A 228,706-nucleotide genomic window follows, 5' to 3' on the forward strand; every position below is an offset into this window, starting at 1 on the left:
GCGGCCGAATCCATCTCGTGGAAGGTGCCCGCAAAGTCCGCCTGGGCGGAATCGGCGGGCACCGGGTCGATCAGAAGGGTGAATGGCAGCGTCATGCCCCGAGCCTAGTTGCGGATCAGGAACTCTGGATGGCCACGATCGGCGTCGTGGTGGGTTGCTTCGAGCCGCCCTTGGGTTCCACGGTCATGCCGATCGTGTCGCCTGAGGTGAGGCTGCCGTCGAGGACCCGCCAGGCGGTTCCGCCGCTCGCGCTGACGCTCGTGTCGAGGAGACCGGCCGAGACCGCTCCCCCGGCTCCGATGTACCAGAGCTGGTAGTCCTTGTCGCCGGAAAGCGCAGGCAGGCCGTCGACGACGAGCGCCGAAAGGCTGCTTGTATCGGACCAGACCAGGGTGGCCTGGTGGCCGTCCGCGGTCGTCGCCGAGGCGCGCTGCACGTCGGGTGCCGCGTTGAGCTGGGCGAGGGATGCCGCCTGCTGGGCCGCGAAGGAATCGGACGTGCCCGAGGTGCCGGCCAGTCCCAGGCCGACGAAGGTACCGCCGATGAACAGGGCGACCGCAGCGGCCGCAGCGGCCAGCAGGCTCGCGGGGCGCTGGAACCAGCGCTTTCTGGCCCGCTCTGCTGCGCTCGCGCCGGAACCCGAGCGGCTGCCCACGCCGGCTGCGGACGGGGGAACGGGTGGGACGGCGGCGAGGCCGGGAGCCGCGGGGGCGGCATCCGCTGCCGGCGCTGTCGTCCGGGTGCTCGCCGGCCCGGCGAGGGGGGCGAATTGCGGGGTCGAGGAGAGTTTCGCCATCAGCGAGGCCTTGAGGGCGGCTGAGGGCTGCACGGGGGCGGTCGCGAGGCCCAGGGCCACCGCCGTGTCGCTCAGTTCGGCGGACTCGATTCGGGCCTCTTCGGAGGACTCCAGGTGCGCCTCGAAGGCGGCGCGCTCCCTGGCTTCGAGGGCGTTGAGCGCGTAGGCGCCGGACAGCTCGCCGGGGTTGCGCTCCGGGGTGCCGGTGTTCTCGGTGCCGGTCATGATGCCACGCCCAGTTCGTCGCGAAGGCGGATGAGCCCGTCCCTGAGCCTCGTCTTCACGGTCCCGAGCGGGATATGCAGTTGGGCGGCGACTTCGCTCTGGCTGAAGCCCCCGTAGTAGGCAAGACTGATCGCCTGGCGTTGCAGTTCGGTCAGTCTGGACATCGCCTTCTCCACCCTTTCATGCTCGATTCGTGTTTCTACGGTCTCGGACACGTCGTCGTAGGCAACCGCGAGGTCTCTGATGCCGATCTTCGTGTCCCGGTCGCGGCCGGCCTGCGACGACCTGATCCGGTCGACCGCACGACGGTGCGCCATGGTCATGATCCAGGTGGAAGCCCCGCCACGCGCCGGCTCGTACCGCGTCGCCGATTGCCAGATCTCCAGGAAGATCTCCTGGGTCACTTCTTCCGACTGGGCGTGGTCGATGAGCAGGCGCTTGACCAGACCGAGCACCCGAGGGGCCATCTGGTCGTACAGTTCCCCGAAGGCCGCCTGGTCGCCAGTGGCGACCCGGGTAAGCAGCTCCTCTTTTGAGGGAGGCGCTGTCGACTCGGTGTCAGCGGCGAAGTCAGCAGTCATGAGAACCAGCATGTCAGGTCTTATCCCGTTCCATGACTAGTGTTCGGCGCCGAACACGAAATGGATTGGTCAGAAAAGGCTGAAGGCCGGGCCGCAGAACGCCTCTCGGCGCGAGGCCGCTCAGAGCGGCGAATATTGGAGCCCGGGGTTACTGCGGCCCGACCAGCATCCAGTGTAAACGACGAGGACGGATGTTTATTCCTAGTCGAGCGAATCGCTTCGCCACAACCGGGCGCACGATCCGAACTCCTGTGCCGTCGTCGAGAACCGCAGGGCGCGAGTGGTCAGCTCCGAGGCGCGGGACACCCCCGATGCGGCGAGTTCCGTCGCGTCAAGGTCGTCGGCGACACTCGCGCATCCGCTTGCGATGACCCGGCAGAACGCTGCGGCACGGTCGAGCGCGACGGCGAAGTCGCCCGTGAAGATGCCGCGGAGGATCTGGTCGGCGAGGGCGATGATCTCAGCGGGTCCGGTCGGCGCGGCGGCTCCGGCGATGACGGGGTCGATCGCCACGGTGACCTCGGTGCCGCGCTGGTAGAGGAACGACGTGCCTTCAGGATCCTGGCGGATGAGCAGGCGGACGAGGTAGATCCGCCAGAGCGCGCCGGGCAGGCTGCGCGGCGTTGCGCGCGACCACAGCTCTGCGACCGCGTCGATACCGTGTTCGTCGGTGTACGCGACGAGGCGCTCGACGACCTCGGGATCGGGGTCGTTCCGCACCCGGGCGAGCAGCGCATGAGCGGTCTCATGCGCGACGCGGCTGATTGCCGCCGGATCCTGGCCACCCTCGAAGGATTCGAACTTGCTGCCCGAGAACTGGGTGGGCTTGTGGAAGTCCTCTGCCAATCGAATCCTCCGTGTCTCGTGCGTGGCTCGTGCGTGTTGGGTGCGTGTCTGGTGGGGCCTCGCGGGGCGAATCCGTCCGTGAGGGGACCCTCCCCACGGTACCCAGAAAAACCTTGCCCGAATCCACGGTAGATTATTTACCGCGGGCCTCTAGCTCAGTTGGTAGAGCAAAGGACTTTTAATCCTTGGGTCGTCGGTTCGAGCCCGACGGGGCCCACTCTTGTGTTAGCAGCAGAATGTGCTGTTAGCAGCAGTATGTGCGCAGCGGTTGCGGTGATAACACTCTCGTGTTAGCGTCAGTCACATGAGCACACGATCAGTGATAATCGACGCGACGGCCGAGTTGCTGGCGCAGTCCCCTGGCGGGGACATCTCGACGCGCGCCGTGTGCGAAGCGGCGGGAGTGCAGCAACCGGTCATCTACCGGCTGTTCGGCGACAAGGAGGGCCTGCTCGCGGCCACGGTCGATCAGGTCTGGGACCAGTACCTGGGCATGAAGCGCGCAGCCGAGGAATCCGCCGATCCGTTGAGCGACCTGCGGGCCGGCTGGGACAGCCACAATGCGTTCGCCCTCGCCCAGCCGAACGCCTACCGGCTCCTGTTCGGGTCAGGATCCGTCGCCAAGGCGGAATCAGCGAACGAAGCCATGCGACTCCTCCAGAGCGTGCTCGAACGCCTGGCCGCGCAGGGACGGCTGCGCGTTGCTCCTGAGATCGCGGCACGGGTGGTGATGGCGGCGAATACCGGAGTCGCTCTCGCCCTGATCCTCCGCCCTGCGCTCTATCCCGACCCGGCCATTTCGTCGATAATGCGTGACATCGTCCTCGGCGGGCTGGTATCCGACACCGCGCCCGCTCCGGACGCCGGCGAATCCGCCCGCATTGCGGCGATCACCCTCCGCACGAGCCGTCCCACCCTGCCCCCTGCTCTCTTCACGGGCCGCGAGGCCGGGCTGCTCGACGAATGGCTGGAGCGCATCCAGTCCTCGTCGCCCTCCGACTGACAGCCAGCCCCACCGCAGGTCTTCAGGCGTCCCGCCGGGGCGTCATCCGTCGCGCCCGAAACAGGGCGCGCACCACCGCAGTGCACCAGAAAGCGAATCCCCCATGAGTACCATCGGCACCAATCCCACCATCCAGGGCTCCCGGGTCGCCCTCGTCACCGGCGGGTCAGGCGGCATCGGACGCGCCGTCGTCGAGCGACTTGCAGACGACGGCTTCGCCCTCGGCGTGCACTACGCCGGCAACCAGGCGAAAGCCGATGAGACCATCGCCGCGGTCAAGGCCGCGGGCGGCCGCGCCATCGCGATCGGCGGCGACGTCGCCGACGAGGGAGCCATGTCGGCCGCGTTCGACGCGGTGGAGGCGGAGTTCGGCGGGATCGACGTCGTCGTGAACACGGCAGGCATCATGCTCCTCTCGCCGATCGCGACCCTCGACCTCGCCGACCTCGACCGGATCTACCGCACCAACATCCGTGGCACCGTCGTGATCTCCCAGCAGGCGGCCCGCCGGGTCCGCCCGGGCGGAGCGATCGTCAACTTCTCCACCTCCGTCACCCGCACCCAGTTCCCCGGCTACGGCGCCTACGTGGCGAGCAAGGCCGCGGTCGAGAGCATCACGCTCATCCTCGCCCGTGAACTGCGCGGCAAGGACGTGACCGTCAACGCGGTCGCCCCCGGCCCGACCGCGACCGCCCTGTTCCTGAACGGCAAGGACGAGGCCACGATCACGAACCTCGCCGCGGCCGTCCCCCTGGAAAGGCTCGGCCAGCCCACCGACATCGCCGAGACCGTCGCGTTCCTCGCCGGCCCCGCCCGCTGGGTCAACGGCCAGGTCATCTTCACCAACGGCGGGCTCGCCTAGCCCCCGCTGACTCCCATGCGGCCGCTCCGTTTGCGCCGCTTCTCGGCATAGAGCTCCTGGTCCGCGCGCTCGCGGATGCTGTGGGCGTCATCTCCGGGGCGGGCTTCTGCCAGTCCCGACGACCAGTCCAGACCGCCCGGTGCGGAGATCCGCGCGAGCATCTCCCTGGCCTGCTCCACCGTCGTGGACGTCATCAGCAGCAGGAACTCATCACCGCCCAGGCGCACGACCGAGTCATAGGGTCGCGTGTTGCGTCTCAGGCAGCCCGCGAAGGCCACCAGCACGCGATCCCCTTCCGCATGCCCGTGCTCGTCGTTGAGGCGTTTGAAGTCATCGAGATCGAGAATCGCGACGGTCATCGGTTGCCCGGTACGCGTTCCCCTGGCGAGCTCGAGGTCGAGACGGGCATCCAGCCCCGACCGGTTCAGGACGCCGGTGAGCGGGTCGGTGGTGATCTCCCGGTCGAGCTTGGCCCGCAGATACCCAGCGGCCTCCCGGCAGAAGAGCGACGCGAGAGCCAGGTTGACCCAGGTGATCTGGACGGCGTCGAAGGGATTCACGGCGAGCGCGATGCCGGAGGCCCCGAACGCGAATCCGACCGCCAGTCGCGACACGAACGGACGGTAGAACCAGCCGAGATAACAGGCGAACATCGGGTAGAGCACCAGGTTGTTCACCGACAGGATCGGGGCAGTCGAGACCGCCATCTGCAGCGCGGTCACCGCGAAGAACACGAGGGTTCCCGCGAGCCCGACCCAGCGCGGGAACCGGGCTCCGAACGCGACGGGCAGCGCGGAGACCACGGCGGCCACGAGGGTCCAGAGCCAGGTCCACAGCGAGCCGAGCCCGCCCCCTGCCGAGGTCGCAGCATCCACCAGGCCGCTGATGACGATGACGAAGCCGGCGGCCGACGTGACGTAGGCGAACGGCGGGATCAGCGAGGCCGCCGCTGGACCGCTCTCTCGCCGCACGTGTCTTCTCCCGATCCTCAGGCCATCGGCCCGAGCCGCTCGAATGGGCACACCCATTCGTACTACGCTCAGGCTATCGCCCCACCAACGGATGCCCGGCACGAGGAGTCGCAATGCCCAGGAAGGTCAAGTGGCTCGAGGAGCCCATCCCGGAGAACTACCCGAAGGCGGCCGACTACCTGCGGTTGCTCGTGAACGAGCACGCGGTCGAGGCGACCTCGCTCGCCCTCGAGGCAGCGCCCATCACCTTCCACAAGGCCAAGGACATCCTGCGCGCAGCCGGTCTCCCCCTGCTCACGCCGGAGAACCCGCACGTCGCCAATTACCTCAGGCTGATCCGCGAGGGCCGCCGGCTGGGCCCGATCCTGCTCGTGCGCGGCAATCTGCCTGCCGCGGTTCCGCTGCACATCGCGGATGGATACCACCGCGTCTGCGCGACCTACCTCACGAACGAGAACACCGACATCCCGGTTCAGCTGGCGGACCTGACGCTCTAACCGCGCCATGGCGCACTGCCGGTTGCCTGTCCGGACACCCCGATGACGTTCCAGACCCTTGCGATCATCTCCCTGGTCGGCCTGCTCGGCCCGCTGCTGGCGACCCCGCAGCGCTGGCGGGTTCCGGTCATGCTCGGCGAGCTCCTCGCTGGAATCCTCGTCGGCCGCACCGGGCTGGGCCTCGTCGACTCGAGCGATCCGACCCTGACCCTGCTTGCTGACGTCGGGTTCGCACTGATCATGTTCGTGGCAGGCACCCACGTCCCGGTGCGTGATGCCGGTATCCGTTCGGCGCTCGGCAAGGGCACGGCCAGGGCCGGTCTGGCCGCCGTCATCGCGATCGTGCTCGGCGTGGCGACGGCGGTGCTCTTCGGTACCGGGCATGCGCCGCTGTACGCGGTGCTGCTCGCGTCGTCGTCTGCGGCGCTCGTGCTGCCGGTGATCGACTCGCTGAAACTGACCGGCCCGTCGGTGCTGCAGGTGACCGCGCAGGTCGCGATCGCCGACGTCGCTGCGATCGTCGCCCTGCCGATCGTGATCGACCCGGCCAATGCAGGCTCGGCCGCGCTCGGCGCCACAGCGGTCGCGGCATCCGCGGCGCTGCTGTATCTCGTGCTGTCACGACTCGAGAAGAATGGTGCCCGGCTCCGGCTGCACCGGGTGTCCGAGGACCGCAAGTTCGCCCTCGAACTACGGGTGCAGCTGACGATCCTGTTCGCGTTCGCCGCCCTCGCGGTGGTGAGCCACGTCTCGATCATGCTCGCCGGGTTCTCCTTCGGGCTGGCCGTCGCGATGGTCGGAGAGCCGAGGCGCCTTGCCCGGCAACTGTTCGCGATCGCCGACGGCTTCCTCGGGCCGCTCTTCTACGTGTGGCTCGGCGCCTCGCTCAACGTGCTCGACCTCCTGGCCCGGCCCGGAATGGTCCTGCTCGGTCTCGTCCTCGGTTTCGGCGCCGTCGTCGCGCATGCCTCGGCCCGGCTGCTCGGCCTGCCACTGCCGTACGGTCTGCTTGCGGCCGCCCAGCTCGGCGTGCCGGTTGCGGCGGCGACGATCGGGACCCAGCTGAAGCTGCTTGCGCCTGGCGAGGCGGCCGCTCTGATCCTCGGCGCCCTGATCACGATCGGTGTCGCGACCGTGGCTGCGGGCGTCGCCTCCAGGCGGCAGGCAGGGCGACCGCCCGGGGAATTCTCGGGGAGCACACAGCGTTGACACGGTCAGCACTCGGGCTCAGCCGCCAGACTTGTTGCTCCGCAGTCGCGCCACGCGCGCTGCGGGCACACAGCGGAGCGGGAGCTGCGGGGTGACGCGACAATTCAAGGAGGTCGCACGTGGAAAGAATTAACGAAGAAGTCGAGACCGAAACCGGCACCATCGAAAAGTACCGCCGGCACGCGAACGGACGCGGACTGGTCTCCGGCGGGGCGCGGGTCGACCCGTCCGCCTTCATCTCCGGAACGGCATACGTCGAGAGCGGAGCCAAGGTGGGTGCGGAGGCCTGGATCGGACCGGGCAGCTGGATCGACCACAACGCCCTTGTCGGAGCGCGGGCCTTCATCGGCCAGAACGTGCACGTCGGCGTCGACGCCGTGATCGGCGCGGCCGCCCGTCTCGGAAGCCACTCCCGGATCGGAGACGGCGCCCGGGTACAGAGCGGAGCCGTCGTCGACCGTGACATCCGGATCCCGCAGGGCGGCATCGTGACCGCCGCGGCACGCGCGCAGGCACGACCGACCGGGACGCGGCATCCGCTCGATACGGAAGCGCCGACCCGCTTGCGCCGCGCCGCCTGAGCAGCCACCGTGACCGGGCGAGGCCCCGACCGGGTGATACCGGTCGGGGCCTCGCCGCGTCGGGCCGCGGAGGCTCCGCTCTGCTCTGGTGTACTTTGCCTAGACGCCCGGCTTAGAGGAGGGTGACGGCGGCCTGGGCGACGGCGAAGATCGCGAGCCCCGCAAGAGAGCCGACGACGGTGCCGTTGATCCGGATGTACTGGAGGTCGCGTCCGACCTGCAGCTCGATCTTCTCGCTCGTCTCCGCGGCATCCCAGCGTTCGACCGTCTCGGTGATGACACCGGCGATCTCGTCCCGGTACGTCCGCACGAGGTACGTGACCGAGTCGGCGATCCAGCGATCGATGCGCCCTCCGAGCGCGCCGTCGCCGGCGAGCCGCTCGCCCACCTCGATCACGGTCGCACGGATGCCGTCCCTCAGGTCGCTCGACGGGTCGCCGAGCGACGCCACGAGGGACACCTTCACGGCCTCCCAGGTCTCGCTCGCGAACTCGCGCAGGCGGGCGCTGTCCAGGAGCTCGAGCTTCAGGGTCTCGACCCGGTTGATCATCGCCGGGTCGTGCTCGAGGTCGTCGGCCAGCTCGACAAGGTAACGGTCGATGGCCTCGCGAAGCGGATGCGCGGCATCCGCCCGCACGGCGGCGACGAACCCGAGTACCTCGCGGTGCGCCCTGTCGTCGACGAGGCGGTCGACGAAGCCGGGGAGCCAGCCGGGCAGCCGAGCGGACACGGCCTTTCCGAAGGCCTCCGGGTGGGCTTCGAGCCAGGCCTCCGCGCGATCCAGGAGCAGGTCGACGACCGCGTGCTGCTGCCCGGAGGCGAGCAGGCGCGCGCCGACCCTGCCGATCGGCGGCGCCCACTCCGGACGCACGAGGTGCTCGCGCGCCACGGTCTCGATGAGGTCCTTGATCGCGTCGTCGCTCAGGAGAGTGAGCAGCCCGGTGCCGGCGACGGAGATCTCCTCGGTGAGCCTGCTGGCGTTGTCTGGCAGCTTCAACCAGGTGCCGAGTCTCCTGGACACCCCGATCGAGTCGAGCTTGCCGCGGACGACCTGCTCGGAGAGGAAGTTGGTACCCACGAATTCGCCGAGGCTCGCGCCGATCTCGTCTTTACGGCTCGCGATGATGTTGGTGTGCGGGATGCGCAGGCCGAGCGGATACCGGAACAGCGCGGTCACGGCGAACCAGTCGGCGAGGGCGCCCACCATGCCGCCCTCGGCGGCGGCCCTGACGTAGTGCAGTGCGGGAATACGATCCTGCAGCGCAAACGAGACCGCGAAGACGAGCGCCATCAGGAGGAGCAGCGCGAGGGCGAGCCGCTTCATCCTGACCAGGGCCACCAGCCGGGCCGCGTCTGCGGGGCTGAGCACAGCGGTACGGCGCCGCCTGGTGCCGCGGGGCTTCGGCCGACCGGGTGTCGACCGGCCCGGCGTCGGTTCGCGCGTCAGCGCCATGGATGCGACCCTAGGCCTGGAATCCGGTCGGGCGGATGGCCCAGCGCACGGTCCAGGACTCGTCCGGCGCGAGCCAGCGGAGGCCGGCCCCCGAGTTGAATGCGTCGGCGGGCGCGGTCATCGGCTCGATCGCGACGGCGCGGCCGGGCATGGGGCTCGCGCCATCGCTCGCCGTGACGGGAAACTCGGTCGGGGTGAAGACCTGCACGTACCGCATGTTCTCGTCGCCCCAGACGGTGACCCTGCGGCCGTCCGGAGCGGTGAGCGAGTGCTCGCGTCCGGCGCCGCCGAAGGCGTCGTCGAGCGCGAGATCGGCGACGCGCACACCGGCACGGAGGTCGTAGCCGGTGCCGCCGACCGGGGTGTCGACACCGGTCGGGTTGAGCCGGGCATCCACTTCGAGGTGCGTGTCCGCGTCGACGCGCAACACGAGGTCCTCTGTGGGGACGTCGCCGATCTTGAGGTACGGGTGCACGCCGATGGCCACGGGGGCGTTCTCTGTGCCGACGTTGTGGACGGTGTGGGTGACCTCGAGGCCCGTGTCGGTGAGGGCATAGGTCACGCTCGTGTCGAGCTGGAACGGGAAGCCGGACTGGGGGAACACGGTCGCGGCGAGGGTCACGGCCGCAGCGTCCCGCTCGACGAGGCGATACGGGGTGAAGCGGAGGAGTCCGTGAATGGCGTTGTTCAGGAGGGGCTCGGTGATGCTGAGCTGCTGCCTGTCCTCGCCGTGCCGCCAGATCCCGTCGCGGATGCGGTTGGGCCACGGCACGAGCACGATGCCCGCAGACATCGGCGGCTCGACCGCCGCAGCGAAGGTCTCCACGAGGTCCATGCCGTTCAGGGCATAGGCCCGGATCCCGGCGGCGACCTCGGTGATCGTCGCCGTGGCCCGCCCGTCCGGGGTCTCGTGTGTCAGTTCGTACTGGGTTCCGGTGGCTGCGCGCATGGGACCAGCCTATTCGCCCTGGAGCACGGTGAGTCCGGCCTCGCGGAGCCGGGCCAGCGCATCGGGGTGCGCTGCGGCATCCGTCAGCAGGGAATCGAAGGCATCGAGGGGGCCGACCCTGCCGAGGTGCACCCGGCCGAGCTTGGAGCCGTCCGCGACCACGATCGCCCGGGTCGCCGCCTGGAGCATGAGGGTCTTGACGCCGGCTTCCGGCAGGTTGATGTTCGTGACCCCGCCTCCCGCGTCGACGCCGTTGCAGCCGATGAAGGCGAGGTCGGCGTGGACCTGGCTGAGCACGGTCGCGGCGAGCGGCTCCACGAGGGAGTGCTGCAACGGCCGGAGCGAACCGCCCGTGACGATCACGGTGAAGCGCGGGATGGCGGGCTCGAGCTCGAGGGCGATACTGAGCCCGTTGGTGATCACGACGACGTCGCTCAGCTCCGTACGGGCGAGCAGGGCACGGGCGATGGCGAGGTTGGTCGTGCCGACGTCGAGGATCACGCTCTGCCCGCTCACGACGAGGGATGCGGCGAGCGCCCCGATCTGCTGCTTCGGTATCACGGATGCCCCGAGCGACTCTTCGAAAGAGGGCTCGGTGTCCGCGGCGAGCGTCGACCCCTGGGCCAGCGCGGGCACCGCTCCCCCGTGCACCCGATGCACGAGCCCCTCCGTCTCGAGTGCGTCGAGGTCGGCGCGCGCGGTGACCCCGGACACACCGAAGGCCTCGCGCAGCTCACTCACCCGCACGAAGCCGCGCTCGTCGACGAGCCGGCGGATCTGCTCCCTGCGCTGGTGCTGCGGGAGCAGCTCGCGGTCTGCCGGCGTCTCGAATGTCATAACCCCATCTTCGCTTACTTTCTTTTAGTTATCAATTAGAAACCGCTGGTTTCGGTTGCGCAGATCCGCTAACGTGGTGAGGGTTATGGACACCGTCATGGATAGCGCAGGCTTCGTCGCCGCACCCGGAATCACCCGTCACCACCACACCCTGGCCGACGGCCGGGACCTCATCTACTTCGACGACCCGGACACGCGGCTCTCGCCCGAACGCGCCGCCGATACCCGCCAGCTCGACCCGCGCCCGCCGACGGCGAGCATGCGCCAGGACCCGCTCAGCGGCGAATGGGTCTCGATCGCGTCCGCACGCCAGAACCGGGTGTTCCTGCCGCCGGCGAACCTCGACCCGCTCGCGCCGTCGACGCCGGAGAACCCGAGCGAGGTGCCGAGCAACTACGACGTTGCCGTGTTCGAGAACAAGTCGCCGTCCTTCGGGCCATTGCTCACCGACGCGAACGCGCCGGCAGGGCTCGCCGAGCTCTCCGAGATCGGCCTCGGGCGCACCCGCACCTCAGTCGGGCGCTGCGAGGTCGTCTGCTTCAGCCCCGAGAACGAGGGCTCCTTCGCGAGCCTCTCCGTCACCAGGGCCCGCACCGTGATCGAGGCATGGGCCGAGCGCACCCACGTGCTCTCGCAGCTCCCGGGCATCCAGCAGGTGTTCCCCTTCGAGAACCGCGGCGAGGCGATCGGCGTGACGCTGCGGCATCCGCACGGCCAGATCTACTCGTACCCGTACGTCACCCCGCGCACCCAGCGCGTGATCGCGTCGCTCGAAACCTACGGTCCCACTCTCTTCGCCGACGTGCTCGCAAGCGAACAGGCCGCCGACCGGGTCATCATCCGCGGCGAGCACTGGACCGCGTTCGTGCCCTTCGCGGCCCGCTGGCCCATCGAGGTGCACATGCTGCCGCACCGCCAGATCCCCGACTTCGCGGCGACGAGCCTCGCCGAACGCGACGAACTCGCGGTGCTCTACCGGCGGCTCCTGCGCGGCATCGACGCGATCTATTCGACGCCGACACCGTACATCGCGGCGTGGCACCAGGCCCCCGTACACACTCACCGGGACGACATCCGCCTGATGCTGCAGGTCACGAGTCCGCGCCGGGCAGAGGACAAGCTGAAGTATCTCGCCGGATCGGAGGCTGCGATGGGTGCGTGGATCGGCGACGTCACTCCCGAGCAGGCGGCTGCGGGCATCCGTGCCGCCGTCGAACGGTCGATGGCTGCGGATGCCGCAAGCGAGGCCCGCGCATGAGCGCCCTCGATTCCGCAGCGACCGCAGGTTTCGCCAATCGCTTCGCCGGCGAGCCGGACGGCCTCTGGTCGGCGCCCGGACGGGTGAACCTGATCGGGGAGCACACCGACTACAACGACGGCTTCGTACTGCCGTTCGCGATCGACCGGCGCACCGTGATTGCGCTGGCCGCACGCAGCGACCGGCTGATGCGAGTGGCGAGCTCGTTCTCCGACGAGATCGTCGAGGTCTCCCTCGACGGGCTGACCCCCGACATCCTCGCGGGCTGGTCGGCGTACCCGCTCGGAGTCGCCTGGGCGCTCGGCGAATTCGGGGCGCCGCTGTCGACGGCGGCCGGTTTCGACGTGTACATCGTCTCGGACGTGCCGATCGGGGCCGGCCTGTCGTCGTCGGCTGCGATCGAGAGCGCGATCGCGGTCGCCCTCAACGACGTCTGGGGGCTCGGCTTCGACCGGCGCACCCTCGCCCGGGTCGGCCAGCTCGCCGAGAACCGCGCCGTCGGGGCGCCGACGGGCATCATGGACCAGTCCGCCTCCCTGCTCGGAGAGAAGGACTCCGCGGTCTTCCTCGACTGCCGCACGCTCGAGTCAGAGGTCGTTCCGCTCGGCTTCGACGCGGCGGGACTCGAGCTGCTGATCATCGACACGAAGGTGAGCCACGAGCACTCGACGGGCGGGTACGCCTCGCGCCGGGCATCCTGCGAACTCGGCGCCCGGCTGCTCGGGGTCGACTCGCTCCGCGACCTCGGGGTCGTCGACCTCGCGCGGGCCGCTGAGCTGCTCGACGACGAGACGTTCCGCCGGGTGCGGCACGTGATCACCGAGAACCAGCGGGTGCTCGACACCGTGCGCACGCTGCGCGAGTCCGGCCCGGCGGCGATCGGCGCGCTTCTCGACGCCTCGCACACCTCGATGCGCGACGACTTCGAGATCTCGGTTCCCGAACTCGACCTCGCGGTCGTCGCGGCGCGCGGCGCGGGTGCCCTCGGCGCGCGGATGACGGGAGGCGGCTTCGGCGGTGCCGCGATCGCGCTCACGCCGCACGAGCTGATCCCGGCGGTCACCGCTGCGGTCCGGTCCGCGTTCGCGGATGCCGGGTTCGGCGCCCCGGACACCTTCGTGGTGCGCGCGGCCGACGGCGCCGGCCGGGAGGGCTGACCCCTCCCCGGCTTCCCCGTCCTGCACATCGGTCCGGCCGCTGCGGCGCTGCCAGTAGAACACTGGGCGGCACGGCAGACGGCCGGGAACCTGCAGGAGTTATGCCGATTCGGGCGGGGTGACGGGCGCGGCCGTTCCTGCAGTGATGCGGAGCAGTTCGGCAAAGCTGGTCGGGAAGACGGTGTGGGCGTGGCCGGCCGCCGCCCACACTTCGGGATACCCATCCAGGTCGACGTCGACGAGGGTGCGGAGCGGACTCGGATGCCCGACCGGCGCAACGCCGCCGATGACCTGCCCGGTCGCGCTCTTGACGAGTTCCTTCGACGCCCGGCCGATCGTGCCGCCGAGCCTCTCGCCAAGCCACTGCGTGTCGACGCGGTGAGCTCCAGAGGTCAGCACGAGCAACGGCTCGCCGTCGAGGGTGAAGACGAGGGAGTTGGCGATCGCGCCCGGCTCGATGCCGAGGGCGTCGGCCGCCTGCTGCGCGGTCGTCGCCGCCTCATCGAGCCAGCGGATGTCCGGCGCGAGCCCGAAGGCGGCGAGCGCCTCCCGCACGCGGTCGACGGCGGGGTGTGCGGTGTTCACCATCGCGCCAGCCTATCCCGTCCCGAATTCAGGAGTTGCGGCCCGTTTCGGGTCGCACAAGCGCTTTCCCGGGGCCAGGACTGCTCAACTCCTGAATTCGGCGCAGGCCACTTCTGGAGTTGAGACAGGGGAAGGGCGCGGGACGGATGCCGCACTAGGCTGGCGCGTATGACTGCAGACAGCGCCGCCCGCATCATCACTCTTCCCGACCGGCCGGGGCCGAGCATCGCGGACTCCGCGTTCGTCGCCCCTGGTGCGGTGCTCGTGGGGCATGTGATCCTCGCCGAACACGCAAGCGTCTGGTACAACTCGGTGCTGCGCGCGGAGGCGGAACCGATCCGGATCGGGGCAGGCTCGAACCTGCAGGACAACGTCTCCTGCCACGTCGACCACGGTTTCCCGCTCATCGTGGGCCGGGACGTGTCCGTCGGGCACGGCGCGGTGCTGCACGGCTGCGTCGTCGAGGACGGCGCCCTGATCGGCATGAAGGCGACCGTGCTCAACGGCGCCGTGATCGGTACGGGTTCCCTCGTCGCGGCCGGGGCCGTCGTGCTCGAAGGCACGATCGTGCCGCCGTATTCGCTCGTCGCCGGGGTCCCGGCCAAGGTACGCCGACCCCTGACGGATGCCGAGGTCGCGGGCATCCGCCAGAATGCCGCGAACTACCTCGACCACGCCGCCCTGCACACCGCCGCCCTCGCCTGACCCGCCCGGGACGGCCGGGCCGGTTCCGTGAGGTGTCGCATATCGACGCGAAGGTCGATATGCGACACCTCAGCGATCACGCGAGCGTTTCCCGGGGGCGACGCGGCGGGTGCTGGGAAGCGCGGGGCTGGGCTAGAGCAGGGCGCGCTCGGCGGCCTTGACCACGTTGCCGAGCAGCATGGCGCGGGTCATCGGTCCGACGCCGCGGGGGTTCGGGGAGAGGTAGCCTGCGACCTCTGCGACGTCGGGGTGCACGTCGCCGGTGAGGACGCCCTTGCCGGTGACGGGGTCGACCAGGCGGGTGATGCCGACGTCGAGAACTGCGGCGCCCGGCTTGATCCAGTCAGCCTGGACCAGGTGCGGCACACCGACCGCGGCCACGACGATGTCCGCGCGGCGGACCTCCTCCGGCAGGTCGACCGTGCGCGAGTGGGTGAGGGTGACGGTCGCGTCGAGGCCCTTGCGGGTGAAGAGCAGGCCGAGCGGCCTCCCGACGGTGAGCCCGCGGCCGATCACGACGACCTTGCGGCCGACGATCGGCACATCGTAGCGGCGTAGCAGCTCGACGATCCCGGCCGGCGTGCACGGCAGCGGCGAGCTGAGCTTGCCTTCGATGCCGAGGACGAGCCTGCCGAGGTTGGTCGGGTGCAGGCCGTCCGCGTCCTTGGCCGGGTCGATCAGTTCGAGCATGGCGTTCTCGTTGTGGCCGACGGGAAGCGGCAACTGGATGATGTAGCCGGTGACCTCGCGGCTGGAGTTCAGGTCCTTGATCGCGGCGCGGACATCCGCGGTCGTCGCCGATGCGGGCAGGTCGATGCGGATCGACTCGATGCCGACTTCGGCGCAGTCGCGGTGCTTGCCCGCGACGTACGAACGTGAACCCGGGTCATCGCCCACGAGCAGGGTGCCGAGCCCGGGAACGATCCCGTGCGCACGCAGCTCGGTGACACGGGCGATGAGTTCGGTCTTCACGGCGGACGCGGTCGCGACTCCGTCGAGGGTGATTGCCGTCATGCGTGATCCAATCGTTTGGTGCTTTCGAGCGCGGTTGACCCCCGCGTTCGCCGAACCAATTCGACGGAGTTTCTGGTCGAAAACCCCGAAAACGGGCTTCCCACGTGCGTGTTTCCCAAAAACTCCGTCGAATTCGTCAGGGGGTGGTGGTGCAGGATGCGGCGTGCGCTACTGGTGCAGGCCGGGGTACAGCGGGAAGGCCTCGGTGAGCGTCTTGACCCGGGCGCGGAGCGCCTGCACGTCGGCGCCGGGCTTGAGGGCCTCAGCGATGACGTCGGACACGACGGTGAACTCGGCGTCGCCGAAGCCGCGGGTCGCGAGGGCGGGCGTGCCGATCCGCAGGCCGCTCGTGACCATCGGCGGGCGCGGGTCGAACGGCACCGAGTTGCGGTTGACCGTGATGCCGACCTCGTGGAGGGCGTCCTCGGCCTGCTGTCCGTTGATCTCGGAGTGGCGCAGGTCGGCGAGCACGAGATGCACGTCGGTGCCGCCGGTGAGCACGTCGACGCCGGCGGCGCGCGAGTCGTCTGCCGTCAGGCGGGCGGCGAGGATGCTGGCCCCGCGCAGGGTGCGCTCCTGGCGTTCCTTGAATTCCGGCTCGGCCGCGAGCTTGAACGCGGTCGCCTTGGCGGCGATGACGTGCATGAGCGGACCGCCCTGCTGCCCGGGGAACACGTTCGAGTTGAGCTTCTTCGCGAGCGCGGTGTCCCGGGACAGGATGAAGCCGGACCGGGGGCCGGCGAGGGTCTTGTGCACGGTCGAGGACACGACGTCGGCGTGCGGCACCGGTGACGGGTGCAGGCCGGCGGCGACGAGCCCGGCGAAGTGCGCCATGTCGACCCAGAGCAGGGCGCCGACCTCGTCCGCGATCGCGCGGAACGCGGCGAAGTCGAGGTGGCGCGGGTATGCCGACCAGCCGGCGATGATGACCTTCGGCTTGTGCTCGAGGGCCTTGTCGCGGACGACGTCCATGTCGACGAGGAAGGTGTCCGGGTCGACGCCGTACGCGACCGGGTTGTAGAGCTTGCCGGAGAAGTTGAGCTTCATGCCGTGGGTGAGGTGGCCGCCGTGGGCGAGCTCGAGACCGAGGATGGTGTCGCCGGGCGTTGCGATCGCGGAGAGCACAGCGGCGTTCGCGGTGGCACCGGAGTGCGGCTGCACGTTCGCGTACGCTGCGCCGAAGAGGGACTTGGCCCGCGCGATCGCGAGCTCCTCTGCGACGTCGACGAACTCGCATCCGCCGTAGTAGCGACGCCCCGGGTAGCCCTCGGCGTACTTGTTGGTGAGCACGGAGCCCTGCGACTGCAGGATGGCGCGCGGCACGAAGTTCTCGCTCGCGATCATCTCGAGGTAGTCGCGCTGGCGACCCAGTTCGAGTTCGAGGACGGCGGCGATCTCGGGGTCGACGACCTCAAGCGGCTCGTTGAAGGTGGAATGCAGCGTGGTACCAGGCACAGATTCGGACACGGGTCTCCTCAGACTTGAATTAATCGTCGTGGCCCAGGCGTGCGGCCACTAACCGTGTCAGTCGCTCCCCGATGGTGACCCATCTTTCGTGCTACGCCAGTTGCGACACGCAAATCCTATCAGGCGCCGCGGTCTCCGCGCCGGTTCGCGCGTCCGAGCTCGTCGACGACGAGCAGTTCCGGCCGGAACCGGTCGGTGTCGTGCGCGACCCTGGCGATGAGGTGCGCGGCCATCGGGGCGGTGAGCGCCTGGAAGGCCACGATCGCGACCGAGAGCGTGACGGTGCCGAGGGTGAAGTTGTTGACCGCGACATCCACCGTCACGGCGATGAGGCCGAAGATCTGCGGCTTGGTCGCCGCGTGCAGCCTGCTGAGCACATCCCGGAAGCGCAGCAGGCCGACGCCGGCCGCGAGGCACATCAGGGCGGCGGAGAGCACGAGCACCGCCGTGACCACATCGCCGATCACCGCGGTCACGAGTGCTCCTTCCCGCCGAGGAAGCGGCCGACGGCGAGCGAGCCGAGCACCGCGAACAGGGCGAGCACGAGCAGCACCGGCAGGGTGTCGACGTGCCGGTTGATCGCCATCTCCGCGCCGAGCGCGCAGATCACGGTCGCGACGAGCACATCGGAGGCGATCACGCGGTCGAGGACAGACGGGCCGCGAATGATGCGGTACACCGCGCACAGTCCCCCGGCGCCGAACAGCACGGCGGCTACGATCACGACGACTCCCATCAGGTTTCCTTTCCCGTGTCGTCCAGGTTCCGGCGGTCCCTGTCGTCGTCATTCCGAGCGGATGCCGCGCGCGCGTCCCCGGCCACGGCGCCCGTTGCCGCCGCAACGGCGGCCACAGCATCGCCGAGGGCGAGTCGTTCGAGGTCTTCGCGCGAGCCGAACGCGCGCACGATGCGCCGCTCGGTCGCGAGCACGCTCACCCGGAACCGGTCGATCTGGGCGTGCGTGCGCACGTTCAGCACGTGCAGGTGGAGCGTGGAGCTCACCCGGTCGGTGTCGATGACGATCGATCCGGGCACGATCGAGGTCGCAACGGCCGTCCAGGTCAGGATGAGGTCGCTCCGGGTGCGGAGCGGCACCGCGATGATCGCGCTGTCCGGACCGGCGGGCCTCCTGAGGGGCCTGAGGGCCAGCCAGGCGACCTGCACGGACGCGCGCACGATGTCGCCGAACAGCCGCAGCAGGAACGCGAGGGCGCCTGCCGGGCTGATCCGGCCGCTCAGCTGCACGGCGGGCAGGTAGAAAACGACGGAGACGAGCGCGGCGAGCAGGGCTCCGGTCACGAGGTTGAGCCAGGAGAAGCTGCCCCAGAGCAGCATCCAGAGCAGTACGAGCCCGAGCCAGAGCGGGAGCTGGTTCAGGAGGGCGGCGCGGCGCTCCGCGCGGGTCGTCACGGTGTGCCGCCAGGGAAGACCGCGTCGACATAGTCGCTCGGGGCCTCGATATCGGCGGCGGCCCGCGCCGCGAAGTCGAAGACGGGACCCGCGAAGACCGTCAGCCCGATGGTCAGCACGAGCAGCCCGGCGGTCGCGCCGACCATGAGCCGGGAGACGGTCTTGGTCACGACCGTTCCGTCGTCGTGCGGGTCGTCGGTGAGGCGGTCGAGCATGGCCGAGTCGTAGTTCTCGACCTCGCGGCGCGGGCGCCAGAAGGCCATGTTCCACGCGCGGGCGAGGGCGTAGAGGGTCAGGAGCGAGGTGGCCGCTCCCGCCCCGATCACCGCCCACGCGAGCGGGGTGCCGAGCTGGGCCCCGGCCTGGAACAGGGCGAACTTGCCGAGGAAGCCGGAGAACGGCGGGATGCCGCCGAGGTTCATCGCGCCGATGAAGAACAGCACTGCGACGACGGGAGCGGCCTTGAGCATGCCGCCCAGCCGGGCGAGGGAAGTCGTGCCGCCGACGCGCTCGATGAGCCCGGCCGAAAGGAACAGGGTGGTCTGGACGCTGATGTGGTGCACGACGTAGAAGATCGTCGCGGCGAGGGCGAGCGGGGTGCCGATCGCGATGCCGAAGATCAGGTAGCCGATGTGGCTGACCAGGGTGAAGGACAGCAGCCTCTTGATGTCGGCCTGGGCGAGTGCGCCGAGAATGCCGATCAGCATCGTGAGCGCGGCGACGATGAGGAGCGGCACCTGGAACGGGTTGCTCGGGAAGAGCAGGGTCTGGGTGCGCAGGATCGCGTAGACGCCGACCTTGGTGAGCAGGCCCGCGAAGACCGCCGTGACCGGGGCGGGTGCGGTCGGGTAGGAATCCGGGAGCCAGAACGACAGCGGGAACACGGCGGCCTTCACCGAGAAGGCGAGGAGGAGCATCAGCCCGAGGATGCCCTGCACGTCTCCGGGCAGGGCGGGGATGCGTTCGGCGAGGAGGGCGAGGGTCACGGTCCCCGTCGCGCCGTAGATCAGGGCGATCGAGCTGAGGAAGAGGATCGACGAGACCAGGCTCACGACGATGTAGGTGACGCCGGCACGGATGCGCGCACCGGTACCACCGAGGGTGAGCAGCACATAGCTGGCCGAGAGCAGCATCTCGAAGCCGACGTAGAGGTTGAACAGGTCACCGGCGATGAAGGCGTTGAACAGCCCGGCGGCGAGCACGAGGTAGGTCGGGTGGAAGATCGAGACGGGGGTTTCCCTGTCGCCGTCGATGATGCCCTGGCCGACGGCGAAGAGCAGCACGCCGAGGAGCATCACGGCCGAGACGAGCAGCATGAGAGCCGAGAGTCGGTCCACGACGAGCACGATCCCCCACGGCGCCTGCCAGCCGCCGACGTGCACGACGGCGGGTCCCTGCTGGTCGACGAGCACGAGGAGCGTGGCGCTGATCAGGGCGACCGTGGCCAGCGAGGCGACGCCGACAGCGATCTGGGTCACGGTGCGCCGGCCGAGGGCGAGCGTGATCGCGCTGCCGAGCAGCGGGACGGCGACGACGAGGGGGACGAGGATGGTCGCAAGGTTCATCGGGCGGCATCCGTGTTCCCGGGGCGGGCGGGCGCTCCGTCGTCGTGATCGTAGTCGTCCGGGTCGTCGTGATCGTCGGGGTCGTCGTGATCGCTCGCGTCGTCGTGATCGCTCGCGTCGAGGGAGGCGCGCACGGCCGCGTCATCGTCCGCGGAGGACCGGAAGTCCTGCTCCGCGGAGGACGCGGTCTCCGCAGCGTGCTCGTCGGTGAGGGTGTCGCCCTCGTCGCCGAGCTGGGCAAGCCACCAGGCGCGATAGACCAGGGCGAGGATGAGGGCGGTCACGCCGAAATTGATCACTATCGCGGTCAGCATCAGGATCTGCGGCACGGGATCGACCATGTCGGCATCGCTCGCGGTTCCGGTGATGATCGGCGAGCTGCCCGGCCGGCCGCTCATGATGAAGATCAGCAGGTTGGTCGCGTTCCCGACGAGCACGAACCCGATCAGCACCCGGGTCAGGCTGCGCTCGAGCATGATGTAGACGCCGGCCGCGTAGAGCACGGCCATGACGACGACGAGGGTCAGGGAGGCGCTCACGGGACCACCTCCGGCACCGGCTCCGCGCCCGGTTCTGACACCGGGGCACCCGCGGCATCGGAGCCGGAACCGGTCGCGGAGGCGTCGGACCCGGCGGGCGGAGCCTCACCGGCCTCGCTCTGCCGGTCGATCTCGCTGCCGAGGCTGCGGAGGATGTCGAGTGCCAGGCCGATCACGACGAGGTAGACGCCGATGTCGAAAACAGTGGAGGTGCCGAAGGAGAGGTGCCCGAGCACGGGAACGTCGACGCTCGCGTACGCCGACTGCAGGGGGATCCCGGTGACGAACAGTGAGGCGACCGCGGTGCCGACGGCGAGGATCACTCCGAGGCCGAGGATCTTGCCCGGGTCGATCGGGGCGGCTTCGCCGAGTTCGTAGCGTCCTCCGGCGAGGTAGCGGGCGACGAGGGCGAGCCCGGCGAGGAGCCCGCCGGCGAATCCGCCCCCTGGCGCGTTGTGCCCGGCGAAGAGCAGGAACACCGACACGACGATCGCGGGGTGGAAGAGAAGCCGCACGATGACCTCGATCAGGATCGACCGGTCCTCCGGCTTGATCGTGCGCCCGGCGAGCAGCCAGGACTGCCGGGTGACGGCGTGGCCGGCCGAGGAGGCCTGCGGGTCGGCTACGACGCGGCGACGGTTGCGCGGTGACCGCTGGGTGCGGGAGCCCTTCAGACGCGGCAGGGTCTCGGTGCGCCCGGACACGAAGAGCAGGCTCGCGACGCCGGTCGCGACGACGATGAGCACGGACACCTCCCCCATCGTGTCCCAGGCCCGGATGTCGACGAGTGCGACGTTGACGATGTTGGTGCCGTGCGCCTCGAGCGTCAGGCGCGGCAGCTCGAGCGCGATGCTCGGCGCCTGCCTGGCGCCGAGGGCGATCATGGCGATGGTGCCCATCGTCGCCCCGACCAGCACCCCGATCAGGGCGCGGCGCCTGCGATGCAACGGCGCGTTCGGGCGGGTGACCCTCGCCGGCAGCCGGCGCAGCACGAGCACGAAGACCACGAGGGTCATCGTCTCCACGAGAGCCTGGGTCAGGGCGAGGTCGGGTGCGCCGTGGAAGGCGAACAGGGCCACGAGGCCATAGCCGGTGACTCCCGCGAGCAGCACCGACGTCATCCGCTGCCCTGAGCGGGACGCCGCGATCGCCGCAACGCCCATGATCACGGCGATGATGACCTGGCCCGGGTAGTCCCAGAGCACGACCGAGTCCGGCCAGGTGCGGTTGACCAGGGAGGCGAAGCCGAGCGCGAGCACGAAGACCACGAGGATCGTGCCGAGGTACTGCGGCAGGCCGCCGCGCTGCGCGAAGTGGGTGAGCCTCGCCGCGGTGCGATCGACGCTGCGCACCAGCAGCCCATAGCCCCGACCGGCGTCGACGGACCCCGGCACCCGCTCCTGCAGCACCGCGACCCCGCGACGCTTCCAGAACATCACGGCGCCGAGCGTGAGCACGACAGCGGTGATGCCCAGGGCGGGTTCGAATCCGTGCCAGAGGGCGAGGTGCGCGTGCCCTCCGCCGGGGACGGTGTCCGCGTACGGCGCGAGCAGCGGGTCGAGCCGGCCGGCCAGCGGGCCGAGCGCGATCGTCGCGACGGCGAGTAGTCCCGGGGCGATCAGGATGTCCCAGCGGCTCGGGTGCAGGGCCGTCTGCACCAGCGCCCCCCTCGTTCCGAACGCGCCGTGGAAAAAGCGGATGCTGTACGCCACGGTCAGCAGGGAGCCCACCGCCGTGCCGGCGAGCGCCACCCAGCCCCAGCCGTCGCCGTGCAGTGCCGCCTCGAGGAACGCCGTGAAGACGGCCTCCTTGGCGACGAATCCGAGCAGGGGTGGAAGTCCGGCCATCGACGCCACGGCGACGAGCGCGATCACGGCGAGCGCCGGGTCGCTGCGGCCGATTCCGGAGAGCTTCCGGAGGTCGCGGGTGCCCGCGCGGTGGTCGATGATCCCCACGACGAGGAAGAGCGCCGCCTTGTAGAGCGCGTGGGCGAGGAGGAGCGCGGCCCCGGCGAGCGCCGCGTCGCGGGTGCCGAATCCGACGACGACCATGATGAAGCCGAGCTGGCTCACGGTTCCGTAGGCGAGCACGAGCTTGAGGTCGTGCTGCCGCAGGGAACGCCAGGCGCCCACGAGCATGGTCCAGACGCCGATCGTCATGAGCACCGGCATCCACCCCTCGGTGTCTGCATACCCGGGGGCGAGCCGGGCGACGAGGTAGATGCCGGCCTTGACCATGGCGGCGGCGTGCAGGTAGGCGCTGACCGGGGTGGGGGCGGCCATCGCGGCGGGGAGCCAGAAGTGGAAGGGGACGAGAGCCGACTTGGACAGGGCCCCGACGAGGATGAGCAGGATGGCCCAGGTCGCGACCGGGCCGGTGACGGGTTGGGCGACGAGCAGGGCGAGCGAGGTCGTCCCTGCCTCGACGCTGAGCATCACGACGCCGACGAGCATGACGAGTCCGCCGAAGGTCGTCACGATCAGGGCCTGGAGCGCGGCGCCCCTGCTCTCCCTGCGGAAGGTGTAATGGCCGATCAACAGGTAGGAGAGCACGCTCGTGATCTCCCAGAACATGAACATCACGACCACGTCGTCCGCGGTCACGAGCCCGTACATGGTGCCTGCGAAGGCGAGGAGGCAGGCTGCGAAGCGGCCGAGCGCCGGTTCGTCAGCGTCGAAGTAGCGGGCGCAGTACACGAGCACGAGGGCGCCGACGCCGGTCACGACGAGGGCGAGCAGCCAGGCGAGGGTGTCGACGCGGAAGGACAGCGCGACGCCGAGCTGCGGGATCCACGGGATGCTCGAGGTTTCGGAACCTCCGCGCGTGACGGTCGCGGTCTGCGTGAGCGTGAAGACGAACGCCGCCGCAGGCAGAAGCGCGATCAGGTAGAACACCTTGGTGGACAGCACGCGGGTGAGCGCCGGCGTCAGGACGGACAGCGCCAGGAAGGCGAGGAGGATCGTCGTCATGCGGCCTCCGGCTCTGTTTCTCGGGTCAGGGGTACGGAAAACCAGTCTACCGAGTGCCCGGTGGACGGACCCTGTTAGGGGGCGCCGGCGCCCCACGGGTAGGGTGGGCGAAAAGCAACTGGATCGGAAGTGCCCCCATGACGAGTGCCATCCGGGGGCCGCAACGCCCCGATCCGACCGGGTCAGGGGCTGAGGCAGAGCCAGCGCAGCCTCACGAGCACGGGCACCACGGCCTGCCCGTCGAGACGCCGCTCGAGCACATCCACGATGCGACGAGCGTGCACGAGGATGCGGGCCTGCACAAGGGGCTCAAGGGCCGGCAGGTGCAGATGATCGCGATCGGCGGCGCGATCGGCACCGGGCTCTTCCTCGGCGCCGGCGGCCGGCTCGCCTCAGCGGGTCCTTCCCTCGTCTTCGTCTACGCGATCTGCGGGTTCTTCGCGTTCCTGATCCTGCGCGCACTCGGCGAGCTCGTCCTGCACCGCCCGTCGTCCGGCTCCTTCGTCTCGTATGCGCGCGAATTCTTCGGCGAGAAGGCCGCGTTCGTCACCGGCTGGCTGTACTGGATCAACTGGGTGATGACGGCGATCGTCGATGTCACCGCCGTCGCGCTGTACATGAACTTCTTCGCCAAGTACTGGGCGCCGTTCGGGAGCGTGCCGCAGTGGCTCTACGCGCTGACGGCCCTCGCGGTCGTGCTGTGCCTCAACCTGCTGTCGGTGAGCGTCTTCGGCGAGCTCGAGTTCTGGTTCGCGCTGATCAAGGTCGTTGCGATCGTGTCCTTCCTGCTCGTCGGCACCTGGATGGTGATCTTCGGCACCCCGATCCCGGGCCAGGAGGCCGGCTTCAGCCTGATCGCGGACAACGGCGGCTGGTTCCCCAACGGGGTGCTCGCCTCGATCGTCGTCGTGCAGGGCGTCGTCTTCGCCTACGCCTCGATCGAACTCGTCGGCACGACCGCCGGAGAGACCGCCCATCCGGAGACGGTGATGCCCAAGGCGATCAACACCGTGATCGTGCGCATCGCGGTCTTCTACGTCGGCTCGATCCTGCTGCTCTCGCTGCTGCTGCCGTACACCGCGTACCAGGCAGGCGTCAGCCCCTTCGTGACGTTCTTCGGCAGCATCGGCGTCGGCGGGGTCGACGTGATCATGAACCTCGTCGTGCTGACCGCGGCGCTGTCGTCGCTCAATGCCGGCCTCTACTCGACGGGACGGATCCTCCGGTCGATGTCGCTCGCGGGATCGGCGCCGCGCTTCGCCGGAAAGGTGAGCCGGACCGGGGTGCCGTTCGGCGGCATCCTCTTGACGGGCTTCGTCACCCTGCTCGGTGTCGGCCTCAATGCGATCGTGCCGGATGAGGCGTTCGAGATCGTGCTCAACATGGCGGCGATCGGGATCATCAGCGCGTGGGGGATGATCGTGCTCTGCCAGCTGCGCCTGCAGGCCTGGGCGAAGCGCGGGATCCTGAAACGGCCGGCGTTCCGCCTGTTCGGGGCTCCATACACCGGTTATGCGAGCCTCGGGTTCCTGGCGACGGTTCTCGTGCTGATGGCCTTCGACTGGCCGGTCGGCACGCTCACGATCAGTTCCCTGATCGTGATCATCCCGGCGCTCGTGGTCGGCTGGTATGCGTGCCGCGGCCGGATCCTGCAGATCGCGCTCGCCCGCGACGGCAAGACCGGGGCCTTCCCGATCAAGGCGAACCGGCCGCTCGCCGACGAGAACGGGACCGGGCGGCCTCCCCGCTAAACCGCACCACGCCGCACCGCACCGCACCCGCCGGGACACTGCGGTACCACGCGATATTGTGCACAATCTTCCGCACGGCCCGATACGATCTGATGCATGGGGGCACAACAACTGGGCCGGGCGGTGGGCCTCGTCATCGCGGGACTCGCCACGGGCGCGGCGGCCGTGCTCTGGTTCCTGGTCGCCTCCGGCGAGCACGCCCCCGGTGCGGCCCCCTCCCGGATCGTGCTCTTCGGCGTGCTCCCGGTGTCGTACGACCCGAGCGCGCCGGGCCCCCGGGCGATCCTCGGCGCCATCGCCCTCTCCGTGCTCTTCGCCGCAGGCATCGCCCTGCTCGAACGCCGCGCGACGAACCGGTCCCGACGGTCCTCCAACGCGCACCTGACCCCGCTCGCACCGAAGATCGTGATGGTCCCGCCGGCAGGAGTCTTCGCCGGGCCCGTGACGGTGACCGTGCTGATCCCGGCTCACAACGAGGCCCTGTCGCTCCCTGTGACCCTGGCCTCCCTTCTCACCCAGTCGCATCCGCCGGAGCGCGTCATCGTCGTCGCGGACAACTGCACCGACGACACCGTCACCATCGCCCGTGCACACGGCGTCGAGGTCGTCGAATCCGTGGGCAACACCCAGAAGAAGGCGGGTGCCCTGAACCAGGCCCTCAAACGGGTCCTGCCCGGACAGCTCGACAACGACGTCGTCATGATCATGGACGCGGACACCGCGCTCGATGACGGCTTCCTCGCCGAGGCGGTCACCCGGTTCACGAGCGATCGCGCCCTGATGGCGATCGGGGGCCTCTTCTACGGGGAGCCGGGGTTCGGCCTGCTCGGACTGCTGCAGCGCAACGAATACGTGCGCTACTCGCGGGAACTCGCCAGGCGGCGCGGCCGCGTCTTCGTCCTGACCGGGACGGCGTCGTTGTTCCGGCCCCTCGCGCTGCGGTCCGTGGCCGAGAACCGCGGTGTCACCATTCCCGGGGTGCCCGGCGACGTCTACGACACGTACGCGCTCACCGAGGACAACGAGCTGACCCTCGCGTTGAAGTCCCTCGGCGGACTGATCACCTCCCCCACCCAGTGCACCGTGGTGACGGAGCTGATGCCGACGCTCCCCGCGCTCTGGCAGCAGCGCCTGCGCTGGCAACGCGGCGCCCTCGAGAATATCGGCACCTACGGCCTGACCCCGGCGACCCTCCGCTACTGGGCGCAGCAACTCGGCATCGGGTACAGCGTCATCGCCCTGACCTCGTTCCTGTCGCTGATGGTGCTGACCCTGCTCGCGGTCAGCACCTGGATCTGGTTCCCGTTCTGGCTCTGCCTGGGCCTCGTCTTCGTCACCGAACGCGTGGTCACCGTGTGGAAGGGCGGCTGGCGGGCCCGCCTGCTCGCGGTCACCGTGCTCCCCGAACTCTGCTTCGACATGTTCCTGAACGTGGTCTACGTCAAGGGCATCGTCGACATCACCCTCGGCAGGCAGGCGGACTGGGAACACGCGAGCAGGCAGGTCGGAACCGGGAGCGCCGCCTGATGCCGGTCCACGTCCTCAGCCAGGTGCCCGCAGGCATCCTGCTGCCCGACACGATCCTCGCCTCAGAGTTCTTCGCCGTCTTCTCGGCCTTCGTCGGGATCAATACCGTCATCTACGTGGTCCTGGCCGTCGCCAAGATCCTGCCGAAGATCTACTTCACCGACTGGGTCAGGGGCAGCAACCGGCGGGCCGCCGCCCGCAGCATCTACGCGGTGGCGGAAATACCGGTGCGGCCGCCGCCTCCCGCCACCACGGTCGCCGTGACGGCCCTCGAGGCATCCGTGCGCCGGGTGCGCGAGTCGGCGCATCCGCTCGCAGGAGTGCATGCGGGAGCGCACAGCGGTGCGCTCGCGTCGACGCACGGCGGGACGCACGCGGAGGCACACGGCGGGACGCACGCGGCTACGCACATGGCTAGGCACGCGGCACCGCATGCCGCGCTACGCGGCCGAGCGGCGGCGGATCACCAGCTGGCTCACCAGCACGAGCACGAGCGCGGCGACGAGGATCCCGACGTAGACGAACGGCACTGACGTGATGCCCGAGCGTTCGAGGAGGATCCCTCCGAGGAGGGCGCCGCCGCCGATCCCGGTGTTGAACGCGGTCGTGTAGAAAGCGCTCGCGGTGTCGCGGATGCGACGGGAGGCGGTGTGCATCAGCCGGGTCTGCAGGAGGGCGGGGAGCGCTCCGAACGCGATGCCCCAAAGCAGGAACGCGACGATGGCGACCGGGAGCATGCCGCTCCAGATGCTCAGCGCCGAGACGCTGACCGCACTCACGACGAGGCCGAGCACGATGCCGAGCTGGGGCCGGGCGGCGAACACCGTGCCGCTGAGGAGCAGTCCGACGGCACCGGCGATCCCGTAGGCGAAGAGGAACGGAGCGATCGCGGACGGATCGACCCCGAGGCCGTCGATCAGGAACGGCGCGATGTACGTGTAGAAGGAGTAGTGACCGATCATGATCAGGGCTGCGATGACGCAGATCAGGGCGACGGGAGCGATCGTGGGGTCCCGGCGCGCGGGCGCCTGGGGGCGCGGGGCTGCTGTCGGGGCCGGGTCGGTCACGGCTGCCTGGTCGGTCACGGCTGCTGACGTGGTCTCGAGCGGCGCAGCGCTCGCGTCCGGGGCATCGGGGGCGGATGCCGCGGCATCCGCTGCCTGCGCCGGTACGCCCCGGTCGCCGCGCGGCGGGGAGACGTAGTGCTCGACCTTCGGCAGGAACCGCCAGACGAGGGCCGCGCCGATGAGCATGAGCACGGCGAGCAGCACGAAGGACAGCCGCCAGCCGAGCGCATGCCCGGCCGCCGTCCCGAGCGGCACGCCGAAGACGAAGGCGAGGGTGCCGCCGGAGATCGTGATCGAGATCGCCCGACCGATCTGTTCCTTGGGCACGAGGTGGGCGGAGTACGCCCCGACGACGCCCCAGAACAGGCCGTGGGCGAGGCCGCCGAGCACCCGGGTGGCGACGACGAGTTCGTAGCTCGGGGCGAGCGCGGTGAGCACGTTGCTGAGCGCGAAAACGAGGAGCACGAACACGATGAGTCCGTGCCGGGGCAGCCGTTTCGTGAGCAGGGCCAGCGGCGTGCTCGTGAGCACGACGGTGAACGCGAACCAGCTCACAAGCAGGCCCGTCTGCGACTGCGGCACTCCGAGCGATCCGCTCATCTCCGGGAGCAGGCCGGTCGGCAGCATCTCGCTGGTGACGGAGAGGAACACGGCACCGGAGAGGGCGAGCAGCCCGATCCACGGTCGAGGCGACCGAGCCGGTGCGGGGGCGGTCGGAGTGCGCGGTGGCGGAGTTGGCGGGATCGAAGCGGGGCAGCTCGATCGGCGAAGTCAGGGACATGGGTGTGCTCACAGAGGGCTGGGCCTGCAGCCCGCGCGGGGCCGGGCCGGCGCCAGCCGGATCGTGTGCGCGCAGCGTGCGCGCCCGGGGCCTGTCGCTTGTGCCGGCCGCATCCAGCCTAACCGACAGCCTGACAGCAGCCGATAGCCTAGACGGATGACTAGTTCCACTCCGCTGCCCGCACACCACCACTGGGTCATCGCCCTCGTCTGCGTCGACCAGCCGGGCATCGTCCACGCCGTGAGCGGCGCCATCGTGCAGGCTCACGGCAACATCACCGAGAGCCAGCAGTTCACGAGCGCCGACACCGGCCGGTTCTTCATGCGACTCCAGATCGAGACTCCCGCCTCACGCGAGGCGCTCACGGCGGCGCTCGCACCCGTCGCCGAGCGCTACGCGATGACGTCGGTGATCGACGTCGTCGGCCGCCCGCTCCGCACCCTCGTGCTCGCCTCGACGGCGGGCAACTGCGTGAACGACCTGCTCTTCCGACACCGGGGCGGCCAGGTGCCGATCGAGATCCCGCTGGTGCTGAGCAACCACGGCACCCTGCGCGACCTCGTCGGCTTCTACGGGGTGCCGTTCGAATCGCTCCCCATCACGGATGCCGCGAGCAAGGCCGCCTTCGAAGCCCGGGTGATCGAGGCTATCGAGGACAACGACATCGAGCTCGTCGTGCTCGCGCGGTACATGCAGATCCTGTCCCCTGAACTGTGCGCGGTCCTCGAGGGCCGGGCCATCAACATCCACCACTCGTTCCTGCCGGGGTTCAAGGGTGCGAACCCGTACAAGCAGGCCCACGCGCGCGGGGTCAAGCTGATCGGGGCGACGGCTCACTTCGTGACGAGCGACCTCGACGAGGGACCGATCATCGAGCAGAACGTGGTCCGGGTGGACCACTCCCGCACGCCGGCCGAGCTCGTCGCGATCGGCCAGGACGAGGAGAGCCGCACCCTCACGCAGGCGGTGACCTGGTTCGCCGAGCACCGGGTGCTGCTCGACGGGGCCCGGACGATCATCTTCAAGTAGCCGCCGGCATCCGCCAGGCCCCAGACCCCGCCGGGGTGTTCCGAATTCAGGAGTTGGCCCCGAATCCGGGCAGAATCCGGCCTAATCCGGCCCGATTGGGGCTCAACTCCTGAATTCGGCACCAGGCCACCCGTGGCCCTGCCGCCGGATGCCGCGGCGCGCGATCGATAAGATGGGCGGGTGACTGACTCCCGTGCCCTGCCGAAGATCGGGTTCAACGACGTTCTGCGGTTCCTGCTCGAACTGTTCGCGTTCGTCACCCTCGCGGTCTGGGGCTTCACGACCTGGCCGTTCCCGTGGCCCGCGCTGCTCGTCGGCATCGTCGCCCCCGCGTTCGCGATCGTCCTCTGGGCCTTGTTCCGGTCGCCGAAGGCCGTCTTCCGGCTTGACCCGTTCGGCAAGGCGATCATCGAGATCGCGGTGTTCGGCGCCGCCGCGATCGCGTGGTGGGACATGGGCCTGCCGATCATCGGCGGCGTCTTCGCGGTCGTCGCGACGGTCAGCGGCGTCCTCTCCGGTCGCGCCGAGCTGCGCTAGCTCGCTCGCGTCCGGGCGGTCAGGCGGGACGGACCGCCCGAGTCTCGCGCGGCATCCGCAGGGCGAGGGCGCTCGTCGCGAGGAAGAACAGCGCACCGACACCGAACGCGACCGGGTACGAGACGGAATCGGCGAGCAGGCCCGCCGCGAGCGGGCCGATGATCGCGCCGAAGTCGGAGAACATCGAGAAGACCGCGACCGGGCGTCCGCCACCTGCCCCCGCTGCGTCGCCGACCGCGGCGGCGGGAGCCGTACCGAGGAACGCCGACGCGACGCCGTAGACGCAGAGCAGCACCGTGAGGACCACAATGTTCGGCGCGAACGGCACCGCGAAGATGGTCACGGCGGCGAGCAGACAGGCTCCGATGATCGCCGGGCGGCGTCCGACGGTGTCGACGAAGCGGGCCGCGGGCGCGAGTGCGAGGGTCTGGGCGACCGCCGCGACAGCGAAGGCCACACCGGTCCAGGAGCTGGGGCCGCGCAGCACCTCGACGACGAGCACAGGGATCAGCGCGTTGCGCACACCGAACGAGGTCCAGCCCTGCGCGAAGTTGGCCAGGCACGCGGCCCGGAACCGGGGGTCGGCGAGCACAGCGCGGAACGGGACCCTGGGCGCCGACGCGCCGGACGCATCCGCCGTCGCGTTGCGATAACCGGGGCTCAGCAGTAGCAGCCCGAGCACACCGGCGATCGCGAGCGTGCCGGCGTAGAAGAAGAAGGGCGCCGTGAGCGAGATCGTCGCGAGCAGGCCGCCGAGGGCGGGGCCGGCCATGCCGCCGAGCAGGAACCCGCCCTGATAGAAGCCGATGGCGCGGCCGCGGATGCCCGGAGCAGTCGAGCCGAGCAGGAGCGTCATCGCCGAGACGGTGAACATCGCCGAGCCGATGCCTCCTGCCCCGCGCAACAGGAGCAGTTGCGGGTAGTTCTGGGCGATGCCCGCGAGCCCGCTCGAGAGTGCGACGATGCCGATGCCCGCCGCGAGGATGGTCCGCTCCCCCGCCCAGTCGATCAGGCGCCCGCAGAACGGGCTCGCGACGAACCGCATCAGCGCGAACGCGGAGACGACCGCGCCGATCTCGAGGTTGCCGACGCCGAAGCTGCGCACGTAGACCGGGAGCACCGGGACGACGACGCCGAAACCGACCATGACGAAGAAGGCGATCACGCCGAGGACGAGCACGTCCCGGGAGAGTCGCGGCTGCCCATCCGCCCCTGTGGGCGGCGTGCGGGGGCGGAAGAGGCGCATCTACTCAGGCTAGGCCGTCGCGGCGGTGTCGCCGCGCGGGCGGATGCCGCGGCTCAGCGCGCGAGCGCCGTCGCTGATTCGCGGTGCACCGGTACGCTCCCGGCAGCGAGCGCGGCATCCCGCCGCCCGCCGATCGCACGGAGCGCGTTGAGGATCGTCGCGAGGTCGACGAGCTCCTGCAGGAGCGCCCCGATCGTCGCCGGGATCAGCCCGAACGCGGCGAAGACCATCAGGACCAGGCTCAGCGCGATACCGATCCAGATGCTCTGCAACGCGATCCGGATCGTGTCCTGCCCGATCGCGACCGCCCTGGCCGTGCGCGAGAGGTCGTCGATCAGGATGACGACGTCTGCTGACTCGCTCGCCGCGGTCGCGCCGCGCGCGCCCATCGCGATGCCGACATCCGCCACCGCGAGCACGGGAGCGTCATTGACACCGTCGCCGACCATGATCACCGGACGCTCCGTGATCGCCCGCACGCCCTCGACCTTGTCGACAGGCAGGCAGTCGGCCTGGACGTTCGTGATTCCCACGAGCGCGGCGATGTGCTCGGCCGTCGGCCGGGCGTCCCCGGTGAGCATGACCGTGTTGCGGATTCCGAGCTCCCCGAGGGCGTCGATCGTCTGGCGGGCATTGCCGCGCAGCTGGTCGCTCGCGACGATGCTGCCGGCGAAGCTCCCGTCCACGGCGACGTAGATGGCGAGTTCCCCGCCGTCGAGCGGGGCGGCGACGGCCGCCGGCGCGGTCTCCGCCACGAAGGAGAGCTTGCCCACGGTCACCTCGCGGCCGTCGAGCCTGGCGACGACGCCGTGTGCAGGCACCTCGCTCGCCGTCGCGGTCGCGAGGAGCTCGAGGCCGCGGCTGCGAGCCTCCGCGATCACGGATGCCGCGAGCACGTGTGACGAGTACTGTTCGGCGGACGCGGCGAGCGCCAGCACCTCGTCGGCGTCGAAGCCGGCGGCGGGCAGCACCCTGGCGATGGCGGGGGTGCCGTGGGTCAGGGTTCCGGTCTTGTCGAAGACGATGGTCCTGGCGCGGGACAGCGCTTCGAGCACCCCGCCGCCCTTGACGATGATTCCGTTGCGCGCCGCGCGGCTCATGCCTCCCATGAACGCGATCGGAGCAGAGATCAGCAGCGGGCACGGGGTGGCGACGACGAGCACCTCGGCGAAGCGGACCGGCTCACCGGTCAGGATCCAGGCGAGGGCAGCCAGGGACAGGGCGACCGCGGTGAACGGCACCGCGTACCGGTCGGCGAGCCGGACGACGGGTGCCTTGCTCGCGGAGGCCTCCTCGACGAGGGCCACGATCTGCTGGTACTGGCTGTTCGCCGCGGTCGCGGTTGCGCGGATGGTGGCGGCGGCCTGGCCGTTGATCGACCCCGAGAGGATGCCCTCGCCCTTGTTGCGTTCAACGGGGAGGCTCTCCCCGGTCAGCGAGGACTCGTCGAAGGCCGCGCTGGCGGACTCGAGCACACCGTCGACGGGAACGATCTCGGCCGGGCGCACGAGCAGGAGGTCACCCGGCTGCACAGCCGTGGCTGGCAGGTCCTCGACGTCGGCCAGGTCATCTGCGGATCTCAGGCGGTGCGCGATCTGCGGTGCCCGGTTGAGCAGGGCGTTGAGTTCGCGCTTGGCACGGTTCACGGCGAAGTCTTCGAGGGCGGCGCCCCCGGTGAGCATCAGCACGATCAGGATGGTCGCGACGTACTCGCCGACGAGCACCGTTGCGACGATGGCGGTGATCGCGAGCAGGTCGACGCCGAAACTGCCGTGGCGCAGCTGCTTGACCATGCCCACGGCCGAGATCGCGGCGACGAACAGGCCGAAACCGCCGAACAGCCAGGCCAGGCTGTCGGCGAAGCCGGCGAGGGCGAGCCCGATTCCGACCACCCCGAGCACGATGGTCGCGGCGACGAGCGGATACCGCCGTACGGCGGCGAACAGACGGGACATGCTTCAAGTCTTGTCCCGTCCCCCGTTCACCGCCAGCAAGGTGAGGCTCGCCTGTCCGGGGCGGATGCCCGGCCGGCGACGAGCGCCGGGCATCCGTCTCGAGGGCGGGCGTCTCAGAGCACGAGCGCGGTCAGGAAGGCCGCGTTGATGGCCTCGCCGACCTTGGCCGGGTGCACGCAGTCGCCGAGCGGATGCACGTTGGCTCGCCCTTCGAGCGCGAGCGTGAGCGCCGTGTTCGGACGCACCCCGAAGGCCGCGATCACCGTGGACGCGGTGACGTGCACGGCGCCGTCCGGGCCGGTCGCGGTGAGGCCGTCGGCGTCGACGGAGGTGACGGTGTGCCCGGTGAGGATCCGGACGCCCTTCTCACTGAGTTCGCGCAGCAGGGTGATCCGGTTGATCACGATCATGTCTCGGGCGAGCTCGTCGGCGAGTTCGACGATCGTGACGTTGCAGCCCTGTCCGGCGAGTTCGAGGGCGGCGTCGCAGCCCGAGAGGCCGCCACCCGCGATGACGACACTATGGCCGACGGGGACGCCACGGTGGAAGTCGAGCACGTCGATCACGTTCGCACCGTCGAGGCCGGGGATGGGCGGCAGGAGCGGAAGAGAACCGGTCGCGACGATGATCTCGTCGGCCTCGAACGTCGCGAGGGAGTCCGCGTCGATGGTCGTGTCGAGGTGCACGGTCACGGGGAGGTGGGTGAACTGGCGTTCCCACCAGCCGATCATCGCACGCAGTTCCTTCTTGAACTCCGGGGTCGCCGCGGGCAGCAGCACGCCGCCGAGCTGGGGCCCTGCCTCGTAGAGGTCGACGGAGTGGCCGCGGAGCGCGGCGACCCGTGCGGATTCGAGTCCGCCGGGGCCGCCGCCGATCACGACGACGTGTTTGAGGACATCCGCCTTCTCGACGCGGCGTTCGCGTTCGAAGCCGACCTGGGGGTTCACGGCGCAGCCGAGCGGCAGGGCGAAGAAGGCGTTGCCGACGCACATCGAGTTGCAGCGGATGCACGGGCGGATGTCCGCGCGATCGCCCGCGGTGAGCTTGCCCGCCCACTCCGGATCCGCGATCAGTCCGCGCCCGATGCCGGCGAAGTCGGCGTCGCCCGCGGCGAGGGCGGCCTCCGCGTTCTCCGGGGTGAGGTTGCCGACGGCCATCACCGGGATGGAGACGACGTCCTTGAGTGCGCGGGCCGCCGGGACCATGCACGCGTCGCCGAGGTAGTACGGCGGGAAGACGTAGTCCATGGCTTCGTATGACCCGTCGTCGGCGATGATGAGGTCGAGCCCAGCCGCGGCGAGCACGACGGCGATGGCCTGGCCCTCCGCCGTCGTGCGGCCCCCGGCGAAACGGTGGTTGACAGAGAGGCGGAAGCTGACGGGCAGGCCGGGCGCGTTGGCCTTGACGGCGGCGATGATCTCGGTCGCGAACCGGCAGCGGTTCTCGACACTGCCGCCGTAGACATCCGTGCGGCGGTTCCAGCAGGCGCTCATGAACTGGTCGATCAGGTAGCCCGTGTGGCCATGGATGTCGATCGCATCCATCCCCGCGGCGGCGGCGCGGGCAGCGGCTTCGCCGAAGCGGCGGACGAGCAGGTGGATCTCGTCGATCTCGAGCGGCCGGCAGAGCACGCTCGGGTCTGCATAGTGCGGGTTGTCGGAGGCGGATATCGGCAGCCGGTCCGGGTCGATCACGTTGATGTTGCGCCCGAGGCCCGCGGTGAGCTGCAGGGAGACCAGCCCGCCGACGGCGTGGATCGAGTCGGCGAGGGCGGTGAGGCCCGGAAGCGCGGCATCGGTGTGCACGCAGCAGAGTCCGGCGTTGAGCGTCTCGTAGTCCTCGGAGACGGCGCTGATGCCGGTCCTCACGAGGCCAGTGCCCCCGCGGGCGCGTTCGGTGTAATACGCGATTTCTTGAGCGGTGAAGAGCCCCTCCGGGGTGCCCATCTCGGTGCCCATCGGCGCCATGATCACCCGGTTCGGGAGTTCGAGGGTACCGATGCGACCCGGTTTGAGGACGTGTGCGAAGCCTGTCATGGTGTTCTTTCCCGTGCGATGACCGATGGTCGTCGTCGACCTGGGGCGCATCCCGGGCGGGAAATCGGGCGGGAAAAATGGAGCAAGAGCAACGACCTGAATTGTTTCAATCCTAGGTGAGCCGCCAGAGTGAAAACCGAAGAATCGCTATGGATTCGTTCCGGATGTCCGGTCCCGAAGCATCGCGAAGTCGATCGCGAGCAGGTATTTGATCCGCTCCTCACGCATCCGCGCGTAGCCAGGGGCGTGGCCGTCGATCGTCTGGCGGATCAGGCGTGCGGCGAGGGCCTTCCGGATCTCATAACTCGCGTCGTGTTGCGCGTCCTCGACGATCGCGGCCAGTTTCTTGTCGTCGTCCGCGACCGCGTGCAGGATGAGCGCGAGACCCTTGTGGGCGCGACGACGGCGGCCGAGCCTGCCGATGTCGAGCCGCTCATCCTCGGTGAAGCCCTGCGACCAGCGCCGGGACGCGAGTTCCCGTCTTTCCTGCGCGACGCGGGCGGCATCCTCTTCGTTCTGCGCCGCAAGAAGGAGCAGTTCATCGCGCGCGACCGTCCGGTAGGACGATTCGTCGAAGTTGTCGTGCTCGCGGAGAGCCCCGACGATGATGTGGTTCTTCACGGCCATCCGCACCGCGGAGAGGGCGATGAGGAGGCCCTCGTCGATGATCCGTTCCATGGCGTTCACCCGCGGCGCCGCATCCGACGCGAGGGTCGCGTGCGGGACACCGAATGCCATTCAGGTGCCATGCCGCGCCGCTTTCTCGTCCAGGTGAGAAACTATGTCTCCTGCACTGATTTTATGGGCATTCGACTCCCGTGCGCATGCCGCGCGCAATACCCGAAAGGTTCCGATGTCCCCTGTCGATCCCGCCGCGGCCTTCCCCGGCGTCGTCGAACGCCTCCGCGCGGCGGGATGCGTCTTCGCCGAGGAGGAAGCGGAGCTCCTCGTTGGCGAGGCCCGGTCGGCGGACGAGCTCGAGGACCTGCTCGAGCGCAGGGTGGGCGGGGAGCCGCTCGAGTACGTCCTCGGCTGGGCGCTGTTCTGCGGGCTGCGGGTGCACGTCGAACCCGGGGTCTTCGTGCCGCGGCGACGCACAGAGGCGCTCGTACGCGAGGCCGCCGGGCTCGCCGGTCCCGGTGCGATCGTCGTCGACCTCTGCTGCGGCACGGGAGCGGTCGGTGCCGCCCTGCTCTCGACCCTGCCGGGGCTGGGGCTCGACCTCCTGGCGGCGGACCTCGACCCGGTCGCAGTCCGCTGCGCCCGCGTCAACCTCCCTGGCCGAACCGTGGTCGAGGGCGATCTTTTCGCCCCCCTGCCCCTGGCCCTGCGCGGTCGGATCGCGCTCCTGCTCGTCAACGCGCCCTACGTGCCGACCGGCTCCATCGAGCGGATGCCGCCGGAGGCCCGGGTGCACGAGCACCGGCTGGCGCTCGACGGCGGTTCTGACGGGCTCGACGTGCAGCGAAGGGTCGCGGCGGCGGCGGCAGGCTGGCTCGCCCCCGGCGGCCATCTCCTGATCGAGACGAGTGCGCGCCAGGCGCCGGTGACGAGCGCGTTGTTCGCCAGGAACGGCCTGCTCCCCCGTACCGCGCACCACGACGACGTCGACGGAACCGTTGTGATCGGCACACGGGTGAGGCCCCCGACCCCAGGGGTCGAGGGCCTCTCCCGGACGAGCGGGGCCGGTTAGGCCAGGCGCGTCTGCAGGTTCGTCCCGATGGCGGCGAGGAATTCCTCGGTCGTCTGGTAGCCCTGCTCCGGGCCGACCAGCAATGCGAGGTCCTTGGTCATCTGGCCGCTTTCGACGGTCTTGATGACGACGTCCTCGAGGGTCTCGGCGAACTCGGCGAGCGCCGGGTTGCCGTCGAGCTTGGCCCGGTGCGAGAGGCCGCGGGTCCAGGCATAGATCGAGGCGATCGGGTTCGTCGAGGTGGGCTTGCCCTGCTGGTGCTGGCGGTAGTGGCGGGTCACGGTGCCGTGCGCTGCCTCTGCCTCAACGACCTTGCCATCGGGAGTGGAGAGCACGCTCGTCATCAGGCCGAGCGAGCCGAAGCCCTGCGCGACGGTGTCCGACTGCACGTCGCCGTCGTAGTTCTTGCAGGCCCAGACGTAGCCGCCTTCCCACTTCATGGCGGATGCGACCATGTCGTCGATCAGGCGGTGCTCGTAGGTGAGGCCGGCAGCCTCATAGCGGGCCTTGAACTCGGTGTCGAAGATCTCCTGGAAGATGTCCTTGAACCGGCCGTCGTATGCCTTGAGGATGGTGTTCTTGGTCGACAGGTAGACCGGGTAGTTCCGCACGAGGCCGTAGTTGAGCGAGGCACGGGCGAAGTCACGGATCGAGCTGTCGAGGTTGTACATGCCCATCGCGACACCGCTGCCCGGGGACTGGAAGACCTCGAAGGTCTGCGCCTCCGAGCCGTCCTTCGGTGTGAAGGTCATGCTGAGCGTGCCCTCACCCTCGAAGCGGAAGTTCGTGGCGCGGTACTGGTCGCCGAAGGCGTGGCGTCCGATGATGATCGGCTTGTTCCAGCCGGGAACCAGGCGCGGGATGTTGGAAATGATGATCGGCTCACGAAAAATCGTTCCGCCGAGGATGTTGCGGATCGTGCCGTTGGGAGACGCCCACATCTTCTTGAGGCCGAATTCCTCGACCCTGGCCTCGTCCGGGGTGATGGTCGCGCACTTCACGCCGACGCCGTGCTTCTGGATGGCGTGGGCAGCGTCGATCGTGATCTGGTCGTCGGTCTCATCGCGTTTCTGGATCGACAGGTCGTAGTACTCGAGGTCGATGTCGAGGTACGGGTGGATGAGCGTGTCCTTGATGGCCTGCCAGATGATGCGCGTCATCTCGTCCCCGTCGAGCTCGACGACGGTGCCTTCAACCTTGATCTTCGCCAATGAATTCTCCTCAGAATGGTACCGGCCACGTGGCCGAGCCAATTCTACAAGGCCCCCGCAACTGTCTCGACATCGAGACAGTTTCCAGTCCGGTCCTGCCCGGCGCACAAAACCCGACTACCACGCCGGTCGGCCGCAGGTTAGCCTGTTGCCATGGGTGAACTACGTCTGGAAGAACTGTCCGCACGCAACATTGTTGCGGCCAATAGCCTCAGTCTCAAACCGGGCCAGGAGCTGTACATCGCTCCCGTCTCCTATGCGGTGGCGGCTTCCGTGATCAATCCCGCGACCGCGTGGCAGCGCGTCGTGTTGCTCGACGGCGAGGTGGCCGGGTTCATCCACGGCAACTTCGACCCCGATTCGGAGCACGAGGAATTCCGGGCCTGCATCTGGAGGATCAACGTAGACGCGAGCGCCCAGGGCAAGGGCGTCGGCAAATTCGCAGCAGAGTCACTCGCCCAGGAGGCCAGGAAGCGGGGCTTCGACCACATCACCGTGATCTGGGAACCCGGCGAAGAAGGCCCGGAGTCGTTCTTCCACCGGATCGGCTTCGTCGACATCGGCGAGACGGCATACGGCGAGATGATCGGTTCGCTCAAGCTGTAGCGACCAGACGGTCCCGCCGGCCATGCGCCTCGCCCCCGACAGCGACTTCGTCACGCATGTCCTCGGCATCGTCGACTCGATTCCCGCCGGGCGGGTGATGACCTACGGCGACGTCGCGGCGGTGCTCGGCTCTCGCGGCGCCCGTGTCGTCGGCCAGATCATGGCGCATTATGGGGCGGATGTCCCCTGGTGGCGGGTGATCCGGGCCGGCGGCCACCCGCCGGTCGCACACGAGGCCAGGGCGCTGCCGCACTACCGCGAAGAAGGCACCCCGCTCGTCCTCCTGGGCACCGCGGAGTCCGGCTACCGGGTCGATTACCGGGCTGCGCGCTGGTCACCGACCTGACCTGCCCCTCGCGGGCACCGCCGGCACCGGGTACGGTGCCGGCATGGACAGTGAAGAAGGCTTTCAGGACCCCGTCGTCACCAATCCCGGCCTCTACCGGGTGATCCTCGAGAATGAGCGGGTACGCGTCCTCGAATACCGGGACACGCCCGGTGCCGCGACCGCGCCGCACCGGCATCCGGACAGCGTCATGGTCACCCTGAGCGAATTCAGCCGGCGGATCTCGTCGGACGGCCGCGCCGTCGACGTCGAGCTTCCCGCCGGGGTCGCGCGATGGCTTCCCGCCCAGGAACACACCGGTGCGAACACCGGCCATACCGACACGCACTCGATCTTCATCGAACTCAAGGAGCCGGCGCGGCATCCCCGAGGGCGCACGGACGAGCCGCCGCTCGGGCCGCAGTCCGCCGCCCCGTCTGCGCCGGACACCGACGATGAGGCGAACGTCTGGGGCTTCTCCTAGCGAGTCGCAGGCAAACGGTGTTAGCGTGCGGCATGTCCAGTGAACAGAACGCCACACAGTCCCTCGATCCGCTCGTGACGGATCCCGGCGTCTACCGGGTATTGCTCGAAAACGACCGCGTTCGCGTGCTCGAATTCCTCGATGCCCCCGGCGACACCACCAACCCGCACGAGCACCCAGACAGCGTGATGATCACGCTGAGCGCATACTCCCGGAGGCTCTCCTTCGAAGGCAGGGAGGTCGACGTCGAACTCCCGGCCGGCGAGACCGCCTGGCTCCCCGCCCAGGAACACGCCGGCGTGAACATCGGCACCACGCCGACCCACGCGATCTTCGTCGAGCTCAAGGAACAGGCCGTGCGCGCCCCCGATCCCAGCCTGCACCCGCTCGGGCCGGCGCCGCGCCCGCTGATCGGCATCCCGTTGTCGGACGCCTCGAGCGACGAAGAGAAGGCCTGGGGCTTCGCCTAGGCCGGTCTCCCCTGCCGGCTCAGGCCGGCAGGCACCAGTCGCCTGACCGCATGGTCGCGGTGACGTAGAGCCCGGCATCGAGGACGATCAGGTCGGCCGGCTGCCCCGCGGCGAGGCGGCCGCAGTCGGTGAGGCCGATCATGTCGGCCGGGTTCTGCGTGGCCGCTCGCACCGCGGTGGCGAGGTCGACCCCTGCCGCGTGCACGGCGAACCGGACGGCCTCGCTCAAGGTGAGGACACTGCCGGCGATCGTCCCGTCCGCGAGGCGCGCTTCACCGTCCAGCACGCTAACGGGGAGGCCGCCGAGGGTGTACTCGCCCTCGTCCGCCCCGGCCGCGGCCATCGCGTCGGTCACGAACACCGGTCGCGACGGGCTCTGCGTGATGAAGCGGACGACCGCGGGATGCAGGTGCACCCCGTCTGCGATCAGTTCGGCGAACACGGCGGGGTTCTCGAGCAGAGCGAGGGACGGCCCGGGTTCCCGATGGTGCAGGGGACGCATCGCGTTGAAGAGATGCGTGCCCGCCGTGGCCCCCGCCTGGATCGCCTGCCTGGTCATGGCGTCATTGGCGTCGGTGTGGCCGATCGCGGCGACCGCGCCGTATCCGACGATCCGCCGGACGGCGTCGAGCCCGCCAGGGAGCTCAGGGGCGATCGTGACCATGCGCACCGTGCCGCGGCCGGCGCGCATGAGGCGGTCGATGCTGCCCCTGTCGGGCACCCGGAGCAGTTCCGCCGTGTGGGCGCCCCGATGGATCGGGCTCAGCCAGGGTCCTTCGAGGTGGATGCCTGCGAGCAGGCCGGAATCGACGAGGTCGGCGAGGCCGGCCACCAGGCGTTCCATCTCATCGAGCGGTGCCGTGACGAGGCTCGCCATCAGCGTGGTCGTGCCGTGTTCCCGGTGGGTCGCCGCGATCCCGGCCGCCGCGATCTCCGTGTCGGCATCGTTGAAGCTGAATCCGCCACCGCCGTGATTGTGCACGTCGACGAAGCCGGGGGCGAGGATCCCGTCCGGGTAGTGGGCATCGGCGACGCGCGGCGGGAGGCCGGCGCCGACGGCGATGATCCGTCCGGCCCTGACCTCGACCCAGCCCGGGGTGTGCACGGCGTCCGCGGCGACGACCGTGCCGGCGCTGAGCAGAATCGAGTCGGCCACGGGGTTAGATTCCCTGCCAGGCGTACTTGTGGGCGTATGCGTATGCGTAGTAGTCCCGGTTGGCGAGGCGGGATGCCGCGGCCTCGTCGACGAGGACGGTCACGTGCGGGTGAAGCTGGATGACCGAACCGGGCTTGCTCGATGAGACCGGTCCCTCGACGGCGGACGCGATCGCATCCGCTTTCTCTTCGCCGAACGCGAGCAGGATGAGGTGCCTGGCGCGGCGAATCGTGCCGAGGCCCTGGGTCATGCAGTGGATCGGCACGTCATCGGGAGAGGCGAAGAAGCGCGCGTTGTCGATCCGGGTCTTCTCGGTCAGGGTCTTGATCCGGGTGACGGACGCGAAGGAGGAGCCGGGCTCGTTGAAGCCGACGTGACCGGTCTGCCCGATACCGAGGATCTGCACGTCGACGCCGCCGGCCGCGACGATGGCGGCCTCGTAGTCGAGTCCCGCGGTCTCGAGGGTGGCCACGTCGCCGTTCGGGGTGCGGATGTTCGCGGGGTCGAGACCGAGGGGCACGACGACGTCGCGGGTGATGACGGCGCGGTAGCTCTCCGGGTGCCCTGCGGGCAGCCCGACGTATTCGTCGAGGGCGAAGCCGCGCACGCGGGACATGTCGAGGGGTTCCTCCGCGAGGGAGGCTGCGAGCGCCGCGTACACGGAGAGCGGCGTGGACCCGGTGGCCAGGCCGAGGACGGCATCCGGCTTGCGCATGATCAGGGCACGGATGGATGCCGCAGCAAGCGTTCCCGCTGCGGTCTCGGTGTCGAGGACGATTACTTCAGCCAATGTTCTGCTCCAGTTTCACAATGATGGTGCGTGGTGGTGCTGCCGGGGTCACGGGCTCGCCCGCGACCCCGGCGTTGGTGGGATTAGACCGTCGTGGACGACGCGGAGTCGGGCACTGTCGCGTCGGGAACCTCGTCCTCGCCGCGACCGGGGGTCTTCAGGTTCCACTTGCGGATCACGAAGCGGAACAGGAAGTAGTAGATACCGGCGTACGCGAGCCCGATCGGGATGAGCAGCAGCGGCTTCTCGGCCAGGCCGAAGTTGAGCACGTAGTCGAACGTGCCCGCGCTGAAGGTGAACCCGTCCCTGATCCCGAGGGCGTTCACGAGGGCGAGCGAGGAACCGGTCAGCACCGCGTGGATGAGGTAGAGCGGGAACGCGACGAACATGAAGGAGAACTCGAGGGGCTCCGTGACGCCGGTGAGCATGGCGGTCAGCGCACCGGAGAGCATGATGCCGCCGACGATCTTCTTCTGGGACGGCTTGGCTTCCTGCCAGATGGCGAGGGCGCCGGCCGGCAGCGCGAACATCATGATCGGGAAGAACCCGGTCATGAAGGAGCCGGCGGTGGGGTCGCCGGCGAAGAACCGGGCGATGTCACCGTGGGCGCCGTTGAAGTCGCCGATCACGAACCACATCACCGAGTTGAGGATGTGGTGCAGCCCGACCGGGATCAGCAGCCGGTTGGTCGTGCCGTAGAGGAAACCGCCCCAGATGTTGTTCGAGGAGACGAACTCGCCGAAGCCGGAGAGACCGGTCGCGAAGGCCGGGTAGACGAAGGCCAGCAGGACTCCCAGTACCAGCGCCGTGCCTGCGGTGATGATCGGGACGAACCGGCGGCCGCCGAAGAAGGCCAGGTAGCTCGGCAAAGAAATCCGATGGAACCGCTGCCAGAGCAGGGCCGACGTGATGCCGATCAGGATGCCACCGAGGACACTGTAATTGACCAGCACCTGCTTCCCGCCCTCTGCGGGCAGTCCGAGAACCAGGGGCGACATTGCCTCTCCGACCTTGGAGAAGACGAGGTAGCCGACGACGGCGGCCAGGGCTGTCGAACCGTCGGATTTCTTTGCGAAGCCGATAGCGACGCCGACCGCGAAGAGGAGCGGCAGGGCGTCGAAGAGCGCACCGCCGGCCGAGGCGATGACGGCGGCACCGGTTTCGAAGCCCGGGATGCGCCCGAGCAGGTCGGGCTGGCCGAGGCGCAGCAGGAGTCCTGCCGCGGGGAGTGCTGCGATCGGCAGCATGAGGCTGCGACCGACTCGTTGAAGTTGCGCGAGGCCGGGGAACGGCCTTTTCGTCCCGGCGTCGGCGGTGATGCTGGACATTGATTTCCTCCTGGTGGTGCGTTGTCGGTATGGATGTTGCGTGGATGGTCTGTGGGTCAGGGTTGGTGCTGCAGGTTGAGGGTCATGTGAATCTGGTAGCGGTCGCCGCGGTACCACGAGGTGACGTGTTCGAGGAAGGCGGACCCGGCGGACGACGTCCGACGGAAGACCATCACGGGGGCATTGGCGGCGATGCCGAGGGTAGCCGCGAGCAGGGCGTCGGCGCCCTCCGCCCAAACGGCCTGTTCCGCGTTGTCGATACGCAGGCCATACTCGGTCGCGAACGTCGCGTACAGGGACCGGGTCAGGTCTTTGGCGCCGAGCTCGGGGAGCAGCTCTGCCGGGTAGTAGCCGCGTTCGAGTGCCATCGGCACCCCGTCGGCGAGCCGGAGTCTTTCGATCTCCAGCACCTGGGCGCCCGCGCCGAGTCCGAGGGCGGCCCGTACCGCGAGGGGCGCTTCGATCAACCGGGACGAACGCACGATCGTCGCGGGGACGAGGCCGCGCCGGCGCATGTCCTCCGTGAAGGACGCGAGGTGCAGGTCGCTCTGCACGCGTTCGCCGGCCACGAAGGTGCCCTTGCCCTGCACCCGGTAGAGCACGCCCTCCTCGACGAGCTGGCGGATCGCTTCGCGCACGGTCGAGCGACTGACTCCGTACCGCGTCATGAGCTTCCGCTCCGGCGGGATCGCGGCGTGGGGAGCGAGGCTGGTCTCGACCAGCTCCTCCAGGATCGAGCGCAGCTGGGCGTGCTTGGAGACCGGTCCTGATTCCAGAACCGGGGCCTCATCGATGTCGGTCATCTCGCTGCGTCCTCCGAAAGGTTGGGGTGTGTAGATACCAGCATAGGACCACTTTCACTTTGTGGTCCGTACTGGTACGATCCAATAGTTCGATGATGAAGCCGCGGCACCCTGCTTGTCAAGACCCCCAGCCGCTCGGGTTCTCCGAGAACACCCGAAACCGAATCAGACAGGGCGCAGACTTGGCTCACGGCCGGAACGCTTCGCGCGTATCCAAGCCGCTGCAGCCGGTTCCCGGCCCACCATCACTGGAGGAAACACCATGAGCACCAAAGCGGAGCAAATCCTCGCCGGCCTCGGCGGATCAGGCAACCTCGTCGAGATCGAGGCGTGCATCACCCGACTGCGCACCGAGGTGAAGGACCCCGCCCTCGTGAACGAGCCTGCGCTCAAGGCGGCCGGCGCCCACGGCGTCTTCCGGTCCGGCACCATCGTCCAGGTCGTCGTCGGACCAGAGGCCGACAACCTCGCCGAAGACATCGAAGACCTCCTGTGAGCCGTGGGGCTCCCGTCGTCCTCGTGACGCCCGTCGTCGTCCTCGCGCCCGTGCCCGGTCGCGCCGTCGGCCTCGCCGAGGTCCCCGATCCCACGTTCGCCCAGGCGATCGTGGGTCCCGGCGCCGCGATCGACCCGCCGCGGGGCATGGTCGACGCGATTGCGCCGATCAGCGGCAGGCTGCTCAAGGTCTTCCCGCACGCCTTTGTGATCCTCTCCCCCGACGGGATCGGCGTCCTCGTCCACCTCGGCATCGACACGGTCGAGCTCCGCGGCGAGGGATTCACCCTGCGGGCGAAGCAGGGCGATCAGGTTGCAGCCGGCGACGTGATCGTGACCTGGGACTCCGCGGCCGTCGAGGCGGGCGGCCGCAATCCCATCGTGCCGGTCATCATCCTAGAGCGCACGCACGAGAACATCGACCTCGCCGATGCCGTCACGGACGGCGCCGACCTTGCCGCCGGCGACCTCTTCCTCACCGTCACCTCCTGACGGGCTGTTCCGCGAGAGCGGAGAAATGGCCCCTTCGCGCGCAGCGAAGGGGCCATTTTCGTACTCTCGCGGACCGGCATCCGCTGTGAACGCGTGCGGATGCCGCTACACGAGTGATTCCCGCCAGGCCGCGTGCAGCTGGGCGAACCGTCCGGTGCCGTCGATCAGGTCGTCGGGCGCGCCGTCCTCGACGATGATCCCGCGCTCCATCACGAGCACCCGGTCTGCGATCGCGACCGTGGACAGCCGGTGCGCGATGATGACGGCCGTGCGGTCGGCGAGGAGGGTCTGCAGCGCCTGCTGCACGAGCCGCTCGCTCGGGATGTCGAGCGAGGACGTCGCCTCGTCGAGGATCAGCACCGCCGGGTCGGCGAGGAAGGCCCTCGCGAACGAGATCAGCTGGCGCTGCCCGGCGGACACCCGGCCACCGCGTTTGTTCACGTCGGTGTCGTATCCGCCGGGAAGGTTCTCGATGAACTCGTGCGCGCCGACGGCACGCGCCGCCGCCACGATTTCGGCGGGAGAGGCGTCCGGTTTGCCGATCGCGATGTTGTCGGCGACCGAACCGCTGAACAGGTACGCCTCCTGGGTGACCATCACGATGGCGCGACGGAGGTCCTTGGGGTGCAGCCGGCGCAGGTCCACCCCGTCGAGCAGCACCTGGCCGTCGGTGGGGTCGTAGAACCGCGCCATCAGCTTCGCGAGCGTCGACTTGCCTGCCCCGGTCGAGCCGACGAGGGCGATCGTCTGCCCTGCGGGAATCGCAAGGTCGAAGGTCGGCAGAACCACCCGGTCGGACTGGTACTCGAAGCGCACCCCGGTGAAGGTGACGGCGCCGCGCGCCTCCCACAGGTCGACGGGGGCAACCGGGTCCGGCACGCCGGGGAGTTCCTCGAGCACGCCGGAGATCTTCTCGAGCGCCGCCGCGGCGGACTGGTACGAGTTGTAGAACATCGCCATCTCCTCCATCGGATCGAAGAACCGCCGGGTGTAGAGCAGCGCCGCGAGGAGCGCACCGATCGCGAGCTGCCCGTCGACGACGCGGAATCCGCCGAGCAGGAGCACGACGGCGACCGCGACGTTGCCGATCAGGATGAGGCCGGGGTCGAAGATGCCGAACAGCTGGATCACCCGGCCGTTCACCTTTCGGTAGTCCTCGACGAGCTCGCCGAAGACCTCCTCGTTGCGTCTCTCCGCCCGGAACGCCTTGACGGCGCGGATGCCCGTCATCGTCTCGACGAACTTCACGATCAGGCTCGCCGATGCGGTCCTCGACCGCCGGAACAACGTCTGCGACCGCACCTGGAACCAGCGGGTGAGCGCGAACAGCGGCACCAGGGACCCGAGCAGCACCAGCCCGCTGACGCCGTCGAGGCTCACGAGCGCGATCGCCGTGAAGGCCATGTACAACACGCCCTGCACGAGCTGGTTGATACCCGAGTCGAGCAGTTCCCGGATCGCGTCGAGGTCGCTGGTCTGCCGGGAGATGATCCGCCCGGAGGTGTACGACTCGTGGAACTCGAGGCTGAGCCGCTGGGTCTGCAGGAACACCCGCTTGCGGAGGTCGATCAGCACTGCCTGGCTGATCCTGGCCGACATCATCGTGTACCAGGCGATCAGGATCGCCCCGATCACGCCGGTGAGGAGGTAGACCCCGCCGGTCGCCGCGAGCGGGAGCCAGTCCTGGGCGAGGAGGGCAGGCAGTCCCTTGTCGATCCCGAACGCGATGAGGGCGGGACCGGCGACCTGGGCCGCGGTCGAGAGCACCACGACGAGCATCGCCGCGGTGACCCGCCAGCGCACCGGGCGGAGCAGGGAACCGAGCAGGCGCAGCGAGCGCGCCCGGATCTGCTTGCTTTCGGACGCGGTGAAATTGTTGCGTTCTTCGCCTTCGACTCCGGTGACGCTCATCGTGCGGCCTCCTCTCGCTCGGTCTGTTCTGTCCGTGCGGCCGATTCGTCCCTGGCGACCTGCCTGGTGGCGTCGCGCCGTTCTTCGTCTTCGAGGCTCGAGATGACGAACCGGTAGTGCTCGTTGGTGCGCAGGAGCTCGGAGTGCCGGCCGACCGCGGTGATCCGGCCGTCCTCGAGCAGGGCGACCCGGTCGGCGAGGGTGACCGTCGACGGCCGGTGCGCGACGATGAGCGCCGTCGTCGAGGCGAGCACCTCGCGGAGGGCGGCCTCGACGAGGGACTCGGTGTCGACGTCGAGCGCGGAAAGCGGGTCGTCGAGCACGAGCACCGCCGGCTTCGCCGCGACCGCGCGGGCGAGCGCGATCCGTTGGCGCTGGCCGCCGGAGAGGCTCATGCCCTCCTCGCCGACGAGGGTGTCGACGCCGTCGGGCAGGTCACGCACGAAGCCGGCCTGCGCGACCTGCAGGGCCTCCTCGAGCGCGGCATCCGCTGCCGCCGACCGCTCGGCGAACTCCGGCCTGCCGAGCAGCACGTTGTCGCGCACGGATGCCGAGAACAGCGTCGCGTCCTCGAACGCCATCGCGAGGTGGCCGCGCAGGTCTTCGCGGCCGAGCGAGCGCACGTCGACACCGTCGAGCGTGACCGCGCCCTGGGTGACGTCGTAGAGGCGGGTGGTGAGTGCGGTGAGGGTGGACTTGCCCGAGCCGGTCAGCCCGACGAGGGCCATGGTCTCCCCCGGCTGCAGCACGAGGTTGACGCCGTCGAGCAGGTCGGGGAAGCGCGCCGGCGAGTCGGGGTAGCGGAAGTGCACGTCCTCGAAGGCGAGTCGGCCGCGCGGCTCGGCGAGCGTGACGGGCCTGTCGGGGTCCGTGATGCTGTTTGGGGCGTCGAGCACGTCGAAGTACCGGTCGGTCGCCGTGCGGGCGTCGAACGTCATCGACAGCAGGAACCCGATCGATTCGACCGGCCAGCGCAGCACGGTCGCCGTCGCGAAGAATGCGACGAGGCCACCGACGCTGAGGTCACCCTGGGCGGCGAGCCAGACTCCGACCACGAGGCAGAGCGCGAACGCGACATCGGGCACCATCAGGAGCCAGAGCCAGATGCCGGCGATCGCGCGCGCCTTCTCGATCTCGGTGCCACGAAGGTCTTCCGCCTGCTGCGAGAAGTTCTTGAGCGCGAAACCGCCGCGCCCGAACGCCTTGAGCACGCGGATGCCGTGCACGGACTCCTCGACGGCCGTCGCGAGGTCGCCGGCCTGGTCCTGGCTGCGCCGGGCCACGACGGAGTACTTCTCCTCGAACAGGTACCCGACGATCCAGAGCGGAATCGAGCAGGCGATGAAAACGACGCCGAGGATCCAGTTCATCGAGACCAGCACGGCGGCGCCGATCACGATCGTGACGATATTGACGACCAGGAGGACCAGGCCGAAGGAGATCCAGCGCCGGATCAGGTTCAGGTCGCTCACCGCGCGGGACAGGAGCTGTCCGCTCGGCCAGCGATCGTGGAAGGAAACCGGCAGGTCCTGCAGGCGCGCGTAGAGCGCGTTCCGCATGCTCGCCTCCACGTGGGTGCCCGGGACCAGCACGAACCAGCGGCGGAGGGCGATCAGGATGGCCTCGAGCACGCCGAGGCCGAGGACGACCAGCACGGCGGGCCAGATTCCGGCGGGGTCCTGCCGGGACAGGGCGCCGTCGACGAGGCCCTGCAGCACTTGCGGGATCGCGAGGGCGACGACCGCGGCCAGGAGCGCGGCGATCATGCCCAGCACGAGCCGGGGCAACGCGGGTCGCACGTAGGGGAAGAGGCGCAGCAGGGTGCGCAGCGTGCTCGCGCGCTTCCCGGGCTGCTCAGGGGCCGCTGCCGGTGTGGCAGCAGGTGTGCTGGGTGGCGTCGAGGCGGTCGGTGGGTTCGGAGTCGTGTCCATGGGAGTGGGTGGTGTGGTTTCGATGGGAGTGGTTGGTGTGATCTGGGTCACGAGTGGAGCCTGTTCGGATACATGGTGCCGATGGACGCCAGCGGGGTGCGCTGGGCGTCGAGGAGTCGAAGAAGTCGCGTCGGAGTCGCGTTCGACGGCGGGCGGGAAGCTGGGCGCTTCCATACGGTCGCGACGACGGGACGCCGGTCGCGGGCTGCGGGTTACGGGCGGGGTGCTGGAGGAGGGAGCCGACGCGCGATGCGGATGGAGTGGCTAGGCCGCGTTGTCGTGGACGCCCACGGCAGAGCCAGCGCCGGTGATCGCATTCCCAGCGAGCTGTGGCTGTGCTGTCTGTGTCATGTCGGCCTCCTGAGCGCGTCGAATCCTCGTTGTGCTCCCCGTGTCAGGCAGCCTTCCAGACTACGACCCCACCGTGCGTCGGCGCAAGCACCTCTTTGAGAGTCGGGTCCGCGGACTCCCGGTCAGCGGATGCGTACGCTCAGGCAGGTGACGCAGCCCTCGAGCTTCTCGAATTCGGAGATGTCGACGGTGACGACGCGGTAACCGCGGGCGGCGAACAGGGCGGCCGAGCGCGGGGCCGCGCTCGACATCAGCACCGCGTCCGGGGCCAGCACAACGACAGCGGTGCCGCACTCCTCCGGGACGGGCAGGAAGGGTTCGAACACCGTCGAGTCGTCGACGAGGGGCGGATAGCCGATCACGGTCGCGTCGGGCAGGGCGGTGACGGCGGACTTGAGATGCAGCACCTTGCTGATCGGGACCGCGACGACGGTGTAACCGCGCGGGACCAGGATGTCGCGGAGCTGGTCGATGCCGGCGTCGTTCGTGCGCAGGCTGCGGCCGACGTACACGGTCCGGCCGATCTTGAGTACGTCGCCGCCGTCGAGGGTGCCGGGCAGCGCGAGGCGGTGCACCGGGATGCCGAGGCCGCGGACGGCGGCCTCCGCCCCCGCGGTCTCGTCCCGGCGGCTCGGGGCCCCCGGGCTGGTCAGCACGGCGATGTCGCCGAAGGAGATGACGGCATCCTCGATGAAGACCGAGTCAGGGAGCAGCGGGGCCGGTTCGACCTCGATCACGTCCCAGCCCTCCGCGGCGAGCGCTGCGACGTAGCCGGCCCACTGGGTGCGGGCGAGCCCGAGGTCGACGGGGACGCGCTCGATGTGCGTGAGCTGGCCCTCGGCGAGGTTGTCGGCGGGGCGACGGACCAGGGCGATCCGGCGAGCGGCGGGTTCGAATGCGGGGATGTCCATCCCGACAGTGTATGGGCTCGCCGGGTGCGGCTTCGCCGGCCGCGCGCAGGTGCCCCGCCGGTCAGAGCTTCTTGTCGCTGATCTCCTGGATCGGCATCGAGCGGGTGAATTCCTCGCCGCGGTGCACGGCTTCGGAGTCTCCGGAGAACAGGCCGGGTGCCTCGGTGACGGGGCGTTGTTCCCTCGGGGCGCTCGTGGCCGACGTCGTGGGGCGGCGGGCCGGCTGCCGAACCTCGACGCGGCCGAGCGGGAGTGCGTCCGGGTTCTCGGCGACGAGCCACCCGACGAGGTTCTCTCGCACGATGCAGCGCAGGTCCCAGAGCATCGCGGCGTCCCCGGCCGAGACCAGAACACGGATGCGGACGAAGCCGCCGACGGCATCCGTCACCTGCAGCACGGCAACGCGCCGGTCCCAGAGCTCCGTCTGGACGACGATCCGGTTCAGCTCCTCGCGCATGGCCCCGGTGCTGACCCTCCAGTCGACGTCGAACTCGACGGAGCCGAGCAGTTCGCTCGTGCGGCGCGTCCAGTTCTGGAACGGCGTCGTCGTGAAATAGGTCGAGGGCAGCACCATCCTGCGGTCGTCCCAGATGTGCACGACGATGTAGGTGAGGGTGATCTCCTCGATCCGGCCCCACTCGTTCTCGACGATGACGACGTCGTCGACGCGCAGGGCGTTGCTGAAGGAGAGCTGCATGCCGGCGAAGACGTTGGCGAGGCTCGACTGGGCGGCGAGGCCGGCGACGACGCTCAGGAGACCCGCCGAGGCGAAGAGGCTCGCCCCGACCGCAGCGGCCCCTGGGATGCTGAGCAGCACCGTGCCGATCGCGCAGACGATGACCACGACGACGCTGATCCGGCGGAGCATCCGCAGCTGGGTGCGGACCCGCCTGGCCACCCGGTTGTCCCGCACGTCGATGCGGTACCGCGCGGCGATGACTTCCTCGAAGAAGTACATCAGCGCCGCGACGAGCCAGGTCGCCGCCGCGATGAACAGGGCGCGCATGATGAAGTCGACCGCGAGGGTCAGGTCCGGCGTCGTCGTCAGGTACACGGACGTCACGATCCAGAGGGCGCCGATCAGGATCACAATCCGGAAGGGACGCCGGCACAGGCGGATGAACGCGCGCGCCCAGGCCCGCTTGCGCGCGGCCATCCGGAAGACGAGCGCGGCGACCGCGGTGATCACAAAGGCGCTGATCACCGCGACGACGAACGCGATCAGAAAGGTGGGTTCGATGAAACCGTCGAGCAGCGGCACGGGTGTCCCTTCGACCGGACCGCCGACTAGCGAACCGGACCCTTCCATCGTGCCAGACCCCGCTGGCAGGAGCCTCCGCGGATCAGTGGAAGAAGTGGCGCTCTCCGGTGAAGTACATCGCGACGCCGGCCTCTACGGCAGCGGCGATGACCTCGGGGTCGCGCACCGAACCTCCTGGCTGTACGACCGCGGTGACCCCGGCCTCGAGGAGGACCTGCAGTCCGTCGGCGAACGGGAAGAACGCATCGGAGGCCGCGACGGAGCCGGCGGCCCTGTCCCCGGCGCGCAGCACGGCGAGGTGGCACGAGTCGACCCGGTTGACCTGGCCCATGCCCACGCCGACGGATGCCCCGGAGCGGGCGAGCAGGATCGCGTTCGACTTCACGGACCGGCACGCCTTCCACGCGAACTCGAGGTCGGCGCGGGTGGCCGCGTCGACCTCCTCGCCGGCGGCAAGGGTCCAGGTCGAGGAGTCGAAGTCTTCGAACGAGTCGGTCTCCTGCACGAGCAACCCGCCGGAGATCTGGCGAAGCTCGAGCGAGGAACGGTGGTAGTTCTCCGGAAGCTCGAGCAGGCGGATGTTCTTCTTCTGGCTGAGCAGTTCGAACGCGGCCGGTTCGAAGCCGGGTGCGACGAGCACCTCGGTGAAGATCTGGCTGACGGTCTCGGCCATGCCGAGGGTCACGATTCGGTTGGCCGCGATGACCCCGCCGAATGCGGAGACCGGGTCGCAGTCGTGAGCCCGCTTGTGGGCCGAGGCGATCGCATCCGGCGCCTTGGTGTTGGCCACGGCGATGCCGCACGGGTTGGCGTGCTTGATGATGGCGACGGCCGGTTCGGCGAAGTCGAAGGCCGCGCGCACGGCGGCATCGGCGTCGACGTAGTTGTTGTAGGACATCTCCTTGCCGTGGCGCTGCACCGCCTGGGCGATGCCCTCTCCGCCTTCGCCGAGGTAGAGCGCGGCGGCCTGGTGCGAGTTCTCGCCGTAGCGCAGCACGCTGCCGCGGGTGGCCTCGATCGCGAGGGTGCCGGGGAAGGGGCCCTCGTCGTCGAAGGCGGTGCCGATCACGGCGTCGAACTCGTCGAGGATGGCCTCATCGAGGGCCTCGGTGTCGTCCTGCCACTGGTCGTAGACGTTCTCGGTGAACCATGCGGAGACGCTCAGGTCGTAGCCGGCCGTGTGCTCGAAGGCGAGCGAGGCGAGCTTGCGGCGCAGCTCGAGCGTCGTTCCCCCTGCGGAGACGGCGGTGACGATCTCGCCGTAGTTCTCCGGGTCGACCACGATCGCGACGTTCGGGTGGTTCTTCGCCGCGGCGCGCACGAGTGCGGGGCCGCCGATGTCGATCTGCTCGATGACCTCGGCAGCGGGTGCGCCGGAGTTCACGGTCTCGACGAAGGGGTAGAGGTTCACCACGACGAGTTCGAAGGGCGCGATGCCGAGCTCGGTGAGCTGGGCCTCGTGGGCGGCGAGCCGCAGGTCGGCGAGGATGCCGGCGTGCACTCCGGGGTGCAGGGTCTTGACCCGCCCGTCGAGGGACTCCGGGAAGCCCGTGACGGCGGCGACATCGGTCACGGCGAAGCCCGCGGCACGGATGCTCGCCGCGGTCGACCCCGTCGACACGATTTCGACGCCGGTCGCCACGAGGGCCGCAGCAAGCTCGACCAGGCCGGTCTTGTCGCTCACCGAGATGAGCGCCCGCCGCACCGGGACGACATCGCGTTCGCGGTAAAGGCTCTGGTCGTTGCTGTGCCCGCTCATATCTGGGAGTGCTCCTTGAGGTTCGTGTTTCCGTTGGCGATGTCGAGAACGGCCTGCACGAGCAGGCGCCGTTCGACGATCTTGATCCTGGCGTGCAGGGAGTCCTCGGTGTCGTCCTGAAGCACCGGCACCCGCTCCTGCGCGACGATGGGCCCGTCGTCGACACCGGTGTCGACGACGATGAGGCTGGCTCCGGTCTCGGGGACGCCGGCGGCGAGCGCGTCGCGCACCCCGTGGGCTCCTGGAAATTCGGGCAGGTAGGCCGGATGCGTGTTGAGGAGGTTCGGGGTCAGTGCGGCGACGACCCTGGCGGGCAGGAGACGCATGAAGCCGCTGAGCACGACGAGATCCGGCGTCCATTGCCGGATCACGGCGAGCAGTTCGTCGCCCCACTCCTCGCGGGAGGCGAACGAGCTGTACGGAACCGTGAAGGTGGACACGCCGAACTCTTCACCGAGGTCGAGGCCGTCCGCGTCCCTGTCTGCCCCGATCGCGACGACCCGCGCCGGGTACTCGGCGTCCTGGCACGCTTCCAGGAGGGAACGGAGGTTGGATCCCCCGCCGGAAATCAATACGACCAATGACAGCACTGGACGAGCCTATCGTTTGCCGGTCCTCGCCGGTGGGGCCGCGGCGGGGGCCGTGGCGCCGGAGGTGGCCCCGCGCCGCCGGATCGGGGGCGTCAGCATTCCGAGAACAGCGGCGACGCCGACCTCGAGCGCGGCGAAAGCGCCGACCAGCAAGGGGTTCGGCCCGACGTCCACGAGCCGGCCTGGACCGAGGGCCCCTCCGGACCACCAGGCCAGCAATCCGAGGACAATGCCGGCGACGACACCGGCCAGTGCTCCGGTGAGAGCCAGCCGGCCGCGATCGGCGCCGGGCTCGCCCGCACGGTGCTGGCGCTGCCGGGTTGCGAAAGCCGTGAGATAGCCGATCAGAACGGGCACGAGCAGCCCGAGGAACCCGAAGGCGAGGCTGCCGTGCGGGAGCACGCCGAGCAGCGGCAGTCCGGGTACCGGGCCGAGGACGGTGCCGACCGGGGACACGCTCGACCCGATGCCGACGGCGATGCCGGGCCCGACGAACCAGGCTGCCGCCCAGATCACGAGGTTGGGGATGAGCGCGAGCTGGGCGATCGTCAGGGTGATGCCGCCCATCACCCCGGCCTGCACGGTCTCGTAGAGGCCGATGATCGTCGCGAAGTTGCCGAGGATCAGCACGAAGACGGCGAGGGCCGCGACGCCGACCGTTCCGGTCGCGGCGCCGAAGCCGGCACGGAGGGCTCCGGCCAGAACCGAGCGCCATTCGGCGGGCACCTCGGGCAGCCGGGGCGACCGCGGAAGGGCCGGGAGCGCGGGAAGGGCGCGCAGCCAGGCCGGACGGCCGGTTGCCGGGCGACCAGGAGCCGGGTGAGCGGAAGCCGGGTGAGCGGAGGCTCCCTGCAGGTGAGGCGCCTGACCGGCAACCGGATGCTCTGGCGACTCGGTCCGGTGGCGGGCGCCGATGAACACCCCGGCGGCGAACACGGCCGTGGGCAGGAGCACGCCCTGCGGGATCGACGGCTGCAGGGCATCCGTGCCGACGGTGAGGGTGAGCAGGGTCGCGAGCAGCCCGTAGACGGGGATCGCGGTCAGGACGCCGGTCCAGCGGTGCGGCGAGTCCGCCGCGCGGCGGCCGGTGTGCCTGCCGAGGAACAGGGCGAGCACGGCGAAGCCGAGGAGCGCGATCGTGAGCGAGAACGGGGCCTCCGCGCCGGGCAGGCCGAGCGCGGCGACGACGGTGGGGTCGAGCTGGACGGCGAGGTCGACGCCGTTGCCGAGCAGCCAGACCGTGACCGAAGCGCGCCAGAAGACGAGCCAGTCGACCGCGAGGCCGTACTGGGTGGCCCACAGGATGGTCAGGGGCACCAGGGAGACGCCCACTCCGATGGCTACGACAATGAGCGCCTCGAGTGCGGCGAGCAGGGCTGTCGTTAAGCGGTTCATCCGGTGGGAGCCTACCTCGCCCGCCTGACCGGCCCGCGCGCCCCCGCCGTGACGCGCGAAAAAAAGGGGGCCCGCCGTGATGGCGGGCCCCCTCTTCTGGCTCTGCGAGCGGATGCCGGTCTACAGTGCGGCGAGAACCTCGCGCAGCAGGGTCGCGGTCTCGCTCGGCGTCTTGCCGACCTTGACCCCTGCGGCCTCGAGGGCCTCTTTCTTGCCCTGGGCGGTGCCTGCGCCGTCGGAGACGATCGCCCCGGCGTGGCCCATGGTCTTGCCCTCCGGCGCCGTGAAGCCCGCGACGTAGCCGACGACGGGCTTGGTGACGTGCGCCCGGATGTAGTCCGCCGCCTTCTCCTCCGCGTCGCCGCCGATCTCGCCGATCATCACGATCGCGAGGGTCTCCGGGTCGTTCTCGAAGGCCTCGAGGGCGTCGATGTGCGTGGTGCCGATGATCGGGTCGCCGCCGATGCCGATCGCGGTCGAGAAGCCGAGGTCGCGCAGTTCGTACATCATCTGGTAGGTCAGGGTGCCAGACTTGGAGACGAGGCCGACCGGGCCCTTGCCGGTGATGTTCGCCGGCGTGATGCCGACGAGCGCTTCGCCCGGCGTGATGATGCCGGGGCAGTTCGGCCCGATGATGCGGGTCTTGTTGCCCTTGGCCTTGGCGTATGCCCAGAACTCGGCGGAGTCCTGCACCGGGACGCCCTCTGTGATGATGACGAGCAGCGGGATCTCGGCGTCGATGGCTTCGATGACGGCGTCCTTGGTGAAGGCCGGTGGGACGAAGGCGATCGAGACATCCGCCCCGGTCTTCTCGATCGCCTCGGCGACCGAGCCGAAGACGGGCAGTTCGACGTCGCCGTGCACGACGGTGGTGCCGGCCTTGCGGGCGTTGACGCCGCCGACGACCTGGGTGCCTGCCTTGAGCATGAGGGCGGTGTGCTTGGTGCCCTCACCGCCGGTGATGCCCTGGACGATGACCTTGGAGTCCTTGTTGAGGAAGATAGACATGTTCGAAAATCCCTTACTTCGCGGCGTAGGCGAGCTCGGCGGCCTTGGCGGCGCCCTCGTCCATGGTGGCGGCCAAGGTGACCAGCGGGTGGTTGGCCTCGGTGAGGATGCGGCGGCCTTCCTCGACGTTGTTGCCGTCGAGGCGCACGACGAGGGGCTTGTTCGCGGCGCTGCCGAGCTCGGCGAGCGCGCCGACGATGCCGCGGGCGACCGCGTCGCAGGCGGTGATGCCGCCGAAGACGTTGACGAAGACGCTCTTGACCTGCGGGTCGCCGAGGATGACGTCGAGTCCGGCCGCCATGACCTCAGCGGATGCTCCGCCGCCGATGTCGAGGAAGTTGGCCGGCTTGACGCCGCCGAAGTTCTCGCCCGCGTACGCGACCACGTCGAGCGTGGACATCACGAGACCGGCGCCGTTGCCGATCACGCCGACGACACCGTCGAGCTTGACGTAGTTGAGGTCGTTGAGCTTGGCCTTGGCCTCGAGCGGGTCGGCGGCTGCCGCGTCCTCGAGCAGGGCGTGCTTCGGGTGGCGGAAGCCGGCGTTCTCATCGAGGGTGACCTTGCCGTCGAGGGCGATGATGTCGCCTTCTTCGGTCAGGACAAGCGGGTTGACCTCGACGAGAGTCGCGTCCTCGCCCTTGAAAACGTTGTAGAGCTGCACGAAGACCGGGGCGACCTTCTCGACGAGCTCGGCGGGGAACTTCGCCTCGACCGCGATGCGCCGGGCCGTTTCGAGGTCGATCCCGAGGTTCGGGTCGATCGCGACATAGGCGAGCGCCTCGGGCTTCTCGACGGCGAGAACCTCGATTTCGACGCCGCCCTCGTAGCTCGCGAGCGAGAGGTACGAGCGGTTGGACCGGTCGAGCAGCACCGAGAAGTAGAACTCCTGCTTGATGCGCGCGCCGCCGGCGACCATGACCCGGTTGACGGTGTGGCCCTTGATGTCGAGTCCGAGGATCGCCTGGCCGGCCGCGAAGGCGTCGTCGGGGGTCTTGGCGACCTTGACGCCACCCGCCTTGCCGCGACCGCCGACCTTCACCTGGGCCTTGACGACGACGACACCGCCGAGCTTCTCCGCTGCGGCGCGCACCTCCTCGGGTGTGTCCGCGATGATGCCCGGCAGAACCGGGACTCCATACTGCTCAAACAGGTCTCTTGCCTGATATTCGTAAAGGTCCACGCTGCTTTGTCCAATCCGCGTCTTAGCGTTCCTGCTGGGTACGAGGGGTGTGCCGGCACAGCGTCCGCCATCGAATGTAGCTCGACGTCGAGACAATCTGACCAGTTCAAACTCTAGCGTCCCACATGCCCCTGCCTCGCCAAACCTTCCGGACGGCAGTACCATGCCAGCCACACCCCCCGCCGCCCGGAAGGACCGCGCATGGCCGGACCGTTCAGGACATCCGCTCCCCCGCACGTTCTCGAACTGCGGGTGCACGGCATCAACAACACCTCGCCGTTCGCCCTGCTCGACCTGCCGCCGGATGAGGTCGAGCTCGCCGCCGGCGATGTGCTCGGCAGCTTCTGGACGCCGACTCCAGATTCCCTCCGGCGTCATCGCCGGGCAGCCGATGCCGCGGAGCAGCGCGGCTACGTCCCTCGCCGGATCCGCCGCGAGGCATACTCCTGGGGCGGACTGGTGCGCAGCACCCCCGGTGGGGCCGGGCCGGTCTGGGCGGTCATCGCCGCACTCGCCCGGATCGGCTGGGCCCTGCTGCTCCCGTTCTCGATCGCCAACGCTGCCGCCTGGTGCTGGAGGCTCCCGACCCAGGCGGTGCCGCGCGGCCTCAGCGTCCGGGCCGGGGTCATCCGCCTGTTCGGCGTGCTGCTGACGCTCCTGCTCGTCGCGACGGTCGCGAACCTCGGCATCGACCTGCTCGCCCGGCAGTGCTACGTCGACGGGGCGCTGGTCTGCTCCGGGCTGCCCGGCGCGCTCGGCGGCCTCGCCGCGTGGACGACCGGGCAGCGGATGGCCGTCTTCTCGCTCGCGCCGATCGCGATGATCCTCGGGATCTGGCAGCTCTCGAACGGCGCGCGGCTGCGGTATGACGTCGCCGACCGCTATCTCGCCGCCCGGCCGCCAACGGCGGCACGACCGGGCGCCCGCCCGGCGGACGGGCGACCCGGCACGCCGGCCGAAACGCCCCGGCCGCTGCTGGAGTCCCCGCACCTCTGGAATCGGCGCGGTGAAACGCACCGGCTCTCGCTCGCCCACCTCGCGGCCGGGCTGAGCCTCACCTCGCTGCTCTCCTGCGCCGCCCTGGCCGGCGGGGGCGACGGGGTGCGCGCGGGCGCGTCCGGAACGGCGGCGGGCGTCGTCTTCCTGGTCGCGGGGACCCTGCTCCTGGCCGCCCTCGTGACCGCGGTCTGCACGCGCACCCTTCCCGTCGAGCCCATCGCGCGCACTCCAGGCGCCCGGTGGCACACCGCGCTCGTGCTGCTCGGCATCGTGACACACCTCGCGGCGCTCCTCGTCCTCGGGCTCGCCCCGCCCGCCCCTGGGGACAACGGGGCGGCGACCCCCGGATCGGCCCAGGGCACGGCAGCCGCGGTTGCTTCCGTCTCCCCGGTCTCCTCGATCACGCTGCTCGCACTCCTCGGCGGCATGCTCGCCTGCGTCGTGGCGAGCGCCGTGTTCCGCTACCCCGCCCCGCGCGGCCGGCTCCGGTTCGAAGCGTGGCACGGCCTCGCGCCCGCCGTGTTCCTGACCCTCGCGCTCGCCATCGGGCTCATCCTGTCGAGCCTCCTCACCGTCGGGGTCGGCACCTGGCTGAACGGCGGGGCCGGTGCGAGCGCCCTCCTCGGTGCGCCGACGAATGCCGCAGGGTCGCCGGCGACGCCCCTCCTGACCGTGCCGGGCGTGTACCCGTGGTTCGGCGGGCTCGCGTTCGCGCTCCTCGCCGTCGCGGCGCTCTCCGTTGCCTGCGCCCTGATCCGGCCGCGCCGGGTCGGCCCCCGCGTCGCGGAGTGGAGCCCGGACGACCTCTCGCCCGGGTCCGGCGACGGTACGGGAACGGACGCCGCGGGAGCGGCCGGCGGCCACGCGGGAGACCCCGGCTTCGGTGGACCCGACGGCCCGGGCGTCCCCGGTGGCGAGACCCCGATGCCGGCGGGATCCGAGGCCGAACTCGTGACGCTGCTCCGCCCCGTGCGCGACCGCAAGCGCGCGCTCGCGGCTCGCCTGCACCTCGTCGAACCGGTCACCGGGATCGTCGCCTCGGCCGGCTTCCTCGCCCTCTTCGCGACCGAGGTTCTCACCGCCGTCGTGCCCCGACTGCTGCCGGCGGATGCCGCGGCAACGGCACCGGGGTCCGTCCCGACCGGCGGCATCACCGCACCGCCCGGGCTGCTCGCGTGGCTCGACGTGTCGATGGCCGGATGGGCGGGCGTCGCCGTGCTCGTCCTCGCCGGGCTCATCATCCCCCCGGCTCCCGGGCGGGCGACGAGGCCGCTCGCGATCGTCTGGGACCTCGCCTGTTTCCTGCCGCGCGCCGGGCATCCGCTCGGGGCTCCCTGCTACACCGAACGGGCCGTACCCGAAGTCTGCCGCCGGGTGCTCTGGTGGCTGGACGGCAGGGAGGAAGGGACACCACCGCGCCAGCGGGAGGTCGTGCTCGCAGCACACAGCATGGGCGCGGTCGTCGCGGTCGCCGCCCTCTTCTCCCTCGCCGCGCACCCGGACTGGTCGGCGCGGCGGGACCGGGTCACGCTGTTGAGCTTCGGCGTGCAGGTGCGGCCGTACTTCGGGCGGTTCTTTCCCGAGATCCTCGGGCCGGACGTGCTCGGCACCCTGCCCTGCCTGCGCCCCCGGCTGTGGAGCACGGACCCGTGGCTGGCCGACGCGCTGGCGACGCCGCCCGTGCCGGAAGCGGCCTCGCCCGCTGCCGCGTTGCCGGTGCGGCGCTGGATCAGCCTGTGGCGGGCGACCGATCCGCTCGGTTTCCCGGCCTGGTCGAACCGGGCGCCGGGCAACCCGATCGACCGGTTCGCCGATGAGATCGATACGAGCGGGTACACGGGCGCGGTCGGCACCCACGGAGAGTACTACCGCACCCGGCAGTACCACGACGCCCTCGCCGACCTCGCCGGCACCGCCCCTCCCGGCTAGCCTGTGCCGCGCATCCGCCCGCGCGGCCTTCCGCCTCGTGCGCGCCCGTTGCGCCGGTGCCCGCCAGGCATGCCTGGCGCGAAGCGGCGCAACTGGCGCGTTCGGCCGGAGCCGTCGTCGGCCCGGCGGGCGGATGCGGGGATCAGCCGAGCGCGAAGAGGGCGGAGGAGGCGAGGGCGGTGCCGACGCCGATGGACTGCGGCAGCGTGAGGCGTTCCCCGAGGACCGCGATCGACAACAGGATCGTCGCAACCGGATACAGGGCGACCAGCACGCCGACCACGGCGAGGTTGCCGGAGTACAGGGCGATGAGCAGGAGGGCGTCCCCGATGCCGAGCAACACGCCGGCGACCATGCTCCCGGCGATCCAGCGCGGCCCGGCCGACCGAAGCGGACCCAGCGAGAACGGGCGCCGGCCGGCGGACCTGCGGCGCCACATCCCGAGCACCAGGAGGAGCAGGAGACCGAGTGCGATCTCCACGAACGCCGGGACAAGACCGGCGGATCCGGGGGCGAAGGAGAGCGCGACGACGGACAGGCCGAACGCGATCCCGGAACCGATACCGACGATCCAGGCCTGCCGGGACACCCGCACGCTCCCGTCGCGGCGCGAGGTCGACACCAGCACCGCGCTCGCGAGGGCGAGACCGACGGCGATCCAGGCCGCACCAGAGAGCCGCGTGCCGCCCACGGTCGCGACGCCGACCGGCACACCGGCGACCAGGAGGCCGATCACCGGGGAGAGCACGCTCACGGGACCCACGGTGAGCGCCTGGTAGAACAGCACGAAGCCGACAACAGCCGCCACCCCCGAGACCGCACCCCAGAACACGGCGCCCTCCGACCAGGTCCCGCCCACGACCAACAGGCCCGCGACGAGCGCGACCGTCGCCCACAGGTAGGTCAGGGTTGTCGCGGGCATCACTCCGAACCGCCGTGCGCCGAGGGTTCCGAAGAAGTCCGAAACGCCATAGGACAGCGCGGACGCGAGAGTGAGCACGACCACGAGGATCACGAGGATCACGAGTCCATCCTCCAGCACGACGGCCCGGCGCGGCAATGCGACGTACGGGATCGACGCACCACGAACGGTCGGGGCGGGGACGATCGGGACGGCGGACAGGGGGACGACAGGATCAGGGCGGTCCCGCGCCTCCGCGAGTAGCGCGAAAGCCCGGGGGCTGCTTGACTTCCGGCATGACTGAACTCGACCACGGCATCGAACCGCACGCCCCCGGCCACGCCGAACGGCTCAACTGGCTGCGCGCCGGTGTGCTCGGCGCGAATGACGGCATCGTCTCCGTCGCCGCACTCGTCGTCGGCGTCGCCGCGGCCACGCCGGCTTCCGCGGCGATCCTGATCGCCGGAGTCGCGAGCCTCCTCGCCGGGGCGATCTCGATGGCCCTCGGCGAATACGTCTCGGTGAGCAGCCAACGCGACACCGAGCGCACCCTGATCGCCAAGGAACGCTGGGAGCTCGCCAACCTGCCGGAGCAGGAACTCGCCGAGCTCGCCGAGATGTACCGGGCCAAGGGGCTCAGCGTGGAGACGGCCCGACGCGTCGCCGACGAGCTCACCGCGCACGACGCCCTCGCCGCGCATCTCGAGGTGGAACTGCACATCGGCACCGAGGAACTCTCGAACCCGTGGCACGCGGCGTTCGCATCCGCGCTCGCGTTCACCGTCGGTGCGATCCTGCCGCTTCTCGCTGTGCTGCTGCCACCGCCGGCGTGGCGGCTGCCTGCCACGTTCCTGGCCGTAGCGGTCGCCCTCGTGGTCACCGGCTGGCTGAGCGCCTACCTCGGCGGCAGCCCCCGCGGCCGCGCGATCTCGCGTGTCCTCGTCGGAGGCCTGCTCGCCCTCGGCGTGACCTGGGCGATCGGCGGCCTGATCGGCACCTCGGTCTGACCGTAGGCTGGTGCCATGTCCTCACCACGCACGCTCCCAGCATCCGCTCTGCTCGCGGCGGGCATCGACGCCGCCCTTGTGCTCGTCTTCGCGGCGATCGGCCGCGCGAGCCACGGCGAGGACCTGCTCGGCGTGCTGGCGACCTGGTGGCCGTTCCTCGGCGGCCTCACGATCGGCTGGCTGATCATGCGCGCCTGGCACGCCCCGCAGCGGATCGTCTACACCGGGCTCGGTGTCTGGCTCTGGACGGTCGCGGGCGGTTTGCTGCTCCGGGTCGTGAGCGGCCAGGGCGTTCAGCCGAGCTTCATCGTCGTGACGGCGATCGTGCTCGGTCTGTTCCTGGTCGGCTGGCGCGGCATCGCGGTGCTTGTGCGCCGGATCCAGGCACGTCGTCGGGCCTCGACGCAGGTCCAGTAGCCTCAGCCGGCCGCGATCGCGTCGTAGCCGAGGAAGGCCGCGAACAGCGCGGCCGCGACGAGCGCCGCGGCGCCGAGCGCGCGCATCCGTTCCGGCAGTGTCACGCCCCAGGCGACGGCGAACCCGGCTCCGGCAAGGGCCTCGCACCACCACTGCGGGCCGCCGATGAGCACGATGCCGTACAGGCCCTCGCCGAGGACGAGCCCTCCGATGATCGCCGCGGCAACGATCCGCTGCCCCGCGAGGGGGCTGCTGGCCAGCGCGCCGGCCCATCCGCACAACGCCCCTGCGGCGACGCCGACGGCGCCCCACAGCAGCAGGATGCGCGGCGGAGCCGGCTGCGGCGCCAGGAGCACCCACACGGAGACCATCGTCAGCAGGCCGACCGCCCCGACTCCGGCCGCGGCCCTGCCGTGCACCCGGAACCCGGCGGTGACGAGGAACGGCACGAGGCCCCAGAGCGCGCTCGTGTTCGCGAGGGTGTCCCAGGGCGCGGGAAGCACCGCGAACAGCAGCCGGGCGAGCGCCCCGGCGGTGACTCCCGCGGCGGCAGCCACGAGATACCAGACAGCCCGGCGCCTCGGCAACGGGTCTCGGGAGGTCACGGGCCCAGCCTAGGTCCCCGACCCGCCAAGAGACGCCACAGCCAGCGCTCCGCGGATGCGGGCGCTGGCTGTGGCGGGGATCAATCGGTTAGACGAGCACCTTGAGCGAGGTGTTCCAGTTGAAGTCCTCGAAGGCCGGGTTGGCCTGCAGGGTCATCACGAGGAACTGGAAGCCCTCGAGCTCGCGGGCACGACGCAGCGGGCCGACGACGATCGGACGCTGGCCGGCGGCGGTGACGAAGGCGGAGACGGTCGCGTTCGCCTCGTCGGAGTCGGAGGCGATGAACACGTCGAGCGGGAGGCCCGCGGCGGTGCCCGCGACGAGGGCACCGGCGAAGGTCGTGTTGAATGCCTTGACGATGGTCACTCCGGGCGCGGCGAGCGCTGCGAGTTCTTCGGCGGCGGAGGTGCCGGGGGCGACGACGAGGGAGTCGAAGGTGCTGAAGTCGACGGGGTTGGTGATGTCGATCACGGTCTTGCCGGACAGGGCGGCACCGAGGGTGGTGACGATTTCCTTGGCTGCGTCGAACGGGAGCGCGAGCACCACGATGTCACCGGTGAGCGGGCTGGTGAGAGTGCCCGAAGTGACCTGGGCGCCGAGCTCGGCGGCGAGGGACGCAGCCTTGGCCGGGTCGCGATCAAGGATCTGGAGGCCGCTTCCGGCGACGACGGCACGGGTGCCGATGCCGCGAGCCATGTTGCCGCTGCCGATGATCGTGATGTTCGTCATAGTTGTTTTTCCTCCGGAAGAGTGTCAGATGGATGCTGCCTCCGGCGGGATTCCCGTCACAATTACTTGAAGCAACAACTAAAGACTACGACTCTTTAGTTGAACCGTCAAGTTAACCGGTAGAATTCTCGGCATGACCGAACCGCGCTGGCTGACAGATGACGAACGCGAGGCCTGGCTGCGCCTGATGGCCGTGACCATGCTCCTGCCGGGGCGACTCGAGACGCAGCTGAAACGGGATGCCGGGCTGAGCCACTTCGAGTACTACGTGCTCGCGATGATCTCGGAGAGCTTTGAGCGCTCCCTCGCCCTGAGCGAGCTCGCCGCACGCACGAACTCGTCGCTGTCCCGCCTGTCGCACGTGATCGCCCGGCTCGAAGTCCAGGGCCTGCTCACCCGGTGCGCCTCGCCGAGCGACGGCCGCACCTCGATCGCCCAGCTGACCGAGGCCGGCTGGGCCAAGGTCGTCGCGAGCGCGCCCGGCCACGTCGAGGAGGTGCGCTCGGTCGTCTTCGATTCCCTGACGCCCGGTCAGGTCAGCCAACTCTCCGAGATCTGCGGCAGCCTGCTCGGCACCCTCGACCCGGACCACCGCCTGCTCCGCCCGAGCTGAGCCGGCACGCGCCGAGCCCGCCGCCGTCCAGCCATGCCCGAGCCGGGCACGGCCTGGACGGCGGGTTCAGGCTCTGCGGTCCCCGGTGCGTCCCGGTCTACCGTTCGTAGTCGTCGACGTCGTCGAACTCCTCGGCATCATCGATGTCGATGATGCTGTGCTCGTCGACACCGCGGTCGTCCTCGTCCTCGTCGTCCTGGTCGACGACGCGGTCGTCAGCGTCGATCGACCAGTCGAGATCATCGTCCGGGTCGTCTTCCGGGACCAGGTCCTCCTCGAGGGTGAGCTCGACGTCGTCGATGTCGCGGTCTTCGTCGAGACCGTCGCTGCCGGAGTCCGTTCGCCGTGGCCAGAGCCCGTCCGGGTCAATTCTCATTGTGGCTGCCTCCTCGTCGGAAGAGGGACGTCCCCCGCTGGGTGCCCCCGCGCGAGCAACGGTACGCTCCCGCCCCGCCACCGACAAGGGCCGGGTCGTCCCTGTGCACAACCGGTGGAAATCGGTGCGGAACCGTCCGGAACCCTCGGGAACCCTCCTGCGGCTCAGCTCTGGCCGGAGCGAAGCCCGGCTGTGGCGACGAGCGAACCGTCCCGCAGGACCGCGAGGACCTCGATCGGGAAGGTCTCGATGCTGCGGCCCAGTGCCGCCTCGCCGCCCGCGATGATCGTGGTGGCGAGCACGTCGACGGTCACGATGTCGAGACCGATCACGCTGACTTGCCGGTACGGCGAGGGTCCGCCGCCCGCGCTGGTCCAGATGTGCTCGCCGCGCTCGGCACTTCCCGAGGTCGCGACGGCCCGCACCGGGGCGACGAGCGGCACGGAGGCCAGGAGTTCATGCCGGCTTGCCGGGTCGACGATTCCGGCGACCCAGTCCTGGCCCGGTGACTGGTCGCCGCTCACGAGCAGGTCGCCGCCCGCATTGACCGACCACTCCGAGAGTCCGAGACCCCGCAGGGCCTCCCCCGCCTCCGCGATCGCGAGGCTCTTCACGACCCCGGAAAGGTCGAGCACGCCGTCGGCGCGGTGCGGCGTGAATACGCCGTCCGTGCGGTCGCGCCAGTCGAGCGCGATCGCGTAGCAGTCCCGTAGCTCGGCGCTCGCCTGGGTGAGACGAATGTCCCCCCGCGCGATCCTGCTGATCTCCGAGTCGGGCCGGTACAGGCTGAAACGCTCGTCCCAGCGGGTGAAGACCGTGCGGACGGCGGCGAGGGCCGCGTCCGGGGCGGCGGCCTCGGTGACGGCGCGGGTCCCGCCGTCACCGAGGCCGCCGTCACGCATGGCGCCGCCGCGTGCCGTGCTGCCGATGCGGAGGCTCACGACGGTGCCCATGGTCTCGAAGGTCTGCGCGTCCATGACGCCAACGCTAGCGGCGCCCCCTGCCGGGTGCACGATCTAGAACCCGGCCGTGTCGAGCGCAGCCTGCAGCGAGGTGAGGTAGCCCCTCGTCGTGTACGTGGCTCCGCTGACGTTGCTGACCTTCGCGGACTGGGCGGAGAGCACCTCGGAGCGGAGGATCGGGGCGGCCTGCGCGCTGATCGCGACGGAGCGGCCGCCGTCGTTGGTCAGCTGCAGGGCTGTGACCTCGGTGATCGTGCCGTTGGCGATCGTGACGGAGACCTGGACGGGGCCGAACCGGGTCTGCACGGACGATCCCGTGAAGGTCCCCGTCGGTCGGGCCGCCGGGGCAGGCGCCGCAGGGGCAGGCGCGGCCGGAGCGGGCGCCGCCGCTGTCGGCACCGTGGTCGTTGAACCGGCAGACGTCGTCGCCGGACCGGACACTGCCGGTGCTGAGGCGGCCGGCGTCGGCGTTGCCGGGCCGGCGCTCGGAGCCGGGATCGTCGCGGGCGCGGCCTGCGGCGCCGAGAGCGCCTGCATCGAGGCGTTCGCCTGGGCGCCGACCTGCCACCCGACTGCGAGCACGGACAGGGACGCCAGGGTGGCCAGGCTGACTGCGCGGGCCCTCACCAGTCGAACCTTTCGAAGTGGATCTGCCGGGTCGGCAAGCCTGCCGACCGGGCGTCCCGCACGACCTCGTCCGTCCACTTGCGTGGCCCGCAGATGTAGACATCGGCCTCGCGGAGCTTGGGCACGAGGGTTGCGAGGGTGATCCGGGCCTGGACCGCGTCGCCGGGGAGCCAGCTGCTGGTTCCCGGGGCGCGCTTGCCGGCGATGATGCGCAGTTCGGCGCCACGGGCGCGGCAGAGGGCGGCGAGTTCATCGACGAGGTAGGTGTCGTCGACGGTGCTCGACCGGAGGAGCACGGTCGCCTGCCCGGGTGCGAACGTGGCGGTCTCGAGAAGCGAGCGGATCGGGGCGACTCCGATGCCCGCGGCGATCAGGACGATCCGCGGCGAGGTGCGGGCGAAGTCGGTGAAGAGCCCGTACGGGCCTTCGAAGCTCACCCGGGTGCCGACGGGCACGCGCGGGAGCGTGGAAGACGCGTCGCCGAGCCCGCGGACGGTGATGCGGAGGGACGAGCCGGTGGGCGCGGCAGAGAGCGAGAACGGGTGCGCCTGCCACCACAACCCGGGGGTCCAGAACCGCCAGATGAAGAACTGGCCGGACTTCGCCCTGAGGCTGCGCAGCTGCCGGCCGGACAGGCGGATCGAGACGACCCCACGGGCCTCCTGGTCGACTCCGACCACGGTGAGGCGGGCCCTCAGCGATCGCACGATCGGCACGATGAAGCGGAAGAGGATGATGGACCCGGCAACGCCCGCATACAGGGCGAGCCAGTAGTAGCGCTGCAGCGATCCCTCGCGGAACAGGGTGCCGACGCTGAGCTGGTGCGGAATCGCGACGAGCACGGCGACGTAGGACAGCAGGTGCACGAGGTGCCACACCTCGTAGCGGAACTTGTGCCGCACGATGACGAGCGAGGTGACCACGACGGCGATGAGCAGGCCCAGCCCGAGGAAGGCCAGCGGCATGTCCGGGAGCGACGAGAACATGATCCAGACCTCGTCGAAGAACCCGGCGGGCTGCACGAGCGCATACCCGATGGTGAGCAGCACGGCGTGGGCGAGGATCAGGTAGAGCGCCGGCTTGCCGAGCGACTGGTGCAGCGCCATCGCGCTGTCGTGGCCGAACGCCCTGTCAATCGCGGGCAGCCGCGCGGCGAGCAGCATCATCACGAGGAGGAGGTCGGTGCCGACCAGCCCGGTGACGATTCCGAGTGCCGTGATGGCGTCGGCGGGTGTGCTGATCCTGGCCGCTCCCCCGTCGGCGAGGAAGACCGCGACGACGAGCGCCACCGAGACCACCGCGAGGATTTGCAGGCTGTCGGCCAGTCGCATCCGCCGCGGGTAATTCGGGTGGATGCGCGGCCTGGCTTGGTGCGGGCGTGCGCGCGTGTCGAGGCTCATAAGGTGAGCATCCCCGGCGAATCCAATGAATCTCTATCGAGGACCTGAGAGGAACCTGTGCGTCGCCAATGTGCGCTGCACGAGTTCACAGGTTCCCCTCTGCCCGGCGAAACGGATGCCCTCGGCTAGAACCCGGCAGCGTCGAGCGCCGCCTGCAACGAGGTGAGGTACCCCTGGGTCGTGTAGGTCGCGCCGCTCACATTCGCCACCGCGGCGGACTGTGCCTTCAACACTTCGGCCTTGAGCACGGGGGCGGCCCGGTTGCTGATCTGGACCGACTTGGAATCCTTGTCGGTCAGCTGGAGCGCAGTGACGTCGGTGATCGTGCCGGCCGCGATCGTGGCGGAGACCTGCATGTTCCCGAACCGAGTGGCGACGACGGAACCGGTGAAGGTTCCGGTGACGCCGGCCGCCGGGGCGGCCGCGGCCGGGGTAGCCGTCGCGGTCGCGGTCGGAGTCGCGGTGGCGACCGCCGGCGCCGTGGCCGTGGCTGTGGGGGTCGAAACGGCCGGGGCGGATGCGGCGGCAGACACCGTCGCATCCGTCGCGGATCCGCCCAGGGTGTTCTGCAGGGAGGCGACGGCCGGTGTTCCGACCAGCCACCCGATTGCCAGTACGGACAGGGACGCTGTTGCGGCCGCAGCCGCTGCTCGTTTTCTCACCAGTCAAACCTTTCGAAGTGGATCTGTTGCGTGGGTAGACCGGCCGAGCGGGCATCCCGCACGACCTCGTCGGTCCACCGCCGTGGACCGCAAATGTAGACGTCCGATTCGCTGAGATTCGGGACGAGGGTTCTGAGGGAGATCCGCGCGTTGACGGCGTCACCGGGCAGCCAGCTGTGGGCTCCGGGCGCACGCTTGCCCGCGATGATCCGGAACTCGGCTCCCCGCACGCGGCAGAGCTCGGCGATCTCGTCGACGAGGTAGCTGTCCGCGACGGAGTGCGAGCGCAACAGCACGGTCGCCTGGCCCGGCGCGAATGTCGCCGTTTCCAGGAGCGCCCGGATCGGGGCGACGCCGATGCCTGCGGCGACGAGCACGATCCGCGGGCTCGTCCTGGCCCGGTCGGTGAACAACCCGTACGGGCCTTCGAAGCTCACCCGGGTCCCGACCGGCACCGAGGCGAGGTCGGTCGAACCGTCGCCGAGGGCGCGCACCGTGACCCGGAGGGAGTTGTGGGCCGGCGCGGCGGAGAGCGAGAACGGGTGCACCTGCCACCACTGCCCGGGCGTCCAGAACCGCCAGATGAAGAACTGGCCTGCGGTCGCCTGCAGGTGGTGAAGCCGGCGGCCGGTGAGGCGGATCGACACGACACCGGGCGCCTCACGATCAATGCCGGCCACGACGAGCCGGGAGCGCAGCGACCGCACGATCGGGAGCACCACCCGGTAGACCACGATAGATCCGGCCACGGCGACGTAGAGGGCGAGCCAGTAGTACCACTGCGGCGAGCCGGCGACGAGGACCGTACCGGCGGTCAGCATGTGCGGCAGTGCGGCGAGCACGGCGACGTACGAGAGCAGGTGCACGATGTGCCAGACCTCGTATGGCAGCTTGTGGCGCACGATGACGAGCGACGTGACGACCACGAACACGAGCAGCCCGAGCGCGATGAAGGCCAGGAGCATGTCCGGCATCTGGGTGAGCATGTTCCACGTTTCGGCGAACACGTTGACCTCGCTGGAGAGGGCGTACCCGATGATGAGGAAGACCGCGTGGGCGAGGATCAGGTAGAGGGCCGGCTTGCCGAGGGACTGGTGCAGCGCCATGGCGCTGTCGTGGCCGAAGGCGCGGTCGATCGCGGGCAGCCGGGCGGCGAGCAGTGTCATCACGAGCAGCAGGTCGGTGCCGACGAGGCCGGTGACGATGCCGATCGAGGTGAGGGCGTCCGCGGGGGTGCCGAAGCGGGCGGCCCCACCGGAGCCGAGGAAGAGGGCGACGGCGAGCGCGACCGAGACGATGCAGAGCACCTGCAGGGTGTCGGCGAGGCGCATCCGTCTCGGGTAGTTCGGGTTGACGCGTGGGGCGGGCTGACGGCGGGTGTGCGTCGTCTCGGGGAGACGCTGCTGGAGGCGCAGGGGTCTGGTGTCGAGGCTCATGTTCCGAGCATCGGGCCGCTTCCGATGGGGAGCCTTTCGGAAGCCTATGTGCCGGCTATGAAATCCGCCTCACCTGCCGCCTATGCTGCTGCGCCGGTCCGCTTTCCGGAGCCGAACCGGAAGAGCAGCACGAGCAGGATCGCGACCGCCGCCCCGAGTGCGGTCTCGACGATGCGGTCGACGAGCAGGGCGGGCACCGGAACGGGACTACTGAGGTGCACGACGGAGAGGGCGAGCGGGGTGATGAAGAGCAGCGCGGCGCCGTAGTGCTTGCCGACCAGGATCTCGGCGCCGAACTGGCTGACCGCGATCACGACCACGAGCCACGCGACGGATGGCCCAGGCAACAGCACGAGGCCAGTCACGACCACGCCCAGTGCGGTCCCGACCACGCGGTGCACGGCCCGGGAGATCGAGTGGGCCGCCCGGGGCGGCGGCAGCACGGCGACGACGGCGACAACGGCCCAGTAGGGGTGCCCGATTCCGGCGGCGATCGCCAGACCGCCGGCGATGAGCACGCCCACGACGTTCTGCAGGATCGCCAGCCAGACCTGCGGATCGGTGACGGCCCGCGGCCAGAGGCGCGGCCGCCGCGGCAGACCTTTGAACAGCACGGCAGACCGGTCCCCCGAGAGCCGCCGGAGCGTCCAGCCGGACATCGTCAGCAACCAGGCGAAGACCGCACCGCACACCGCCACGAGCAGCCGCGGTCCGAATTCCGCCGCGGGCGTCGGCACCTGGGCGCAGACCGCGAACGCGAACACGAAGAACAGCGGGGTGCCGGGCACGAGCCCGGCGGTCGCGGCGATCAGGATGCCGGCGGCCACGACGAACAGCAGGCCGGCGGTCAGGAGGGGAAGGCTCGCACCGGCGATGGCCACGATGAGCGCGAGGGTGATGCTCACGAGCAGGAATCCCCCGCCGATGCTGATGGTGCGGGCACGGAGCCGGTAGGGGTCGTTGCGGCCGTAGAGCGCCGTCATCGCACCGAAGGACGCGTAGGCGGTCCAGTCGAGGCGCCCCCAGACCACGAGGAGCACCAGTGGAAGTGCCATCGCGAGGCTCGCTCGCACGGCCACTTCGATGTCGAGCGCGCGCAGCGAACGCACCCGTTCGAGGAGTCCCTCCGACACTAGATCTTCTCGATCGGCGCGATCTTGATCAGGAGCTTCTTTGCGCCCGCCGTATCGAACTGGACGTGTGCGACCCGCTTGGTGCCCTCGCCGGCGACCTGGTTGACGCGCCCGTCGCCGAAGCTCGAGTGCCGGATCCGGTCGCCGGCCGCGAGCTCGAGGTCGCCGTTGTCGCGGACCTGGGTGACGGCGTTCGCCCACTCGGTCTTCGGTTTCGGGGCGGGCGGCAGCTCGCTGAAACCGCTGCGGGTGGAGTTGAAGCCGCCGCCGAAGCCGTCCCTGCGATTGAGCGCACGCGACTGGGTGCCGTTCCGGGAGTTGGCCATGCCGGGCGACTGCTTCCAGTCGATCAGCGCGGCCGGGATCTCCTGGAGGTAACGGCTCGGCATGGCCACGTTGATCTCGCCGAACTGGGCGCGGGTCATCGCGAGCGAGAGGTAGAGGCGCTGCCGGGCCCGGGTGATGCCCACGTAGAACAGGCGGCGTTCCTCGGCGGGGCCGCCCGGCTCGTTCGCCGACATCTGGTGGGGCAGCAGCCCCTCCTCGACCCCGGTCAGGAACACGGCTTCGTACTCGAGGCCCTTCGCGGTGTGCAGTGTCATCAGGGAGACGGTGCCCGAGGCGTCGTCGAGGTCGTCCGCTGCCGCGACGAGCGAGACCTGGGTGAGGAAGTCGACGAGGCCGGCGTCGGGGTTCTCCCGGTTGAAGTCCTTCGTCTGGGCGACGAGTTCCTCGATGTTCTCCGCCCGCGCTTCGTCCTGGGGGTCGCGGCTGTTGCGCAGCACCGTGAGCAGCCCGCTGCCCTCGAGCACGAAGGTCAGCAGCTCGGAGACGTTCACCGGCCCGCCGGGATACGCCGGGTCGATCTTGAGGGCGGCCTCGTCGAGCACGCCGGCCAGCTGCAGGATCGCGCCGGTGACCTTCTGGCCGAGTCCGAGGGACGCGGAATCGCGCATCGCCTCGCGGAAGCTGATCTGGTTGGCCTCGGCGAAGCTGCCGAGCCCGGTCTCCGTTGCGGGGCCGATGCCGCGCTTGGGGGTGTTCAGGATGCGCCGCAGGGCGAGCTCGTCGTCGGGGTTGGCGACCGCGATCAGGTAGGCGAGCGCGTCCTTGATCTCGGCACGCTCGTAGAATTTGGTGCCGCCGACGACCCGGTACGGCACGGCGGCGCGGACGAAGATCTCCTCGAGCGCCCTGGTCTGGGCGTTGGTGCGGTAGAACACGGCCATGTCCCGGTACGCCATGCCGGCCCCGTGCAGCGTCTCGATCTCGTCCGCGACGAACTGGGCCTCGTCGTGACCGTTGTACGCGGTGTAGCCGACGATCTTCTCGCCGTCGCCGCCCGCGCTCCACAGCTTCTTGTCTTTGCGGTCGAAGTTGTGGCCGATCACGGCGTTCGCCGCCGAGAGGATGTTCTGGGTCGAGCGGTAGTTCTGCTCGAGCAGGATGACCTTCGTGCCGGGGAAGTCCCGTTCGAATTCGCTGATGTTGCGGGTGTCGGCGCCGCGGAAGGCGTAGATGGACTGGTCGGAGTCGCCGACGACGGTGAGGGAGGCACCGGGGATGCCGCCAGTCGGCTCGCGCAGGTTGCGCACGTGCACGCCGGTCGCCTCGAGTTCGTCGGCGAGCTCTGCGGTGACGGGTAGCGTGAGTTCGCGTACGAGCGAGTACTGGGCGTGGTTGGTGTCCTGGTATTCGTCGACGAGGATATGCCGGAAGCGCCGCCGGTAGGTTGCGGCGACGCGGGGGAAGGCGCGGAACAGGTAGACCGTCTCGCCGATCAGGTCGTCGAAGTCGAGGGCGTTCGCCGCACGCAGGCGCTGCGTGTACTGGCGGAAGATCTCGATGAACATGACCTCCTGCGGGTCACTGAGGTTGGCGTTGCGGGCGTAGGAATCGACGTCGGCGAGCTCGTTCTTGAGCTTGGAGATCTTCGCGGCGGCGTTGCCGGGCGTGAATCCGTACGTGTCGGCGTCGAGCGACTTGATGATGCGCTTGAGGGTGACCTTGGTGTCCGCGGAGTCGTAGATGCTGAAGCTCGAGGAGAGGCCGGCGCTCTCTGCCTCGCGACGCAGGATGCGGACGCAGGAGGAATGGAAGGTCGAGATCCACATGCCCTCTGAACCCTCGCCGAGGAGGACCTTGACCCGCTCGCGCATCTCGGCGGCGGCCTTGTTCGTGAAGGTGATCGCGAGGATCTGGCTCGGGTAGGCCTCCCGGGTCTCGAGCAGGCTCGCGATGCGGCGGGTCAGCACGCTCGTCTTGCCACTGCCCGCACCCGCGATGATGAGGAGGGACGGCCCGCGGTACTCGACGGCTTCGAGCTGCTGCGGGTTGAGCCCGTCGAGCAGGGGACTCTGCCGCTGGCCGGGCTCGCCATCGGGGCGGCCGGGGCCGTAGCCGTCGCCATAGCCGTCCAGGATTATCGGCGTTGCCGAAGAAGTGCGTGCGGGGGTGTTGTCCGGGTCGAAGGGCGTCATCATCTCGCCTCCAAGTCTAAGCGGTGCCCCTGACACCGGCAGGGGCACCCGGCCGCATGCCGGCGTTGCCGGCAGCACGTCGACCGGAGGCACGTCGACCGGCGGCCGCCCGGGTCAGCGGTCTTCGCGGGCCTCTGCGGCGAGTTCGTCACGGACCGCCACGGCGAGGTCGGGGTGGTCGGCGAAGACCCCGTCGATCCCGGTGCCCATGATGGTGCGGAACTCGGTCTGCCAGTCGCCGAAGTCGGCGCGGAACCGCCCGCGCTGGAAGGTCTTCGCAAGGAACACGTTCTCCGGGCGCAGCGTCCAGCAGTAGATCTCGAGGTTGGCGGCGTGGGCGGCGTCGACGAGATCGGAAGCTCCCGTGACGTGTCCGTCCGCCCCGATCTCGAGGACGAGCGACTTCGGCACGCTGACGCCGTCGACGAGACCGCTCAGCCCGTAGAGGCCCTGGTCGGTCAGGTAGTCCGCGTAGTCGGGGGCCGAGCGGCCGAGCAGGCGCACCTGGTCGGCCGGTTTCCCCGTCGCCTCGAGCAGGAAGATCCGCTTCCCATAGATGCCGCGTGCGTAGACCTGGTCGAGCAGGGTGCGTTCGAAACTCTCGATCGTGAGCCGCCCGTCGCCGGCGTTCCAGCCGGCGGTGTTCACCTCGGCGGCGAAGAGTTCGTCGACAGGGAGGCCGATCGACTCGAAATAGCTCGCGTGCTTGATCTCGGCGACGACGCCGACCGGGCGCCTCGCCCGGCTGGACACCCGGTCCATGAGCTTGAACACGTCGCGCAACCGCAGCAGCGGGAATCGGCCGTCGAAGGACGCACTGGCCTTGCGGAGTGCCGGCAGCCGTTCGCGAGCTCGCAGGGTGCGCAGCTCGGCCCAGGTGAAGTCCTCGGTGAACCAGCCCGTCATGCGGATGCCGTCAATGACCTTCCGGGTGCGGCGAGCGGCGAATTCGGGATGGGCCGCAACATCCGTCGTCGCGGAGATCTCGTTCTCGTGACGCACGATGAGCACGCCGTCGCGGGTGACGACGACGTCGGGTTCGACCGCGTCCGCACCGAGGGCAACCGCGAGCTCATAGGCGCCGCGGGTGTGCTCCGGCCGGTAACCGCTCGCCCCGCGGTGACCGATCACGATCGGTTGCATTCCCTGACCATACGCGCTGCTGGCAGACTCGAAGCCATGACACTCTGGAGGGAACCCGACACCCGGCGCCACTCGCCGGCGGTGTATCGCGCCCGCCTCACGCTCGGAGTCTCTGCCATCGCCCTCGGCGTTGCCGCGACGAACCTCACGAGCACCTACAGTCTCTTCTTCCTCGCCATCGGGCCCGCCGTGCAGCTGCTCGGCTGGCTCGCGCTGCCCGGGGCCCTCTGGCGGCGACTGCTGGTGATCCTCCCCGCGGAAATCGCCGCGCTCACGCTCCTGGCCGGCCCCGATTTCACCGGCGCGTTCGCCGTACTCCTCGCGTGCTGGCTGTTCGTGCGGCACCGGCCGGGGATCAGCTACCTCGTGCTGCTCGCCCCCGTCGTCGTGAGCTTCGCCCTCAAGCTGTCGCTGCACAACTCGTCGCAGAACTGGGTCGGAGACGTGGCCGGTTCGGTGACCGTGATCGCCGCGGCGTGGGTCGCCCGCGCTCTCGCACGGCGACGCTGGGCGCGGCTCAATCCGCCGCCGGCCGGCGAAACGGCCGGAACAGGCGACACCGGGGACAACCCCTCAGGATCTACAAGGCAGACGCCCAGCAGGGCTGAATAGACTCTCAGAAACGCCCACCGGCGTAGTGCCGGATCCCCGGCGTTGACAATACCCGAGCTGATTGAGATCTTAGGAACATGGCATCCTCAAACCCCGCATTCTCGCGCAATCCCGCCTTTGCCGCACAAGGATCCGCGGCAGCGAACGGCCTGACCGAAGCTGACCTGCAGCGCATCTACGAAGCGCCGTCCGCAGGCTCGCAGGACACCGGCCGGATGACCTACGAAGACACCATCGTGAAGACCACGCTGAGCTTCGCCCTTCTGCTCGTCGCAGCAGCGGCCAGCTGGCTGCTCACTCCCACGATGCCGTTCCTGCCGTTCCTCGGCATGATCGCCGGCCTCGTGCTCGGCCTGGTCAACGCCTTCAAGAAGGAGCCGTCACCGGGCCTGATCCTCGCGTACGCCGCAGCGGAAGGCCTCTTCGTCGGCGGTATCTCGTACATCTTCGAGGCCATCTACCCTGGCGTCGTCGTCCAGGCCGTGCTCGCGACCCTCGTGGTCGTCGGTGTGACCCTCGCCTTGTTCGCAAGCGGCAAGATCCGCGCCTCGAAGCGCGCGACCAAGGTCTTCCTGATCGCGATGGTCGGCTACTTCGTGTTCTCGATGCTCAACTTCGGCCTCGTCGCCTTCGGCGCCGTCGACAGCCCGTTCGGCCTCAGCAGCAACGTGAAGATCTTCGGCATCCCGCTCGGCGTCGCGATCGGAATCCTCGCGGTGCTCATGGCCGCGTACTCCCTCGTGCTCGACTTCGACTTCATCCAGCGTGGCGTCAACAACCGGGTCGCCCGCAAGTACGGCTGGTCCGGCGCGTTCGGCATCATGGTGACTGTCGTCTGGCTCTACGTCGAGCTGCTCCGCCTCTTCGCGATCTCGCGAAACTAGCTCGCTCGCACCCTGGCGAGAGCAGGACATCGCCGCACACACTGTGAAGTCGGAGATTTTCGTCAGGAAGATCTCCGACTTCACGTCGTTAAGGCAGGGGTCGCAGAGCCGGAGGCCGGCTCAGATCCAGCCCTTGTCTGTCGCAATGCGGATCGCCTCTGACCGGTTGCTCGCCCCGAGCTTGGCGGATGCCGCCGAGAGGTAGTTCCGGACGGCCCCAGGGCTCAGGTGCAGGGCGCGTGCGACCTCTGGGGCACTCCGTCCCCCCGCCGCGAGGAAAAGGACCTCGGTCTCCCGCGCGGTGAGCGGTGATTCTCCGTGCATCATCGCGTTGATCGCGAGCTGCGGGTCGACCACGCGTTCGCCGGCCCGGATCTTCCGGATGACCGCGATCAGGCGCTCTGAGGCGAGGTCCGTGTGCTGGAAGCCGTCCACGCCGCCCTGGATGGCGCGGCGGACGTCACCGGGGCGCGGATGGCTCGCGAGCAGCAGCACCTTCACCCGCGGGTCGGCGGCCTGGATCAGCGGCAACAGCCCCAGGCCGTCGATCGTCGGCAGGTGGATGTCGAGGACGATGACATCGGGAGCGGTCCGGCGCACCGTCGAGAGGACCTCGGCGCCGTCGCCGATCGCGGCAACGACCTCGATGTCGGCTTCGAGCGAGAAGACGGCCTGGAGCGCCGTGCGCAGGAGGACGTGATCCTCGACGAGCAACACCCGGATCTGCGAGCCCTGCCCCTTCACCGGTGCGGGAAGTGCGGGCTGGGTGGTGTCGAAGCTCATCCCTGCCCCCTCCCGACGTCGGACGACTGCCCGCGATCACGGCAGTTGTGAAGTGGAAGGTCGCGTATGGACTCTAGCAAACACCGACAGCGAAAAACCCCCCGAACGGGGTGGAGATCTGCCCAGAAGTCCCGACCAACGCCCGGGCGGTCAGTGCGGGGAGGACGAAGCCTCGACGCGCCACTGCCCGTCCGGCCCGCCGGGCCGCGCGGTCGCCCGGCTCATCGAGAAGGTGCGGGTGCGGAACCGCCAGGCCAACCGGACCATCGCGACGCCCGCCTGCCGGTAGTGATCCGCGAGCGCACGGGTGAACACGGCGCGTCCCGGCACGTCGACCCAGCCGTCCGCGCCGGTGTACACGGCTTCGACGCGCGGCCGGGCCGCGGCGTTCCGGAACAGGACGATGGCCTCCGCGGCGATCTCATCGCCGTCGGAGTGGATGCGGTGCCGCGGTGCGGATTCCTCGGCAGGGACGCTCCGGGGCGCAGCGCCCGGCGAGCGCGGCTCATCATCGAACCCGCGTGTTTCCGGAACCGTGGAATCCATGGGCGTCACCTTCGTCCGGGGACGACGCCCCGACCGGAATGCCCGGCCGGCTGCCGCCGCGAGGAGGCCTCCGCGGGAGACGACGGAGAGCCGAAACGGCTCCCGTCGACGCTTCCCACTCATCCTCACGCGGATGCCACGACGCCGGAAGTCCCTCCTGTCACCGCTGCCCCATGACAGCTGTCACGTTCCGGTGATCGCCACCCGGAGCGCACCGGAAACGCACCGCCTTCGCCCGGTTACGAAAGAAGCACCCTCGTCTCGACGACGAGGGTGCTTCTTTCGTGCTGCAGCGGGAGTCGCTCAGCGGGGAGCGCTCACTCCCACTCGATGGTTCCCGGCGGCTTCGACGTGACGTCGAGAACGACGCGGTTGACGCCATCCACTTCGTTCGTGATGCGGTTGGAGATGCGGGCGAGCAGGTCGTACGGCAGGCGGGTCCAGTCGGCCGTCATCGCGTCCTCAGAGGAGACCGGGCGCAGCACGATCGGGTGACCGTACGTACGGCCGTCGCCCTGGACGCCGACGGAACGGACATCCGCGAGCAGCACGACCGGGCACTGCCAGATGACCCCGTCGAGGCCGGCGGCGGTCAGCTCGGCGCGCACGATCGCATCCGCGTGCCGCAGCAGTTCGAGCCGTTCGAAAGTGATCGAACCGACGATGCGGATGCCCAGGCCTGGACCGGGGAACGGCTGGCGCTGCACGATCTCGGGCGGCAGACCCAGTTCGGCGCCGATCGCACGCACCTCGTCCTTGAACAGGGTGCGGAGCGGTTCGACGAGCTCGAACTTCAGGTCTTCCGGCAGGCCGCCGACGTTGTGGTGGCTCTTGATGTTCGCGGTGCCGCTGCCGCCGCCGGACTCGACGACGTCTGGGTACAGGGTGCCCTGGACGAGGAAGCGGATCGGGTCGCCGTCCTTCTCCGCGGCCTCCCTGATGAGTTCGGCCTGGGCCTGCTCGAAGGTGCGGATGAATTCGCGGCCGATGATCTTGCGCTTGGTCTCCGGGTCGCTGACACCCTCGAGCGCGGCGAGGAACTGCTCGCGTACGTCCACGGTGACGAGGCGCACGCCGGTGGCCTTGACGTAGTCTTCCTCGACCTGGCGGCGTTCGTCCTGGCGGAGCAGGCCGTGGTCGACGAAGACGCAGACGAGCTGGTCGCCGATGGCCTTGTGCACGAGCGCCGCGGCCACGGCGGAGTCGACGCCGCCGGAGAGCCCGCAGATGACCTTGCCGGTGCCGACCTGGGCGCGGATCTTCGCGACCTGTTCGGCGATGACGTTGCCGCTGTTCCAGTCGGCGGGAATCCCGGCGGCGCGGTGCAGGAAGTTCTCGAGCACGTCCTGGCCGAATTCGGTGTGCTTGACCTCGGGGTGCCACTGCACGCCGTAGAGGCGGCGCTCGTCGTTCGCGAACGCGGCGACCGGGGTCGAGCCGGTCGAGGCGAGCACCGCGAAGCCGGCAGGGGCGCGGGAGACGGAGTCACCGTGGCTCATCCACACGGTCTGCTCGTTCGGCTGCCCGGCGAGGAGGACGTTGTCGCCGCTCGCGACCGTCACGGGGGTCGACCCGTATTCGCTGAGCCCGGTGTGGGCGACCTCGCCGCCGAGGGCGGTCGCCATCACCTGGAAGCCGTAGCAGATGCCGAGCACGGGAATACCGAGGTCGAAGATCGCGGGGTCGAAGGTCGGGGCGCCCTCGGCGTAGACACTCGAGGGTCCTCCGCTCAGCACGATCCCGACCGGGTTCTTCGCGGCGACCTCCGCAGCGGTGATCGAGTGTGCGACGATCTCCGAGTAGACGGATGCCTCGCGCACGCGGCGCGCGATCAGCTGGGCGTACTGGGCGCCGAAGTCCACCACGAGCACGGGTCGGTCGATGCCGGACGCCTCCGTCGGAGTCACGACCACGGTCGGGTCGGCAACTGCAGTCATGAACGGGCCTCCGCACCCTCGGCGTCGGAAAGTGCCCTGGCGGAAAGCCAGGCGCGGACCTCGCGGGCGACGCGGCCCTCGAGGAAGAAGGACAGGGTGGGGATCACGCCGCCGAGGGCGATCAGCAGGAACCGGCTGAACGGCCAGCGCATCAGGCTCCAGAGCCGGAAGTCCGCGAACAGGTACAACACGTAGAACCAGCCGTGCATGATCAGGATCGCGGTGCTCAGATTGAACGCGGTGACGGTGTCGCGCGGGACGAGCAGCCCGTACGGGCCGCCGAGCTCGAGCTCGTACTGGAAGCCGAACTTGAGGATGACCTCGGCGCAGAGCAGCAGCAGGAAGACGCCGGTGATGATCGAGGACGTCTGGTAGAGCTTCAACGCCCCCGGGATGCTGGGGATATCAGCGCGTTTGGGTTCGAGTGGCATGCGCCAATTCTAACCGGCGGATATCGCCGCTTCCTCGCGGAGCTCCTCCTCGCGCTCCCAGGCGTCCCGGACGAGGCGGTACCAGAGGAACACGGCGAAGCCGGCGAAGACGACCCACTCGATGGCGTAGAAGATGTTCAGCCAGTTGAGGGAGGCATCCGTGAGCGGTGCCGGCGAATCGATTCCCGTGAGACCGGATGCCGCGGTCCCGTCGACGATGTAGCCCGGGTAGACCGCTGTGCCGTCGAAGCCGGCCCAGAGGTTGATCAGGGCCGCGGTGGACACGGTCGTCATGCCGTGCGGGTCACGGCCGTCTGCGGGAACGACGGGGGCTTCGGTCGGGAGGAACCGGCCGGCCAGGGTGACGACCTGGTTGGCCGGGGCCGACGCGAGGCCTTCCATCGTCGACCGGGCTGTCGCCTCGTCCGGAGCCCAGCCGCGGGCGACCGCGATGCTCGCGCCCGCGCTGCTTCCGCTGCCGGCCGCACCGACGATGAAGTGGCTCACGACCCAGTAGCCGGAGGCGCCGTCGTTGGACCGGTCGCTGATCAGCTGCTCGTCGCCGGGTACGTAACTGCCGTCGACGGTGACGAGCTGGCCGGTCGCCGCGTCACGCGGGGCGCCTCCGGGAGTCACGACGTCGGCGAGGGGTTTCACGGTCTCGGTGGTCTTCTCGACGACCACACCGGATGCGACGGCGCGTTCGAGCTGCCAGCGCCCGAGCGCCGCGAAGCCGGCCGCGACGGCGAGGGCGAGCAGGAGCGCGAGAATCCAGCGGGGGCGGAGCATCATGCGGATCATTGGTAGTCACCTGTCCCGGCGTCGGGTGCCGGCTTGTCCCTCTGGGCGCGAGTGCGCGAAAGTCGTTTGGCGTAGTCGGCCATCGGGTCGGCGTCTGCGTCGGCCTCTGCGGCCTGACCGGAATCGACGCCGGAATCCCGGTCCGATTCCGGGGCGGCGGCGGGGTGCGAGTCGGCAGGAACATGCACGTCGGCAGGTGCGTGCGCCTGCGTCTCGTCATCGGCATCTGGGTCTGGGTCTGGGTTCACGCGTGCGCTCGGGCGCGGGGCCGTGTTCGGTCGGACTGAGGCCGGCAGCGGTGTCGGCCCGTCGAGTTCGTCGATGCCGTCATCCACCACGTGCTTGACGTATTCGCCGCGTTCGGCCTGTTCCGCCCGTTCGTCGTGGTCGGCGCGGCGGTCGTGGTCCGTGCGCTTCCGCGGCTCCGGCCGTGATGAAGGCAGCGGCTGGTCGCCGAGGTGGGCGGCGGCGCGCTGCGCGTCCTGGTCGCTCAGCGCGCCCGCTGTCGCCGCGTCGACGAGCCGGAACTCCTCGGCGTGCATCGGGTCGCGGTCGGGCCGGACGCCCGCGCGCTTCCGGCGGCGTCCGGGCAGCAGGGCGCCGAGCCTCTCGGAATTAGCGGCGAAGAGCGGACCGAGGATGGCCATGGTGAGCACGTAGAGTCCCGCGAACGGCTGGAGTAGCCCGTTCAGGCCCGCTCCGACAGAGAGGGTCGCGAGGATGAGCGTGAACTCTCCGCGGTTCACCAGGATCGCGGCGGCGTTGAGCCCCTCGGAGATTCCCATCGAGTGCAACCGGGCCAGCAGCATCCCCGAGATCAGGTTGAGCACGAAGGTCATCACAACCGCCGCGAGCACCACGAGGATGACGGAACCGAACTCATTGATGTGCAGCGCGAGGCCGAAGTTGAGGAAGAAGAAGGCGGCGAAGATGTCCCGCAACGGGACGGCGACACGTTCGAGCCGGGTGCGGTATGTGCTCGCGCCGAGGACGACACCGATCAGGAACGCGCCGATCGCATCCGTCACCCCGATGATCTCGCCGATGCCGGCGAAGAGCACGGCAAGCCCGAAGAACAGGATCGTGAAGAGTTCGTCGTCCTTGGTGCGGACCAGGCGGGACACGACCCGTCCGCCCCACCGGGCGAGCGAGAACATCACGACGAGGAAGAGGAACGCGATGCTCAGTTGCAGCACGATCGGCCAGATCTCGGTCTTGCCGCTCAGCACGACCGAGACGATCGACAGGTACACCGCGATGAAGATGTCGCCGACCACGGTCACGCCGAGGATCATCGGCGTCTCCTTGTTGGCGAGCCGGCGCAGCTCGATCAGGAGTTTGGTGATGATCGCGCTCGAGGACGTGCCGGTCATGCCGGCGATGACGAGGGCCTCGCGGGTGCCCCAGCCGACCATCATGCCGAAGGCGAACCCGATGCCCATGTTGATCACGACGTATGAGCCGCCGGAGAGCAGCAGTTTCCCGGCGTCGTTGAAGAACTCCTCCTGGTCGAACTCGAGGCCGAGGCTGAACAGGAGCAGGATGAGCCCGAAGACGGCGATGAGCTCGATGTCTGCGGAGTGGAAGTCGAGCGGGAACCAGTGGGTGTACGGGCTCGCGAGCAGGCCGACGATCATGTAGATCGGGATGGACGGCAGGCCGATCAGTTTTGCGGCGCGCCCGAGCACATAAGCCACGACCAGCAGGATGCCGAGTGTGATCAGGTCCGTGCCAAGGTTCATTGGTTAGCCCCCGGGGGGCGCGTCGACGGTCTTGGCCTTGAGTTCACCGGTGCGGAAGAACGTGAAGGCCTTGGCGACCTTCTCCGGGGATCCTGCGACGACGAGGGTGTCGCCGGGGAAGACCCGGAAGTCCTGGGCCGGTGCCGGGTTGGCGGACTCGCCGCGCACGACGGCGACGACCGTGAGGCCGGCGATGCCGCGGTCGGCGGGGTTGCCGAGGGTCTGGCCGGCGATGTGATCCTCGTAGTCGACCGTGAACCAGTCGATGCTGAGACCGGGGATCTGGTCGAGCGCGGTGAGCGACTCGGTGATCTGGGTGCCGCCGAGGAGTTCGGCGAGGGTGTGCGCCTCGTCTTCGTTGAGGCGGAGGGAGACCTTGCTCGCGTCTGGACCGCCCTCGTCGTCCGCGAAGGTGATGAGGTCGCTGTGCCCGGAGCGGTGGGCGATGACGCCGACCTTGCCGCCGTCATCGGTGATGAAGGTGTGCAGCACACCCACTCCGGGAAGCTTGACCCGCCGAACGTCAACCATGGTTACGACTCCTGAAGATTATGGGCAAGTGGGCCCTAGTCTATCGAAGCCGCCCGTCACCCGGCCGGGCACAGTCGGATGCCGGGCGCACGACGTGCGCCCGGCATCCGCCCGGTGGTGGTATCGCCTGTGTCAGTGCGTGACGGAGTCGCCCATCGCCGAGCGCTCGGTCAGGACGATATCGGGAGCCTCGAGGCGCACCCGGTCGGCGGACTCGTCGTCGGGTTCGAGCTGGGAGGCGCGTTCCGCGGCGACGCGCTTGAGGTAGACCGCGACCTCGCGTTCCTCGCGTTCGGCGTCCCAGCCGAGCACGCCGGCCATCAGCTTGGCCGCGACCGGCGCCGCGGAGACCCCGCGATCCCAGGCCTCGATCGAGATGCGGGTGCGCCGGGCCAGGACGTCCTCGAGGTGGAGGGCGCCCAGGTGGCCGGCCGCGTACACGACCTCGGCCTGGATGTAGTCGTCGGCTCCCGGGAGCGGCTCGATCAGCTCAGGGCTCTCCCGGATGAGGTCGAGCAGCTCGTCGGTGAGGGTACCGTACCGGTTGAGCAGGTGCTCGACCCGCACGGTGTGCAGCGCGAATGCCGTCGCGATGCGGGTGCGCTTGTTCCACGCGGCCTTGTACCCCTCCGCACCGAGCAGCGGGATCTCGTGCGTCGTTGACGGGGCGATCTTCCCGTCGAGGGCGTCAACGGCCGCGTCGATGGCGTCCTTCGCCATGATCCGGTATGTGGTCCACTTGCCGCCGGCGATCACGACGAGACCGGGAACGGAGTGCCCGACCAGGTGTTCGCGGGACAGTTTCGAGGTCTGCTCCGACTCCCCGGCGAGCAGCGGCCGGAGACCTGCGTAGACGCCCTCGACGTCCTCGCGGGTCAGCGGCACCCGCAGCACCGAATTGACGTGCTCGAGCAGGTAGTCGATGTCGGCGGCCGTCGCCGCGGGGTGCGCCTTGTCGAGGTGCCAGTCGGTGTCGGTGGTGCCGATGAGCCAGTGCCTGCCCCACGGGATCACGAAGAGCACGCTCTTCTCCGTGCGCAGCAGCAGCCCCATCGCCGACTGGAACCGGTCACGCGGCACGACGAGGTGGATGCCCTTGCTCGCGCGCACCTTGAAGGTGCCGCGTTCGCCGACCATCCGCTGGGTGTCGTCGGTCCAGACGCCTGTCGCGTTGACGACCTGCTTCGCGCGCACCTCGAAGCGTTCGCCGGTCTCGAGGTCGTGCGCGCGCACGCCCACGACCCGCTCGCCGACCTTGATGAAGCCCTCGACCCGCACCCGGCTCGCCGCGTGGGCGCCGTAGAACGAGGCGGTGCGCACGAGCGACGCCGTGTACAGGGCGTCATCGACCTGCGCGTCGTAGTAGGTGATACCGCCGACCGTCGCGTCGGCGTCGAGGCTCGGGATCATGCCCATCACCTGGCGCTTGGACAGGTGCCGGTGGTGAGGGACGCCGGGCGGCCGGCCACCGGTGTACGAGAAGATGTCGTAGAGCAGCATGCCCGCACCCACATAGAAGCGCTCGGTGACCCGCTTCTTCAACGGGTACAGGAAGCGCACGGGCTTGACCAGGTGCGGGGCGATCCGCTGCAGGAGCAGTCCGCGCTCCGTGAGCGCTTCCCGAACGAGGCGGAAATCGAGCTGCTCGAGATAGCGGATGCCGCCGTGCACGAGCTTGGACGACCGGCTCGACGTTCCGCTGGCCCAGTCTCGCGCCTCGAGAATGCCGACGCTCAGTCCGCGGGTGACGGCGTCGAGGGCGCTGCCCGCGCCGACGATCCCGCCGCCGACGACGAGGATGTCGACCTCCTTGGATTTCAGCCTCTCAATGGCCGCGGCGCGTTCCGCCGGTCCCAGCTTGTTCGACCGCGTGACCGAATTCCCTGTTGCCATGTGCGTACTCCCATCGAGGTGGTGGTGCGTACCTCGACGCTAGTTCGTTCGGTACGGCGCGACAACCACCTCGACGCGCTGGAATTCCTTGAGGGTCGAATAACCGGTGGTCGCCATCGACCGGCGCAGGGCGCCGACGAGGTTGGCGGTGCCGTCGGCGATCGGCGTCGGGCCGTACAGGATGGTCTCGAGCGGGGCGACGGTGCCGACCTCGACCCGCTTGCCGCGGGGCAGCTGCGGGTGGTGCACCTCGGCGCCCCAGTGGAATCCGCCGCCGGGGGCATCCGTCGCCCTGGCCAGGGTGGTGCCGAGCATGACGGCGTCCGCGCCGCAGGCGAGCGCCTTGACGATGTCACCGGAGGTGCTCAGGCCGCCGTCGGCGATGACGTGCACGTAGCGTCCGCCGGATTCGTCGAGGTAGTCGCGGCGAGCGCCGGCGACGTCGGCGACGGCCGTGGCCATCGGGGCGTGGATGCCGAGCGAGGCCCGGGTGGTCGACGCCGCGCCGCCGCCGAAGCCGACGAGCACGCCGGCAGCGCCGGTGCGCATCAGGTGCAGGGCCGCCGTGTATGTGGCCGCACCGCCGACGATGACGGGTACGTCGAGCTCGTAGATGAACTTCTTGAGGTTGAGCGGCTCCTGGTTGAGCGAGACGTGCTCGGCGGACACCGTGGTGCCGCGGATGACGAAGAGGTCGACGCCTGCGGCGACGACGGTTTCGTAGAGTTCCTGGGTGCGCTGCGGGGAGAGCGCTCCGGCGACGGTGACCCCGGCGGCGCGGATCTGGGCGAGCCGCTCGGTGACGAGGGCCGGCTTGATCGGTTCGGAGTACATCTCCTGCATGCGTGCGGTCGCCCGGTCGGCCGGAAGTTCGCGGATCTCGGCGAGGAGCGGTTCCGGGTCGTCGTAGCGGGTCCAGAGGCCCTCGAGGTCGAGCACGCCGATGCCGCCGAGCTGGCCCATCATGATCGCCGTCGTCGGGGAGACTACGGAGTCCATCGGGGCTGCGAGGAACGGGATCGCGAATTCATACGCGTCGATCGCCCAGCTGACATTCACGTCTTCGGGATCGCGGGTGCGCCGACTGGGCACAACCGCGATGTCGTCAAAGGCGTACGCGCGGCGAGCGCGCTTGGAGCGGCCGATCTCGATTTCCATACCCCCAGCTTAGGCGCAGCCCGTAACCGGAGGGTATGAACCGCTAGGCTGGCGCAAATCCCGCAGGTGAGGCCCGCAAACCTGCCCGATGCACCAGGAGCACCCGATGTCGTCCGAAAAGCCCACCGAGTCCGCGAAGCCTCGCCTCAACCTGATGTTCAGCAACCTGGAGCTCGTGATCGCGGTCCTCCTCGGCCTCGTCTCCATCGCAACGGCCTATGCCTCCTTCCAGGCGGCGCTCTACGACAGCCAGATGGCCGGGGCGTACACCAAGGGTTCGACGCAGTCCACCGAGGCGGAGTCGCTCTATCTCGAGGCCAACCAGCAATTCCTCGAGGACACCCAGGTCTGGAACCGCCTCGCCGAGCTCGACATCGAGAAGGACAGCACGGATGCGGCGATCGCCGCCGACGCGACGGGCAAGTACGACACCCTGACCTTCCAGGCGGTCTCGACGGACTTCGCCGCGGCCATCGCCCGGGCCGACGCCGAGAACACCGCCGACGCCACGGTGTACCACAGCCCGCTCGACGACGAGGAATACCAGAGCACCCTCTTCGGCGGCTACTCCGAGACGCAGGCGAAGTCGGTCGCGACGATCAGCCAGGGCGACGAGTACAACAGCCTCAGTGACCGGCTCACCCTCAACACCGTGCTGATGTCCATCTCGCTGTTCCTGCTCGGCATCGCCGCCCTCGTGCGCCAGTTCAAGGTGCAGCTCGTGCTGATGTCGACCGGCGTGGTGATCTTCCTCGCCGCTGCCGCGCTGACCGCGATGATCCCCTACGTCGGCCTGTAGCGGGGCAAGCTGTGCGAACGGCACAATCTGCAGGAGTGACACGCAGGACCGTCGCGGCGCTGGCCGCACTGGCCCTGGTCGTCGGCCTGGCCGCGTGCACGACCGACAGCCCGGTCGAGCCGAACAGCGGCGCCGGCCCGGCCGCCGGCAGCTGGACCGTGCTCACATACTCGATCGCCGACACCGACCTCGAGCCGTTCATGATGGCCGACCTCGGCGAGATGGGCGAGGTCGGCTCGCACGACGGACTCAATCTCGTCGCCCTCGTCGACCGTTCGGCGGACTACAGCGCAGAACCCGTGCTCGGCCAGCCCGACTGGACCGGCGGGAAGCTCCTGCACGTCCTGCCCGGCGGCGCAGAGGTGATGGACGACCTCGGCCCCGTGGACACCGGCGACCCCGCCGTGCTCTCCGACTTCATCACCCGCGGCATCAGCGCATACCCCGCAGAGCACTACGCCGTGATCATCTCCGATCACGGCGCATCCTGGCCGGGCGTCGGCGGTGACGAATCGGCCGACGGAGATTCGCTGAGCCTCGCCGAACTGAACGACGCCATCGGCAGCGGCCTGAGCGCGGCCGGTGTGGCGAAGCTCGACCTGCTCGGCTTCGACGCCTGCCTGATGGCGACCTACGAGGTCGCAAGCACCCTGGCCCCGCGCGCGGATCGCCTGCTCGCCTCCCAGGAGCTCGAGCCGGGTCACGGCTGGAACTACACGGCCCTCGAGACGGCCGCCGCGGGCGCCACCGTCGACGAGCTCGGCTCCGCGCTGATCCAGGGGTTCTCCTCCCAGGCCGAAACCGAGGGCGACGCGGCCGAGATCACCCTGTCCCTGATCGACCTCGGCAAGCTGCCGGCGGTGGATGCCGCCCTCGCCTCGTTCAGCAGCAGCCTGGTCGGGCGCGGGGCCGGTCTCGCTCCCGTCGTGGGCCGAACCCTCGCGAGCACCCTCGGCTTCGGGCGCAGCCCCGATCCGGCCGAGGACTCGTTCATGACCGACCTCGGCCTCCTCGCCGGCGAGATCGGGCAGGGCGACACCGCGGAAGCCGACGCTGCCGATGCGCTCGTACGGGCGATCAGTTCGGCGGTGGTCGACAAGGTCGACGGCCAGTCCACCGCGGGCGCCACCGGTCTGTCGATCTACTTCCCGCCCCAGAAGGCCTATTTCGCAGAGGACTACCGTGCACTCGGCACCGCAGGTGGCTGGCTCGACTTCCTGACCTCTTATTACGCCGCCGGCGGTGCGATACCCGGCGACCAGAAGACCCGGTTCACCGGGGGTGACGCCGAGGTCTCCTTCGGCGCGGACGGACTGAGCATCAGCGCCGCGCTCGACCCGGCCGGGCTCGGGAACGCGGCGAGCGCATCCGTCCGGTACGGCCTCATCGAGGCAGACGGCTCGGTCACCTACCTCGGCGAGCGGCCGGCGACGGTGGACGCGGGCGGGTCTGGCCTGGTGCATGGCGGGTACGACCTCACCCAGCTCACCCTGGCCGACGGCACCGACACGACGCCCGCGTACGCGCAGCTCGGAGACGACACGGGCACTGCCACGTCGGGGTCCGGCTCCGTCACGATCGACGTGCCGATGGCGTACTACTCTCCCGGTGACGTCGCGGGAGAGACCTACCAGGACGTGCTCCTGAGCCTCACCCTCGACGGCACGAGCGGAGACATCCTCAACGAGACCTACTTCGCCTACGACGACAGGCTCGGCAGCTACGGCGAGCTCACCGCGGACCCGGACGGCATCATCGTGCCCGAGCGGCTCAACGTGCAGGGCGACGGCACCGAGAGCTGGGTCGGCACGAGCGACTACGGCCTCTACGCCGACCTCCCTGCCCTGCACTACGCCTTCGCCAGGCTCCCCTCGGGCAGCCGGTTGCGGGTCGACCTGACCGTGACCGACTTCGGCGGCAACAGCGCCACCGCGAGCGGCACCGCGACCGTCCCCTGACCCGCGCGCCCCGCGCGCCCCCGCTTTCGTGAGGTGTCGCAGATCGACGTTCGTGGCGCCCGCGAACCTCGATATGCGACACCTCAGCGAGGCAATCAACGGGTGCGCCGCCCGCACAGGAGGTGCAAGCTGCTGTCATGGACGTTGAAGCCGAACCGCTGTCCCTGTTGCGCGAACGCACGAGCCTCAAGTGGCAGGCGTTTCCCGACGACGTGCTGCCCCTTTTCGTCGCCGAACTCGACTACCCGCTCGCCGAGCCGATCAGGGACGCCCTGTTCGAGGCCGTGCGCCGGAGCGACACCGGCTACGCGGCATCCGCTGAGCCGCTCGCCCAGGCGTTCGCCGCCTTCGCCGCCCGCCGCTGGGGCTGGCCGGTCGACCCCGGGCAGGTGGTCGCGACGAACGAAGTGGGTTCGGCCGTCGTCGAGGTGCTGCGGATGATCCTCGAGCCGGGCGACGAGGTCGTGATCACTCCCCCGGTCTACCCGCCGTTCTTCGACCTCGTGCCCGAGGCGGGCGGCCGGGTCGTCGACGTGCCGCTCCTGCACGGCCAGACCGGCTGGACGCTCGACCTCGACGGCCTCGAAGCCGCGCTCCGCCGGGGCGCCCGCGCCGTACTGCTCTGCAATCCGCAGAACCCGCTCGGCCACCCGCACGGCATCGAGGACCTCACGGCCCTCGCCGAACTCGCCGACCGGTACGGGGCCTTCGTGGTCAGCGACGAGGTGAACGCACCGCTCGCCTACAGCGCCGAGAGTTTCACCCCGTACCTCACGGTGTCCCCTGCCGCGGCCCAGCACGGCGTCTGCGTCACGAGCGCGAGCACGGCCTGGAACCTCGCCGGGCTCACCTGCGCTCTCATCGTCACCGCCTCCGAACGGATGCGCCTGCTCACCTCCGCCCTGCCGCCCGGCATCCGCGAGCGCACCGGCCACCTCGGGCTGCTCGCGAGCACCACGGCGTTCCGTGACGGCGGCCCGTGGCTCGACGGCGCGCTCGCCGCGCTCCAGGCGAACCGGGGACTGCTGGCCGGGCTCCTCGACGCGCATCTCGGCGGGGTCGGCTACGAGCAGCCGCGCGCGGGCTATCTGGCCTGGCTGGACCTGCGCTCGCTCGGCTGGGGCGATGATCCGGCAGCGGTCGCCCTCGAGCGGGCGAAGGTCGCGCTGCTCCCCGGGTTGCTCTTCGGCACTCCGGGCGCCGGTTTCGCCCGGCTCAACTTCGGCTGCTCACCCGAGGTGCTCAGCGAGGCCGTCTCGCGGATCGCCGCGGCGACCTGAGCCGCACCGGCACCCGGCTGGGTGTGCCGGCGCGACCCGGTCAGCGACGGTAGTTCGGGGCCTCGACCACGATTTGCACGTCGTGCGGGTGCGATTCCTTGAGCCCGGCGGAGGTGATCCGCACGAACTTGCCCTTCTGCTTGAGCTCGTCGATCGTGCGCGCGCCGACGTAGAACATCGACTGGCGGAGGCCGCCGATGAGCTGGTACGCGACGGCGGAGACCGGACCGCGGTACGGAACCTGCCCCTCGATGCCCTCGGGGATGAGCTTGTCGTCGGAGGGGACGTCCGACTGGAAGTAGCGATCCTTCGAATAGGAGGTCTTGTTACCGCGGGTCTGCAGCGCGCCGAGCGAGCCCATGCCGCGGTAGGTCTTGAACTGCTTACCGTTGACGAAAACGAGCTCTCCCGGGCTCTCGTCGCAGCCGGCGAGGAGCGAGCCGAGCATGACGGTGTCCGCGCCGGCGACGAGCGCCTTGGCGATGTCACCGGAGTACTGCAGTCCGCCGTCGGCGATGACCGGGATCCCGGTCTCACGCGCGGCGAGGGAGGCCTGGTAGACCGCCGTGATCTGGGGGACGCCGACGCCTGCGACGATGCGGGTCGTGCAGATGGAGCCCGGGCCGACGCCGACCTTGATCGCGTCCGCGCCCGCGTCGATGAGCGCCTGGGCGCCGCTCCGGGTGGCGACGTTGCCGCCGATGACATCAACGACCGCGAAGGCCGGGTCGGTCTTGAGCCGGCGGATGATCTCGAGCACGCCGGCGCTGTCGCCGTTGGCGGTGTCGACGACGAGCACGTCGACCCCCGCGTCGAGCAGCGCGGTCGCGCGCTGCCACGCGTCGCCGAAGAAGCCGATGGCCGCGCCGACGCGCAGCCGGCCGGCGTCGTCCTTCGTCGCGTGCGGGTATTCCTCGCTCTTGTCGAAGTCCTTGACGGTGATCAGGCCGGTGAGCCGGCCGGCGTCGTCGACGAGAGGAAGCTTCTCGATCTTGTGGGTGGCGAAGATGGCCACCGCGTCCATCGGCGCCATGCCGACCTTGCCGGTGATGAGCGGCATCCGCGTCATCACCTCGCGCACCCGCATCGTGTGCTTCTGGGTGGCCGTGACGAAGCGCATATCGCGGTTCGTGATGATGCCGACGAGCACGCCGTCTCCATCGACGACGGGGAGTCCGCTGATCCGGAACTGCCGGCAGAGGGCGTCGACGTCCGCGACGGTGGCCTCCGGCGAAGTTGTTACCGGATTGGTAATCATCCCGGATTCGCTGCGTTTGACGAGATCGACCTGCTCGGCCTGGTCCGCGATCGACAGGTTGCGGTGCAGGACACCGAGCCCCCCTTCGCGGGCCATGGCGATGGCCATCCTGGTCTCGGTGACCGTGTCCATGGCGCTCGAAAGCAGGGGCGTCGCGACGCTGATTCTCCGGGTCAACCGCGACATTGTCACTGCTTCACTGGGAATGACGTCGGTGTGTCCTGGCAGGAGCAGGACGTCGTCGTAGGTAAGCCCGGTGAAACCGAACGGATCTGGCTGATCCATGAAACCCCTTTTTGCTGGTGCAGAGAAATAACAGAAGAGTCCGGGAATTCGTGGAAACGACCGGTTCCCCAATGTTAAGCGACTTCTCCGCGCGCGCATTCCTTGAGGACGGAAACGATTCCGAGGACCACTCCGAAACATTTGCGACATAATCGGGACGTACTGTCGACGAAGAAGTTGGCAGGGGCCGGTTCACCCGAGTTTTTTCCCCTCGACCACCCCGAGGCCCCGCCCGTTCACGGAGGTTACGTTTTGACACCATTCATGCAGCGAACACGTACGGCAGGCCTCCTGTCGTCCCGGCGGATGCTCGCCGGTCTCCTGCTCATCGGAGTCGCCAGTCTGGGCCTGATGGGCCTCGGCGCGACGAGTGCTTCCGCGGCGACGGCCGTCCCGACTACGGCGTGTGTGGCCAATGCCACCACAGGCTGTATCCAGGGCACGATCAAGCAGGGCAACGGCGACCCCGCCGTCGGCGTGAGGCTCACGGTCACGAACGGTGACACGACCGAGAACCTCGTGACGGATGCCGCGGGCAAGTGGGGCGTGGCCATCACGGTCGCAGGCCCCTCAACCGTCACCCTCGACACCACGAGCCTGCCGAGCGGGAACACCCTCGACCCGAGCATCGCCAACCCGGCAACCGTCAATGGCGGCCTGGGTCGCAACGCCGGCACCATCTTCAAGCTGGTCAGCGGGGAAAGCACCGGCCTCTCGACCTCTGCCCCGTCGACGGGTGACTCCGCGACGACCGGCTCCGTCACGTGGGAGCGCTTCCTCCAGCAGGCCGCGTCGGGCATCCGCCTCGGGTTGCTGCTCGCCCTCGCCTCCGTCGGCCTCTCGCTGATCTACGGGACGACCGGGCTGAGCAACTTCGCCCACGGCGAGCAGGTGACCCTCGGCGGCCTGCTGGCATTCGTGCTCGCCAACCAGCTCGGTCTCAACCTCTTCCTCGCCGCCTTCCTCACCGTCGCGGTCTGCGCGGCGACCGGGTACTTCCAGGATGCGCTGATCTGGAAGCCACTGCGCAAGCGCGGCCTGCCGAACACCCAGCTGATGATCGTGACCATCGGGCTCTCGATCGCGCTGCAGTACGCGTTCCAGTTCTTCATCGGGGCCAAGACCGTCCGGATCGACAAGGCCAACCCGGTCACCGTCGAAATCGGCCCGATCACCCTCTCGGTTCAGTCGCTCTGGGCGATGGGCATCGCCGTTGCGGTCATCATCCTCGTCGGGCTGTTCCTGCTCCGGTCCCGGATCGGCCGGGCCACCCGCGCCGTTTCGGACAACCCCTCGCTCGCCGCGGCCTCCGGGATCGACGTCGACGCCATCATCCGCCTGGTCTGGACGGCCTCCGCCGGACTCGCCGGTCTCGCCGGCGTCATGCTCGGCCTCGTGCTCAATGGCGTGAACTGGCAGACCGGCCTGCAGCTGCTGCTGCTGATGTTCGCCGCGGTCACCCTCGGCGGCCTCGGCACCGCGTTCGGCGCCCTCGCCGGCGCGATGATCATCGGCATGGTCGTCGAGCTCACGAACCTCGTGCTCCCCGGCGACTTCAAGTACGCCACGGCACTGCTCATTCTCATCCTCGTCCTGCTCGTCAGGCCACAAGGCATTTTCGGGCGCCGAGAGCGCATCGGTTAGGAAGGACAAGACCGTGAATGAATTTCTGACGACCCTGACGGCGATTGCCGCCTCCGCCTTCTCGCCATCGACGGCGGCACTCGCCATCGCAGCCATCGGACTCAACATCCACTTCGGCTACACCGGCCTGCTCAACATGGGCCAGGCCGGGTTCATGCTCGTCGGCGCATACGCCTTCGCCATCTCCATCGTCGCCGGGATCCCGCTGTTCCCCGCCGTGCTGATCGCACTCGTCGCCGCGGCGGTCTTCGCACTCATCCTCGGCGTTCCGACGCTGAAGCTGCGCGGTGACTACCTCGCGATCGTCACGATCTCGGCCGCAGAGATCGTGCGGATGATCGGGCGCTCGTCGCTCCTCACCGACATCACCGGCGGCTCGAACGGTCTCACCGGCCAGAGCTACCGAGGCCCGTTCACCGACCTCTCCTTCCTCGGCGACGGCCAGACCACCCTCGGCCCGTTCACCTACGACAACACCGGCTCCAACGGCTGGTGGATCCGCCTGGTCGCGTGGTCCATCGTCGGGATCCTCTGCCTCTTCGTGTTCCTGCTGATGCGCAGCCCGTGGGGTCGCGTACTCCGCGGCATCCGGGAAGACGAGGATGCGATCCGCAGCCTCGGCAAGAACGTCTACAGCTACAAGATGCAGGCGCTCATCCTCGGCGGCACCATCGGAGCGCTCGGCGGCATCATCTACGTGCTGCCGGCATCCGTTCAGGCGGACAGCATGGGACGATCGATGACGTTCTTCGTGTGGACAGCACTGTTGCTCGGCGGCGCCGCGACCGTGTTCGGGCCCGTGCTCGGCTCGATCATCTTCTTCGCCCTGCGCCTGTTCGTGCAGGGTGTCGCCGGCCAGTTCGTGCCGGACAGCATCATGAACGGCCAGCAGGCCGAACAGTTCTCCTGGATCCTGATCGGTGTGGTGCTCATGCTCGTGGTCATCTTCAGACCCCAGGGTGTACTCGGTAACAAGAAGGAGCTGAGCTTCAATGTCAACTGATCTCGGAGTCACCGTCGCCCCGACAGCCGCTGCGGCAGCCGCAACCGCGAGCGTCGCCGCCGTCTCCCCCCTTCCCGGCGTCCCCAAGCCAGACCCGATCCTGGTCGTCGACAACATCGTGCGGCAGTTCGGCGGCATGACCGCCGTCAACGTGCCGCACCTCGAGGTACAGCGCGGAATCATCACGGCCCTGATCGGCCCGAACGGCGCGGGCAAGACCACGTTCTTCAACCTGATCACGGGCTTCGACAAGCCGAGCTCCGCTCCGCGCCTCATCGGCGGCCCGAAGTCCGACCAGGCAGCCCGCTCGATGTTCAACGGGCGTTCGGTCAACAACATGGGTGCGGCGAAGGTCGCCCAGCGCGGCATGGTGCGCACCTTCCAGCTCACGAAGGCGCTCAGCAGGCTCACCGTGCTCGAGAACATGCTCCTCGGCGCGAAGGACCAGCCAGGCGAAAACCTCTTCGCCGCGGTGATCAAGCCGCTCTGGGCTGCGCGCGAACGGGAGATCACGGCGCAGGCCGAGGACCTCCTGCAGCGGTTCAAGCTGCTCGAGAAGAAGAACGACATGGCCGGCAGCCTCTCCGGCGGCCAGAAGAAGCTCCTGGAGATGGCGCGGGCGCTCATGAGCGAACCGACCATGATCATGCTCGACGAGCCGATGGCCGGGGTCAACCCCGCACTCACCCAGTCGCTGCTCGGGCACATCAAGTCTCTCCGCGACGAGGGCATGACCGTCCTGTTCGTCGAGCACGACATGCACATGGTGCGGCACATCTCCGACTGGGTCGTCGTGATGGCCGAGGGCAAGGTCGTTGCGGAGGGTCCGTCGGCCACCGTCATGGACGACCAGGCCGTGATCGACGCCTACCTCGGCGCGCACCACGACACCGACCTCGGCGACGACTCGCTCCTCACGGACGAAGTCGCGGAGGAACTGGCCAAAGAGGTCGAACTCGAAAACCGCACGGAAGGCGACGCGTAGTCATGGTTGTACCCACAGGCTCTCCCGCTCCGGTCCTGCAGGCGACGGATCTCGTCGCCGGCTATGTTCCCGGGGTCAATATCCTCAACGGCTGCAACCTGGATGTCTACCCCGGTGAGCTCATCGGAATCATCGGCCCGAACGGCGCGGGCAAGTCCACGCTGCTCAAGGCACTGTTCGGACTGGTGTCCGTCCGCAGCGGCAACGTCACGCTCAAGGGCGAAGACATCACCGGTTTCAAGGCGAACCGCCTCGTGCAGGCCGGCGTCGGCTTCGTCCCCCAGAACAACAACGTGTTCCCCTCCCTCACGATCGAGGAGAACCTGCAGATGGGCCTGTACCTGCGGCCCAAGCTGCTCGTCGAGCGTCTCGACGCGATCTTCGACCTGTTCCCCGCCCTCGCCGACCGCCGCAACCAGCGCGCCGGTTCGCTCTCCGGCGGCGAACGCCAGTCGGTCGCGATGGCGCGTGCGCTCATGATGGACCCGTCCGTACTGCTCCTCGACGAGCCGTCCGCCGGCCTCTCCCCGGTGCGTCAGGACGAGACCTTCATCCGCACCCGCCGCATCAACAAGACCGGCGTCACGATCGTGATGGTCGAGCAGAACGCGCGCCGCTGCCTGCAGATCTGCGACCGCGGGTACGTGCTCGATCAGGGCCGCAATGCCTACACAGGCACCGGCCGCGAGCTCGCCGACGACCCCAAGGTCATCGAGCTCTACCTCGGCACCCTCGCCAAGGACGTCGACGCTGAGAAGGACGAGAAGCCCGTCAGCATCGCCTGACCCGCCCGCACCGCCGAGAGGCCCGTGCCAGCCCCCTGGGGGCAGGCACGGGCCTTTTCGTGTCCCCGGCGACATCCGCCGCTGCGCCCGTCTGCTCAGGCGCTCCCGCAACGGCGGGCGCGGGCTGCCGAAACCGGCGCCGGTGCGGCTGGAAACCTCGCTGAGGGGTCGCACATCGAGGTTCACGGGGTCGGCGAACGTCGATCTGCGACACCTCAGCGAAAGAGCGGATGCTGGCGAGCACGGCGAGGCGCGGGGGCGGGGAGGCGCGGGGCGGGGAGGCGCGGGGCGGGGAGGCGCGGGGGCGGGCGCACGAAAGAGCGGGGCCGGGCTTTCGCCCGACCCCGCTCCCTGTGTTCGTCCGGCCTCAGCCGACGATCAGCACTCTCCTGCTAGTAGGAGGTCTGTCCTTCGATGGCGGACTGCCAGACCGGCTTGTTGTCCTTGTCGAACTTGTAGATGCCGATGAAGGCGCTCGACGGCTCGTTGTGCGAGTTGAACGGGCCGACGCCGGACTGTCCGACGTACTGGATGTCCGTTCCGGCGGTGACAAGCGGTGCACACTCGGCGTAGCTCTTGCACTTGGTGCCCTTGCCACTCGCGCCGGAAACGGCCGCGAGCTGCGCCTGGATGTCGGCGGAGACGGTGGACTTGGCCTTCAGCGCCGCGAGGGCGGAGAGGGTGGTCGCGTCGTAGGCCTCAGGAGCGTAGGAGAAGTCTCCGAGAGCTGCGTTCTGGGTGTCCTTGTACCAGGAGACGAGCTTGGCCTTGAAGTCATCAGCCGGGTATGCGCCGGGGATCGTGCCCTGTGCGCTGGTCAGCGTGCCGGCTTCGAAGTCCTTGCTGTAGTCGGCGGTGTTGCCGTCGGACAGGTAGACCTTGGAGAGGTCGACGCCCTGGGCCTTGAGCTCGGGGATGATCGACTTGGTCTCGTCGAAGGCGAGGATGACGATCGCGTCAGGGTTGGTCGCCTTCGCAGCGGTCACCTCGGACGAGAACGTGGTCTGGCCGGGGGGGAATTCCTGGCCGTTGCCCTTGCCGCCATAGACGACGGTTCCGCCGGAGGCTTCGACGCTGGCCTGCGTGAAGTCGCGGAGGCCGGTGCCGTAGGAGTCGTTGAAGACGAGGAAGGCGACCTTGGCGTTGCCGTCACCCGTGATGAGCTGGCCGAGCGCGGAACCCTGGACCGAGTCCGGCGGTGCGGTACGGAAGTAGAACGGACCGTAGCCGCTGAGCTTGGCCGAGGTGTTGGCCGGGGAGATCTGGACGATCTTGGCGGAGGCGAAGGAGTCGACGACGTTGAGCGAAACGCTCGAGGACGCGGCGCCGATCGCGACGGATACCTTGGCCGCGATGAGCTTCTGGGCGGACGCGGTCGAGATCGTCAGGTCCGTGCTGTCACCGGAGTCGGTGGCCAGGACGCAGGCGTCCTTGCCGTCGACGCCGCCGGCGGCGTTGATGTCGGAGACGGCGAGGCCGACGCCGGCGAGTTCCGGCGGGTTGAGATAGGCGAGGCTACCGGTGATCGGGAGGATCGAGCCGACGACCAGCGACTTGTCCGTGGACGCTCCGCTCGCACAAGCTGCGTCGGTGTACGAGGACGCGGCCGCAGCCGAGGTCGTGGTAGCGGTTGAACCGCCGCCGGATGCACAACCGGAGAGCATGACGGCGATGACGCCTGCTCCCGCCACGATGGCGGTCCGGAGGGCGTGCTTGGATTTAATCATCCTGGGTACCCTTTCATCTTGCACGCGTAAGTACGCCTCCGGGTGAGGCCCACTCGCGTTATTAGGCTCCAACCTAGGATCACTTTGTTTCGAGGATGTTTTCTTGCCGCGCAAAGAGAACATCGTTAGCGATTCGTGACACCACCGGCACCTGCTCTGGGGGACGCCGTCGGACGAGGTGCTGTACTAGGAGCGTCGCCCGGTCACGCCCTGGTATGCGATCTGCTTCTTCTCACCGAGGGCGGTGATGCAGGATGCCCAGGATGCGCACACCGCGTCGCCGTGGCTGACCCGGTCGAGCGCCGGGGCGATCGAGGGCCCGCCGTCGTCGCCTGCCTCCCTCGCGGCGAGGGCCGCGAGCACCACCCCGTCGAAGGCTTCCCCGCCTCCGGCGGTGTCGGCGAGCCCGGGGTCCGAGGTGCGCAGGCGCACTGCGAAGGCCTCGTCTGCTGCGAGCGGAGTGCCGCCGTTCGTGAAGTCGTTCAGAGGCAGCAGGGCGATGCCCGCTGCGGCGACGGATGCCGTGACATCAGCGGGCACCGCACTCGTCGCGTCCCAGAGAACGAGGTCAACGTGTCGCGCCACCAGGTCGGCAACCGCGGCCGCGACGTTCCCCGTCGAGTTCCGATGCACGAGCTGGATCGGCAGAGTGCCGGGCACGGCCTGCTCAAGGATCTCGCGGGCGGCCAGCTCGGTGCCGGCGACCTGAGCGGCGCCGGTCACTGCGGCTCCCGCTTCCCCGGTCATCGGGAACAGCGTGCCGATCAGGAGCGTGCCGTCGCCGGTCGGCGCGACCGTCGCGGCGACGGTCGGAGTGCTGGTCACGACGACGGGGGCGTCCCCTGCGGTGCACCCGGAAAGCAGCAGCGCGGCGACGACGGTGAGCGCGAGACCGGCAGACGTGAGCCCCCGGGGTCGCGAGGTGACGTTCAGAGCTGGAAAGGGCATCCGTGGTCCTTTCACAGGTGGGATGCTCCGAGCGTATCGCCGGTCAGAGGGGTTCGGGGGATGCTCGCCGCGGGGCGCGTCCGGTGACGACCATGTCGGCCGTGAGGATCACGAGCGCGACCCAGACGAGCCCGAAGCCGACCCAGCGCTCCGGCGGCATCGGCTCGCCGAGGATGAAGACCCCGACGAGGAACTGCAGCACCGGTGCGACGAACTGCACGAGGCCGAGCAGGCTGAGCGGCAGGCGGCGGGCGGCGGCTGCGAAGAACAGCAGCGGGACGGCCGTCACGACGCCCGTTGAGACGAGGCCGACGGTGTGCCACGGCGACACGGTGCCGAAGGTGAGCCCGGTGACGGCGCCCACGATGAGGAGTTCCGCGACCGCGATCGGCATCAGCCAGGCGGTCTCGAGGGTGAGGCCGGTGAGCGCGCCGACGCCGGGTCCGACGTTCTTCTTGATCAGCCCGTAGAACCCGAAGGACAGGGCGAGGACGAGCGAGATCCACGGGAGTGCCCCGTAGCCGAGCGTCAGCACGAGCACAGCGGCCGCGCTGATCGCGACCGCGATCCACTGGATGCGCCGCAACCGCTCGTGCAGAACGAAGACGCCCAGCAGCACCGTGACGATCGGGTTCATGAAGTAGCCCAGGGCGGCCTCGACCACGTGCCCGGTCAGCGTCGCGAAGACGTAGGTCTGCCAGTTGACGAAGATCAGGAGGCCGGCCAGGCCCATCACCCAGACCGTCTTCGGGCGGCGGAGGACTGTGAGCAGGGCGGGCCAGCCACGGGTGACGGTGATTAGGGCGAGGCAGAAGACCAGGGAGAAGAGCACGCGCCAGGCCACGACCTCGAAGGGTCCCGTCGGGTGCAGCAGCAGGAAGAAGAGCGGGAGCAGGCCCCAGAGGCCGTACGCGGAGATCGCGAAGGCGAGTCCGCTGGTCGGTTCGGCCGACTGGCTCCGTGTCCTGCTCACAACGATTCCCCTTCGCGGGCGTGCCCTGCCTGGACGTGTTGGGTGGTGCGGGCCGCGCTCGGGCGGACCTGGCAACACAAAATCCCGGATGATCAGGCCATCCGGGATTTTGTGTTGTTCGTACGTGTACTGCGGTCGTGCGTGGCGCCTGGAACGAATCCCTAGCGGACGACGACGGCGAGCACGTCGCGTGCGGAGAGGACGAGGAGGTCGTCGCCACCGAACTTGACCTCGGTTCCGCCGTACTTGGAGTAGATGACCTTGTCGCCCACGGCAATGTCGAGCGGGATGCGGTTGCCGTTGTCGTCGATGCGGCCGGGGCCGACGGCGACAACTTCGCCCTCCTGGGGCTTTTCCTTGGCAGTGTCAGGGATGACCAGACCTGATGCGGTGGTCTGCTCGGCGTCGACCTGCTTGATGACGATGCGATCCTCGAGCGGCTTGATGGAGACCGACACGGTTGACCTCTTTCTTAGCTAAGACTTGGTTGGCAGACTCACAGCGAGAGTGCTAACAGCGAGTTTAGGGCGCTTCTGGCACTCACGCAACGTGAGTGCCAGACTCGGGCGTTCCGGGCGCGGCGGCCATGGCTTGATATCGTTTGGACAATGGAACGCTCCGAGCTTGTTGACCTGTTGTCCCCCGAGGGGCTGCGCCTGCTGGACTCGCTTCCGCCCTGGGACAACGCCTCCGATGTGGTTCGGCTGGTGAGCGACCTGCGGAAGGCCGGCCATCCTCAGGGACTCGTGACCGCGGTGCTCGGCCAATCGCGGCTGCGGGCGAAGGCCGTGGCCAAGTTCGGCGACTTCGCCGGGCGGATGCTCTTCACTGAGGCCGGTCTCGAACAGGCCACCCGCCTGAACGTCGCCGCGCTGCACGCCGGCCGGTTCGCCGCTGCCGGACTGAACCGGGTCGCCGATCTCGGCAGCGGGATCGGCAGCGACTCGATGGCCCTCGCCGCGCTCGACATCCAGGTGACCGCCGTGGACACGGACGAGGTCACGGCCACGGTCGCGAGCTACAACCTCGCCCCCTTCGACAATGCCGCCGTCGTGCACGGCGACGCGGAGACCTTCGACCTCACCGGCTTCGACGCTGCCTGGCTCGACCCGGCCCGCCGTACGGCCGGTCACAGCAATACCTCCCGGCTGACCCGCCCGGAGGATTATTCGCCGAACCTCGACTTCGTCTTCGGACTGAGCGAGCGGATGCCGATCGGAGTGAAGCTCGGTCCGGGTCACGACCGTGACGCCATTCCCGCCGCCGCGGAAGCGCAGTGGGTGTCCGTGGACGGAAAGCTCGTGGAGATGGGACTCTGGTTCGGCGTTCTCGCTCGCGAGGGCATCCGCCGTTCGGCCCTGCTCCTGGGCAGGGACGGCCGGCACGAGCTGACCGCGGCCGCGGACAGTCCGGATGTCGAGACCGTGCCCGGAGAGGCGGGCGTGCCCGGGAGCTACCTGTATGAGCCGGATGGCGCCGTGATCCGGGCGCGGCTGATCGGCGACCTGGCCCGCAGCATGGACGCGCTGATGCTCGGGGAGGGCATCGCATACCTGAGCTCAGAGTCGTTGCACGAGACCCCGTTCGCGACGGCGTTCCGGGTGCTCGAGTCGCTGCCGGTGGACGAGAAGAAACTCCGGCTCGCGCTCAAGGAGCGTCAGATCGGGACTCTCGAGATCAAGAAGCGCGGCGTGGACGTTGACCCGGCCGTGCTGCGCACCCGGCTGAAGCTGCACGGGTCCGAGTCCGCCACTCTCGTGCTCACCCGGGCGGGCGGCCACAGGCTCGCTCTGCTCGTGGAGCGGGTGCAGCCGCCGCGCTGAGCACTCAGCGCCGGGCACCCAGCGCCGGGCACTCAACGCCGGGAGCTCAGTGCGGGATGGGGCTGATGCCCTGGCTGATCAGCACGATCCAGCCGGCGGCGATGACGAGGCCCGCGAGACCGGTGCCGAGGCCCCAGGCCCAGATCGCGACGGCCGCGCGTTCGGTGCGGCTCGCCCAGACGGCGAGCACGACGGCCGCGAGCGAGAGCGGCGCGGTCCAGACCACGAAGACGGCGCCGGCGAGGCCGACGGCGCCGAAGAAGAGAGAGGCGAGAGAGCGGGCGCGCCTGCGCGCAAGGGCGCGCAGCTCGGACTCGGTGTAGACGTACGGCACCCATTCGGTGGGAGCGGTGACGGTCGACGCGTAGTCGAGTTCGCCGGTGACCTCCTCCGGCGGGCGCGTCAGTTCGAAGCGGAGGTCGTCACCGGCGGTGGGACGTCGTGCATCCGTCACTGCGGCCTCCCGGTCCGTTCACTTCGCCCGGGGAACGGGCTCTCAGCGATATTAGTAGGTACTCGGCATGCTTGCGAAGACGATGATCCAGACGACGATGCTCAGCAGGGAAAGGGCGACGCCGACGATGCCCGTGATCAGGCCGGTGAGCCACAGGGCACGTGCGCGCGGTTCCTTCGTGCGACCGAGCGCCCCGAGCACGATGGCCGCGGCCGGCAGCAGCAGGGTGAGCACCCCGCCGACGAAGGGGATGAAGGCGATCGGGAGGCCCAGCAGTCCGACGACACCTGCGACAAGCGAGAGGATGCTGAGCAGCGGCTGGCGGGTCGGAGCCTGCGTCCCCGGGGCGGGCGGGTACGGATACCCGTAACCGGGCGACGGCGGTCCGGCGGAGGCAGGACCGCCGGGCGCTGGACCGGCGGTCGGAGGATCCGTGAACGGCGGACCGGCGAACCCATCGCCGCCGGATGCCACGGGCTGCGTTCCGGGCGGCCCTGCAGCGGCCACGGTGGACTCGCCGCGCGGAATCTGCGGGACCTCGGGAACCTCGGGCACGTGCGGCACGTCGGGCACCTGCGGAACCTCGGGAACCGGAGGGATTCCCGAGGCACCAGGGGCGTTCAGATCACTCATGAGCTGTTCCTTTCCACTTCATTGACGGGTCAACGGTGATGGCAGGTCAGTCGTGACGACAGGCCGGCAGGGACGATCCAGTGGGTCAGTAGCTGGAGTACCCGTTGGTCGAGGCCGTGCTGATCAGCACGATGAAGAGGATCGCGCCGATGATGCCGGCGACAATGCCCAGGTAGCCGAGAACGAGGCCGGCGATGGCGAGCCCGCGGCCCTTTTCTCCGGTCTTCTTGATCTGGCTGAGGGCGATGTGGCCGGTGATGATCGCGGCGAGAGAGACGAAGAACGCCGACACGAGCGACACGATCGCGAGGACGTTGTACTTGTCCTGGGCGAGGGGCTGGCCGTAGGCCTGCTGGCCGTACGCCTGCGGCTGGCCGTACTGCTGCTGCTGCTGGCCGTACTGCTGCTGACCGTACGTGTCCGGTGCGCCATACGCAGGGGCGGCAGGTGCCTGGTACGCCGGCGCGGCGGGTGCCTGGTATTCGGGCGCGGCGGGCGCCTGGTAGATCGGGGGCTGGTTCACCGGGGGCGGGGTTACCGGAGGCTGGTTCGGGTCGGTCATGACTAACGGCTCCTTTGGGCTTCGATCAGCTGGCGGTGCCATAGTTGCACCCTCATTGAACGGGTGTCAACGCCCATGACGCGCCATGTCTGTTGCGTCCAGCGTATCGCGGATGCATAGGAACCGGAGATGGGACGCGGTTTTCAGCCCTGGATGACGGAAGCAGGGAGCGTTGAATCCGCACCGAAGTCGAGGGTGGACGGCTCGTGACCCGCGATGATCAGCTGGGCGCCGAGCGCGGCGATCATGGCGCCGTTGTCGGTGCACAGCGAAAGCGGCGGGATGCGCAGGGCGATGCCTGCTGCATCCGTTCGCTCGACGGCGAGCTCGCGGAGCCGCGCGTTCGCGATCACCCCGCCGCCGAGGAGAAGTCGCGGCACCCCGAGGTCTGTGCACGCGGCGACGGCCTTGGTGAGCAGGATGTCGATGACGGCCTCGCGGAAGCTCGCCGCGACGTCCGCGAGCGGCACGGTCTCCCCCGCGTCGCGGGTCTGCTCGACCCAGCGGGCGACCGAGGTCTTCAGCCCGGAGAAGGAGAAATCGTAGCGGTGGTGTTCCATGTCCTTGTGATGGCTGAGGCCGCGGGGGAAGCGGATGTACGCCGGATCGCCGCCGAGCGCGACGCGGTCGATCTGCGGGCCGCCGGGGTATGGCAGGCCGAGGATGCGGGCGACCTTGTCGAAGGCCTCCCCCGCCGCGTCGTCGATGGTCTCGCCGAGCAGTTCGACGTCGGACACGAGGTCGCGCACGAGGAGGAGCGAGGTGTGCCCTCCGGAGACGAGGAGGGCGATCGTCGGGTATTCGAGGGGCTCCGTGCCCGGATCGGCGTCGGTCTGGAGTACGTCGGCACCGACGTGGCCGACGAGGTGGTTGACCGCGTAGATCGGCTTGCCGAGGGCGATCGCGAGTGCTTTCGCGGCGCCGACGCCGACCATGAGCGCGCCGGACAGGCCGGGGCCGTAGGTGACGGCGATCGCGTCGACGTCCTCGAGGCGGATGCCCGCGTCCTCGGTCGCCGCCCGGATCATCGGGACGAGCTCCTCGAGGTGGGCGCGCGCCGCGACCTCGGGTACGACGCCGCCGTACCGGGCGTGCTCATCCATCGATGAGGCGATCGTGTTGGAGAGCAGCCGGCTTCCGCGGACGATCCCGATGCCGGTTTCGTCACAGGAGGTTTCGATGCCGAGCACCAGGGGGTTGTCGCGGTTCATTCGGTCGCCTCCGCGGCATCCGTCGGGTCGGTCGGGGACTGCACCGGGTCGGGCGCGGCGAGCGCCGCCTCCGCGGGCGGCACTGCGAGTCGCATCACGAGCGCGTCGACGTTGTCCGGCTGGTAGTAGCCGCGGCGCACACCGATCTCCTCGAAGCCGAGCCGGAGGTAGACCCGCTGGGCGCCGGGGTTGTCGGCGCGGACCTCGAGGAACACCTCGCGGATGCCTCGCTTGCGGGCCTCGGTGACGAGGCTCTGCACGAGGGTGCCGCCGAGACCGTGCCGGCGGGCCGTCTCGGTGACGGCAATGGTCTGGATGTCGCCCTCGAGCGCCCCGCGCGGCGCGAGCAGCCCCGCGTATGCCTCGATGCGGTCGGGTTCGTCCGGCGGGACCGCGACGAGGTAGTAGCAGTCCGGGTCGGTCACGTCCCGGAGCATGCCCTCCGCGGACCAGGCGTCGTTCTCGAAGAGGCGGGTCTCGAGGGCCATGATGCCGTCGAGGTCGCCCGCGTGGGCGCGGCGCAGCTGCCAGGTCACTCAGCTCACCCGTTTCGGACCGTTGGAGAGGGTGACGTCGGGCGATCGAAGGTAGAAGGCGGCGTCGGTCGCGAAGGCACGGTCGTTGGCCAGCAGCAGTTCGGCGACCCTGCCGAGGTCGGCGGCCGGAACGGTCACGGCGTCCGCGCGGACCAGGCCCGCGTAGACCCAGTCGGGCTCGAGCAGGACGGCCGGTTTCGCCACCCCTGGCGCGGCGAGGCGTACGGGCAGGCCGGCGGCATCCGCCCCGCTGTATGCCGACCAGTTCACCTCGCGCCGGCGGGCGTCGGTCACGACGACGAGGCCGCCGGTGTGGCCGGCCCGAAAGCGGCTCAGGGCGATGGCGTCGTGGCTGATCACGGGGAGGAAGGGCAGGCCGGCGCCGAGAGCGAAGACGCGGGCAGCGGCGATGCCGACGCGGAGACCGGTGAATGGGCCAGGGCCCATGCCGCCGACGACACCGGTGAGGTCGGCGACCCGCACGTTCGCCCGGTCGAGGCACTCTGCGATGAGTCTGCCGATCAACTCCGCGTGGCGCATGGTGTCTGCGGTGTCGATGTCCGCGAGCACGCCGCGGACCCCGTCGACGACCGCGACGCTGGTTCCGGCGGAGGTATCGATGGCGAGAAGCACCTGTTCAGCCTATTCCCCGGGCCATGCGCCCTCGAACGCGGCCCAGCGGGGGCCGAACCCGGTGATGGTGACGGTGCGCGGCTCGTCGAGGTCGACGTCGAGGTCCAGGCCGGGTGCGGCGGATGCCCGGGCGGAGCCGGCCGCGCCCGCCGGCCCGGTCTGCAATGCGCCCGTCGGCCGCTCGATCTCGATGTCGAGCCACGAGTCCGCGACCCCATCGAGCAGCCCGCGGCCCCACTCGACCACGACGACGGAATGCTCGAAGTCGATGTCGAGGTCGTCGAGTTCCATCGCGCCCTGCAGCCGGTAGGCGTCGACGTGCACGAGCGGCGGGCCGCCGACGAGGCTCGGGTGTGTGCGGGCGAGCACGAAGGTCGGGCTCGTCACCGCGCCGCGTACCCCGAGTCCGACGCCGAGGCCGCGGGTGAAGGTGGTCTTGCCCGCGCCGAGCGGACCGGTCAGTACGAGCAGGTCGCCCGCGCGGAGCTCAGCGGCGACGCGGACACCCCAGGAGTGCATCGCAGCGGCGTCGGGGATCACCCGGCGGTTCATCGCGCGGGCTCCCCGCTCTCGCTGAGGACAGCCCGGTAGCTGCGCGGAACGCGGTGCCCGATCCGGGTGACGATCTCGTAGTTGATCGTGCCGGCGGCATCCGCCCAGTCGGCAGCGCTCGGCACCGGCTCCGGCTCTCCCCCACGCACGTCGGGGTCGCCGAAGAGCACGACCGCGTCCCCGACGTCGACACCGTCCTGGCCGAGACTCACGACGAACTGGTCCATCGCGATGCGTCCGACGATCGGATAGCCGCGGCCGTTGATGTTCACCCGCGCAGAGCCGGACGCCGCGCGGGGCACACCGTCCGCGTAACCGAGCGGGACGAGGGCCAGATTGCCGTCCTCTGGGGCACGCCACAGGTAGTCGTAGGACACGCCCGCTCCCGCAGGCACCCGGCGCACGGCGGCGACGCTCGCGCGGAGGGTCATCGCCGGCGAAAGGCCGAGCTCCCGCGGGCTCGCGTCGTCGAAGGGGGACAACCCGTAGAGGCCGATGCCGATCCGCACCATGGAGAACCGGGCGGCGGGCAGGCGCAGGGCGGCCGCTGTCGACGCGAGGTGCGCGAGCTCCGGGGTCAGCCCTGCCGCTGCGGCGAGATCGAGGCCGGAGCTGAAGCGGGCGACGGCCTCGTCGTCCGCGGCCGGGGAGGCGTTGGAGAGATGGCTGAAGATGCCGCGGACGTGCACGAGGCCGTCCCGTTCGAAGCCGGAGCCGAGCGCGAAGACCTCGGCCCAGTCCGGCCCGTTCAGGCCATTGCGGCTGAGGCCGGTGTCGAGCTTCAGGTGGACATTGGCGACGCGGCCGAGCCGGCCGGCGGCATCCGCTATGGTCCGCAGCTGGCAGGCGGACGAGACACCCAGGTCGATGTCCCTGGCGATCGCGGCCTCGAAATCCGTGTCGGGCCCGTGCAGCCAGGCGAGGAGCGGGGCCTCGATGCCGGCGTCCCTGAGCGCGTGCGCTTCGGTGAGATCGGCGACGCCGAGCCAGTCGGCCCCCGCGGCGAGGGCGGTGCGGGCGACGGGGACCGCGCCGTGGCCATACGCATTGGCCTTGACGACGGCCATGAAATGCGGGGTGCCGATCGTGGCGCGCAGGTGGGCGACGTTCGCGGCGATCGCACCGAGGTCGATGACGGCCTCGCGGAACTCGCTCACGATGCACCCTCGAGCACGACGAAGGCGCAGGCGACGCCCGCATCGTGGGTCATCGTGAGGTGCACGGAGTCGACGCCGCGCGCACGCAGCACCTCGGCCATGACCCCGCTCAGCCGGAATCCGGGGTTACCGTGCGCGTCGCTCACGACTTCCATCTCCTGCCAGCTCGTGCCCGCGCTGTCGCCGAGCGCCTTGATCAGTGCTTCCTTGGCCGCGAACCGCGCCGCGAGGGAGTGGGTGGGCAGGCCGCGTTCTGCGGCCGCGAACAGCCGGGGAACGAGTCCGGGCGTGCGCAGAACCTGCCGGTCGAACCGGTCGAGGTCGACGATGTCGACGCCGATGCCACGAATCACGCCCGCGACCGCCTGCCCGTCCCCACTCCGTCCGCGCTTATTCGACCGTGACCGACTTCGCGAGGTTGCGGGGCTGGTCGACGTCGAGGCCCTTGACCGTTGCCAGCTCCATCGCGAAGATCTGCATCGGCACGACCGCGAGGAACGGCTCGAACAGCGGCGAGGCGAGCGGGATCCGCAGTACGGTGTCCGCGAACGGCAGAACGGCCACGTCGCCCTCTTCGGCGATCGCGATGATGCGAGCGCCGCGGGCGCGGATCTCCTGGATGTTCGAGACGACCTTGGGGTGCAGGTGCGCGGAACCGCGCGGGCTCGGCACGACGACGAAGACGGGCTGGCCGGGCTCGATCAGCGCGATCGGACCGTGCTTGAGCTCGCCGGCAGCGAAACCCTCTGCGTGGATATACGCGAGTTCCTTGAGCTTGAGCGCACCCTCGAGGGCGATCGGGAAACCGACGTGGCGGCCGAGGAACAGCACGGCACGGGTGTCCGACATCCAGGCGGCGAGTTCGTGCACGGCGCTCTCCTGGAGCAGGGTGGTCGCGATCTTTGCGGGAATGGCCTGCAGCTCGACGATCTGGGCCGCGGCATCCGCTTCGGTCATGCTGCCGCGCACGCGGGCGAGGTGCAGGGCGAAGAGGTAGAGGGCGGCGATCTGGGCGGTGAAGCCCTTCGTCGAGGCCACGGCGACCTCTGGGCCGGCGTGCGTGTAGATCACGGCGTCGGACTCGCGGGGGATGGTCGCACCCTGGGTGTTGCAGATCGAGATGGCCTTGGCGCCGGACTCCCTGGCGAACTTGACCGCCATCAGGGTGTCCATGGTCTCGCCGGACTGGCTGATGGAGATGATCAGGGTCTCCGGGTTCAGCACCGGGTCGCGGTAGCGGAACTCGTGGCTGAGCTCGACGTCGACGGGCACGCGGGTCCACTTCTCGATCGCGTACTTGGCGACGTAGCCGGCGTTCGCCGCGGTACCGCAGGCGACGATGACGATCCGGCGGATGCCGGCGAGCACGTCGTCGCCGAAGGCCTCGAGCTCGGGCACGACGGCCTGGCCCTCGTGGATGCGGCCGAGGAGCGTGTTGGCGATGGCGTCCGGCTGCTCGGAGACCTCCTTGGCCATGAAGCTGGACCAACCGCCCTTTTCGGCGGCGGAGGCGTCCCAGGCGATGTCGAATTCCTCGAACTCGACGGCGTTGCCGTCGAAGTCCGTGATGGTGACGACCTCAGGGGTGATCGTGACGATCTGATCCTGGCCGACGGCGACGGCCCGGCGGGTGAACTCGACGAACGCTGCGACGTCGGAGCCGAGGAAGTTCTCCCCGTCGCCGAGACCGATCACGAGCGGAGAGTTGCGACGGGCGCCGACGACGACACCGGGCTGGTCCTGGTGCACCGCGAGGAGGGTGAATGCGCCGTCCAGGCGGCCGACGACGCTCAGGAACGCGGCGCTCAGGTCGCCAAGGCGCTGGTATTCGCGGCCGAGCAGCACTGCGGCGACCTCGGTGTCGGTCTCGCTCTCGAAGGTGAAGCCCTCGGAGAGGAGCTCCTCCTTGAGAACGGAGAAGTTTTCGATAATGCCGTTATGGATAAGGGCGAGCTTGCCGTTGTCACCGAGGTGCGGATGCGCATTCGCGTCGGTCGGTCCGCCATGGGTGGCCCAGCGGGTGTGGCCGATGCCGGTACGGCCGTTGTTCATCGGGTTGCCTTCGAGGTCCCCGGCCAGAATGGCGAGCTTACCGGCCCGTTTCCTGGTGTTCAGCACGCCGTCATCGTCGATGACCGCGATCCCCGCCGAGTCGTACCCCCGGTATTCCAGTCTCCGCAACCCCCTCATCAGGACCTCGACGCTTTTATCTTCCCCGACATAACCCACGATTCCGCACATAGCCCCGATTTTAGTCCGACTAAGCTGTGTGGAATGTCCGATCCAGCCGCGAGCCTCTGGAACAACGGCCACACCACACCGTTCGTCGAGCTGGATCGAGCGGACTGGGCGGCCCTTGCACCCACCACCCAGCTCCCCCTCCGTGAGACCGAGATCGTGCAGTTGCGCGGCCTCGGCGAGCCGCTCGACCTCGGCGAGGTGACCGATGTCTACCTGCCCGTCAGCCGCCTGCTCAACCTCTATGCCGCTGGAGCAAGCCAGTTGCACCGGGCGACGAGCGACTTCCTCGGCGAACGTGCCCGGCGCACCCCGTTCGTGATCGGCGTCGCCGGGTCCGTCGCCGTCGGCAAGTCGACGATCGCCCGGCTCCTGCGCGAACTGCTGGCCCGCTGGGAGGACACTCCCCGGGTCGAACTCGTGACGACCGACGGGTTCCTCTTCCCGAACGCCGAACTGGCCCGGCGGGGACTGATGGCTCGCAAGGGATTTCCAGAGTCGTACGACCGGCGATCCCTGCTCCGATTCGTGTCCGCCGTCAAGGGCGGCGCCGCCGAGGTGCGGGCTCCGTTCTATTCGCACCTGAACTACGACATCGTTCCCGACGCGCAGATCGTGGTGCGCCAGCCGGACGTCCTCATCGTCGAAGGCCTCAACGTGCTCGCGCCGCCGACAACGGGGCACGGGCTCACGGTCAGCGACCTCTTCGATTTCACCGTCTACGTGGATGCCCGCACCCAGGACATCGCCCGCTGGTACGTCGACCGGTTCCTGCGCCTGCAGCGCGGCGCGTTCAGCAACCCGAAGTCGTACTTCCACCGGTACGCGACGATGACCGAGGACGAGGCCCGCCGGGAGGCCCGCCGTATCTGGGACGAGATCAACGAGCCCAACCTGGTGCAGAACATCCTGCCGACGCGCTCCCGGGCGACCCTTGTGCTCCGCAAGGACGAGAACCACGCCGTGTCGAAGGTGCTGCTCCGCAAGCTCTGAGCGGTGCGGCATCCGCCCGCAGCCCTGACCGATTCGACGGGGTTTTTGGCTTTCCGATACGTGGGAGACCGGGTAGACCGGTTCAGAACCGAAAATCTCCGTCGAATTGCTTCACTCCGCGGCGTAGAGTCGACTCACCAATCGTTCTGGCCGACCCGCCTGGAGGCGCGATCGTGAGAGCCGCCTACACCGCGCTGGTGCTGTACCTGGCCGGTCCGCTGCTCGCGCTCATCCTCGTGCCGACCGAACCGGGGATGATGTTCTTCGCCGGCGTCGCCGTACTCGGCCTGGCGCTCGTTATCGGGGTCCAGTGCCGACTCACGGCCGCCGACGCCCTCGAGATCACAGTCGGCCGCCGCTCCCACCGACACCGCGAGGTGCTCAGCGAACTCGCCGCACCGAGTCATCCCAACACCGCCGGGCGTCCACGCCCGCGCGCACCGGCCCGGCCGCTCGCGGTCGCCTAGACCTCAGCCGGCAACTCCAACGCAGGGCGAGGCAGCGCGAACGCAGACGCGCCCCTCTTCCTCCGACCGTTGGGATATCCTCCGTGGACCTCTATTCCGTTGCGCCCGTCGCAGCCCTGCTCCAAGCCGCCTCGGCGGCCGTCACCACCTTCTCCTCCGCGCTCGCACCCATCTCCGGTGCGAGCAGCACCGCACTCGTCATCGTCCTGGTCACGCTCCTGTTGCGGGCAGTTCTCGTACCGGTCGGCCGCGCCCAGGTGCGCGCCGAGTTCGTCCGCAGGCGCCTCGCCCCGAAACTCCGGGAGCTGCAACGCCGGTACCGGGCCGACCCCGAGCTACTGAACCGCAGGACAGCCGAGCTCTACGCGGCCGAGAAGGCGTCGCCCCTGGCCGGATGCCTGCCGACGCTCCTGCAGGCGCCGATCGTGTCGACCGTGTACGCGCTCTTCGTCCTCGCCAGCATCAACGGACAACCGAATCCGCTCCTCGCTCAGGAGCTCGGCGGCGTCCCGCTCGGCACGTCGTTCCTTGCGCTTCTGGGCACCACCCCGGTCTTCTGGCCCGGACTCATGCTGTTCGGAGCGCTCCTCGCCGTCATCGCCCTGACCGCGGGGCTCTCTCGACGACTGGCTGCGCGATACGCCTCTCCGGTCGTGCCGACAGCCCGGCCCGCTGCAGCACGGCTCGCCGCAACCCTCAGCTGGCTCCCGTTCCTGACGCTTGTGTTCGCGAGCGTGGTCCCGCTGGCCGCGACGCTCTACCTCACGGTGAGCACGGCCTGGACGCTCGTCGAACGCGGCATTCTCTACCGCTCGTTCGCTCCGACCGGGCCCGGGTCCTAGAGGGAGTCGAGGGCGAGGCGCAGGCGCACGACGTCGGCGAGGGAGTGCGCAAGCCGGTCGGCGGTGGCCTGGTCGGCCGCCTCGACCATGACGCGCACCATCGGCTCGGTGCCGGACGGACGCAGCAGCACCCGGCCGGTGTCTCCGAGTTCGGCTTCGGCCTCGCGCACGGCGGCGGCGATGACCTCGTCGGATTTCAGCGCGTGGTGATCGACGCCGCGCACGTTCACGAGGATCTGCGGGAACACGGTCATCACGGCGGCGAGCTCGTGGAGCGGCTTGCCGGTGCGGGCCATCTCGGCGACGAGGTGGAGTCCGGTGAGGATACCGTCACCGGTGGTCGCGAAGTCCGTCATGATGACATGTCCGGACTGTTCCCCGCCGAGGGACAGGCCGTTCGCGTTGAGCTCTTCGAGCACGTAGCGGTCGCCGACCTTGGTCTCGATCATGCGGATGTCGTTGGCCGCCATGGCCCTCCGGAGGCCGAGGTTGCTCATCACAGTGGCAACGAGCGTGCGGTCCTTGAGGACGCCGCGCTCGGCCATCGAGACGGCGAGGATCGCCATGATCTGGTCGCCGTCCACGATGTTGCCGTGCCGGTCGACGGCGAGGCAGCGGTCGGCGTCGCCGTCGTGGGCGATGCCCACGTCGGCACCGTGCTCGAGGACGGCCTTCGCGAGGTTGTCGAGGTGGGTCGAGCCGACCCCGTCGTTGATATTGAGCCCGTTCGGGTTGGCGCCGATGACGGTCAGCTGCGCGCCGGCATCCGTGAAGACCTGTGGGGACACGCCCGCGGCCGCGCCATTGGCGCAGTCCAGGACGACGTGGATACCGTCGAGGCGGTGCGGGAGGGTGCCGAGGAGGTGCACGACATAGCGGTCTTCTGCGTCCGCGAAGCGTGAGATCCGGCCGACATCGCCGGCGATCGGCGTGAGCTTGTCGTGGTCGAGGTGGGCCTCGATACGATCCTCGACGTCGTCGGGAAGTTTGGTGCCACCGAAGGCAAAGATCTTGATGCCGTTGTCGGGGGCGGGGTTGTGCGAGGCGGAAATCATCACGCCGAAGTCCGCACCGATGTCCGCGATCAGGAATGCCGCGGCCGGCGTGGGGATGACGCCGGCGTCAAGGACGTCGACACCGGAACTGGCGAGGCCCGCGGCTACTGCCGAGGCGAGGAATTCGCCGGAAATGCGCGGGTCACGCGCGAGGACGGCCACCGGACGGCGACCCTCGGCTCGACGCGATTCAGCGCGGCGACCCTGGGTGAGAACTGCGGCACTCGCCTGGGCGAGGCCCAGGGCCAGGCCAGCCGTGAGATCACGGTTGGCCAGGCCCCGAACACCGTCGGTGCCGAAAAGTCGAGGCATGTCGGCGCCGACTATCGATCTAGCGCTTCGAGAACTGAGGCGCCTTACGGGCCTTCTTGAGTCCGGCCTTCTTGCGCTCCTTGACGCGAGCGTCACGGTTGAGGAAGCCGGCCTTCTTGAGGATGGCGCGGTTGTTCTCTTCGTCGATCTGGTTGAGCGAACGCGCGATGCCGAGACGCAGGGCGCCGGCCTGGCCGGAGGGGCCACCGCCGGTGATGCGTGCGATGACGTCGTAGCTGCCGATCAGGTCGAGGACCTTGAACGGGTCGTTGATGAGCTGCTGGTGAAGCTTGTTCGGGAAGTAGTCCCCGAATTCGCGACCGTTCACCGTGATGGTGCCCGAGCCGGGAACGATGCGCACGCGGGCGATGGCCTGCTTGCGACGGCCCACGGCTGCGCCGGGAACGTTGAGGACGGCGCGGGGCGCCTTGGTTACGATTTCGGCCGGGGTCTCGGTGGAATAGCTCTCCGGAGCCTGGTCAATCTGATCTGCGATCTTCGCCACGATGGTGTGAATCCTTTTTTCTTAGAGTCGAGAAGTCTGGTGGCCGGCGCTACTGAGCGACCTGGGAGAGGGTGTACGGCTTGGGCTGCTGCGCAGCGTGCGGGTGCTCCGGGCCTGCGTAGACCTTGAGCTTCGCGAGCTGGGCGCGACCGAGCGAGTTCTTCGGCAGCATGCCGCGAATCGCCTTCTCAACCGCACGCGTCGGGTGCTTCTCGAGCATCTCCGAGTAGTTCTGGGCGGAAATGCCGCCCGGGTAACCGGAGTGGCGGTATGCGATCTTCAGTTCGAGCTTCTTGCCGGTGAGGGCGATCTTCTCGGCATTGACGATGATGACGAAGTCTCCCATGTCCATGTGGGGAGAGAACGTTGCCTTGTGCTTCCCCCGGAGGAGAACGGCGGCGTGGCTGGCAAGACGACCGAGCACGATGTCTGTGGCGTCGATGACGACCCAGTCGTGCTGGACTTCGCTTGCTTTGGGAGTATAAGTGCGCGTCACTGTTGTGCTGCTTTCTTGTTCGAACGGAGGTGTTCGTGAATCCCGCTCCGGGTGTGTTCCCCGACGGGGAACACGATCGATGGAGGGCTCACGTTCGTGTGCCTGGCTGCAACGCACAGACACCAAGGGTCAATGCTAGTCCGCCGGGAGCGTTGGCGCAATTCGCCTGCGCGATTCGGCGGCGCGCTGCGCTACTCTTCGTCCTCGTCGAGGGCGCGCCGGGCACGGGTCTCGAGGGCGCGGGCCGCGAGCCGGTCGTCGGCGGGATAGTCGACCGCGAGCAGGGTGAGGCCCTGCGGCGGCATGACCTTGAACTCGCTCGTGCGGGCCCGGTTGATCCGCAGCGTCGCGAGCCGCTCCCCTGCGAGCCGTCCCTCTCCGACCGCGACGCAGGCCCCGACGAGTGCCCGCACCATGCTGTGGCAGAAGGCGTCCGCCTGCACCGTCGCGACGAGCACGCCGTCCGGGTCCCGCCGCCAGCTGAACTCCTGCAGGGTGCGAATCGTCGTGGCGCCCGGCCGGGGTTTGCAATAGGTCGCGAAGTCATGCAGCCCGAGCAGGGACGCCGCGGCCACCTGCATCGGTTCCAGCTCGAGCGCGAAGCCGTGCCAGGTCGTGCGCAGCCGGTCCTGCGGGTTGTGCCCGAGCACCGAGTCGGCGATCCGGTACTCGTAGCGGCGCCAGTTCGCCGAGAACCGAGCGTCGAATCCGGGGGGTGCGACGGCGGATGCCTTGATCACGATCTCCGGCTGGGTCACCAGGATCCCCCCGAGCCTCCGCTGCACCATCACCGCGAGCGTCGCAGGGGTCCGGCCCCTTCCCCGTCGGAGCAGGCCCCCGACCTGGTCGGGGGTGAGGTCGAAGTGCGCGACCTGACCGAGGGCGTGCACCCCCGCATCCGTTCGCCCGGCGACGATGAGGGACGGATACGGCGGGTAGCTCTGCAGGATCGTGGCGAGTCCTGCCTCGATCTGGCCCTGCACGGTGCGGAGCTCTGGTTGAATCGCCCATCCCGAAAAATCGGTGCCGTCGTAGGCGATGTCCAGCCTGATCCGGGTGTTCTCCGGGAGCGGGGAGACAACAGGGGCGGCAGGAAGATTCACGGAGGTAAGTGTAAGTGCCGGGCCGGGTATCGTAGAACCCGGATCGGCTCCGCTCACCGCTATGAAACTCAGTTACCGCACTCCCGCATCCCTGCGCCCGGACTCTGAGACTCGGGATTCGCGCCGTTTCTCCGGCCTCGACGGCCTGCGCGGCATCGCCGTGAGCGTTGTGCTCGTCTTCCATTTCTTCCCACAGGTGCTGCCCGGCGGCTTCGTCGGCGTCGACGTGTTCTTCGTGATCAGCGGGTTCCTGATCACCGGTCTCCTCGTGGACGAATATGCCCGGTCCCGCCGGATCTCGTTGCGCCGGTTCTGGAGCCGCCGGGTGCGCCGGCTCGTGCCGCCGCTCGTTCCCCTCGTGCTGCTCTGCTGCACCGTGGCGTGGATGCTCGGGGGCGACGTGCTCGTCGGCCTCGGCTGGCAAGTTCTCGGCGCGGTCACGTTCGGCTACAACTGGGTGTCGATCGCAGGCTCCGCGAGCTACTTCTCGGCGACGAGTCCTGAGCTGTTCCGGAACCTCTGGTCCCTGGCCGTCGAGGAGCAGTTCTATCTGGTCTGGCCGTTTGCGCTGCTCGCGGTGCTGCTCATCCGGAGCGCCCGGATTCGCCTGGCGGTCGTGTGCACCCTCGGCGTCCTCTCCGTTCTCTGGATGGGGTTCCTGTTCCAGCCGGGCGCCGATCCGACCCGGGTCTACTACGGCTCGGACACGCACAGCTTCGGCCTCTTCGCCGGCGCGGCCCTCGCGCTGCTGCTGCGGCGCCCGAACGGCCTGGGCGCACTGACCCGCAACGCCAACGCCGGTGCCGCCCGCACCGGCCCAGCGGGCTTCACCCGGTTCGCCTCCCGGCTCGCCTCCCCCGCCCGGCTGCGCCCCTGGCTCGGCCTCGCCGCATTGCTCGGCATCGGTGCGGCTGCGGCGTGGTTGCCCGCCGCGGGCCCGTCGGCGTACCGGGGCGGACTCGCCGCTATCAGCCTGCTGTCCTGCGTCGTGATCTGGGCCGCCGTGCGCGGCGCCCGCTTCGGCCGCTGGCTCGACACCCCGGTGCTCCGGTGGATCGGCGAACGGTCCTACGGCATCTACCTCTGGCACTGGCCCCTCTTCGTGCTCGCCGGCGTCGCCTGGCCGGCCGCCGGCGTCGACGTGCACCTGCTCGTCGCCGCCGTCGCCGTGCTTGTGGCCGCAGCCTCGTACCGGTGGCTCGAGCAGCCGGTGCGGCGCAGGGGCCTGCGCGGCGGCATCCGCTCCCTGTCGGGTTTCGCGACCGAGTCGTGGTCCCGGCTCGCGGTTGTCGGCGTCGCAGCGATGGTCGGCCTGATCCTCGTCGGCGGCACGACGGCCGCTGTCGTCGTCGCACCGGCCGAGACGAGTGCGCAGGCACGGATCACGAGCGGCCGGCACATGCTCGAAGCCGCCCAGGCCGACCGGAAGCGCGAGGACGCCGAGCGGAAGAGCGACCCGACCGCGGCGCCCGCGCCGGTCGCACCGGGCGACCTGATCTCGGCCGTCGGCGATTCCGTGATGCTCGCCTCGGCCCCCGAGCTCGAAGACCGGTTCCCGGGCATCCTGATCGACGCCGCCGTGTCCCGGGGCATGCGCGCGGCTCCGGACATCCTTGCCGCCCAGGCCGCCGCTGGGACGCTGCGTCCGGTCGTCGTCGTCGGGCTCGGCACGAACGGGCCGATCACCACGGATGAGCTGCTCGCGATCGAGGCTGCGATCGGCCCCGACCGGAAGCTCGTGCTCGTGACCGCCTTCGCCGACCGGGACTGGACGGCCGGCGTGAACGAGGCACTCGCCGGCTTCGCCGCCCACCACCGCCTCGTGGGCATCGCCGGCTGGCACGACGCGATCGCGCCGCACACCGACGTCCTGGCCGGGGACAACATCCACCCGGGTCCCACGGGAGGGCGGATCTACGCCGACTGCATCGCGTCCGCGCTGGACTGGCTCGCCCCCCAGCATCCGTTGCACGGCCGGGACCCCTACCGGCTCGGCCAGGACCCCGTCGTCCTCCGCCCAGTGTCCTAGGAGATCAAAAAAGAAGGGCCCGACCGAAGTCGGGCCCTTCCAGGTGAAGCGGGTGAAGCGTGGGTTACTTGGCTTCCTCGACGGGAGCCTCGGCAACGACCTCGTCCTCGGCCGGGGCGTCGACGACGGCCTCGGTCTCGGCGGGGGCCTCGACGACGACCGGCGCGACGGCAGCAGCTGCAGCGGCGGACGTCTTCGCGGACTTGACCTTCGGGGTGACGGGCTCGAGGACGAGTTCCATCTGGACCATCGAAGCGTTGTCGCCCTTACGGAAGCCGAGCTTCGTGATGCGGGTGTAGCCGCCCTCGCGCAAGGCGACCTGGGGTGCGATCTCGGTGAAGAGCTCGTGCACGACGGTCTTGTCGCCGATGGTGGCCAGAACGCGACGACGGGCGTGCAGGTCGCCCTTCTTCGCGAACGTGATCAGTCGCTCGGCGACCGGACGAAGGCGCTTGGCCCGCGTTTCGGTCGTCTTGATCGACTTGTGGGTGAACAGCGAGGCGGCAAGGTTGGCGAGCATGAGGCGCTCGTGTGCCGGGCCGCCACCGAGGCGGGCTCCCTTAGTGGGCGTGGGCATTAGTAATCTCCAGTATCAAAAGTCAAAAGTCAGTCGGGAGACTGCTTTTAGATGGTTTCTTCGTCGTAGCCGCTGTAGAAGTGGGCGCCGTCGAATCCGGGCACCGAGTCCTTCAGTGACAGGCCAAGCTCGACGAGCTTGTCCTTGACCTCATCCACCGACTTCTGTCCGAAGTTGCGGATGTTCATCAGCTGGGTCTCCGAGAGGGCGACCAGTTCGCTGACGTTGTTGATGCCTTCACGCTTGAGGCAGTTGTACGAACGAACCGACAGATCGAGGTCTTCGATCGGGATCGACAGTTCGGTCGACAACACGGCGTCGACCGGCGCGGGGCCGATTTCGATGCCCTCTGCCGCGGTGTTCAGTTCGCGGGCCAGACCGAACAGCTCGGTCAGGGTGCGACCGGCGGATGCGATGGCGTCGCGAGGCGAGATCGCCGACTTGGTCTCCACGTCGACGACGAGGCGGTCGAAGTCGGTACGTTCACCGGCACGGGTCGCCTCGACGCGGTAGGTCACCTTGAGCACGGGCGAGTAGATCGAGTCGACCGGAATCTGGCCGGCCTCGGAGTACTCGTTGCGGTTCTGGGTGGCCGACACGTAGCCGCGGCCACGCTCGATGGTCAGTTCGAGTTCGAACTTCGCCTTGTCGTTCAGGGTGGCGATGACCAGTTCGGGGTTGTGCACCTCGACGCCGGCCGGAGCCGAAATGTCGGCGGCGGTGACCTGGCCGGCACCCTGCTTGCGCAGGTACGCGGTGATCGGCTCGTCGTGCTCGCTCGAGATGACGAGTCCCTTGATGTTCAGGATGATCTCGGTGACGTCTTCCTTGACACCGGGAACCGTGCTGAACTCGTGCAGCACGCCGTCGATACGGATGCTGGTGACAGCGGCTCCGGGGATCGAGGAGAGCAGGGTGCGGCGCATGGAGTTGCCGAGGGTGTAACCGAAGCCAGGCTCGAGCGGCTCAATGATGAACCGGGACCGGAACTCCGAGATGTTCTCCTCGGTGAGCGTGGGGCGCTGTGCGATAAGCACTATTGATTCCTTTCGGCAAAGTGTCCGCTATATGACACTTGCGAGGCGAGGTGTTGAGTGTGAAAGAAAAAAGAATCGCGCGGGGCCTGGACCGCTCCGTGAGGAGCAGTCCAGGCCCGGCGATCCGCGGCGACCGGGGTCGTCACGAGGACGAACCCGGCCAGTGCGGGTGCTTTAGACGCGGCGACGCTTCGGCGGACGGCAACCGTTGTGAGCCTGGGGCGTCACGTCGTTGATCGAGCCAACCTCGAGGCCGGCGGCCTGAAGGGAGCGGATCGCGGTTTCGCGGCCTGAGCCGGGTCCCTTGACGAACACGTCAACCTTCTTCATACCGTGCTCCTGCGCCTGGCGGGCGGCCGACTCGGCTGCCAGCTGTGCGGCGAACGGGGTCGACTTACGCGAACCCTTGAAGCCAACTCCACCTGAGGACGCCCAGCTGATGACCGCACCGGTGGTGTCGGTGATCGAGACGATGGTGTTGTTGAACGTGCTCTTGATGTGGGCCTGGCCCACGGCGACGTTCTTCTTTTCTTTCTTGCGCGGCTTCCGAACGGCCGACTTGGGTGCTGCCATGAATTTCTCCTGAATCCTAAAGGCGAGACGGGCCAGGCCGAGGCCTAGCGCGCCTTCTTCTTGCCGGCTACGGTGCGCTTCGGGCCCTTGCGGGTGCGAGCGTTGGTCTTGGTGCGCTGGCCGCGGACGGGCAGGCCCTTGCGGTGGCGGATTCCCTCGTAGCTGCCGATCTCGACCTTGCGGCGGATGTCGGCGGCAACCTCACGGCGGAGGTCACCCTCAACCTTGAAGGTTCCTTCGATGTAGTCACGGAGGGCGACGAGCTGCTCGTCGGTCAGGTCCTTGACTCGGATGTTTCCATCGATTTCAGTGTCGGCGAGGGTCTTGAGTGCCCTCGTGCGGCCAACACCAAAGATGTAAGTCAGTGCAACTTCCACGCGCTTATCGCGGGGAATATCAACGCCGGCTAGACGTGCCATTATGGCTTCTCCTGTATATGAGTGGAGGTCTGTAGCAGTGCCCGTTCATCGGCCTCCAACCGATGGTGTCCCCCCTCGCGGGGTTCCTGGCACTGCTATTTTCTGTATTCAGTTGAATCGTTCACCAGGGTGAGCCTGTCGGGTGACAGACTCCCACCGGCTAACCCTGACGCTGCTTGTGACGCGGGTTCTCGCAGATGACCATCACGTTGCCGTTGCGGCGGATGACCTTGCACTTGTCACAGATCTTTTTGACGCTGGGCTTGACCTTCATGGTGTGTCCTTGTATTCGCTGTCTTCGTACCCGCGGAATGCCGCGGGCCGTTACTTACAGCAACTTCTTACTTGTAGCGGTAGACGATCCGGCCGCGAGTCAGATCGTAAGGGCTCAGCTCCACGATCACGCGGTCCTCAGGAAGGATGCGGATGTAGTGCTGACGCATCTTGCCCGAAATGTGGGCAAGAACTTTGTGGCCGTTCGTCAACTCAACGCGAAACATCGCATTGGGAAGAGCTTCGACTACTGCGCCCTCGATTTCGATGACACCGTCTTTTTTGGCCATAACTCACTATCACTAGGTATTGATTGCTGGTCGTGCGGGGATATGGTGCTCTAGACACGCCGCAGGCGACGGCATCAGACACCAAGGATTTACTCTATGGTATGAAGTTGCCTTTTGGCAATTCTTCCCTATAATCCCTTGGCAATTGCTGCTGCCGCCGCCCGTTTCAGTGCGGAATCGTGCTGTTGTGTCGCTTCAGTGCCGATTGTGCTTTTTTGAGCCTGACGGGCCTAGAGCGTGCGCTGCACGCCTTCGACGACGGTGACGACGTCCGAGAAGAGCGGATGCGTCGCGTCGAGCCCGCAGACATCCGTCACGAAGCCCGCGGCCGTGAGGCTGCGGAGCTTGGCCTGGAGTTCGACGCTCTGCTCGTCGTCCGCCACGTCGAAGCGGAGGGCTGCGCCGACCGCCTCGAGCAGTGCCGTCGGGCGGGTGCCGCGTTCGGCGATCTCCGCGGCGGGGCCGATGAAGCGTTCGTGCCTGCTGAGCTTGCGGAGCGGCTGGCGTCCGACGCGCTGCACGGTGTCGGGAAGGGCCGGGTTCTTGAACCGAACCAGGATCTTCTCGCGATAGGCGCGCTGGGCGGCTTCGTCGAGCCCGTGCTTGGCCACCAGGAGGGCGCTGGTCTCCTCCAGGACGCGCCGGGCGCCGTCAAGCACCTCGGGTACCAGGAGGGCGTCCGAGATCTTCGTGACGCCGGCAACGGAGCCGAGGTAGGCGACCGTTGCGTGGCCGGTGTTGACCGTGAACAGCTTGCGCTCGATGTAGGGCGCGAGGTTGTCGACGAAGGTCGCACCGGGGATCACGGGCACGGCGCCGTTGAAGGCGCCGCGCTCGATGACCCACTCGTAGAAGGCCTCGACGGTGACGTCGATGCCACTGCCGTCCGCCTGCCCGGGAACGATCCGGTCGACGGCTGTATTGGCGAAGGCGACGCGGGCGTTGACGGCCGCGTGATCTCCCTCTGCCACGTGGAGCCAGACCTGTTCCGCGAGCACGTCGGTCGCGTTGATCGCGTTCTCGCACGCCATCACGGCGAGCGGGGGCAGCGACGCGTCGCGGGCCTCGAGTCCGGCGGCGATGACCGGGGCCACGAAGCGCAGCACGGTCGGGCCGACGGCGGTCGTGACGATGTCGGCCGTCGCGATCTCCTGGATCAGGGCGGCCTCGTCGGTCGCGCTGTTGATGGCGCGGAAGTTGTCGACCACGCGAGTGGTCGACTCCTCCCCCGCCTCATGCACCGAGTAGGTCGTCGCGGCCTTGAGGGCGTCGATCAGGGAAGCATTCACATCGGCGAAGACCACCTCGTATCCGGCGTCGTGAAGCAGGAGGCCGACGAATCCGCGACCGATATTGCCTGCACCGAAGTGAATTGCTTTCATTCTGCGTTGACCTCCTCGAGGAGAGCGTAAATCTCTCCTGCATTTCCTGCATCGATCAGTTTCTGTACTTCGTCCTCGTCCGAGAAGACGATGGCGATCTTCGAGAGGATCGCGAGGTGCTCGTTGTTGAGCCCCGCGATCCCGACTGCGAACCGGACCGGGTTGCCGTCCCAGTCGATGGGCGTGTCATAGCGGACGAGGGAGAGCGCCGAATGAAGGATCGACTCCTTCGCCTCGTTCGTGCCGTGCGGGATGGCGAGGAAGTTGCCCATGTAGGTCGACACACTCGCCTCCCTGTCGAACATCGAATCGACGTACGCCTGGGTCACTGCACCCGCGGCGACCAGCAGTGCGCCGGCCTCCTTGATGGCGTCGTTCTTCGTGGTGGCCGTTCCCGCGGCCACCACGTTGCCGGGCTCGAGGATCTGATCGGTCACAGTGTGGCCTCTGAGTCCGCCTTGCTCTGGAGCAATTCGACGACCTCGTCGTACTTCGGGCTGTTCATGAAGTTCGACACCGAAACGTGCACGGATGCCGGTGACTTCTGCTGGGCCCTCGCGGTGAGGTCCTGGTGGGTGATGACCAGGTCGGCGGTGCCGTCGAGGTTCGCGATGGCCTGGTTGGTCACCGTGATTCCTTCGATACCGGCCTTCTTGATCTTGTTCCGCAGGACGGAGGCGCCCATGGCGCTTGACCCCATGCCTGCGTCGCACGCGAAGACGATGTTCTTCAGCTGGTGGCCTGCGGCGGCCGCGGTGGCGGCATCCGTGGTGCCCGCAGCGGCGAGGTTGCCGAGGACGCTCGAGGACTTGCCCTTGAGGGCTTCGGTCTTCGCGACGGCCTCGGTGAGGTCGTTGTCGAGTCCGGCGGCGATGTCGCGCTTGCGGCTCGCACGGAGGATGACGGACGCGATCAGGAACGACACGGCCGCGGAGCCGATGACCGAGAGGACGACGCCGACGTAGCTGTCCGGTGCGGTCTGGAGAAGCACGGCGAAGATGCTGCCGGGCGAGGCCGGGGCGCGGAGACCGGTGTGGAACGCGACGTTGATCGCGACGCCGGTCATGCCGCCGCCGATGGTGGCGAGGATGAGGATCGGCTTCATCAGGACGTAGGGGAAGTAGATCTCGTGGATTCCACCGAGGAACTGGATGATGATCGCGCCGGGTGCACTGGCCTTGGCCAGTCCGACCCCGAAGAAGGAGAACGCGAGGAGCAGGCCGAGGCCGGGGCCGGGGTTCGCCTCGATCAGGAAGAGCAGCGACTTGCCGGATTCAGCAACCTGCTGCACGCCGATCGGGGTGAACACGCCGTGGTTGATGGCGTTGTTCAGGAACAGCACCTTGCCGGGCTCGACGAGGATGCTCGCGAGCGGCAGCAGGTTGTTGGAGACGAGCCAGTTGACTCCGCCCTCCAGCATGGTGCTGAAGCCGGTCACGACCGGAGCGATTCCGAAGAACGCGCCCAGGGCGAGGATGGCGCCGAGGATACCCGAGGAGAAGTTGTCCACGAGCATCTCGAAACCGGGGCGGATCTTGCCCGCCCACAGGCTGTCGAGCTTCTTGAGGAGCCAGGCGGAGAGCGGGCCGACGATCATCGCACCGATGAACATCGGGATCGCGCTGCCGACGATGACGCCCATCGTGGCGATCGAGGCGATGACGCCACCGCGGACGCCGTAGACCATCCGGCCACCGGTGTTGGCGATCAGGAGCGGGAGCAGGTACAAGATCATCGGGTCGACCATCTTGGCGACGGTCTCGTTCGGGGTCCAGCCGGTCGGGATGAAGAACGCGGTGATGAGGCCCCACGCGATAAACGCCGCGATATTGGGCATGATCATGCCGCTGAGGAAGGTGCCGAAGCGCTGCACGTGGACGCGCGCTCCGCCTCCGCTCTTCGTGTCAGTTGACGTCGTCGTCATTTCTCTGCCTTTCGTTGTGTGTTCGGGTTGTGATTGCGGGTGAGCGGTGAAACGACTCGCACGGACTAGTCCGTGTGAGAGAAGGTGGCGGCGAGCTTCGTCGCCGCGGCGCGAGCGGATGCCGCGCCGTCTGCCGCGAGGGCGACCGCGGCGAGTTGCCCGGCCTCCTCCGCGCTGAACCGGGCTAGTTCCGCCCGGACGTCGGAGAGTGCCGCAGAGGACATGGACAGGCTCGTGGCCCCCAGTCCGACGAGCACGACGGCGAGCAGCGGGTCCGCCGCCGCCTCTCCGCACACCCCGACCGGTTTGCCGCTGGAGCGGCCTGCTTGGCCGACCTCTCCGATCAGGCGCAGGACCGCGGGGTGCCACGGGTTCTGGTAGCCCGCCACGGAACCGAGGAGACGGTCGGCGGCGAGGGTGTACTGGGTGAGGTCGTTGGTGCCGATCGACGCGAAGTCCGCGTGCTGCAGGATGCGGTCGGCCAGGAGTGCTGCCGAGGGGATCTCGACCATGACGCCGGCCGTCTTGAGCCCGAGCTTGTGGGCGAGTTCCACGAAGTAGGTGGTCTCCTCGACCGTTGCGACCATGGGCGCCATCACCCAGACGTCGGCGTCGGTCGCGGCATCCGCTTCGGCGAGCGCGGTCAGCTGTTCGCGGAGGATGTCTTCGGAGGCGCGCAGGGCCCGGAGGCCGCGGAGGCCGAGTGCGGGGTTCTCCTCCGCTGCGTCGTTGAGGAACGCGAGCGGCTTGTCGCTTCCGGCGTCGAGCGCACGCACCACGACCTTCTTGCCGGGGAAGGCATGCAGCAGGCGTGCGTACTGTTCCGCCTGCTCGAGGATCGTCGGTGCGTTCCGGGAGCCGAGGAAGAGGAACTCGGTGCGGAACAGGCCGACACCTTCCGCGCCCAGTTCGACGGCCCTGGCGGCGCCGTCGGCGGAACCGAGGTTCGCGAGGAGCGGGATCGGGGTACCGTCCCGGAGTCGGCCGGGGCCGGTCGGGGCCTGGGCGCGCAGGGCGCGGGCACGGATGCGGGCTTCGGCCGTTTCGACTTCGGCCTCCGTCGGGGAGACGGTCACGGTGCCGGCTGCGGCGTCCACGATCACGAGGGTGCCGTCGGCGAGGTCGGTTGCCCCTGTGGCGCCGACGATCGCGACAATCGCCTTGTCGCGGGCGAGGATCGCGGTGTGGGAGGTCGGGCCGCCGTCACTCGTGACGAGACCGAGCACGCGGGTGAGGTCGAGCAGCGCGGTGTCGGCGGGGGCGAGGTCATGGGCGACGAGGATGAACGGTTCTTCCTGCTCCGGCACGCCGGGGGCTGCCCGGCCGCCGAGCTGGGCGATGACCCGCTGGGACACGTCGTCGAGGTCTGCCGCACGCTCGGCGAGGTACCCGCCGAGTTCGGTGAGCTGGTCGCGGAAAGTGGAGAAGGCCTCGAACACGGCGCGTTCCGCGGTCTTGCCGGTCGCGAGCCGTTCGGTGAGGTCGTCGACGAGGGTGGGGTCCTCTGCCATCATGGCCTGGGCTTCGAGGACTTCCTGGGCCGCTCCGCCTGCGCGTTCGGCGCGGCCTTCGAGGTCGACGGCGACAAAACGCTGCGCGGCCGCGGCTCGGGCGCCTTCGTCCTCCGGGGTGAGTGCGCTGGGGGTGTCGGTCGGTTCCGGGAGCGGTTCGGGCATCCGCAGCACCCGGCCGATGGCCACGCCCTGGCCGATGCCGGTTCCGGTCAGGTCTGTGCCGGACGTGGCGGATGCCGTCGCGAGGCTCATACCGCGACCCGCGTTTCGGAGGTCGCCGCGTCCGCGGCAGGCAGGTCGTGGTCGGCGGCGAGCAGGGATACGAGGGTGTCGAGGGTGGCACTGGCCCCGTCGTCGACGGTCGCGATGGTGACCTCGTCGCCGCTGCCGAGGCCGAGGGAGATCACGGCGAGGATGCTGGCGGCGTTGACCGCCTTGCCGCCGGCCTTTTCGATGGTGACCTTGACGCCGGAGTCGGCTGCCGCCTTGGTGAAGAGTTTCGCGGGGCGGGCGTGCAGGCCGTTCGCCGAGCCGATTCGAACTGTGCGTTCAATCATCGGTGGGGTTCCTTCCGGTGGAGAGTGGAGTGCTGTACTGGGTCATGCCACGGCTGCGAGCGCCGCGTCGAGTGCTTCGGCTCCGTCGCGGGCCGCGAAGATCGTGTCGGCCAGGAGAGCGCAGCCCACGCCGTGTTCGGCCGCCTGCGCCCGGATCTCGGGGAATCGTGCGGCCAGGTGCGGGCCGACGAGCAGGGCGTCGATGCCGTCGAGGGCATCGGGGAGTTCTGTTTCGCTGGCCGCGGCGACCGTGGCGACCAGGCCACGCTCGGAAATGGTCCGGCGCATCCGCAGCGCGACGAAGGTGCTGGACGCGCCCGCACCACAGATCACAAGAATCCTCATTGACTCAGCCTTTCGGTGTTTCGACTCTTTCAGTTTCGTCCGATGGCCTGGCCCCGGCCAGTAGAGCTGTTTCCGCACCCCCGGAAACACGGCGCGGGAATACCGGAGGGGTGCAGCATGATTGACTAGCTACGACAATGTGGAGTTTTGTGCGATGAGCGACAAACAAACGCGGATGCTGGAGTATCTGTCGCAGACGCCGGTCTGGGTGACCGCCGGCGAACTCGCCGACCACCTCGGGGTGACCCCTCGGACCGTGCGCAGTTACGTGACGAACGTGAAGGCGGCGGCGCATCCGCTCGACGTGATCGAATCGGGGACGGCCGGGTACCGGTTGGATCTCGAGGCGTACGCCGTGTTCCGGTCGAGCCGCAAGCCGGTCGAGCCGGACACCAGGCAGAACCGGCTCTATGCCCTCGTCAGGCGGCTCACCGAGTCGGACAGCGGCCTCGACGTGTACAGCCTCGCGGCGGAGCTCTTCGTGAGTGATTCGACGATCGAGGCCGATCTCGCCCGGGTGCGGTCGCTGCTGCCGGAGACCGGGCTCACGCTCGGGAGGCGCGGCAGCGTCGTGACCCTGGCCGGATCGGAGACGGACCGGCGCCGGCTGCTCAGCCGGATGTTCCGCGAGGAGACCGACCGCGGGATGCTCAACCTCGAGACCATCCAGCGCGAGTTCGCGTCGAAGAGCCTCAGCGCGTTCAAGACCGACCTGATCGCCATGCTCGACGCCCAGGGCTATTTCGTGAACGAGTACGGCACCAACGACGTGCTCCTGCACGTGGCGATCGCCGTCGACCGCGTCACCAAGCGCGCCGCGCCGCTCCCCGCCGAGCCGGAGGCCACTCCCCCTGACGAGATGACCAGGGCCCTCGCCGTGCTCATCAAGCGGCACTTCGACGTCGAGCTCGCGCTCGGGGACCTCGACTACATCGGACTCCTCCTCACCACCCGGGTGATCACGCCGGGTCACGACCAGCCGGCGAAGAAGCTCATCGAGAACTTCGTGCGCCCGGAGGACCTCGACGCGGTCAGGCAGATCGTGACGCAGGCGAGCGAGGAATTCCTCGTCGACCTCACCGAGGAGACGTTCATCGTGCGGCTCACCCTGCACGTGCGGAACCTGATCAACCGCGCCCAGGACCGGTCATTCGCACACAATCCGCTCACCCGGTCCATCAAGACGGGCTACCCGATGATCTACGAGCTCGCGGTGTACATCGCGAGCCAGTTGCAGCGCCAGGAGCGGATCGTGATCAACGACGACGAGATCGCGTACATCGCGATGCACGTCGGCGCGCACCTGCAGCAGCAGTCCCGCCGGGTCGACCTCGTCAGCTGCGCTATCGTCTGCCCGAACTATTACGACATGCACGTCCTGCTGCGGGAACGCATCGAACGTGTCCTCGGCGATGAGCTCGAGGTCGTCTCCGTCGTCACGAGGAGCGACGTGGACTGGAGCGGGCTCGAGGCCGACCTCGTGCTCACGACGATCGATCCGGGCAGCCTCGGCGACGGGATCATCGTCATCCAGCCGTTCCTGACCGAAGCCGACATCGAGCGGGTCCGGAAGGCCGCGAGCCGGGTGCGCCGGCTGCGCAGGCGCGCACATCTCAAGGACGACCTGCTGCAGTTCTTCGACGCCTCGCTGTTCTCGCACAACTTCTACGCGAACGACGAAAACGCCATGATCCGCGCGCTCGGCGACCGGATGGCCGCTCAGGGCATCATCGAGCCCGAGTACATCGTCGGCGCGATCGAGCGCGAACTGATGAGTTCGACGGCGTTCACCGACAACCTGGCCGTGCCGCACTCGATGTCGATGACCGCGAACCGCACGTCGATCGCGATCGTGATCAACGACACCCCGATGGACTGGGGCGAGGCTCGGGTCAACGTCGTCGCGCTCGTGGCGTTCAGCGCCGCGGGGCGCAAGAGCTTCCAGGATGTCTTCGACCAGTTCGTCGAGGTCTTCTCCGACCGCAACGACGTGCAGCGGCTGGTCCGCAGGTCGGTCGACTTCGCATCCTTCATCGACGAGCTCGTGCACCTGATGGACCAGTAGCCCTCACGGGGAAACCGGGATCAGGCGCGCAGTTCGGCCCAGCCGCGCGATTTGAACGCGTAGATGGCGAGGTCGAGTGCCTCGTCGCCGTTCTGGGAGGCGAACACGGTGTCGGGCAGGAGCGCGACGCCGACGCCCCGCTTGATCGCCTCCGCGCGGATCTTCTCGTAACGCGGGGCCAGATACGGGCCGACGAGCAAGACGTCGATCGGGTCCAATGACCCGGGAAGGTCGGATTCGCTGCCGGCGTGAACCGTCAGTTCGAGGCCCCTGGCCTCACCTGTGTGGCGGATGCGATGGGCGACGAAGGCGCTGGACGCCCCGGCACCGCAAACTACGAGAATCCTCATTGACCTGCTCATTTCTTCGGCGGGCTCTGCCCACTTCCATCTTCCCGCTAATCAGGGCCTTTGGCTAGCGGATGCCGCGCCCCGGCGCGCCGTCTCCCGCCCGCGAGAGTACACTTTTGGCCCTTAAGACCGGGTCTTAAGGGCCAAAAATGCGCTCTCGCGGAGGTACGCGCGCGTGTTGGGGCGGCGGGGCGGCGGCGGAGGGGTGGTTAGGGGATGGGGACGGGGATGACGCCGAGGGGGGCGAGCTGGGCTGCGCCGCCGTCCTCGGCGGTGAGCACCCAGATGCCGTCCTTGTGCACGGCGACGCTGTGCTCCCAGTGCGCGGCCGCGAGGCCGTCACTCGTCGCGACGGTCCAGTCGTCGTCGCGGACGAAGGTGTCGATCGATCCGAGCACGACCATCGGCTCGATGGCGACGACGAGTCCGGGCTTGACCTCCGGTCCCTTCTGGCGCACCCGGTAGTTGAAGACAGGAGGGGCTTCGTGCATGGACCGGCCGATGCCGTGGCCGACGTAGTCGGTCAGGATGCCGTAGCTGCCCTGCGACTCGATGTAGTCCTCGATGGCGTCGCCGACCTCGTTGAGGTACCGCGCCTCAGCGAGGCGGGCGATCCCGTGCCACAGGGACTGCTCCGTGACGTCGGAGAGTTTCTGGCGTTCGGCCACGACCTCAGGCCTGCTCGGGTCCGGGATCACGAAGCTGAAGGCGGCGTCACCGTTCCAGCCGTCGAGGATCGCGCCGCTGTCGATCGAGACGATGTCGCCAGGGGCGAGGACACGGGCGCCCGGGATGCCGTGGACGACGTCCTCGTTCACGCTCGCGCACACCGTGTGGAAGTAACCCTGCTCGAGCTTGAAGTTCGGCAGGCCGCCGCGAGCCACAATTGCGGCCTCTGCGGCCGCATCGAGCTCGAGGGTCGTGACACCGGCCCGCATCAGAGCGCGGGCCGCGTCGAGGGACGCGGCGGTCGCGAGGCCCGGTGCGATCATCAGCCGCAACTGTGCCGGCGACTTGTAGATGGATCGACGAAGGCTCATTGCCTGGTTCCCCGCAAACGGATCAGGACGCGCTCGGTGCGTCCGTGTTGATGTCGACGGCGTGAAGCTCGCGCTCCGCGAGGGCACTCAGAATGCGCTCGGTCACCGCATCGACGGCACCGAGGCCGTCAACGGTGACAACGAGCCCGCGGGCCCCGTACACGTCGATAAGCGGAGCGGTCTGCTCCGAGTAAACCTCGAGACGGTGACGGATGACGTCGGCCGTGTCGTCCGCTCGGCCCTGTTCGGCCGCGCGCTTGAGCAGACGGGCGACGACCTCGTCGGTGTCCGCTGAGATCTGGACGACGGCATCGAGTGCGGTGCCTTCGGCGTCGAGCAGGCGGTCGAGCTCGTGCACCTGTTCGATCGTGCGCGGGTAACCGTCCAGGAGGAAACCGCCAGCGGCATCCGTCTGGGCGAGCCGGTCGGCGACGATCTCATTGGTCAGCGAGTCGGGCACGTAGGCGCCCTTGTCCATGAACGCCTTGGCTTTGAGGCCGAGTTCGGTCTGGTTCGTCACGTTGAAGCGGAAGATGTCGCCGGTCGAGACGGCGGGGATACCGAAGGCAGCGGCCAGGCGAACCGCCTGGGTGCCCTTGCCGGCGCCGGGCGGGCCGATCACGAGCAAGCGGGTCATCGGAGAAGCCCTTCGTAGTGACGCTGCTGCAACTGGGAGTCGATCTGCTTGACCGTCTCGAGGCCGACACCAACGATGATCAGGATGCTGGCGCCGCCGAACGGGAAGTTCTGGTCGGCTCCGATCACCGAGAATGCGATCAGCGGCAGCAGGGCGATCAGGCCGAGGTAGAGCGCACCGGGCAGGGTCACCCGGGTCAGCACGAAGTCGAGGTACTCGGCCGTGGGGCGTCCGGCACGGATGCCGGGGATGAATCCGCCGTACTTCTTCATGTTGTCGGCGACCTCTTCCGGGTTGAAGGTGATCGCGACGTAGAAATAGGTGAACCCGACGATGAGCAGGAAGTACATCAGCATGTAGAGCGGGTGGTCGCCCTTGGTCAGGTTGTTCGTGACCCAGGAGACCCACGCCGCCGGGGCCTGTCCGGCAGCCGGCTGGTTGAACTGCGCGATCAGGGCCGGCAGGTACAGCAGCGAGGACGCGAAGATCACAGGGACGACGCCGGCCATGTTGACCTTGATCGGGATGTACGTGTTGTTGCCGCCGTAGGTGCGTCGTCCGACCATCCGCTTGGCGTACTGCACCGGGATGCGTCGTTGCGACTGTTCGACGAACACCACGGCCGCGACGACCAGCAGTCCGACCGCGATCACGATCAGGAAGGTGTCGAGGCCCTTCTGGTTGAGGATCGAGCCGAGGGAGTTCGGGAAGCGGGCCGCGATGGACGTGAAGATGAGGAGCGACATGCCGTTGCCGATGCCGCGCTCGGTGATGAGCTCACCCATCCACATGATGACGCCGGTGCCTGCCGTCATGGTGATGACCATGAGCATGATGGCGTACCAGGCGTCGTTGGTGATGAGCTGCGAGCACTCGGAGCTGGAGGAGGTGCCGAACAGCGCACCGCTGCGGGCGACCGTGATGAGCGTCGTCGACTGGAGGATGCCGAGGGCGATCGTGAGATAGCGCGTGTACTGGGTGAGCGTGCTCTGCCCGGACGCGCCCTCTTTGTAGAGGGTCTCGAAGTGTGGGATGACCACGCGCAGGAGCTGCACGATGATCGAGGCCGTGATGTACGGCATGATGCCGAGCGCGAAGACCGACAGCTGAAGCAGCGCGCCACCGCTGAACAGGTTGACGAGTTCGTACAGGCCACTGGTGCCCTGGTTCGCCGCGAGACACGCTTGCACGTTTCCGAAGTCCACAAAGGGAGAGGGGATGAACGAGCCCAGTCGGAACAGAGCCACGATACCGAGGCTGAATCCGATTTTCTTGCGAAGGTCGGGCGTGCGGAAGATCCGCGCTATGGCGCTGAACAAAAGGCCTCCAGTTACTAACGTGAAACGAGCCTGCCGGGGCCGCTATCGAATGAACGATGGCGACGCCCGACAAGCTCGATCAGCGTCTACGGACTTACTTGATTGAGCCACCCGCGGCGACGATCTTCTGCTCAGCTGAGCTGGAGACCTTGTCGACCGCAATGTTCAGCTTAACGGCAATTTCACCGTTACCGAGCACCTTGACTTTTTCGTTGTCACGAACGGCGCCCTTGGCGACCAGGTCGGCGATGGTGACATCGCCACCGTTCGGGTAGAGCTCGGCAAGACGGTCGAGGTTGACGACCTGGTACTCGACGCGGAACGGGTTCTTGAACCCGCGCAGCTTCGGGGTACGCATGTGCAGAGGCATCTGCCCACCCTCGAAGCCGATGCGCACGTTGTAGCGTGCCTTGGTGCCCTTGGTGCCACGACCCGCGGTCTTACCCTTGGATCCTTCACCGCGGCCGACGCGCATACGGTCCTTCTTCGAACCGGGAGCGGGGCGAAGGTGGTGGACCTTCAGCACCTGCTCGCGCTTCTCAGCGGGTGCAGTCTTCGCGGCGGCAGCCTTGGGGGCAGCCTTCTTTGCGGTGGCGGGCTTGGTTGCCGCCTTGGCGGCAGCGTCCTTCTCGTCAGCCATTAGTCAATCTCCTCGACCTTCACGAGGTGAGCAACCGTGTTGACATAGCCGCGGTTCTGCGAGTTGTCCTCGCGGATCACGACAGCGCCAATGCGCTTGAGACCCAGGCTGCGAAGCGTGTCGCGCTGGTTCTGCTTCTCACTAATTTTGGACTTGATCTGTGTCACTTTGAGGCGAGCCATCAGGCACCTGCCTTTGCTGCCGCTGCTGCAGCAGCAGCCGCGGCGTCGGCGCGCAGGAAACGGGCCGGGGCCACGTCTTCGTACGCGAGGCCACGACGGGCGGCAACGGCACGCGGCTCTTCGAGCTGGTGCAGTGCCTCGACGGTGGCGTGGACGATGTTGATGGTGTTCGACGAACCGAGCGACTTGCTCAGGACGTCGTGGATGCCGGCGCATTCGAGCACGGCGCGGACGGGGCCACCGGCGATAACGCCGGTACCGGCAGCGGCGGGACGCAGCAGGACAACGCCCGCTGCGGCTTCGCCCTGGACGGGGTGCGGGATCGTCAGGCCGACGCGGGGAACGCGGAAGAAGTTCTTCTTCGCTTCCTCGACGCCCTTGGAGATAGCGGTCGGGACCTCGCGGGCCTTGCCGTATCCCACGCCGACGAGTCCGTTGCCGTCACCGACGACGACGAGGGCGGTGAAGCTGAAGCGACGACCACCCTTCACCACCTTGGAAACGCGGTTGATGGTGACAACGCGCTCCAGGAACTGGCTCTTGTCGGCGTCGCGGCTTCCGCGATCCTTGTTCGGGTTGCGCTCACGGCCACCACGACGAGCCTCACGAGGCTCGTTCTGTGCCGGAGCGGTTGACGCAGCGGTTTCGACGGGTGCCTCAGCGGCCACCACGGTCTCCTTGGCTGCTGTGTTACTGGTTTCAGCGGTCACAGGTTCAATCCACCCTCTCGAGCTCCCTCGGCGATGGCAGCGACGCGTCCCGCGTACTTGCTGCCGCCACGGTCAAATACGACGGCGTCGATACCGGCGGCCTTCGCGCGCTCGGCGACGAGTTCACCGACCTTACGGGCCTTGGCGGTCTTGTCACCATCGAAGGTGCGCATGTCCGTCTCGAGCGTGGATGCCGACGCAAGGGTGAAACCCTTGCTGTCGTCGACGACCTGCACGAAGACGTGGCGAGCCGAACGGGTGACGACGAGACGGGGACGAAGCTCCGTCCCAACGACCTTTTTGCGAAGACGTGTGTGCCTGCGTCCGCGGGCAGCGGCCTTGCTCTTACCTCTAGTTCCGAGACCCATGGTTACTTACCACTCTTTCCGGCCTTGCGGCGAACAATCTCGCCGGCGTAACGCACACCCTTGCCCTTGTAGGGCTCAGGCTTGCGAATCTTACGGATGTTGGCGGCGACCTCGCCGACGGCCTGCTTGTCGATGCCACCGACCGTGAGGCGGTTGACGCCCTCGACGGTCAGGGTGATGCCGACGGGCGGCTCGATGAGGACCGGGTGTGAGAAGCCAAGGGCGAACTCGACCGCGGTGCCCTTCTGGGCGACGCGGTAACCGGTACCGACGATCTCGAGGCCCTTGGTGTAACCCACGGTCACCCCGATGATCTGGTTGGCGATCAGGGTGCGGGTCAGGCCGTGCAGCGAACGCGATGCGCGCTCGTCGTCCGGACGGGTGACGACAACGTGGCCGTCTTCGATCGACACCTGGATCGGGTTGGCGACGGTGAGCGCAAGCTCACCCTTCGGGCCCTTGACGCTGACGAGGCGGCCCTCAGTGGCAACCGTGACATCCGCGGGGATCGGGATGGGGAGTCTTCCAATACGTGACATTGTCGACTACCACACGTAGGCGAGAACTTCTCCGCCTACGCCCTTCTTCTCGGCCTGACGGTCGGTGAGCAGACCGCTGGAGGTGGACAGGATGGCAACGCCGAGGCCACCGAGAACGGTGGGGATTTCGGTCGACTTTGCGTACACGCGCAGGCCGGGCTTGGAAACCCGCTTGATGCCGACGATGGAACGCTCGCGGTTCGGACCGAACTTGAGGTTCAGCGTGAGGGTCTTTCCGACCTCTGCATCCTTGACATCCCAGGCGGAGATGTAACCCTGCGCCTTGAGGATGTCTGCGATGTGCGCTTTGAGCTTGCTGTGCGGCATCGACACTGTGTCGTGGTACGCCGAGTTAGCGTTGCGCAGTCTGGTCAGCATGTCTGCGACCGGATCTGTCATTGTCATTTGTGGTGCCTTTCTCGCCTGGTTTCGTTCATCCGTTACACGGGTGACGACCTTGGTCGTGGTGGGGCTGGACGGTTGTCCAGCCCCAGGGTTTAAAACTAGCCGGTACTACTTAGTGTTCTCGGCCGTCTGGAAGGGGAAGCCAAGCGCCTTGAGCAGCGCACGGCCTTCTTCGTTGTTCTTGGCGGTCGTCACGATGGTGATGTCCATACCGCGAAGACGGTCGATCCGGTCCTGGTCGATCTCGTGGAACATGACCTGCTCGGTGAGACCGAAGGTGTAGTTGCCTGCACCGTCGAACTGCTTGTCCGAGAGGCCGCGGAAGTCACGGATACGGGGAAGGGCGAGGCTCAGAAGCCGGTCCAGGAATTCCCACATGCGGTCGCCGCGGAGGGTGACGTGGGTTCCGATGGGCTGTCCTTCGCGCAGTTTGAACTGCGCGATGGACTTGCGGGCCTTGGTGACCTGCGGCTTCTGGCCGGTGATCTTGGTGAGGTCGGAGACGGCGCCATCCATGATCTTGCCGTCGCGAGCTGCCTCGCCGACACCCATGTTGACGACGATCTTCACGAGGTTCGGAATCTGGTGAACGTTCGTGAAACCGAGCTCGGTGGAGAGCTTGGCGGAGATCTCGTCGCGGTACTTCTGCTTGAGACGCGGAAGCGTCTTGACGGGCGCTTCGCCCGCAGCAACGATCGTGTCGGTCATCAGAGGTCCTTCCCTGACTTCTTGGCGTAACGGATGCGGACCGTCTTGGTGACGCCGTCCTTCGTTACCTCTTCGATGCGGACGCCGACGCGAGTCGGCTTCTTGGTCTCCGGGTCGACGATGGCCACGTTGGACGCGTGGATCGGCGCCTCCATGGTCTCGATGCCGCCGGTCTTGGTGCCGCGCTGGGTCTGGCCGACACGAACGTGCTTCGTGACGAAGTTGATGCCCTCGACGAGGACACGGTTCTTCTCCACGAGCACGGCGATGACCTTGCCCTGCTTGCCACGGTCGCCGCCGCGTGCCTGGCTGCGGCCGCTGATGACCTGTACGAGGTCACCCTTTTTGAGTCTGGCCATGATTTAGATAACCTCCGGTGCCAGCGAGATGATCTTCATGAACTTCTTGTCGCGAAGCTCGCGACCGACCGGTCCGAAGATTCGGGTGCCCCGGGGGTCACCGTCGTTCTTCAAAATCACTGCGGCGTTCTCATCGAACTTGATGTACGAACCGTCTGGACGACGGGTCATCTTCTTGACGCGAACGACGACGGCCTTGACGACGTCGCCCTTCTTGACGTTTCCGCCCGGGATCGCGTCCTTGACGGTGGCGACGATGGTGTCACCGAGGCCTGCGTAACGACGACCGGAGCCACCGAGGACGCGGATGGTCAACAGTTCCTTGGCACCCGTGTTGTCGGCAACCTTGAGTCGTGATTCTTGCTGAAGCACTTTTTATACCCTTCTATCAAGTAAGCGCGAGGCTTACTTGGCCTTCTCGAGGATCTCGACCAGGCGGAAGCGCTTGGTGGCGCTCAGCGGACGGGTCTCACTGATCAGGACCAGGTCTCCGACGCCGGCGATGTTCGCCTCGTCGTGGACCTTCAGCTTGGACGTACGGCGGATGACCTTGCCGTACAACGGGTGCTTCACGCGGTCTTCGACCTCGACAACGATGGTCTTATCCATCTTGTCGCTGGTCACGTAGCCGCGCAGCGTCTTCCGGTAGCCGCGAACGAGAGCTTCTGCCTCGGCTGCGACGACCGTTTCGTCAGTCTTCGCCATGACTAGGCCTCCTTCGTTTCGACGGCCTCAGCGACAGCATCCGTTTCGGATTCTGCAGCCTTAGGGGCCTTCTTGGGCTTCTTCTCTGCCTTGTCGGCCTTGACGGCCGCTTCGACCGGTGCGGGCGTCGGGCGAATGCCCAACTCGCGCTCACGGAGAACCGTGTAGATACGAGCGATGTCGCGCTTGACCGCGCGGAGGCGGCCGTGGCTTTCAAGCTGACCGGTGGCCGACTGGAAGCGCAGGTTGAACAGCTCTTCCTTGGCCTTCTTCAGCTCGTCGAACAGTCGTTCGTTTTCAAAAGTGTCGAGCTCGACTGAGGCGAGCTCCTTGGATCCGATCGCCATTATGCGTCGCCCTCCTCGCGCTTGATGATGCGTGCCTTCAACGGCAGTTTGTGAATGGCGCGGGTGAGCGCTTCCTTGGCGACGATGTCAGTGACACCGCCGATTTCGAAGAGCACACGACCCGGCTTCACGTTGGCGACCCACCACTCCACAGAACCCTTACCGGAACCCATGCGGGTTTCGGCCGGCTTCTTGGTGAGCGGGCGGTCAGGATAGATGTTGATCCAGACCTTGCCGCCGCGCTTCATGTGACGGGTGATCGCGATACGAGCGGACTCGATCTGACGGTTGGTCACATACGCGGGGGTGATGGCCTGGATGCCGTACTCGCCGAACGACAGCTCGGTGCCACCGGTTGCGTGGCCGGTGCGGCCCGGGTGGTGCTGCTTACGGTGCTTGACTCTGCGTGGAATCAACATGGTTATGCCTCAACTCCTGCTGCAACCGGCGCCGCGGCCTCTGCGCGGGGCGCACGGCGGGGTCGGTCGTCACGACGCTCGGGGCGGGACGACTTAGCGTTGGCCTGCTCGCGGGCGAGTTCCTTGTTGGTGATGTCGCCCTTGTAGATCCAGACCTTCACGCCGATGCGGCCGAAGGTGGTCTTGGCTTCGTAGAAGCCGTAGTCGATGTTCGCACGCAGGGTGTGCAGTGGCACGCGTCCCTCGCGGTAGAACTCCGAGCGGCTCATCTCAGCGCCGCCGAGACGACCGGACACCTGGATGCGAACACCCTTGGCGCCGGCGCGCTGGGCGCCCTGCAGGCCCTTGCGCATCGCGCGGCGGAAAGCCACACGAGCGGAGAGCTGCTCTGCGATGCCCTGGGCAACGAGCTGGGCGTCGACCTCAGGGTTCTTGACCTCGAGGATGTTGAGCTGGATCTGCTTGCTCGTGAGCTTCTCGAGGTCGGAGCGGATCCGCTCGGCCTCGGCGCCACGACGACCGATCACGATGCCCGGACGGGCGGTGTGAATGTCGACGCGAACGCGGTCACGGGTGCGCTCGATCTCGATGCGCGAAACTCCCGCGCGGTCGAGGGTCGTGCTCAGCAGGCGGCGGATCTTGACGTCTTCAGCGACGAAGTCGCTGTAACGCTGGCCCGGCTTCGTGCTGTCAGAGAACCAACGCGACACGTGGTCGGTCGTGATTCCCAGACGGAAGCCATACGGGTTTACTTTCTGACCCATTACTTCGTACCCTCCTCAGGAGTGGCGAGCACAACAGTGATGTGGCTCGTACGCTTCTTGATCTGGAATGCGCGACCCTGTGCGCGGGCCTGGAAACGCTTGAGGGTCGTACCCTCATCAACGAATGCCTGGCTCACGAAGAGGTCCTGCTCGTCCAGGTATGTGTTCGCTGCATCGGCCTTGACTCGTGCATTCGCGATGGCCGAGGCCACCAGCTTGTACACCGGGTCGCTGGCGCCCTGCGCTGCGAACTTCAGGATTCCCAGGGCCTCGTGGGCCTGCTTGCCGCGGATCAAGTTGACGACGCGACGAGCCTTCTGGGGGGTAACGCGGATGTGACGCACGCGTGCGATCGACTCCACCATTTCTTCTCCTCCTTCACGTCACCGCGTTAGCGGCGACGGCCCTTCTTGTCGTCCTTCACGTGACCACGGAAGGTGCGGGTGGGCGCAAACTCGCCGAGCTTGTGCCCGACCATGCTCTCGGTGACGAACACCGGGATGTGCTTGCGTCCGTCGTGAACCGCGATGGTGTGCCCGAGCATGTCGGGGATGATCATCGAACGGCGCGACCAGGTCTTGATTACGTTCTTGCTGCTGGCTTCATTCGCCCGGACAACCTTGCGAAGCAGGTGGTCGTCAACGAAAGGGCCTTTCTTGAGACTGCGTGGCATCGTCTACTCCTACTTACGCTTCTTGCCGACAGTACGGCGACGAACGATGAGCTTGTCGCTTTCCTTGTTCGGGTGCCGGGTACGGCCTTCTTTCTGGCCCCAGGGGCTGACGGGGTGACGTCCACCGGACGTCTTTCCCTCGCCACCACCGTGCGGGTGGTCGACCGGGTTCATGGCAACACCACGAACGGTCGGGCGAACGCCTTTCCAGCGCATCCGGCCGGCCTTGCCCCAGTTGATGTTCGACTGCTCGGCGTTGCCGACCTCGCCGATCGTGGCGCGGCAGCGGGCGTCGACGTTGCGGATTTCTCCGGACGGCAGGCGCAGCTGGGCGTAGATGCCATCCTTCGCAACGAGGCGAACCGACGAACCGGCGGAGCGGGCCATCTTGGCACCGCCGCCCGGACGCAGTTCGACCGCGTGGATGATGGTACCGGTGGGGATGTTCTTCAACGGCAGGTTGTTGCCGGGCTTGATGTCAGCACCCGAACCCGACTCGATGATGTCGCCCTGGTTCAGCTTGTTCGGGGCGATGATGTAGCGCTTGGTGCCGTCAACGAAGTGCAGGAGCGCGATGCGCGCCGTGCGGTTCGGGTCGTACTCGATGTGAGCGACCTTGGCGTTGACGCCATCTTTGTCGTTACGACGGAAGTCGATGAGACGGTACTGACGCTTGTGTCCACCACCGATGTGACGGGTGGTGATGCGACCCTGGTTGTTACGGCCACCGGTCTTGGACAGGGGGCGAAGCAGGGACTTCTCCGGGGTCGAACGGGTGATCTCTGCGAAGTCCGCAACAGATGAACCGCGACGACCAGGAGTCGTGGGCTTGAACTTACGAATAGCCATTTCTTATTCCTCTAGTCCGCGCCGCTTAGCCGACGGCCGTGAAGATGTCGATGGAACCGGACTTGAGCGTGACGATGGCACGCTTGGTGTCCTTGCGCTTGCCCTGACCGAACTTCGTGCGACGCGTCTTGCCGATGCGGTTCATGGTGTTGATCGAAGCGACCTCCACCTTGAAGATCTTTTCGATCGCGAGCTTGATTTCGGTCTTGTTCGAGCGCGGGTCCACGATGAAGGTGTACTTGCCCTCGTCGATCAGGCCGTAGCTCTTCTCAGAGACGACCGGAGCGATGATGACGTCGCGGGGATCCTTGTTGATCGGGGTAGCCATTATGCGGACACCTCTTCCTTCTTGGTCTTGCTCGCCACGAACGCGTCGAACGCGCCCAGGGTGAAGACGATGTCGTCGCTGACGAGAACGTCGTAGGCATTCAGCTGGTCCCAGGACAGCACGTGCACCGTCGGGAGGTTGCGGATGCTGCGCAGTGTCAGCTCATCGGTGCGCTCGAGAACGACCAGCACGTGCTTGCTGCTGGCGATCTGGGTGAGCAGCGTGATGGCGCCCTTGGTGCTGGGCGTCTCTGCAGTGAACAGTGCGGTGACGACGTGGAGACGGTCGCCGCGGGCGCGGTCGGAAAGCGATCCGCGCAGTGCTGCCGCGATCATCTTCTTGGGGGTGCGCTGTTCGTAGTTGCGGGGCGTCGGTCCGTGGACGATGCCACCGCCGGTCATCTGGGGCGCGCGGATCGAGCCCTGACGAGCGCGACCGGTTCCCTTCTGCTTGAAGGGCTTGCGACCGGCACCGGAAACTTCTCCGCGGCGCTTGGTCTTGTGCGTGCCCTGGCGTGCGGCAGCGAGCTGCGCGACGACGACCTGGTGGATCAGGGGGATGTTGGTCTGGACGTCGAAGATTTCGGCGGGCAGTTCAACGGAACCGGACTTTGCGCCGGTTGCATCGATGAGATCGAGCGTGGTGGCCATGCGGTTACGCTCCCTTCACGGCAGTGCGGACGAATACGAGGCGGCCCTTGGCACCGGGAACGGCACCCTTGACCAGCATGAGGCCCTTCTCGGCATCAATGGCGTGAACCTTGAGGTTCAGCACGGTGACGCGCTCGCCACCCATACGACCGGCCATGCGCATGCCCTTGAAGACACGGCTCGGGGTCGAGGAAGCACCGATGGAACCGGGCTTGCGGTGGTTGCGGTGGGAACCGTGGGAGGAGGAGACACCCTTGAAGTTGTGACGCTTCATAACACCGGCGAAACCCTTACCCTTGCTCGTGCCCATGACGTCAACCTTGGAGCCGGCAACGAAGACACCGTCAACGGTGAGTTCCTGTCCCAGGGTGTAGTCAGCGGCATCCGCGGTGCGGAGCTCGGTGAGGTGACGGCGAGGCGTGACGCCCGCCTTTTCGAAGTGTCCGGCGGAAGGCTTGTTCACCTTGCGCGGGTCGATGGCGCCTGCAGCGATCTGGACGCCGGCGTAGCCGTCGATTTCCTTGCTGCGGATCTGGGTGACAACGTTCGGCGAGATCTCGATGACGGTGACGGGAACGAGCTTGTTGTTCTCGTCCCAGACCTGGGTCATGCCGAGCTTCTTGCCGAGGAGACCCTTGGTGGTCTTGGTATCGGAGTAAGACATCGCGGGCCCTAGAGCTTGATCTCGATGTTGACGTCCGCCGGAAGGTCGAGACGCATGAGCGAGTCGACGGCCTTCGGGGTGGGGTCAATGATGTCGATCAGACGCTTGTGGGTGCGCATTTCAAAGTGCTCCCGGCTGTCCTTGTACTTGTGAGGGGAACGGATGACACACACCACGTTCTTCTCGGTCGGAAGCGGCACGGGGCCGACGACTGTCGCGCCCGCACGGGTCACGGTGTCGACGATCTTGCGCGCCGAGATGTCAATGACCTCGTGGTCGTAAGACTTAAGCCGAATGCGGATCTTCTGTCCCGCCATGTCGAACTCTCTTTCTTGTCAAGGCTTCGTACATCCCGAAGGCTGCATTGGACGCCGTAGTAGCACTGCTGCTGTCGCACCACTGTTCATCTGTCAATTTCGATTCCTCGTCCCGCAGCCTTCCAGCCGCACGACTTTGAACCGAGCCAACCGCTTCTCCATACCGGGGCATGGGGGAAGGCATGGATTTCCCATGCTTTCCCGGCTGTTGGTTTAAGCTCTGTTCTGCTACCCGCGGCCTAACCGTGCGTCCTGTGGACACCGGCTATGCACTGCCTGGCAGTGATCCCGACACCGCGTGCAGCGCGGCAGTCGAAAGTGTTGAACTAGAAGAGTCTGCCACAGGGGTAGGTCTTTGTGCAACCCGGGCGTGTCGCGACCGGCGTGTCGCGCGTTTCGGCCCCCTTTCGCCCCGTTTCCAGCGCTTCGCTGCCCGTTTCGCGCTCGTTTCCCTCTGCCGGGGCCCGCGCTCGATACAGACACGCCATTCACCACGTGCGGAGGCCCGGTCTCCGAACAGGCAGCCCAAGCTCCAGCAGACGCCCGCGCAAAGCGCATCCTGCTCAACGCAATGGAGAAACCCCAGCGAGTGAAGCCGTGCACCTGCCGACGCACCCCATCTTCACGGCGCTTTTCATCCCACAGCACTTCCTCGGGCGTACGCCCGTCCCTCATGACGGGATCGAAGTACTTGATCTTCCCGTCAGCCTCCCCCAATGCTGATAGTCGGCTACGGACAACAAGTGGTCCGCAGGGTGGTCCGGTGGAATGTGTTCAGTCATGCTGCAGAGCATGTGACCCACGGAGCACATCTGGAGGTCGAAGGCGTCATTCGTGCGTTACCGACGACATCCACTCCTGTGGAGGACTGCGTTCAGACTCGAGCGCGGGTGTTCCGCCGTTCAGCGCCTGGCACAGCACCCGCGGAACGGCGGAACACCCGCGCTCGAGTGGTGCGTCCTGAGCGCCGCGGCCGACTCGGACGCTCGCTGCGGACGCTCGCCGCGCGAGCGCTAGTCGGTGCCGACGTGAGTGTCGGCGGCGGCGCGGGCCTGCTCGATCTGGTCTTCGAACTTGTTGCCGGTGACCTTGTTGACCGCGTCGGCCGTGCCGTCGAGCAGCTTGTCGCTGATGTCCTCGGCCTGCTCGCTGTGCAGGGCCTCGGTGACCTTGCTGTCGCCCAGGAACTCCTGGGCCTTCTTCGTGATGTCGTCCAGTCCCATGATCCACTCCAGTCCGGCCGCTTCAGTGCGACCGCGACCCACGATAGAACCGGGGCACGCCCACGACAAGGGTCTCGCGGGGACGCAAAAACGGGCCGGCCCCGAAGGACCGACCCGTTTCAGTGGTGCAGGTGGTGAAGAACTACTTGATGATCTTCGTCACGGTTCCGGCGCCGACGGTGCGGCCACCTTCACGGATAGCGAAGCCGAGTCCATCTTCCAGGGCGATCGGCTGGATCAGCGCGACAGTCAGGTCGGTGGTGTCGCCGGGCATGACCATCTCGGTGCCCTCGGGCAGCGTGATGACGCCGGTGACGTCGGTGGTACGGAAGTAGAACTGCGGACGGTAGTTCGCGTAGAACGGGTTGTGACGGCCGCCCTCTTCCTTTGACAGGATGTACGCGGTGCCCTCGAAGTCGGTGTGCGGCGTGACCGAACCCGGCTTGACGACGACCTGGCCGCGCTCGACGTCTTCGCGCTTGGTGCCACGAAGAAGAAGACCACAGTTCTCGCCGGCCCATGCCTCGTCGAGCTGCTTGTGGAACATCTCGATACCAGTGACCGTGGTCTTGATCGTCGGGCGGATGCCGACAACCTCGACCTCGGAGTTGATCTTGAGGGTTCCACGCTCGGCGCGGCCGGTGACGACGGTGCCACGACCGGTGATCGTGAAGACGTCCTCGATCGGCATGAGGAAGGGCTTGTCCTTGTCGCGGACGGGCTCCGGGAAGTAGTCGTCAACGGCCTGCATGAGCTCCAGGATGTTGCCAACCCACTTCGGGTCGCCTTCCAGCGCCTTGAGCGCCGACACGCGGACAACAGGAGCGTTGTCGCCGTCGAAGCCCTGGGCGGTGAGGAGTTCGCGAACCTCGAGCTCGACGAGCTCAAGGATCTCTTCGTCGTCGACCATGTCGGCCTTGTTCAGCGCGACGAGCAGGGACGGCACGCCGACCTGCTTGGCGAGAAGAACGTGCTCACGGGTCTGAGCCATCGGGCCGTCAGTTGCGGCGACAACGAGAATCGCGCCGTCCATCTGTGCGGCACCGGTGATCATGTTCTTGATGTAGTCAGCGTGGCCCGGTGCGTCGACGTGCGCATAGTGACGCTTTTCGGTCTCGTACTCAACATGGGAGATGTTGATCGTGATGCCGCGCTGGCGTTCTTCCGGAGCCGAGTCGATCGACGCGAAGTCGCGCTGAACGTTGGTCTTGGAAGGGAACGTGTCGGCAAGGACCTTGGAGATCGCTGCAGTCAGCGTGGTCTTTCCGTGGTCAACGTGACCGATCGTTCCGATGTTTACGTGCGGCTTAGTCCGCTCGAACTTGGCCTTGGCCACTGTGGGTCCTCCTCAGGACTCTCGGCTTCACCGCCCGCTGGTTTGCGGCCGGTGAAACTGCTGGATTTGTGTACTTATGTTACTCGGGCCGGGAGGCCGAAGCGATTCGGCCCGAAGGCCCGGAAAAGGCCCGAGGGCCCCAGGCTATTCGCCCTTGTTCTTCTGGATGATCTCTTCGGCAACAGCCTTGGGGACCTCGGCGTAGCTCTCGAAGGTCATCGAGTACACGGCACGCCCGGAGGTCTTGGACCTCAGGTCGCCGATGTAACCGAACATCTCCGAAAGCGGAACGAAGGCACGAATGACCTTGACGCCGCTCGCGTCTTCCATGGTCTGAATCTGACCACGGCGGGAGTTGAGGTCGCCGATGACGTCGCCCATGTATTCCTCAGGCGTACGAACTTCGACGCTCATGAGCGGCTCGAGAAGAACAGGGTTCGCCTTGCGGACGGCTTCCTTGAAGCCCATCGAACCGGCGATCTTGAACGCCATCTCCGAGGAGTCGACGTCGTGCGCGGCACCGTCGAGCAGGCTGGCGCGAACGCCGACCATCGGGTAGCCGGCCAGAACACCGACGTGCATGGCGTCCTGGATGCCCGCGTCGACCGAGGGGATGTATTCCCTGGGGATGCGGCCACCGGTGACCTTGTTCAGGAACTCGTAACCCTTTTCGGCAGTGATTTCAAGCGGCTCGATCGCGATCTGAATCTTCGCGAACTGGCCGGATCCACCGGTCTGCTTCTTGTGGGTGTAGTCGTGACGCTCGACGGCCTTGCGGATCGTCTCGCGGTACGCGACCTGGGGCTTGCCGACGTTGGCCTCGACGTTGAACTCGCGACGCATGCGGTCGACGAGGATGTCCAGGTGAAGTTCACCCATTCCCTTGATGACCGTCTGGCCAGTTTCCTGGTTCTGCTCGGTACGGAAGGTCGGGTCTTCTTCGGCCAGCTTCTGGATCGCGAGACCCAGCTTTTCCTGGTCCTGCTTCGTCTTCGGCTCGATCGCAACCTCGATGACCGGGTCAGGGAACGTCATCGACTCGAGTACGACCTGGTGGTTCGGGTCGCACAGGGTGTCGCCGGTGGTGGTGTCCTTGAGGCCGATGACCGCGTAGATGTGACCGGCGGTCACGAAGGCCACCGGGTTCTCCTTGTTGGCGTGCATCTGGAAGATCTTGCCGATGCGCTCCTTCTTGCCCTTGGTCGAGTTGATGACCTGGCCGCCGGAGTCGAGGTGTCCCGAGTAGACGCGGATGTAGGTGAGGCGACCGAAGAACGGGTGCACCGCGACCTTGAACGCGAGGGCCGTGAACGGCTCGGACGCATCAGAGTGACGCATGACGACGACCTCTTCATCGCGCGCGTCGTGGGCCTCGATGGCCGGCACGTCGAGCGGGGTGGGGAGGTAGTCGATGACGGCGTCAAGCATCGGCTGGACGCCACGGTTCTTGAACGCGGAGCCACAGAGGACCGGGTAGATCTCGCTGTTGACCGTGAGCTTGCGGATCGCGTGCTTGATCTCGGAGACGGTGAGCTCTTCGCCGGAGAAGTACTTCTCCATGAGGTCGTCATCGGTCTCGGCGACGGTCTCGAGGAGCAGCTTGCGGTAAACCGCGGCCTGCTCGACGAGGTCGGCCGGGATGACCTCGATCTCGTAGTGGGAGCCCATCTCGACGTCACCCTTGGAGTCGCCGCGCCAGGTCAGTGCACGCATCTCGACGAGGTCGACAACACCCTCGAAGGTGTTCTCGGCGCCGATCGGCAGCTGGATGACGAGCGGCTTCGCGCCGAGGCGCTTGACGATGGTGTCGACGGTGTAGAAGAAGTCCGCGCCGAGCTTGTCCATCTTGTTGACGAAGCAGATGCGGGGAACGTCGTACTTGTCGGCCTGGCGCCAGACGGTCTCGGACTGGGGCTCAACGCCCTCCTTGCCGTCGAACACGGCAACCGCGCCGTCGAGGACGCGGAGCGAACGCTCCACCTCGACGGTGAAGTCCACGTGGCCGGGGGTGTCGATGATGTTGATCTGGTTGCCGGCCCAGAAACAGGTCGTCGCAGCGGAGGTGATCGTGATGCCACGTTCCTGCTCCTGCGCCATCCAGTCCATGGTCGAGGCGCCGTCGTGGGTCTCGCCGATCTTGTGGTTGACACCCGTGTAGTACAGGATGCGCTCAGTGACGGTGGTCTTGCCAGCGTCAATGTGCGCCATGATGCCAATATTGCGGACCTTGCTCAGGTCGGTGAGCACATCAAGTGCCACGGGTGTCCTCCGGACGTTTTTTGGGGGTGTGTGGGGCGAAACAAGACAAGCCGGTGGGCGAGCGGGGCGGGTGACCCGCCCCGCTCGCTCACCGGATCGCGACTACCAGCGGTAGTGTGCGAAGGCCTTGTTCGCCTCGGCCATCTTGTGTGTGTCTTCACGACGCTTGACCGCGGCACCGAGGCCGTTGGACGCGTCGAGGATCTCGTTGGTGAGGCGCTCGGTCATGGTCTTCTCGCGACGGGCCTTGGCGTAGCTGGTCAACCAGCGGAGAGCCAGGGTGTTGGCGCGGTGCGGCTTGACTTCGACCGGCACCTGGTAGGTGGAACCACCGACGCGGCGCGAACGCACCTCGAGGGTGGGGCGCACGTTGTCGAGCGCCTTCTTCAGCGTGACGACAGCATCCGCACCGTTCTTGGCAACGACGCCCTCGAGTGCATCGTAAACGATGCGCTCGGCGAGGCCCTTTTTGCCGTCGAGGAGGATTTTGTTGACGAGCTGGGAGACGATGGGGGCGCCGTATACCGGGTCAGCGATAACGGGACGCTTGGGCGCTGGGCCTTTACGAGGCATTACTTCTTCTCCATCTTGGCGCCGTAGCGGCTACGAGCCTGCTTGCGGTTCTTGACAGCCTGGGTGTCCAGTGCGCCGCGAACGATCTTGTAACGAACACCGGGGAGGTCCTTCACGCGACCGCCACGCACGAGCACCATCGAGTGCTCCTGCAGGTTGTGACCCTCGCCGGGGATGTAGGCGGTGACCTCGGTACCGTTCGACAGCTTGACGCGGGCGACCTTGCGGAGAGCCGAGTTCGGCTTCTTCGGGGTGGTGGTGTACACGCGGGTGCACACGCCGCGCTGCTGCGGGTTGGCCTTGAGGGCGGGAGCCTTGGTCTTGGTGACCTTGGGGCTGCGGCCCTTCCTGACCAACTGCTGAATGGTTGGCACTAATTACTCCTTGTTTTTGCTGCACGGTGACAGCTCATTGATGGTTAGCATTCGATTCGTTCCGTTTCCGGTCCTTGTCGAGTTCATCTGGACCCGCCGGCGCACGCGGAACAAGTTCCGCGCGTTTCAGTGGGTATGCCGTGGGGGCTGCTCGGTGAGCAAACCCAGCATGCGTGCCGTGTCTGGGCGCCCAAGGTGCGGCACGACGAGATCGCGATGGCATGACTCAAGCGCACGACGAAGCGCACACCCCGAAATACTAACTCCCCTCGGGTAGCCCGGTCAAATGGCGAGCCTCCGTCGAGCGGATGCGGCGGGCCGGGCACGCGCGTGGCCCACGCGGCTTGTCCCCCACTCGTCCGCGACTCACAGGCCGTGAGGCCAGAGCGGGGAGTTGAGGGTGCTGTCGAGATCGGCGAGCAGGGACTGCACCCAGGGCTCGACGAACTCGTTCACCGCGGCCCGCATCCGCTCACGATGGCGGTACAACGCCATGCAGACCTGGCCGCCGACCTCGGCCGCGTACTCGTCGGCGAGGCGCAGCTCGGCGCGAATTGCCGCCTTCTCCTCCGCGGTGAGTGGCGCCGGTTCGGCGACGAACGCGGCCGGGGAGGCGGGGCGCGCGAGTTCGGCGAAGGTGAAGAGGTAGGGCGCCTCACGTTCGGCGGGCGGGTCGAGCTCGAGGCCGGCGAACTCGGGGTCGAGGCCGTCGGCCGGGCGATAGCTCGCGACGGCGGCCTTGCGTTCCTCGTTCGCGCGGATCTCCCGGCTGAGCAGCGGGAGGGTGGACTCGGTGTACGCGTCGACGGAGCCGTCAATCACAGCCTTCACGCGCATGGCGAGGGCGTGCTGCACCGCGTGCGGGACATCGGTCGTGAGGCCGGCGGCGCGGATGACGGGCGAACCGAAACAGGTGCGGCACAGCCGCGTCCTGCGGGTGTGCGTGCCGGGTCGCCACTTGGGGAGCCAGCTCAGCCAGTCGTCGACGACATCGCCGACGCGTGCTTCGATGGAACCATCCATGGACATTAAGGTTACTCGATGCCGCAGGTGTTCGGCGGGGAGATTTCGCCCTATTCGTCCGGGCGTTCCCAGGGCCACAGCGGCCGGCCGTGTTCGTTGATGCGGGAGGCGAGCACGAGCGAATACAGCAGGGTGACGACGAAGGCGAGGATGCCGGTCGTCGCCGCGAACGGCTCGCGCAGCACCGCCGCGGCGAAGGTCAGCCCGCTGAACAGTTGCCCGTTTCCCAGGGGATAGAGCACGGAGCCGGCGGCGACGAACCCGAGGAACGCGGCGATGCCGGTTCCGGCCGCGTACCCGAGCGCCACCCGTTGGCGGCGCGGCGATGCCCGCAGCCCGAGCCACAGCAGGAGAGCGAAAACCAGCAGCACGGCCGCCGCCGCCATTCCGGGACCGACGAGCGGGCCGGCATCCGTCACCGGGATGACCTCGATGTCGGCGAGCAGGCTGATCATGCCGAAGGCCGCGACGAGCAGCGCCGCGTAGAGCACGGCCGCGAACACGGCGACGACGGCCGCGTATCGCTGATAGTCGCGCATCGCTCAGGCCTCACTCCCCCGCTGCGGGGGCTGCACCCCTACGGCGATTCCGCCGGCCGGCTTCGGACTGTTCGGGATTACTGCGGACGGGAGAGCTGCGGCCCTTCGGCGAGGCGGCGGTCGTAGTCCTGGCGGGCGGCGGCGTTGCGGGCCGTGACGGTGCGTCCGCGGCGGGCGATCCAGGCGCCGAACCAGATCGGCACCTCGCGGGCGACGACGGCGGCGGCGATCGCGTACGGGCTGAGCCACTGCGCGGTGATGAAGCGGACCGCTTCGGACGGGGTGAAGTTCCAGGCCTGCACGGTCAGCAGCGCCGCTCCGATGTAGGAGAAGTACACGATGACGGCCACGAGGAAGCCGAAGAGCACGTATGCCCACCAGCCGCCGCGGTTGACGATCAGCACGAGCAGGGAGAACCCGATGAAGAAGAACACGGCGGGCACGTAGAAGACCGGAAGCACGATGAAGTCGGTGAACTTCGCGGCGGCGTCGGCGACCGAGCCGCTGCCGGCCCCGGCGATGCCGAAGGCGACGAGCGCGTAGACGATGGAGTACACAACTGTCGCGAGAAGCACAAGCAGCACTCCGGCACCCCGGTTGCCCTTGTCGACGGGCGGGGCCGGGGCCTGGATGTAGATGGGGCCCGCGGGCGCCTGCACGGGAACCGCGGGCGTGTAGCCGGGGGTGTAGTCGGTGACGGGAGCATGCTCCGCTGCCGTCTGGTCCTGCGTGGCGACCTGGGCGTCCTCATGTGCGGCCTCGGCCGAGACGGCCGTGGGGGTCTCGTAGGAGATCGGCTCGCCGACCGGCTCGGGGACGACGACAGGGGCGACGGGGGCGGATGCCGCGGGCTCGGCGAGCGGGGCCGGTACCGACTCGTCAGCGGGCACTGCGGCGGCGTGCGCCGGCTCGCTCGGAGCCGGCTGGTCGGTCGGGTCCGTCTCGGACCGCGCGTACGCGGCCGTCGGGGCATCCGTCTCGGGGGTCGTGTTGCGCTCGTCTAATGTCGGGTCGCTCATGCTGCACTCCTCGCGGGCCGGGTGGCCGTAGCTCTCTGCAGCAACCATAACAACATGCCCGGCCCCCGATCGGGAGCTTGGCCGCGCGATTTGTGATTCGGTGCGGCGGCCGTTCGGGGCTATTTCGCCGCGGGCGTCGGGGTAGGCGTCGGCGTCGCGGCCGCAGTCGCCGCGGGTGTCGCCGCAGTCGCGGGTGGGACGAGCACGTAGACGAGGCCGGTGATTGTGGCCGTGATGTCCCCTGTCGCGCTCGTCTTCGAGTCGGTGGTCGAGTCCGCGGCGAGAGGTGCCGTCGTGATCCCGGTCACCAAATAGAGCCGCTGACCGCTCTGAAGTCCGCTGATGAAGTCGAGGGCATGGGCGTAGCTTCCTGTGACCGTGATCGACACCGCGAGCGAAGCGAAAGTCGTTGCCGTGATCTGCGCGTTCGTGACCGGCATGACGGCCGCGGGCGTTCCGGTCGTGGCGCTATCCGTACCGGTTGAAGCGAGTGCGGCCGGAGCCGCATACGGAACGGCATCGGACACGGTCATGCCGGTCAGAGTCACCGACTTCGACCCAGCGAGCGCATCGAGCTGAGTGACAAAACTCGGCATCTCCGTGCCGCTCGGCACGGAAGCCTGCAGGGGAACCAGCTCGGCCTTGAGCGCATCGATACCGGCGTAGTCGGATTTGAGCTTGGCCAGCACCGCTGCCTGCCCTGCATTCGACGCCTCCACGGCGGCGCGCGCCTGATCGGCTGTCGCGACCGCAGCGAGCTGCGGTTGGATGCCGAGCAGCAGGCCCATCGCTAGGACGGCGACCATGACGACGACTGACCCGATAACCCAGATCCTGTTCTTGTCCATGTTCATTTCCCCACAGTCGCGAAGCGCTTGGCGTACGCGGCATCATTGACGTGCATGGTGATGTCGACGGTGTAAGTCTTCGTGGTCGCATCCAGAGTCACAGACCCGGGCAATGCGTCAGCGAATCCCGGCAGAGTGGAGAGCGCGTTGAGCCAGGTGGGGACGTCAGGCAACACTGCACTCTTCGCGGTGAACTTCACGGTACCGACGCGGGCGCCCTGAAGCGGCGCAGTGGGCTGCGCATAGGCAAATATCGGGGAGGCAAAGTCCAGAGTCACCGTGTCGATCGAAACGGTGGACGGCAGGGTGGCCTGCACGCTGTCGAGGTACTTCTTCCAGTCGATTTCCGTCGACACGCCCACTTGCTGGGCGGCCTGCACAAGCGTGACTTTCGCCTGCACGGATCGAACTTCGATGTACTTGGTTTGCTCGGCGACGAGACTCGAGGTGCGTGCCTGTTCGTCCGCCAGCTGACTCTGGGCCTGGAGTGCGAGCACGGTCGAGGCGCCGGTTCCGACGGCCATGATGGCGATCACACCGAAAACACCGATCAGCAGGCGCCGCCGGATGACGGCAGCAGCACGTTCCTTGTAGATCTCCGGGGGGAGAAGATCTACACGGGGCACACCGCCGACGATGAGCTCCGCGGCCTTGCTGGCGCGGCTCATGCTGCACTTCCCAAGGCGAGGCCGAGCGCCACGGCAAATGTAGACCCGCTGAGCCTGAGGTCGTTCGCGTCGACGTCCCGCGCGAGACCGACCGTGACAAACGGGTCACCGACGACCACGGGCATTCGGGTCATCTCGGCGAGTGCTTCGGGCAACCCGCGCAATTGCCCGCCGCGCCCACTGAGCACGATCTGTCCCACCGGATTGGTCGGCCGCGTGTTGACGAAATAGCTGATGGTGTTGCGGAGGCTCGTCAACTGTTCACTCGCGATCTTGTAAATGACTTCCACAGCACGCTTGTCCGCCTCGGGCACAGTTCCGGTGGCCAGTCCGAGACCGCACTTGGCCGATTCTGCCTGTTCGGGAGTCGACTTGAGTTCGTCCTGCAGGGCTCGCGAAATGTCATCACCGCCTGTAGCAATAATTCGCACGAATTGCGGAACCCCGTTCGTCGCGATGACGACACTCGTGGTGCTGCCACCGATGTCGACCAACGCGACCGTGCCGACGATGCCCGGTCTGCTCACGAGAATGCGAGTCAAGGCGAATGGAATCAGATCTACGTCGACAGTCATCAGTCCCGCGAGCTGAGTGGCTTTGACGTTCGCGAGCACAGCCGACTTAACCGCCGCGATCAACAGCCCGTTGACGACCGGTCCATTCTCACCCTCGGATTCGGAGACCGGGTAGAAGTCGAGCAAGGCTTCGGCCACCGGGATCGGAAGCATCTCCTGCACCTCGAACGGCAAGGTCTCGCGGATGCGGGCGAGTGACATTTTCGGGACGCTCAGGTCGCGGGCGAGCACCCGCTGGTTGCCCATGCCAAGCACGACGTTCTTGGATTTGAACCCGCCAGACGACCAAAGCTGCTTGAGCGCTGCGGCAACGGTGTTCGGTTCTATGACCTCGCCGCTGTTGACCGCTCCGTCCGGCAGGCCAATCTGGCTGTAGCGGAGCAGGATCGGTTTGACAGATTGCGGGTCGCTCACTTCGACGGCTCGCAGAACCGAGCTCCCGATGTCTATCCCCACGATGCTTGTTGTCACGTTGTCATTCCTCTACTGATTTGGACGTCACTACGAGCAACGATGTTGCGTTCCGTCACTGTGTTATGCCGATGAAGCTCAGGTAGCTGTTCCACAATTGGTTTCCCCAGAAGATTCCGACCCACGCGCCCGCCAGCATCCAGGGCCCAAAAGGGATTCCACTCTTGCGATTGGCGCGTCGGGTTGCGAGCAAGCCGATCGCGAAAACCCCGCCCAGCAGGAAGGCCGCGAAGGCGCCGACCACAAGGGGCCCCCAGCCGAGGTAACCGAGGAAGAGTCCGAGCACACCGGCGAGTTTGACGTCGCCGAAACCCATTCCGCCTGGATAAGCGAGCGCCATGACCAGATACAAGGCCCAAAGGAATGCGAGACCGATGCCGGCACGGATCAGCGACGCATAGTCACCCGTCACGATTGATGCCGACCCGAGCAGCCCTGCCCCGACGAGATAACTCGGCAGCACGATCCTGTTTGGCAGCCGATGGGTATCGAGGTCGATCAGTGCCAGTGCGATACTCACCGCCGCCAGATACAGGACCGCGAGCAAAACGAGCACTGCGGGGATCCAGGACGCACCCGCACTGTCGGGTCCAGCTTGGGCAGAGTACCCACCAGTCCACACGTAGACGGCGACCACCACGAAGAAGATGGCTGTTCCGGTTTCCACGAACGGATACCGCACCGAGATCCGCGTCCGACAGTCGCGGCACTTGCCACGCAGGAGAGCCCAGGAGACCACCGGAATGTTGTCCCGTCGAAGGATGGAGGCCCCGCAGCGCGGGCACGCGCTGGGCGGTGACACGATCGAGAGGCCTGCCGGAACGCGGTAGATCACGACATTGAGAAAGGAACCGACGACGAGGCCGACGACGGCGCACAATGCGACGATGACCGGTAGAACGTCAGCCGAGGTAGTCGATGTCACGGCAGCGCCGTCCCATCCGCAGCAAATGCAGTCGCGACGTCGACGTACTGGGTCACGCCGTATGTCGTCGATGTCGGGGCCAGGAACTTGGGCGGCGCTGCCCCGTGCAGTCGGCTGTCGTACTTGTAGTTCTTCAGGAAACCGGTGGTGCCGGTGCCGGTGCCGACGGTACCGCGGAACTTCTGCGCAATAGCTCCCAGGACCGTAAGTGTGCCGTGGCTGCCACCCGTGTCATAGTTCTGCACCTGAAACGTGTGATTAATCGACAGGATCGCAGCGTCGATTTCCCTGTCGCCGAGAGGCGCTCCCCCATTGGCCGTGGTTACTTCCGTACAGGCAGAGCGTCCGCCGGAGGCCGGGCAATCCATCGGGTTCCACACCCACACAGCATTTTGCGCGACGAGCCCGAGAACGTCGAAGGCTGGATCGACGTAGGTGAGGTTACCCGTCACGTAAATGAAGTTGTCGGTTGCAACCGTGACCGCACCCTTGACGACGCCCTTCACAAATGCGTCACCCGTCCTGCACTGGTAGGCCGGAAGGGCAGATGTGGACGTCGGTGCGCGATCCTCGGTTGCCACCGGGTAGCGCAGCGCAACCGGGGAACCATAGGTCCAGCCCTGGTCTCCTCCGCTGCCGGTGCAGCTGAAGTTGGCGGGCGTGACTCCCGGAGCCCAGTAGTTCGGGTCGGTGGAGGTCGACGAAGCGGTTTGAACGAAAATCAGGTTCTGATCCGGAACGGTCACAAGGGCACCTGCTGGCGAGTTCAATGAGGCCAGGTCACCGCACTCGATAGGGTTCTGACTCAGAATTCCCACGGTGTACGACGGCCTCGTGAACTTTGTCCACGGAGAAATGACGCGCATATGACCAGTCGCGTCGAACGTGATCGTGGTCGGACCGGTGTACATACACCCCGGCCGCGGAACGTCCGCGGGCAAGTCGACGCGCGTCTCGTTAGGCATGGACGCGTTTGTGGGCGGCATGTCAAGAGTCGGGGCCCACACGGGACCCGTCGGTGCCGGGGTGCCTGTTCCGAACACGATTGGGGTTCCTGGGCAGGTGTTGACGTAATTCGGTGTCAACGTACTGCTCGTGGTTACTCCCTGGAGAAACTTGGCTCCACAAATACGCATCTGGTCGTTGGAGTGAACCGGCCCATCGAGGATGTCCCCGCTTGCGAATTGAATTTCCGTGCAATCCGGGTCGTGCGGGGCGTGCCGCACATCGGCAGGGTCGACGCACCGGGTACTTCCCGTAATCTGCGGGTCCATGAATTCGTAATTAGTGAAGTAGAGGAAGTCGATGAACCCTTTCTGCTTGAGGTTGGCGACAATACTGCGGGTCGACGCGCCGACTTTTCCGGTGGATCGGATCCGCACGATTCCGGATGACGAGTAGAGGGAATTGTCTACCTCGTAGCGGAACGACGCCCGACCTCCAGCGCCGGCGACGGTTCCCCAGGTGCCCGCGCTTCCCACACCGAAGGCGGGGTTTTCGTTGCCAGGCACGGGCATCGAAACGGTCGTCGTGCTTCCGGTCCCGATAGTGAAGGGGGCAGCCGGATTGCCGAACTTCTCGTAGGTGCTGTCATTGGACAGTCGGCTGCCGTATTCGTCCACGCCGGCGTAGGCCGCCGCGAGTGCGGCAGTCGAATCCTGATCGTCGCGCGCTTTGACGGTGCCGCTAGCGGTGAAACTTAGTGCGGTGGCCGCCAGGAGAAGCATCACAAGCGCCAGACCAATGACGGCGACAAGGGCGACTCCGCCCTCTTCACGATGGATGCGCTTCTGGAGCCTGATTTTCAGCCACATCACGAGACCACCTCAACTGTGTTTTCGATGACGACCGGCGCAGCGCCCGCTCCGCCGTTGCCCTGAACTCGGACCGTGAGCAGAACGGTTGCAATGCGGGCAAGATCCGCTGAGACCATGCTTCCAGTGGCCGGCGCGGCAATCACAACGCCGCTGCTGTCGAAATAGCTGAAAAGGGGCGCTCCCGCGCCGGGGTCAACGAAGCTCGAGCCCAGATTGAGGCTTGAGTTCGGGGGAGTTGTCATCGCGGCGAAGACCCATGCTGCCCCGGAGGCCGTCGCCGTCCATCGGCTTTCGATCAGGGCGCGGCTCGTGGGGTCGATCGAGAACCGAATCATCGTTGGTTGGGGAGGACGAACGGCCACACTCGCGAAAGCGTCGACGTCGGTATTGCTGAAAAGTACCAGGCTCTCCCGGCCCGCGAAGCTGAACGCTGGCGCCGCGATACTCGATCCGGCCACTTTCAGTGTCGTGCCGAAACGGATCACCTGACCGAGCTCGTTGGCCGCGGTCGACGCCACCCGGGTACTGCTGTCCAGGGATCGACTTATCGACACCGAACGAACAACGCTCGAGTACAGGCCGGAAGCCATCGCAAGGATCAAGCCCAGAAGCATCATGCTTACAAGAAGCTCCACAAGAGTGATTCCCGACTCTCTGTCGGGCCGACGCATCGGCTCGGCCGGCCTCATCGCGGGTCCAGAACGAACAGGCCGGTCGCGTCAGGGGCGAGGCCATGTGTGAGTAACGTCGCTCGTGTCTGGGGCAGCTGCGTCAGTGCCCCTCCGCTACTCGTACTCGTGAAAAGTCTCCAGGAACCAAAAGGAAGCGAGATGCGCACAGCACCCGACGACGGCACGATATTCCCGAAGTTGTAGGTCATCGTGGTGGTCGCCGATGTGAGGCATGAGGGTTCGCCCGGCACCGGGGTGGCCGGGTCCGATACCGCGATGAGCCAGCCCGCCGTCCCGGATGTCACGTTGACGCCGCCCATGGGCACGTTGACTGTGACCGGGACGCCCGGGGCAGGTGCCGCAATGGCTCCGCGGACCGCAACGAGCGCCGGCGTCACACGAGTATCGGGAGCCCAGGCCTCCGGGTCAGGAGAAGGACATCCGGTCGCTGCAAACTTGCCGGCGAACGTCTGATAACCAACCGTGTACGGGTGCAGATCGACGTGGTTGCTCGTCGCTTTGAGCGCCCAATTGCCCAGGCTGTTGATGAAGGTGTAGTCGAGATCGATCGGGATCTTCGGTAGCGGAGCCACGATATTGGACGCGTAATTGAGAGTGAACCGCACGGCCGTGTCGTATTGGAATGAATAGGAGGCACTTGTCCCCGCCGCGACCGTACGCGTGAGGACCGGATTCGCAACTTGCGTCGAGTCGATCATGCCTGTTGTCGTGAGCTTCACGGCATAGTCGCCGGGTGCCGCTTGAAGCACAAAGGCACAGCCGTCGGCATCCGTCGGAGTAGTCGTTACTGAACCGAGCGCAGAAATAGCCGTAAAGGTCACCCCGGGCTGCCCCAGGCCACGAGCGTTTTTTACCGAGATGAGCAGGGTGCCCTTCGTCGGATCGTTGATCCGGGCGCTTGGCGCTAGAAGGGTATCGACGACGACCGGGCGCGAGTTTGGACGGATATTCGGCCAGCTGACGGTGATCGTGATGCGCTTGTATTGAAGAGCCCCGCCTCCCGTTCCACAGGTCGACACCGCTCCCGCAGGAGTGACCCACGCGGTCGTGCGCGTGACGATGTAATCTTCCGAGGCTGCCGTGGTGACCGTATGCGCGGGGATATCAAGCACGGCAAAGGGGTTACCGAGTGCTCTCGCCGCATCGATCTCGCTCGAAGCAATGCCAGACGCGGTTTCACGCGACGTGCTGTCACGGGAAAGTGCAAGGGTGCTGACCATCGCGTAACCGACGCCGAGCGCGATCAGCGCAAAGATCATCATGGCGACCATGATTTCGATGAGGGAAAGCCCGGCCGAACCTGAAACACTGACCCGCAACCGTGCCCGTATGGCGGTCATTGTGTTCCTCTCAGGTTGCGGAAGCCGGCTCGACCTTCAGCGGGAGTCTCTGCCGTAATAGCAAAGACGAGCGGACGCCAGCTTTGGCGTCCGCTCGTCATTAGCGAGCAGGCATCTGGCCTGTGCCTCGAAGGCTTAGGTGCAGTCGCTCGCGCCCGTGCCAGCTACCGGTGAGGTGTTGTTACTGACCATCCACCAATTTGAGTTCGTTGCCTGGGCGCAAATCACGAAAGTGGCGGCCGCCCCAGTTCCGGTTACCTTGATTTTCGGCTGAACTGTGTAGTTCGCTGCATTGGGTGTGACGGTTGCGTTCATCAGCGCAACCGTCGCAGGAAGGAGCTGACCGGTTGAGGTCGTCTGATACGCGATGGCCGCCGTCTTGAGGTTGTCGAGGTCAGCCTTCACAGCGCTGTCCTTCGCGCCGCTCTGCACACCGAGGTATACCGGAACGGCGATCGCGGCGAGGATGCCGATGATGATGACAACTACGAGGAGCTCGATGAGGGTGAAGCCCTTTTCGTTCTCGTCGAGCTTCTTTCTGCGGACGTTGAGGGCATTGAGCGCGCGAGTGACCACTGTGAGATCCATTCAGTTAGGTGTGGAACCGGCCATCGGGCCCGATCGGACTCTTAGCGTATTTGCAGGTCATTGTCAGCGGCGACCCATGAATGAGGGGTATTGCATGCAATCGCACCCCCAATAAGAGGGCGACGCCCGTCACTACTTGATCGCGCTCGCGAGGCTGAAGATCGGCATGTATAGGGCGATGACCATTCCGCCAATCACTACCCCGAGGAAGGCGATCATGAGCGGCTCGATCGCGGCGGTGAGCTGCTCGGTAGAGGACTCGACCTCCTGATCGTAGAAGTCGGCGATCTTGTTCAACATGGTTTCGAGCGAGCCGGCGTCCTCACCGACTGCGATCATCTGGGTTACCATCGGCGGAAAGACAGGCTGCGCGAGTAGCGGTGCCGAGATCGACTGACCCTGGCGCACGGACTCGGCCACTTTGACGAGTGCGTTCTCGATGACCCAGTTGCCCGAGGTCTCACCGACGATCTTCAGCGCTTGCAGGATTGGCACGCCAGCGCCGATCATGTTAGCAAAGTTGCGGCTGAACCGAGCAACGGCGATCTTCTTCAGCAATGACCCGAACACGGGCAGTTTGAGCATAATCGGGTCGCGGACGCGGCGCACCCTCTCCGTGTTCTTGTTCTTGCTCCACCAGACGCTGAAGACCAGGCCAACCACGACAAGTACAGGCACAACATAAATCATGGAATGCGAGATGTTAACGAGAATCTGAGTCGGAATCGGCAGGCCACTCCCGAGGCCCTTAAACATGTCGTCGAAGATTGGCACGATGAAGATGAGCATGATCAATACCGATACGAGAGACATGATCAGGACGATCACGGGATACGTCAGCGCCGACTTGATCGTTCCTCGAAGCTTGACCTCCTTCTCGAAGTTCGCCGCGATGGACTCGAGGGCACGATCGAGGAAGCCGCCGGTCTCGCCTGCCCGGATCATGTTGATCATGATCGGCGGGAATTCGCGGCCGTGCTTGGCGAACGACTCCGAAATCGAGACACCGGTCTCGACGTCGTCGCGAACCTGCTTGAGGATCTTCGCGAGGGGCTTGTTCTCGGTCTGCTCCGCGAGGATGTTGAGGGTGCGCAGGAGGGACAGGCCCGAGCCGATCATCGTCGCCATCTGTCGGCTCATGATCGCAAGGTCCTTGAGACCGACGCCCTTCGTGAAGCCGGGGATGTTGATCTCGCGATTCAGGCCGGTGCCCTCGGCGGAGACCTTGATCGAGACGGGCGAAATACCCATGGCGCCGAGGCGCGAGGCCACGGCCCCCTCGCTCGAGGCATCCAGTTTGCCCTTGACGGTCTTGCCGTTGTTGTCGCGACCGACGTAGGCCCAGGCTTGCGCGGTCGACATCAGCGCTGCGGGATGGAGTAGGTGTCGCCGTAGTCGACGCCACCGCTGCCCATAGTCCGGGACGAGTCGTCGGTCGTCGTGTCGGCGCGCTTGATCAGCTGCTGCAGGCTCTCCACGTCGTGGGCCTTGTCGAGGGCCGCCTGGCGGGTGATCTGGCCGGAGTCGACGAGGTCCGCGAGGTGCTGGTCCATGGTGTGCATGCCCTCGCCGCCACCGGCCTGCATCATCGAGGTGATCTGGTGGGTCTTGCCCTCGCGGATGAGGTTGGCGATGGCGGGGGTCGTGACGAGGATCTCGGTCGCGACCACGCGGCCCTTCTGGTTGGCGCGCTTGACGAGGGTCTGGCAGACCACGCCGCGGAGGGTCGCCGCGAGCTGGGTGCGGATCTGACCCTGCTGGTGGGGCGGGAACACGTCGATCATGCGGTCGATCGTCTGCGCGGCATCCTGGGTGTGCAGGGTCGCGAAGACGAGGTGGCCGGTCTCGGCGGCGGTGAGGGCCACCGAGATGGTCTCGAGGTCCCGGAGCTCACCGATCAGGATGATGTCGGGGTCCTGGCGCAGCACATGCTTGAGCGCGGCGGCGAAGCTCTTGGTGTCGTGGCCGACCTCGCGCTGGTTGACGAGCGACTTCTTGTGCTTGTGCAGGAACTCGATCGGGTCCTCGACCGTGACGATGTGGTCGGGCCTCGTGCTGTTGGCGAGGTCGACCATCGCGGCGAGGGTCGTGGACTTACCGGAACCGGTAGGCCCGGTGACCAGGACGAGGCCGCGGGGCAGCAGCGAGAACCGGCCGACGGACTCGGGCACGCCGAGTTCCTTGAGCGGCTTGATCTCGCGCGGGATGAGCCGGAAGGCTGCACCGATCGAGTTGCGCTGGTGGTAGAAGTTCACCCGGAACCGGGCGCCGGCGGCGGTGTACGCGAAGTCGAGCTCGCGGTCGTCCTCGAATCGTGCGAGGTCTGCGGGCGAGATGATGCTCTCGAGGGCCGTCCTGACTTTCTCCGGCATCCAGGCCGGGAGGCCCTCGATCGGGCGCAGGGCGCCGTCGATGCGGATCGTGGGCGGGGCGCCGACGGTGATGTGCAGGTCGGAGGCCTCGAGCTCGAGCACGAGGTGGAGGGCGTCGATCAGGTCCTGGTCGGCGGGGCGGCCGTCGGGGCCGATGTGCACGGGGGAATGCGGGCGGGCACCTTCGGTGTGGGTCTCCGGCTCGGCCTGGATCGCGGCGCGGCGACCGGCCGGGCGTGCGCTCTGCGAGACGTACGCCTGCGGCGGGGTCATCCCCGGGTCGGCGACCCGTTCCTGCTCGGCGGCGGCAGTGGGCACAACGAAGGGAACGACGAAAGGTGTCCCGGTGGGCGGCTCCATCGGCTGCGTGCCCAGGGGAGTGTGCGGTGCGGCCACCGGCTGCGGGAGCGTGTACGGGGCCGCTACCGGGAGCGGAAGCGTGTAGTCGATCGCGGAACGGGGCGGTTCGGCCTGGTTCACATCGATGTCGTCGAGGTCCTCGTCAGCGGATGCCGCCGGGGCCGCGAATCCCTGGAGGGGCGCCGGGGCGAAATCGGTTTCGGCGCGACGGACGCTGCGGCGTTCGAAGCCGTGGCCGCCGGTTTCGTCGATTCCGGCGCCGCGACGTTCGGCCGCCGCGCTGTCGACCGCGGCCTGGAGGCGTGCGGTGCGCTCGGCCGCGACCTGCTCGGCGGCGGTGCGCTCGGCATCCGCCTTCTCGAGGGCAGCGCTCTCGGCGGGGCCGGCCGCGATCTGGTCCCACCAGGAGACGTTCTCTCCCGGCTCTACGGCCGGAATTTCATAGATGGGCTTGTCCATGCGTTCTTTCCTTTCGGCATGCGACGAGCGCTATGCAACAACTCGCAGAATCTCTTCGATCGAGGTCAGGCCCATGCGGACCTTCTCCCAGCCGTCATCACGGAGGGAAATCATTCCCTCCGACCGGGCGGCCCGGCCGATGTCCGCGCTCGAGGCGCGGTCGACGGCGAGCCGTTCGATGTTCTCGGAGACCGTCATGACCTCGTGCACGGCGAGCCGGCCTCGGTACCCGGTCTTCGAGCAGTTCTGGCAGCCGATGGGCTGGTAGAGCACCGGCAGCGGCTGGGTCGGGTCGAACCCGAAGCGCAGCTGGTTCAGGCGCTCGACGGTGACCTCTGCGGGGGCCTTACAGCGGTCGCAGAGGCGGCGGGCGAGGCGCTGGGCGACAACGCAGTCGAGGGCGGAGCCGACGAGGAAGGGCTCGATACCCATCTCGGTCAGGCGCGTGATCGCGCTCGGGGCGTCGTTGGTGTGCAGGGTCGAGAGCACGAGGTGGCCGGTGAGCGACGCCTCGATGGCGATCTGCGCGGTCTCGTGGTCGCGGATCTCGCCGAGGAGCACGACGTCGGGGTCGCTGCGGAGGATGGACCGCAGCGCGCTCGCGAAGGTGAGCCCCGCCTTGGGGTTCACCTGTACCTGGTTGATGTCCTTCATCCGGTACTCGACGGGGTCCTCGACCGTGATCACGTTGATCTCCGGGCGGGCGACCGAGTTGAGCGTGGTGTACAGGGTGGTCGACTTGCCGGACCCGGTCGGGCCCGTGACGAGGATCATCCCGTAGGGCTTCGTGTACGACTTCCTGTACGCCTCGTAGTTGTGCTCGAGCAGGTTGAGGTCGTGCAGGTCCATCGTCGTCGAGGAGTTGTCGAGGATTCGCATGACGATCTTCTCGCCCCAGACCGTGGGCAGGGTCGCCACGCGGAGGTCGATCTGGCGGCCGGCGTGGCTGACCGACATCCGGCCGTCCTGGGGCTTCCGACGCTCGGCGATGTCGATGTCGCTCATGATCTTGAGGCGCGAGATGACGCCGTTCTGGATGCTCTTGGGCGCCCGCTGCATCTCGTGCAGCACCCCGTCGATGCGGTACCGCACCCGCAGGTTGTGCTCGGCGGGCTCGATGTGGATGTCCGAGGCCTTGTCCTGGATAGCCTGGCTGACGAGGAGGTTGACGAAGCGCACGATCGGGGCGTCGTCGTCGAGCGAGTCGGAGACGCCGAAGGCCGATGCGGCCTCGACGGTGGCCTGCTCGTCCTCCATGGTGGTGGTGAGGTTGCTGAGCTCGTCGTCGGCGCGGTGGTAGCGGGCGATCGCGGCGAGCAGGTCGTTCTTCTCTGCGACGACGGGGATGACCCGCATCCGTGCGGACTCGCGCACGTCGTCGATCGCGAACACGTTGCCGGGGTCGACCATGGCGAGCACGAGGCGGCCGCCCTCGATCGCGATCGGCAGCACCTGGTGCCTGCGGCTCATTGCCGGGGTGACGAGGGCGACGGCGAGCCGGTCGACGGGGAAGTCGATCAGTTCGACGAAGGCGAGGCCGGCCTGCTCGGCGCGGGCACGGGCGAACTGCGCCTCGGTGATCACCCCGGAGTCGACGAGTGCACGCACGGCGCTTTCGTCGGCCGGGTCACCGGCCATGAGGGTGTCGAGCTTCTCGATCGGCAGCAGCCCGTGCAGGATGAGAATCTCGGTCAGTGAAGCCACGTGATCCTCCCCCGCCGGCTGAAGCTGCAGAGAACCGCGAGCGCACGCAGCAAATCTATCCACGCCCGGGAAAGTTGGTAACGCCCAACGCTAACCCCGCATTCGAGTCCGGGACAGACCCACGATCAGGGGGTGCGGAGCTTTCCGACCGGCGAAACCGTCAGCATCCGGGTGCCCGTGGACTCGACGACGAGGGAAGCGACGTCGTCACGGCCGGGCGGTAGGAGCCGCGCGGTGAGGCGACCGGCGTCGAGCAGATCGAGCTGGCCGGCGACGATGCCCGCGACCGCGGCGAGCACCTCGGGGGGCCGTCCGCCGGAGTCGTCGAGCAGGGTGACGTCGACGCCGCGGAGCCGTGCGGCGCGGGCGGCGGTGATCACGGGTTCGACGAAGAGCGTCCTGGCCCGGATGGCGTCGCGCAGGGTGGCCTCGACGATGAGGCACTCGGCGCGGAGCGGCGGATCGAGGTCTTCCCCGCCGGCCAGGCGCTCGAGGGCAGGCCGGGCGAGCGCGTTCACTCGGGCGAGTTCCGATTCCCGTTCGGTGACACCCGCTTCGGCGCTCGCGGTCGTCGCGATGGAGACCGCGCGCTCCCGGTTGAGCACGGCGAGGGTACGGGTCGAACGGGTGAGCCCGACGGCGAAGACCGCCCCGGCGAGCAGGGTGGCGGCGTGCCGCACCACGAGGGTGAGGCCGTCGGCGACGCCCAGCCCGTTCAGAAGCGCCCAGCCGAGGCCGACCGCGACGAGCAGGCCGTAGCCGGCCCAGGCCGGGCCGGGCCGTCCGCGGGTGGCGAGCAGGACGAGCAGCAGGGTGACGGCACCGAACGCCCAGTGCGCGAACGGCTGGGCGGATGCGGGGGCGACGGCTGCCGAGGCGAGCGCGGCCCCCGCGGTGGCGAGCAGGATCACCACGACAGGGGCCCGGCGGGGAATCGGGTCGGGGACGATGACCAGGAGCCACGCCGCGGCGGCGACGATCAGGAGCAGGCCGAGGGCGGTGAGGGGCCGGCCTGCGGCGGGGCCGGGGTCTCCGAAGGCGAGGAGCAGGTGCACCGCGGCGAAGACGGCAAGGAGGACGAGGGCGAGGCTCCGCGGCAGGGTGACGAGCAGCGGGATGGCTGCGGGCGTTGCCGGGGTTCCCGGGGCGACCGGCATGGCCAGCGTTGTCGCCTCCGGCGTCCAGGAGACCACGACCTCGGCGCCGGCGCCCGGCCGCGACCAGACCGTGGCCGCCCCTCCCGCCACGCGGCGCATCCGCTCGACGATGCTGCGGGCGATGCCGAGGCGTTCGGCCGGGACGCTCGCGGGATCGAAGCCGACCCCGTCGTCGCGGACGGTGATGCGGAGGCCGGGGCCCTGCATCCGTGCGGTGACGCTGCGGTGCACCGGGCGGTCAAGGCCGACCCCCGCAGCGACCCGGGAATTGCGCAGGGCCTCGCCGACGGCGCCGAGCAGGGCCGTCGCGGCTGCGGCCGTCACTACTGAGCGGTCGTCGAGGTCGGAGTTGACGACGGCGTCGGGCGTGATCTGCGCGGCGAGGGCTTCGAGTCGTCGGGTCAGTTCCGGGCCGGGGACGAGCTGCCCGGGGGCGCGGTCCCTGACCGCGTCGAGGCGCACGAGGGTGGCAGCGGCGTGCTCGGCGAGGGCTGCGGCCGGAATGCCGCCGCGGCCGGCCATCAACAGGGTGGAGATGACGCTGTCGTGCACGAGCGCGTCGATCGCCACGCGCTCGCGGCTGCGGGCCACTCCCGCCGCGGCGGCAGCGATGTCCGCCCGAGTGGCGACCGTCGCAGCGTCAACCCGGACGGCATTGCGGCGGGCCGCCATCATCAGCCCGAGGAAGACGCCCACGAGGAGCATCGAGTAGACGGCGTCTTCGAGGCCGACGAGGACCGGCTGGGGATCCGTCGATGTCGCGGCGCGGACGAGGCCGCTGAGCGCGCAGACGACGACGAGATAGGCCCAGCCGAAGCGGTCGCGGGTGGCGACGCCGACGGCGAGGACGGGCACCCCGGTGAAGGTCAGGGCCCAGGGGATGTCCGCGCCGGCCGGGAGCGGGGTGGCCCGGAACGACAACCAGAAGACGAGGATGGCGAGGAACACGACACCCTCGGCGAGCGCGATCCGGCGCAGCAGCCTCAGCGACGCCCGCCGGGAGAGCACACCGAGCGCGACGGGCAGCCCGAAGACGAGGGCCCAGATCAGGATCGCGGGAAGGGGTCGCGGTGCCCAGACCTGACTGAGGAAGGAGCCCAGGCTGAGGAGGCAGAACACCACCGCGGTGGGACCGATCGACGTATAGAGCACCCGGGCGAGGCGCTCGGCGGCGGTCAGGCCGGCGAGCGGGCGCCGGCCGCGCCTCACGGCTGGCCGGGGACCGGCAGGATGCCGTCTTCGAGGGCCCGCTTGTACAGGTCGATCTTCGTGTTGGCCGGGCGTCCGACGCGCTGGTATTTCGAACGGACCCGGCGGATGTAGTCGATCACGGTCGCCTCGGCGAGGCCGGTGCGGGCGGCGACGAGCGGGGCCTTCGCGCCGGCCGCGTAGAGGGAGAGCACTTCGCGTTCCCGCGGGCTGAGCCCGGCGTCGTTGAGCTCGGGGTCGCCGTCGAGGGCGGCAGCCCACTCGGTCGAGGGGATCGGCTCCCCGGCGGCGGCGCGGAGCACCGCGTCGAGCAGCACCGCCGTCGGTTCGGACTTGCGCACCACGCCGAGCACCCCGCTGCGGGCGGCCGTGCGCATCAGCACGGCGTCGTCGCCCGCGGTGAAGGCGAGGACGGCCGAACCGGCGGAGCGCAGCCGGTCGACGTTGTCGCCGACGGCCGAATCGTCGGACAGCCGCAGGTCGAGGATCACGAGGTCGACCGGGTGGCTGGCCTGCGCGGTCGATTCGAGCAGTTCGGTCACCGAAGCGACCGTTGCGACGACCTGGATCTCCGGGAGCGCCCCGAAGAGGGCGGCGAAACCGCGCGCGACGATCTCGTGGTCATCGATCAAGGCAATGCGATAGCTGGGCACGAGAAACTTTCGGTCAGGCCGTACGGGGACGGCGCCTGCGGTGCGGTGAAGCTGGATGGTGTTCCTGCCGCCGGCGTGCGTGTTCGGGTGCCACCGGAAGTGACGGCTTTTCGACGGTGATGTGCTGGTCCTAGGGTGAAACCGGGGGAACGCGCCGGGGGGCATGTGGGGCGCTCGCAGTCTCGCCAGGGACGAGGTCTTCTGGAGAAACAGCCGGGCGCCCCCTCCCCTCGTTCATGGCCCGATGGCCGAGGCGCCCGCCGCTCTCCTCGAGGTAGCAGGAGCCGCACAGGGACTCATAGGTGACGAAGGCCCCGTCGATCGCGACCTGGTCGCCAGCGAAGACGAAGCGCCCGTCGATCTTGCGGCCGTTGAAGACGGCCTTGCGCCCGCAGCGGCAGATGGTCTTGAGTTCTTCGAGGCTGTGCGCGATCTCGAGCAGGCGGCGGCTGCCGGGGAACGCGACGGTCTGGAAGTCGGTGCGGATCCCGTACGCCAGGACGGGGATGTTCTCGAGGATCGCGATGCGGAGCAAGTCGTCGACCTGGGCCTCGGTGAGGAACTGCGCCTCGTCGACGAGGAGGGCGCTGACGTCGAGCCCGTCGCGGGCCACGACCTCAGCGCGGTGCTCCTGGAAGAGGGCGTAGGCATCCGTCTCAGGGGTGAGCAGGAAGTCGACGCCACGCGTCACGCCGAGGCGCGAGAGGATGCCCCGATCACCCTTGGTGTCGACAGACGGCTTGGCGAGCAGCACACGATGGCCGCGCTCCTCGTAGTTGTATGCGGCCTGGAGCATCGACGTGCTCTTGCCGCTGTTCATCGCTCCATAGCGAAAGTACAGTTTTGCCACGGTACCTGGAATCCCCCTCTGCGCCACCCGGCGCGTTCGTCTGCCCCGGGTCAGTTCAGCGTACTGGGCGTGCGACGCGTCGGCGTTCGGGGCCGTGTTCCGCGTCGAACTCGAGCGTCACGAGCGGACGACGACCGGATGCCCGGCTCGTGGAGACGCGCACCCGCCCGAACACCACGTGCAGGACGCCGAGGTAGGGCCGCAGCAGGGCGCGAACGGCCCGAGCGGGCAGGTCGATGCCGACCTGGATCGTGACCTGGTCGAGCCGGGGGGCGGATGCCGGGGCGCCGGCGCCCGGGGGCGTCTCGCGCCGGGGTCCGCGGTCGGGGATAGTGCGGAGCGGGGAGGTGCTCAGCGGGATCTCGGACGTCGTGGTGAGCGGCGACCGGGTCAGGGCCGGCCGCAGGGACCCGGTGCCGCGGAACTCGTCGCCCGCGGTGACCTGAACGACGAGGCTGCAGGGGTCGAAGCCCGGCGCCGAGCAGAGGGCACCGAGCAGGGCCGCGGTCGCGGCGCGCTGGTCGGTATGGAAGGCGGCGGCGCGGCGGTCGGGATCGGCGACCACGAGCAGCGGGGTGATGCCGCGGGCCAGGAGTGCCGCGCGCTCCCTCGCGATGGCCGCGTCGAGCCAGGTCTTGTCCAGCTCGCGAAGGAGCGCCTTGCGCACGTCGGCGGCGAGCGCACCGGCCCGGGTGATGTCGGCCTTGGTGATCTCGCCGCGTTCGAGGACCTCGGTGAGCAGCGGGAGCACGCCGGCGGCGAGTTCGGTGCGCTGCTGCTCGACGACGGCCCTGACCACACGGGCCCTGGTCTCCTCAGTGCGCTCGATGATCGCACGGCGGGCATCCGTCTGCCAGGCCAGCAGTGAGCCGACGAGGCGACGGGAGTATGCGGCCCCGGCGAGCGCGGGAGCGAGGACCTGGGTGACCGCGACGGCGGCGAAGACGACGGGGGCGACGTCGATGGAGTGGAAGGGCGCCTGCACCCAGGTCACCGCGGCGACGACGAGCGCGAGGACCCCGGCGGAGGCCGCGATCTGGCGCCACGGCCGGTAGGGGGCGAGGCCGAGCAGGAGGAGGCCGATCGCGACGGGACCGAAGTCGTCCTGGATAAGGGCGTTGTGGTTCCAGCGGGAGGCCTGTTCGAGCAGGTAGGCGGCGAGGGCGAGCACGGCGATGGCCACGTGTGCGGCGGCGCGGAACGGTGCGTTTCTCGGGCGGGAGGCGAGGACGAGCAGGATCGCGGCGAGGGTGACGGCCGCGATCGCGAGGGAGCCCAGGAGCGCGTTGCCGGTCTGGCCGGCCTGGGTGATCGTGGCCGTGACTGCGGAGACCGTGACGATCGCGGCGATCGCCGGCGCGAGCGGCCACGCGGCGAGGGCTCCGAGCGGATCGAGCTGCTGCTGGGTCAGGGAGCTGCGGCTCATAGCGGCCAGCCGATCCCGGCGTCGCTCGCGGTGTCGCCGGCCGGATCGGATGCCGGGCCGCTTGCCGCACCGGTGCCGGGCCGTTCGACGGCGTCACCGGGAGGCGCAGGCACCGTCAGGAGCACGGAAGTGCCCGCACCGGGACGGGTCATGATCGTGACCGAGCCGCCGAGGCGCTCGATCCGGCGGCGCACCGCCTGGCGAAGGCCGAGGCGGTCGGCGCCGGTCTCCGATTCCGTGAAGCCGCGGCCGGCATCCATCACCATCACCGAGAGATCGCGGTCGGTGGATTCGATGACGACCTCGGCGGAGACGATGCCGGCGTGCAGGATGACGTTGATCAGGCACTGCTGCACGGCGAGGCCGAGCTCGCGGTCGGCGACCGCGTCGAGGCGGCCGAGGGCGGCGCGCTCCCCCGTGACCTCGACGACGAGGCCGCGGTCACGGCAGCGTTCGATCGCGGAGTAGACGGCACTGTCGAGCCAGCCGTCCGGGCCGGAAAGTCGCTCGTCGGAGTCGGTGAGCCAGCTGGTGCCGTGCAGGGTGTCCACGGTCTCACGGATGCCGGCGGCCAGGTGCGGGCCGAGCGGCCCGGGGTGGGCGTGCACGAGCGCGACAAGCTGGTTGAGCGTGGTGTCCTGGCTGAGGGCGACTGCGCGCACGTCGAGTTCGTGCCGCAGCAGCCGGGACTGGTCCTCCTGCAGCGCCCGGTGCATGGCGAGCTGCACCGGACGGTGCCTGCGCCGGCCGAGGCCGCTCACGAGCATCACCCCGACGAGGAAGAGGTACGTCGACACCGTGAACGCATCGGGGTGATAGGGCACCCCGGTTTCGAGGGCGGCGAGGACGGTCACGGTTTCGGCGAGGATGAAGCCGGCGGTGCCCCAGAGCACGCCCACGAGGGCGCCCGTTCCGACGCCGCCGACCATCAGCAGCGCCATCTTCGGCATGGACACGAGAAAGACGTCCGAGCTGTGGAAGAGCTCGGGCAGCCCGAGCAGGGTGACGCTGACGACGTAGGTGACGACGGAGCCGACAAGAAGGTAGGCGACCGAGAGCAGCACGGTGCGGTGGCGGGACAGGAGGAAGAGGAGGATCGCCATCGAGAGGATCCCGATCAGGCTCACGCCGATCTGCGCGCTCGGGTGGCTGATGCCGAGAACGGCGATCGAGACGAGGGCACCGACCAGGCAGGTGAGGCCGAACCAGTGCGTGGCCTGGGCCAGGGCACGCCCGACCGAGGTACCGACCAGATGGTCGGGGAGGCCTAGGGTCATTGCCGCTCCGTTCTCCGTCGATTATCGCATCCGGTGGAGTCCTTCTGGCGTGAAGGGTCGCGAATCGAGGTTCGCGTGGGCGTTGAACGTCGATCTGCGACACCTCAGCCGGGGCGGGGGCGCAGCGAGGCATCCGCTGTGCGGAGCCGCAGTTCAGAACAGGGTCGGCTGCAGCTCAGGCGGGAGCTCGCCCGCAATGAGCAACCCCGGGCCGGGCACGGGCCGGCCAGGGAACGCAGGGACGGCGGGCGCGGGGCGGGCGAGCGCGCGGGAGCGGACGCCTCCGGTGACGGGATCCTCGAGCCCGTGCTCGAGCCCATGCGCCCGGATCAGCGGCTTGATCCGGAGCGCGAGCCATTGCCGGTAGCCCTTGGGTGCGTAGGCGTTGCGACCGTAGAGCTCGTGGTAGCGGGGCACGAGGTCAGGGTGGTCCCTCGCGAGCCACTGCATGAACCAGTCGCGCACCCCCGGCCGCAGGTGCAGCGCGGTGTACATCACGTCGGAGGCCCCGGCAGCCTTCGCCTGGCGGAGGGCGTCGTCGAGGTGCGCCCGGGTGTCGGTGAGGAACGGCAGGATCGGCATCATGAACACGGAGCAGCGCAGGCCGCGCTCCCGGATGGCGGTCACCGTGGCGAGGCGCGCCGCCGTGGATGGCGTGCCCGGCTCGACTGCTGACTGCAGCTCGTCGTCGTAGATCGCGATCGAGAGGGCGAGGTCGACGGGCACGAGCGTGCTCGCCTCCACGAGCAGATCGAGGTCGCGCCGGATCAGGGTGCCTTTGGTCAGGATCGAGAGCGGGGTGCCGGAGTCGGCGAGCGCCGCGATCACGCCCGGCATCAGCCGGTAGCGACCCTCTGCACGCTGGTAGGGATCGGTGTTGGTGCCGAGCGCGACGGCGTTGCGCTCCCAGGCGGGCCTGGCGAGCTCCTTGCGGAGAACCTCGGCGACGTTGACCTTCACGATGATCTCGTTGTCGAAGTCCTTGCCGGCGTCGAGGTCGAGGTACGTGTGCGTGTTGCGGGCAAAACAGTTGTGGCTGATGACCCCGTTGGCAATGAAGTCGCCGGTCCCGGTCGTGATGTCGATCATGTCCATCGTGGTCCCCAGGTCCTCGACGGACACGACCTGAAGCAATGCCGCGGACTTCACGGCTGCACCGGCGATGGACAGCTTCCGGTCAATGGCGGGCCCTACGAGCCCGAAACCCATGAGTTTGTTGTTCTCGGTCAGGTAGGGACGTTGACCGTCCCCGCGCATGGCGCGGGTGACGAACTTCCACCCTCGCTCGGTGAGGAAGCGGTGGTCTCCGCTGGCCACGAGCTCGGTGCCGTCAGCGAGGATGACGCGGTAGCCGCGCTTCCGGGTGTCCCAGGAAGCGAGCACTGTGGTCTGCACATACCGCCGGTAGGCGCCGACGGTCTCCGTGCCCATGATCGCATCGCCAACCCTGACCTCCCAGAGTGGCTTCTGCCGTCCGTCGGCCATCAGGATGAGCGTTTCCGGGCTCAGGCAGTATGTGCACGCATGGGAGCAGCCTCGGTAGGGGTTGATCGTCCAGCCGAACGGCATGGCACTCTGGCCGGGCACCCGGTTGAGCGCGGACTTGGCCTGGATCTCGTGGAAGGTGATCCCCGCGAACTCGGGGGTGCGCACGCTCCGCACCAGGTTGTTCAGCCGGGCAAGACCGGGAAGCGCGCCCGCCTGTTCCGTCGTGAGTTCCTGCCCGCTCCACCGCATGCATACATTCGAACACACGTTCGATGCCTGCGCAAGGGTGACGCAGCATCCGCCCTCACCGATTCGACGGAGATCGTGCCCGACTCCGTCGGATCGGTCAGGGGTTGGTGATCGGTCAGGGGTTGGTGAGGTGCAGGGTCGCGGCGGTCGCGGCGAGGGAGGCTGCGGCGCGAGCGGGGTCGTCGGACAGGGTCGTGCCGAGGCTCGGGATCAGTTCGCGGAGTCGCGGTTCCCAGGCCGGGTACTGCTCGGGGAAGCAGCGCTTGAGCAGGTCGACCATGATCGGAGCCGCGGTCGATGCCCCGGGGGATGCCCCGAGCAGGCCGGCGATGCTGCCGTCGGCCGAGGTGATGACCTCGGTGCCGAATTGCAGCACGCCGCCCTCCTTCGGGTCCTTCTTCATCACCTGGACACGCTGGCCCGCGGTGATGAGCTCCCAGTCGGCCATCTTCGCCGTCGGCATGAACTCCTGCAGGGCCTTGAGCTTGGCGGTGCGGGACGCGAAGACCTCGCCGAAGAGGTACTTCATCAGGCCGACGTTGTGCCTGGCGACGGCGAGCATCGGGCCGATGTTGTGCCCACGGACAGAGAAGGGGAGGTCGAACCAGGTGCTCGACTTGAGGAACTTGGGCGTGAACCCCGCGAAGGGCCCGAACAGCAGCGAGGCCTCCCCCTCGACGTGGCGGGTGTCGAGGTGCGGGACAGACATCGGCGGGGCGCCGACGGCGGCCTTGCCGTAAACCTTGGCCTGGTGCTGGGCAACGACCGCGGGATTGGTCGTGCGCAGGAACTGGCCGCTGATCGGGAACCCGCCGAAGCCGCGTGCCTCGGGGATGCCGCTTTGCTGCAGCAGGGCGAGCGCGCCGCCGCCGGCACCCACGAACACGAAGCGGGCCTTCACAATGCTGGGGTGCCCGCCGACGAGGCGCCGGAGGTTCAGCCGCCAGGTGCCGTCCGTCAGCTTCTTCAGGCCGGTGACCTGCTGGTTGACGTGGACGCCGACACCCTTGGCTGCGAGGTCGTCGAAGAGGTAGCGGGTGAGTGCGCCGAAGTCGACATCGGTGCCCGAGGCGATCCGGGTCGCGGCGATGCGCTGGTTCTTCGGGCGGTTCTTCGTGAGCAGCGGGGTCCAGGTGCCGATGACGGCCGGGTCTTCGCTGTATTCCATCCCGTGGAAGAGCGGCTGGTCCTTGAGCGCCGCGAACCGTTTGCGCAGGTATTCGACGTTGGACTTGCCGTGCACGAACGTCATGTGCGGCGTCGAGTTGATGAACTTCGTCGGTTCGGGCAGAACGCCGTCAATGACCAGGGACGACCAGAGCTGGCGGCTGATCTGGAACTGCTCATTGATGCTCACGGCCTTGTCGGCGGTGACGCTTCCGTCGCTCGCCTGGGGCATGTAGTTGAGCTCGCACAGGGCAGCGTGACCGGTCCCCGCGTTGTTCCAGGGGTTCGAGCTCTCCTGGGCGACCTCGCCGAGGCGCTCGTAGACCTCGATACTCCAGTCGGGCTGCACCTGTTTGATCAAGGTGCCGAGAGTGGCGCTCATGACGCCGCCACCAATAAGTACGACATCAACCTGCGCCATTGGATTCACACGTTCGAGTGTAACGCCGCGCGCACGGGCGCCTGACCGCGTCCGATACCGCCGATCACCCCGGACTGGGGGCGAAATGGGACACCAAAACGGAACAAAGATCCGTCAGACGATACTCCTGCGTAACATATCTGTATAACCCCCCCGATAGGGTGGGTTCGTGCATTCGTCCGGCTCGCGTACAGGTCTCGTCCTCGGCATCATCGCCCTGGCGGTGCCCGTGCTTGCCCTCGGCACTTTCGTCAGCGCTTTCGCCCTGCAGGTACCCGGAGGTCAGACCGTGAACCCGCTGGCAACCACCTCGTTCTACGTTAATCCGTCCTCCTCGGCGGCGCAGGCCGCAGCGGATGCAGCCGAAAGGTTCGGGGCGACCTCGGCAGAGGCGACGGCGCTGGGCCGGCTCGCCGCCCAGCCCGCGGCGATCTGGCTGACGCCGGAGAAGTATCCGCTCGACACGGTCGGCGAAGAGGTCGCGACCATCACAGATGCCGCGATCAAGGACGGGAAGACAGCCGTCTTCGTTCTCTACGGAATCCCCAACCGGGACTGCGGCAACTTCTCGGCCGGCGGACTCTCGGTGCTCGAATACCCCGGCTGGGTGCAGGCGATCGCGACGAGCCTGACGTTGCGCGAGGCCGTCGTGATCCTCGAGCCCGATGCCCTCTCCCTCGCCACCCAGTGCAACAACGTCGAGGAGCGGGTGCACGAGGTGCACACCGCAGTCGACCTCCTCGCACCCACGCGCGCAACGGTCTACCTCGACGCCGGCCACTCCGAATGGATCGCCCCGTCCGCGATGGCCGGGCTGCTCAACCGCTCGGGCATCGCCTCCGTGCGCGGTTTCGCGACGAACGTGTCCAACTACATGGACTCCGCGGCCGAGCACGCGTATGCACAGCAGGTCTCCGACCTCACCAACGGCGCCCACTACGTGATCGACACCTCCCGCAACGGTGCGGGCTCGAACGGCGAGTGGTGCAATCCCCCCGGCCGCGCCCTCGGCGTCCTGCCCTCCGTCGTCTCGAACCAGGGCGCCCAGGATGCGAACCTCTGGATCAAGCAGCCGGGCGAGAGCGACGGAACCTGCAACGGCGGCCCCACGGCAGGGGACTGGTGGAACGCCCAGGCACTCGCGCTCACCAAGGCCGCCGGATGGTAAGCCCCGGTGCCGCCGGCACTCCCCTCGACAGCACACCGTTCATTGTTCGTTTTCGGTCGCAGGCCGAAGCAGCTAGGAGATAGATCATGGAAACAACGGAGAGTGAGCGGCGCGTTGCTGTCATCATCGAGGACGACGACGATATCCGTCATCTCCTCGAGGCCGTGTTGACCCAGGCCGGTTTCGACGCAATCGCGACGAGCAACGGTGTCGACGGCGTGCGCGCGGTGCGGGCGTACGACCCGATCGTCACGACCCTCGACGTGAGCATGCCGGGTATGGACGGCCTCGAGACCGCGAAGCGCATTCGCGCCTTCAGCTCGACCTACATCGTGATGCTCACCGCGCGCGACGAGGAAATCGACACCCTGCAGGGCCTGGAGGCCGGCGCAGACGACTATATGACCAAGCCGTTCCGCCCGCGCGAACTGCGCGCCAGGATCGACGCCATGATGCGTCGTCCCCGCCAGGCCCTCGTCTCACCGTCTTCGACCTATGCGGATGCCCCGTCTGCGGACGCTTCCGACGACTCCGGCTTCCCGGCAGCGCCGGCCGAGTATGCGACCTCAGAGCACGCCACCACCGACTACGCGCAGGCCGCATCCGCGCCGGAATACGCGCAGGCCCCTCCGGTCGAGTACCGGCCGGCCACAGCGGCTCCGCACTACCAGCAGCCGCCCGTTGCGCAGCCGACGACCTACCAGCAGGCCCCGCAGCAGCCGCAGGCACCGCAGTACCAGCAGGCGCCGCCCGCGCAGTACCAGCAGGCGCCACCGCAGCAGGCCGCGCCGCCCGTGCAGTATCAGCAGGCCCCACCGCCCGGATACGTCCCCGGGCCGTCCGGCTGGGTCCCCGCCCCGGTCGAGTATGCGCCGGCGCCCCCGCAGGGCTGGGCGCCCGCCCCGACGCCCGAGGCTCCCCCGGTGGCCCAGCCGCAGGCATCCGCCCCCTCGAACGCGCTCGCACTCATCGCGCCGCAGCCCGCCGTTCCGGACGCCGCGGACTGGATGGAGCACAACGGCCTGCGCCTGAGCCCGGAAATGCGTCTCGCGGTACTCGGCACGGCGGAGCTCGACCTCACCCGCACCGAATTCGACCTGCTCGCCGCGTTGCTCGACTCCAAGCGCCGCGTGCGCAGCAAGGCGGACCTCGCGCTCCTCCTGCGCGGCGAAAGCTACGTGACCGCCTACTACGTGAACGAGGCCGACAAGCGTGCCGTCGAAGCGCACATGGGCAACCTGCGCCGCAAGCTCGGCGACAGCCTCACCACCCCGCGCTGGCTCGAGACCGTGCGCGGCGTCGGTTACCGGCTGGCGGCTTCCGAAGACGACTGAGGCCCGGCTCTCCGCCGGAACTCCGCAGGGGCGGGCCCGAGGCTCGTCCCTGTTTCAGTGAGCGTGCGTCGCGGGGAATTCCCAGCGCCGCGGCGGAACCGCACGGTCGCCGAACTGGGACTGCTGCTCATACTGAGCCTGCTGTTGCCCCTGTTGAGCCTGCCAGGCCTTCTGGGCGCGCTCGGCGTCTTCTGCCCTGGTCGTCAGCACGGCGAGCTCGGCACAGGTGGCTTCACCGACCTCGACAAGCCGCCGCATGTGTTGCAGGCAGCCCGGCAGATCATTGCGCGAGAGCGCACTGTGCACGAGGGCAGCGGTCGCTTCGAGCACGACGGCTCCCACCATCGTGCTCGTCGAACGGATGCTGAGGAGGACGACGTGCGCCTCTTCCAGGTCCGGCCGGGCGAGGGACTCCGCAAGCCGCTCGGCCCGGCTGGGCCAGAGGGCGACGAAGTCGCGCAGGAATCGGTGACGCAGCGAGGTATCGCCGCCCACCTGGTTGAGCAGCGTCTCGAGCGCCCCGTCTTCGAGTAGGGCGATCACACCCGGTAGCCCCGGTGACGCTTGACGAGTGTGCCGAACATGGTGAGGGTCTGGATGATGGTGGTGACGCCGAGGATCGGCCAGCCGATCCAGAGGACCGTCGACTGCGCCACCACGGGCAGCTGCAGCCAGATGAACACGAGCGCGGCGAAGAAGGCCGTCGCGAAGATGAGCGGGAAAAGGAAGGCGTTTCCGGAGCCGCGCTCTGCCTTGGCCTGCTCCGCCCAGTTGTCGACCTGCTTGTTGCTCGCGAACTTCGTCCAGGCCCTGAGGAAGTGTCCGATTCGCACCCACATGTAGATCTCCGCGGGGAACCAGGCCAGCGCGAAGAAGAAGTCCCGCCCGTTGCGGTTCTTCATCGACCAGGCCGTGCGGAAGTTGAGCAGCAGTGCGACGAGCGGCGGGATCAGCCAGACCGGGCTGAACACGAAGGCGCCGATCGACAGGGATGCGGCGAGCAGGATGATGAACAGACCACGGGTGACGATGTTGACGGCCATCGAGAAGTTCTCGATCCAGCGGAGCCGGAGGTTGGGGTGAAAGGGCTGCCCCTTCGTGTCGCCGCGCTGGCCGGGCCACATCAGCTCGATGGCGCCGAAGTTCCATTTGACCTGCTGGGCGTCGAGGCCGCGCAGGGTCGTCATGCCGCCGACGTTGGCGCGGGCCTGGGCGCTGATCTTGGTCAGGTAGCCGGCGCTCTTGATCTGCAGGGAGAGGAGGGAGTCCTCGACCTCGCTGTCCTTCACCCACGGAGTGGACTGCTTGCTGTCGATCATGACTTCCTGGAGGGTCCGGATCGAGAAGATCGAGAACTGCCCGCCGAGGACGGCCATGTTGCGGCCGCGGAGCATGTTCTGCATGTTGAAGGCGGCGAACTGGGTGCGCTGGCCGGCGATGAGGAACTTACCCATCGTGCCGTCGATCTGGCTGTCGTCGATGCTGTAAATGGCGGAGATGCCGCCGACGCGGGTGTCGGAGGAGATCTCGGCCTCGAGGTGCCAGACCGCCCGGGGGTCTGCGGTGGTGTCGCCGTCGACGCCGAGGAGGTAGTCGCAGCCCTCGATGAGCGAGAAGCCGTAGTTGAGCGCACCGACCTTCTTGTCCGGGTTCTCCCCGATGTCGTGGACGAAGATCTCGGTGAACTGCTCGACACCGTCGGTCATCCGCATGTGCGGGCCGGCGTAGTGGCTGGCAATCTCGACCGTGTCATCCGTCGTGTTGTTCACGACGACGTGGATCACGTCGGGAAGACGCGTCTGGGCGAGCAGGGAATCCAGGACTGAAGCGATGGAGTCCGCTTCGTTGTACGCAGGAACGATGCACCCGATGGTCGGGCGGAACACGGGCAGAGCGTCGACGATTTCCGTGAAATCGTTCGCGTAGGCCGCGAGGGAAGGGTCAACCGGGGGCTGGGCCTTGACATACGGGGAATTCTGGGGGTTCTCGTTCACAGGTCTTACTCTCCCATCCGAACCGCAACTTTTGCCACACCCCCGGTCAAGGTCTCCGCAAGATAAGCTCAAGCGCAGCCCCCCTGTTCGGGCTTGAACCACGATCCACGGGAGTCCTCATGCCTGCTCGTTCCCTCTCACGAGTGCTTCCCGCGCTCGGTCTGGGTCTTCTGCTCACAGCGTCTCTGAGCGGATGCGGCCAGGCATTCTGGTCGACGGGTCTCGCCTCGAGCACGCCGACGGCCACCTTCTCGGTGGCCCCGATCATTCCGGTGATCAATGACCTCGCGACCGGTTCGACGACCCGCAACCTCAAGGCCGGCGATGTCACCCTCGCCGTGAACTACTGGTCGACGCTCAACATCGGCGAATGGACACCCTCCGCGAACAAGCCGATCAGCTTCTCTCTGATCGGAACCCTCGGAACGGACGACGGCCAGGCCGTCTACCTCTCCCGGGTGAGCGTCGCCGCGTCCGTGAAGGGCCCCAGCGGCCCCCTGACCGCCCCACCCGCCTCGGTCGACCAGGCCTCGATCGCGCCCGGCTACCTGATCAAGACGCCGTACAGCTACAGCCAGACGTTCATCCTGCCCGCGGTCGACCCCGCTGCGACGAGCATCACGCTCGCATTCACCTACGAGGTCCTCGTGCAGTCGACGCCGACCTCGGCGGCATTCGCCAAGTCGACGGCGAGCGACGAGATCACCGTCGCGCTCACCCCCGCCGGATAGCCGCCGGTCGGCCGGCTTCCGCGACTCGGTCCGTCGGGTCTCAGGCCGCTTCGGAGACGACCGTGATGTCGTTGCCACCGCCGCGCTTGAGCGTGCGGATGGCCTCGGTGACGGCCGACGTGAGCACGCCGAGCTCGTAGCCGTGGTCGAAGGTGTCCGCGATGGCGAAACTCGCGGTCAGGCGGATGCGATAGGAGTCCGTGACCGGTTCGTCGACGAGCGCGGTCTGGATGCGTTCGGTGATGCTCCGGGCCTCCGTTGCGGACGAGACACTGACGAGAATGAGGAAGCTGCCGGCGGCGGGGTGCCCGATCAGGGCCATCACGGGCGCGCTGTACCGCAGAGTCTGGGCGAACCGGGCGATGGCCGCGTCACCTGCGGCGCGCCCGAAGGCGGTGTTGATCTCCGGGAGGTTGTCGATGTCGGCACCGATCACGGCGAGTCCGAGCTGCCAGCGGTCGGCCCTCTCGATGTGGTCGGTCGCCGCCTGCACGAAGGCACCAGACGTCATCACGCCCGCCGCAGAGTGGATGCCATCGGTGAAGTCCCCGACGGCGTTGTTGCCGAGCTTCTCGGCGCGGAGGATCGAAATGGCGATGGAACCGACCACGATCAGGGACATGTTGACGATCGACGCAGATCCTGTTCCGAAGAACCGGGAGAAGTCCGGGTGGTCGTGGCCGAGCGCGACCAGGGCGACCACCCGCGCCGACGTGTAGACCGTCACGATCCAGAGGCTCAGACCCAGAATCCTGCCGTTGATGTTCCTGCCGAGCCTGCCCCGCAGCGCCTCAGAACCGCCCAGGGCGCCGAAGGCGGCCATGGCCGCCCAGGTCACCCCTGAGGCGCCCCAGCCGTCGCCGCCCGGCGCAGTGACGAGCGTCCAGATCGCGACGACCGCTCCGGCCGCTCCGACGGTCCACAGCAGGGACTCCCGCGAGTTGTAGAGGCGGGAACCGCTCCAGAACGCCCCGGACAGCACGACGAGGCCGACGTTGCCGACCAGGAGACCCCACCAGTTCGATGCCCCGATGATCGCCACGCCGTAGCCGAAGGCCACGGCGATCCCTGCGATGAAGGCGAGGCTCCAGAGCTTGCCCGCCGCGTCATTGCGGTTGAGGGCCGTGTTCAGGATGAACGACACCCCGCAGAGCACGACGATGAGCGCGCTGACGATAAAGAGTGTGGTCGAGTCCAAGTGCTGGGCCCCCTTCTGAGGGCAGTCTATCGGCTGGCGACGGGCGTCAGGGGTAGCGTGAAGACCGCCACCGAGCCTTTGCCCTTGGTGGATTCGAGGCGCAGGTCGCCCCCGTGCTTGCGCATGATGTCCCTGCTGATGCTCAGCCCGAGCCCGGTGCCGTGCACGCTCGAATTCCGTACCGAGTCCGCACGGTAGAACCTGTCAAACAGTTTGGTCTGTTCCTCGGCGGTCATCCCCCTGCCGGTATCCGAGATCCGCAATTCCGCCAGCCCGTCGGCGACGGCCAGCGTGACCCCGATCCGCCCGGACTCGACGTTGTACTTGATCGCGTTCGAGAGGACGTTGTCGACGACCTGCCGCAAGCGGAACGCATCCGCTTCGACCGTGACGGCGGGAAGGGCCTCGACATCGAACCCGATGGTGCGTTTGGAGGCCGAAGGGCCGGCGGACTCGAGAGCGTCAGCGACGATCCCGGCCAGGTCGCACGGGGCGACGTTGAGCGGAGGCTCGTGCTTCGAATCACTCGCGTCGGTGAGCAGCCCGGAGACCATCTCGAGCAGTCGGTCGGAGTTCTTCGACGCGACCTCGAGCATGCCCCTGGTCGACGGGTCGAGACGTTCGTCATCGAGAGCGAGTTCGAGGTAGCCGAGGATGGACGTGAGCGGTGTGCGCAACTCGTGGGACACCGAGGCGACGAGGTCGTCGCGGGCCTGGATCGCCCTGACTTCCGCGGTCACGTCACGCGAGACCATGACGCCGCCGTCGTAGTCGCCGTTCTCGTCGGTGATCGGTCGCGCGGAGACCAGGAGGGCAGCCTGCTGCTGGCCGGGTTCGCCGACCCAGACGGTGAGGCGGTCGATGGTCTCCCCGCGGAGCGCCCGGGAGTACGGCCGGTCCAGCTCGTCGTACGGGGTCACCCTGTCTTCGTGGAACACCGTGCTGACGACTGCCGGCCGGTTGTCTGTCGTGCCATAGAGGGCGAGCAGCTCGCGCTGGGCACGGTTCAGGAAATTCGCCGTGGAGGCACGGTCGAATCCGACGACCCCGAAGTCCACAGCGTTGAAGAGTTCGTCGAGGGTCTGCTCCTGGCGGCGTGAACGTCGCAGGGCCGACTCGAACAGGCCGGCCTGCTGGGTGAGGAGCACCCGCTGCGCCGCGGCGCGCTTGGTCGTCAGGTGCGTGGTCACCGCGACGAAGCCCAGCATGGTCGGTATCATCGCGAGCTGGGGAACGTCGGCCAGGGAAATGGGCACGGAACGGAACAGGGTCCCGCCCCAGATCATGACGGCCGCCAGGATGACGCTCCCCGTCGCACCCCGCGCTCCGAAGTGCGTCGACAGCCAGATCACGGGAAGCACCAGGAGGAAACTCGCGCCGATCGCGGTCGCGGCCTGCCAGATCAGCACGATCGCGATGATGTCGACGACGGGAAGCAGGACGATCCAGTACTTGGAGTGGTCGCTCCACGTGACGAGGGCGCTGACGGCCGTGACGATGAAAATCAGGAGCACGCCGAGGAAGAACATCGGGGAGCTCAGCCGCTGGATCGCGGTGAGCCCGGTGACAGCGACGAGGAAGAGGGTCGCCCCGGCGAGGAGAAGCTGGGAGAGGAAGACGGAACGGTCGAGGCGCGACAGATTCGACCTCACCGCTCGGTCCATCCCGGTCTCACTCATGGACTGAGACTATCGGTCAGGTCGCCGGGGCTGCAGCAGGAGTCTCTGCTCCAACGGTTGGACCGATCGGGAGGTCGCCAGCGGGGACGACCGCTGCGGCCCCATAGCGCTCGAGACGGGACAGGGTCTTCTCAAAGCTCTCCGGAACGCCGTAGTGGAAGCCCTGGGCGCTGCGGATGCCGATGGCAGCGAGGTGCCTGACCATCGCCTCGTTCTCCACGCCCTCGACGATCATCGAGTATTCGAGGTTGTCGCCGAAGCCCTGCAGCGCGGTGAGCACCTCACGCTGGCGGATGTCATCGAGGTCATCGACGAGGCTGCGATCGATCTTCAGGATGTCCATGGGCATCCGCACGAGCGCGTCCACCGAGGAGTCCTGGGACCCGTAGTCGTCGAGGGCGATCAGCAGCCCCAGGTCGCGCAGCCGGTCGGCCTGCGAGCGGATGGCGGGGGTCACCCGGGCGACGGAACGCTCGTTGAGTTCGAGGCACAGCGAGATTCCCGGATACCGTCCGGCGAGGTCCTCCATGAAGGTGCCGACCCGGTCGGGCACGATCTGCCCGGCCTCGACGTTGATGGCCATGCAGGTGACCCGGGGTTCGACGAGGCGGAAGTCGGCGGCCGCGGCCATGGCCTTCACGGCGACCTGCCGGGTGAGGGCGTCCATCCGGCCGAGTCCCTTGGCCTTCTCCACGATGGACGGCGGCGAAAGCGGGCCGAGAACGGGGTCGTTGTAGCGGACAAGTGCCTCGAACGCCCAGATCTGGCCCGTGACGAGGCTGACGATCGGCTGGAACGCGAGTTCGAGGAGGTCCTCGTCGATGGCGTGCGCGATGATGTCGTTGATCTGGGAGGAGCGGTGGCTCGAGATGTTGATGCTGCTCTCGTTGGCCGGTCCGCCACGGCGCCGCGACTTCTTGATCGCGAGCATGGCCCGGTCGGCGTCCTGCACGAGCTGGGAGACATCCGTCTCCCGGTGGGCCGAATAGGCGAGGCCGATGCTGAGCGTCGGGGTGTAGCTGCTCGAGCCGAGGGTGAGCGGCTGCACGGAGGTCTCGAGGATGCGTTCGGCGATCTCCTTCGCCTCGCCGAGAGAGGCCAGGTGAGTGAGGATCACGACGAATTCGTCGCCGCCGACGCGAGCGACGACGTCGCTCGGTCGCACGACCATGCGCAGCCTGCGGCCGAGTTCCCTGAGCAGGTCGTCTCCGCTCTGGTGCCCGTGCCGGTCATTGAGGCGCTTGAAGTCATCGAGGTCCAGGAACAGGACGGCGAGGGCCTCCGAATAGTCACGGTGGTCGTTGATGTTCGCGAGCGCCGTCTGGAAGGCCCGGTAGTTCGGCAGTCCGGTGAGGGGGTCGGTGTTGGCGCGGGCGGTGAGGCCGCCGATGTTGTAGTGGGCGCTCATCGCGAGTTCGGCCGCGCGGGCGAGGGCGTTGAGTGCGCTCCTGTCGTCGGCGGTGAAGACGCCACCCATCGGCTCGCGGCCCGCGACGACGAACCGGGTGTCGGACTCGGACAGCAGGATGGGGGCGCTGATCTCCCCGACGCGCGCCGCGTGGTCGCGCACGGCGACGTACTCGACGCCGATGGTCGTCCGCACGGCCTCGTGAAGCAGTGCGAGGACCCGGGAGGTCGCCTCGGCATCGTCCTCAGGCCCGGACTGGACACGGCCGGCGGAGATGTCCTCGCGCCCGGCGGCGCCGAGCGCCGCAGCGCCCGTGATGAGTCCGGTGAGCCGGCTGCGCATCGTGACGACGCGGCCGATGAGCTTGATCCCGACGCCGACGAGGGTGAAGGCGAGCAGGGTTGCGATCACGAACACGATCGGGTCCCGGCTGACGGCCAGGCCTGCGTCGTGGAAGACCACGACGAGCGCGGACAGGAGTGCGCATCCGAGCACCATCAGCGCCAGCCGCGCCGGCGCGATCAGGGGGCCGGTGCGGTTCGCGATCGGCCGGACCAACACCATCCGCAGGTATTCGATGATCGCCACGAGCGCGACATACGCGGCGCCGGCGCAACCGGCGGCGAGATAACTGGGGAGGCCGAAGGCGGTCGCGCCTGCGAGGACGGCGACGGCCGCGGCACTGCCGGTTCCCGCGAGTCCGGCACTGTAGAGGGCGACGTCGACGCGTCGGGAGCGCACCAGGACGATGAGCAGCACTCCGAGGACGATGGCGCCGGCCGCGGCCAGCGGGCTGACAACGGTGTAGAGCACGGGCAGCACCAGGATGGGCAGGCTCACGACGGGGCTGCGATGCCGTTCAGGGCCCAGGCGCACCCAGCAGACGTTGAGCGCTGCGGCGCAGAAGACACCAGTGGCGGCGACCCACCAGGCGGACCCCGGCTGACCGGTCAGCGACAGGATCGCGGAGACCACGACGACGCCGGCGATGGTCGCGAAGAGTGCGATGATGACGCGCCGCACGCCCTCTGAAACGCGATACCCGCCCATGGTGTTCCACAGTAGTGCACGCGGTCCGGCGGTCGCCTCCGCGACCGGAAAAGTCACCGTCGGTCAGGACGCGAGCAGGTCCGCTGCGACGAGTTCGGCGATCTGGACGGCGTTGAGCGCGGCGCCCTTGCGCAGGTTGTCGTTGGTGATGAACAGGGCCAGTCCACGCCCATCCGGCACTCCGGGGTCCTGGCGGACCCGACCGACGAAGCTCGGGTCCTTGCCCGCGGCCTCGAGCGGAGTGGGGACGTCCGTGAGCACGACGCCCGGAGCATCCTTGAGCAGCTCGAGCGCACGGGCGACCGAGAGCGGGTTCGCGAATTCGGCGTTGATGGACAGGGAGTGGCCCGTGAAGACCGGCACCCGCACGCAGGTACCCGAGACAAGCAGGTCGGGCAGTTCGAGGATCTTGCGACTCTCGTTGCGCAGCTTCTTTTCCTCGTCCGTCTCGAAGAGTCCGTCGTCGACGATCGAACCGGCGAGCGGAACGACGTCGAAGGCGATCGGGCGCACGTACAGCACGGGTTCGGGCATCGGGACGGCGGACCCGTCGTGGACGAGCTGGAGGAGGTTGTCGCTGTGCGCGGCGGCGCGGATCTGGCTCGCCAGTTCCTGGGCACCGGCGAGCCCGCTGCCGGACACGGCCTGGTAGGTGCTCACGATCAGGCGCTGCAGCCCGGCTTCGTCGTGCAGGACCTTGAGCACGGGCATCGCGGCCATCGTGGTGCAGTTCGGGTTCGCGATGATGCCCTTGACGGCGTGGTGAATGGCTTCGGGGTTGACCTCGCTGACGACGAGGGGAACGTCGGGGTCCATCCGCCAGCCGGACGAGTTGTCGATCACGGTGACGCCGGCAGCGGCGAACCGGGGGGCCTGGACCTTGGACAGGGTCGCCCCGGCGGAGAAGATCGCGATGTCGAGCCCGGTCGGGTCGGCCGTCGCGGCGTCTTCGACGACGATCCGGTCGTCCTTCCACGGCAGGGTGGTTCCGGCCGAACGGGCAGACGCGAAGTAGCGGATGCCCGCAACCGGGAAGTCCCGCTGCTCGAGCAGGTGCCGGACGACGGCGCCCACCTGGCCGGTTGCCCCGACGACTCCGATGTGGATTCCTGCTGTGCTGCTCACGGTTTCTTCCCTAGTATCTGTCTGTCGTGCTGTCTGACGGTCTGACTGCGGGTGACGCGGTGTGTGTGGCTCGGTTCCCGGCGATGCCGGGGCGGCGCGGCTCAGCGGCCGGTGCCGCCGTGCACGACGGCCTCGGCGTCGTCGTCGAGGTCGAATGCGGTGTGCACGACCCGGAGCGCCTCGTTGATGGTGTCCGCGCGGGTGACGACCGAGATGCGGATCTCGCTCGTCGAGATCATCTCGATGTTGATCCCTGCCTCGTAGAGTGCGGCGAACAGCTTCGCGGAGACACCGGTGTTGGTGCGCATGCCCGCGCCGACGAGGGCGAGCTTGCCGATCTGGTCGTCGTACTGCAGGCTCGCGAACCCGACGTTTCCGCGTTCGTTCGTCAGCGCGGTCAGGACCCGCTGTCCTTCCGACTTCGGAAGGGTGAAGGAGATGTCGGTCAGCCCGGTCGAGGCGGCGGACACGTTCTGGACGATCATGTCGACGTTGGCGTTGGTGTTCGCGACGATCTTGAAGATCTGCGCGGCCTTGCCGGGGATGTCGGGAACGCCGACGACGGTCACCTTCGCCTCGCTGAGGTCGGCGGCGATCCCGGCGATGATGGGCTCTTCCACTTTTTCTCCGATCAGGGATTCGGTCGTACTGGTAACGGGAGGCGTGCCGACGGTTCCATCCGGGAGCGCGGTCGCCGGGTCGGTCGTGTCGGGGTTGTACACGATCGTGCCGAGATTGTTGTTGAACGATGAGCGCACGTGCAGGGTCACCCCGTGCCTGCGGGCGTATTCCACCGCCCGGATGTAGAGGACCTTGGCGCCGGCGGCGGCGAGCTCGAGCATTTCCTCGCTCGAGATGCGGTCGAGCTTGTGCGCCCGGGGAACGACGCGCGGGTCCGCGGTGAACACGCCGTCGACATCCGTGTAGATCTCGCAAATGTCGGCGTTCAGGGCGGCGGCGAGGGCGACGGCCGTGGTGTCCGAGCCGCCGCGACCGAGGGTCGTGATGTCCATGGTGTCGCGATTGAAGCCCTGGAAGCCTGCGACGATCGCGACGGCGCCCTCGTCGAGAGCCGAGCGGATGCGACCGGGCGTGACGTCGACGATGCGCGCGGCGCCGTGGTGCGCGTCGGTGATCATGCCGGCCTGGCTGCCGGTGAAGGAGCGCGCGTCGTAGCCCATGCTCTTGATCGCCATGGCGAGAAGGGCCATGGAGATGCGTTCGCCTGCGGTGAGGAGCATGTCGAGCTCGCGCGGCGCCGGGATCGGGGTGACCTGGTGGGCGAGGTCGAGGAGCTCGTCCGTGGAGTCGCCCATCGCGGAGACGGCGACGACGACCTCGTTGCCGGCCTTGCGGGTGTCGACGATGCGCTTGGCGACGCGCTTGATGCTTTCGGCGTCTGCGACGGATGATCCGCCGAACTTCTGCACGATCAAGCTCACGTGGCGCTCCTGGGGGTTCGGGTCTGCGGGCATGGCGGGCATAGCCCCGTCTTCCATCCTAAATGCTGATGTATTCGGCACCGGCAATGTGACGCCGCGCACGCGGGCGTGGAGCCGGGGTCAGCTCGAGACGGTGCGGCGACCCTCGAAGGCACGGCCGAGGGTGACCTCGTCGGCGTACTCGAGGTCGCCACCGACGGGCAGGCCGGAGGCGAGCCGGGTGACCGTGATCTCGAGGGTCGTCAGCAGGCGCGACAGGTAGGCCGCCGTCGCCTCGCCCTCGAGGTTCGGGTCGGTCGCGATGATGACCTCCTGGACGGTGTTGTCGGAGAGGCGCTGCAGCAGCTGGCGGATGCGGAGCTGGTCTGGCCCGATGCCGTCGATGGGGCTGATCGCGCCACCGAGCACGTGGTAGAGCCCCTTGAACTCGCGGGTGCGCTCGATCGCCACGACGTCTTTGGCCTCTTCGACGACGCAGATCATCGCGGGATTGCGGCGCGGGTCGCGGCAGATCATGCACGTCGGCTGCTCGGAGACATTGCCGCAGATCTCGCAGAAGCGCACCTTGTCGCGCACCTCGAGGAGGACATTGGCGAGGTGGGTGACGTCGAAGCTCTCGGTCTGCAGAATGTGGAACGCGATACGCTGCGCGGACTTCGGCCCGATTCCGGGCAGGCGGCCGAGTTCGTCGATCAGTTCCTGGACGATTCCTTCGTACATGGGTCAGTCGCCTCTGGTTCGGGGTGCCGGTTCGTACGGCTGTTCTTCGAGGAAGGTCGCACCGAGGACCTCGCGGACGACGGATTCCCCGTAGCGCTGCTTCTCCTCGAAGGCCGGGCTGCGCCTGCCGTTCGGGCCGATGGTATTCGGCCCGGTGTGGGTGACGTTGCGATCGACCGGTGCCGGCTGCGCCTGGGGTGCGGGAGGCACCTGGCGCGCGGGCGACCGGTTCTGACCCTGTCTGGCCGAGCCCGCGTTACGGTCCGGTGGGGTGTCCTCGTCCGGCGGCACGTCGCTGTCGTCGTACGGCGGCGGTTCGTCGTCGTATGGCGGTTCACCCTGTCGGGCAGCGGATGCCGTGGGGCCGGGCGCTGCCGAAGCCGAGGGTGCCGGTGTTGCCGCGTTCGGTGCAGCGGCGGCAGGGGCAGCGGTCGCGGCAGGTGCGGTCGCGGGGGCCGTCGCCCCGGTGGACGCGTCGCCCGCGCCCGGAATCGCGACGGTCGCCCAGGCGGTGACGGAGCCGGTCGGCTCGACGGGGGTGGACCGCGGTGCCGATGCCGGCTGAGCGGATGCCCGGGTCGGGGCGTTGGACCCTGCGGTGGCCGAGGGTCCGGTCGGTGATGCTGACGCGTCCGGGCGTCCGAACGGTGTGTCGGCTGCGCCGTCGCTCACCGCAGCGGCCGGCGGTGCGGCCTGCGACGCGGCGGCGGCAGGGCTCGATGTCTGTGGCTCTGGCGCGGGCGACGCACTGGGCACAGCTGACGGGCCGGCGACAGGGGTTGATTCCCCGGGCTCGGTGACCTTGGCGATGAGGCGCGGCGTGAAGCCGAGGACCGAATTGACCGCCCGTTTGAGGTAGTCGCCGACGCCCTCCCCCGGCGCGGCTGACTGCTTGAGGCCGGCGACGTCCTTCTGGCTCGGGAACGACAGCACGAGGAGGTCGCCGTCGCGGAATTCGAGCACGTTCGCCGTGTAGAGCACGAGCCACGCGCTCGTCTTGGCGGTCTGGACGGCCTCGAGGACCTCTGGCCAGGCGTCCTTGACCTGCTGGAACGTGACCGGCCCGATCGGGCGGGCCGCGGCAACGACGGCCGGCGCGACGGATGCCTGACCTGCCGGAGGGCTCGTGGGAACAGTGGAGACCGCGGGGGTCACGGGGGCCTCGGGCGCAGGCGCACCGCGATCGGCGACCGGCACGGGGCGTGCATCGGGGGCGTGCGAAGCATCCGTCGGAGACGAAACGGCGGGCGTCGCGGAGCTGGGAGCCACCGATGCGGCCGAGCTCGTATCGGCACCGCTTGTACCGACATCGCTTGCACCCACAGCGCTCGTACCAACACCGATGCGGCGCTCGAGCCGTTCGACGCGGGCGAGCGCGCCGCGGGTGGAGTCGTCGCTCGCGGGGATCAGCACGCGGGCGATCATGAGTTCGAGGTGCAGCCGGGGCGAGGTCGCGCCGGTCATCTCGGTGAGTGCGGTGTTGAGGATGTCGGCGGTGCGGGAGAGCTCGGCCGGGCCGAACTTGGCGGCCTGAACGGCCATCCGCTCGATCTCGTCTTGCGGAACCCCGCGGAGCACGGCGGACGCGCCCGCTGCGGAGGTTGCGGCGACGACGATGAGATCGCGCATGCGCTCGAGGAGGTCTTCGACGAAGCGGCGCGGGTCCTGGCCGGTCTGGATGACCCGGTCGACCGCGTCGAAGGCTGCGGCGGGGTCGCGGGCGGCGATCGCGTCGATCGACTCGTCGAGCAGGGACGCGCTCGTGTAGCCGAGGAGGGCGACCGCGCGGTCGTACTCCACGGAGTGGTCGTCGGAACCGGCCATGAGCTGGTCGAGGAGCGAGAGGGTGTCGCGGGGCGACCCGCCGCCGGCGCGGACGACGAGCGGAAGCACGCCGGGTGCGACGGCGACCTTCTCGCTCTCGCAGAGCGTCTGCACGTATTCGAGCATCGGGCCCGGCGGGACGAGCCGGAACGGGTAGTGGTGGGTGCGCGAGCGGATCGTGCCGATGACCTTCTCGGGCTCGGTCGTCGCGAAGATGAACTTCACGTGTTCCGGCGGCTCTTCGACGATCTTGAGCAGAGCGTTGAAGCCCTGCGGCGTGACCATGTGCGCCTCGTCGAGGATGAAGATCTTGTAGCGGTCGCGGGCGGGCGCGAAGATGGCGCGCTCCCGGATGTCGCGGGCGTCGTCGACGCCGTTGTGGCTCGCGGCATCGATCTCGACGACGTCGAGCGAGCCGCCACCGTCGCGGGAGAGCTCGACGCAGCTCGGGCAGACACCGCACGGGGTGTCGGTCGGGCCCTCTGCACAGTTGAGGCAGCGGGCGAGGATGCGCGCACTCGTGGTCTTGCCGCAGCCGCGGGGGCCGCTGAACAGGTACGCGTGGTTCACCCGATTCGTGCGCAGGGCCGTCATCAGGGGTTCGGTCACCTGGGACTGGCCGATCATCTCGGCAAAGGTCTCTGGCCGGTAGCGGCGATACAGGGCGGTAACCACGGATCAATCGTAGCCGGGACCGCTGACAGTCCCGCCCGGGGGCCGGGGTCCCGGGCGGAGACCGCTAGAAATCGGTGTGGCCGAGGTCGGGGCGGGAGACGAAGCGGGCCCGGGTGCTTCCGGTTCCGTGCAGGAACAGCACGAGGAACTCATTGCGCTCCCGCAGCACCGGGCCCGGAACGTACAGGGTGGTCTGCGGTCCGCGGTCCCAGAACCGCCCGAGGTTGAACCCGTTGATCCAGGCCTGGCCCTTGCCCCAGCCTGCCGTGCTGAGGAAGAGGTCGCGTCCCTGCTCTGTGTCGAACGAGCCGCGCGCGAACGCGGGTCCGCTCAGCGAGCCGACCGGGGCCTCCACGGCGACCGTGTCCGCGGCGGGCTCGGCGGCCCGGAGCGAGTCGAAGGCGAATGTCAGATCGACGTCCAGGTCGGGATCGAGATCGCGCTCGCCGCCCCCGTCGGAGCATCGCGGATGCTGGGCGAAGAGCCGGCTACCGGCTGCGGCGAATCCGTCCAGGTCGAGGGGCAGCACCTGCCAGTTCCCGAGCGGCGCCCCGTCGAGGGTCGCCGGGCCGATCAGGCCCTTGTCCTCCCCGATTCTCGGGCCGTAGTTGACCCGGCCCTGATCCTCGACGAGGAGGTCGAGCGTGGACCCCTTCGGCAGGCTGATCGACCGGTCGTGGTGGTCGCGCTGCAGAACGCCGACGGGATTGCCGTCGACGAACACCTGGGCGCGATCGCGGATCGCGCCGAAGGAGAGCAGATGTGCGCCGGGGGCCAGCCTGCTGCGGTACAGCGCGAATCCGGTGTACTGGCCGAGGGCATCCATGCTCGGCAGCCCCGGCACGGGTTCGGCGGCCGGGTCCGCCAGCTCGCGCAGAGCGTCCCAGAGCGTCACCGACTCATCGAGCTCGACCTCGAAGGCGGGCGCCGCCGGAACGGCTTCGGGCAGTTCGGCCGGCACCGGCCCGTACCGGGCGAGCACCTCGCGGAAGGCGAGGTATTTCTCCGTCACCTCCCCGCTCTCGGAGAGCGGAGCGTCGTAGTCGTAGGACGTGACCGTCGGCTGGAACACGCCCTTGTCGTTGGCGCCGTTAGTGAAGCCGAAATTGGTGCCGCCGGTGAACATGTACAGCGACACGGAAGCGCCAGTGGCGAGCAGGGCGTCGAGCTCACGGGCCGAGTCCTCCGCGGAGGTGGTGTGGTGGTGGGCTCCCCAGTGGTCGAACCAGCCGTTCCAGAATTCGGCGCACATGAGCGGCCCCGTCGGCTGGTGGCGGCGCAGGGTCGCCAGTCGTTCGGTGGCCCGCGACCCGAACGAGCCGGTCTTGTGCAGGCCGGGAAGGCTGCCGTCGGTCAGCATCTGGTCGGTGGGCTGGTCGATCGTGGTGAGCGGCACCGTGATGCCGCCGGCCCGGTTGAGGTCGACGAGCGCACGCAGGTAGTCCTTGTCGGCGCCGTATGCGCCGTATTCGTTCTCGATCTGCACGAGGATGACGGGCCCGCCCCTGTCGATCTGGCGGGACGCCACGATCGGCAGCAGCTGCCCGAAGTATTCGGCGACCGCCGCGAGGTAGAGCGGTTCGTTGCGCCGCACGCCGACGGCCGGGTCGCGGAAAAGCCAGCCGGGCAGGCCGCCGTTGTCCCACTCGGCGCAGATGAAGGGGCCCGGCCGCACGATGGCGTACATCCCCTCCGCCGCGATGAGGTCGAGGAACCTGGCCAGGTCGAGCCCGGCATCGGTGCGGAACTGCCCGCGAACCGGCGAATGCGCGTTCCACGCCACGTAGGTCTCGATCGTGTTGAGCCCCATCAGCCGGGCCTTGTGGATCCGGTCCGCCCAGTGGTCAGGATGAACCCGGAAATAGTGGATGGCGCCGGCGAGCACCCGGAACGGCGTGCCGTCCAGGAGGAAGTCGGTCTCGCCGATCGCGAAGTCGGCCACGGTCACTCCCCCGCCCGCGGCCGGCTCAGCACGGCGACCCCGGTCGCCGGGAGGGTGAGCGAGCCGGCGGCCAGGGTGCTTCCTCCGAGATCGACGGCCGTGAGGCATCCATCGAACGGGGTGAGTGCCACCGTGACCGCCTGCGCGGAATGGTTGATGTAGAAGAGGTACTCGAGGGTGTCCGTCTCACGCACGGCGAGCTGGACAGTGCCGCGCACGTCGGAGGGCAGCGGTGAGGCGATGCCGGCATCCGCGGCGAAGCGACCGACGAGGGCGACGAGGGCTTCCCTGTCGAGTACCGTCCCGACGAAGCTGGCCCGTCCGGCACCGACGGCACGGCCGGTGATGGCCGGCACGCCGGGGAACGGGCCGTCGTCGAAGCGCGCGAGCACGTCGACGTCGTTCCGCACGGTGACGTCGTGGGTGAGCAGCGTCCCTGTCGAGCCCGCGGGCAGGTCACCGGACAGCCCGACGGCCTGGCCGGCGAGCAGGCCGCCGAATTCCTCTGCGCACACGCCGAGCAGCTCACGGAAGGCACCGGGGTAGCCGCCGGGGTGGATGTGGTCGTCGGCGTCGGCGATGCCGGAGAAGACGCCGACCGTGAGGTGGCCACCACCGGTCACATAGCCGGTGAGCGCTTCCGCGAGGTCTGCCGTGACCACGTAGAGCATCGGGGCGATCACGAGGTCATAGCCGTCGAGGCCGGGTCCGTGAAGCACCGATCGGGCGGGAATGATGTCGGCCTGGAGCCCGTTCGCGAGCGCCGCGGTGTACCAGGTCATCGCCTCGGCCTTGTAGCGCAGCAGCTCGGTGGGGTGCGAGTCGAGCTCGGAGGCCCACCACGAGTCCCAGTCGAAGAGGATGCCGATGCGGGCCTGCCGGGTCCGGCTTCCCGCGACCTCGGCGAGGCCGGCGAGGTCGCCGCCGAAGCGGGCGACCCTGCGGAAGACGGTGCTGTCTTCACCCGCGTGCGGGAGCATCGCGGAGTGGAACTTCTCGGCGCCGGCCAGCGACTGTCGCCACTGGAAGAAGCAGACCGCGTCGGCGCCATGCGCGACGTGCGTGAGGCTGTCGCGGCGCAGCTGGCCGGGCGACTTCGCCTGGTTGACCGGCTGCCAGTTCACGGCGCTGGTGGAATGCTCCATCAGGAACCAGGGCGCACGATGCGCGATCTGGCCGGTCAGGTTGGCCGAGAACGACAGTTCCTCGAAGGCCTCCGGGTCTGCGACGAGCAGGTAGTGATCGTTGGAGACGATGTCGACCTCGTCGGCCCAGTCCGCGTAGTCCATGCCGCGGGTCTCCCCCATCACCATGAAGTTGGTGGTGATCGGAACCTCGGGAGTCGCCTGCCGCAGGATCTCGCGCTCGGCGACCAGGTAGTCCTTGAGTGCGTCGCTGGAGAACCGGGCGAAGTCGAGTTGCTGGGTGGGGTTCGGGTGGGTGGCGGCGAGGCGCGGCGGCAGGATCTGGCTCCAGCTCGAGTAGTTCTGGGACCAGAACGCGGTGCCCCAGGCCCGGTTGAGTTCGACGAGCGAGCCGTACCGGCCTGCGAGCCAGCCGCGGAAGGCCGCAGCGGCGTCGTCAGAGTAGTCGTAGACGTTGTGGCAGCCGAGTTCGTTGCTGATGTGCCACATGGCGAGTGCGGGATGGCCGGCGTAGCGCATGGCCATCTTCTCGACGAGGGCCAGGGCGTACCGGCGGAAGACCGGTGAGGTCGGACGCCACTGCTGGCGGCCGCCGGGCCAGATGGTCTCGCCGAGCCGGTTCACGGGCAGCACCTCGGGGTGCGCCTCGGTCAGCCAGGGTGGCGGGCTCGCGGTTGCGGTGGCGAGGTCGACGGCGATGCCGTTGGCGTGCAGCAGGTCGAGGGCGCGGTCGAGCCAGCCGAAATCCCAGCTGTCGATGGTGGGCTGCAGCAGCGCCCAGGAGAAGATGCCGACGCTGACGATGTTCACGCCGGCCTCGCGCATCAGCCGCATGTCGTCGGCCCAGACCGCCTCCGGCCACTGTTCGGGGTTGTAGTCGGCGCCGTATGCGATACGTGCGGTTCCGGACGCCAGGCTCTCCGTTCCGTCGGCGAGGGTGTGCGCATCCGGCCAGCGCACCCAGCGGGTCGCTGTCGATGTTGCCGCGATGGTCGCGCTCATGGTGCTCATGACGCGCTCCGGGCGGCCAGGCGGACGATGGACCAGGACAGTGCCGGCAGCACCGCGGTGAGGCGGGCGCCGTCTTCCGACAGCGTCAGGCCCGTGAGCTCGACGGGTGCCACCGTCTCCTGATGATCGAGGGCATTCGTGCTGAACCGGTCGCCGCCGTCCGGGGCGTGCACGCTCCGCGCGGACCGGATCGCTCCGGCGGGTGCCCCGGCCAGGTCCACGTCCAGGGTGAGCGGGGTGGTGCTCGACCGGTTCACGAGATACAGCACGACCTCGTCGTCGGTGGCCGTCGCGGCGGCATCCGCTACGTCGACGGTGCCGTGGGCGACGGTTTCGTAGGTGTCGGAGTGGATCGCGGTGGCCAGCACGTCGCCGCGGGCTGCGCCCGTGGTCAACGCGAAGGGGAAGAACGTGGTCTGTCGCCAGGCCGGTCCGCCGGGTTCGGACCTGATCGGGGCGATCACATTCACGAGTTGGGCGAGGTTGGCCATCGAGACCCGGTCGCTGTTGCGCAGCAGGGAGATCAGCAGGGAACCGACGACGACGGCGTCGCTGACGTTGTACTCGTCTTCGATCAGGCGGGGGTGGGCGTTCCAGTCGCCGGTGAGCAGGTCCGCCTTGTCCACCTCGTTGAAGCGGGTCTGGTACCAGACGTTCCACTCGTCGACGCTGATGCCGATGAAGCGGTCGACGCCCCGTTCGGCCGCCACCTCGTCGACGATCGCGGCGACGTCTCCGATGAAGCGGTCCAGGCCGACGCCGGAGGCCAGGAAGCTGCCGAGGTCGCCGGGCTTCTCCTCGTAGTAGGCGTGCAGGGAGATGTGGTCGACGAGGTCGATGGTGTGCCCGAGCACCGTGCGTTCCCAGCTGCCGAAGGTGGGCATTTCGGCGTTGGAGCTGCCGGCGACGACGAGTTCGATGGTGGGGTCGACCCATTTCATCACCCGGGCGGTCTCGGCGGCGAGGCGCCCGTATTCCTCGGCGGTCTTGTGGCCGATCTGCCAGGGGCCGTCCATTTCGTTGCCGAGGCACCAGACGCGGATGCCGAACGGTTCCGTGCGACCGTTGGCCCTGCGCTCCTCGGAGCGGGTGGTGCCCCCCGGGTGGTTGGCGTATTCGAGCAGGGCCGCGGCTTCCGCGACGCCCCGGGTGCCCAGGTTCACGGCCTGCATCACCTCGACGCCCGCGGTCTCCGCCCAGGCCGCGAATTCGTGCAGGCCGACCTCGTTGGTCTCGATGCTGTGCCACGCCACGTCGAGGCGCACGGGGCGCGTGTCGCGGGGGCCGACGCTGTCTTCCCAGCGGAAGCCGGAGACGAAGTTGCCTCCGGGATAGCGGACGAGGCTCGGGTTCAGTTCCCGCACCAGGTCGAGCACGTCCTGGCGGAATCCCTCCGCATTCGCGGCGGGATGACCGGGCTCGTAGATGCCCGTGTACACGGCGCGGCCCATGTGTTCGACGAAGGAGCCGAAGATCCGGGGCGAAACGGGTGCCACAACGTTGTCGCGGGTGATGCTGAGCCGGGCGTGCAACACGGGAGAAGATCCTCTTTGTTCGGTACGACGGTGGTGAAGGCGACGGAGAAGGGTGGGCCTGGTCCAGGCCCACCCTTCTCCGACGGTGGCGCAGGATGCTACTTGCTGGTGACGGTGAAGCCCTGCTGGTTGCCGTAGTCCGCGGTGGCCTTCTGCCACGCGGTCAACCCGGCATTGAGGTCGGACTTGGCGGCATACGCCTGGCCGACCGTGTCCTTGAAGATGCTGTTCGAGTAGACCTGGAACGGGAGGTAGCTCCAGCCGGGAACGACGTCCTTCGCGGACTGCACGAGGACCTGGTTGATCTTCTGGCCGCCGAAGTAGTCGCTCGTGGCGTTCAGGAACGCGTCGGAGTTCAGGTCGGCGACGGTCGACGGGAATCCGCCGGCGTCGATCGAGATCTGGGTGCCCGCGCCCTCGTTCATGTACTGGAGGAAACCGGCTGCGACGAGCTTGTTCTTGCTCTGCTCGAGGATGGCATCTCCACCGCCGCCGTTCTCGGCGCTTGCCTTGTCGCCTGCCGTGTACGTCGGCAGCGGTGCGACCCGCCAGTCACCGGCGGCTTCCTTCACACCGGACTCGAGGTTGCCGGGCATCCAGGCACCGATGTTGAGGGTGGCGATGGTGCCGTCGCCGAGGCCCTTGTACCATTCGTCGCTCCAGCTGGGCGTTGCGGCGAGGAGGTCGTTGCTGAGCAGCGTGTTCCAGGTGTCTGCGAACTTCTTCGAGCCCGCGTCCTGGAGGTTGATGCTGACCTTGGTGGAGTCCGTCGTGGTGTACGGCTGGCCGCCGGCCTGCCAGATCATGCTCGTGGTGAAGCCGGCGTCGCCGGTGTCGTTGGTGATGTAGGCGTTCGGGTTGGCCTCGTGCAGCTTCTTGGCCGTTGCGACGTACTCGTCCCAGGTGGTGGGAACGGTGAGGCCGTACTTGTCGAAGACGGCCTTGTTGTAGAACATGGCCATGGGGCCGGAGTCCTGCGGGAGGGCGTAGATGCCGTCGCCGAGCTTGACCGATCCCCAGGTGCTGTCGGTGTATTCGGACGCGTACGAGTCGAAGCCGTATGCGCTGAGGTCGGCGAGCGACTTGGACAACGCGAACTGCGGAAGCGCGTAATACTCGATCTGGGCGATGTCCGGCGCGCCGGACCCTGCCTTGATCGCGTTCTGGAGCTTGATGTACTGATCGTTGCCGGTTCCCGCGTTGACGACCTTGACGGTCACATTCGGGTGTTCCTTCTCGAACGCCGCGGCGATCTTCTCCACGGCCGGGGCCCACGCCCAGACGGTGATGGTCGACTTCTCGTTCAGGGCCGCGGTGATGTCCGCGGCGCTGGCGGTCGACGATGCTGTCGATCCGGTTCCGGATCCGGAACACGCTGCGAGGGACATGCTGAGCGCGAGTCCGGTGGCGACGACGACCGCGGTGCGACGCAGTGCCTTCCTGGTGCTGTGTGGTGCTTTCATGAAATGCCTTTCACTTCCTTGTAAATGGATGAACTGCGATGCGGGACAGGTGGTGCGGTCGAATGGGTCGGGGGGGGTCACGCCTTGACGCTGCCGGCGGCGAGGCCGGACTGCCAGTAGCGCTGCAGGAACAGGAACGCGACGACGATCGGGATGATTGTGAGCATCGAACCGGTGATCACGAGGTTGTAGATCACGTCGCCGCCGACGGTCTGGGCCTGATTGCTCCACTGCTTGAGTCCGACGGTGAGCGGGTACCAGGTCGGTTCGCTCAGCATGATCAGGGGCAGGAAGTAGTTGTTCCAGGTGGCCACGAGGGTGAACAGGAGCACGGTCACGAGGCCTGGGGCGAGGAGCTTGAGGGAGATGGTGAAGAAGGTGCGGAATTCGCCTGCCCCGTCCATGCGTGCGGCCTCGAGTACCTCGGTCGGCACGGCATCGAGGGCGTAGGTCCAGATCAGGTACAGACCGAACGGGCTGATCAACGAGGGCAGGATGACCGCCCAGGGCGTGTTCGTGAGGCCCATCTGGCTGAACATGAGGAAGGTCGGGACCGCGAGGGCCGTGCCGGGGATCGCCACGGCACCGAGCACGACGGCGAAGACGGCCTTCTTGCCCGGGAAGTTGAATTTGGCCAGCCCGTAGCCGCCGAGTGCCGCGAGGAAGGTGGCCCCTCCCGCCCCGACGACGACGTACATCAGGGTGTTCCCGAACCAGCGGACGAAGACTCCGTCGTTGTAGGTGACGGTTGCGACGATGTTGTCCCAGAGGGCGTTCGGGCCGCTGAACCAGAGGCCGAAGGAGTTGAGCAGCTCGGCCTGGGTCTTGGTCGAGTTCACGAAGAGCCAGAACAAGGGCAGCAGGCTGTAGAGGACCAGCGCGCCCATGATGATGGTGAGCAGGATCGACTTCTTTGTGTGCAGGCCCTGGTTGGACTTGTTCGTCCGGGTGTAGCGGGACATCCGTGGGGCCCTGGCCTGGCTTGCGGGCACGTTCACTCTGGCCTGGTCAGTGGTGGACATCTCAGACCTCCTTCCGCGAACCGGAGTTCTGCACGATGTAGGCGATGACGGCAGTGAAGAGGCCGACGATGATCGCGATGGTGGCCGAATAGTTGTACTGCTGGCCCGCGAACGACAGGTTGTACGCGTACATGTTCGGGGAGAAATAGGTCGAGATGGTGTTGGGCGCCAGGGACTGCAGGATGCTCGGCTCGTTGAAGAGCTGGAAGCTGCCGATGACCGAGAAGATGCCGCCGATCACGATGGCGGGACGCAGCGCCGGCATCTTGATGCTGCGGATGATGCGGAAGGCGCCGGCGCCGTCGAGGGAGGCCGCCTCATAGAGGTCGGTCGGGATCACCCGGAGCGCCGCATAGAACAGGATCATGTTGTAGCCGATGAATTCCCAGGTGACGATGTTGCCGATGCTCGCGAGCACCCAGCTGCTCCCGAGCGGGTCAGGAATGGCGAGGTGGAAGAAGTCGTTGAGATTGCCGACCAGGCCGAACTTCGTGCCGTACATGAAGCCCCACATCAGGGTGGCGACCACCGCGGGAACGGCGTACGGCAGGAAGATCGCGATGCGGAAGAAGCTGGACAGGTGCAGGCGCGCACTGTCGATCGCGAGGGCGGCGAAGAGTGCGATACCGAGCATGATCGGAACCTGTACGACGAAGAACAGGGTCACCCGCCCCATCGACTCCCAGAACTGGGGATCCGTGAGCGCCTGGCCGTAGTTCGCGAAGCCGACGAAGGAGTTGCCCCCGACGAGCTGTTCCTTGAAGAAGCTCAGGTAGATCGAATACAGCACCGGAGCGATCAGGACGAGGGTGAAGACGACCATGAACGGGGCGATGAACTTCCAGCCGGTCCAGTCGCGCTTCTGCACGTGCGGCTTCCGTGGGCCGGAAAGCGCCTGGCCGCTGGGGGTGAGCGTTGACAGCGTCGTCATTCCTGTTTCTCTGACTCGATAGTGTGGTGCGGCGGATGATGGAGTTCGAGGTTCCTGGTCATGTTTGCGTAAACATGACGTGTAAGCACGCTAGCATGTTTACGTAAACATACGGAAGCATTTTCCGGGACCCGGGAGGGAACGTGGCAAAGATCAGCCCCGCTGAAGGCGCCGGCACCTCCGCGCCCTCGACTCCCCCGAGTCACCCGACTCACCCGACTCCCCAGAGTCCCCTGACCCGCGGTGTGCAGCGCCTGCCGTCGATGGCGGATGTCGCGGCCCTGGCCGGCGTCTCGTCCCAGACCGTTTCCCGGGTGGTGAACGCCCGCAGCAATGTCGACTCCGACACCCGGGACCGCGTGCTCGCGGCCATGGATGAGATCGGCTACCGCCCGAACAGCGCCGCCCGCGCCCTCAAGTCGGGCCGGTTCAGCACCATCGGCGTGATCATGTTCACCCTGTCGAGCTTCGGCAACATGCGCACGCTCGACGCGGTGGCGATGGCGGCCGCGGAGGCCGGGTACTCGATCACCCTCATCCCGGTGACGAGACCCACCCAGGGTGCGGTCACCGGCGCCGTGACCCGGCTGGCCGAGCAGGCCGTCGACGGCATCGTGATCATCATGGAAGCCCACATGCTCGACCGGATCGACGTGACCGTGCCGACCGGGCTTCCCGTCGTCATCGTCGACTCCGACGCCGGTTCCCGGTACACGGTCGTCGACACCGACCAGACCGAGGGCGCCCGCCTGGCCACCCAGCACCTGCTCGACCTCGGTCACCGCACGGTCTGGCACATCGCCGGCCCGGAGTCCTCCTTCTCGGCCGGTCGCCGCACGGCGTCGTGGCGCAACACCCTGAAGGCGGCCGGTGCCCCGGTGCCCCCCGTGCTCGAAGGGGACTGGAGTGCGCAGAGCGGCTACGTGCACGGGGTGACCCTCGCCGCCGACCCGCTCGTCACGGCCATCTTCGCGTCCAACGACCAGATGGCCCTCGGTGTGATGCGCGCGATGCATGAGGCCGGCCGGGCCCTGCCCGCCGACGTGAGCGTCGTCGGCTTCGACGACATGCGCGAGTCCGGTGAATTCTGGCCCCCACTGACGACGGTGCACCAGGACTTCGCCCAGGTCGGCCGGCTCTGCATCGAGAAGCTCCTGCGGCAGATCGATTCCCCCGGTGCGTCCGTTCCTGGCACCACGATCGTGCCCACGCACCTCGTGGTGCGCGGAAGCACAGCCCCCAGAACCGCCTGAGGTATCCGCCACGCCCCGTTCGCGAGAGCGCACTTTTGGCCCCTAAACCGCCGTTTTAAGGGCTCTCCTGACTCTTCCGTGGGTTAGTCCCGGCCGGGAAGCACGGGTTTGTGCCCGCCGAGGCTGAGCATTGCGAGGGCGATGAGGGCCTCGGGTGATTTGAAGCCGAACGCGATGCGGGTCATGAGGCGGATCTTGGTGTTCATGGATTCGACGCGGCCGTTGGAGAGGCTGTGCTCGATGGAGGCCAGGATCGCGGTGCGGTGTTTCACGATGCTCTTCTGCAGTTTCACGAAGGACGGGATGCGGCAGCGGCGAGCCCAACCAACCCATTTGTCGAGAGCTTCGGTCGCTTCCTCGAGAGGCAGTTTGAAGATCACACGGAGGCCTTCCTTCAGGTAGTACGCCCGAGCCAGCCGGGGGTCGGTCTGCACGATCCAGGCGAGCTTCGTTTGTTGCTTCTCGGTCAGGTTTTCCGGGTTCTTCCAAAGCGCGTATCGGCAGTTCTTGATGCCCGTCGCCCGGGCGCTGTCTGGGCGTGCCGGGGCGTCGGCTGGGGGCCGGCCGCGAGTGCGTCGGGCATCGTTGTGCCGGGCGGCTTTGCGGGCCTCGTTCCACGCGCCCCGGCGGACTTCATCGAGGGCCTCGGTGGCCCATTTCACGACGTGGAACGGATCAGCGCAGCGAACAGCGTTCGGCGCTCGTTCCGCGACAACACTGGCGATCCAGGCCGCACCGTCCGCGGAAACATGCGTGATCAGTGCCGAACGCTCCGGCCCCAACGCATCAAAAAACGTCTCGAGGGTGGCCTTGTCCTGGCCTGGTGCCGCCCAGACGAGACGGCCAGAATCGTGGTCCACGACGCAGGTCAAGTACTTGTGGCCGCGCTTGTAACTGATCTCGTCAATCCCGATCCGGGTGAGGCCCGCGAACTGGTCGAACTGCTTCTCCGTATCTGCCCAAACCCGGGTGATGATCGCGCCCACGGTGCGCCACGCGATGCGCATCAGCACGGTGATGGCGGACTTGGATGTTTGCGTGGCCAGCCACGCGACCTGGTCATCGAAGAACAAAGTGTGCCCGCTCTGATGCCGGGCCCACGGCACGGCGGCGACCGTCACGCCATGCACCCGGCAGCTCACCCGCGGCGCCGCAGCTTCTAAGTGGATTTGCACCGAGCCGGCGTCCAGGGATCGCCAGCGGCGCCGCCCGTCACCGGCGTCGTAGCGCGGGCAGCGCTTCCGGCAGGCCCCGCACCGGTTCCGCATCGATGCCGTTGGGCGCACCGACGCGACCAGCATGCCCGTATCCGCGTCGAGATCGACCGCTTCGACGATGGTTTTGTCGACTCCGAGCAGAGTCCGCCATAGTGTTGAGTTTTGCACGCCGTTTTCTCGTCCCTGTGTTTCTTGCCTTTGTCAGTTAGAAACCTAGACGGAGAGCGGCGTGCACTCGTTAAGGCGCTCGGAAACCACCCACGGTAACGTCAGGAGAGCCGTTTTAAGGGCCAAAAGTGCACTCTCGCGAGCAGTAGCGGGGTGCGTTAACGCACGCGACGGCCGCCCCCGAAGGGAGCGGCCGTCGACTTCGGTGCTGCTAGATGACGGCGAGGGTCTGGCGAGCGATCTCCAGCTCCTCGTTCGTCGGGATGACGAGCACGGTGACCTTCGAGTCATCGGTCGAGATGACGCGGGCGACCCGGGAGAACGGGTCGTTCTTCGCCGGGTCGATCTCGATGCCGAGGAATTCGAGTCCGGCGAGGGCGCCGGCCCGGATGATTCCCGAATTCTCGCCGATACCGGCGGTGAAGACGATCACGTCGAGTCCACCGAGCTGGGCGATGTAGTTGCCCACGTAACCGCGGATGCGGTGGTAGTAGACGTCGAGGGCAGCCTGGGCGACCGCGTCCCCGGCTATCGCGGCGTCCTCGACGTCGCGCATGTCACCGTTGCCGGTCAGTCCGAGCATGCCGCTCTTCTTGTTCAGCAGGGTGTCGAGCTCTTCGATCGACATGCCGGCCTTGCGGTGCAGGTGGAACAGCACGGCGGGGTCGATGTCGCCGGAGCGGGTACCCATGACGAGTCCCTGCAGCGGGGTGAGGCCCATCGAGGTGTCGATGGACTTTCCACCGTCGACCGCGCACGCCGACGCCCCGTTTCCGAGGTGCAGCACGATGGTCTTGAGCTCGGCGAGCGGGCGGCCGAGGAACTCCGCAGCGGCTTCGGACACGAACTTGTGCGAGCTGCCGTGTGCTCCATAACGACGGATGCCGTACTCGGCGGCCAGCGCGGTGTCGATCGCGTAGGTGTACGCCGGTGCCGGCATCGTCTGGTGGAACGACGTGTCGAAGACGGCGACGTGGGGCACGTCCGGGAACTGTGCCCTGGCCGCGTTGATGCCCTGAACGTGTGCCGGGTTGTGGAGCGGCGCGAGGTCGGAGAGCGCGCTGATCTGGGCGAGCACCTCGTCATCGATCACGGTCGGACCCTGGAAGATACTGCCACCCTGCACGACCCGGTGGCCGACGGCCACAAGGTTCGCCGTGCTGAGCTGCGGGCCGCTGGCGGCGAACGCGGCGAGCATCACGGCGAATCCGGCGGTGTGGTCCGGGATCGGCAGCGTCTGCTCGACGCGGTCGGAACCGGCGGCGGTGTGACGGGCGTGCCCGCTCGCCTCACCGATGCGCTCGACGAGACCGCTCGCGAGCTCGGTCTCCGTCTGCATGTCGATCAGCTGGTACTTGAACGACGAGGAACCGGAGTTGATGACCAGGACGGCGCTCATGCTGAGACCGTCGCAGTCGCGGCAGCAGCGGCGGCAGCGGAGTCGAGTGACGCCGCCTGGATTGCGGTGATCGCAACGGTGTTGACGATGTCCTGCACAAGTGCTCCTCGGGAAAGGTCGTTGATCGGTTTGCGCAAGCCCTGCAGGACAGGGCCGAGCGCGAGGGCGCCAGCACTGCGCTGGACGGCCTTGTAGGTGTTGTTGCCGGTGTTGAGGTCCGGGAAGATGAAGACGGTGGCCCGGCCGGCCACGGCCGAAGCCGGCATCTTCACAGCGGCGACAGCAGCATCCGCTGCCGCGTCGTACTGGATCGGGCCCTCGATGAGAAGGTCGGGGCGACGCTCGCGGACGAGCGCGGTCGCGGCGCGGACCTTGTCGACGTCCGCCCCCTTGCCCGACTCGCCTGTCGAGTACGACAGCATCGCGATGCGCGGCTCGATGCCGAACTCGACGGCCGTCTCCGAAGCGGAGATGGCGATGTCGGCGAGCTGCTCTGCGGTCGGGTCGGGGTTCACGGCGCAGTCACCGTAGACGAGGACCTTGTCCGCGAGGGCCATCAGGAACACGCTCGACACGACGGACGTGTTCGGGCGGGTCTTGATGATCTCGAAGCTCGGGCGGATCGTGTGCGCCGTGGTGTGCGTCGCACCGGAGACCATGCCGTCGGCCAGTCCCATCTGCACCATCATCGTGCCGAAGTAGGACACGTCGGTGACGACGTCCCTGGCCTGGTCGATGGTGACGCCCTTGTGAGCGCGCAGGCGGGCGTACTCTGTGGCGAACTTGGTGCGGAGCTCCTCGTTGAAGGGGCTGATCACCTGGGCCTTCCCGATGTCGATGCCGAGCCCGATCGCGCGGGAGCGGACCTCGACCTCTTCCCCGAGAATGATGATGTCTGCGACATCGCGGGCCAGCAGGGTCGCGGCGGCGCGCAGCACGCGGTCGTCCTCCCCCTCGGGCATCACGATGCGCTTGCGGTTCTTCCGGGCACGTTCGAGCAGCGTGTACTCGAACATGAGCGGCGTCACGACGTCGGCGCGGCTCACCTTGAGGCGATCGAGCAGAACGGATGCCTCGACGTGGCCTTCGAAGAGGGCGAGCGCGGTGTCGAGCTTGCGCTGCGAATCCGCGGCCATCCGGCCGGGGGTGTGCGTGATGCGCACCGCGGCCTCGTAGGACGCGAGTTCGGTACGGATGATCGGCACCGAAGAAGCGAGCCCCTCGACGAGCTGTTCGATCTCCGTCGGGAGGTCGAAGCCGCCGACGAGGATGATGCCCGCGATCGAGGGGAACGTCGCAGAGGAGTTCGCCATCAGCACGGCGAGGAGCACATCGGGACGGTCGCTCGGGATGAGCACGACGGCCCCGTCGAACAGGCGGGGCAACACGTTCACCATCGACATCGCCGCGACGACGACTCCGAGGGCCTCACGGGACAGGAGCGCGGGGTCCCCCTTGACGAGGGTTCCCTTCACGGCCTTGAGGATGCTCTTCATGCTCGGTGCGACGATGTACGGGTCCTCGGGAAGCGCCCAGACCGGCACGTTCGCGAGTTCGCTTCCGGGGGCGTCGACGACGTCGCGGACGGCGCCGATCACGTCGTCCAGGCGCGTCGGATCTGCCCGGTTGACGATGACGCCGAGCAGCGAGACGTGCTCGTTGCGCAGTTCGGCGATGGTGACATCCGTCAACTGGCGGATGTCGTCCGGCGTGCGCGGGTCGCTCTGGCCGAGCCTGTCATCCTGGTTGAGCGTCTCGCCCTGGCCGGAGCCCACGCGTCCACCGAGAACCAGCAGCACAGGGACGCCCAGGTTGGCGGCGATGCGGAGGTTGAAGGCGAGCTCGGTGGGGCTGCCGACGTCGGTGTAATCGCTTCCGATGACGACGACCGCGTCACACTGGGCCTCGACGGCCTTGTAACGCTGCACGATACGGCCGAGTGCCGCATCGGGGTCGAGGTGGACTTCGTCATAATGTACGCCTACGCATTCGTCGTAGGTGAGCGGGGTGCTCGTTGCAGCGGTCGCACTTGCGGCCTTGCCTGCGGAGAGGTGCTCGAGCAGGAGCTCGAGCACGTAGTCGGGATGGTTGGAAGAACGGGCGACGGGACGGAAAACGCCGACCCGTTCGACCGAACGAAGCAGGGTGTCCAGAACACCCAGCGCGATCGTAGATTTGCCTGTATAACCCTCGGCGGAGGTGATGTAGATACTGTCAGCCACGATTAGACGTTATCCCCACCTGTGGAAAGTCCCACATCGACCGGGGTGGCGCCGATGCCGTTCGCATCCCACACCCACTCGGTGACCGCGGGAATGTCCTCACCGAACGCACGCGTGTAGCCGCGGGCGCGGAGGCGGGCATCCTGCATCTCCTGGCGGAGAACACCGGCGCGCGCGCCGAGTCCGGGGACGCGGTCGATAACGTCCATCACCAGGTGATACCGGTCGAGGTCGTTGAGCATGACCATGTCGAACGGTGTCGTCGTGGTGCCGTTTTCCTTGTACCCGCGGGCGTGCAGGTTCGCGTGTCCGTGGCGCTTGTAGGTCAGGCGGTGGATCAGCCACGGGTACCCGTGGTATGCGAACACGATCGGCTTGTTCGCGGTGAAGTAGGCGTCGAACTCGGCGTCGCTGAGTCCGTGCGGGTGGTCCGCCTCGGACTGCAGGCGCATCAGGTCGACGACGTTGACGACGCGGACCTTGAGGTCGGGCATCGCTTCGCGCAGGATCGCGGCGGCGGCGAGGATCTCGAGGGTCGGGACCTCTCCGGCTGCGGCGAGGACGACATCCGGTTCGGTGCCGGCGATTTCGGTGCCTGCCCAGTCGAAGATGCCGAGGCCGCGGTCGCAGTGTGCGACGGCCTGGTCCATGGTGAGCCAGTTCGGCGCGGGCTGCTTGCCTGCGACGACGACGTTCACGTAGTCGACGCTGCGCAGGCAGTGGTCGTAGATCGAGAGCAGCGTGTTCGCGTCGAAGGGCAGGTAGACGCGCACGACATCCGCGCTCTTGTTCACGACGTGGTCGATGAAGCCCGGGTCCTGGTGGGAGAAGCCGTTGTGGTCCTGGCGCCAGACGTGCGAGGAGAGCAGGTAGTTGAGGCTCGAGATCGAGCGGCGCCACGGGATCTCGCGGGTGACCTTGAGCCACTTCGCGTGCTGGTTGAACATCGAGTCGACGATGTGGATGAAGGCCTCGTAGCAGTTGAACAGGCCATGGCGACCGGTGAGCAGGTAGCCCTCGAGCCAGCCCTGGCACTGGTGCTCGCTGAGCATCTCCATGATGCGGCCGGCGCGTTCGAGGTTGGTGTCGCCCTCGTGGTATTCGGCGTTCCAGGTCTTCTCCGTCGCAGCGAACACGGCGGGGGCGAGACGGTTGGATGCTGTCTCATCCGGCCCGAAGATCCGGAAGTTGTCTGGGTTGTCCCTGATGACATCCGCGAGCCAGGTTCCGAGGACCTTCGTGGCCTCATCCGTCGTGGCTCCAGGGGAGGGAACATCGACGGCATAGTCGTGGAAGTCGGGAAGGCGCAGATCCTTGCGGAGCAGGCCGCCGTTGGAGACGGGGTTCGCGCTCATCCGCAGCTCACCGTCCGGGGCGAGCCCGGTGATCTTCGCGACCGGCGCACCGGACTCGTCGAACAGTTCTTCGGGACGGTAGGAGGCGAGCCAGCCCTCGAGGAGGCGGGTGTGCGCCTCGGTGTCGCGGGCGTTGCTGAGCGGCACCTGGTGCGAACGCCAGGAGTCGACGACCTTAAGGCCGTCGATCGTGGTCGGGCAGGTCCAGCCCTTGGGGGTGCGCAGGATGATCATGGGCCAGCGCGGACGCTCGGTGTCGCCGGCGAGGGCGCGGGCCTTGATGTCGGCGATCTCGTTGAGCACCTCGTCGAGGGTCTCGGCCATGCGCTGGTGGACGAGGAGCGGGTCTTCCTCGTTGAATCCGCCGGAAACGATGTACGGCTTGTGGCCGTAACCGCGCATCAGGTCGAGGAGTTCCTCTTCGGGGATGCGGGCGAGGATGGTCGGGTTGGCGATCTTGTACCCGTTGAGGTGCAGGATCGGCAGCACGACGCCGTCGACGAGCGGGTCGACGAACTTGTTGGAGTGCCAGCTGGTGGCGAGCGGTCCGGTCTCGGCCTCGCCGTCGCCGACGACGGCCGCGACGAGCAGGTCGGGGTTGTCGAACGCGGCGCCGTAAGCGTGGCTGAGCGCGTAGCCGAGCTCGCCGCCCTCGTGGATCGAACCGGGGGTCTCCGGTGAAGCGTGGCTCGGGATTCCGCCCGGGAAGGAGAACTGGCGGAACAGGGCCTTGACGCCGCGTTCGCTCTGCTCGACACCGGGGTAGATCTCGGTGTACGTACCGTCGAGGTATGCGTTGGCGACCATGCCGGGCCCACCGTGGCCGGGGCCGGTGACGTAAAGGGTGCTGATCTTGCGTTCCTGGATCGCGCGGTTCAGGTGGGCATAAATGAAGTTGAGTCCGGGGGTCGTTCCCCAGTGCCCGAGCAGGCGGGGCTTAATGTGGTCGCGGGTCAACGGTTCCCGCAATAACGGATTGTCGAGCAGGTAGATCTGCCCCACCGAAAGATAATTCGCGGCTCGCCACCAGGCGTCTACGCTCGCGAGCGCTTCATCGCTCAGCGGACGTGGCTGCTGGGTGGGCCACAAGAAGGTTTTATCGGACGTGTTGACCATGGGTGCCTCCGGCACTGTCGGGGCGCGATCCGCGCATAGCCCAGTCTATGAGTAGATATGGAATCGTTATCACGGAATTGTGCGCAGTATGCGACGCGCGCGTAGTGACTAGTGCGCGGCATGCCCAGACCTCGGCCCGGGTGGGCGTCAGAGTGCCCTGCGGAATCCGCTTTTCGAGGCCGCGGGGGCATGAAAAAACTCCTCGCGCACCCACCAGAGCCCAGTTACCCTTGCTACGTTTCCGTCCTGGGGGAGTTGGCTGAGATAGCGCCACGCGAGGAGCCGCTCCCAGTTTATGCGCAAAGCCGCACCGAGCCAAAAGCAGGTCCCTGCGCAGCGCGTTCTCAAGTGCCTTCAGAAACAGGTAAGATTCTTCGAGGTTGTTACCTTCGGGAAATGACCGGCCAGGAGAATTCGCCTAGTGGCCTATGGCGCACGCTTGGAAAGCGTGTTGGGTGAGAGCCCTCGGGGGTTCGAATCCCCCATTCTCCGCCAGTAAAGAATCATCAACAGGTGAGCGCACAGCGCCCACAGCCGGGGTTCGAATCCCCCATTCTCCGCCAGTAAAGAATCATCAACAGGTGAGCGCACAGCGCCCACAGCCGGGGTTCGAATCCCCCATTCTCCGCCAGTAGAGACTCGTCAGTCGGCGAACGGATGCCGGGGCGCACGCGGCGCCGGCGGCGGCGGCACTTCCTTCGCGGCCACGATCTCGGCAAGCACGATCGTGACGAGACCGCGTTTCGTCTCGACCACGCAGTCGGCCGGACCGCACGCGCGGAGGTAGCCGACGGCATCCGTCACGCCGCCCTCGATGGTGCGGCGCACGACGACGCGGGTCCCGATCGCGGCCTCTGTCACGAAGCGGGCGGCGGCCACTGCTGCACTACTCATAGGGCGAGCCTACGCGGCGCCAACCTCTGCGCCGGCCTTAGCGCAGCCTGCTGAACGCCTCGACCCGCTCGGTCTCCCCCGCGACGAGGATCACATCGCCGGCCTCGAGAACCGTCTCGAGGGTCGTGTAGCTCCAGCCGGCCCCCTCGTGGAAGAACGCGGTCACGGTCACGCCGTGCACCGGACGCACCCGGGACTCGCCGAGCGAGACCCCCACGATCACGCGAGGGGGCGCCATCTTGACGAGGGCGAAGTTCTCGCCGATCTCGAGATAGTCCTGCATCACCCCGCGCACGAGGTGCGCGACCCGCTTGCCCATGTCCTTCTCCGGATAGATCACGTGGGTCACGCCGAGCTGGTCGAGGATCGCGCCGTGCGGTTCGCTCACCGCCTTGGCCCAGATGTTGCCGATCCCGAGCTTGAGCAGCAGCGACGCCGTGAGGATGTTCGCCTGGATGTCGCCGCCGATCGCGACGACCGCTGTGCTGAAGTCGGCGACCGCGAGCTGGCGGAGGGTCTCCTCTTTCGTCGAGTCTGCGCGCACGACGTGGGTGAGCAGGCCGTTGTGCGCCTGGACGATATCGGCATCGCCGTCGATCCCGAGCACCTCGGTGCCGCTTTTCATCAGCTCGAGGGCGAGGGAGCTGCCGAACCGGCCGAGGCCGATCACGACAACGGCGTCCTCCTGGGTGAGACGGGAGGACGAGCGACGCCCGAAGAGGGAGAACTTAGCCAATGATCGGCCTTTCTATGGGGAGTTCAAAGGTGCTGGGCCGCTGCCGGAGTGCGAGGGCGGACGCGAAGGCGATCGGGCCGAGCCTGCCGATGAACATGAGCAGCATCAGCACGACCTGCCCGCCGGGAGGAATGGCCGCGGTGATGCCGGTCGAGAGCCCCACGGTAGCAAAGGCAGAGATCACCTCGAAGAGCAGCGCGTCGAGGCTGAAATCGGTCAGGAGCATCAGGATGACGGTGGAGAAGGCGATAACGGCCACGGCGATCAGCACGATCGTGATGGCCTGGCGTTGCACCGAGCGGGCGAGCTGCTTGCCGAACACGGTGACCGTCCCTTCGCCGCGAATCTCCGCGACGAGGACGAAGAACAGGACGGCGAAGGTCGTGATCTTGATGCCGCCCGCGGTTCCGGCGGGGCCGCCGCCGATCAGCATGAGCACGTCGGTGCCGAGCAGGCTCGCCGAGTCCATCTGGCCCCAGTCGATGCTGTTGAAGCCCGCCGTGCGCGCCTGGACCGACTGGAAGAATCCGACCAGGATCTTGTCCGACCAGCCCAACGGCCCGAGGGTCGACGGGTTCGACCACTCGACCGCTGTGAGGTACACGGCGCCTGCAACGAGGAGCACAACGGTGCCCGCGAGCACGAGCCGGGTGTTCATCACCCATTTCCGGGGCAGGCGCGGGTACCGGCGCAGCTGCACGAGCACGGGGAAGCCGAGACCGCCGAGGATGACCGCCGCGGCGAGCGGGAGGCAGACCCACGGGTCGGTCGCGTAGGAGATCATGTTGTCGCTGAACAGGGCGAACCCCGCGTTGTTGAACGAGGACACCGCGTGGAACAGCCCGAGCCAGAGCGCCCTCCCGAGCGGCTCGCCGTAGCCGAAGAGGAACCGCAGGCTCAGCACCACGGCGACGCAGAGCTCGATCAGCACGGATGTCCCCACGACGCCGAGCACCAGACCGCGCACGTCCTCGAGTCCGACGCTCTTGACCTCGGCAGCGGCAGTGATCCGGGAGCGGAGGCTCATCTTCCGCAGCACCGAGAGCCCGACGACGGACGCGAACGTCATGATGCCGAGGCCGCCCACCTGGATCAGGAGCATGATCACGACCTGCCCGAAGGGCGCCCAGTGCGTCGCGGTGTCGACGACGACGAGCCCGGTGACGCAGACCGCGCTCGTCGCGGTGAAGATCGCCTCGAGCAGGCTCGACCCACCGGGACCCACCCGCGCGATCGGCAGCATCAGCAGCGCTGTGCCGACGAGGATCGCCAGCGCGAAGGCCGCGACGCCGGCCTGGGCCGGGTGCGCCCGGAATCTCGGTGGCTGCGCGCGGCGGTGCGCGCTGGGAGAGTCTGGCACGAGCCCACTCTACGGATTCCAATCCGCCTCGACGAGGGCTCCGGACTACTTGTGCGGCCCGGGGAATACCCGAGGCCGGACCAGAACTACGAAATGGAGCTCTCATGAACACCATCACGAAGCGTCTCACCGCATTCGGAATCACCGGAGTCGCGGCATCCGCCCTCATCGTCTGCGGCTTCGTCGCCCCGGCGCAGGCAGCGGAAACCGGTACGGTCTCCCCCTCGGGCAGTGACAGCAGCAGCCTGGCCAACACGGTCGACTTCGGCCTGCTGAACGACGCGCTGCGCGGCATCGACGCGAACGGGTCCGGCCTGAACAGGTCCGGCGCGAACGGAACCAGCACGGATGCCCTCGGCGGCGGCGTGCTGAACGCCCCGCTGGTTTCCGGCCCGGTCGTCTCGGGCAACTCCGTCGGAAACGGCGCCTCGATCGGCAACGGCACCTCCGTCCCGGTCGCGTCCGGCAATGACGTCCCGGTCGCCTCCGGCAACGACACGGCCGTCACGGCTCCCGTGACCGCTCCGCTCACCACCGACACGACCGCGCCCGTCACCGCTCCTGTCACCGCTCCGGCCGGCAACGGCACCTCGGCGTCGGTCGATGACATCGGTGCGAGCGTCAGCGACATCGTCGACGGTGCCCTCAGCGGCTCCGGCAGCACCGGCGCCACGAACGGCACCGGCACCGGAATCGACCTCGGCGGCATCCTCGGCCGCTGACCCGGCCCGCACGACCGGCTGCACCGCAGCCTCCACCCGGAACCGGGCGGCACGATCCCCTCGTGCCGCCCGGTTCCGGCGTCTGCCCGCACGCACCCGGGCACCGGGGTGCGGCGTGCTGTCCCCTTTAAGGTGGCTATCCGGCACGCTCTCTCATTCGCGATAATCTGGGTACACCGGCTAGGGGGAACGCTTAAGGTGAAAGTCACTGGGGGACCGCTCATTCGGGCGCACGCTCTGAGACCGCACGGCCGGTTGCTCCGGCAGTCCGGTCTGTCCGTGCTGGCCCTCGTCGCCCCGGTTTCCGCCGTGCTCTACTGGCTCACGATCCCGACAGATTCCTGGCGACCGGTTTTCGTCGGCCAGATCATCCTCGTCGCCATCTGCGTTCTCGCCGCGATCGCGTTCTTCCGCACCGTGATCTGGGTCGACAGGGACGGCGTCTCCGAACGCGGCTTCCTGGGCAGGGTCACGAGCTACGACAAGTCCGTGATCGGCACCATCGTGCTGCTCGACCTCTACGAAAGCGGCGCGCTCGACACGCACCCGCAGCTGTTCATCACGGGACTCGACGGCCGGCTGCTGCTGCGGATGCGCGGCCAGTTCTATTCGCGCGGGGCGATGGAGATGATCGTCGAACAGCTCGACGCGCCGATCGTGCGGGTCGCCGAACCGATGACGCTGCAGGACCTCAACCGGTCCCGGCCCGAGCTGCTCTACTGGTTCGAGCGCCGCTACACCTCCCACACAAGCTGAGCGGATGCCGGGCGGCGGCTCAGCGCCGGCGGCGGGTTCCGAAGATGCCGGCAACGACCCCGGTCAGGATCGACTTCGTCACGGACGACCCGAGCACCTCCTCGAGCACGCTCTTCTGCGGCTTCGCGCTCGTGCGGGTGCGCGCCGGGCCCGCGGTCTGCCGCATCAGCCGGTCGTATTCGGCCTGCGCCTTCCGGTCGGCCTGCTCCCCGGCCCGCGCATCCTTCGCCTCCTGCGCGGCGGCGGCCTTGTCCGCCTTCTCGCGCTCCGCGGCCGCCTTCGCCGCATCGAGCGCCGCCTGCTCTGCCGCCTGCTGCTCGGCCGCGGCCCGGTTCGCCGCCTCGAGCTTGGTCGCGAGGATCTCCCGCGCAGACTCCCGGTCGATCGCGGCGCCGTATGTCGCCAGGAGCGGCGAGGCCGCGACGGCCGACTCGATCGCGGCATCCGCAGTCGGAGACATCGACCCCTGCGGCGCGCGCAGCCGCGTCCAGGCCACGGGGCTCGGGGCGCCCTTCTCGTTCATCACCGTCACGATCGCCTCGCCGGTTCCGAGCCCGGTGAGCACCTCTTCGAGGTCGTAACCGGAGTTCGGGAACGTCGAGACGGTCGCCCGCAACGCCTTGGCGTCGTCCGGGGTGAAGGCCCGCAGCTGGTGCTGCACACGGGAGCCGAGCTGGGCGAGCACATCGCCGGGCACGTCCTTGGGGGTCTGGGTGACGAAGAAGATGCCGACTCCCTTCGAGCGGATGAGGCGAACGGTCTGGGTGATCGACGCGAGGAAGTCCTTGGAGGCGTTCGCGAAGAGCAGGTGCGCCTCGTCGAAGAAGAACACGAGCTTGGGCTTGTCGAGGTCGCCGACCTCTGGCAGGTCGTTGTAGAGGTCGGCGAGGAGCCACATCAGGAACGTCGAGAAGAGCGCTGGCTGGTTCTGCACGCCGGGCACCTCGAGCAGGCTGATCACGCCGCGGCCGTCCGGCGCGGTGCGGAGGAACTCCCGGGTGTCGATCTCGGGCTCGCCGAAGAACACGTCGGCGCCCTGGTCGGCGAAGGTGATCAGCTCGCGGAGGATCACGCCGACGGTCGCCGGGGACAGTCCGCCAAGCCCGGCGAGCTCGGCCTTGCCTGCCGGGCTCGTCAGGAAGCTCAGGACCGCGCGCAGGTCGGTGAGGTCGAGCAGCGGCAGGCCGGCCTGGTCGGCGTAGTGGAAGACGAGGCCGAGGCTGGACTCCTGGGTGTCGTTGAGGCCGAGGACCTTGCTGAGGAGCAGCGGGCCGAACCCGGCGACGGTCGCGCGCACCGGTACACCGCGGCCGGTGCCGCCGAGGGAGAAGTACTCGGTCGGGGCGGCCTGGCCGGCCCAGTCCTGCCCGATGCCGCGGGTGCGGGCGAGCAGCTTGTCGTTCGGCACGCCCGCGGTCGCGACCCCGGACAGGTCGCCCTTGATGTCGGCGGCGAACACGGGCACGCCGTGCGCGGAGAGCTGCTCGGCGAGCACCTGCAGGGTGCGGGTCTTGCCGGTTCCGGTGGCGCCGGCGACGAGGCCGTGCCGGTTGGTCATCGCGAGCGGTATCCGGATCGGCACGTCGGCGAGGGCGTCGCCGTTGACGAGGGCCCCCATCTCGAGCGCCGGCCCGCTGAAGGCGTAGCCGGCCCGGATCACGTCGACCTGGGCGGCCGTGAGCGGTGTTGCGTGTGCCGCGGATGTCGCGGGTGCCGCGGGTGCCGGCACCGATGCCGCCGGGCCGGACCCGGTCTGGGCGGTCGCCGTCGCGGCATCCGCCTGCTCCTGAACGGCCGCAGCCTGCACTCTCGCGAGGGCGGCTTCGGCGTCGGCCTGCGCCTGGCGGGCCGCGGCGACCGCGGCCTCGGCAGCGGCCTGGAGTTCGGACAGGTGATCGGCGGCGTCGCTCGGATTCATGGCGCGATCCTAGTCCCACACGCGATCCGTGCGCCAAAATCCCGGCCGCGAGAGCGCACTTGTGGCCCTTAAACCTCGGGTTTAAGGGCCACAAGTGCGCTCTCGCGGAACACACGCGCACGAAGGGCGGCGGGTCGGGGGAGATAGGGCGGGGCGAGGCGCGTCAGGCGGGGTCTGCAGGGCGGGAGGTGAACACCCAGGAGTCGCCGGCGAGTTCGGGCCGGAGGCCGCGGGAGAAGGCCTCGGCGAACACGACGCGGGAGTCGGTGCGTTGCCGGGCCGCGGCATCCGGTGCGTCGTCGCGGAGTCGCTCGAAGTCAGGGTCGAGCCGCAGGGGTTCTGGGGCGGGCAGCCCGTCGCGGGTCGGTTCGGCGCTGCTCCACTGCGGCCGCAGGGAACCGGCGAGCGCCGCACGCACCCGACGCGAGTCGAGACGCCAGCGCACCTCGAACCGGTCGCTGCGGTCGCTGCCGCTGATCGCGTCGTCGAGTCGCCCGTAGAAGTCCGGGTGGAAGTCGGTCACCTCTGCCCCGAGTTTCACGAGGTTGAAATGCGCATTGCGGCGGATCAGCGGGTCGAAGGTCCAGCGCATCTCGTCGACGCCGTGCTCGAGGCAGACCGCGCGCTGGAAGAGCTTGAGCGCGTAGCCGACCCCGCCGCCGCGCAGCCCGGGGGCGACGGCCGTCATGTGCGAGTGCAGGTGGATGCCGCCCGTCCAGCCGAGGAAGCCGAGTGCGGCCCCGACGAACGCGGGTGCAGCATCGGCGTCACTCGTGGCGACGAGCACCGTGTTACCGGCGTGGTCGAGGGCGCGCAGGAGGGAGGCGTCCGGGCTGCGTCCGGCACCCCAGGTGCGCTCGAAGAGCGCGACGACCGCGGGCAGGTCTTCGGGGCGCGCCGCACGCACGCTCACCGCGGCCGCGTCGGCCGCGGCCAGCGCGACCCGGTATGCGGCCACGAGGGTCTCGGCGGAAGTTTCGGCGGAAGCATCGGGCGCACGGGGCGCCGGCGGAACGTTCATGCCTCGAGTAGACCACATCCGCGGCCGGCCCGACCCAGGGCGTCCGCCGCGACCGCGCTCCCACGCGTTCGACACCCAAGAACTCCGTCGAATCGGTTCAGTGGCCTCGGCCCGAGACGCGATCGGCGATCGTCGCGAGCGGCGAGGTCGTCGTGCGGCGGCCGCCGTGCTCGGCGCGGTCCGCGATCCCGTACGCGCGATACAGCCCGGTCACCGCAAGCCAGCGCAGCGGCTCGGGCTCCCAGTTCCGCACCCGATGGTTGACCCAGGGCAGCTCACTCAGCGCGGCCCCGGCACCGGCCGCAGCACCGGCCGCACCGCCCGGTGCGTTCCCGGCGACGCGCGCGAGGATCAGCTCGGTCAGCGTGCGCCCGGCCAGGTTCGTGGTCGCGACCCCGGTTCCGACGTACCCGCCCGCCCAGGCGAGCCCGGTCGCCGGGTCGAGGCCGACCGTCGCGGCCCAGTCCCGAGGAACCCCGAGCACGCCGGACCAGGCGTGGTCGATCGTCACCCCTGTCGTCGCGGGGAAGAACCGGTTGAGGATGCCGCGCAGCGCGTCGACCGTGCCCGCAGGGGTGTGCCCGTCGGAGTCCGTCCGCGACCCGAACCGGTACGGCACCCCGCGGCCGCCGATCGCGATGCGGTCGTCGGCGGTGCGCTGGGCGTACATGTAGGCGTGCGCCATGTCGCCGAGGGTCTCGCAAGCGTCCCAGCCGATGCTCTCCCAGACCGCCGGCGCGAGCGGCGCCGTCGCGATCAGCGACGAGTTCATCGGCAGCCAGGCCCGGTGCAGGCCGCGCAGTCCCGCGGTGAAGCCTTCGGTCGCCCGCACGACGACGTCGGCGGCGACGACCCCGCGCGCCGTGACCGCGCGGTGCGGCGTGATCTCGGTCACGGTGGTGTCCTCGTAGATCTCGACGCCGAGTGCCTCGACGACCCCGGCGAGTCCGGCGGCGAGTTTCGCCGGGTGGATGCGAGCGCAGTGCGGGTGCCACATCGCTCCCGTGGCTCCGACGACGTTCACGCGAGCGGATGCCTCCGCAGCCGTCAGGAGCTCGACATCCGTTTCCGCCCACTCCTGTTCGGCCCGGGCGCTCGCCTCGAGCCGCCGCTGCTGGGGCACGTCGCACGCAACGGTGAACTCGCCGCCCTTGACGATGTCGGCGTCGATGCCCTCGGCGGCGGCGACCCGGATCACCTCGTCGACGGTGTCGTTCATCGCGGTCTGGAACCGGGCCGCGGAGTCCCGCCCGTGGGTGGCGACATACTGCTCGCGTCCTCCCGTGATCGAGTTCGTCAGCCAGCCGCCGTTCCGCCCGGAGGCCCCGTAACCGGCGAAACGCTGCTCGAGGATCACGATGCGCAGGCCGGGCGCCGCCTTCTTCAGGTAGTAGGCGGTCCAGAGTCCGGTGTAGCCGGCGCCGACGATGCAGACGTCGGCGCGGAGAGCACCGGGTAGCGGCGGACGCTGCGTCGGCCGGCCGAGCTGGTTCCACCAGAACGAGACCTCGCCGTTGATCATGCCGGGTCGGCCGCGGAAGCGGGCCGCACCAGCCGGTCTTCCATCCCCCAGGGCTCGCCATATCCACCGGATTCCTCGCTCGCGCTCATCAGGTCGAGGAACGGTTTCGCGTCGAACGCCTCGGGACCGAGCACACCGAGTCCGCTCCAGGCGCCGGTCGCGAGCAGTTCGAGGGCGATCACCGGGTTGAGGGCGGTCTGCCAGACCACGCACTGGGCGTCGTACTCGCGCATCGTCCACTCGTTGTCGCTCACGTGGTACAGGTACACCTCGCGCGGCTCCCCGTCGACCCCTGTGCCCGTGACCCAGACCCCGGCGCAGGTCTTCCCGGTCATCCGGGGTCCGATCGTGGCCGGGTCGGGCAGGCTCGCCGCGACGACGTCGCGGGGCGCGACCCACACGGGCCCGGACTCACTGCGCACCCGCACCGGGGTCACGCTGTCGAGGCCGAGGCGGTGCAGGGTCTGCAACACGCCGATGAACTCCTCACCAAGCCCGTACTTGAAGGTGACCCGCTTCGCGTCGAGCCAGCGCGGCATCAGCAACACCTCTTCGTGCTCGACGTTCACGCACTCGACCGGGCCGATCCCCTCCGGGAAGTCGAAGATCTCCGGTTCGCTGAACGGCTGCGTCGTGAACCAGCCGCGGTCCTTCTCGAAGATCACCGGCGGGTTCAGGCACTCCTCGATCGTGGTCCAGATGCTGAACGAGGGCGCGAAGATCTCGGCACCGGACTCGTCGCGCACGACGAGATTGGCGCCGTCGCGGGTACCGAGCTCGTCGATCTCGCTGAACAGGTGGTCTGCGGCGTACCGGGCGAACACGTCGGACAGCCCCGGCTCGACGCCCATCCCGACGAGGGCGAGCCGCCCGGCGGTCTCCCAGTCTGCGGCGAGCGCGAACTGGTCGTCGCCGAGCTTGACGCCGGTCTCGTGGTACGGGTCGGTCGGGTGCGGTTCGGAAAGGCTCGCCGCCATGTCGAGGTAGTCGCAGCCTGCGGCGAGCGCCCCGGCGAACACGCTCGGCACGAACTTCGGCTCGACCGCGTTCATCACGTGCGTCGCGCCGTGTTCCCGGGCGACGGATGCGACGCGGTCCGGATCCCCCGCATCGATCTGGGCCGCTGTGAACCGGGCCGCGCTCTCGTCACCGTACTTCGCTGCGACGGCGGCGATCGTCCGTTCCGCCCGGCCGATGTCGTAGTCGCTCACGATCACCCGCTCGAAGAACGACCGGCGGGCGATGATCTTCGCGAACGCGTCTCCGACGCCGCCCGCCCCGACAAGGAGGATTCTCATTCGATGACGCTACCGCGCTCATCCGCCGTTGTCTGCCCCGCATCCCGACCAATTCGACGGAATTTTCACCTCAAACGGCCCGAAACACCCGTCCCGGGTACACAAGCCTCACAAGGGGTGCCGAACCGGTTCTGGGGCGGGCGGATGCCGGCGGGCCAGCCGGCGCTCGCCGTCCAGTTTCGCGGCGAGGGGCGCCCAGAGCAGCACGGCGACGCCGATGCCGAGCAGCAGGCCGCCGATGGTGTCGGTGAGCCAGTGCGCGCCGAGGTAGGTGCGGCTGACCATCATCGCGACGGCCCAGACCGCGCCGGCCACCCAGACCCACACTTTCGGGAAGATCAGGGCGAGGCAGACGACCATCGTCGCCGCATTCGCTACATGCCCGGAGGGGAATGAACCGAAATCGCTGGTGACCAGCATGTCCTGAGGGCGGGCGCGGCCGAACAGGTTCTTGAGAAGTTGCACGAGCCCGGAACTGACGATCGTTGCCACCAGGAAGTAGCCCGCCGCCCAGGGACGTTTCAGCAGGAGCAGTCCCACCAGGATCAGGACCGGGATGATCACGACCCCGGCGATTCCCGCGCCGAGGAAGTTCATCACGAGCGAGGCGTACTCCCAGATCGGCGCCCGGTGCTCGATGATCTCGGCCATCCACTCTGTGTCGATAACGAGCGGATTCCCGTTGTCGCGAAAGACGATCAGGGCGCCGAGGCCCGCGGCAAGGAGTACCGCCACGAGACCGCTGAGGAGAGGCCAGCGCCGGGCGACGCGTCGCGCCGCCGGGGCCGCCGCGGTTTCCGGGGCGACGGCGGGTGCAGGGTCTGGCTCGGGTGCGGGGGCGCTGTCATCGTCCATCAGGCCATGTTAGGCCGACCTCGGGGCGGACCCCCGCACCCGTTCCCGCCACGGACACCTGTTTCCCGTGCGCGAGCCACAGTCGTCCGCACCGGCCGCAGCTGCCCGCACCGGCCGCAGCTGCCCGGCGGGCGCGCTCAGTGGGCGAGGCGCGGGACCGTCCGCGGGCGCAACACGAACCACAGGGAACACACCGATGCGAGCGCGGTCCCGAGCATGACCGCGGCCATCGGCACCGCGGTCGAGACCCCGAGCATCCCGACGACCGGCGAGACGAGACCCGCGAGCCCGTAGTTGCCCGCCCCGAGGAGGGACGCCGCCGTGCCCGCTTCGTGCGGATGCGCGTTGAGCGCGATCACCTGCACGGAGGGGAAGGTGAATCCGCACGCCGCGATGAAGAACCAGAGCGGCACGATCACGCCCCAGAGCCCGGCGTCGACGAGGCCGAGCACGAGCATCAGGGTCGCGAACACGGCGAGCGCGGCGGTCGAGCAGGCCAGGATCCACTGCGGGGCGACGTTGTGGCGGTGCATCAGCCGGGAGCTCGTCTGCACCCCGACGACGATGCCGAGGGAGTTCGCCGCGAACAGCACCCCGTATTGCTGCGGCGTGAACGCGTAGACCTGCTGGAACAGGAACGACGACGCAGACAGGTAGGAGAACAGCCCGGTGAAGGTCATCGCGCCGACGATCGCGACCCCGACGAAGGTGCGGTCGCCGAGCACCGCCCGGTAACGCTGGCCGAGGGTGCTGTGCCCGGCGTGGTGGCGCTCGTTCACCGGCCGGGTCTCGACGATCCAGATGGCGACCGCGGCGATCACGACAGCGCCGTACCCGGCGAGAACGATGAAGATGCCGCGCCAGTTCATCACGAGCAGCAGCTGCGAGCCGAGAACAGGCGCGACCACGGGCGCGAGTCCGCTGATCAGGGCCAGTCGGGACAGCATCCGCACGAGCGGCTTGCCGCCGAACAGGTCGCGCACCATGGCGAGGGCGACGACGACGCCCGCCGCGGCGCCGAAGCCCATCAGCACGCGGAAGACACCGAGCCAGACGATGTCGGGCGAGAGCGCGGCGCCGACGCTGCTCGCAATGTGGAAGCCGGCCGCGAGCATGAGCGGTAGTCGGCGGCCGACCTTGTCGCTCCACGGCCCGACGATGAGCTGGCCGAGCCCGAACCCGACCATGGTGCCGGTCAGGGTGAGCTGGATGGCGGCCGCCGAGACGCCGAGCTCGCTCTGCAGTGTCGGGAACGCGGGAAGGTACAGGTCGATCGTGAACGGGCCGAGCGCCGTGAGCGCGCCGAGAATGAGTACGTAGACGAGCCGCTGCCCGCGGGACAGCGCATCACCCGGGTGCCTCCCGGTCGCCCGCAGGTCTGCGGCGGTGATCACGGTCAGTGATTCGGTGGTCAGGGCGGGGTCCTTTGCTCGGTTTCCCGCGAGTCAGGATGCCGCGGGCCGGGTCCGGCTGCATCGAGAGTCCCCAGGGTGCCAGGTCGCACCTGCGTCCAGCCTACGTCGCGCCCGGCGCGGGCCGCGCGGTTCAGGCCGCGTCGAGCGTCCCGAGCGACCGCGGCCGCACGAGGGTCCACAGCACGACGATCGAGACAACGGCCGTCACGCCCATGACCGCGGACATCGGCACGGCGGTGCCCACCCCGAGCAGTCCGACGATCGGGGAGATCAGCCCCGCGACCCCGAAGTTGGCCGCGCCGAGCAGCGACGCGGCGGTCCCGGCCTCGTGACCGTGCGCATCCAGCGCGATCACCTGCGCCGACGGGAAGGTGAAGCCGCACGCGGCGATGAACACCCAGAGCGGAACGAGGGTGCCCCAGAGGCCGGCGCCGGCGCGGTCGAGCACGAGGATCGCCATCGCCGCCGTGAGCAGCACGATCGTCGATACGGCGATGATCCACTGCGGGGCGACGTTGAAACGGTGCATCAGCACAGAGGAGAGCTGCACGCCCGCGACGATGCCGAGGGAGTTCACCGCGAACAGCACGCCGTACTGCTGCGGGCTGAACGCGTACACCTGCTGGAACAGGAATGGCGAGGCGGAGAGGTAGGAGAACAGCCCGGTGAAGGTCATCGCCCCGATGATCGCGACCCCGACGAAGGTACGGTCGCCGAGCACGGCCCGGTAGCGCTGGGCGAGCGTGTTGTGCCCTGAGGCGTGGCGTTCCAGCGTCGGGAGGGTTTCGACGATCAGGAACGCGACCGCAACCACGACGACGACGCCGTAGCCGGCGAGCACCCAGAAGATGCCGCGCCAGCTCATCACGAGGAGGAGCTGCGACCCGATCACCGGGGCGAGCACGGGGGCGAGCCCGCTGACCAGGGCGAGCCGGGACAGCATCCGCACGAGCGGCTTGCCGCCGAACAGGTCACGCACCATCGCGAGGGCGACGACCGCGCCCGCCGCCGCGCCGAAGCCCATCAGCACCCGGAAGACGCCGAGCCAGACGATGTCCTGGGACAGTGCGGCGCCGACGCTGGCAAGGATATGGAACCCGGTCGCGAGGAGCAGAGGCAGGCGCCGACCGACCCGGTCGCTCCACGGCCCGACGACGAGCTGGCCGAAGCCGAAGCCGATCATGGTCCCGGTCAGGGTGAGCTGGATGGCCGCAGCGGAGACGCCGAGTTCGCTCTCGAGCGTGGGGAACGCGGGCAGGTAGAGGTCGATCGTGAACGGGCCGAGCGCGGTGAGGGCTCCGAGCACGAGCACGTAGACCAGGCGCTGCGGCCGGGTCAGGGCATCTCCGGGATGCCGGACGACGGAAATGGGGGCGGTGGCGGTGCTCACGGCGGACGTGTCCTCACTGTGGGTGCTGGGGGCTGGCGCTGGGACGCATGCTGGGTGCAGGCCGGACGGTCACCGCGCCCGTCGTGCGCCCGGGTGCACACGACGAAAGACACTCTCGCCCACTGGTGCCAAGGCGGGCGCCCCTCCGGCTATTCCCGCCGGACCGCGACACGCCGGACGGATCAGTCGGAGACGCCGAACCCGTTCGGGTCGGCGAGGATGCCCTCGAAGGCGAGCTCCGCTGCACCGATCATCAACAGGTTCGATCCCAGTTCCGCCGCGGTGATCCGCACGCTCCCGAAGGAGGACGGCAGCGACCAGGTACCGACGGCCGCGCGGAGGCGTTCGGGATCCGCGTTGAAGAGCGCGCCGAGGAAGCCGCCGAGTACGACGAGCTGCGGGTTGAGGATGTTGATCGCCCCGCCGAGCGCGACCGCGAGAAAGTCGAGCTGGCGGTGCACCTCGGCCTGGACCTCGGCGGATTCCGTCGAGAGCAGGGCGCGTTCGAGTTCGTCGGCGTCCGCGCCGGAGCCGGAGAGTCCGAGCACCGCGAGCAGTTCCTCCCGGCTCACTTCGGCCTCGAGCGTTCCCGTGATCCCCGCGGAGTCGACGCGGGAGCTTCCGCTCACGCGGGTGTGGCCGAACTCGCCCGCATAGCCGGCGACGCCGCCGACGGGCAGGCCGCCGACGATCATGCCGCCGCCGATGCCGCTTGCCCCGCCGTTCAGGTAGATCAGGTCGGTGATGCCCTTGCCCGCGCCGAAGTAGCGTTCGGCGAGCGCCCCGAGGCTCGCGTCGTTCGCGGCCACGACGGGAAACCCGGTGGCCTGCTCGAGCATGTCCGTGAGCGGTTCGTCGACCCAGCCGAGGTGCGGGGCGAGCCGGACGAGCCCGTCGTGGGCGCGCACGAGGCCCGGAACGGCGACACCGATGCCGACGACCCGGAACCGGGCCTCGAGCTCGCCGCGCATCCCGTCGATGACGGCTGCGGCGATGTTGACGGCCTCCGTCGGGCTCGGGGTGTGCTCGGTCGGGTAGCGGATGCGGCGGTGCACGGTGCCGTCGAGGCCCACGATTCCGATCGTGACCGCGTCGATCTCGGGGTTCACGGCGAGGGCGACGACCGCGGCGGCCACGTGCACGATGGGGCTCGGCCGGCCGACCTGGTTCGTCGAGTCCGGGTCCCGCTCCCCCGCGAGGCCGAGCTGGGCGAGCTCGCCGACGAGGGCGGCGATGGTCGACCGGTTCAGCCCGGTGAGGCGGGTCAGCTGGGCGCGGGAGGTGGGCCCGTTGCGGTGGACGAGGCGCAGAATGACCGACAGGTTGTGCCGACGGATGTCGTCGTGGTTGTTGCCCTGCACCTGGTACTCCTCCGTCCGCGCGTGTTGCACAAGGCTACCGCCCGCGCCCCGGGGTCAGCGTCCTCCGCTGCGCCGCTTGTTGAAGATGTCGAACGCGACCGCGAGCAGGAGGACGAGACCCTTGATGGCCATCTGCCACGCGGCATCCACCGAGAGGATCGACAGTCCCATGTTCAGGACACCCATCACGAGGCCACCGACGATGGCTCCGACGACCGTTCCCACGCCGCCCTGAACGGCTGCGCCGCCGATGAAGACCGCGGCGATGGCGTCCAGTTCGTAGTTCTGCCCTGCCGAAGCCACGGCGCCGCCTGCGCGGGCCGTGCTGTCCACGCCGGCGAGTCCGGCGAGCACGCCCATGTTGACGAAGACGTAGAAGTTGACCCACTTGGTCTTCACGCCGCTCATCATGGCGGCGAAGAGGTTGCCGCCGATCGCGTAGACGTGACGGCCGAAGACCGTCTGGTTCAGCATGAACGTGTAGCCGAGAATCAGGACGGCGAGGATGATCAGGATGATCGGGGTGCCGCGGTAGCCGGAGAGAAGCCAGGCCAGCCACATGATCGCGACGACCGCAATGCCGGACTTGACGGCCATCTGCACGACGGATTCCATGGGCAGCTCGAGGCGCCGCAGGGTCGCACGGGTGCGCAGCTGCTGCGCGACGAGGGCGATGCAGGTGATGGCGCCGAGGGCGAGAGTCAGGGTGTCCCGTCCGCCGAGCTCACCCAGCACTCCGGGCAACCAACCTGCGCCGATCGCCGTGAAGGAGTCCGGCAGCCCGCTGATTGTGCCACCGGTCAGCAGGACGAGCGTGAGGCCGCGGAAGATCAGCATGCCGGCGAGGGTCACGATGAAGGCGGGGATGCCGACGAAGGCGATCCAGAAGCCCTGCCAGGCGCCCACGACCGCACCCACGACGAGGGCGAGCAACACGGCCGCCCACCACGGGAAGCCCCATTGGTTCGTCGCGATGGCCGAGACCGCACCGACCATGGCGACGACGGAGCCGACCGAGAGGTCGATGTGGCCGGCGATGATCACGACGACCATGCCGATCGCGAGGATCAACACGTAGGCGTTCTGCTGGATGAGGTTGTTCACGTTGCCGGGCAGCAGCAGCCGGCCCTTCGTGAGCACTTCGAACAGAACGATGATGACGACGAGCGCGGCGAGAATGCCGTACTGGCGGAAGTTGATGGCCAGCCGGGGCTTGCGCGTGGCTGGGGTGGTGGTGGTCATTGCGGTCTAGTCCTTTCCCGCAGTCATGAGGTGCATGAGGCTTTCCTGGGTGGCATCCTTCGCGGCGACTTCGCCGGTGATGCGACCCTCGGAGATCGCGTAGATGCGATCGGAGATGCCGAGAAGCTCCGGTAGTTCGGAGGAGATGACGACGACGGCCTTTCCTGCCGCGGCGAGCTCGTTGATGATGCCGTAGATCTCGTACTTGGCGCCGACGTCGATGCCTCTGGTCGGTTCGTCGAGGAAGAGCACGTCGGGGCCGGTGAAGACCCACTTCGACAGCACGACCTTCTGCTGGTTGCCGCCGGAGAGCTGGCCGGTGATCGACGAGACGCTCGGCGCCTTGATGTTCATCCGCCTGCGGTAGTCGTCCGCGACCTTGTACTCGCGGTGGCGGTCGATCACGCCGAACCGGGCGAGGGTCGCCAGCGCCGCCGCCGAGACGTTCACGGTGATGTCGCCGATCAGGTTGAGCCCGTATTTCTTGCGGTCCTCCGTCGCGTACGCGATTCCGTTGCGGATGGCTTCGTCGACCGTGCGCACCGAGATCTCGGTGCCGTTCTTGAAGACCCGGCCGGTGATGTTGGTGCCGTACGAGCGTCCGAAGATGCTCATGGCCAGTTCGGTGCGGCCCGCGCCCATCAGCCCGGCGAAGCCGACGACCTCGCCCGCGTGCACGGTGAACGAGGCGTTGTCGACGATCTTCCTGCCGATGTCCACCGGGTGGTACGCGTTCCAGTCCTCGACCCGGAGGATCTCTGCGCCGATCTTCGGGTCCCTGGGCGGGAACATGCTGTTGAGGTCGCGGCCGACCATCGAGCGGATGATGCGGGCCTGGGTCGCGTCGGGACCGTGCATGTCGATCGTCTCGATCGTCTTGCCGTCCCGGATCACGGTCACCGTGTCCGCGATCCGGCGGATCTCCTTGAGCTTGTGGGAGATGATGATGCTCGTGATGCCCTGGCCCCGCAGGTGCTCGATCAGGTCGAGCAGGTGGTCGGAGTCTTCGTCGTTGAGAGCCGCGGTCGGCTCGTCGAGGATCAGGAGCTTGACCCGCTTCGACAACGCCTTGGCGATCTCCACGAGCTGCTGCTTGCCGACGCCCAGCTCGAGCACCTTCGTGGCCGGGTTCTCGTCGAGACCGACCCGGGCGAGCAGGCTCGCGGCCTCGAGGTTGGTCTTGTTCCAGTCGATGACGCCGCGGGTGGCGTTCTCGTTGCCGAGGAAGATGTTCTCCGCGATCGAGAGGTACGGGCTGAGCGCGAGTTCCTGGTGGATGATGACGATCCCGACCGCTTCGCTGTCGTTGATCGATCTGAACTGGGCCTCTTCCCCCTCGAATTCGATCGTGCCGTCGTAGCTGCCGTGCGGGTAGACGCCGCTCAGCACCTTCATCAGCGTCGACTTGCCTGCGCCGTTCTCACCGCAGATGCCGTGCACCTTGCCGCGCTCGACTTCGAGGGTGACTGAGTCGAGGGCTTTGACCCCGCTGAAGTCTTTCCCGATGTCGATCATCCGAAGAATCGGACCGTTCATGTGTGTCGCTCCTGTCAGCGAATACGTCGTTCGGGTGCGTACCGACCACGGTGGTGGCGAAGCCCAGGGCCCCGCCACCACCGCAGTCGGTACGGAATTCGGTTTCTTCGGTACGGCTTAGAGGCCGACGTCCGATGCCTTGATGAACCCGGAATCGATGAGCTTCGTCTGCACGAGGTCCTTCGTGACGACCTCAGGGGCCAGCAGGTAAGACGGGACGACCTTCTTGCCGTTGTCGTACGTCTTGGTGTCGTTCACCTCGACCGTTGTGCCGGCCGCGATCGACTGGATCATCGTGAAGACCTGGGCGCCCAGGGTACGGGTGTCCTTCCAGACGGTCATCGACTGGGTGCCCGCGAGGATGGCCTTGACGTTCGCCTTGTCCGCGTCCTGGCCCGTGATGATCGGGTAGTCGGTGCCTGCGGTGTAGCCGGCCGACTTCAGGGAGGCTTCGATGCCGACCGCGAGGCTGTCGTTCGGGGAGAGCACGACGTTGACCTTGGCGCCGTTGCCGTAGAACGAGGAGAGCCGGTTGTCCATCTCGGCCTGTGCCTTGTCGGACGCCCAGCCCTGGATTCCGATCGTGGTCCACGCGTCGTTCGTCTTCGGAGCCTTGCCGCTCGGGACGACCAGCTGGCCGCTCGTCACGTAGGGCAGGAGCACGTCCCATGCGCCGGAGAAGAAGAACTTGGCGTTGTTGTCGTCGGGGCTGCCGGCGAAGGGCTCGAGGTTGAACGGACCCTTGCCGTCCTTGAGGCCGAGTTCCTTCTCGATGAACTGCCCCTGGAGCTGGCCGACCTTGTAGTTGTCGAACGTCGCGTAGTAGTCGACGTCGGCGGTCCCGTTGATCAGGCGGTCGTAGGCGATGACCGTGGCGTCCTGCTTCTTCGCGTCGGCGAGTGCCGGTGCGAGTACCTTGCCGTCGATCGCTGCGACGACGAGGATCTTGGCCCCGCCGGCGACCTGGTTCTGGATCTGGCTGATCTGCTGGTCGGTCTTGTTGTCGGCGTACTGAAGGTCGACGGTGCAGCCGGCCCCTTCGAGCTTGGTCTTGAGGCCTTCGCCGTCGTTGATCCAGCGCTCGAGGCTTCTCGTGGGCATCGAGATGCCGACGTTGCAGTCCGCGATTGCTGCCGTGGTGCTTCCGGTCCCTGATGTGGTGGCCGTTGAACACGCCGCGAGCGAGAGCGCAACGGCCCCCGTAGCGACAATCGTGAACAGCCTCTTGGTTTTCGTCATGATCTGCTTTCTGCTCTGAATGCTGTGATCGCACGAGGAGGCGGCAGGAAAACCACCATTACCCCCTTGTAACGCTGTCATCAACATGGCGACACGCGCTTATGTTGACGCATCCAACATATAACAGGATTCGGCCCCGAGTCACCCCCTCTTTTGGGCCAGGGGCGCAGATCTGGCAATTACAACGTGAGAATTCAGGGCCGGAACCGAATTTGTTGCACCAAACCGCAAAACCGTGCGCGTGCACGGTTTTCCCGGCGCGCCAGAGTGACCCTTCCGGTCGAGAGCGACCGCGGAAACGGGCACTCTCGACCGGAAAGGTAGCGGGATCAGGCGGCGGGATCAGCCTCCGGGGATCAGGCGGCGGGGATGATTCCCGTGGCGACGAGCTTCGCGTACCAGAGGGCACTGTCCTTGGGGGTGCGCACCTCGGTGTCGTAGTCCACGTAGACGATGCCGAACCGCATCGAGTAGCCATAGGCCCACTCGAAGTTGTCCATGAACGACCAGACCTGGTACCCGCGCAGGTCGACGCCGCGCGCGAGGGCCCGGTGTGCGGCGGTGAAGTGCCGCTGCAGGTAGTCGGTGCGCAGCGGGTCGTGCACGGCGGGGCCGTCCGCTTCCTGCACGAGGGTGTCCGGAAAGGCTGCGCCGTTCTCGGTGATCATGAGCGGCTGGTCCGGGAATTCCTCGCTGAGCGACACGAGCAGTTCCTCGAGGCCCGCGGGCTCGATGTTCCAGCCCATATCGGTGTACGGGCCGGCCTGCTGCACGAATTCGACCCGGTCGGCGCCGGGCCAGGGAGAGCCGGCGGCGTCCTTGTGGCCGTCGGCGCTCTGGCGCGGGGCCTCGCCGTCCCAGAGCCGCACTCGCGTGGTCGAGTAGTAGTTGACGCCGAGCACGTCGATCGGCTGGTGGATGATCTCGGTGTCGCCGGGCCGCACGAAGGACCAGTCGGTGATCACTGCGGTGTCGGCGAGGACATCCGCCGGGTACTCGCCCTTCAGCAACGGGCCGAGGAAGACCCGGTTGCCGAGGCCGTCGATCTGCCGAACGGCCTCTGGCCCACCGGGGCCCTCGCCTCGCACGACGTGCAGGTTGAGCGTGATCGAGAAGTCCGGGTCGTTCGTGACGACCTTCCGGAGTTCCATGATCGCGAGCCCGTGCGCGAGGTTGAGGTGGTGGACCGCGGTCAACGCCTCCGCACCGTCGGTTCGACCGGGCGCGTGCGCCCCGGAGCCGTAGCCCAGGTACGCGGAGCACCACGGCTCGTTGAGCGTCGTCCAGGTGTCGATCCGGTCGCCGAGAGCCGCGCCCATGATCCGCGCGTACTCGGCGAACGCGTACGCGGTCTCGCGGTTGGTCCAGCCGCCCTCGTCCTCCAGGGCCTGCGGGAGGTCCCAGTGGTAGAGCGTCGCGATCGGACGAATGCCGCGCTCGAGCAGCCCGTCGACGAGCCGCTCGTAGAACGCGAGGCCCTTCTCGTTGACCGGGCCGCGGCCGGTGGGCTGGATCCGGGACCACGAGATCGAGAACCGGTACGCGTGCAGGCCCAGCCGCTGCATCAGGTCGAGGTCTTCCTCGAGGTGGTGATAGTGGTCGCTCGCCTTGTCGCCGGTGTCACCGTTCAGGATCGCGCCGGGCGTGTGGCTGAAGGTGTCCCAGATCGACGGGCCGCGGCCATCCTCATCGAAGGCACCCTCGATCTGGTACGCGGCCGTCGCCGAACCGAACACGAATCCGGCGGGGAACTCCAGCCCCGAGTCGCGGTAGTCCGGGTTGCCCTGGCGGGAATCGGTCATGAGAGGGTGGCCTTTCGATTCGCGGATGCTGAGGTGTCGCCTCCCGCGCGCCTGGCGCGGAACGCGGCGTCCGAGTCACTCTGCACCGTGACCCCGTCGCCGTCTTCCACAATCGTAAAGGTCACGACGGAATCGCCGAGCGGATCCGACACGAGCACGGTCCTGGTGGCGTCGCCGCCGGGATAGACCGTGATCAGGACGTCATCGGTGTAGTCGTAGTCCGGCCGGTCGTCCCTGGCGCCCGTCGCGAGCACAGCACCCTCCCGCACCCACAACGGAATGCTGTCGAACGTGTGGGTCTCGCGGCGCCAGGCCGGTCCGGCCGCGGTCTCGCCGGTCAGGTAGTTCGTCCACGTCCCGGCGGGGAGGTAGTACGACACGTCGCCGGCCTCGCTGAAGACGGGAGCGACGAGCAGGTCGTGGCCGAGCAGGTACTGGCGGTCGAGATAGTCGACCGCGGGGTCGCCGGCGAATTCGATCTGCATCGGTCGCATGAAGGGGATGCCGGTGCGGTGCGCCTCGAGGCCGACCTGGTACAGGTAGGGCATCAGCGAGAGCTTGAGCTTCGTGAAGCGACGGGTGACGTCGACGGCGCTCTGGCCCGGTTCCTCCGTGCCGTCGTCGAAGAGCCACGGCACCCGGTAGCTCGTGGAGCCGTGCAGGCGGGAGTGGCTCGACATCAGGCCGAAGGCGAGCCAGCGCTTGAGCACGGCCGCATTGGGCATGCCCTCGAAGCCGCCGATGTCGTGGCTCCAGAACCCGAAGCCCGAGAGGGCGAGCGAGAGCCCGCCGCGCAGCGTCTCCGCCATCGACTCGTAGCTCGAGGAGTTGTCCCCGCCCCAGTGCACCGGCTGCTTCTGGCCGCCGACGGTCGCGGAGCGCGCGAACAGAACGGCGTCGCCGACGCCGTGGTGCTCCTGGAGCACCTCGAACACGGCGGCGTTGTAGAGCTGGGTGTACCAGTTGTGCATCCGCT

Annotated in this window: 218 protein-coding genes, 2 tRNA genes, 1 other RNA gene and 1 riboswitch (2 of these 222 running past the window's edge); of the genes, 47 read left to right on the plus strand and 174 right to left on the minus strand. The window is 68.2% G+C overall.

Features of this window, described 5'->3' with window-relative positions; genetic code table 11:
• From RHM57_RS13795 to RHM57_RS13810, 4 genes are all read right to left on the minus strand, one after another.
• Window positions 1-95 carry the 5' end (the start) of an aminodeoxychorismate lyase gene (locus RHM57_RS13795; RefSeq protein WP_322137223.1) on the minus strand. It extends 793 nt beyond the left edge of the window, so only the first 95 of its 888 coding nucleotides appear in the window; the start codon lies at window positions 93-95; its stop codon lies off the left edge, out of view.
• Between the two features lie 20 nt (window positions 96-115).
• Window positions 116-1,021, minus strand: coding sequence for an anti-sigma factor (locus RHM57_RS13800; RefSeq protein WP_322140979.1), 906 nt, complete (start codon window positions 1,019-1,021; stop codon window positions 116-118).
• Window positions 1,018-1,602, minus strand: coding sequence for a sigma-70 family RNA polymerase sigma factor (locus RHM57_RS13805; protein WP_241975328.1), 585 nt, complete (start codon window positions 1,600-1,602; stop codon window positions 1,018-1,020). The genes RHM57_RS13800 and RHM57_RS13805 overlap by 4 nt, the downstream gene beginning before the upstream one ends.
• Window positions 1,603-1,803: 201 nt before the next feature.
• Entirely contained in the window at window positions 1,804-2,448 is a 645-nt protein-coding gene (locus RHM57_RS13810; protein ID WP_134450007.1) for a DNA-directed RNA polymerase subunit beta, read from the minus strand.
• A gap of 144 nt (window positions 2,449-2,592) precedes the next feature.
• Between RHM57_RS13810 and RHM57_RS13815 the strand changes: the two genes are divergently transcribed.
• From RHM57_RS13815 to RHM57_RS13825, 3 genes are all read left to right on the plus strand, one after another.
• Window positions 2,593-2,665 (plus strand) — tRNA-Lys (locus RHM57_RS13815).
• A gap of 87 nt (window positions 2,666-2,752) precedes the next feature.
• Complete coding sequence (locus tag RHM57_RS13820) at window positions 2,753-3,451, plus strand: TetR/AcrR family transcriptional regulator (protein ID WP_134558966.1); 699 nt, start codon at window positions 2,753-2,755, stop codon at window positions 3,449-3,451.
• Between the two features lie 103 nt (window positions 3,452-3,554).
• Window positions 3,555-4,313, plus strand: coding sequence for an SDR family oxidoreductase (locus RHM57_RS13825; protein ID WP_322137222.1), 759 nt, complete (start codon window positions 3,555-3,557; stop codon window positions 4,311-4,313).
• Here RHM57_RS13825 and RHM57_RS13830 read toward each other — a convergent pair.
• A complete protein-coding gene (locus tag RHM57_RS13830) occupies window positions 4,310-5,284 on the minus strand; it encodes a GGDEF domain-containing protein (RefSeq protein ID WP_322137221.1) in 975 nt (324 codons plus the stop codon). The two genes, RHM57_RS13825 and RHM57_RS13830, sit on opposite strands and share 4 nt — an antisense overlap.
• A 113-nt stretch (window positions 5,285-5,397) precedes the next feature.
• On the opposite strand from RHM57_RS13830, the gene RHM57_RS13835 reads away from it, so the two are divergent.
• The 3 genes from RHM57_RS13835 (at window position 5,398) to RHM57_RS13845 (ending at window position 7,571) form a co-directional block, all read left to right on the plus strand.
• Window positions 5,398-5,781: a hypothetical protein gene (locus RHM57_RS13835; protein ID WP_134450003.1), complete on the plus strand. Its 384-nt coding sequence runs from the start codon at window positions 5,398-5,400 to the stop codon at window positions 5,779-5,781.
• A gap of 42 nt (window positions 5,782-5,823) precedes the next feature.
• Window positions 5,824-6,990 carry a cation:proton antiporter gene (locus RHM57_RS13840; RefSeq protein WP_322137218.1) on the plus strand — a complete coding sequence of 389 codons (1,167 nt, stop codon included), beginning with the start codon at window positions 5,824-5,826 and terminating at the stop codon, window positions 6,988-6,990.
• Window positions 6,991-7,109: 119 nt separating this feature from the next.
• A complete protein-coding gene (locus RHM57_RS13845; RefSeq protein WP_134450001.1) occupies window positions 7,110-7,571 on the plus strand; it encodes a hypothetical protein in 462 nt (153 codons plus the stop codon).
• 112 nt (window positions 7,572-7,683) lie between these two features.
• Here RHM57_RS13845 and RHM57_RS13850 read toward each other — a convergent pair whose 3' ends face one another.
• From RHM57_RS13850 to RHM57_RS13860, 3 genes are read right to left on the minus strand one after another with little or no spacing between them, the layout of a single operon-like run.
• Window positions 7,684-9,024, minus strand: a complete 1,341-nt coding sequence (locus RHM57_RS13850) for a DUF445 domain-containing protein (protein WP_322137217.1) — start codon at window positions 9,022-9,024, stop codon at window positions 7,684-7,686.
• Between the two features lie 10 nt (window positions 9,025-9,034).
• Complete coding sequence (locus tag RHM57_RS13855; protein ID WP_322137216.1) at window positions 9,035-9,973, minus strand: aldose 1-epimerase family protein; 939 nt, start codon at window positions 9,971-9,973, stop codon at window positions 9,035-9,037.
• Window positions 9,974-9,982: 9 nt separating this feature from the next.
• On the minus strand, window positions 9,983-10,810 hold the full coding sequence (locus RHM57_RS13860) for a DeoR/GlpR family DNA-binding transcription regulator (RefSeq protein WP_322140980.1): 828 nt from the start codon (window positions 10,808-10,810) through the stop codon (window positions 9,983-9,985).
• Window positions 10,811-10,907: 97 nt separating this feature from the next.
• Here RHM57_RS13860 and galT point away from each other — a divergent pair, with 97 nt between their 5' ends.
• Both galT and galK read left to right on the plus strand, forming a co-directional pair.
• Window positions 10,908-12,068 (plus strand): galactose-1-phosphate uridylyltransferase, encoded by a 1,161-nt coding sequence (galT, locus tag RHM57_RS13865; RefSeq protein ID WP_134449997.1) that lies wholly within the window; start codon window positions 10,908-10,910, stop codon window positions 12,066-12,068.
• Window positions 12,065-13,225 (plus strand): galactokinase, encoded by a 1,161-nt coding sequence (gene galK, locus RHM57_RS13870; RefSeq protein ID WP_322137213.1) that lies wholly within the window; start codon window positions 12,065-12,067, stop codon window positions 13,223-13,225. Before galT ends, galK begins: the two co-directional genes overlap by 4 nt.
• 99 nt (window positions 13,226-13,324) lie before the next feature.
• On the opposite strand, the gene RHM57_RS13875 is transcribed toward galK, so the two are convergent.
• The gene (locus tag RHM57_RS13875; RefSeq protein WP_322137212.1) at window positions 13,325-13,813 is read right to left on the minus strand and encodes a YbaK/EbsC family protein; all 489 of its coding nucleotides are present in this window, start codon (window positions 13,811-13,813) and stop codon (window positions 13,325-13,327) included.
• A 165-nt stretch (window positions 13,814-13,978) separates the two neighbouring features.
• Here RHM57_RS13875 and RHM57_RS13880 point away from each other — a divergent pair, with 165 nt between their 5' ends.
• On the plus strand, window positions 13,979-14,515 hold the full coding sequence (locus RHM57_RS13880; RefSeq protein WP_134561609.1) for a gamma carbonic anhydrase family protein: 537 nt from the start codon (window positions 13,979-13,981) through the stop codon (window positions 14,513-14,515).
• 132 nt (window positions 14,516-14,647) lie between these two features.
• Here RHM57_RS13880 and RHM57_RS13885 read toward each other — a convergent pair whose 3' ends face one another.
• From RHM57_RS13885 to RHM57_RS13920, 8 genes are all read right to left on the minus strand, one after another.
• Window positions 14,648-15,529 (minus strand): bifunctional methylenetetrahydrofolate dehydrogenase/methenyltetrahydrofolate cyclohydrolase, encoded by an 882-nt coding sequence (locus tag RHM57_RS13885; protein WP_134449993.1) that lies wholly within the window; start codon window positions 15,527-15,529, stop codon window positions 14,648-14,650.
• Between the two features lie 168 nt (window positions 15,530-15,697).
• A complete protein-coding gene (gene glyA, locus RHM57_RS13890; RefSeq protein WP_134449992.1) occupies window positions 15,698-16,996 on the minus strand; it encodes a serine hydroxymethyltransferase in 1,299 nt (432 codons plus the stop codon).
• A 24-nt stretch (window positions 16,997-17,020) separates the two neighbouring features.
• A riboswitch (ZMP/ZTP riboswitch) is annotated at window positions 17,021-17,110 on the minus strand.
• Window positions 17,111-17,115: 5 nt separating this feature from the next.
• Window positions 17,116-17,472, minus strand: a complete 357-nt coding sequence (mnhG, locus tag RHM57_RS13895) for a monovalent cation/H(+) antiporter subunit G (protein ID WP_322137211.1) — start codon at window positions 17,470-17,472, stop codon at window positions 17,116-17,118.
• Entirely contained in the window at window positions 17,469-17,732 is a 264-nt protein-coding gene (locus tag RHM57_RS13900) for a monovalent cation/H+ antiporter complex subunit F (protein ID WP_174774608.1), read from the minus strand. The genes mnhG and RHM57_RS13900 overlap by 4 nt, the downstream gene beginning before the upstream one ends.
• Entirely contained in the window at window positions 17,732-18,406 is a 675-nt protein-coding gene (locus RHM57_RS13905) for a Na+/H+ antiporter subunit E (RefSeq protein ID WP_322188387.1), read from the minus strand. The genes RHM57_RS13900 and RHM57_RS13905 overlap by 1 nt, the downstream gene beginning before the upstream one ends.
• Window positions 18,403-19,971 (minus strand): Na+/H+ antiporter subunit D, encoded by a 1,569-nt coding sequence (locus RHM57_RS13910; RefSeq protein ID WP_322137209.1) that lies wholly within the window; start codon window positions 19,969-19,971, stop codon window positions 18,403-18,405. The genes RHM57_RS13905 and RHM57_RS13910 overlap by 4 nt, the downstream gene beginning before the upstream one ends.
• Window positions 19,968-20,510 carry a sodium:proton antiporter gene (locus tag RHM57_RS13915; RefSeq protein ID WP_322137208.1) on the minus strand — a complete coding sequence of 181 codons (543 nt, stop codon included), beginning with the start codon at window positions 20,508-20,510 and terminating at the stop codon, window positions 19,968-19,970. Before RHM57_RS13915 ends, RHM57_RS13910 begins: the two co-directional genes overlap by 4 nt.
• Window positions 20,507-23,479, minus strand: a complete 2,973-nt coding sequence (locus RHM57_RS13920) for a Na+/H+ antiporter subunit A (protein WP_322188389.1) — start codon at window positions 23,477-23,479, stop codon at window positions 20,507-20,509. The genes RHM57_RS13915 and RHM57_RS13920 overlap by 4 nt, the downstream gene beginning before the upstream one ends.
• A 137-nt stretch (window positions 23,480-23,616) precedes the next feature.
• Here RHM57_RS13920 and RHM57_RS13925 point away from each other — a divergent pair, with 137 nt between their 5' ends.
• From RHM57_RS13925 to RHM57_RS13935, 3 genes are all read left to right on the plus strand, one after another.
• Entirely contained in the window at window positions 23,617-25,230 is a 1,614-nt protein-coding gene (locus RHM57_RS13925) for an amino acid permease (RefSeq protein ID WP_134449985.1), read from the plus strand.
• Between the two features lie 96 nt (window positions 25,231-25,326).
• Window positions 25,327-26,757 carry a glycosyltransferase family 2 protein gene (locus RHM57_RS13930; RefSeq protein ID WP_322140982.1) on the plus strand — a complete coding sequence of 477 codons (1,431 nt, stop codon included), beginning with the start codon at window positions 25,327-25,329 and terminating at the stop codon, window positions 26,755-26,757.
• A complete protein-coding gene (locus RHM57_RS13935) occupies window positions 26,757-27,290 on the plus strand; it encodes a hypothetical protein (RefSeq protein WP_322137204.1) in 534 nt (177 codons plus the stop codon). Before RHM57_RS13930 ends, RHM57_RS13935 begins: the two co-directional genes overlap by 1 nt.
• On the opposite strand, the gene RHM57_RS13940 is transcribed toward RHM57_RS13935, so the two are convergent.
• Entirely contained in the window at window positions 27,198-28,475 is a 1,278-nt protein-coding gene (locus RHM57_RS13940) for an MFS transporter (RefSeq protein WP_322188391.1), read from the minus strand. The two genes, RHM57_RS13935 and RHM57_RS13940, sit on opposite strands and share 93 nt — an antisense overlap.
• Before the next feature lie 286 nt (window positions 28,476-28,761).
• Between RHM57_RS13940 and purU the strand changes: the two genes are divergently transcribed.
• Both purU and RHM57_RS13950 read left to right on the plus strand, forming a co-directional pair.
• Window positions 28,762-29,634, plus strand: coding sequence for a formyltetrahydrofolate deformylase (purU, locus tag RHM57_RS13945; protein ID WP_322140984.1), 873 nt, complete (start codon window positions 28,762-28,764; stop codon window positions 29,632-29,634).
• 180 nt (window positions 29,635-29,814) lie between these two features.
• Window positions 29,815-30,171, plus strand: coding sequence for a YrdB family protein (locus RHM57_RS13950; RefSeq protein WP_322137202.1), 357 nt, complete (start codon window positions 29,815-29,817; stop codon window positions 30,169-30,171).
• Window positions 30,172-30,190: 19 nt separating this feature from the next.
• Here RHM57_RS13950 and RHM57_RS13955 read toward each other — a convergent pair whose 3' ends face one another.
• From RHM57_RS13955 to RHM57_RS13970, 4 genes are all read right to left on the minus strand, one after another.
• Complete coding sequence (locus RHM57_RS13955) at window positions 30,191-31,417, minus strand: MFS transporter (RefSeq protein WP_322137201.1); 1,227 nt, start codon at window positions 31,415-31,417, stop codon at window positions 30,191-30,193.
• Window positions 31,418-31,470: 53 nt separating this feature from the next.
• Complete coding sequence (locus tag RHM57_RS13960; RefSeq protein ID WP_322137200.1) at window positions 31,471-33,372, minus strand: heavy metal translocating P-type ATPase; 1,902 nt, start codon at window positions 33,370-33,372, stop codon at window positions 31,471-31,473.
• A gap of 113 nt (window positions 33,373-33,485) precedes the next feature.
• Window positions 33,486-35,408, minus strand: a complete 1,923-nt coding sequence (locus RHM57_RS13965) for an FAD-dependent oxidoreductase (protein ID WP_322188393.1) — start codon at window positions 35,406-35,408, stop codon at window positions 33,486-33,488.
• Window positions 35,409-35,555: 147 nt separating this feature from the next.
• Window positions 35,556-36,146 carry a hypothetical protein gene (locus RHM57_RS13970; RefSeq protein ID WP_322137198.1) on the minus strand — a complete coding sequence of 197 codons (591 nt, stop codon included), beginning with the start codon at window positions 36,144-36,146 and terminating at the stop codon, window positions 35,556-35,558.
• 115 nt (window positions 36,147-36,261) lie between these two features.
• Between RHM57_RS13970 and RHM57_RS13975 the strand changes: the two genes are divergently transcribed.
• Window positions 36,262-37,101: a putative protein N(5)-glutamine methyltransferase gene (locus RHM57_RS13975; protein ID WP_322137197.1), complete on the plus strand. Its 840-nt coding sequence runs from the start codon at window positions 36,262-36,264 to the stop codon at window positions 37,099-37,101.
• Here RHM57_RS13975 and RHM57_RS13980 read toward each other — a convergent pair.
• Window positions 37,098-38,312: an NADP-dependent isocitrate dehydrogenase gene (locus tag RHM57_RS13980; protein WP_322137196.1), complete on the minus strand. Its 1,215-nt coding sequence runs from the start codon at window positions 38,310-38,312 to the stop codon at window positions 37,098-37,100. The two genes, RHM57_RS13975 and RHM57_RS13980, sit on opposite strands and share 4 nt — an antisense overlap.
• A 153-nt stretch (window positions 38,313-38,465) precedes the next feature.
• On the opposite strand from RHM57_RS13980, the gene RHM57_RS13985 reads away from it, so the two are divergent.
• From RHM57_RS13985 to RHM57_RS14000, 4 genes are read left to right on the plus strand one after another with little or no spacing between them, the layout of a single operon-like run.
• Window positions 38,466-38,918, plus strand: a complete 453-nt coding sequence (locus tag RHM57_RS13985; protein WP_134449973.1) for a GNAT family N-acetyltransferase — start codon at window positions 38,466-38,468, stop codon at window positions 38,916-38,918.
• Between the two features lie 22 nt (window positions 38,919-38,940).
• The gene (locus RHM57_RS13990) at window positions 38,941-39,264 is read left to right on the plus strand and encodes an MGMT family protein (RefSeq protein WP_322137195.1); all 324 of its coding nucleotides are present in this window, start codon (window positions 38,941-38,943) and stop codon (window positions 39,262-39,264) included.
• Between the two features lie 43 nt (window positions 39,265-39,307).
• Window positions 39,308-39,727 (plus strand): cytoplasmic protein, encoded by a 420-nt coding sequence (locus RHM57_RS13995; RefSeq protein ID WP_322137194.1) that lies wholly within the window; start codon window positions 39,308-39,310, stop codon window positions 39,725-39,727.
• Between the two features lie 32 nt (window positions 39,728-39,759).
• The gene (locus tag RHM57_RS14000) at window positions 39,760-40,197 is read left to right on the plus strand and encodes a cupin domain-containing protein (RefSeq protein ID WP_198413389.1); all 438 of its coding nucleotides are present in this window, start codon (window positions 39,760-39,762) and stop codon (window positions 40,195-40,197) included.
• 19 nt (window positions 40,198-40,216) lie between these two features.
• Here RHM57_RS14000 and nagA read toward each other — a convergent pair whose 3' ends face one another.
• The 4 genes from nagA to RHM57_RS14020 form a co-directional block, all read right to left on the minus strand.
• Entirely contained in the window at window positions 40,217-41,353 is a 1,137-nt protein-coding gene (gene nagA, locus RHM57_RS14005) for an N-acetylglucosamine-6-phosphate deacetylase (RefSeq protein WP_322137193.1), read from the minus strand.
• 4 nt (window positions 41,354-41,357) lie between these two features.
• Window positions 41,358-42,143 (minus strand): glucosamine-6-phosphate deaminase, encoded by a 786-nt coding sequence (locus RHM57_RS14010; RefSeq protein ID WP_134449971.1) that lies wholly within the window; start codon window positions 42,141-42,143, stop codon window positions 41,358-41,360.
• An 83-nt stretch (window positions 42,144-42,226) separates the two neighbouring features.
• Window positions 42,227-43,471: a PTS transporter subunit EIIC gene (locus RHM57_RS14015; RefSeq protein ID WP_322137192.1), complete on the minus strand. Its 1,245-nt coding sequence runs from the start codon at window positions 43,469-43,471 to the stop codon at window positions 42,227-42,229.
• Between the two features lie 56 nt (window positions 43,472-43,527).
• A complete protein-coding gene (locus RHM57_RS14020) occupies window positions 43,528-44,274 on the minus strand; it encodes a GntR family transcriptional regulator (protein WP_322137191.1) in 747 nt (248 codons plus the stop codon).
• 262 nt (window positions 44,275-44,536) lie between these two features.
• Between RHM57_RS14020 and RHM57_RS14025 the strand changes: the two genes are divergently transcribed.
• Window positions 44,537-44,770 carry a glucose PTS transporter subunit EIIB gene (locus RHM57_RS14025; RefSeq protein ID WP_134449968.1) on the plus strand — a complete coding sequence of 78 codons (234 nt, stop codon included), beginning with the start codon at window positions 44,537-44,539 and terminating at the stop codon, window positions 44,768-44,770.
• Window positions 44,767-45,261 (plus strand): PTS glucose transporter subunit IIA, encoded by a 495-nt coding sequence (locus RHM57_RS14030; RefSeq protein WP_322137190.1) that lies wholly within the window; start codon window positions 44,767-44,769, stop codon window positions 45,259-45,261. Before RHM57_RS14025 ends, RHM57_RS14030 begins: the two co-directional genes overlap by 4 nt.
• 105 nt (window positions 45,262-45,366) lie before the next feature.
• Here the strand turns inward: RHM57_RS14030 and RHM57_RS14035 are convergent, their stop codons facing one another.
• The 9 genes from RHM57_RS14035 to sucC form a co-directional block, all read right to left on the minus strand.
• Window positions 45,367-47,172, minus strand: coding sequence for an ABC transporter ATP-binding protein (locus RHM57_RS14035; protein ID WP_322137189.1), 1,806 nt, complete (start codon window positions 47,170-47,172; stop codon window positions 45,367-45,369).
• Window positions 47,169-49,103, minus strand: a complete 1,935-nt coding sequence (locus tag RHM57_RS14040) for an ABC transporter ATP-binding protein (RefSeq protein WP_134559055.1) — start codon at window positions 49,101-49,103, stop codon at window positions 47,169-47,171. Before RHM57_RS14040 ends, RHM57_RS14035 begins: the two co-directional genes overlap by 4 nt.
• A gap of 473 nt (window positions 49,104-49,576) precedes the next feature.
• Window positions 49,577-50,365 (minus strand): dimethylargininase, encoded by a 789-nt coding sequence (gene ddaH / locus RHM57_RS14045; protein ID WP_322137188.1) that lies wholly within the window; start codon window positions 50,363-50,365, stop codon window positions 49,577-49,579.
• A gap of 61 nt (window positions 50,366-50,426) precedes the next feature.
• Window positions 50,427-51,626, minus strand: a complete 1,200-nt coding sequence (locus tag RHM57_RS14050) for a mechanosensitive ion channel family protein (RefSeq protein WP_322137187.1) — start codon at window positions 51,624-51,626, stop codon at window positions 50,427-50,429.
• Window positions 51,627-51,708: 82 nt separating this feature from the next.
• Window positions 51,709-53,385 carry a bifunctional phosphoribosylaminoimidazolecarboxamide formyltransferase/IMP cyclohydrolase gene (gene purH / locus RHM57_RS14055; protein WP_322137186.1) on the minus strand — a complete coding sequence of 559 codons (1,677 nt, stop codon included), beginning with the start codon at window positions 53,383-53,385 and terminating at the stop codon, window positions 51,709-51,711.
• Window positions 53,382-53,975, minus strand: a complete 594-nt coding sequence (gene purN, locus RHM57_RS14060; protein ID WP_322188396.1) for a phosphoribosylglycinamide formyltransferase — start codon at window positions 53,973-53,975, stop codon at window positions 53,382-53,384. The genes purH and purN overlap by 4 nt, the downstream gene beginning before the upstream one ends.
• 9 nt (window positions 53,976-53,984) lie before the next feature.
• Complete coding sequence (locus tag RHM57_RS14065; protein WP_322188398.1) at window positions 53,985-55,370, minus strand: DUF6350 family protein; 1,386 nt, start codon at window positions 55,368-55,370, stop codon at window positions 53,985-53,987.
• A 120-nt stretch (window positions 55,371-55,490) separates the two neighbouring features.
• Entirely contained in the window at window positions 55,491-56,378 is an 888-nt protein-coding gene (sucD, locus tag RHM57_RS14070) for a succinate--CoA ligase subunit alpha (protein WP_134449963.1), read from the minus strand.
• A 13-nt stretch (window positions 56,379-56,391) separates the two neighbouring features.
• Window positions 56,392-57,561, minus strand: coding sequence for an ADP-forming succinate--CoA ligase subunit beta (sucC, locus tag RHM57_RS14075; RefSeq protein ID WP_134449962.1), 1,170 nt, complete (start codon window positions 57,559-57,561; stop codon window positions 56,392-56,394).
• A gap of 201 nt (window positions 57,562-57,762) precedes the next feature.
• On the opposite strand from sucC, the gene RHM57_RS14080 reads away from it, so the two are divergent.
• A complete protein-coding gene (locus tag RHM57_RS14080; protein WP_322137183.1) occupies window positions 57,763-60,489 on the plus strand; it encodes a hypothetical protein in 2,727 nt (908 codons plus the stop codon).
• A gap of 142 nt (window positions 60,490-60,631) precedes the next feature.
• Here the strand turns inward: RHM57_RS14080 and RHM57_RS14085 are convergent, their stop codons facing one another.
• Window positions 60,632-61,513, minus strand: coding sequence for an EamA family transporter (locus RHM57_RS14085; protein ID WP_322188400.1), 882 nt, complete (start codon window positions 61,511-61,513; stop codon window positions 60,632-60,634).
• Between the two features lie 173 nt (window positions 61,514-61,686).
• Here RHM57_RS14085 and RHM57_RS14090 point away from each other — a divergent pair, with 173 nt between their 5' ends.
• Entirely contained in the window at window positions 61,687-62,397 is a 711-nt protein-coding gene (locus RHM57_RS14090; protein ID WP_322137182.1) for a VIT family protein, read from the plus strand.
• A 15-nt stretch (window positions 62,398-62,412) separates the two neighbouring features.
• Window positions 62,413-62,814, plus strand: coding sequence for a DUF3054 domain-containing protein (locus tag RHM57_RS14095; RefSeq protein WP_134449959.1), 402 nt, complete (start codon window positions 62,413-62,415; stop codon window positions 62,812-62,814).
• Between the two features lie 2 nt (window positions 62,815-62,816).
• Here the strand turns inward: RHM57_RS14095 and RHM57_RS14100 are convergent, their stop codons facing one another.
• Together RHM57_RS14100 and RHM57_RS14105 are read right to left on the minus strand one after the other, a co-directional pair.
• Window positions 62,817-63,419 carry a DUF6518 family protein gene (locus tag RHM57_RS14100; RefSeq protein ID WP_134449958.1) on the minus strand — a complete coding sequence of 201 codons (603 nt, stop codon included), beginning with the start codon at window positions 63,417-63,419 and terminating at the stop codon, window positions 62,817-62,819.
• 88 nt (window positions 63,420-63,507) lie between these two features.
• Window positions 63,508-64,149 carry an NADPH-dependent F420 reductase gene (locus RHM57_RS14105; protein WP_134449957.1) on the minus strand — a complete coding sequence of 214 codons (642 nt, stop codon included), beginning with the start codon at window positions 64,147-64,149 and terminating at the stop codon, window positions 63,508-63,510.
• A gap of 133 nt (window positions 64,150-64,282) precedes the next feature.
• Between RHM57_RS14105 and RHM57_RS14110 the strand changes: the two genes are divergently transcribed.
• Window positions 64,283-64,762 carry a MarR family winged helix-turn-helix transcriptional regulator gene (locus RHM57_RS14110; RefSeq protein WP_134449956.1) on the plus strand — a complete coding sequence of 160 codons (480 nt, stop codon included), beginning with the start codon at window positions 64,283-64,285 and terminating at the stop codon, window positions 64,760-64,762.
• A gap of 97 nt (window positions 64,763-64,859) precedes the next feature.
• On the opposite strand, the gene RHM57_RS14115 is transcribed toward RHM57_RS14110, so the two are convergent.
• The 9 genes from RHM57_RS14115 to RHM57_RS14155 form a co-directional block, all read right to left on the minus strand.
• Window positions 64,860-65,138 carry a hypothetical protein gene (locus tag RHM57_RS14115; protein ID WP_134449955.1) on the minus strand — a complete coding sequence of 93 codons (279 nt, stop codon included), beginning with the start codon at window positions 65,136-65,138 and terminating at the stop codon, window positions 64,860-64,862.
• A gap of 164 nt (window positions 65,139-65,302) precedes the next feature.
• A complete protein-coding gene (locus RHM57_RS14120) occupies window positions 65,303-66,115 on the minus strand; it encodes an FAD:protein FMN transferase (protein ID WP_241984992.1) in 813 nt (270 codons plus the stop codon).
• A 39-nt stretch (window positions 66,116-66,154) separates the two neighbouring features.
• A complete protein-coding gene (locus RHM57_RS14125; RefSeq protein WP_241975336.1) occupies window positions 66,155-66,727 on the minus strand; it encodes an FMN-binding protein in 573 nt (190 codons plus the stop codon).
• On the minus strand, window positions 66,724-68,127 hold the full coding sequence (locus RHM57_RS14130) for a ferric reductase-like transmembrane domain-containing protein (RefSeq protein WP_241975337.1): 1,404 nt from the start codon (window positions 68,125-68,127) through the stop codon (window positions 66,724-66,726). The genes RHM57_RS14125 and RHM57_RS14130 overlap by 4 nt, the downstream gene beginning before the upstream one ends.
• A 125-nt stretch (window positions 68,128-68,252) precedes the next feature.
• The gene (locus RHM57_RS14135) at window positions 68,253-68,789 is read right to left on the minus strand and encodes an FMN-binding protein (protein ID WP_198413388.1); all 537 of its coding nucleotides are present in this window, start codon (window positions 68,787-68,789) and stop codon (window positions 68,253-68,255) included.
• Window positions 68,786-70,225, minus strand: coding sequence for a ferric reductase-like transmembrane domain-containing protein (locus tag RHM57_RS14140; protein WP_241987497.1), 1,440 nt, complete (start codon window positions 70,223-70,225; stop codon window positions 68,786-68,788). The genes RHM57_RS14135 and RHM57_RS14140 overlap by 4 nt, the downstream gene beginning before the upstream one ends.
• 80 nt (window positions 70,226-70,305) lie before the next feature.
• On the minus strand, window positions 70,306-71,358 hold the full coding sequence (locus RHM57_RS14145; RefSeq protein ID WP_322188402.1) for an FUSC family protein: 1,053 nt from the start codon (window positions 71,356-71,358) through the stop codon (window positions 70,306-70,308).
• Window positions 71,358-73,838 (minus strand): ATP-dependent helicase, encoded by a 2,481-nt coding sequence (locus tag RHM57_RS14150; RefSeq protein ID WP_322189866.1) that lies wholly within the window; start codon window positions 73,836-73,838, stop codon window positions 71,358-71,360. The genes RHM57_RS14145 and RHM57_RS14150 overlap by 1 nt, the downstream gene beginning before the upstream one ends.
• A gap of 114 nt (window positions 73,839-73,952) precedes the next feature.
• Complete coding sequence (locus RHM57_RS14155) at window positions 73,953-74,981, minus strand: glycerophosphodiester phosphodiesterase family protein (protein WP_134449952.1); 1,029 nt, start codon at window positions 74,979-74,981, stop codon at window positions 73,953-73,955.
• A gap of 36 nt (window positions 74,982-75,017) precedes the next feature.
• Between RHM57_RS14155 and RHM57_RS14160 the strand changes: the two genes are divergently transcribed.
• Window positions 75,018-75,593 carry a hypothetical protein gene (locus tag RHM57_RS14160; protein ID WP_134449951.1) on the plus strand — a complete coding sequence of 192 codons (576 nt, stop codon included), beginning with the start codon at window positions 75,018-75,020 and terminating at the stop codon, window positions 75,591-75,593.
• A gap of 77 nt (window positions 75,594-75,670) precedes the next feature.
• A complete protein-coding gene (locus RHM57_RS14165) occupies window positions 75,671-76,477 on the plus strand; it encodes a Bax inhibitor-1/YccA family membrane protein (RefSeq protein WP_134449950.1) in 807 nt (268 codons plus the stop codon).
• A 120-nt stretch (window positions 76,478-76,597) separates the two neighbouring features.
• Here RHM57_RS14165 and RHM57_RS14170 read toward each other — a convergent pair whose 3' ends face one another.
• The 9 genes from RHM57_RS14170 to RHM57_RS14210 form a co-directional block, all read right to left on the minus strand.
• Window positions 76,598-77,260 carry a response regulator transcription factor gene (locus RHM57_RS14170; RefSeq protein WP_134449949.1) on the minus strand — a complete coding sequence of 221 codons (663 nt, stop codon included), beginning with the start codon at window positions 77,258-77,260 and terminating at the stop codon, window positions 76,598-76,600.
• 150 nt (window positions 77,261-77,410) lie between these two features.
• A complete protein-coding gene (locus RHM57_RS14175; protein WP_134559037.1) occupies window positions 77,411-77,806 on the minus strand; it encodes a hypothetical protein in 396 nt (131 codons plus the stop codon).
• A gap of 317 nt (window positions 77,807-78,123) precedes the next feature.
• On the minus strand, window positions 78,124-79,743 hold the full coding sequence (guaA, locus tag RHM57_RS14180; RefSeq protein ID WP_134449947.1) for a glutamine-hydrolyzing GMP synthase: 1,620 nt from the start codon (window positions 79,741-79,743) through the stop codon (window positions 78,124-78,126).
• Entirely contained in the window at window positions 79,740-80,174 is a 435-nt protein-coding gene (locus tag RHM57_RS14185) for a DUF3817 domain-containing protein (protein WP_134449946.1), read from the minus strand. The genes guaA and RHM57_RS14185 overlap by 4 nt, the downstream gene beginning before the upstream one ends.
• A gap of 9 nt (window positions 80,175-80,183) precedes the next feature.
• The gene (locus tag RHM57_RS14190) at window positions 80,184-80,975 is read right to left on the minus strand and encodes an SURF1 family cytochrome oxidase biogenesis protein (RefSeq protein WP_322188404.1); all 792 of its coding nucleotides are present in this window, start codon (window positions 80,973-80,975) and stop codon (window positions 80,184-80,186) included.
• Window positions 80,972-82,717, minus strand: coding sequence for a cation:proton antiporter (locus tag RHM57_RS14195; protein ID WP_194087900.1), 1,746 nt, complete (start codon window positions 82,715-82,717; stop codon window positions 80,972-80,974). Before RHM57_RS14195 ends, RHM57_RS14190 begins: the two co-directional genes overlap by 4 nt.
• A gap of 3 nt (window positions 82,718-82,720) precedes the next feature.
• Complete coding sequence (locus RHM57_RS14200; RefSeq protein WP_134449944.1) at window positions 82,721-83,248, minus strand: cation:proton antiporter regulatory subunit; 528 nt, start codon at window positions 83,246-83,248, stop codon at window positions 82,721-82,723.
• 132 nt (window positions 83,249-83,380) lie between these two features.
• The gene (locus tag RHM57_RS14205; RefSeq protein WP_322188406.1) at window positions 83,381-85,141 is read right to left on the minus strand and encodes a glycerol-3-phosphate dehydrogenase/oxidase; all 1,761 of its coding nucleotides are present in this window, start codon (window positions 85,139-85,141) and stop codon (window positions 83,381-83,383) included.
• A gap of 39 nt (window positions 85,142-85,180) precedes the next feature.
• Window positions 85,181-86,299 carry a GuaB3 family IMP dehydrogenase-related protein gene (locus tag RHM57_RS14210; RefSeq protein ID WP_322188408.1) on the minus strand — a complete coding sequence of 373 codons (1,119 nt, stop codon included), beginning with the start codon at window positions 86,297-86,299 and terminating at the stop codon, window positions 85,181-85,183.
• A 106-nt stretch (window positions 86,300-86,405) separates the two neighbouring features.
• Between RHM57_RS14210 and RHM57_RS14215 the strand changes: the two genes are divergently transcribed.
• The 3 genes from RHM57_RS14215 to RHM57_RS14225 all read left to right on the plus strand — a co-directional run bounded on the left by RHM57_RS14215 (window position 86,406) and on the right by RHM57_RS14225 (window position 90,336).
• The gene (locus RHM57_RS14215) at window positions 86,406-87,098 is read left to right on the plus strand and encodes a hypothetical protein (RefSeq protein ID WP_134449941.1); all 693 of its coding nucleotides are present in this window, start codon (window positions 86,406-86,408) and stop codon (window positions 87,096-87,098) included.
• A 35-nt stretch (window positions 87,099-87,133) separates the two neighbouring features.
• Window positions 87,134-89,056 (plus strand): clostripain-related cysteine peptidase, encoded by a 1,923-nt coding sequence (locus RHM57_RS14220; protein WP_322188410.1) that lies wholly within the window; start codon window positions 87,134-87,136, stop codon window positions 89,054-89,056.
• 137 nt (window positions 89,057-89,193) lie between these two features.
• Window positions 89,194-90,336: a MalY/PatB family protein gene (locus RHM57_RS14225; RefSeq protein ID WP_322188412.1), complete on the plus strand. Its 1,143-nt coding sequence runs from the start codon at window positions 89,194-89,196 to the stop codon at window positions 90,334-90,336.
• 40 nt (window positions 90,337-90,376) lie between these two features.
• Here RHM57_RS14225 and guaB read toward each other — a convergent pair whose 3' ends face one another.
• Window positions 90,377-91,879: an IMP dehydrogenase gene (gene guaB, locus RHM57_RS14230; protein ID WP_322188414.1), complete on the minus strand. Its 1,503-nt coding sequence runs from the start codon at window positions 91,877-91,879 to the stop codon at window positions 90,377-90,379.
• A gap of 264 nt (window positions 91,880-92,143) precedes the next feature.
• Between guaB and RHM57_RS14235 the strand changes: the two genes are divergently transcribed.
• The 4 genes from RHM57_RS14235 to RHM57_RS14250 are packed head-to-tail and all read left to right on the plus strand — an operon-like array spanning window position 92,144 to window position 96,296.
• Window positions 92,144-93,523: a branched-chain amino acid ABC transporter permease gene (locus tag RHM57_RS14235; RefSeq protein ID WP_134449937.1), complete on the plus strand. Its 1,380-nt coding sequence runs from the start codon at window positions 92,144-92,146 to the stop codon at window positions 93,521-93,523.
• A gap of 13 nt (window positions 93,524-93,536) precedes the next feature.
• Window positions 93,537-94,526 (plus strand): branched-chain amino acid ABC transporter permease, encoded by a 990-nt coding sequence (locus tag RHM57_RS14240; RefSeq protein WP_134449936.1) that lies wholly within the window; start codon window positions 93,537-93,539, stop codon window positions 94,524-94,526.
• A complete protein-coding gene (locus RHM57_RS14245) occupies window positions 94,516-95,511 on the plus strand; it encodes an ABC transporter ATP-binding protein (protein WP_134449935.1) in 996 nt (331 codons plus the stop codon). Before RHM57_RS14240 ends, RHM57_RS14245 begins: the two co-directional genes overlap by 11 nt.
• A gap of 2 nt (window positions 95,512-95,513) precedes the next feature.
• Complete coding sequence (locus RHM57_RS14250) at window positions 95,514-96,296, plus strand: ABC transporter ATP-binding protein (RefSeq protein ID WP_134449934.1); 783 nt, start codon at window positions 95,514-95,516, stop codon at window positions 96,294-96,296.
• Between the two features lie 392 nt (window positions 96,297-96,688).
• Here the strand turns inward: RHM57_RS14250 and RHM57_RS14255 are convergent, their stop codons facing one another.
• From RHM57_RS14255 to groES, 4 genes are all read right to left on the minus strand, one after another.
• Window positions 96,689-98,023, minus strand: a complete 1,335-nt coding sequence (locus RHM57_RS14255) for an ABC transporter substrate-binding protein (protein WP_134449933.1) — start codon at window positions 98,021-98,023, stop codon at window positions 96,689-96,691.
• Between the two features lie 186 nt (window positions 98,024-98,209).
• A complete protein-coding gene (locus tag RHM57_RS14260; RefSeq protein ID WP_134557991.1) occupies window positions 98,210-98,971 on the minus strand; it encodes a hypothetical protein in 762 nt (253 codons plus the stop codon).
• A gap of 43 nt (window positions 98,972-99,014) precedes the next feature.
• Complete coding sequence (gene rarD, locus RHM57_RS14265) at window positions 99,015-99,944, minus strand: EamA family transporter RarD (RefSeq protein WP_134449931.1); 930 nt, start codon at window positions 99,942-99,944, stop codon at window positions 99,015-99,017.
• Between the two features lie 161 nt (window positions 99,945-100,105).
• Entirely contained in the window at window positions 100,106-100,402 is a 297-nt protein-coding gene (gene groES / locus RHM57_RS14270; RefSeq protein ID WP_092339382.1) for a co-chaperone GroES, read from the minus strand.
• Window positions 100,403-100,552: 150 nt separating this feature from the next.
• Between groES and RHM57_RS14275 the strand changes: the two genes are divergently transcribed.
• On the plus strand, window positions 100,553-101,767 hold the full coding sequence (locus RHM57_RS14275) for a class I SAM-dependent methyltransferase (protein ID WP_322188418.1): 1,215 nt from the start codon (window positions 100,553-100,555) through the stop codon (window positions 101,765-101,767).
• A gap of 46 nt (window positions 101,768-101,813) precedes the next feature.
• Here the strand turns inward: RHM57_RS14275 and RHM57_RS14280 are convergent, their stop codons facing one another.
• From RHM57_RS14280 to glmS, 10 genes are all read right to left on the minus strand, one after another.
• Complete coding sequence (locus RHM57_RS14280; RefSeq protein ID WP_134449929.1) at window positions 101,814-102,221, minus strand: hypothetical protein; 408 nt, start codon at window positions 102,219-102,221, stop codon at window positions 101,814-101,816.
• 51 nt (window positions 102,222-102,272) lie between these two features.
• A complete protein-coding gene (locus tag RHM57_RS14285; RefSeq protein ID WP_322188420.1) occupies window positions 102,273-102,854 on the minus strand; it encodes a hypothetical protein in 582 nt (193 codons plus the stop codon).
• Window positions 102,855-102,939: 85 nt separating this feature from the next.
• Window positions 102,940-103,416 (minus strand): DUF4190 domain-containing protein, encoded by a 477-nt coding sequence (locus tag RHM57_RS14290; RefSeq protein ID WP_166791056.1) that lies wholly within the window; start codon window positions 103,414-103,416, stop codon window positions 102,940-102,942.
• A 143-nt stretch (window positions 103,417-103,559) separates the two neighbouring features.
• Window positions 103,560-104,627 carry a tRNA (adenosine(37)-N6)-threonylcarbamoyltransferase complex transferase subunit TsaD gene (tsaD, locus tag RHM57_RS14295; RefSeq protein ID WP_322188422.1) on the minus strand — a complete coding sequence of 356 codons (1,068 nt, stop codon included), beginning with the start codon at window positions 104,625-104,627 and terminating at the stop codon, window positions 103,560-103,562.
• Complete coding sequence (gene rimI / locus RHM57_RS14300; protein WP_166787419.1) at window positions 104,624-105,163, minus strand: ribosomal protein S18-alanine N-acetyltransferase; 540 nt, start codon at window positions 105,161-105,163, stop codon at window positions 104,624-104,626. The genes tsaD and rimI overlap by 4 nt, the downstream gene beginning before the upstream one ends.
• Entirely contained in the window at window positions 105,164-105,796 is a 633-nt protein-coding gene (gene tsaB / locus RHM57_RS14305; protein WP_134449925.1) for a tRNA (adenosine(37)-N6)-threonylcarbamoyltransferase complex dimerization subunit type 1 TsaB, read from the minus strand.
• A 9-nt stretch (window positions 105,797-105,805) separates the two neighbouring features.
• The gene (tsaE, locus tag RHM57_RS14310; RefSeq protein ID WP_134449924.1) at window positions 105,806-106,348 is read right to left on the minus strand and encodes a tRNA (adenosine(37)-N6)-threonylcarbamoyltransferase complex ATPase subunit type 1 TsaE; all 543 of its coding nucleotides are present in this window, start codon (window positions 106,346-106,348) and stop codon (window positions 105,806-105,808) included.
• A complete protein-coding gene (gene alr / locus RHM57_RS14315; RefSeq protein ID WP_322189868.1) occupies window positions 106,345-107,508 on the minus strand; it encodes an alanine racemase in 1,164 nt (387 codons plus the stop codon). Before alr ends, tsaE begins: the two co-directional genes overlap by 4 nt.
• Window positions 107,502-107,858, minus strand: a complete 357-nt coding sequence (locus RHM57_RS14320; RefSeq protein WP_134449922.1) for a holo-ACP synthase — start codon at window positions 107,856-107,858, stop codon at window positions 107,502-107,504. The genes alr and RHM57_RS14320 overlap by 7 nt, the downstream gene beginning before the upstream one ends.
• A 37-nt stretch (window positions 107,859-107,895) precedes the next feature.
• The gene (gene glmS, locus RHM57_RS14325) at window positions 107,896-109,746 is read right to left on the minus strand and encodes a glutamine--fructose-6-phosphate transaminase (isomerizing) (protein ID WP_134449921.1); all 1,851 of its coding nucleotides are present in this window, start codon (window positions 109,744-109,746) and stop codon (window positions 107,896-107,898) included.
• Between the two features lie 33 nt (window positions 109,747-109,779).
• Here glmS and coaA point away from each other — a divergent pair, with 33 nt between their 5' ends.
• The 3 genes from coaA to RHM57_RS14340 all read left to right on the plus strand — a co-directional run bounded on the left by coaA (window position 109,780) and on the right by RHM57_RS14340 (window position 112,045).
• Window positions 109,780-110,736 carry a type I pantothenate kinase gene (gene coaA / locus RHM57_RS14330; RefSeq protein WP_134449920.1) on the plus strand — a complete coding sequence of 319 codons (957 nt, stop codon included), beginning with the start codon at window positions 109,780-109,782 and terminating at the stop codon, window positions 110,734-110,736.
• 173 nt (window positions 110,737-110,909) lie between these two features.
• Entirely contained in the window at window positions 110,910-111,203 is a 294-nt protein-coding gene (locus RHM57_RS14335; protein WP_134449919.1) for a DUF6412 domain-containing protein, read from the plus strand.
• Between the two features lie 83 nt (window positions 111,204-111,286).
• Window positions 111,287-112,045 (plus strand): YidC/Oxa1 family membrane protein insertase, encoded by a 759-nt coding sequence (locus RHM57_RS14340; protein WP_322188425.1) that lies wholly within the window; start codon window positions 111,287-111,289, stop codon window positions 112,043-112,045.
• Here the strand turns inward: RHM57_RS14340 and glmM are convergent.
• From glmM to RHM57_RS14360, 4 genes are all read right to left on the minus strand, one after another.
• On the minus strand, window positions 112,042-113,412 hold the full coding sequence (gene glmM / locus RHM57_RS14345) for a phosphoglucosamine mutase (RefSeq protein WP_134449917.1): 1,371 nt from the start codon (window positions 113,410-113,412) through the stop codon (window positions 112,042-112,044). The genes RHM57_RS14340 and glmM overlap by 4 nt on opposite strands.
• 19 nt (window positions 113,413-113,431) lie before the next feature.
• Complete coding sequence (gene rpsI / locus RHM57_RS14350) at window positions 113,432-113,917, minus strand: 30S ribosomal protein S9 (RefSeq protein ID WP_134449916.1); 486 nt, start codon at window positions 113,915-113,917, stop codon at window positions 113,432-113,434.
• Between the two features lie 49 nt (window positions 113,918-113,966).
• Entirely contained in the window at window positions 113,967-114,413 is a 447-nt protein-coding gene (rplM, locus tag RHM57_RS14355; RefSeq protein WP_134449915.1) for a 50S ribosomal protein L13, read from the minus strand.
• Between the two features lie 191 nt (window positions 114,414-114,604).
• The gene (locus RHM57_RS14360; protein WP_322188429.1) at window positions 114,605-115,516 is read right to left on the minus strand and encodes a tRNA pseudouridine synthase A; all 912 of its coding nucleotides are present in this window, start codon (window positions 115,514-115,516) and stop codon (window positions 114,605-114,607) included.
• A gap of 61 nt (window positions 115,517-115,577) precedes the next feature.
• Here RHM57_RS14360 and RHM57_RS14365 point away from each other — a divergent pair, with 61 nt between their 5' ends.
• Window positions 115,578-117,545, plus strand: a complete 1,968-nt coding sequence (locus RHM57_RS14365; protein ID WP_322188431.1) for an acyltransferase family protein — start codon at window positions 115,578-115,580, stop codon at window positions 117,543-117,545.
• 64 nt (window positions 117,546-117,609) lie between these two features.
• Here the strand turns inward: RHM57_RS14365 and rplQ are convergent, their stop codons facing one another.
• The 12 genes from rplQ to RHM57_RS14425 all read right to left on the minus strand — a co-directional run bounded on the left by rplQ (window position 117,610) and on the right by RHM57_RS14425 (window position 126,436).
• A complete protein-coding gene (gene rplQ, locus RHM57_RS14370) occupies window positions 117,610-118,122 on the minus strand; it encodes a 50S ribosomal protein L17 (RefSeq protein WP_134557999.1) in 513 nt (170 codons plus the stop codon).
• A 47-nt stretch (window positions 118,123-118,169) separates the two neighbouring features.
• Window positions 118,170-119,159, minus strand: coding sequence for a DNA-directed RNA polymerase subunit alpha (locus RHM57_RS14375; RefSeq protein ID WP_134449911.1), 990 nt, complete (start codon window positions 119,157-119,159; stop codon window positions 118,170-118,172).
• A 174-nt stretch (window positions 119,160-119,333) separates the two neighbouring features.
• Entirely contained in the window at window positions 119,334-119,732 is a 399-nt protein-coding gene (gene rpsK, locus RHM57_RS14380) for a 30S ribosomal protein S11 (RefSeq protein WP_022883249.1), read from the minus strand.
• Between the two features lie 44 nt (window positions 119,733-119,776).
• Entirely contained in the window at window positions 119,777-120,151 is a 375-nt protein-coding gene (rpsM, locus tag RHM57_RS14385) for a 30S ribosomal protein S13 (protein ID WP_134449910.1), read from the minus strand.
• Between the two features lie 160 nt (window positions 120,152-120,311).
• Window positions 120,312-120,425 (minus strand): 50S ribosomal protein L36, encoded by a 114-nt coding sequence (rpmJ, locus tag RHM57_RS14390; protein WP_035834639.1) that lies wholly within the window; start codon window positions 120,423-120,425, stop codon window positions 120,312-120,314.
• A 67-nt stretch (window positions 120,426-120,492) separates the two neighbouring features.
• Entirely contained in the window at window positions 120,493-120,714 is a 222-nt protein-coding gene (gene infA, locus RHM57_RS14395) for a translation initiation factor IF-1 (RefSeq protein ID WP_022883252.1), read from the minus strand.
• A gap of 230 nt (window positions 120,715-120,944) precedes the next feature.
• Window positions 120,945-122,096, minus strand: a complete 1,152-nt coding sequence (locus RHM57_RS14400; protein ID WP_322188433.1) for a mannitol-1-phosphate 5-dehydrogenase — start codon at window positions 122,094-122,096, stop codon at window positions 120,945-120,947.
• On the minus strand, window positions 122,093-122,533 hold the full coding sequence (locus RHM57_RS14405) for a PTS sugar transporter subunit IIA (RefSeq protein WP_134449908.1): 441 nt from the start codon (window positions 122,531-122,533) through the stop codon (window positions 122,093-122,095). Before RHM57_RS14405 ends, RHM57_RS14400 begins: the two co-directional genes overlap by 4 nt.
• Complete coding sequence (locus RHM57_RS14410; RefSeq protein WP_134449907.1) at window positions 122,530-124,020, minus strand: PTS mannitol transporter subunit IICB; 1,491 nt, start codon at window positions 124,018-124,020, stop codon at window positions 122,530-122,532. Before RHM57_RS14410 ends, RHM57_RS14405 begins: the two co-directional genes overlap by 4 nt.
• A 65-nt stretch (window positions 124,021-124,085) precedes the next feature.
• Entirely contained in the window at window positions 124,086-125,786 is a 1,701-nt protein-coding gene (ptsP, locus tag RHM57_RS14415) for a phosphoenolpyruvate--protein phosphotransferase (RefSeq protein WP_134449906.1), read from the minus strand.
• A complete protein-coding gene (locus tag RHM57_RS14420) occupies window positions 125,783-126,091 on the minus strand; it encodes an HPr family phosphocarrier protein (RefSeq protein WP_322188435.1) in 309 nt (102 codons plus the stop codon). Before RHM57_RS14420 ends, ptsP begins: the two co-directional genes overlap by 4 nt.
• A 42-nt stretch (window positions 126,092-126,133) precedes the next feature.
• A complete protein-coding gene (locus RHM57_RS14425) occupies window positions 126,134-126,436 on the minus strand; it encodes a PTS sugar transporter subunit IIB (protein ID WP_134449904.1) in 303 nt (100 codons plus the stop codon).
• Window positions 126,437-126,590: 154 nt separating this feature from the next.
• Between RHM57_RS14425 and RHM57_RS14430 the strand changes: the two genes are divergently transcribed.
• The gene (locus RHM57_RS14430; RefSeq protein ID WP_134449903.1) at window positions 126,591-128,501 is read left to right on the plus strand and encodes a BglG family transcription antiterminator; all 1,911 of its coding nucleotides are present in this window, start codon (window positions 126,591-126,593) and stop codon (window positions 128,499-128,501) included.
• 20 nt (window positions 128,502-128,521) lie between these two features.
• Here RHM57_RS14430 and RHM57_RS14435 read toward each other — a convergent pair whose 3' ends face one another.
• The 50 genes from RHM57_RS14435 to RHM57_RS14680 form a co-directional block, all read right to left on the minus strand.
• Window positions 128,522-128,851: a PTS sugar transporter subunit IIB gene (locus RHM57_RS14435; protein ID WP_166788281.1), complete on the minus strand. Its 330-nt coding sequence runs from the start codon at window positions 128,849-128,851 to the stop codon at window positions 128,522-128,524.
• Window positions 128,852-129,060: 209 nt separating this feature from the next.
• A complete protein-coding gene (gene map, locus RHM57_RS14440) occupies window positions 129,061-129,891 on the minus strand; it encodes a type I methionyl aminopeptidase (RefSeq protein ID WP_134449901.1) in 831 nt (276 codons plus the stop codon).
• A 22-nt stretch (window positions 129,892-129,913) separates the two neighbouring features.
• Window positions 129,914-130,528, minus strand: a complete 615-nt coding sequence (locus RHM57_RS14445) for an adenylate kinase (protein WP_322188438.1) — start codon at window positions 130,526-130,528, stop codon at window positions 129,914-129,916.
• Window positions 130,525-131,847, minus strand: coding sequence for a preprotein translocase subunit SecY (gene secY, locus RHM57_RS14450; protein WP_134449900.1), 1,323 nt, complete (start codon window positions 131,845-131,847; stop codon window positions 130,525-130,527). Before secY ends, RHM57_RS14445 begins: the two co-directional genes overlap by 4 nt.
• 94 nt (window positions 131,848-131,941) lie before the next feature.
• Window positions 131,942-132,487 carry a 50S ribosomal protein L15 gene (rplO, locus tag RHM57_RS14455; RefSeq protein WP_134449899.1) on the minus strand — a complete coding sequence of 182 codons (546 nt, stop codon included), beginning with the start codon at window positions 132,485-132,487 and terminating at the stop codon, window positions 131,942-131,944.
• A complete protein-coding gene (gene rpmD / locus RHM57_RS14460) occupies window positions 132,487-132,669 on the minus strand; it encodes a 50S ribosomal protein L30 (RefSeq protein ID WP_174774564.1) in 183 nt (60 codons plus the stop codon). The genes rplO and rpmD overlap by 1 nt, the downstream gene beginning before the upstream one ends.
• On the minus strand, window positions 132,669-133,340 hold the full coding sequence (gene rpsE, locus RHM57_RS14465; RefSeq protein ID WP_104101028.1) for a 30S ribosomal protein S5: 672 nt from the start codon (window positions 133,338-133,340) through the stop codon (window positions 132,669-132,671). The genes rpmD and rpsE overlap by 1 nt, the downstream gene beginning before the upstream one ends.
• 35 nt (window positions 133,341-133,375) lie before the next feature.
• Complete coding sequence (gene rplR / locus RHM57_RS14470; protein WP_134449898.1) at window positions 133,376-133,747, minus strand: 50S ribosomal protein L18; 372 nt, start codon at window positions 133,745-133,747, stop codon at window positions 133,376-133,378.
• A gap of 2 nt (window positions 133,748-133,749) precedes the next feature.
• The gene (rplF, locus tag RHM57_RS14475) at window positions 133,750-134,286 is read right to left on the minus strand and encodes a 50S ribosomal protein L6 (RefSeq protein ID WP_134449897.1); all 537 of its coding nucleotides are present in this window, start codon (window positions 134,284-134,286) and stop codon (window positions 133,750-133,752) included.
• Window positions 134,287-134,292: 6 nt separating this feature from the next.
• Window positions 134,293-134,691: a 30S ribosomal protein S8 gene (gene rpsH / locus RHM57_RS14480; RefSeq protein ID WP_066597609.1), complete on the minus strand. Its 399-nt coding sequence runs from the start codon at window positions 134,689-134,691 to the stop codon at window positions 134,293-134,295.
• 108 nt (window positions 134,692-134,799) lie between these two features.
• Window positions 134,800-135,399: a 50S ribosomal protein L5 gene (rplE, locus tag RHM57_RS14485; protein WP_134449896.1), complete on the minus strand. Its 600-nt coding sequence runs from the start codon at window positions 135,397-135,399 to the stop codon at window positions 134,800-134,802.
• Window positions 135,399-135,758 (minus strand): 50S ribosomal protein L24, encoded by a 360-nt coding sequence (gene rplX, locus RHM57_RS14490; protein ID WP_134449895.1) that lies wholly within the window; start codon window positions 135,756-135,758, stop codon window positions 135,399-135,401. Before rplX ends, rplE begins: the two co-directional genes overlap by 1 nt.
• Before the next feature lie 3 nt (window positions 135,759-135,761).
• Complete coding sequence (rplN, locus tag RHM57_RS14495; protein ID WP_134449894.1) at window positions 135,762-136,130, minus strand: 50S ribosomal protein L14; 369 nt, start codon at window positions 136,128-136,130, stop codon at window positions 135,762-135,764.
• A 33-nt stretch (window positions 136,131-136,163) separates the two neighbouring features.
• Window positions 136,164-136,463 carry a 30S ribosomal protein S17 gene (gene rpsQ / locus RHM57_RS14500; protein WP_134449893.1) on the minus strand — a complete coding sequence of 100 codons (300 nt, stop codon included), beginning with the start codon at window positions 136,461-136,463 and terminating at the stop codon, window positions 136,164-136,166.
• Window positions 136,464-136,465: 2 nt separating this feature from the next.
• Complete coding sequence (gene rpmC, locus RHM57_RS14505; protein WP_134449892.1) at window positions 136,466-136,810, minus strand: 50S ribosomal protein L29; 345 nt, start codon at window positions 136,808-136,810, stop codon at window positions 136,466-136,468.
• Window positions 136,810-137,229, minus strand: a complete 420-nt coding sequence (gene rplP, locus RHM57_RS14510) for a 50S ribosomal protein L16 (protein WP_134449891.1) — start codon at window positions 137,227-137,229, stop codon at window positions 136,810-136,812. The genes rpmC and rplP overlap by 1 nt, the downstream gene beginning before the upstream one ends.
• Window positions 137,230-137,231: 2 nt before the next feature.
• Window positions 137,232-137,993, minus strand: coding sequence for a 30S ribosomal protein S3 (gene rpsC / locus RHM57_RS14515; protein ID WP_134449890.1), 762 nt, complete (start codon window positions 137,991-137,993; stop codon window positions 137,232-137,234).
• A complete protein-coding gene (gene rplV / locus RHM57_RS14520) occupies window positions 137,993-138,358 on the minus strand; it encodes a 50S ribosomal protein L22 (protein WP_134449889.1) in 366 nt (121 codons plus the stop codon). Before rplV ends, rpsC begins: the two co-directional genes overlap by 1 nt.
• A 26-nt stretch (window positions 138,359-138,384) precedes the next feature.
• Window positions 138,385-138,666: a 30S ribosomal protein S19 gene (gene rpsS / locus RHM57_RS14525; protein ID WP_134449888.1), complete on the minus strand. Its 282-nt coding sequence runs from the start codon at window positions 138,664-138,666 to the stop codon at window positions 138,385-138,387.
• A 9-nt stretch (window positions 138,667-138,675) separates the two neighbouring features.
• Complete coding sequence (gene rplB, locus RHM57_RS14530) at window positions 138,676-139,515, minus strand: 50S ribosomal protein L2 (protein WP_134449887.1); 840 nt, start codon at window positions 139,513-139,515, stop codon at window positions 138,676-138,678.
• A gap of 25 nt (window positions 139,516-139,540) precedes the next feature.
• Complete coding sequence (gene rplW / locus RHM57_RS14535; protein WP_104100968.1) at window positions 139,541-139,843, minus strand: 50S ribosomal protein L23; 303 nt, start codon at window positions 139,841-139,843, stop codon at window positions 139,541-139,543.
• Window positions 139,843-140,493, minus strand: coding sequence for a 50S ribosomal protein L4 (gene rplD, locus RHM57_RS14540; RefSeq protein WP_134449886.1), 651 nt, complete (start codon window positions 140,491-140,493; stop codon window positions 139,843-139,845). Before rplD ends, rplW begins: the two co-directional genes overlap by 1 nt.
• A gap of 4 nt (window positions 140,494-140,497) precedes the next feature.
• Entirely contained in the window at window positions 140,498-141,157 is a 660-nt protein-coding gene (gene rplC / locus RHM57_RS14545; RefSeq protein ID WP_134449885.1) for a 50S ribosomal protein L3, read from the minus strand.
• 8 nt (window positions 141,158-141,165) lie between these two features.
• Entirely contained in the window at window positions 141,166-141,474 is a 309-nt protein-coding gene (gene rpsJ, locus RHM57_RS14550; RefSeq protein ID WP_035834607.1) for a 30S ribosomal protein S10, read from the minus strand.
• Window positions 141,475-142,487: 1,013 nt separating this feature from the next.
• On the minus strand, window positions 142,488-142,697 hold the full coding sequence (locus RHM57_RS14555; RefSeq protein WP_174774565.1) for an Rv0909 family putative TA system antitoxin: 210 nt from the start codon (window positions 142,695-142,697) through the stop codon (window positions 142,488-142,490).
• A gap of 142 nt (window positions 142,698-142,839) precedes the next feature.
• Entirely contained in the window at window positions 142,840-144,033 is a 1,194-nt protein-coding gene (gene tuf, locus RHM57_RS14560; RefSeq protein WP_134449883.1) for an elongation factor Tu, read from the minus strand.
• A 144-nt stretch (window positions 144,034-144,177) separates the two neighbouring features.
• Complete coding sequence (gene fusA, locus RHM57_RS14565; RefSeq protein WP_134449882.1) at window positions 144,178-146,292, minus strand: elongation factor G; 2,115 nt, start codon at window positions 146,290-146,292, stop codon at window positions 144,178-144,180.
• Window positions 146,293-146,394: 102 nt separating this feature from the next.
• Window positions 146,395-146,865, minus strand: coding sequence for a 30S ribosomal protein S7 (rpsG, locus tag RHM57_RS14570; RefSeq protein ID WP_066597688.1), 471 nt, complete (start codon window positions 146,863-146,865; stop codon window positions 146,395-146,397).
• Complete coding sequence (gene rpsL, locus RHM57_RS14575) at window positions 146,865-147,239, minus strand: 30S ribosomal protein S12 (RefSeq protein WP_055787040.1); 375 nt, start codon at window positions 147,237-147,239, stop codon at window positions 146,865-146,867. The genes rpsG and rpsL overlap by 1 nt, the downstream gene beginning before the upstream one ends.
• Before the next feature lie 366 nt (window positions 147,240-147,605).
• Window positions 147,606-148,262: a spermidine/putrescine ABC transporter substrate-binding protein gene (locus tag RHM57_RS14580; RefSeq protein ID WP_134449881.1), complete on the minus strand. Its 657-nt coding sequence runs from the start codon at window positions 148,260-148,262 to the stop codon at window positions 147,606-147,608.
• Window positions 148,263-148,312: 50 nt separating this feature from the next.
• Window positions 148,313-148,801, minus strand: coding sequence for a DUF6121 family protein (locus RHM57_RS14585; RefSeq protein ID WP_134449880.1), 489 nt, complete (start codon window positions 148,799-148,801; stop codon window positions 148,313-148,315).
• Window positions 148,802-148,878: 77 nt separating this feature from the next.
• Window positions 148,879-149,820 carry a hypothetical protein gene (locus RHM57_RS14590; protein WP_322188442.1) on the minus strand — a complete coding sequence of 314 codons (942 nt, stop codon included), beginning with the start codon at window positions 149,818-149,820 and terminating at the stop codon, window positions 148,879-148,881.
• 119 nt (window positions 149,821-149,939) lie between these two features.
• Window positions 149,940-150,668, minus strand: a complete 729-nt coding sequence (locus RHM57_RS14595) for a hypothetical protein (RefSeq protein ID WP_134449878.1) — start codon at window positions 150,666-150,668, stop codon at window positions 149,940-149,942.
• A 2-nt stretch (window positions 150,669-150,670) separates the two neighbouring features.
• A complete protein-coding gene (locus RHM57_RS14600) occupies window positions 150,671-151,336 on the minus strand; it encodes a hypothetical protein (protein ID WP_322188444.1) in 666 nt (221 codons plus the stop codon).
• The gene (gene pilM / locus RHM57_RS14605; RefSeq protein WP_322188446.1) at window positions 151,333-152,382 is read right to left on the minus strand and encodes a type IV pilus assembly protein PilM; all 1,050 of its coding nucleotides are present in this window, start codon (window positions 152,380-152,382) and stop codon (window positions 151,333-151,335) included. Before pilM ends, RHM57_RS14600 begins: the two co-directional genes overlap by 4 nt.
• Before the next feature lie 55 nt (window positions 152,383-152,437).
• Complete coding sequence (locus RHM57_RS14610; protein ID WP_322188448.1) at window positions 152,438-153,262, minus strand: prepilin peptidase; 825 nt, start codon at window positions 153,260-153,262, stop codon at window positions 152,438-152,440.
• A 41-nt stretch (window positions 153,263-153,303) separates the two neighbouring features.
• Window positions 153,304-155,121 (minus strand): hypothetical protein, encoded by a 1,818-nt coding sequence (locus tag RHM57_RS14615; RefSeq protein ID WP_322189870.1) that lies wholly within the window; start codon window positions 155,119-155,121, stop codon window positions 153,304-153,306.
• Entirely contained in the window at window positions 155,121-155,813 is a 693-nt protein-coding gene (locus RHM57_RS14620; protein ID WP_322188450.1) for a type II secretion system protein, read from the minus strand. Before RHM57_RS14620 ends, RHM57_RS14615 begins: the two co-directional genes overlap by 1 nt.
• Entirely contained in the window at window positions 155,810-157,156 is a 1,347-nt protein-coding gene (locus RHM57_RS14625; protein WP_322188452.1) for a prepilin-type N-terminal cleavage/methylation domain-containing protein, read from the minus strand. Before RHM57_RS14625 ends, RHM57_RS14620 begins: the two co-directional genes overlap by 4 nt.
• 135 nt (window positions 157,157-157,291) lie before the next feature.
• Window positions 157,292-157,744 carry a type IV pilin protein gene (locus RHM57_RS14630; protein WP_322188454.1) on the minus strand — a complete coding sequence of 151 codons (453 nt, stop codon included), beginning with the start codon at window positions 157,742-157,744 and terminating at the stop codon, window positions 157,292-157,294.
• Window positions 157,745-157,876: 132 nt separating this feature from the next.
• On the minus strand, window positions 157,877-159,106 hold the full coding sequence (locus RHM57_RS14635) for a type II secretion system F family protein (protein WP_322188456.1): 1,230 nt from the start codon (window positions 159,104-159,106) through the stop codon (window positions 157,877-157,879).
• Window positions 159,106-160,935: a PilT/PilU family type 4a pilus ATPase gene (locus RHM57_RS14640; RefSeq protein WP_322188458.1), complete on the minus strand. Its 1,830-nt coding sequence runs from the start codon at window positions 160,933-160,935 to the stop codon at window positions 159,106-159,108. The genes RHM57_RS14635 and RHM57_RS14640 overlap by 1 nt, the downstream gene beginning before the upstream one ends.
• A 30-nt stretch (window positions 160,936-160,965) precedes the next feature.
• Entirely contained in the window at window positions 160,966-162,639 is a 1,674-nt protein-coding gene (locus RHM57_RS14645) for a GspE/PulE family protein (RefSeq protein ID WP_134449871.1), read from the minus strand.
• A gap of 125 nt (window positions 162,640-162,764) precedes the next feature.
• Window positions 162,765-165,005 carry a hypothetical protein gene (locus RHM57_RS14650; protein WP_322188460.1) on the minus strand — a complete coding sequence of 747 codons (2,241 nt, stop codon included), beginning with the start codon at window positions 165,003-165,005 and terminating at the stop codon, window positions 162,765-162,767.
• Window positions 165,002-165,658, minus strand: coding sequence for a response regulator transcription factor (locus RHM57_RS14655; protein WP_241984987.1), 657 nt, complete (start codon window positions 165,656-165,658; stop codon window positions 165,002-165,004). Before RHM57_RS14655 ends, RHM57_RS14650 begins: the two co-directional genes overlap by 4 nt.
• Before the next feature lie 130 nt (window positions 165,659-165,788).
• Entirely contained in the window at window positions 165,789-166,508 is a 720-nt protein-coding gene (locus tag RHM57_RS14660; protein ID WP_134561647.1) for a thymidine kinase, read from the minus strand.
• A 55-nt stretch (window positions 166,509-166,563) separates the two neighbouring features.
• Window positions 166,564-167,934 (minus strand): hypothetical protein, encoded by a 1,371-nt coding sequence (locus RHM57_RS14665; protein ID WP_322188463.1) that lies wholly within the window; start codon window positions 167,932-167,934, stop codon window positions 166,564-166,566.
• On the minus strand, window positions 167,931-169,211 hold the full coding sequence (locus RHM57_RS14670; protein ID WP_134558018.1) for a sensor histidine kinase: 1,281 nt from the start codon (window positions 169,209-169,211) through the stop codon (window positions 167,931-167,933). Before RHM57_RS14670 ends, RHM57_RS14665 begins: the two co-directional genes overlap by 4 nt.
• A gap of 153 nt (window positions 169,212-169,364) precedes the next feature.
• The gene (locus RHM57_RS14675; protein WP_322188465.1) at window positions 169,365-170,948 is read right to left on the minus strand and encodes an Rv2578c family radical SAM protein; all 1,584 of its coding nucleotides are present in this window, start codon (window positions 170,946-170,948) and stop codon (window positions 169,365-169,367) included.
• 115 nt (window positions 170,949-171,063) lie between these two features.
• Entirely contained in the window at window positions 171,064-172,536 is a 1,473-nt protein-coding gene (locus tag RHM57_RS14680; protein WP_322189872.1) for a malate:quinone oxidoreductase, read from the minus strand.
• A 169-nt stretch (window positions 172,537-172,705) separates the two neighbouring features.
• Between RHM57_RS14680 and RHM57_RS14685 the strand changes: the two genes are divergently transcribed.
• Window positions 172,706-173,704, plus strand: coding sequence for a glycoside hydrolase family 6 protein (locus tag RHM57_RS14685; protein ID WP_134449865.1), 999 nt, complete (start codon window positions 172,706-172,708; stop codon window positions 173,702-173,704).
• Window positions 173,705-173,790: 86 nt separating this feature from the next.
• A complete protein-coding gene (locus tag RHM57_RS14690) occupies window positions 173,791-175,038 on the plus strand; it encodes a winged helix-turn-helix transcriptional regulator (RefSeq protein ID WP_134558020.1) in 1,248 nt (415 codons plus the stop codon).
• A gap of 54 nt (window positions 175,039-175,092) precedes the next feature.
• Here RHM57_RS14690 and RHM57_RS14695 read toward each other — a convergent pair whose 3' ends face one another.
• Together RHM57_RS14695 and RHM57_RS14700 are read right to left on the minus strand one after the other, a co-directional pair.
• Window positions 175,093-175,581, minus strand: coding sequence for a hypothetical protein (locus tag RHM57_RS14695; protein ID WP_322188467.1), 489 nt, complete (start codon window positions 175,579-175,581; stop codon window positions 175,093-175,095).
• Window positions 175,578-177,032, minus strand: a complete 1,455-nt coding sequence (locus RHM57_RS14700) for a glycosyltransferase family 2 protein (RefSeq protein WP_134449862.1) — start codon at window positions 177,030-177,032, stop codon at window positions 175,578-175,580. The genes RHM57_RS14695 and RHM57_RS14700 overlap by 4 nt, the downstream gene beginning before the upstream one ends.
• Before the next feature lie 119 nt (window positions 177,033-177,151).
• Between RHM57_RS14700 and RHM57_RS14705 the strand changes: the two genes are divergently transcribed.
• Window positions 177,152-177,763 (plus strand): hypothetical protein, encoded by a 612-nt coding sequence (locus RHM57_RS14705; protein WP_322188469.1) that lies wholly within the window; start codon window positions 177,152-177,154, stop codon window positions 177,761-177,763.
• Window positions 177,764-177,803: 40 nt separating this feature from the next.
• Here RHM57_RS14705 and RHM57_RS14710 read toward each other — a convergent pair whose 3' ends face one another.
• The 13 genes from RHM57_RS14710 to RHM57_RS14770 form a co-directional block, all read right to left on the minus strand.
• The gene (locus RHM57_RS14710; RefSeq protein WP_134561649.1) at window positions 177,804-178,961 is read right to left on the minus strand and encodes a GGDEF domain-containing protein; all 1,158 of its coding nucleotides are present in this window, start codon (window positions 178,959-178,961) and stop codon (window positions 177,804-177,806) included.
• 26 nt (window positions 178,962-178,987) lie between these two features.
• Window positions 178,988-180,640, minus strand: a complete 1,653-nt coding sequence (locus RHM57_RS14715) for a sensor histidine kinase (protein ID WP_134449859.1) — start codon at window positions 180,638-180,640, stop codon at window positions 178,988-178,990.
• A 16-nt stretch (window positions 180,641-180,656) separates the two neighbouring features.
• The gene (locus RHM57_RS14720; protein ID WP_322188471.1) at window positions 180,657-183,098 is read right to left on the minus strand and encodes an EAL domain-containing protein; all 2,442 of its coding nucleotides are present in this window, start codon (window positions 183,096-183,098) and stop codon (window positions 180,657-180,659) included.
• A 63-nt stretch (window positions 183,099-183,161) separates the two neighbouring features.
• Entirely contained in the window at window positions 183,162-184,223 is a 1,062-nt protein-coding gene (locus tag RHM57_RS14725; RefSeq protein ID WP_134449857.1) for an aspartate-semialdehyde dehydrogenase, read from the minus strand.
• Window positions 184,224-184,324: 101 nt separating this feature from the next.
• Complete coding sequence (locus tag RHM57_RS14730; protein WP_134450073.1) at window positions 184,325-185,665, minus strand: aspartate kinase; 1,341 nt, start codon at window positions 185,663-185,665, stop codon at window positions 184,325-184,327.
• Window positions 185,666-185,785: 120 nt separating this feature from the next.
• Window positions 185,786-186,385 (minus strand): recombination mediator RecR, encoded by a 600-nt coding sequence (recR, locus tag RHM57_RS14735; protein WP_134449856.1) that lies wholly within the window; start codon window positions 186,383-186,385, stop codon window positions 185,786-185,788.
• A 3-nt stretch (window positions 186,386-186,388) separates the two neighbouring features.
• Window positions 186,389-188,884: a DNA polymerase III subunit gamma and tau gene (locus RHM57_RS14740; RefSeq protein WP_322188473.1), complete on the minus strand. Its 2,496-nt coding sequence runs from the start codon at window positions 188,882-188,884 to the stop codon at window positions 186,389-186,391.
• A 64-nt stretch (window positions 188,885-188,948) separates the two neighbouring features.
• Window positions 188,949-190,826, minus strand: coding sequence for a glycoside hydrolase family 35 protein (locus RHM57_RS14745; RefSeq protein ID WP_322188474.1), 1,878 nt, complete (start codon window positions 190,824-190,826; stop codon window positions 188,949-188,951).
• A gap of 2 nt (window positions 190,827-190,828) precedes the next feature.
• A complete protein-coding gene (locus RHM57_RS14750) occupies window positions 190,829-192,982 on the minus strand; it encodes a beta-galactosidase (RefSeq protein WP_322188476.1) in 2,154 nt (717 codons plus the stop codon).
• Window positions 192,979-194,517 carry an alpha-N-arabinofuranosidase gene (locus tag RHM57_RS14755; protein WP_322188478.1) on the minus strand — a complete coding sequence of 513 codons (1,539 nt, stop codon included), beginning with the start codon at window positions 194,515-194,517 and terminating at the stop codon, window positions 192,979-192,981. The genes RHM57_RS14750 and RHM57_RS14755 overlap by 4 nt, the downstream gene beginning before the upstream one ends.
• 98 nt (window positions 194,518-194,615) lie before the next feature.
• Complete coding sequence (locus tag RHM57_RS14760; protein ID WP_134449852.1) at window positions 194,616-195,980, minus strand: ABC transporter substrate-binding protein; 1,365 nt, start codon at window positions 195,978-195,980, stop codon at window positions 194,616-194,618.
• Window positions 195,981-196,057: 77 nt separating this feature from the next.
• Window positions 196,058-196,942, minus strand: coding sequence for a carbohydrate ABC transporter permease (locus tag RHM57_RS14765; protein WP_241975181.1), 885 nt, complete (start codon window positions 196,940-196,942; stop codon window positions 196,058-196,060).
• Between the two features lie 61 nt (window positions 196,943-197,003).
• Window positions 197,004-197,933 (minus strand): carbohydrate ABC transporter permease, encoded by a 930-nt coding sequence (locus RHM57_RS14770; protein ID WP_134449850.1) that lies wholly within the window; start codon window positions 197,931-197,933, stop codon window positions 197,004-197,006.
• Between the two features lie 263 nt (window positions 197,934-198,196).
• Here RHM57_RS14770 and RHM57_RS14775 point away from each other — a divergent pair, with 263 nt between their 5' ends.
• Entirely contained in the window at window positions 198,197-199,186 is a 990-nt protein-coding gene (locus RHM57_RS14775) for a LacI family DNA-binding transcriptional regulator (protein ID WP_134450071.1), read from the plus strand.
• A gap of 83 nt (window positions 199,187-199,269) precedes the next feature.
• Here RHM57_RS14775 and RHM57_RS14780 read toward each other — a convergent pair whose 3' ends face one another.
• From RHM57_RS14780 to ffs, 5 genes are all read right to left on the minus strand, one after another.
• Window positions 199,270-200,571 carry an ISL3 family transposase gene (locus tag RHM57_RS14780; protein WP_322135197.1) on the minus strand — a complete coding sequence of 434 codons (1,302 nt, stop codon included), beginning with the start codon at window positions 200,569-200,571 and terminating at the stop codon, window positions 199,270-199,272.
• Window positions 200,572-200,782: 211 nt separating this feature from the next.
• Complete coding sequence (locus RHM57_RS14785) at window positions 200,783-201,970, minus strand: acetate/propionate family kinase (protein ID WP_134449849.1); 1,188 nt, start codon at window positions 201,968-201,970, stop codon at window positions 200,783-200,785.
• Complete coding sequence (gene pta / locus RHM57_RS14790) at window positions 201,967-204,192, minus strand: phosphate acetyltransferase (RefSeq protein WP_134449848.1); 2,226 nt, start codon at window positions 204,190-204,192, stop codon at window positions 201,967-201,969. Before pta ends, RHM57_RS14785 begins: the two co-directional genes overlap by 4 nt.
• 2 nt (window positions 204,193-204,194) lie before the next feature.
• Window positions 204,195-206,663, minus strand: a complete 2,469-nt coding sequence (locus RHM57_RS14795; protein WP_322188480.1) for a phosphoketolase family protein — start codon at window positions 206,661-206,663, stop codon at window positions 204,195-204,197.
• A gap of 190 nt (window positions 206,664-206,853) precedes the next feature.
• Window positions 206,854-206,950, minus strand: an RNA gene (ffs, locus tag RHM57_RS14800) — signal recognition particle sRNA small type.
• 120 nt (window positions 206,951-207,070) lie between these two features.
• Here ffs and RHM57_RS14805 point away from each other — a divergent pair.
• Window positions 207,071-207,158: transfer RNA gene (locus RHM57_RS14805), tRNA-Ser, on the plus strand.
• Between the two features lie 147 nt (window positions 207,159-207,305).
• On the opposite strand, the gene RHM57_RS14810 is transcribed toward RHM57_RS14805, so the two are convergent.
• The 3 genes from RHM57_RS14810 to RHM57_RS14820 are packed head-to-tail and all read right to left on the minus strand — an operon-like array spanning window position 207,306 to window position 209,653.
• Window positions 207,306-207,557: a ferrous iron transport protein A gene (locus RHM57_RS14810; protein WP_134446880.1), complete on the minus strand. Its 252-nt coding sequence runs from the start codon at window positions 207,555-207,557 to the stop codon at window positions 207,306-207,308.
• 37 nt (window positions 207,558-207,594) lie between these two features.
• Window positions 207,595-208,293, minus strand: a complete 699-nt coding sequence (locus tag RHM57_RS14815; RefSeq protein WP_134558026.1) for a potassium channel family protein — start codon at window positions 208,291-208,293, stop codon at window positions 207,595-207,597.
• On the minus strand, window positions 208,286-209,653 hold the full coding sequence (locus RHM57_RS14820) for a TrkH family potassium uptake protein (RefSeq protein ID WP_322137128.1): 1,368 nt from the start codon (window positions 209,651-209,653) through the stop codon (window positions 208,286-208,288). The genes RHM57_RS14815 and RHM57_RS14820 overlap by 8 nt, the downstream gene beginning before the upstream one ends.
• Window positions 209,654-209,757: 104 nt before the next feature.
• On the opposite strand from RHM57_RS14820, the gene RHM57_RS14825 reads away from it, so the two are divergent.
• Window positions 209,758-210,375, plus strand: coding sequence for a hypothetical protein (locus tag RHM57_RS14825; RefSeq protein WP_322188482.1), 618 nt, complete (start codon window positions 209,758-209,760; stop codon window positions 210,373-210,375).
• A gap of 279 nt (window positions 210,376-210,654) precedes the next feature.
• Window positions 210,655-211,131, plus strand: a complete 477-nt coding sequence (locus tag RHM57_RS14830) for a hypothetical protein (RefSeq protein WP_134558028.1) — start codon at window positions 210,655-210,657, stop codon at window positions 211,129-211,131.
• Window positions 211,132-211,150: 19 nt separating this feature from the next.
• On the opposite strand, the gene RHM57_RS14835 is transcribed toward RHM57_RS14830, so the two are convergent.
• From RHM57_RS14835 to yicI, 13 genes are all read right to left on the minus strand, one after another.
• On the minus strand, window positions 211,151-213,049 hold the full coding sequence (locus RHM57_RS14835; protein ID WP_322188483.1) for a helicase HerA-like domain-containing protein: 1,899 nt from the start codon (window positions 213,047-213,049) through the stop codon (window positions 211,151-211,153).
• A 163-nt stretch (window positions 213,050-213,212) separates the two neighbouring features.
• Window positions 213,213-214,070 carry a hypothetical protein gene (locus RHM57_RS14840; RefSeq protein WP_322188484.1) on the minus strand — a complete coding sequence of 286 codons (858 nt, stop codon included), beginning with the start codon at window positions 214,068-214,070 and terminating at the stop codon, window positions 213,213-213,215.
• A gap of 97 nt (window positions 214,071-214,167) precedes the next feature.
• Window positions 214,168-215,592: an FAD-dependent oxidoreductase gene (locus tag RHM57_RS14845; protein ID WP_322188485.1), complete on the minus strand. Its 1,425-nt coding sequence runs from the start codon at window positions 215,590-215,592 to the stop codon at window positions 214,168-214,170.
• Window positions 215,589-216,890, minus strand: coding sequence for a saccharopine dehydrogenase family protein (locus RHM57_RS14850; RefSeq protein WP_322188486.1), 1,302 nt, complete (start codon window positions 216,888-216,890; stop codon window positions 215,589-215,591). The genes RHM57_RS14845 and RHM57_RS14850 overlap by 4 nt, the downstream gene beginning before the upstream one ends.
• A 108-nt stretch (window positions 216,891-216,998) precedes the next feature.
• On the minus strand, window positions 216,999-217,745 hold the full coding sequence (locus tag RHM57_RS14855; protein ID WP_322188487.1) for a phosphatase PAP2 family protein: 747 nt from the start codon (window positions 217,743-217,745) through the stop codon (window positions 216,999-217,001).
• A gap of 137 nt (window positions 217,746-217,882) precedes the next feature.
• On the minus strand, window positions 217,883-219,139 hold the full coding sequence (locus RHM57_RS14860) for a multidrug effflux MFS transporter (protein ID WP_241975172.1): 1,257 nt from the start codon (window positions 219,137-219,139) through the stop codon (window positions 217,883-217,885).
• Window positions 219,140-219,290: 151 nt separating this feature from the next.
• Window positions 219,291-220,550 carry a multidrug effflux MFS transporter gene (locus RHM57_RS14865; protein ID WP_241984983.1) on the minus strand — a complete coding sequence of 420 codons (1,260 nt, stop codon included), beginning with the start codon at window positions 220,548-220,550 and terminating at the stop codon, window positions 219,291-219,293.
• A 182-nt stretch (window positions 220,551-220,732) separates the two neighbouring features.
• Complete coding sequence (locus tag RHM57_RS14870) at window positions 220,733-221,911, minus strand: ROK family transcriptional regulator (protein ID WP_134561659.1); 1,179 nt, start codon at window positions 221,909-221,911, stop codon at window positions 220,733-220,735.
• A gap of 54 nt (window positions 221,912-221,965) precedes the next feature.
• Window positions 221,966-223,153 (minus strand): multiple monosaccharide ABC transporter permease, encoded by a 1,188-nt coding sequence (gene mmsB / locus RHM57_RS14875; RefSeq protein WP_134558033.1) that lies wholly within the window; start codon window positions 223,151-223,153, stop codon window positions 221,966-221,968.
• Window positions 223,154-223,159: 6 nt separating this feature from the next.
• Window positions 223,160-224,689, minus strand: coding sequence for a multiple monosaccharide ABC transporter ATP-binding protein (gene mmsA, locus RHM57_RS14880; protein ID WP_322188488.1), 1,530 nt, complete (start codon window positions 224,687-224,689; stop codon window positions 223,160-223,162).
• Window positions 224,690-224,806: 117 nt separating this feature from the next.
• Window positions 224,807-225,928, minus strand: a complete 1,122-nt coding sequence (gene chvE / locus RHM57_RS14885; protein WP_134446856.1) for a multiple monosaccharide ABC transporter substrate-binding protein — start codon at window positions 225,926-225,928, stop codon at window positions 224,807-224,809.
• A 356-nt stretch (window positions 225,929-226,284) separates the two neighbouring features.
• Complete coding sequence (locus RHM57_RS14890; protein ID WP_322188490.1) at window positions 226,285-227,730, minus strand: GH1 family beta-glucosidase; 1,446 nt, start codon at window positions 227,728-227,730, stop codon at window positions 226,285-226,287.
• Window positions 227,727-228,706: the final stretch of an alpha-xylosidase gene (gene yicI / locus RHM57_RS14895; RefSeq protein ID WP_322188492.1), read on the minus strand. The gene runs 1,375 nt beyond the window's last position; the window shows 980 of its 2,355 coding nt (coding positions 1,376-2,355); its start codon lies off the right edge, out of view — the gene reads right to left on this strand; it ends in the stop codon at window positions 227,727-227,729. The genes RHM57_RS14890 and yicI overlap by 4 nt, the downstream gene beginning before the upstream one ends.

Origin of the sequence: Cryobacterium sp. 10S3, assembly GCF_034344045.1 — a bacterium.
GTDB classification, from domain to species: domain Bacteria; phylum Actinomycetota; class Actinomycetes; order Actinomycetales; family Microbacteriaceae; genus Cryobacterium; species Cryobacterium glucosi.

Coding starts and splice junctions, on each gene's coding strand:
- RHM57_RS13800 (WP_322140979.1), bottom strand. CDS start 1,021: ATGACCGGCACCGAGAACACCGGCACCCCGGAGCGCAACCCCGGCGAG.
- RHM57_RS13805 (WP_241975328.1), bottom strand. CDS start 1,602: ATGACTGCTGACTTCGCCGCTGACACCGAGTCGACAGCGCCTCCCTCA.
- RHM57_RS13820 (WP_134558966.1), top strand. CDS start 2,753: ATGAGCACACGATCAGTGATAATCGACGCGACGGCCGAGTTGCTGGCG.
- RHM57_RS13825 (WP_322137222.1), top strand. CDS start 3,555: ATGAGTACCATCGGCACCAATCCCACCATCCAGGGCTCCCGGGTCGCC.
- RHM57_RS13835 (WP_134450003.1), top strand. CDS start 5,398: ATGCCCAGGAAGGTCAAGTGGCTCGAGGAGCCCATCCCGGAGAACTAC.
- RHM57_RS13840 (WP_322137218.1), top strand. CDS start 5,824: ATGACGTTCCAGACCCTTGCGATCATCTCCCTGGTCGGCCTGCTCGGC.
- RHM57_RS13850 (WP_322137217.1), bottom strand. CDS start 9,024: ATGGCGCTGACGCGCGAACCGACGCCGGGCCGGTCGACACCCGGTCGG.
- RHM57_RS13855 (WP_322137216.1), bottom strand. CDS start 9,973: ATGCGCGCAGCCACCGGAACCCAGTACGAACTGACACACGAGACCCCG.
- RHM57_RS13860 (WP_322140980.1), bottom strand. CDS start 10,810: ATGACATTCGAGACGCCGGCAGACCGCGAGCTGCTCCCGCAGCACCAG.
- galT (WP_134449997.1), top strand. CDS start 10,908: ATGGATAGCGCAGGCTTCGTCGCCGCACCCGGAATCACCCGTCACCAC.
- galK (WP_322137213.1), top strand. CDS start 12,065: ATGAGCGCCCTCGATTCCGCAGCGACCGCAGGTTTCGCCAATCGCTTC.
- RHM57_RS13875 (WP_322137212.1), bottom strand. CDS start 13,813: ATGGTGAACACCGCACACCCCGCCGTCGACCGCGTGCGGGAGGCGCTC.
- RHM57_RS13880 (WP_134561609.1), top strand. CDS start 13,979: ATGACTGCAGACAGCGCCGCCCGCATCATCACTCTTCCCGACCGGCCG.
- RHM57_RS13885 (WP_134449993.1), bottom strand. CDS start 15,529: ATGACGGCAATCACCCTCGACGGAGTCGCGACCGCGTCCGCCGTGAAG.
- RHM57_RS13900 (WP_174774608.1), bottom strand. CDS start 17,732: ATGGGAGTCGTCGTGATCGTAGCCGCCGTGCTGTTCGGCGCCGGGGGA.
- RHM57_RS13910 (WP_322137209.1), bottom strand. CDS start 19,971: ATGAACCTTGCGACCATCCTCGTCCCCCTCGTCGTCGCCGTCCCGCTG.
- RHM57_RS13920 (WP_322188389.1), bottom strand. CDS start 23,479: ATGACGACGATCCTCCTCGCCTTCCTGGCGCTGTCCGTCCTGACGCCG.
- RHM57_RS13925 (WP_134449985.1), top strand. CDS start 23,617: ATGACGAGTGCCATCCGGGGGCCGCAACGCCCCGATCCGACCGGGTCA.
- RHM57_RS13930 (WP_322140982.1), top strand. CDS start 25,327: ATGGGGGCACAACAACTGGGCCGGGCGGTGGGCCTCGTCATCGCGGGA.
- RHM57_RS13935 (WP_322137204.1), top strand. CDS start 26,757: ATGCCGGTCCACGTCCTCAGCCAGGTGCCCGCAGGCATCCTGCTGCCC.
- purU (WP_322140984.1), top strand. CDS start 28,762: ATGACTAGTTCCACTCCGCTGCCCGCACACCACCACTGGGTCATCGCC.
- RHM57_RS13955 (WP_322137201.1), bottom strand. CDS start 31,417: ATGCGCCTCTTCCGCCCCCGCACGCCGCCCACAGGGGCGGATGGGCAG.
- RHM57_RS13960 (WP_322137200.1), bottom strand. CDS start 33,372: ATGTCCCGTCTGTTCGCCGCCGTACGGCGGTATCCGCTCGTCGCCGCG.
- RHM57_RS13965 (WP_322188393.1), bottom strand. CDS start 35,408: ATGACAGGCTTCGCACACGTCCTCAAACCGGGTCGCATCGGTACCCTC.
- RHM57_RS13970 (WP_322137198.1), bottom strand. CDS start 36,146: ATGGCATTCGGTGTCCCGCACGCGACCCTCGCGTCGGATGCGGCGCCG.
- RHM57_RS13975 (WP_322137197.1), top strand. CDS start 36,262: ATGTCCCCTGTCGATCCCGCCGCGGCCTTCCCCGGCGTCGTCGAACGC.
- RHM57_RS13985 (WP_134449973.1), top strand. CDS start 38,466: ATGGGTGAACTACGTCTGGAAGAACTGTCCGCACGCAACATTGTTGCG.
- RHM57_RS13990 (WP_322137195.1), top strand. CDS start 38,941: ATGCGCCTCGCCCCCGACAGCGACTTCGTCACGCATGTCCTCGGCATC.
- RHM57_RS13995 (WP_322137194.1), top strand. CDS start 39,308: ATGGACAGTGAAGAAGGCTTTCAGGACCCCGTCGTCACCAATCCCGGC.
- RHM57_RS14000 (WP_198413389.1), top strand. CDS start 39,760: ATGTCCAGTGAACAGAACGCCACACAGTCCCTCGATCCGCTCGTGACG.
- RHM57_RS14015 (WP_322137192.1), bottom strand. CDS start 43,471: ATGTCCAGCATCACCGCCGACGCCGGGACGAAAAGGCCGTTCCCCGGC.
- RHM57_RS14020 (WP_322137191.1), bottom strand. CDS start 44,274: ATGACCGACATCGATGAGGCCCCGGTTCTGGAATCAGGACCGGTCTCC.
- RHM57_RS14025 (WP_134449968.1), top strand. CDS start 44,537: ATGAGCACCAAAGCGGAGCAAATCCTCGCCGGCCTCGGCGGATCAGGC.
- RHM57_RS14035 (WP_322137189.1), bottom strand. CDS start 47,172: ATGAGCGTCACCGGAGTCGAAGGCGAAGAACGCAACAATTTCACCGCG.
- RHM57_RS14040 (WP_134559055.1), bottom strand. CDS start 49,103: ATGGACACGACTCCGAACCCACCGACCGCCTCGACGCCACCCAGCACA.
- ddaH (WP_322137188.1), bottom strand. CDS start 50,365: ATGGACATCCCCGCATTCGAACCCGCCGCTCGCCGGATCGCCCTGGTC.
- purH (WP_322137186.1), bottom strand. CDS start 53,385: ATGAGCGGGCACAGCAACGACCAGAGCCTTTACCGCGAACGCGATGTC.
- RHM57_RS14065 (WP_322188398.1), bottom strand. CDS start 55,370: ATGAACCGCTTAACGACAGCCCTGCTCGCCGCACTCGAGGCGCTCATT.
- sucD (WP_134449963.1), bottom strand. CDS start 56,378: ATGTCTATCTTCCTCAACAAGGACTCCAAGGTCATCGTCCAGGGCATC.
- RHM57_RS14080 (WP_322137183.1), top strand. CDS start 57,763: ATGGCCGGACCGTTCAGGACATCCGCTCCCCCGCACGTTCTCGAACTG.
- RHM57_RS14090 (WP_322137182.1), top strand. CDS start 61,687: ATGACTGAACTCGACCACGGCATCGAACCGCACGCCCCCGGCCACGCC.
- RHM57_RS14095 (WP_134449959.1), top strand. CDS start 62,413: ATGTCCTCACCACGCACGCTCCCAGCATCCGCTCTGCTCGCGGCGGGC.
- RHM57_RS14105 (WP_134449957.1), bottom strand. CDS start 64,149: ATGACGAACATCACGATCATCGGCAGCGGCAACATGGCTCGCGGCATC.
- RHM57_RS14110 (WP_134449956.1), top strand. CDS start 64,283: ATGACCGAACCGCGCTGGCTGACAGATGACGAACGCGAGGCCTGGCTG.
- RHM57_RS14115 (WP_134449955.1), bottom strand. CDS start 65,138: ATGAGAATTGACCCGGACGGGCTCTGGCCACGGCGAACGGACTCCGGC.
- RHM57_RS14120 (WP_241984992.1), bottom strand. CDS start 66,115: ATGGACGCGCAGACCTTCGAGACCATGGGCACCGTCGTGAGCCTCCGC.
- RHM57_RS14130 (WP_241975337.1), bottom strand. CDS start 68,127: ATGAGCCTCGACACGCGCGCACGCCCGCACCAAGCCAGGCCGCGCATC.
- RHM57_RS14140 (WP_241987497.1), bottom strand. CDS start 70,225: ATGAGCCTCGACACCAGACCCCTGCGCCTCCAGCAGCGTCTCCCCGAG.
- RHM57_RS14150 (WP_322189866.1), bottom strand. CDS start 73,838: ATGACGCCCTTCGACCCGGACAACACCCCCGCACGCACTTCTTCGGCA.
- RHM57_RS14155 (WP_134449952.1), bottom strand. CDS start 74,981: ATGCAACCGATCGTGATCGGTCACCGCGGGGCGAGCGGTTACCGGCCG.
- RHM57_RS14160 (WP_134449951.1), top strand. CDS start 75,018: ATGACACTCTGGAGGGAACCCGACACCCGGCGCCACTCGCCGGCGGTG.
- RHM57_RS14165 (WP_134449950.1), top strand. CDS start 75,671: ATGGCATCCTCAAACCCCGCATTCTCGCGCAATCCCGCCTTTGCCGCA.
- RHM57_RS14170 (WP_134449949.1), bottom strand. CDS start 77,260: ATGAGCTTCGACACCACCCAGCCCGCACTTCCCGCACCGGTGAAGGGG.
- RHM57_RS14175 (WP_134559037.1), bottom strand. CDS start 77,806: ATGGATTCCACGGTTCCGGAAACACGCGGGTTCGATGATGAGCCGCGC.
- guaA (WP_134449947.1), bottom strand. CDS start 79,743: ATGACTGCAGTTGCCGACCCGACCGTGGTCGTGACTCCGACGGAGGCG.
- RHM57_RS14185 (WP_134449946.1), bottom strand. CDS start 80,174: ATGCCACTCGAACCCAAACGCGCTGATATCCCCAGCATCCCGGGGGCG.
- RHM57_RS14190 (WP_322188404.1), bottom strand. CDS start 80,975: ATGATCCGCATGATGCTCCGCCCCCGCTGGATTCTCGCGCTCCTGCTC.
- RHM57_RS14195 (WP_194087900.1), bottom strand. CDS start 82,717: ATGAACCTTGGCACGGACCTGATCACACTCGGCATCCTGCTGGTCGTG.
- RHM57_RS14200 (WP_134449944.1), bottom strand. CDS start 83,248: ATGGTTGACGTTCGGCGGGTCAAGCTTCCCGGAGTGGGTGTGCTGCAC.
- RHM57_RS14205 (WP_322188406.1), bottom strand. CDS start 85,141: ATGGCAACAGGGAATTCGGTCACGCGGTCGAACAAGCTGGGACCGGCG.
- RHM57_RS14210 (WP_322188408.1), bottom strand. CDS start 86,299: ATGGAAATCGAGATCGGCCGCTCCAAGCGCGCTCGCCGCGCGTACGCC.
- RHM57_RS14215 (WP_134449941.1), top strand. CDS start 86,406: ATGTCGTCCGAAAAGCCCACCGAGTCCGCGAAGCCTCGCCTCAACCTG.
- RHM57_RS14225 (WP_322188412.1), top strand. CDS start 89,194: ATGGACGTTGAAGCCGAACCGCTGTCCCTGTTGCGCGAACGCACGAGC.
- guaB (WP_322188414.1), bottom strand. CDS start 91,879: ATGGATCAGCCAGATCCGTTCGGTTTCACCGGGCTTACCTACGACGAC.
- RHM57_RS14235 (WP_134449937.1), top strand. CDS start 92,144: ATGCAGCGAACACGTACGGCAGGCCTCCTGTCGTCCCGGCGGATGCTC.
- RHM57_RS14245 (WP_134449935.1), top strand. CDS start 94,516: ATGTCAACTGATCTCGGAGTCACCGTCGCCCCGACAGCCGCTGCGGCA.
- RHM57_RS14250 (WP_134449934.1), top strand. CDS start 95,514: ATGGTTGTACCCACAGGCTCTCCCGCTCCGGTCCTGCAGGCGACGGAT.
- RHM57_RS14255 (WP_134449933.1), bottom strand. CDS start 98,023: ATGATTAAATCCAAGCACGCCCTCCGGACCGCCATCGTGGCGGGAGCA.
- RHM57_RS14260 (WP_134557991.1), bottom strand. CDS start 98,971: ATGCCCTTTCCAGCTCTGAACGTCACCTCGCGACCCCGGGGGCTCACG.
- RHM57_RS14275 (WP_322188418.1), top strand. CDS start 100,553: ATGGAACGCTCCGAGCTTGTTGACCTGTTGTCCCCCGAGGGGCTGCGC.
- RHM57_RS14285 (WP_322188420.1), bottom strand. CDS start 102,854: ATGAGTGATCTGAACGCCCCTGGTGCCTCGGGAATCCCTCCGGTTCCC.
- RHM57_RS14290 (WP_166791056.1), bottom strand. CDS start 103,416: ATGACCGACCCGAACCAGCCTCCGGTAACCCCGCCCCCGGTGAACCAG.
- tsaD (WP_322188422.1), bottom strand. CDS start 104,627: ATGAACCGCGACAACCCCCTGGTGCTCGGCATCGAAACCTCCTGTGAC.
- tsaE (WP_134449924.1), bottom strand. CDS start 106,348: ATGAACCGCCGGGTGATCCCCGACGCCGCTGCGATGCACTCCTGGGGT.
- glmS (WP_134449921.1), bottom strand. CDS start 109,746: ATGTGCGGAATCGTGGGTTATGTCGGGGAAGATAAAAGCGTCGAGGTC.
- coaA (WP_134449920.1), top strand. CDS start 109,780: ATGTCCGATCCAGCCGCGAGCCTCTGGAACAACGGCCACACCACACCG.
- glmM (WP_134449917.1), bottom strand. CDS start 113,412: ATGCCTCGACTTTTCGGCACCGACGGTGTTCGGGGCCTGGCCAACCGT.
- RHM57_RS14365 (WP_322188431.1), top strand. CDS start 115,578: ATGAAACTCAGTTACCGCACTCCCGCATCCCTGCGCCCGGACTCTGAG.
- rplQ (WP_134557999.1), bottom strand. CDS start 118,122: ATGCCCACGCCCACTAAGGGAGCCCGCCTCGGTGGCGGCCCGGCACAC.
- rpsK (WP_022883249.1), bottom strand. CDS start 119,732: ATGGCAGCACCCAAGTCGGCCGTTCGGAAGCCGCGCAAGAAAGAAAAG.
- rpsM (WP_134449910.1), bottom strand. CDS start 120,151: ATGGCACGTCTAGCCGGCGTTGATATTCCCCGCGATAAGCGCGTGGAA.
- rpmJ (WP_035834639.1), bottom strand. CDS start 120,425: ATGAAGGTCAAGCCCAGCGTCAAAAAGATCTGTGACAAGTGCAAGGTC.
- infA (WP_022883252.1), bottom strand. CDS start 120,714: ATGGCCAAAAAAGACGGTGTCATCGAAATCGAGGGCGCAGTAGTCGAA.
- RHM57_RS14400 (WP_322188433.1), bottom strand. CDS start 122,096: ATGAAAGCAATTCACTTCGGTGCAGGCAATATCGGTCGCGGATTCGTC.
- RHM57_RS14410 (WP_134449907.1), bottom strand. CDS start 124,020: ATGACGACGACGTCAACTGACACGAAGAGCGGAGGCGGAGCGCGCGTC.
- ptsP (WP_134449906.1), bottom strand. CDS start 125,786: ATGAGCCTCGCGACGGCATCCGCCACGTCCGGCACAGACCTGACCGGA.
- RHM57_RS14420 (WP_322188435.1), bottom strand. CDS start 126,091: ATGATTGAACGCACAGTTCGAATCGGCTCGGCGAACGGCCTGCACGCC.
- RHM57_RS14425 (WP_134449904.1), bottom strand. CDS start 126,436: ATGAGGATTCTTGTGATCTGTGGTGCGGGCGCGTCCAGCACCTTCGTC.
- RHM57_RS14430 (WP_134449903.1), top strand. CDS start 126,591: ATGAGCGACAAACAAACGCGGATGCTGGAGTATCTGTCGCAGACGCCG.
- RHM57_RS14435 (WP_166788281.1), bottom strand. CDS start 128,851: ATGAGGATTCTCGTAGTTTGCGGTGCCGGGGCGTCCAGCGCCTTCGTC.
- map (WP_134449901.1), bottom strand. CDS start 129,891: ATGAGCCTTCGTCGATCCATCTACAAGTCGCCGGCACAGTTGCGGCTG.
- RHM57_RS14445 (WP_322188438.1), bottom strand. CDS start 130,528: ATGACCCGCTTGCTCGTGATCGGCCCGCCCGGCGCCGGCAAGGGCACC.
- rplO (WP_134449899.1), bottom strand. CDS start 132,487: ATGGCTGACGAGAAGGACGCTGCCGCCAAGGCGGCAACCAAGCCCGCC.
- rpmD (WP_174774564.1), bottom strand. CDS start 132,669: ATGGCTCGCCTCAAAGTGACACAGATCAAGTCCAAAATTAGTGAGAAG.
- rplR (WP_134449898.1), bottom strand. CDS start 133,747: ATGGGTCTCGGAACTAGAGGTAAGAGCAAGGCCGCTGCCCGCGGACGC.
- rplF (WP_134449897.1), bottom strand. CDS start 134,286: ATGTCACGTATTGGAAGACTCCCCATCCCGATCCCCGCGGATGTCACG.
- rpsH (WP_066597609.1), bottom strand. CDS start 134,691: ATGACAATGACAGATCCGGTCGCAGACATGCTGACCAGACTGCGCAAC.
- rplE (WP_134449896.1), bottom strand. CDS start 135,399: ATGACCGACACGATCGTTGCTGCGGGCGAAGCGCCCGTCAAGACGCTT.
- rplX (WP_134449895.1), bottom strand. CDS start 135,758: ATGGCCAGACTCAAAAAGGGTGACCTCGTACAGGTCATCAGCGGCCGC.
- rpsQ (WP_134449893.1), bottom strand. CDS start 136,463: ATGGCGAAGACTGACGAAACGGTCGTCGCAGCCGAGGCAGAAGCTCTC.
- rpmC (WP_134449892.1), bottom strand. CDS start 136,810: ATGGCGATCGGATCCAAGGAGCTCGCCTCAGTCGAGCTCGACACTTTT.
- rplP (WP_134449891.1), bottom strand. CDS start 137,229: ATGTTGATTCCACGCAGAGTCAAGCACCGTAAGCAGCACCACCCGGGC.
- rpsC (WP_134449890.1), bottom strand. CDS start 137,993: ATGGGTCAGAAAGTAAACCCGTATGGCTTCCGTCTGGGAATCACGACC.
- rplV (WP_134449889.1), bottom strand. CDS start 138,358: ATGGTGGAGTCGATCGCACGCGTGCGTCACATCCGCGTTACCCCCCAG.
- rpsS (WP_134449888.1), bottom strand. CDS start 138,666: ATGCCACGCAGTCTCAAGAAAGGCCCTTTCGTTGACGACCACCTGCTT.
- rplB (WP_134449887.1), bottom strand. CDS start 139,515: ATGGCTATTCGTAAGTTCAAGCCCACGACTCCTGGTCGTCGCGGTTCA.
- rplW (WP_104100968.1), bottom strand. CDS start 139,843: ATGGCTACCCCGATCAACAAGGATCCCCGCGACGTCATCATCGCTCCG.
- rplD (WP_134449886.1), bottom strand. CDS start 140,493: ATGGCCACCACGCTCGATCTCATCGATGCAACCGGCGCAAAGTCCGGT.
- rplC (WP_134449885.1), bottom strand. CDS start 141,157: ATGTCTTACTCCGATACCAAGACCACCAAGGGTCTCCTCGGCAAGAAG.
- rpsJ (WP_035834607.1), bottom strand. CDS start 141,474: ATGGCGGGACAGAAGATCCGCATTCGGCTTAAGTCTTACGACCACGAG.
- RHM57_RS14555 (WP_174774565.1), bottom strand. CDS start 142,697: ATGGGACTGGACGACATCACGAAGAAGGCCCAGGAGTTCCTGGGCGAC.
- rpsG (WP_066597688.1), bottom strand. CDS start 146,865: ATGCCTCGTAAAGGCCCAGCGCCCAAGCGTCCCGTTATCGCTGACCCG.
- RHM57_RS14580 (WP_134449881.1), bottom strand. CDS start 148,262: ATGGATGGTTCCATCGAAGCACGCGTCGGCGATGTCGTCGACGACTGG.
- RHM57_RS14585 (WP_134449880.1), bottom strand. CDS start 148,801: ATGCGCGACTATCAGCGATACGCGGCCGTCGTCGCCGTGTTCGCGGCC.
- RHM57_RS14590 (WP_322188442.1), bottom strand. CDS start 149,820: ATGAGCGACCCGACATTAGACGAGCGCAACACGACCCCCGAGACGGAT.
- RHM57_RS14595 (WP_134449878.1), bottom strand. CDS start 150,668: ATGGACAAGAACAGGATCTGGGTTATCGGGTCAGTCGTCGTCATGGTC.
- RHM57_RS14600 (WP_322188444.1), bottom strand. CDS start 151,336: ATGAGCCGCGCCAGCAAGGCCGCGGAGCTCATCGTCGGCGGTGTGCCC.
- RHM57_RS14615 (WP_322189870.1), bottom strand. CDS start 155,121: ATGTGGCTGAAAATCAGGCTCCAGAAGCGCATCCATCGTGAAGAGGGC.
- RHM57_RS14620 (WP_322188450.1), bottom strand. CDS start 155,813: ATGAGGCCGGCCGAGCCGATGCGTCGGCCCGACAGAGAGTCGGGAATC.
- RHM57_RS14625 (WP_322188452.1), bottom strand. CDS start 157,156: ATGACCGCCATACGGGCACGGTTGCGGGTCAGTGTTTCAGGTTCGGCC.
- RHM57_RS14630 (WP_322188454.1), bottom strand. CDS start 157,744: ATGGATCTCACAGTGGTCACTCGCGCGCTCAATGCCCTCAACGTCCGC.
- RHM57_RS14635 (WP_322188456.1), bottom strand. CDS start 159,106: ATGTCGACCGCGCAAGCCTGGGCCTACGTCGGTCGCGACAACAACGGC.
- RHM57_RS14640 (WP_322188458.1), bottom strand. CDS start 160,935: ATGGACAAGCCCATCTATGAAATTCCGGCCGTAGAGCCGGGAGAGAAC.
- RHM57_RS14665 (WP_322188463.1), bottom strand. CDS start 167,934: ATGAGCCGCAGCTCCCTGACCCAGCAGCAGCTCGATCCGCTCGGAGCC.
- RHM57_RS14670 (WP_134558018.1), bottom strand. CDS start 169,211: ATGACCCTAGGCCTCCCCGACCATCTGGTCGGTACCTCGGTCGGGCGT.
- RHM57_RS14675 (WP_322188465.1), bottom strand. CDS start 170,948: ATGCGGTGGAGCGGGCAGGAACTCACGACGGAACAGGCGGGCGCGCTT.
- RHM57_RS14680 (WP_322189872.1), bottom strand. CDS start 172,536: ATGGCGCAGGTTGATGTCGTACTTATTGGTGGCGGCGTCATGAGCGCC.
- RHM57_RS14690 (WP_134558020.1), top strand. CDS start 173,791: ATGGAAACAACGGAGAGTGAGCGGCGCGTTGCTGTCATCATCGAGGAC.
- RHM57_RS14705 (WP_322188469.1), top strand. CDS start 177,152: ATGCCTGCTCGTTCCCTCTCACGAGTGCTTCCCGCGCTCGGTCTGGGT.
- RHM57_RS14715 (WP_134449859.1), bottom strand. CDS start 180,640: ATGAGTGAGACCGGGATGGACCGAGCGGTGAGGTCGAATCTGTCGCGC.
- RHM57_RS14720 (WP_322188471.1), bottom strand. CDS start 183,098: ATGGGCGGGTATCGCGTTTCAGAGGGCGTGCGGCGCGTCATCATCGCA.
- recR (WP_134449856.1), bottom strand. CDS start 186,385: ATGTACGAAGGAATCGTCCAGGAACTGATCGACGAACTCGGCCGCCTG.
- RHM57_RS14750 (WP_322188476.1), bottom strand. CDS start 192,982: ATGAGCACCATGAGCGCGACCATCGCGGCAACATCGACAGCGACCCGC.
- RHM57_RS14760 (WP_134449852.1), bottom strand. CDS start 195,980: ATGAAAGCACCACACAGCACCAGGAAGGCACTGCGTCGCACCGCGGTC.
- RHM57_RS14765 (WP_241975181.1), bottom strand. CDS start 196,942: ATGTCCCGCTACACCCGGACGAACAAGTCCAACCAGGGCCTGCACACA.
- RHM57_RS14770 (WP_134449850.1), bottom strand. CDS start 197,933: ATGACGACGCTGTCAACGCTCACCCCCAGCGGCCAGGCGCTTTCCGGC.
- RHM57_RS14775 (WP_134450071.1), top strand. CDS start 198,197: ATGGCGGATGTCGCGGCCCTGGCCGGCGTCTCGTCCCAGACCGTTTCC.
- RHM57_RS14785 (WP_134449849.1), bottom strand. CDS start 201,970: ATGAGCGCCGTCCTGGTCATCAACTCCGGTTCCTCGTCGTTCAAGTAC.
- RHM57_RS14795 (WP_322188480.1), bottom strand. CDS start 206,663: ATGGTCAACACGTCCGATAAAACCTTCTTGTGGCCCACCCAGCAGCCA.
- RHM57_RS14810 (WP_134446880.1), bottom strand. CDS start 207,557: ATGAGTAGTGCAGCAGTGGCCGCCGCCCGCTTCGTGACAGAGGCCGCG.
- RHM57_RS14825 (WP_322188482.1), top strand. CDS start 209,758: ATGAACACCATCACGAAGCGTCTCACCGCATTCGGAATCACCGGAGTC.
- RHM57_RS14835 (WP_322188483.1), bottom strand. CDS start 213,049: ATGAATCCGAGCGACGCCGCCGATCACCTGTCCGAACTCCAGGCCGCT.
- RHM57_RS14840 (WP_322188484.1), bottom strand. CDS start 214,070: ATGAACGTTCCGCCGGCGCCCCGTGCGCCCGATGCTTCCGCCGAAACT.
- RHM57_RS14845 (WP_322188485.1), bottom strand. CDS start 215,592: ATGATCAACGGCGAGGTCTCGTTCTGGTGGAACCAGCTCGGCCGGCCG.
- RHM57_RS14850 (WP_322188486.1), bottom strand. CDS start 216,890: ATGAGAATCCTCCTTGTCGGGGCGGGCGGCGTCGGAGACGCGTTCGCG.
- RHM57_RS14855 (WP_322188487.1), bottom strand. CDS start 217,745: ATGGACGATGACAGCGCCCCCGCACCCGAGCCAGACCCTGCACCCGCC.
- mmsB (WP_134558033.1), bottom strand. CDS start 223,153: ATGACCACCACCACCCCAGCCACGCGCAAGCCCCGGCTGGCCATCAAC.
- mmsA (WP_322188488.1), bottom strand. CDS start 224,689: ATGAACGGTCCGATTCTTCGGATGATCGACATCGGGAAAGACTTCAGC.
- chvE (WP_134446856.1), bottom strand. CDS start 225,928: ATGACGAAAACCAAGAGGCTGTTCACGATTGTCGCTACGGGGGCCGTT.
- RHM57_RS14890 (WP_322188490.1), bottom strand. CDS start 227,730: ATGACCGATTCCCGCCAGGGCAACCCGGACTACCGCGACTCGGGGCTG.